This window comes from Paenibacillus solisilvae, from assembly GCF_042656405.1.
Taxonomy (GTDB): Bacteria; Bacillota; Bacilli; order Paenibacillales; family Paenibacillaceae; genus Paenibacillus_Z; species Paenibacillus_Z solisilvae.
Genome location: NZ_JBHSOW010000030.1, coordinates 1 through 176,194, shown reverse-complemented (window position 1 = coordinate 176,194; position 176,194 = coordinate 1). Strand labels below are relative to the sequence as shown.

The window sequence follows — 176,194 nt, the reverse complement described above, 5'->3', positions numbered from 1 at the left end:
TCGAAAAAAGCTATTACGAGCAACTCCAGGTTTCATAAAGTTGTGTCTACTATATTGACATAAGCTCACACGTTCCCATTTCAGCTCTATTAGCTGCAAAAATCCAGTATAGCTGCCTAAGTAAGACTTACCAAGCATTATAACTGTATAGAATCCAGTATAGCGAAGCGAGTTCCCTTGGAAAACTTAGCCTATACTTCCGAAGCGAGTTCCCTTTGGAAAACTTATCCTATACTTCCGAAGCGAGTTCCCTTCGGAGCTTAGCTCTTTCTTCCATAGCGAGCTTCCTTTCGGAATCTTAGCCTATACTTCCGAAGCGAGTTCCCTTCGGAGCTTAGCTCTTTCTTCCATAGCGAGCTTCCTTTCGGAATCTTAGCCCATACTTCCGAAGCGAAGTTCCCTTCGGAAACTTAGCCCTTCTTCCGTAGCGAGCTTCCTTTCGGAATCTTAGCCCTTTCTTCCGTAGCGAAGTTCCCTTCGGAAACTTAGCCCTTTCTTCCGTAGTGAGTTCCCTTCGGAAACTTAGCCCTTTCTTCCGAAGCGAGCTTCCTTTCGGAAACTTAGCCCTTTCTTCCGTAGCGAGCTTCCTTCGAAAAACCTTTAGGAGGATCAACCAATGAATCTCATCAACATTTTGACTATCTCGGGAAGTCTCCGTGCGCAATCATCCAATTCGGCGCTGCTTCAGGGGATTGCTGCACTGGCTCCTGGGCATTTTCGCTTCACTGACTATAATGGCCTTGGTGATCTGCCTCATTTTAATCCGGACCTTGATGGCGATGGTGACCTTCCGCATGCAGCGGTAAGCGATCTGCGCGCACAATTGAAGCTAGCCGACGCGGTGATCCTATGTACGCCAGAATACGCAAACGGCGTGCCCGGTGTCCTCAAGAACGCACTGGACTGGATCGTGTCCTCGGGCGAATTTGTGCATAAACCGACTGCTGTAATCAGTGCGTCGCCGAACCCTCTGGGCGGTGACAAAGCTCATGCCTCTTTGCTTCTCACTTTAACGATGATGACCGCCAGCATCGTGGAGAATGGCAGGCTGATGGTACCGTTTGTTCGTTCAAAGGTCAGCAGCGAAGGCGTCATCACTGATTCCTCAACAGCCGTGGCCTGCACACTGATGCTCCAATCGCTTGAACAGTCTATCCATCTCAATAAATACTGAGCCTCATCCGTTATCATCCGAACAAAAAAACAAGCTGTTCCGAAAGCAGCAATCGCCCTGCTTTTGGAAACAGCTTGTTTTATTTCTTTACATATTTGCGTGCTTTCTCGATGGCTTCGTCTTCTGTCGGCGCCGTAATGTAGCGTCCATTAATGAAGATGAAAGCAAACCGAGAGCACGGGCCGCAATAAGATTTGCACGCCACCTTGACCTCAGTGCCTGGCGCTATTTTCTCCAGCTTAGTCAGCATGCTTTTTATTTTCATATGCTTGCATTTGTCACATATCCGAATATCGTTCGCCATGTTAGTCTCCCCGCTCCGCCTTCTGCTGCAGCCTTGCTTGCTTAGTGGTCGCCGTGATTGCCTTTAGTCGGATTGGAAATAGCAAAGCCTTCCTGCGGTACGTAGAAATAATCGATTCTTACGCCGTCCAGCAGGTCGATACCCTTTTCCAAAATAACGCTGATTCCTTTATCGGTCTCAACCACTTCATCGTTTGCGCCCGGATCGTCCATTTTCATTCCATAATGGGCATGATCGCCATGGGAATGAGTAATGAATACACGAAGAAACTTTCCTTCGTTCTCCGGGTTGTTAATTTCCTCTTGGAGGACTTTTGCAGCATTACGTGTTATTTTGCAATTCAAATGAATTCATCTCCTATCGTTTATTTGGAATACCCCATCAAAAAATCTATGCTAACAATCCGTCATTCTATTGTAAAGAAACCACCGGCAATGTTCAACCCGCTATTGCAAATGTGTACCGTATTTTCTCTCCATATAGCGGGTGTAGAACTCCGCTGCAATCATCGTTACTGCGATGTCGTCTATTGGCAGAAAAGGAAGCACATCCGGCATCACCCAGTATAGAAGGACCGGTACAAGATAGAGAAGCTTGTCCATTGTCTTGACTTCCTTTGAAATAAGCAAGCGGTAAATCCGAACGAATACGAAACGCCAATGACGGAGCGAAAGTAGTTTGCTCATGCTGCTCGACCTCCTTTTCGCCAATTATAGCATAGGATCAAAAAAGAGCCGCATCGGCCATTAATGCCGCGCAGCTCCAAAGGAGAATATTACTTGCGAATCACTGCCTCCATGGCAGCAAGCAGAAGCGGTCGAATCTCGTCGTATAAATCAGGGAACGAGTCAATCCGGAGCGGATTGATGCCCAGCCCTACTTCAACTGTATAGCCCGGCCTGCGGAATTCATGAATAAACCAGTCCTTGTAACCCGCATCACTGCCGCGGAGCTTCACAGGCTTATACCCGCTTGCCTGCCCAAGCTGCGCCGCAATTCGTTCCGCTTCAGGCGGCTCATATCCCCGATAATTCCAATAAATCTCCTGTCCCTGCGTATGCAGGGCAATCACCAGATCAAACTGCTGCTCGGCAGTGAATTCTGCCAGTGCTCTTGCTTCCGGTTCGGTGAGCGGGGCTTCGCCCGGGTAATCACGCTGGCCTGGACCTGTAACGGCGCGCCGTGCCACCTCCTCTTCCCAGAAGGCAGGGAACTGGTCATTCAAATCGACGCCTCGTGCATTTGCTTTCCATTTGGTAAATCGAAGCGACTGCCGGTTCCACTGAAAAAGCTCTGTATAATGCGGATGATCAGGTCTTAACCCTTCTTGGACCAGCTCGACACCGTCCGGATTTACCATCGGCACGAGCCAGACCGTCACCTGCTGCAGCAGCTCTCTTATCGCTATTCCGCCTAGCTGTGATCCTATAGAGGCTGCTTTTGCGGCATCCTCTATAAAAGTCATCAGCAGCGGTGCAGTAATCCATTCATTGGCATGCATCGCAGCGTTAACATGAACTTTACGGGGCCCCTCCCCCAGCCGAAGAGCGTGAATTGGCTTCCCCATCACACTGCTGCCGATTTGTATACGCTGTAGAAACGGATACTCATGCTCGAGTACCGTTATATCCTCATCCAGCTCCCGGAAGCCATATTCGGCACGAGGATCAATAATGCGGTGATAGCGGCCCCCGGGAATGGAAAGCATCTGGCCGGGGACAAGTTTCTTCGGATCGAGAAAAGGATTAGCCTTAAGCAGATCCATAAGCGGAATGGAGAAAATGGAAGTCAGCCGGAGAAGTGAATCCTCCGGCTGAACGCAGTACATAACAGCTTCATGCGGCGGGATGAATAAGAGCAAGCCGGGAAGCAGCTGAGATGAAGCAATAAACTGCGGATTAGCCGCTTGCAGCGACGCAGCATTCACCCCGAACCTCCGGGCGATCCGAAGCAGCGTATCTCCCGGCTGCACAACATAAGGAAGCATGTTTGTGACCTCCTCAAAGTTTTCCGAAGGAAAACGATCTTCGTAAGCATGAATTGAGTTCCTCGCAGGAAACTTGCCTTGTACGCTTAAGCTTAAAGTTGTCGATGGAAGCGAACCTTTCACGAATAAACTTGAGCTTCCGATGGAAACTTCCTCCGACGCATAAGCCCTGAGTTTTCCGATGGAAAACTTGCTTTACAAGCGTAATTTCCCCCTGCAGGGTCTAGTCACATGCTATGCAGCTGCTGCCGGTGTCATACCACCTTTCGCTAAACCGTCGCTCTGCGCAGAAATAAGAATGAGATAATCATATAGCAGACGGTTAGTGGCAACAACCAAATTGCAATCTGGAATGCAGTCAGCTCCCGCAGGACATTAAAGATGTTATCCCATAGCTCGTAACGATTGATTAAGAAGGTTCCGACGGTACCCGCTACCAGCGCAATGATTGCGCCTAAAGTCATCCCGGTCTTCCCATGACGCCGATGAAGACTGGCAATCACGAATCCCAAGAAGAAAATATGGAACATCCCTATCAAATAGATCGCCAGTTGTTGAAAGAGAGAGCCGTCATTCAAATAAGGAAGCTTGAAGAAATGAAGATGGACCCCCCACCCGTTTGTCACATCGGCTTCCAGGTAAGACAGTAGACTTAATATGATTGCTGTAAGCACGCTCACAATAAAGGCAGTTAGCGTCGTCCCAAGAAAATAATCTGTTCTTCGTACAGATAGACCGAGGGCGAACGGGAATGACTGCGTTAAGGTAATGATGCCGATAACTAACATATAGATGAAAATCGAGGTTATGCCGCCGGAATAAAATTTATCGTTGTTCTCAGCCATAAACAAGCCCACAATGATATTAACGACGAAGCTGGAGCCCAGAATAATCCAAGGCATCAGCAGCCAAAAGACTTTACCTCTCCACTGCATATACAAGACCGCATTTAACCGATTCATTTGGAATTCACATCCTTCGCTTGATGTTTGCCGCCTGTTAAGTGGACAATCAGCTGCTGCATCGATACGGGGATAAGCTGCAGTCCCTGATCAGATGCTTCTCTTCGATCTGCCTGGGACAACTCGCCCATGAAGGTAACGGACACCATTGCGCCCAGAGGCTCACGGTTGATTACTTCTCTGCCGGCTGTAAAAGCATTAACCGCTGTCGTTAACCCGACGACCGTGCAGCCCAAACCCCGGAGAACATCCGCCTCTTCATTCATAATGAGCTTCCCGCCGTCAATCACCATGACATGCTCCAAAATCCGGCTTACCTCATCAATAAGGTGAGTGGACAATAAGACCGTACGCGGATACAGCGAATAGTCTTCAAGCAGCCGGTCATAGAATAAACTTCGCGCTACGGCATCAAGCCCAATGTAGGGTTCGTCAAAGATGGTGAGCGGCGCTCTGCTGGCGAGTCCGATAATAATGCCCACGGAAGAAAGCATCCCTCTGGATAATTTCTTTACTCTTTGTTTGACCGGCAATCTGAAATCCAAGAGCAGCTGCTCAGCAAACTGCTGATCCCAATTCGGATAAATGACAGCAGCGACTTTAAGCACATCGATAACACGGAAGTGATCCGGGTATTTCTGACTTTCCTTAATGAAGCACAATTGACTCAGAACAAGATTATTCTCATAGGGGTGTTCACCGAATACGCTCAGCTCACCGCTTGTAGCGAATTGTTGGGCGGTCAATATGTGCATGATGGTCGTTTTCCCCGCTCCGTTCCTCCCCAAAAGCCCATAAATCTTGTCGGCTTCGAGTGTGAAGGTAACCTCGCTTACTGCATGTACATTCCCAAATGTCTTGGTCAAGCCTTTCACTTCAACAATCTTCGTCATTATTCTTTCTCCCCCTTCCTGATCATGTCAGCCAATTGGTCTGCTGTAATGCCAAGCCTCTGTGCTTCCTTCATCATCGTGACAATGTATTGTTCGAAAAACTGCTCTTTCCTTTTCTCCACCAATATTTCGCGAGCACCAGTCGATACAAACATTCCAATCCCCCGCTTCTTATACAAAATTTGTTGATCCACGAGCAAATTAACGCCTTTAGCTGCTGTTGCCGGGTTAATTTGATAAAAGGCGGCGAATTCATTGGTAGAAGGAACTTGAGATTCTTCCGCTAATCCGCCATTTATAATATCGTCCTCAATCCGCTGGGCGATCTGGACGAATATCGGACGGCTGTCATCAATCAAAGAAACCATTTTCCTCACCACCTCATTGGTTAGTTACTCATGTAACTAACCATATAACCTCTGCGAATATTTGTCAACAAAAAAAAGCAGTTCCTCGTCAAAATGGACGAATGAACTGCTTTTTTTAGGGCGGCAGCCGGTAGGCTATCCGATTTTGGGAACCTGCCAGACAACGGGTGTAAGCTCAATCTGTTCGCCAAGCCACTGCTGCGCAATCGTCTTGAACATTCGGGGCTCCCCGCTGCAAAAAAATTGATGGACCGGTGAATCCTCATTGCGCGCAAGCTTGTTACGATCATGTAAGATCGTACTAATCTCACGGGCTGTCTCATCATTCGAGCTTATTAATGCCACTTCTCTCCCCATCACTTCCGAGATGGTATCGGCAAGGAATGGGTAATGGGTGCATCCAAGAATCAGGGTATCCAGCCTGCGCTGCTTCAAGGGGGCCAGAGAGGATCGAACCGCCTCATAGGTTTCCGGGGATCGGAAATTCCCTTGTTCGACCAGCGGAACAAACTTCGGACACGCCAGACTTATCACTTCAAGACTTGGCGACAGCTGCTTAAGTGCATATTCATAGGCACCGCTGCGGATCGTACCTTCGGTGCCTATGACACCGACGATGCCGGTTTGCGTACGCCCATTCGCCGCTCTTGCGCCGGGGTGGATAACGCCTACGACAGGAATCGCAACCCTGGAACGAATGTCTTCGAGCGCGACAGCTGTTGCTGTGTTACATGCTATTACAATCATTTTCGGACGAAATTGAATAAGATAGTCAACGATTTGCCGAGTAAACCTTGTTACTTCATCCGCAGGACGCGGACCGTAAGGAGTCCGGGCGGTATCGCCGAAGTAAATGATTTTTTCTCGGGGAAGCTGACGCATGACTTCCTTGACGACAGTTAAACCGCCTACGCCAGAATCCAATACTGCGATCGGTTGTTGCACGGACACACCGCTTTCTTGTACGTTTTGGCTGGACTTCAATAGAATATGAATGCTGTTAAAAAAACGTACCTACATCTTAGCGCAAAACGGGACAAGGTACAAGCTGGGACAGGCATAGAGTAAACATGGTTTTGTAAATCTTGGGAGAACGCAAAAAAAACGCTTAGCGAGGGCTCTTATCATAAAGCCCCTCGCTTAAGCGCATAAATTTCCATCCGTTCGAATTAGCTGTATTGAGGCAGCCAGTCGCCATGAGCTTCAATCAGATCGTCACACATCGCGACGATATCATCCATGGACAGCTCGGCTGAAGTATGCGGATCAAGCATAGCCGCATGATAGATATGCTCGCGCTTGCCCGTAATCGCTGCTTCGATCGTAAGCAGCTGTGTATTGATATTCGTCCGGTTCAGCGCTGCCAGCTGCGGCGGCAAATCACCGACGAATGTAGGCGTTACGCCATTGCGGTCAACAAGGCAGGATACCTCGACACAGGCTTCACGAGGCAAGTTCGTGATCAAGCCTGTATTCATTACGTTACCGCCGATTTTGAACGGGACATTCGTCTCGATAGCTTCGAAGATATATGACGCATATTCATGGGAACGCTTATGATGCAGCTCAGGGTTGTTTACGAGATCCTGCTTCAGCTTCTTCCAATTGCCGATCTGCTCGATGCAGCGGCGCGGATACTCATCCAGCGGGATATTGAACCGATCCACAAGCTCCGGATAATTGCGTTTAATGAAGTACGGATGATACTCGGCATTATGCTCCGAGGATTCCGTGATATAATAACCGAATTTCAGCATCATTTCGTAACGGACCATATCATGATGTTTCTCTTTTTGCTTCTCACGGGCGCGGCGTTTGATTTCCGGATACAAATCTACGCCATCCTTCGAAACCTCAAGCAGCCAAGCCATATGGTTAATGCCTGCGATCTTGGATTTAACCCCGGTGTCATCAAGCTCCAAATGCTTGAACAGATCACGGACACAGGCTTGAACGCTGTGGCACAAGCCAACAGTCTTAACTCCGCCGTAAGTGTTCATCACATTCGTCAGAACCGCCATCGGGTTCGTATAGTTCAGGAATAACGCATCGGGACAAACCTCTTGAATATCACGGGCAAAATCAAGCATAACCGGAATTGTCCGAAGGTTCCGGAAAAGACCGCCAATGCCTACCGTATCGGCGATGGTCTGGCGCAGACCGTATTTCTTCGGAATTTCAAAATCGGTAATGGTGCACGGATCATAGCCGCCGACTTGAATCGCATTTACGACGAATTTTGCCCCGCGGAGCGCTTCTTTGCGGTCCGAATAGGCTTTTATCACACAGGTGCTGCCGCTTGTATTCTTAATATGCGTGAGCATGCTCTCAGAATCAGCAAGACGCTCTGGATTGATATCGAAGAGTGCAAGCTCAAATCCTTGCAGGGCAGGCGTCTTCAAGCAGTCACCTAGAACATTTTTCGCAAACACTGTGCTTCCCGCACCAAGAAAGGTAATCTTAGACACTTTGGTTCCTCCTAAGAAATAAGTTATGAAAGCGGATTAATGTATTCAACAATTTCAACTATAGAGCAAAATCACCTGTTAAGAGTAGGAAATAAAGTATGATTGTTATGGACATTTGTAGTTTAATATTATACGCTTAATATAGAGCGCCGATTGCTCAGCAGCGGAAGGAAGTGCGATTGAAGATGAGTCCGCAGATCGACCATTTCAAGTTTCATGTTGGATCGAATACACAGCCTGGCCACGGAGAATTATCCGTTCTATTCAGCGGCGAAGGGAAACCGCATCCGAATCATCAAATCGGGCCGGCCGTTCATAATTATTATTTAATTCACACCGTAATGTCTGGCCATGGGATATTCGAAACAGACGGTACCCGATATGAATGCTCCAAGGGAGATACCTTTGTCATTTTTCCCGATACGCTATTTACGTACAAAGCACATGATTCCGACCCTTGGCATTACCGCTGGGTCGCTTTTAGAGGACATATGGCAGGGCCGATACTCGCCAGTATCGGCATTTCCCCAGCTCATCCTATCATTGCCTGCAGCGATTATCGGGCTTTAATTCCCCTCTATCGTAAGATGCAGCAGACGCTTGAGCATACCCCGTTCCCTGAGCTCGCCGATTTGGAAGCAAGCGGGCTGCTTCGTATTCTGCTTAAGGAATTCGGTGAGCTTAATGCGGATAAATTGACCTTCAACTCCTTAACGATTATTCCGGATATGGAGCGGCAGATTAAACAAGCCGTCCGCTACCTCTCTTATCAATTCGCTAAACCCATTGCAATTGATGATCTATCAAGGAGCCTGGGCTACCACCGAACCCATTTATCCAAAATGTTCAAGCAATACACCGGCCTGTCGCCTATGCAATTTCTGCTCAAAGTAAGAATGGAGCGGGCCAGGGAGCTCCTAACCGGCCAGGTTCATTTATCCATCGATCAGGTTGCCTCATCGGTTGGCTATAGCGATGCCCTTTATTTCTCCAAGCAGTTCCGCAAAACCTTCGGCTCATCACCGACCGAATACCGCTCCAATCATCGGACTGAGCATTCTTAAGCAAGTAGTGACCTATATCAAAAATGATCTATGAACCGTCTTGACACGAAGACGGTTTTTATTTTATTATTTAGTTAAACAATTTAACTATTTACATTTAAACTATTCACTGATGAAGGAGTTGCAACATGGAGGTGGATGATAGTTGAAGCTGCCGGGAGATCTGCCGCAGAACTCCAATCAAGAGGCCGAACGCTTTCAAAGAGCGATGAGTACGACGAACCGTAAAATCGTTTCCTTAATTACTGAACAACTCGAAGATGGCTTAACCGGTCCGCAGTGCTATATTTTGAAGCTGATCTCGGAGGAGAAGCGGGCAACCGCCTCCCTGCTTGCTGAGCGGATGGAAGTAAAGCCAAGCGCAATTACGGTCATGATTGACCGGCTTGTCCAGCACGGCTTCGTCAGAAGATTAACCGATGAGCAGGACCGACGTGTTACACTGCTGCTCTTGACCGATAAGGCTGCTCTTGCGCTCGAGAAGGTGCTCGCGAACTCAAGGGACATCTTCGGCAAGCTGCTGCTAACCTTAGAACCCGCTCAAAGGGAACCATTCATTCAAGCCTTCGAACAGATCGCCTTAGCTGCATCAAATTTTGAATAGGAGTTGAACCATAATGGCAGCAAAACAAATGAAGGCCCCGGCGAATGCCGAGCCGCAGAACGAGTCCTTCAAGAACAAGGGAATGCTCATTGCCGGCCTGATGATCGCGATGCTGTTCGCTTCACTGGATAATACGATTGTCGGTACAGCAATGCCGAAGATTGTAGGCGAAATGGGCGGGCTCGGTCTTATTACTTGGGTTACAACCGCTTATATGCTAACATCGACAACCGTTGTTCCGATTGCCGGCAAACTGGCGGATTTGTTCGGACGCAAGCTCATTTATGTATTGGGTATTCTTATCTTTATCGGCGGCTCCGCCCTGTGCGGCGTTGCTCAATCCATGGAGCAGCTGATCATCTTCCGCGGCATTCAAGGGATTGGCGGCGGTGTAATGATGCCGATGGCGATGATTATTATCGGGGATTTGTTCACCGGGAAGCAGCGTGCCAAATGGCAGGGGATGTTCGGCGCAATCTTCGGTCTCTCCTCTGTGATCGGTCCGCAAATCGGGGGATGGATCGTCGATTCCGTCAACTGGCACTGGATCTTCTTCATTAACCTTCCGGTCGGATTCGCAGCTCTCGCCTTCATCGCAGCCGGATTGCCGCGTCATAAGTCAAGTGGCGCCGTCACTATCGATTATGCAGGTATCGTCACCATGATTGTCGGGGTAGTAAGCTTACTGCTCGCTCTATCTCTGGGCGGCAAAAACTATCCTTGGGCTTCCTGGCAAATCATCGGAATGTTCATTCTGGCCGTCGTTTCCTTAGTATTATTCGTTCGAATCGAATCCCGGACAAGCGAACCGATTCTGCCGATGCATCTGTTCAAGAATGGAACCTTCACCAAAGTTAACGGAATCGGCTTCTTCATGAGTCTCGGGATGTTCGGAGCTGTTGTCTTCGTGCCTCTGTTCATGCAGGGAATCGTAGGCATCAGCGCCTCCGCCTCCGGAACGGTCATGATGCCGATGATGCTTGCCCTAATTGCAGCAAGTGTTGTCGGCGGTCAGTTCGTTTATAAAATCGGGGTGCGCCGTCAAATGGTCGCGGGGATGGTTATTGCAGCCGTCAGCTTCCTGCTCTTGTCCACCATGGATCAAGGCACCACACGCTTATTGGCTTCGTTGTACATGATTATAATGGGTGTCGGAATCGGTCTGGTTATGCCGCTGCTTACCTTGATATTGCAGGAGAGCTTCAAGAAAGAGGAGCTGGGCGTCGTTACTTCCTCCAGTCAATTCTTCCGGTCCATCGGAGGAACATTCGGAATCACGATCCTGGGGGTTATTATGAACCATACCTCAAGCGGTGAACTTGGCAATAGATTGACACCGATAATCAACGACATTACTTCAAGCGATGCAACTCAAGCTTTCAAAGAAAAGACGTTAGGCCTTATTCAAACGGATCCGCAAGCCCTCTATAATTCCTTATTAAATAAAGAAGCATTGAAGCAAATTCCTGCGGATGCGGTTAATAAAATCGTTCCGGTCCTGAAATCGACGCTTGTCGATTCTTTGCACAGCGTCTTCTTATACGGTCTTGGCTTTATACTGATCGGTGCGATTCTTGCCGTTTTCCTTGGCTCCATTAAGCTTAAACAGCGCTCCAAGGAAGAGAAGCAGGAAGCTGCGCTGCAGACAGCAGAATCCCATTAATCCAATTGACAAACCTAAGAGCTTAGCCATTGCGCAATTTGCAATAGCTAAGCTCTTAGTCGTAGAAGATGGCATTTGGATTAACCGACCGTTTGCAGTTCGGATTTATCTACATCGGATTCCAGTGCACTTTCAACAGAGTCGGCTTCAAGTAAATTACCGGCTTCGTCAGAAATATCATCCAGCTCCTCATCATTACGCAGTGAACGCCAGTTGCGAACACTGTCGATAACATTGCTGGCGGTATCCTTGGCTTTTCCGGCAAAATCCGTCGCACTCTCACTAACTTGCTTGGCGATGCGCGTTGTTGTGCCTCCTACTTGACCTGCAATATGAACCGTACGCTCGCTGACTTGCTGCGCGCTTACGACGATATCCTTGCGCAGCTCACGGCCAGCTTTAGGTGCTAACAACAGCGCTGTGACGGATCCGGCAACACCGCCAGCAATTGCCCCCAGCAGGAAGTTTCTTGCGTTTTTATTTTTTGCCATGATGATCGCTCCCTCAAGTTTGTAGTCATTCATTATCGTGCCCTTCGTCATGCTCGGAACATACGGGAGGAGAGTTTTCTTTGCGCTTCGTTTGCCAAAATTGCCAGGCTGCATACCCTACTTCCGCCCAATCAAGGGCATCGGCAATTTGATGCTTATATTTGCCTCCGGCTTTGGCTATATGGCGATCTGCTGTTTGGGCCATCGCATCCGATAAGCGGCTGACAGTACAAGATACAGTTTCTGCCGACTGCCCGATACGCTTTGTGGCTTCCATCAGCTTGGAGACGCCGTCCAGCTGGCCTTGAATGTTCTGCATCACCGTTGTTGTCGTCTGAACAAAATCGGTGACCTGGGCCGATGCGGCATGTGCCTGCCGCTCCATATTCTCCGCAGTATGCACGAGCCTAGCCAGCTTACGATCAGCTGCACGCAGCCAAAGCAAAATACCGGCGACAAGCAACACAAACGCAGCGGCAAACACAGCCTGAAACCAAACGCTGCTCATTCGTCTTCCCTCCTCACTTATCCCTAAGCACTAGACGAATGCCCAATTCGTAATGTCATTATAAGCAGCATGGGCTTGACTTGACACAAGATAAGCGCAGGCAACCGGAAATATCTGCGAATAAGAAAAACCGGTAACAAAAAAACACGGGTTAAATCTCCCGTGTCTGTCCGTTATTCGTAATATTGGATATTCGATAACTGCATTTCTCGCCGCCCTTAGCCAAACATTCCGTCCGCTCCACTCCAGTACCCAATAAATGCTCAAACAAGGTAAGCTCACATTGACAGGCGTGCTGATAACGCTTCGCAACCTGGGCAATCGGACAATTATATTCATTCAATACAAAAGCGTCGTTTTCATCGTGAAGCTGAACCATATAGCCGCCGTCATTCTGAATAACAGCAAGCTCCGTTATCTTCTCCCTCAAGGACTTTCCTTCCATCCGATAAGCATAACGTTCAATCAGCTTTCTTTTCCGGCCTTCGAATAAACGTTCTACCAAAGCTGCCGTCTCCGGATCATCCTCGAGCTCTTCAAGAAGATCAAGGGCAAGCACATGATAATTCTTCGGAAATAAATGCTCGGCTTGTTCGGTTAATTGAAAGCGGTGCGTCGGTCTGCCGATTGCTTGACGGATAACGATCGGCGTAATCAGTCCATCGCGTTCAAGTGTGCTCAAATGCCTCCGAACGGCCATCTCCGTAAGTTGAAGCTGTTTGGCCAGCTCAGCTGCATTCAACTGCCCTTGTGTCTTCAGCAGCGTAAGAACAGTATGACGCGTGGACCCCTCCTGCTTCACAGGCAGCTCTCTCTGCGCAAAAGGATCTCCTAGTTGTTCCAAGCCCATCACCACCCTGCGCGTTCAACGGCTCTATTTTCTTCGTCCTATGGGCCATTGCATATTAGCGTCATTGTAACGCATTTTCATTATTTCGTAAATCAATCGGATAAGGCGGAAAAACACAGAAAGCGGCGAAAGGCATTTGCCTTATCGCCGCTTTCTGTGTTTACTTACGCTCCTAACTCCTGAAGGAGATACCGTTCAACTGCTGCCTTGAATGCCATTAAGTCAGAAGGCAAAGTGATTGTAACGGGGTGCCGTTCCCCTCTTGGCCATTCATAATATTCTTGAACTAACGGCCGGCGAAGACGAACGAGATTAAGCAGCGGTTCTCGCAGCTCATCTGCAAAAACCTGTTCACCTGCAATAATGTCCACGATATCCTCATAGCTGCTGGCATCCCGCATAATAAACCCATCGATTATGCAGCTGCCGATATCGGTAACCGTCTCAATCGCTAGATGGATGGCACGTTCTTGTGCAAATGCTTGAACAAGGCTTCCATCCCACTGCGCTTCAAGTGTCTTCAGTGCTTCCACAATGGATGGAATCACGGAAAGTCTGGCTGATAATTGTTCACGGTTTACATAGTACATCCGATTATATCCCTGCCTCGTGTGTTACCGTTTATTCTTACGCGCCTTGCGCTTCAGCCACACAGTCATAATAATACAGCTGAAAATGATAACCAATAAATAGGTCATCATTTCAAATACATCGCCCATAATTACCCGCCTTTTACACTTCGTAGTCGACGCTTACGGACGACTCTCGGACTTCAGACATATGCTCGATCACTTTTTTGTGAACCGGATGGATTTGGTAAGCATTCAACCCTTCCATGGATTCAAATTTGGTAACGAGGGCAATATCATAAGAACGGTCGGAATGAATAATATCGACTCCGACTTCCAGGAATTTAAGCTCTTCAATCTTGCCTTCCATATCCTTCAGCACTTGTGCTGTACGAGCTACGCTTGCTTCTGAACGGTCTTTTAATTTAAACAATACGATATGCGTAATCATAACAATCAATCGCTCCTTATTCCTTATAATGGTTGAATGCATTCCCCTGCGAACATAATTGCATGACAAGCACCCTTTTGTCACATAATAACCTAAGCTGCTGCTACTCGGCAATCTTCCAGCAAAGGGGAGTTACGTATGCGTTATCCGGTAACCATTGTCGCCACACTGATTGGTGTCGCTTTATGCTTGTATAATTATACAGGATATGATCCGCATAATTTCGTTTTCTTCATGTTTAGCGTCCCTGGCTGGTTCGCTGATCTCGTTATGGATATACATGAGGTAAGTGTCTTCTGGATGTATGTATTAACGATCGGAAGCTATGCCATTCTTGGCTTCATCTGCGATTTGATTATAGCGAAGAGCCGGAGCAGCAGACGGTCTTACGACTGAATGCCTCACAATTCCATACCCTGATTAATTTCAAAAAAAGGAGCCGCATCAAGGGCTCCTTTTGTTTATGCTATTCTACAATGAGAACGGACTTCATGTCCAAGTGACCTGTACCGCACATGACCGCACAGTGCATATCATATTTGCCTGGTTTCAGCTCAAGATCCTGTTCCAACTTGTCACCTTGAAGGTCTACGCCAAGATCAGGAATCGCAAGACCGTGAACGCCGCTCTTATTAATGAGCTTCAGTTTTACTTTACCTGCTTTAACTTTGTATTCCTTCTCACCGAATGTAAAATCACTGTTTGCTTCGACCTTTACTAATGTTGTGTCAGCAGGTACTACTTCCTCAACAGGTTTACCTGGAAGTTGAGTGGTCAGCAAGTAGACGCCCAACACGGAGGCGGCTAAGAATAAGACGATCATAACATACTTGTGCATTACAATTGCTCCCCTTCATCATTAAATGTCTACTTCTTATATTACCTAAGATCAGCCGCTATTCTCAACCTTTAACTGCGCAAAAAGGTAAACTTTTTTCGCTATTTTGACAAAACGATGAACGTTACTTCACCATATACGCCTTCAGAAGCCGTTCCGCTTCCGCTTTGACAAACGTCCAAAGAAACGAAAAAGTATGCTCATAACCCCGACAGCGGTAGGTTGCGGTCAATCCATCCGCACTTCTCTTGGCCTCATTAACCTGAATCCCGCACTCCCGAAACTGTTTGCGCATATCCGCAAGCTCGAGCAATACCCTGTCCTGAAGACCGCGGAGCATCGATTCATACAGACGGGGCAGCTTCGTCGCCGTCGAGCCGACGATGCGAATATCGTGATCCAGAATTCGAATGACAATTCCCAGCATTACATATCGTTTCACAAGCTCCAGCTCTTTGCCAATTTGAACGGACGGCTGAGAACCAATTTCAACGGCCATGAATCCCCCTCCAAATCCAACTCTTTATATAGGAACATTTGTTCTCATTATAAACTAGCAAAGAGTCTGTTGCAAGTGCACAGTTCTCCAGCATTGAACAGCTCGGCGGACTATGACGGTGGAAGGTGAAATAGTTGAAAAAAAAGAAGAAGCCGCCCTTTTCAGGATGGCCTTCAATGAGGAGAGCTATACGATTTGACCTTACTTTTTGTTTTTAAGCACTTCTATCAGCTGGCGCAGCCGATCCGGCATCGGAATACCGATTCGGCCCAGATTTTCTGTAATTGAGATTAGCTCATTAGCCATATAGAAATAGATCGCCCCGCCCATGGCCAGGTTATTGATTTCCATGAGCATATCAATCCGATGAGCCAATAAAATAACCAGCAGCATAATCCCTTTTTTGGCGAGTCCCCAAGCGCCAAAGCCGCTGTTCAGACCCCTTTTCTCCGATAACGCGGCCGTAACCCCTGTAATATAATCGATCCCCATTGCAACCAGCAGCAGGGTTAGCGATTCCGGCCACATTCCGAACGAAAACGTAAGAACAGAACCCAAAACCCCCATGAACGAGCACGCCATGAAATGTTGCACAGCCTCACTCTCCCTAATATGGAATACGTTATACCATATGCGAGAGTTGATGAGGTTGTCCTTCCGGCTGTACCGGGCAGGGGCACAAAGTTTTGGAGCTGGACACGGCATTTGAATACGGAATTCTAAACGGCTCTGAACCGGTAGCTTACACTCGAAAAATCGCCATGCGGCCTGTCTTTGGCAATACCCGCAAACATCAGCTCATCTCCGCCGATCCTTTGATCTTCCCCAATCCATTCGTAAGTGCGGTTAGGATCAAGACCCTTCAACCGCAGCCGGCTAAGCGGAGCATTCGGTTCACTGAGAACGCTCGTATGCACAAGGAAAACTTCCTTCTGGTCCTTCGACACAAACATCCAAGCCGTCTCGTTTCCTTCGAACGGGCTGAGCAGCCGGTAGAAGGTGCCGAACTGCACAAGCTCGCGGACTTCTTTGACAAGCGCAACCTGGCGCTTAACCTCTTCTTTATCCGCTTCCGTGAACTGCGTCAAGTCCAGCTCATAACCAAAATTACCGGACATTGCTACATCGCCGCGCGTGCGAAGAGGCGTTATTCTGCCTGTCTGATGGTTTGGCACCGCTGAAACATGAGCCCCCATTGTGCTGATTGGATAAACGATACTTGTTCCATATTGAATCTTCAGTCTGGAGACAGCATCCGTATTATCGCTTGTCCACGTCTGCGGCATGTAGTAAAGCATGCCCGGATCGAATCGTCCGCCGCCGCCGGAGCAGCTTTCGAACAGAATCTCAGGGAAGGCCGCCGTAATCCGCTCCAGCACGCTGTAAAGCCCCAGCATGTAGCGGTGAGCCGTTTCCCGCTGGCGTTCAGCAGGCAGAAGCGCGGATCCGATCTCCGACATGTTCCGGTTCATATCCCATTTCACATACGTGATTGGGGCGCTGTTCAGAATTTCACTTAGCGACTGAACAATATAGGTTTGTACATCCTCACGGGAGAGATCCAGAATCAGCTGCTGCCTGCCTTCAGTTCTGCGATACCCAGGCACATGCAGGCACCAATCCGGGTGAGCGCGATACAGTTCGCTGTCAGGCGACACCATTTCAGGCTCAAACCACAGACCGAATTGCAGTCCATGGCTGCGCACACGCTCTGCCAGATCATTCAAGCCGTTCGGCAGTTTCTTATAATCAACGACCCAGTCGCCAAGCGAGCTGTTATCGCTGTCGCGCTTTCCGAACCATCCATCATCAAGAACGAACAGCTCGATGCCAAGCTCGCTTCCCGCTTGTGCGATCGACTCGATTTTCTCGGCATTAAAGTTGAAATACGTCGCTTCCCAGTTGTTCACAAGTATCGGACGAACCGCATCCCGGAATGAGCCGCGGCACAAGCGTGTACGATAAAGCTCATGATAGACATGCGACATGCCGCCAAGACCGGCTGCTGAGAACACCATAACCGCCTCCGGAGTTTGAAAGGACTCTCCTGCCTCTAAACGCCAGCTGAAATCAAAAGGATTAATGCCTAAATACGCACGGGAGGTATGGAATTGGTCAACCTCAACCCCGCCAACGAAGCTTCCGCTGTACACAAGGCTGAAACCGAATACTTCACCTGTATCCTCAGTTGCGCCCTCGGAGAGAAGCGCGAAGAACGGATTATTCATATGGCTGCTTGAACCGCGGCGGCTCTCGACCGATTGCGTTCCAGGAGTCAGCGCCCGGCGATGGACGTAACGCTCACGCGACCAAGCTCCGGAAAGCTGCAGGAGATCAAAGCGGTCATGCGGCAAATCTACACTCATGCTTAAAGCGCTGCGAAGCGTCATCACTTCAGCGCTTGCATTCACAATTCGGGTGGAACGAATGACTGCATCGAATGCTTCAAATACCGTATAAGACAACTCCACCTCAAGACCCGATGTGGAATCGGCAAGTGTAACCATTAACGTCTGAGCCTCTTCCGCACTCTCCGTGTAAACGGAGGGAAGTCCGGCCAATGCCGGTTTGCCGGAAACGATGCGGTGTGAAACATATTGAAGCTCCGTTACGGTTGTCCCATTGGACAACTGCACGGAGTATGCAGGGTTTCGGAAGTCAGAAGTGCCGTATCCCGGGTATTCCTGCGGCAGCGTATCAAGTGAGATGGTTCGGTCCTCAGCGACCGGATTGGGAGAAAAGGATGCTCTCTCTACGCGAGCCAGCAAACGGTTCGGGTTTGCTTCATTCAGCTTGCGTCCCCAATAAAGATGGGTCGGATAGCCGCGCAGCGATTGAAAGATATAGCTCATAGATTTGGTCTGAAGGTGAAAAAGCTGATTTGCAGCATCGAATTGAATCGCCATGGAATAAAGTCCTCCTAAAAGTTTTGTGAGGCTGTGCTTTCTGAGTGTCTTCGCAACAAAACTCGCTTCGGAAGCATAGGCTCAAGTTTTGCGAAGCTGTGCTTCTTCTCGAAAGCGCAGCTTAAGGATGTCGATTCAAGTATAGGAGTTTGGCCTTGACCGTGAAATGGATGCTTTTAGCCTCAATATGGAGAAATGTAGGATTCGGCTCTCTCTAAACAAGCTTGAAGCCTCCTGAGTGCTTCTGGAGGCCATAGAGAAAAGTCTTCAATACCTCGTCTTTTACGTAGCTGCTCTGCTTTTCGGTCTAAATCACTAACACTCATTTTTCCTTTTATTTCATTCAATTCCTTTTTCATTTTGAACCACGATCTAGAGACACAAAAAGACGAGCCAATAGCAGGCTCGCCTTCCTTTACAAGATGATTTACTGCAATATATAGAATCGTATTGAAAAAATTACTGGCCTGAGGGAACAATGATATCCTGTGAAATACCGACTGGAATACCGAAATCCGGCTTTCCATCTGGAAGCCAACCAAATTTTTGAACCCGGGTGCTGCGTAAGTGAAGCTCTGCATTCGGAGAAGGAAGCGCGTGATAAACAATCCAATCTTCAGTTCCATCCGGAGATACAGTAAAGCTATTGTGACCTGTAGCAAACACACCGTTTTCAATACTTTTTTGGAAAACCGGATGAGGAGATTTCTCCCAGGAGGCAGGATTCATGAGATCATCAGATTCGTTCATTGTTAACATTCCAAGTGAGTAGTCTTCCGACCAAGTCGTACTTGCTGAGTAAATCAGAAAAATAAGTCCATTTCTTTTTAAAATCACGGGGCCTTCATTGATGGCCATTCCACCTTGCTTTTCCCAATCTAATGTTGGCGCAGTAAGCAGCACATGATCTGATTCAAGGGTCCACGGATTCGTCATACGTGCTATATAAATGGCGGATCCATAGTCGGGGAATTTACCATAACCTGCATATAAAAAATAAAGTTTATTCTTATGTATCATCACAGTCCCGTCTAAGCCGGGATAAGGGGTAGCGATTGCGCTTTTCCATATCCAATTATCCGAAAGAGGATCATTTTCTGTGTTTTCGAGCACGCAAATTCGCCTTGTATCATCCCCGCCACCATCATTAGCTGTAAAGTAGATGTACCATTTTTCATCAATTCGATGGATCTCCGGTGCCCAAAGATGATAACTATATGGGCCATTTTCTTCGGGTACCCAGACAACTTTCTTAATCCCGTTTGCAATATCGGTCAAGGCAGCCGACTTTACGAGCTCTAGTCTCCCATTTTGTGTGGACATGAAATAGTAATATCCGTCACTATGCCTCAATATCCAAGGATCTGCAGCTTGTTCAAGAATAGGGTTACGAAAAGTGTCTGAAATTTGTACTCTCCCCCTTAGTTCGTGCTTAGGATGAATGAATTACAAAACCAATCTCATCTTTATATAAGTGACTCTTGTTAGCTGAAGTTTGTGAAAACGCCTTAATTAGTTCCTAAAAATAAGGAGCTTCTGTAAGATTTCGACGGTCGAAAAACCATCACCTGCTTACTTCATGCTTTTTATCGATCTGAGAAAGGACTCCGTGCACTAGACAGGCATCTGACAAGCCGGCACTCACATAGTGTATTACAGGAAGATGATACCATCTTAAAGGGGTGCTCTGGAACATGACGAAAATGGGCTTTGAGGACGGCGCGCTCTTTGAGCTCCGATTTTGGCTGCAGGTACTTGGCGATCATGCGAGGTTTATCCGGGATGCGCTGGCTCCAGGAGAAGCTGCGGAAATATCCCGTGCACAGCAGTTCATTCAAACCTTTGATAAGTTGTTGGATTCAGCGCGGCTGAATCTGGATGGCGGGAGCATCGCTGCCTTGCTTCAAACTGTCAATCCTTGGACCTCACAATTGCGTACCTATAAACTTCATTTGCTGCAACGGTCGCTAACGGGGAATATCGACATCCACTTAGCCCCGACGTTTTTGAGTCATATGGTCAATGAGCTCGAGGAAGCGATGCGCGTTTTTACGGCACTGACAAGCGGCCAGCTGCCTCCTCCGGGACCGGCGATTCACCAGCATTTATTATGGCTTCAAGATGCAGTCGGCCACGCGGGCACCTTCTCAGGCGAATTTGATCTGGTAGAGAAGAGCTGGAAAAACAAGAGCGGGGAATTCGAGCTCTACTTTCAAAACTGTTATTTCAAAGCGATCGAGCTTGCGGGTTATATGCGCACTAACTTGGCGGATTTCCCTGCTTTACGCCGGTTTAATCAAGAAGCGAATACCGTTATGCTCCTCTTCATGAAATTTCTGTCCGAAGTTGAGGAGCTCACGGTACGAAAAGAATTGCTGGGCACGTTAACACAGCTAGTCCCCGATCATATGTACCGGGAAGAGTGCTATTATTTGACTAAACTCTCTCAAGCTGCTGCAGGCGTGCCCCGCCCTGATTGCGATCCTACCAAACCTAGAGCCGGGAACTAATCTAATAGAAAGATGCCGCTCCAATCACGTTCACTTACCTCAAGGACAGTCGGAAGTACGATGACATGATTGGACAGCCCCACCGACAATGTCAGTGTCATAAAAATCGACCAAGTCCCTAATCCTTTCACTTTCACCGCCAGTAAGCCTCCCTTCAGCCATTTCCCAAATGTTCCCTCGAGTTGACCGATCCAATACGCTTTCAGGCAGCGATGAATAAAATCCGCCTTTCTTTGGTACGCTGTAAAAAAAGCGAATTACTGGAAAGGTCGGGAGCCCGTGCCAACTTCCATCTCCTCTCATATCGAACCTAATATCGCTTATATTCAGAGCGTATTTAAAGATTGCAGTGACTTATCCATTATTCCGTGGCAGTATGGACCACGTTTGATGAACAGAGCGGTCTCCGTTTATTTCGATACGATGGTGCTGGATAAGAAGACAAACTACTTTAAACAAACGCTTCAGGATATCGTTCCCCGGGAGATCGGTGCCGGTACCGATGTCTCGCTTGCGATGATTATCGAATGCTTCAGCAGGCATATTGCCTCACAGGAAAGCGCCATACTGCTCGATGATTTCGAGGTTGTGGAACGCTTGCTGCTCTCCGGAAGCCTGATTATCTTCATCGATGGCTGGAATAAGGTGATCAGCTACCGGGCCGGCAATATTGAAACCAGGCAGGTGGATGAGCCGGTAACCGAACCCGTCGTACAAGGACCCCGGGAATCCACCGTAGAAAATTTGAAGAAGAACATCGGGATGATTCGAGCACGCATCCAGCATCCGAGCATGAAATTCAATTATGTCCCTACCGCGGGTTACGCGAGAACGACGATTGCTTACGGCTATTTGGAAGGGGTCGTCGACCCGGATGTACTGACGGAATTCGTTTCCCGGATTAATCAACTGCCCAAGGGGGATATATTGGAGACCTCTTATATCGAGGACTGCATCGAGGATTCAACGTGGACACCGTTCCCCCAATACAGGTATACCGAGCGAACGGATATCGCTGCAGCAGCGCTTTTGAACGGAAAAATCATTGTTCTTGTCGAAGGTACGGGGAGCGTTCTGATCTGCCCCGGTTTATTCTTCGAGCTGATGCAATCAAGCGAGGATTATTATCAGCGAACGTTGCTAGCCAATACGATTCGAATCCTGAGATTAATATCTTTTCTGATTGCATTAGGACTGCCGAGCATCTATATCGCGATTTCCACTTTTCATACGGAGCTCATTCCAACCGTTCTGCTGCTCGCCATTATCGACTCCAGGGAGGGTATCCCCTTCCCTGCCTTCGCTGAGGCCATTATTATGAGCTTCATCTTCGAGCTGCTTCGGGAGGCGGGGATAAGGTTGCCGAGGCCGGTCGGCTCGGCAGTGAGTATCGTTGGTGCGCTTGTTGTCGGGGAAGCTGCAATCAGCGCGGGAATCGCATCGCCGATCATGGTCGTCGTAACCGCATTAACAGGGATCGCTTCCTTCTCCATGCCGCAGTACAATTTCGCCATATCCCTCCGGCTGCTGCAGCTTCCGTTGATGCTGCTCGCTGCAGTTCTGGGCGGTTTTGGCTTAATGATCGGGTATCTCCTGATATGGAATCATCTTGTCCGGTTGAAGTCGCTCGGTATTCCCTATATGATCCCGCTCGCGCCATGGATAACCGGACAGCTGCGGGATACGGTGTACCGCAAACCTCTTCGCAGCTTGATCAGTCATAAGAAGCCGACTGCCAAGAACTAGTCCGGTCCTGTCTTCACCGACTTTAGAAAATCCCAAGTCCCATCCAGTCCAGGAAAGGAAGTGAGCCGCTATTGCCCGGCAAGGAAAACATCGTGATGAAGCTTCTGCATCTCCCGCGTACTCTGCTGCTGTTGGTAATTCCGGCTCTCCTTCTATCTGCCTGCGGGGACCGGTCCGAGCTTCCGGAGAGGGCCTTCGTGATGGGGGTTGGCATAGACGAATCCGAGAACGGCAAGGTTCTGTTGACTTTTCAAGTGTACAAGCCTTCGCAATCTGTAGCAGCGAAAGGCAAAGTCGGCAATCCGTACATCAATGTAAAAACAACGGATGATTCCGTCATGGAAGCAGTCCGGGATGTGACGATACATTTGGGCAGAAAAGCACAGTTCAGCCATATGCGGGTCATTCTAATCAGCGAGAAAATAGCCCGCAAAATTCAAATATCGAAGCTTCTGGATATGTTCTACCGGGATCATGAGCCAAGATTAACCAGCTCAGTCATTATCACCAAAGGAAGTGCATCGCAATTTTTTGACTATCATCCCTTTATCGAGAGCACGATCAGCCAGCAGTATTTCTTAAGCGAGAAATCCGCTGCCAGGTACAGCGCCAAATCCGAGGAAATAAATCTGCTGACTCTTGCGCTGCAGCTCCGCAGCCAAACCGGCATCGCGGTGCTTCCGTACTTGACGACTAGCCCGGTGGAAACAGGCAAAGAACCCAGCGTGGCGGGGCTTGCTGTCCTTAAGAACGGCTTAATGGTGGATAAGCTAACCAGTTACGAGAGCGAGGGGCTGCTCATGCTGACCAAGACCTATCACAGCGGCATCATTCAACTGCCATGTCCATCAGAGGGTAATGAAGAAGCTTCTATCCTTAAGGAATCTCTGGAGGTCGTACGCTTGAAAAGCGAGCGGGCAATCAAGCTTCAGGATGACCGCGTTACGGTAAATTACCGTGTTCATGCCTCAGTCGCTGCGATAGACCTTCCCTGTACAACAATGAATAACAGCGCGGAAGAATCCGCTTACGAGAAAAGAATCGCCCAAGAAGTGAAGAAGCAGATGAAAGCAGCTATTGCTCATTTACGCAAGGATAAAGCAGATCTTCTTGACATTGGGAATGATATCTACAAATATCATCCTGCAAAGTGGAGGAAGTGGAAGCCGGATTGGCCGGAGATGTTCCCCGAGATTGAATTTCACTTCGATGTGGAGGCTCTGATGATTACGCACGGTACCACTGCCGGCAAATCGCTTCTCGAAACAAAATCGGATTAATAAAGATGGTGATAACGGATGGTATTGCTTATTGTATTAATTGGATTAACGGCAATGATAACAAGCGATTATCTGATCGGAAAACGGGAAGGGCCTCGGCCAACCAGAGTGAAGCTCGTTTACGGCCTGCTGATTATCATGATTCTCTATCACACGGTCGTCAATCAGGAATGGCTCCACTGGGTCACTTACTATGATGCAGCGAACGCGGTGCTCAAGCCCCCATCAGACGCATTGATCAAATGGTTTAAGCCGAAAGGATGAGCGGAATGAAGATAACAATCACAGCGAATCAAGCCGCTCTATTTCTGTTTGTCTTCCTGACCAGCTCTTCCATCATTAACATTCCAAGCCCGCTGATCAGCTTTGCCGGAAATTCGGCGTGGCTCAGTCTCATTTTCTCTGCAATATGCGGTCTGCTGATTGCCTTTCCTGTTATCTGGCTCGCTCGCGTATTCCCGGGAAAAAGCTTCATTGAGTACAGCCGGGAGGTCGTTGGAACACCGATTACCTTCCTGCTCGGATTGCCTTTTCTCTTCTATCAGATTCATATGGCTGCTGCAATCGTCCTAGATATTGCGATGTTTATGAAGAGCTCCATGATGCGGGAAACGCCGGCCTTTTGGTTTATCTTCCTGACCTTCATGGTGGTTGCAGTATCGGTGCATTCCGGGATCGACAAAATAACAGGTCTGTTCCCGGTATTAATGGGCAATGTCCTGTTCTTCGTCTTTCTGATCATCATCATGTCCTATAAGAACTATCACCCTAGCAATATTTTCCCGATTATGCCCGATGGCGTGAAGCCTTTCCTTCATGGCGTCTACTTCTCGTTCGGATTCCCTTACGTTGAAATTGTGCTGTTCTCCATGGTTCTGCCTTACGTCCCCAGCCTCGGCAAGAAATTTGGGCGTAAGCTCTCAAGTGCGATTCTATGGAATGCCTTCTGCCTTGTTGCTGCAACAGTCGTAACGATTTTCGTCTTTGGTCCCATCGCCGGAGAGCGCAAATATTCATTGTTCGAGGTGGCCCGTACCGTCAACATCGCAGATGTATTCCAGCGTATCGAAGCTTTAATCGGTTATTCGCTTATCGTGGCATCCTTTATGAAGACAACGATTGTCCTGTTCACGGCCCATCAGACCTGCATTCATCTGATCGGACTCAAAGAAGACAAGATGCTGATCTATCCGCTTGCGATGCTGATGGCCATTATTTCTTGTACGGCGATTTTGAAGGGGGATGTGCAGTGGGGCTTCGAAGTCAGTGCGATTCATCCGATGTGGGGATTTACCTGTGCGGGTTTGCCGCTGCTCATCGTCTTCATCGTTGCCTTACTGCGTAAGAAAAAACCGGCCGCAGCCGCTTCGTAAGCGGTGAGACCGGTTGTAGATGGTTGGGTAAATTCTGCTGGAAGATCTATTTAATAACGCCCTTCTTGAGGATTAAGTTCGCGTATAAGGCGCCTTCTCCAGTAGAAATAATGGCGTAAGCCTGCTTCGCCCGCTCGTAGAAGCTGAATCTCTCCACTTCCTCAAACGGCTCTGCCAGACCTGCTCTATGTTCAATAATCTGTTTGTATTCCGCCCAAATCGGGGTCTTGGTATTGTCGCCTGGAACTACCTGCATGAGAGCAACCGGATATTCCACGTACTGATCCAGCGGAAACAGCTGAAGAATCGCATCCAGAAGCTCAGGAATCGGATGGCCGTCGCACCTGATTAACCGCTGAGCGTGACTGGCTGCAGGGAAGTTGCCGTCGGCTAATACGATTTCGTCACTATGCCCCATCTCCATCAGAATCTTAAGCAGTTCAGGAGAAATAATCTTAGGGATACCGTTTAACATCGGAAGGTCACTACTTTCACTTTGAAATGAAATTGGTATTATTTGAGCTTCCCGAAAGCGATATAAGCTTGATTCCATGATTCCGTTTCTTCCGGCTCATAGCTCATAACGGGAAATGAAGCCGCTGAGAGCTTGCGCGCTGATAATAGACCATCGCAATGCCCCCTCGATACGAGCTGCATGAGCATATTACCAATTGCGCTCGCTTCGACGGGGCCGGCCCAAACCGGACGCCCTAGAGCTCCAGCGGTTAGCCTGCAAAGCAGTTTATTCTGAATGCCGCCTCCAACCATATGCAATCCGCTGAAGACATTCCCCGTCAGTTTCTCTGCTTGCTCCAGCGCCTCGCGATAACGCAGCGCCAAGCTCTCTAATATGCATCTGGCGATTTGCCCTTTGGTCTTTGGAACAGGCTGATCCGTCTCCTGACAGAAACTCCGTATTTTCTCCACCATGCCCGAAGGTGAATAAAACCTGGGATCATCGGGCTGGATCAAGCTGCGGAAAGGCTCGGCATTCTCGGCTAATTGCGCAAGCTCTTCATAAGAAATGACAGTGCCCTGCTCATCCCACTCCCGCTTGCACTCTTGTAAAATCCACAGTCCCATAATGTTTTTGAGGAGCTGATAGGTGCCGCCGACGCCGCCCTCATTAGAAAACTCCAGCGACAGCGTCTCTGGTGTAAGAAGCGGCTCTTTCAGCTCGGTCCCCAGCAAGGACCATGTCCCGCATACCAGGTAGGCGAAACGTTCATCACCTGCCGGAACGGCTGTAATAGCAGATTCCGTATCATGCGTCCCTACCGCAACCACTTGGATGGGCGGGACTTCCAGCTCCCTGCAGACAACATCAGAGAGCGGTCCGATAGCTGTTCCGGGTGCCACCGGCTCCAGGAAGAGCCGTGAAGGAATGCCAAGGCGATCCATCAAACCCGTATTCCAAGCCTGCTTGCGCGGATCAAACAGCTGGGTCGTCGTTGCCATCGTAAATTCGCAATTGCGTTTCCCGGTAAGGAAGTAAGCGAGCAGATCCGGCGTTAACAGCAGCGTCTGTGCCATATCAAGCTTGGGTGATGAGGCTTTCTTCATCGCATACAGCTGATAAATCGTGTTAAAGGGCATAAACTGTAAGCCGCCCTGCTGGAATAAAACATCCCTGCCAATCATTCCGTCTACTTCTTCAATCAGCCCTTCTGTCTGCGCATCCCGGTAATGATAGGGGCTGCCGAGAAGCTCTCCGTTTCGATCAAGCAGCCCAAAATCAACACCCCAAGTATCGATGCCCAGCGTCTGCGGCTTATAGCCTTCTTGAAATGCGATCCGAATGCCTGTTTTTATCTCATGCAGCAGACGCAGTATATCCCAGTGCAGGTGGTTGCCGACCTGGATGGGCTGATTGGGAAATCGATGAATTTCCTTTAACTGAAGCTTCGGCTTTGCATCGTCATCGGATTGAATGAACTCGCCGATCAATGCCCGTCCGCTGCTCGCTCCAAGGTCAAAGGCCAGCACCGTAGACAGCAAACTCATTTTGCCACCTCCCTATTGACAGAACGTTATTTCATCTTCTGCAGCAGCTGGATCCGATAGGCTTCGCTCTCCAGTGAAGCAATCTCCTCATATTCTTCATCAGTAAGCGCCTTTGGCTTCTTAATCGCGGTTGCAATGAGGAAGATCTTCGCGCTCTCCTCTACGACCTCCGTGCGGTAATAAGCTTCCCGAAGATTACGGCCTGTCGTCACTAAACCATGATTGCCAAGGAGAATAGAGCTGGCAGAATTCACTTTCTCAAGTAACGCGTCGGCCAGTTTATCCGTCGTCGGCAGCACATAGGGGATATAGGCCGTCTTACCGACCAGCGCAGCTTGATCCGGGAACATGACCGGCAGCTCCTGCTCCACAAGCGTAAACGCGATACAATAAGGCGGATGCGTATGAACAATGGCACCGATATTCGGATTCGCCCGATAAGCGTATAAGTGCATCAAGACCTCCGAGGAAGGGCGCAGCCCGTTATCCGTGATGGCCCCTGACTCGATATCCACCTCGACCCACTGCTCAGGCTCGATTTCATCCAGCGCAAAGCCGCTTGGGGACAGGTACATTTTTCCTTCAAACTTGGCACTGATATTGCCGCCGGGCCCTACTACCAATTTATTCGCAACTGTTTTGTTCGCATACCTGCAAAGCTCCATACGAATATCTAAGCTGGACATTAGGAGTCCTCCTAAAAGTTTCTTTGCCCGCTTCCTGAAGTGAGCTTCCTGCAAGCAAAAAGCCCACTTCGGAAGCTAAGCTGGCGTTTATTTGCATACTTCTAAATAAGCTTCCCGCAAGCCGCAAAACCCACTTCGGAAGCATAAGCTGCGTTATTTATATAAAGGTCCAAAGTTCTGGCATGCCCGATAGTCCGAGCTTTCAGGGTTACTGGTACCGAACAGGCCCCATGCACGAGGACGGAAAACATTTTCCTGCGGCACATTGTGCATGCTGACCGGAATCCGAAGCATGGATGCCAGTGTAATCAGATCCGCACCGATGTGGCCATAGCTGATTGAGCCGTGATTCGCACCCCAATTATCCATCACCTCGTACACGGAATGGAATGCGCCTTCTCCGGTAATAATCGGGGCAAACCAGGTCGTCGGCCACGTGGAATCGGTCCGTTTATCAAGCGTTTCATGAACATGCTCCGGAAGATCAACCGAATAGCCTTCCGCAATTTGAAGCACTGGACCGATCCCCTTCACAAGATTAATGCGGGACATCGTCATCGGCATACCGCCGCGAGTTAAGTAATCGGAGGAATAGCCGCCGCCGCGGAAATACTCAACTGAAGCAGGCCGCCAGGAAGTCGCATCCAAGCACTGCTGTGCTTCTGTCTCGCTGATTTCCCAGAATGGTTTCATTGCCGGTTTGCCGCCTTGGGACTGTTCGCCTGTTCCATCCAGAGTTGCCGGACCCGAGTTAATGAGATGCAGAAGCCCGTTTGCAGCAGCGCCTTCCAGCTTATGCCCCGTTACCCGTTCAACCGATTCCGGGCTCCAGTAGGTCCTAACATCAGCAAAAATCTGTGCCGTATTCGTCAGGAGATATCCAAATAACATAACCGTGCCGTTCAGGCTGTCATTCTCGGTGGCAACCATGTAAGGCGCACGAATGCCGTTCCAGTCAAACGACGAATTAAGAATCGCCTCCAGAAAGTCTCCGTTTGGAAAGTGATCCGTCCATTGGCGCTGCCCCTGGAAACCGGAAACGATTGCGTTATGCCCCATTGCCTCTTCCCCGAAGCCGAGCTCTTCAAGGCGGGAATTCCCGACCATAAGATCACGTGCGATTTGGGTCATTTTTACAACGGTTTCCCAGTCTTTATCCTTTTGTTCACGTGAGGTTTGAATGCTCTCCGGATTATTATCAGGGCCTTCTTTACAGTTCTCCTTCACCCAAGTAAGCGCTTTCTCGAATTCCGCACTATCATAGATCCCTTCATCCATCCGCCGGACGAATTCGGACATATCCACATACTCTGTTCTCATGCCGAGGTACTCTTGGAAGAATTGGTCATTCACGATTGAACCCGCGATTCCCATCGATACCGAGCCCATGGACAGATAAGACTTTCCACGCATATAAGCTACAGCTAAACCCGCTTTGGCAAAACCGATCAGCTTGCCTCGTACATCATCCGGAATCGAAGTATCTCCCGCATCTTGAACATGATTGCCATATATACCGAAGGCCGGAAGGCCCTTCTGGGCATAACCGGACAGAACCGCAGCCAAATAAACAGCGCCCGGACGTTCAGTTCCATTGAACCCCCACACGGCTTTGGGGATGGAAGCATCCATGTCCATCGTTTCTGTTCCATAACACCAGCATGGAGTGACAGTAAGCGATACGCCTACGCCCTCGCGCAGAAATTTATCCGCACAGGCTGCAGATTCTGCAACACCGCCGATACAAGTATCCGCGATTACGCATTCGACCGGTTCTCCATTCGGGTACCGCAAATGTTCTGCGAACAGCTTGGCTACTGATTTTGCCATTTCCATCGTTTGTTCTTCCAAGGATTCACGGACACCCTTGCGTCTGCCGTCAATGGTTGGACGGATACCGATTTTTGGAAATTTCCCTTGAAAGCGATACGATGTATCAGTCATGATATTGCCTCCTCAATAATAGATATAATGTTACCGATAACCCTAAAATAACAGTGAAAGAACTTGCTGTCAATGACTTTCTTCTGTAATATAAAAGGATGATTTGTCGATAAGGAGCAAGGCTGATGGTTACAATCTACGATATCGCGGAAAAGGCAAATGTCTCTGCTATGACTGTTTCTAGAGTTATCAATAACACGGGGAAAATCAGTGATAAAACGCGTGCAAAGGTGAGGAAAGTGATGGAAGAACTTCATTACGTTCCGAATCATACCGCACGAAGCCTCGTGCTGCAGCAAACCCATATCCTGTTTCTGCTCATTACGGATATTACAAATCCGTTCTATACAACGCTTGCTCGCGGAGCCGAGGATGCCGCCAAGAAAAGCGGCTACCGGCTGCTGTTCGGCAATAGTGATGAAAGCCTGGAGAAGGAAGCCGATTATATGTCGACGATACTATCCTCCCGGGTAGATGGGGTGCTGATTGCTCCTGCCGGCGACCCCTCGCTTCCACATTTGAAATCCCTGCAGCAGCACAAGGTTCCTTTTGTCCTGCTTGACCGTGAGGTGCCGGGTATCGAATGCGATATCGTGCTCGGTGACAGCAAAGAAGGTGCGCGCGGATTAGTCGAATATCTGCTTAAGCAGGGTCATCGCCGAATTGCCATGATTAACGGCTCATCCTCCATCTCCAGCGCGCGCCTTAGGCTGCAGGGATATCAGGAGGCGCTTAAACTGAATGATATCGGATACGAGGAAACTTTAGTGCTGGAAACCAGCTTCGGCCCTCTAAACGATCTGATCGAAATTGAACAATGGCTGGATCAAATGGAGCCTGCTCCAACGGCCATTATCGCTGGCAATAACATGCTGGCTGTAGAAGTCATCCGCCTGCTTCGCAAACGGGGCTTGCGTATTCCTGAGGATCGTTCAATCGTATGCATCGATGATTTTGGGCCCTATTCGCAGATGGATCCGTTCATGACTGTTGCCGCCCAGCAGGCTTACCAATTCGGCTATCTCGGCATGCAAATGCTCATCGAGCGGATTAAAGAGCGGGAAAGTCCGCAGCCTTGGAAGAAAATCGTTCTGCCGGCGGAGCTGATCATCCGGCGCTCAGTTCTGCCCCTAAAGCAAAACCGCTGACCTAAGGAATTCGACCTTCGTTTGGTAATCGTGCCTGATGAAGTAGAACGATGCCTCCCCCTCTTAATACGAATCCCTGATACCGTCCGTTTTGCCGATAGGCTTCTCCAATCTAACAAAAGAGACTGCGGGTGCTAACCTCGTTTACACTTGATTGAATGATTCGCCTGCGTATTCGACATTCGCGGCTTTACTTTCTGAACCGCGGCTCGCAGCTCCCGGCGCGTGCTGGGGGCAATTCGTGTTGACAGTCATCCACACGGGTGATGGATATCTATACGTGTTGACAGTCATCCACACGGGCGATGGATATCTATACTGGATTTATACATCTATTTCGGGCTTTAGATGTTCAAAATAGCGCTATACTGGAGATTTCCAGTTATAAATGCCTAATTGAGCTCCAAGAGGATCATTTGGGACGATTTAACTGTATGGATTGCAGTATAGAGGCATCCACGATCGGATGGCACTCCTTTTAACTGTACCAATTCCAGTATAGGCCAAGGTTCAACAAGTATCTTGTGCCAGGAAAGTGATATGGGGTTGACCGCCGTCCTGCAGCGCCACACCTCATGCCGGGGGCTGCCCGCGGTGTGAGCACAATGACAATCAGTGCTGTCCCAAAGGGCCATAAGGAAGGCTTAAGGGCAGCCCCATCCTTATTTTGAAATTTGTAAAAACAAAGAAACCATCCCGTTGTGGAAGGGAGATAACACCACCCAGCTGCGAAAGGAACGGTTTCTATGTACATTCCATATACCATGACCAGCCAAGATTCAATTACATATGCTGCGGCGTAGGTAATCCGAGTATTTCCAATCCCTCATGGAGAACGGCTTGAAACCGCTCCGTCAGCCAAAGACGGAATTTCCTCTTACCGCCCTCAGCCTTCAAAATCGGACAGGCCGCATAGAAATGATTGAATAAATTGGTCAGCTCATGCACATAGGTGCACAGATGGTTCGGGGACAGCTCATTCACCGCATTCTCCAGCGTTTCAGGCCAATAAGCGAGCTGTCTCAGCAAGCTGTATTCTTGCATTTCCAGATTATCCATTGGTATGGCTTCATTCTCATCAAGTCCTGGTGCTTGCTTCGCTCTGCGAAGAATACTGCAGGAGCGCGCATACGTGTACAACAAGTATACTCCAGTATTGCCGGATACCTCGGTAGCCTGCTCCAAATCGAACACAACTTCCGTCTGGAGATGGAATCTTAACAGATAATAACGAATGGATGCTGCAGCGATCGTCCGGCTCGAAAGCCCTGCACGACGGGAGCGCTTGGCTGTGATGATCTGTTCCATGCGATTGAGGAAATCGTCCGCTTTGATCCCGATCCCCTGTCTGCCCGACATGGCGTAGGAATGCTTCTGATCGGAGGTATCCACACCAAGCCCGGCAGCAGTAGCGGGACTCAGGGAGACAACACCGTAGCTGACATGTCTCAGCTGCCTCGCCTGCTGCTCGAATCCGAGCGCGGACAGAGCTTGCTTCACCATCATCTGCGGGTATTCTTGTCGATGATCAATCACATTAACAACCATATCCGCTCGGCCGATTCTTTTCTTGATACCCTGCGAGTCGGTGGACCATAGACGATCGGCGAATTTTTTGTATCGAAAATCTTGTCCCAGGACGCCAAACTTCCATAAATGATAAGCGATATCTTTTGCCGTATAGGTCAAAATGCCATTCGAGCGCACCAACACCTTGTCCGCGTTAAAGTCTTCATGATTCCCTGTCTCTGCTTCGCCGCCTTCCTGCTTCAGCACCCAGCAGCCGGCAAGCTTGCCCTCTGTCTCCTGCTGAAAAACCGGCGTTGTGCGCAGCAATTCAAAGGTTTTGCTCCAGAAGCCCTCTCGAACGATGCTGCTCTCCCATACTAGAACATCATAATGAATACCGAACTGCTTCATCTCCTCCAAATGCTCGCGAACGATACGCTCCGCAACCAGCAGCCCCATCCAGGCCGTATTCGAATTCCCCTTCTCCAGTTCATGAAGAACGCGTACACGTTCCTCGAGCAGACCCGGATTTTCCTTATAGGCCTTATTAATTTTTGAATAAATGTCCCAGCAGAAATCGCCGAAACGATCGAAAGGCAGCTCTGAAATCATCTGTTCAATGCCGACAAGCGTGTCTGCCAATTGATTGCCCAAATCATCGATGTAATTGTGAACCTCCACCTGATGACCCGACTTCTTGAGCAATCTGGCCAGCGTATCGCCAATGCATGAATTACGCAGATGGCCGATGTGGGCTGACTTATTCGGATTGATTGAAGTATGTTCAATGACAACTTTGGATGACACAGCCTTATTTGCTTTGCTAGTATGCGGAACCTGTTGACCGGCGGCCCAATAGGCCCAGTCCAGATAGAGATTAATGAACCCCGGCGGAGCAACCTCGATCTTGCTGAATCCTAAACGGATTGAATCATGCAGAAGCAGTTTAGCCTTGATTTCACCTGCTATAAACAGCGGCGGTTTCTTGAGAATTTTGGCCAGCTGCATCGCGACCGTAAGGCTGTATTCACCATGAGCCGGACTTACCGGGTGCTCGATAATGATTTGCAGTCCGGCAGGAGGCTCCTGGTTCGCATCTGTCATTAATTCCTCCACGGCTCCCTTGACTGCTGCAGCAAGTTCATCCTTCATCATGGCTTTCCTCTCCCTTTCGGTATAAATATAAAAAGCTCCCGTCTCTAAAATAAGAGACGAGAGCTTGAATTCCCGTGGTACCACTCTAAGTGTCAAGCCTGAATCAGGCCCGACCACTCGCATTGTTAACGGTCTACGACCGGATTTGCCTACTGGGTGCGAATCACTTAAGCAACCGTTCGGCAAACCATTTCCTGGGTCCGTTTCATCCTAGACATCCGTACCGGCTTCCACTAACCCGGCTCGCTGCGACTCTCTGTCATGGACTACTGTCCCATTCATTAATGTTGGAGATATGTTTCCAAAATTCATGGCTTAAACGTATTTATACAGGAAGAAATCGGAATTGTCAAACGATTCCCTCCCGCTGTCATTCACCTGCTTCAATTCCAATATCATCGAGCATAATTTTACCTGGTCCATCGCGGAATTGAAAGGTTATCTGCGACAGCTGCTCCGGATTAAATTGCGGATTCACTTCCCGGAACCGCTCGAGCGGCAGCTGATAGAATTGGAATACAGGCTCGGAAGGTTCCTTGTATTTGCCGTCTTTTATTTCCTTCTCCAGCCAAGGAAAAATGGTAAACGTCGTTTTTGGAAGCTCTATGGCTGTCATGAAGCTGTCAAGCGGGAGCATAGCAACAGCACCGTTACGGCTTTGCAATTCAATCGATATGGAAGGCGCGGGAACCTCATTTGAAAGTTTCAGATCCCTCTCCAGGTTCGTCATCGAGAATGCTAAATTTGCTGATTCGTCCGCTCTGAGCGTTTCATTCAAACTCTCAGGAAGCTTCATCGTGAACCGGCCTCCGTTTGCCTTCCATTCCAGCACGGCACCGCGCGTTCCCTTCCCATTATGATCCCGGTCCTCTGCCGTTTGCTCCGACCAGACCAAATCCTCAGCTTTTGCTGTCACGCCATTTCTATAAGTTTGCTTACTGTAATCATCATCAAATCTCGCAAGCTCCCGGAAGCTCCCGTCCTCATAACGGTTAATGTAGGTCGCATCAGGCAGCCATGCCGATCCTGTACGATAATCACGGAACAATTCTTTATATTCCTCACTGCCGTGCAAAGCGGATTCGAGAAATGCAGAGATATACACCTTCGCGATTTGCCGCTGATCATTCGCCGCAATCATATCCCTCCGGTTAAGCAGAAGGCCGCCCGGCAAACTGTCATCCATCGTTCCCCACGAGGTGTTGAACCGGCTGTGATTCGCCTCTCCGATGTAGAGCGAGGTTTTGAATGCTTCTGATCCCGGCGTAATCGTAGTCCGGATATATTGACGCTCACCATTAAACGTATCTACATCCCCGTCGCTTGCCCCTTGAAGGGTCATATAGCTCGTGTCCGTAAGCGATGCCGACCGCTTGTCTACGGCTTTATCCGTAGGAGCGATTCCGATAACCGCCCCGATCCGATAGGACTCAATCCCCTTTAGGGACTTATCATCCGAGAACCACTTGGAGCTGTCAGCCGCCATCGCGACAGCCTGACCGCCTCGGGAGTGCCCTATTAACGCTACATTCTTCATATCAACCTGACCGGAGAAAGGATTACCGCCTTGCTTGCTGAAAGTATCAATCTGCTGGAGATGCTTCAGCAGAATCCATGCCCTTACTTTCATATCTTGATTTGGGATGCTTGCCCATACCGAGTAATTCAGGAAATTCTCATCCACCGAAACCGCAATAAAACCGCGGCTGGCAAGCAGCTCGCCTAAATAACCGTAACCTTCGTCCGAGAATTGTTCCATGAGATGATTGCCGTGAACGATAAGCACAAGCGGGAATGGCCCCTCGCCCTCCGGCATCCACACCCGGCCGTTCAGCGGCAGCTCCGTTTGGTCGAAGCCCCAGAAGAAGCTTCTGAGCCAAGGCCATTTCTTAATATATGCAGATGCATTAACGGTACTTGAGACAAGATCTGTCCCTTTGCCGAATTCATCGCGGTGCCGGTCCTGTCCGCTGCTGTAAGTGAAAGAGCGGTACTGGAAAGACCCGGGAACACTCGGGTTAGCGCTCTGAAGCGCAGCTGTTCCATCCTCTTCAGCTTCATCTTGCACTGATGCGGTTACCGATGTACCGTTATTCTGTGGCGGCCAGAAGCTTAATGAGATGCAGCCTAATGTTACGGCAGTAATGACAGCGATTTTGGGCGAAGGATGTAATCTCGGGTTTGAAATTAATCCGATCATCAGACCGCCCAGAATACCACAGCCCGCTACTATAGCCGCCAATATAAGCGATTGCGGATAATCAATATCAGCACGTTCCAGTACATAATCCACGATATAACCGGTGAATAGAACCGCTCCTGCAAATAACCTTGGCACTGGTATATACAAGAGCGATAACAGGAATGCTATGATAACGGCAGCAATAGCCAAACCAACCGTACCTACGAGTGTCATTGCTAATATATCGAAAATAAGGCCTAGTCCAGTAGGCATACCAAGAATCGTTACAATGAGAACGATGGAATAGACCGTCCACACACCGGTAAGTGAAGTCCGCCAAAAAACAGTGTCATATTGAAAAGTCGCATTCATTCGATTCATCAGCCACTTGAAGATAGAGAAACGTTTGCGTACAGGCGGCTCATTGCCAAGTGGAAGTGACGGTTCGATTTGCAGCTGTAAGTCCACCTTTATCTCCGCCTCCTTGGGCGTTAGTCACCTGTCTGTGCAGTCGCAAGAATCAGTATATTGCCTATATTATATAGGGAACGGCGGCTTACTCCAACACAAAGTTGCTGGCGGCTCCGGTGAAAACCACCATTAATGGACATAGGCTTTCACCTGAATTTTATTAAATTGAACGGTAATATCCACAATTTCTGAACGGCTTCCGATTCGAACCGGCGGTCCCCATGTACCGTAACCGGATGAAACGATGGCATGCATCAACCCTTTACGTATATAGCCCCAATCCAGCTCAAATAATCGCCTTGTGATAAAGTGATTAGGCGCCATTTGACCCCGGTGAGTATGGCCCGATAACGAAATGTCGATGCCGCCTTCCGCTGCTTCATTCAGTGCCGATGGCTGATGATCCATCAGTATAAGCGGCAAGCTCTGATCAAGCTCCGCTACAAGCTCCTGCACGGATACCCTCCCCCTGCCTTTAGCGCCGCGGAACCGATTGGCTGATTTATCCTTGCGTCCAATAATATAGAAGCTTTCTGCCACTTTCACCGAATGATCCATCAGCACCGGAATGCCTGCCTCAGCCATAAGCTCGACGAATTCTTCGATTTTACCGCCGATATACTCATGATTTCCCAGCACGGCATAGGTCCCGTAAGTGGATTTCAACCCGGCAAGTATGCTTCCGTAATGATTTCGCTTGAACGGCTCTACGGAATCATCAATGACGTCTCCTGGCAGGAGCACGATATCCGGCTTCAACGCATTGATTTGTCCGACAAGCAGCTTAAGATGTCTTCGTCCAACCAACGTCCCCAGATGAATATCAGAGGCCACAGCGATCCGCAATTGCTCCAGATGACCGGCATGCTTAGCAACATCCAGCGTATAAGGCCGGACAACCGGTGTCCAAGCATTCCATGAACCTTTAATAAGAATGGCTGCGTAAACAAGTATTGCGGCAGCGCCCGCTCCTATAAAGGACTCATCCATCGACCATGCAAGAGCATCCCGAAGCCCCCATGCTGCCAAGTCTGCAAGCGGCAGCAGGATCACACTATAGAGAAGAATCGCGAACCAATAAGACCCGATCCATTTCAACCCTCTGGCAATGGGTCCCGGTATCCACTTTTCTAGCAATCTCGAAATGATATACGACAGCGCAATGAACCAAAAGCATATCCAGTAGATGACAGCTGGAATAGGGGGCAATACGGCTGATAGAAACTCGCGCGCATTCCATCCGATTAGAAACTGAAGGCCGAAGAAAATCAAGAAAAAGGCTGCAATAAGCGATATCGTTCGAACTACCCGCATACGATTACTCCTCTATCTGTGAAATGAAATAAAGTTACTAATCATATTATAGCTGTTTCTACCTGCACAAAACAAAAGCCTTCCGAGCGACTCGCTCAGAAGGCTTCCCTATGAATCTATTCGATGTTATTTCAGCAAATCGTGATCGACATAGCGCGCGCCATTCATTTCGCTTATCACATTGACCGCAACACGTGCACCGTCTCCAGCTGTAATAATCGTGTGTACACTCACTCCCGCAGCCGTGCCTGCAGCCCAAATGCCGTCGATATTCGTCCTGCCTGCCGCATCCACATCGAAGACCGTTTTGATCCGCGGCTCCGTTCCTGCTTTGGTCGTCAAGCCAACCTTCTCGGCCAGATCAACGAGGAGTCCTGTTGCCAGAATAACCGCCTTGGCCTCGATCTCACTGCCATCCTCGGTTATGATTTGGAAGCCGTCGTTTTTCTTTTGAATATCGGCTGCCTTGGCTTTCACCAGCTCAGCCCCGAACTTCTGGGCTTGCTTGATGCCTGTCTCCACCAAATCCGGGCCTTTGATTTCGGGTACGCCGTAATGGTTCTCAATCCATGCCTTTTTCGTAATGCTTTGATCGCTATCGATGAGTACTGTTTTCTTACCTGCCTTCGCCGTGAACAGCGCGGCACTTCCTCCTGCCGGACCAGCTCCAATAATGGCAATGTCAAACATCATCCGATACCTCCTCAAATTATGTACATAGATCTGTTTCCCTGTTAATTATACGCTTTCAAAACTATGGAAACAACCTGAGGAAGCACTAGATGCTTTGTCGAAACTGCCTTGGTGTCGCGGCAAACCTCTTCTTAAAGGTCCGCTCAAAATGAGGCAGCGTATTAAACCCGGATGCAAAGCTTACTTCCGTAATCGGCAGCTTCGTAGCCTTCAGCAGCGACTTGGCGAACTGAAGCCGCAATTCCTGAACGTAAAGCTGAAACGTCATTCCCGTTTGCTTATGGAAGCATTCGCTGAAATAGTTCGCTGACAGTCCGCAAAGCCGTGCTACCTCTTCAAGCGGAATACTATCCCGGAAGTGATGCTGAATATAGATAAGCGCCTTGCGGATGGGAGACTGGACCAGCTGCTCGCCGGATGCCGGTGTCTGGATCTGCTTGGGACGGCATGCGCGCGATAAATCGATTAATACACGCTCCAGGCAGCCCTGAACGATAAATTCGCTCCCTGCCTGCCAATCATGCGTCTCCCTCCATATCCGCTTAAATTCAGCTTCTATCTGCGTGAATTCATCCGTGTCAAAAATATGCGATTTCACGGATATGCGGTCGAACAGCAGCTCCATCAGAGGCTCCCGAATCAGCTGCTCTGTAAAAATCAAATCATACAGCTGGAGCGTTTCACCATCCGCGTCCATGATAATTTCGTGGAAATCGGCAGGTGTCATCAAAAATATCGAGCCCTTGGCAATCCGGGCAGGCACTCCGTTAAGCACATGGGTTGCGGATCCCGAAACTACAAACGAGATCTCATAAAATTCATGCCAATGCGTGGACACATCATCATTGATGGTTTGCATGAATAGTTGATAAGGAGACGAAGAGGGCATGTATTGGTCATTCATTAACCTCTCAGGGGTTTCGTGAACAGCCCATTTCATCCTTCATCGTCTCCTTTCGTTTACAACTTATTCTACGTTAACGAACGGACTTCCTGCGATATCTTTGCCGCGCGCCAGCCAAATTTTGAAGCCTGGATTTTTCTCCGGAATAACCTGTGCCTCCGTTGAAAAATAGCGCATCGTATAGCCGCAGCGGCGGTTCGGACTCTGATTTGCAGCAGCCCCATGAATAATCCGGGAGTCGTGGACCGAGCTTTCATTAGGCTCCAGTTCAAAATATACCGCTTTGGATTCATCTATATTCTTAATTTGCGTAGGAAAAATATTGTCATTCTCATTAACCGCTTCATAATCCGAAAATCCGTTGGCATGCGTGCCTGGAATGACGCGCATACAGCCGTTTTTCTTCGAGCTGCGGTCGATTGCAAGCCACACGGTAACAATTTTGTCGAAACGGCTCAGCCTGCCGTTCCAGTATGCGGAATCCTCATGCCAAGGCGTCTGTTTGCCAATAAGCGGCTCTTTGCAGATGAAATGACTTGACCACAGCCCGATATTCGGTCCGATAAGCGGCTCCACCAAATCCAATACTTCATCGCTCAGCAGAAATTTAAGCAGTCTTTCATCGCGAAAGTGCGGTGTATCCAGCTCGCTGTTCAACCTTCTGCCTACAAGCTCCCACTGTTCTTCGAAGATCTGGGAGAGCTCTGCAAATTTCTCCGGACTGAATAATGGTTTCTTATGGAGCAAATAACCGGTTTCCTGGAATGAGGTTACATTTTCTTGAGACAGTGTTTCGTTCAAGCTGCTTGACATGAGCTATTCCCCCTTGGTTCAAGGTCGTAATCGATTGACTCCCTTATTATCGCTCAATGCCTGGCAGCGTTCTTTCCTTCCTTACGGAAAAAGTATGCTTATTTTCGGATATTCGATCATTTAGTGATAGAATACAGGACCTGCCTCAACACCGCAAGGCCCTCCGACTTGACTGCCTTCAATCTCCGCTTCCGTCCCATCGGCCCTGAAGAGCGGTTTATAATGCTTACTGATGCTCGTCGCCGACTCATTCGCATAATGGCAGATGAATGCTCTGCGGAATTGATCCTTTGTTTTATTCCGGTATGAACCATGAATTAAGTTGCCATTGAAGAACAGGACATCCCCTTTATCCATGATGACGGGCATGATGGAGCTGTCTTTGGGCGGTTTCACGTAATGCGTGGTAAAGGATTCACTCAGATCCGCCTCTTCGGGGCAGGAGATCTCATGCTCATGCGTTTTCGGAACAATAAGCAGACCGCCATTGTCCTCATTCGCAGGATCGACTGCCGTCCAAGCTGCGATGCAGTTGCCCGGTTCGACGTTCAAATAAAAATTATCTTGATGAAGCGCCTGTCCGCGCGAGCCCGGCGGCTTGTAATAGAACATACTTTGAGCTGCCAGCGCCTCTTCCCCATATAAATCCGCCAGCACATTTAAGACGGGCTGATGAAGCATATATTTCATCGCTGTCTCATTAAAGCGGTGCGGATGCATGACGCGCGGGTAACGCCTCAGCGGATCGGACATATCCGCGTGCAGGTCCGGCTCAAAATATCCGGGGACTGGCTGCAGGCTGATTTCCTCAAAGGTCCCCTCGATTTCTTCCAGGTTCTCCGGCGTAAACAGCCCTTTAACGACCAAATAGCCGTCCTGGTCAAACTGCTGCTTTTGTTCCAAGGTAAGCGCTCGTAGATTCGTTGTCATTCCTCTTCCTCCATTCAGTGGATGTGTGCTGCTTGTTATCTTCATTGTAGGGAAATGATTGCGATTGCAGAAGTAACGATCATGCTAATAACTCATACAATCCTGCTGTTTCTGATAAATCGGGCTGGTGTAAAGGAGGCAAAAAAGCTAAGATAATCGCAGGGGTGAGCGCGAGATGGATAAACATAGTTACAATAAACCTGCCGCTTACGGAGAGTACGTCAACGGTATGATTATTGCCGGTCATTACCATGAAACGGACACCTATCTTACGAAACGCCCAAATGGCAGGAGCGACTGGCTTATTACGTACACGCTTGAAGGGGAAGGCCGCTTCATCACACCCGGAAGAGAAGATTACTGCTCGAAAGGCGACTTGACTTTGCTCCGCCACGGGACACCTCATCAATATGGAACGAGAAGCGGTCGCATATGGAACTTCGTTTGGGCACATTTCTCCTCCCGCATCGTCGAAACAAACCTGCTGCCTGATATGCCGCTGTTCATTCATGCGGTAGATAACGATTCCGCTCACCAGCGGATCTATCAAGCCTTTCGGCGCGTCATCTCCGACTCCATTGAGCGCAGCGCTTATTGGAGCGAACTTTGCGAGAACAACCTGCGTGAAATCCTGCTGCTCATCGCCCAGAGGGAGAGCAAACCCATCGATGCCCGAATCGAAGAGACGCAGCACCTGCTCTCCACCAATATGGCCGCAGTTTTCCGAATTGATGAATTAGCCAGGAAGGTTGGCTTGTCCCCCTCCAGGCTTTCTCATCTCTATAAGGAAACGATCGGGGTCTCGATTGTGGAGTCTTTGAATCAGATGCGCATCCGTCAAGCCGCTCTGATGCTTGAGCATACGAACCGCAATGCTTCAGAGGTTGCTCTTGACGTCGGCTTCCAGAACTACAATCACTTTGCCAATCAATTTCGCAAGCACTACGGCGTCTCGCCTCGGGCTTATCAATCCGGCCGCACAAGAAAAAACGACTGACGCAGCCATTTGGCGGCGATTCAGCTCTGTTTGCCTCCACACAGTGAGGAAGTAGCTAACAAAATCGAAAAAGAACCTTAGATATCCACGTTCGCAGTGGATATTTAAGGTTCTTTTGCATGAATGATGGGCCCCGAATCTCTTGGCCAATCCACCCCGATAGGACATTCCCGTCGGGATTCGTCGGTCAGGCAGCTGCTGCGGCAGCAACCGCGATTTTTGCTTTTTTACGAATCAGGATTGTGAATGGGATGGCTGCAACCGCAATGAAGGTTGCTACCAGGAATACATCATTAACACTCATGGTAAAGGAAAGCATCGGTATAGCGGTCTCGGCATCTTTGCCTTCTTTGGTCAACTCGGTCATATGTGTAACCGTATGTGATGCAAGCAGTGTCGTGAACAATGCAATCGCAAACGACCCTCCGACGTTACGCACCCAATTGGTGACGGAGGAAGCATGGCCGACCATGGCCGGCTCAATTTCTTCCATGCCGGCTGTGCTTGTCGCAGCCGCAGCGAAGGAAACGCCAAGATTACGAACAGTCATCCACATAATGATGTAGAAATGCGAAACGCCCGTGGATAGCTGAGTCAATTCATAGCTGCCAATGACAATCAGGATAATGCCCACGATTGACATCCACTTCGCTCCTAAACGCGGATAAAGCTTACCTGCAATCGGCATAGCCATTGCCATAATAAGGGATGCCGGCAGCAGAATAAGCCCCGTATCCATCGGCGAAATGCTTTGTACATTTTGAAGAAATAACGGCACTAGCAGTGTACCGGAATAAAGACTGATGGTAATGATCGTATTCGCAACAAGCGTAATGGAAAACCGCCCATTGCGGAATACGCGAAGATCAAGCAGCGGATGCTTGGTTGACAGCTCACGAACGATAAACAGGATCAGCATGAGCGCGCCGAAGCCGAATAGTCCAAGCGTTTTGAAGGATTCCCAGCCCCATTGACGGCCTTGGCTCAGCGCAATGAGTACGGACACACTGCTCAAAACAACCGTTATGAGCCCTAACTTATCCAGAGATTTGGCAGCTGAGATCCGATAGCCGGGAATCATCCAGATAATAAATAGAATCGCGATAACTCCGATTGGCACGTTAATGAAAAATAACCATTTCCAGCTGAGCTGTTGAATCAGCCAGCCGCTGATCGTTGGACCGAATGCCGGCGCGAGCATTGCGGACAAGCCCCAAATACTAACGGCAAACGGCTGCTTTTCCTTCGGAATAACCTGGAAGATAATCGTCATCGTTGCCGGAACGATTAGACCCGTGAATAAGCCTTGAAGAATACGGAAAGTGATTAAGGATTCAATATTCCATGCAAAGCCGCACAGCAGGGAGAAAATCACAAAACCAACCATTGCAAATAAATAGACCTTCTTATAGCCCATCCGATCACCCAAATACCCGGTTAACGGTGCTATTGTGCCCAGCGAGAGCATAAAGCCGGTTAACGTCCACTGGACCACGCTCAGCTCCGAGTGAAAGTCTGTGATGAGAATCGGCAGGGCGATGTTGATCATGCTGATACCTAGGATACTGAGAAAAGCGCCAAAGAAAATGGCAGTCATAATCGGCCAGAAACGGACATTCTTGATTTCTGTTGCAGTCATTCAGGTTCTCTCCTCATCGTTATTATAGGATCTCTTACGACCCATTCTCTTAAAGCCTAAGTCATATCGAATTGATTGTATTGTATCTGAAATGATATATAAAGTAAACTCATTTATACAGTTTTAGTTTACTTTGATTATCCGGTTTATTTTTACTGCCGGTTTGTGTATACTGTCCATTAGAAAGCGAGTGTGATGCTTGATGGATACGAATGAAGCACAAGGCTGCCGCTACACCGATGAGTCGACCAAAACGAAATATGTCGCCAAGCTGCTCCACCCTTTCAAGACAAACGGATTTCAACATATCCGGATGGATGATATCGCAAAATATATGGATCTTTCCAAGGCTACTTTATATAAATATTTCCCTTCCAGAGATGAGATTTTCGAGCGTTTAGCCGAACTATTCATCACATATATCGTGGGCGGTGAGGAACAGGCGTCGGAAGGCGACCAGGCGCTGATCAAAGGTTTCCAAACCTCATTTGCACAATCTCTAGTAATTGCAAACTACGGTACGGAAGTCTTCTATCAGGATATGCGTGAGATTTATCCTATTTTAATGGGGAAGATCGACGTGGCGGTCAGCATGCGGAATGAGCGGCTGCGGAAATTTTACGAGAACGGAATGAAGGAAGGCTTGTTCAACCCGCTGAATGCAGTCATATTGATTCTGCAGGATGATCTTATGTTCAGGCATCTGTTAGATCCGGTCTATCTCATGAAGAATAATCTGACGCTTCGAAATGCGATCCACGACTACTACCAGATAAAGAAGCTGCAGATGTTCACTCCGGAACTTTATGCAACTACCGATGATGCGGAAATGTTAACCCGGATTGAATATCTCGTCCGTAAGGTTTCTTACGGCGTATAAATAGAGAAGAACCCTGCCCTTTGTTGACGAGGGGCAGGGTTTTCGTTTCTTCAGGCGCCAAACAGGCAGCACCGCAATTGGCAATTACTAGCTTCGCCTATGTAAGAGCTATGCTTTCTCCGCCTGCGGCTTCAGCAAAGCGTTCAAATGCTCCAGCAGGCTGCCTCCACCGGTCAGTGAAATGGTTCCGATCTTCTCGCAGATTTTCTCTAAGAACTCCAGCTCCTTCAGGCGAAATAACGTCTGATTCTCATCCATGAGCTTCGCTGTGTTCAATAGGCTTCGGGTTGAGGCGGTTTCTTCTCTGCGCGTGATCAGATTCGCCTGTGCCCGCTTCTCCGCCAGCAGCACCGTATTCAGAATGTCTTTGATATCGCCGGGCAGAATAATATCCTTGAGTCCGGACGAGAGAAACTCCACCCCATAATCAGCTTGCTTCCCATGCAGACTCGAAAGGACAAATACTGCAATTTCCTGTTTCATTCGCAGCAGGTCATCCAGCTTAAGCGTGCCGACATATTCCCGCAGGATCAATTGCAGCAGGATATACATTTGCTCCTCAAAAGACCGGATACGCAGTGTCTTGAGAGGATCGACAATTTTATACTGACAGACGAAATTCAGCCTTAACGGCACCTTATCCTCAGTCATGATTTCCTGCCCGGTCATATCAAGCTGCTGCTTGCGCATGTCTAAGGTTTTGACGGTGACGGACACCGGGCTTTTCCAGAATACATAACGTCCTGGCTCCAATTCCCTCTGCAGCACATGATTATAGTACAGAACACCTGCCTCATGCTCTGCCACATCCATGATCTGCACGTATCCGCTAAGCTTCGGTACGATTGCAGGATCAATATCGGGCGACAGCTCCGGCTTGCGAAGGTCAACCCTCACGAATCGATTCTGCTTATAGAGGTTCCAGAACGCGTATTTCCCTGATGTCAGCACCCCTAAGAACTTACCGTCCTCATAGCGAAGTGCAAGCTCTCCATCCGGCACGTCAATGACGTCCAGATCTTGAAGCAGCTGGTCATCCTTCAGGAATAACAGCAGGTCCTTCCCAGCGATGGCAAAAGGCTTGGTTACATCGAGAATTTCTACCTTACTGCCTGACAACGGGGAAAATCTGTAGGTACCTGGCTGCAAATATCGCTTATAACTTCCTTTGGTAAATTGAATGCCGCGCTGGTCGGTTTGAATCGTTACTTTATGAAACATACTGACCTACCTCCTCTACTATATATTGGTCTCTTCCTGGCGGGCGGCGGACCGCGAGGAAGCATGAGATTAACCATGGGGATCGCAGCCCCGGAGCCCTCCCAAGAAAAAGGAACGGAGGAATGCTTTAGAAAGCAGATATTTCGCCCTGAGAGTGGAAGCGGAGCTAGAGCTGCATTTGCCTTTCCTACAGACATACACAGCTGCCAGCTTGCTCACCCCTCTGCGGAGGAAATGTTCTTCTCCCGGTATCCGCATCCTGCAAAGTTCTCACTTGGCGCCCCATCTGCAGCAGGCTGAAGGCTCCAGGCTGGATCTGACAAAGCTTTGATGTTCTCGATTTACAGTCGAGTACTACACCATAGATCCCGGCCAAGGCGAGCAGGGAATCGAACCCCTTTAATTGGAGCTTGCTGAGCTGCCAGTCTTACAGCACACCGGCACAGATCCTGCGCCGGTACTGCGGGATTATTCAGAAATCCTCGCCTAAGGTAAGCTGGTCAACCTCTCACCAAGCAATTGTTCGTATGAGGAACAATCTCATTATCAGGTATTAGCGATGCATTGAACACGGTGAAAGTATGGCGACAATAAGAAGAACGTCAAACGCCGTCCTCGCACTTGAGAAGCATTGAGCTTTCCATCAGAACTGTCATAAGTTTAGATGCGGGCAATTCTTCCGATAAACAAAAAAGGCAGCCGCTTACGCGGCTGCCTCACCCTCAATTATTAATGAAACTGACATATTCAAGCATTCTTCTCAGGATGACCACAGCTTGCGCCCGAGTGGCATTCGACTTGGGCCCAAACGTACTGGGAGTGCTGCCGCCCATTAACCCGGCGTATTAAACGTCGAATGCTGTGAAGGCAAAAGAATAACCACGTCAGCCTCTGACGTGGTTATCCGAACGACTTGTTTGCTGGCGGCGCTGCTCATTTTACAAGCGATTGCACCTGTACAGCGCATACCTTGAAGCCCGGCATGCGGCAGGTTGGATCGAGTGCCTGATTGGTAATCTTGTTGACGTTCTGAATGTCCCCCCAGTGCATAGGAACGAAGACTGTATCCTCCCTGATCTGGGTCGTGTGCCTGCTCCTTACAACAATGCTTCCTCGTTTGGACTCGAGCCTTACCAAGGCTGCATCCTCGATCCGGTATTTCTTCGCTGTCTTGGGGTGAATCTCCATGAAGGATTCGAAGCTCCTGGCAGCAAGCGTTGCGCTTCTGCGTGTCTGTACACCGGTCAGATAATGCGAGAGCACCCGTCCCGTCGTCAGATACAAAGGAAACTCAGCGCTTACCTGCTCGGCCGGGAAGTGATTATCCACGGAAATCAGCTCCGCCCGTCCGTCTGGATGAGCAAACCTCTGTTCAAAAAGCCTTTTTTCTCCTGAGTGATCCACGCTTGGACATGGCCAGTAAACACCTTCCTCTTTACGCAGCCGGTCATAGGTAATCCCATAATAATCCGCAATTCCTCCGCGGCTTGCAACGCGAAGCTCTTCAAAAATCGACTCTGCAGTCGAATATGGAAAATAAGCTTCCGCTCCAAGCTGGCTTGCAATACCGCAGAGAATCTCCCAATCATGCTTCGATTCTCCAAGTGCCGCCCGGCTCTCTTCTCTTAGCAGGACACGGCCTTCAAGATTCGTTAATGTACCGCCGTTCTCTAAATAAGATGAAGTCGGGAGCACCAAATCTGCAATTAAGGCCGTCTCCGACAGGAACATATCAGCGACAACAAGAAATTGAAGCTTACGCAGGCCCTCTTCAACGAAATTCGCATTGGGATTCGAAACGACCGGGTTAGAGCCCATTACAAGCAGCGCCCGGATCTCTTCCGCGTGTATCTTCTCCATCATCTCATAGGCCGATACGCCTTTTCCCGGCAAGTCATCCACATGCACGCCCCATACGCCAGCGATATAAGCACGGTCGGCTGGATTCTCAATCGAACGATAGCCCGGGAGCTGATCGGCCTTCTGCCCGTGCTCTCTGCCGCCTTGGCCGTTCCCCTGTCCGGTTATCGCTCCATAGCCGCAGCCTTCTCTGCCAATCTTCCCTGTCACGAGCACCATATTAAGAAAATTACGTACCGCCATATAACCGTCCGTCTGCTGCTCTACGCCGCGGGCGGTGAAGACCATCCCCGTAGCAGCTTTACCGAATAACTCCGCAGCCTGGCGGATCTGTGCTGCCGGTACGCCTGTTATCTCTGCAAGGTGATCCAGGCTGAGCTCCGATATATGCTGCTTAAGGTCTTGATACCCCTTCGTACGGCTGTCGATAAACGATTCATTCGCGTAACCCTCTTCAATTAGCACCTTCAGCATCCCGTTCACCAGTGCAGCATCCATCCCTGGCTTTACCTTCAGATGCAAATCCGCTTTTTCCGTCGTTCCTGTGTTTCTAGGATCGATAGCAATGATGACAGCGCCATTCTCCTTCGCCCGATCAAAATACGGCATAAGCGTCGGCTGACATTCGGCAATATTCGTTCCGGCCAAAATAATACATTTGGCCAGCGGAATCTCAGACAGCTGATTCGTTAATCCCCGGTCGATTCCGAAGGCTTTGTTGACTGCGGAAGCGGCTGCAGACATGCAGAAGCGCCCGTTATAATCAATGTATTTGGAGCGAAGCGCCACTCTTGCAAACTTACCCAGAAGGTAAGCAGATTCATTTGTAAGGGAGCCTCCGCCGTAAACACCGATTGAATCTCTGCCGTACTGCTGCTGAAGCGCTGTAACATTCGTTTTAATGAGCCGGTACGCTTCTTCCCAGCTTACCCGCTCAAGCTTTCCGCCGATTCTGGCCATCGGATAGGTCAAACGGCTGCTGCTGAGCGCATGCTGATAGGCATTCATCCCTTTTATGCATAATCTGCCTTCCGATGCCGCATTGGGCTTAGGTTGAACCGTGTACGTGCTGCGAAGCTGACCGGGATGTTCAATGATCTGCATTTTACACTGAACGCTGCAGAACGGGCATTGCGTATCCATAATATGATCGTGATCAGAGCTGGAAACTGGTGGTGCGGAATGACTGAATGGTTCCTTCATAAGCGGCTTCATGGGATCACCTCGCTGCTGCAGCCGTCTGCTGCGTAATGGTTGGTAGAATAGCTTCAGCTTCTTCATCTATTGAAAATAAGGACAGGTCCAAACGTTTATTGAATTGTTCAACATGGGCCGGGTCGAATAACATCTCTCTGATATGCAGAAGCCCCACTCGCTCCATCCACTGGGCGACCTGCTCCATATAATGCGCGCTTTCCCGGTAATATTGCAAAAAGGCAGACGTGAAATCGATCAGCTCCGCCGCATCGACTACCGTGCACAGCAGCTGTCCGGCCATCACCTGGCGTTCAGCGCTTCCGCCTACATGCAGCTCCCATCCGCCGGGAACCCCGACTATTCCAATATCCTTGGCCAGAGAACCTGCGCTGTGATAGGGGCTTGCAGATACGCTGATCGTGATCTGACTAGGCAGCTGCAGTCCTTCTATCCTTCTCTCCAAAGCAGCTCCTAATTGAAGCGAATCTTGAAAAGCACCCTTTTCATATGGAAATCCGCTTGATGTTCCTATGGTTTGAATCAATTTGCCGTAGATGAACGCCGGCCGGCCTGCTTGCTTCGGTTCAAACTCACTTTTCACAGCCTGATAATCATCAGCCAGGATGCCTTGCAGGCTGAGCATAGGACCGTTCGAGAGCTTCACAAGCGGAATACGGTATCTGTCGACGACATCAGCAATTTGTCTTAACTGCTCCGAGGATGTTACTCCGCCGTACATACGTGGCATAATGGCATAAGATCCATCTGCTTGAAGCCCTTCATTGGATATGCTTTGAGCTTCCTTAGGCAGATTTCTGCCATGTACAGCCAGATAATAGGTCAATGCCGGCGAACAAATCTTACAGCCTTGGGCAGCTGACCAATTCAATGCGGAACGGATATCGGCAGCCTCGGCGAAGTCATGCTTCTGAATTTCTTCAATAACTTCTTCATGGCTATAATCCGTGCAGCTGCAGATTGTCTCTTTCTCTTCCTGAACACCTGAGCCATGCTGCTTAAAATAATCCAATATATGTCCAACAAGAGGTTTGCAGCTCCCGCATGAGCTGGAGGCCTTCGTGCATTTCTTGATTTCATCAACCGTTTGGAGTCCATGCTCTTGTATAGCCTGCAAAATTGATCCTTTGGAAACTCCGTTACAGGCGCAAACCTGCTCTTTATCCGACATCGCGGCAATTTTAGCTTCATTCGACTCTTGACCTGAAGCGGAAGACATGCTCTCTTTCTCGTAGACAGAGAAATCCTTGCCCTGCTTAATCATGCTGAACAGTTGAGGGCCCTCGCTAATATCTCCGAATAACACGGCTCCGACGATTTTCCCGTCGCGCACCACGATTTTCTTATAGGTATTGCGGATACCGTCATACCACTTGAGCGACTTCACTTCTTTGCTGTCCATAAATTCACCGGCCGAGAATACATCAACACCCGAAACCTTCAACTGCGTTGCTGTGATGGAGCCGTGATAACCATCATTTTGGATTCCGCACATGGTTTGGGCCAGAATCTTTCCCTGCTCATAGAGCGGTGCAACTAACCCGTAAACCGTTCCCCGGTGCTCTGCACATTCGCCAACGGCATAGATATTCGGCACATCGGTCTGCATATAATCATTTACCAGAATTGCCCGGTTCGTTCCAATTCCGCTATCCTTAGCCAGTTGAACATTAGGTCTAACCCCTACAGCCATAACAAGAAGATCCGCGTTCGTTTTCGTTCCGTCCTTAAATTTCAACCCCACGACGCGGCTTCGTCCGATTATTTCCTCCGAATGCTTCTCCAGGAGGAACCGCATCCCTTGCTTCTCAAGCTCATCTTGAAGCATTTTCCCGGCTGTTGCATCAAGCTGCCTATCCATGAGACTCCCGTGGATATGAACGACATCTACCTGCATGCCCAGATTCAGCAGCCCTCTGGCAGCCTCTAAACCAAGCAGACCACCGCCGATAACGACAGCCTTATCGTGCTTCTTAGCGGTCTCCACCATCGTTTCGCAATCCCGGATATCACGAAAAGCGGTGACACCCTGCTTGTTCGCACCCGGCAGAGGCAGCATGAATGGCAGTGATCCCGTAGCGATAATCAGCTCATCATAATCCACTTTCCGACCGGATTCCGTGGTCAACAGCCGTTTTTTCGAATCGAGCTTTACAACGGCTTCATTGGTATAGAGCTTGATTTGGTTATCCTCATACCATTTCCAATCATTAATCGTTATATCATCAATAGAAGTATCACCCTGAAGAACCTTGGACAGCAGAATACGGTTATAGTTCGGATGAGGCTCCTTCCCGAATATCGTTATTTCAAAAGCTTCCCGATTTATATTCAGAATCTCTTCCACACAGCGTACTCCCGCCATGCCGTTCCCAATCACAACCAATTTGCGTCTCTCCATGATTATGCCCCCCATCAAGCCGTAGCAATGAAGCCTTATTCGCAAAAGTCATATAACCTTACACATAAATAGATCTCTATCTTATATGTTAGATTTTATAACATATTTATGTTGATTACAAACGATATTCGTCACAATTCTATTGGTTTATTTTGTTCGGGGATTCACAGCATCTGATAAAGTCAGAATTTCTGTCATTGAACAGCAAGAAGCCAAGATCCGACGATAGGATCTTGGCTTCTTCATGCTTAAACTTCTTTATCCAATCGTACTCCACCGATTGCGGTATTGATCTAAACGCGGATGAATGCTCCTGGGCTCAGAGAGCAATAACAGCCGGATTCTACTGATCCAGTCTTCAAAGATGGACAATGAAGCGAAAAAATTCGCCATCTCCGGTGTGACACAGATAAAATGAGGAGCAGGCAGCGTTTCCGTCAAATGCCGCAGTGCAGAATCGATCGGCGCATATTTTTTCCGTTTGCCTTCCCAGGTATCAATGCCAGCTAAGCTGCCGCTTCTTGCCTGAATCCATTCCTCGAGCCGTTTTTCCCGTTTATAGTAGGCGCTTACCGGTTCTGCTGACATCCTCTTCATGGTTTGCTCATGTATCAGATACAGCACCAGCTTCGTGAATGCATGACTGATTGCATGCTCAGCAGCGAGATCCAATTCCTCATACGTCGTATGTTCAAAGGAATCATAGTAGATCAAGGTACCTTTTTCCTGTTCTGGCGGGGGCTCATAGCCATATGGAACCTTCGTATACATGCAGCTGCTTTCCTCCTTCAATAAGCGACGACAATTTGAAAAGCATCCCTTTGAAACATTTGGGTGTAGCATGCCCACAATGCTTCGAATTAACTCGGGACCGCGGCAGGAACAGGAGCTTCTGGATCGAACGCTGCTTTCTCTTCGTGAGAGCTATGCTTCCGCTATTTGCGGAGGTTCAACCGGGTAGAGCCTCTTTCCCCATAACGTCTGCAGCACGACAAGCAATCCGCCAATAATCCAATAAAGCGGGATCGCAGACGGCATCGAGAATGAGAATATTCCCATCATGAGCGGGGATAGGTAGATGAGCCATCCCATTCCTTTGGGTCCGTTTAACGAATCCATACTCTGCTGAGATACTTTAGCCTGAAGAAGATAAACTGCCGCAGCCAAAATAGGCAATATCACATCAGGCGCTCCAAGTTGAAACCAAAGGAAGCGGTGCTGCGCCAATTCAGGCGTCATTCGTATGGCATAATACAATCCCGATAGAATAGGAATTTGCAGCAGCATGGGCAGGCAGCCCATTGAAAGCGGACTATATCCATGCTTGCTGTACAAGGCCATCGTCTCCTGCTGCTGATTGCGCATGGATTCGGCGTCCTTGGTTCCATCATATTTTGCTTTGATTGCCAGAATCTCCGGCTGCATGCGGTTCATCTTCATTCTCATCGCCTGCTGAGACTTGTACTGAAGCATCATGAACGGCAATAGAGCTGAGCGGACCAGTACCGTGATCGCAATCAATGCAAGACCGTAGCTTCCGTCAAACCACCCGGCAAAATGGCCAATCAGCCAAGAAAACGGGAAAACGATATAGTGATTAAACAATCCGGGCGTATGCGAGTCGACTGTACCGTTTATTCCGCATCCGCTTAAAATCATCATGAGTATGAAGCATACTGCAAGCATGATCAAACGGGATGCTGAAAAGCCATTCTTACTCCAAATTACTGCAGCATTATTGGGGCTCCCCCCGTTATTCTCCTGAAATGCGGCGCGGTGCTTGTTCGATTCTTCGTGTGAATCCATTGTTTCCATCGTCCTCCCTGTTGAGCTTGATCATCTTCGTTCAACAGGGAACTGCAGGCTGATGAATCATCATCCGGTGATTCTTTGCGCTTGATTTGACGGGTAAGACGGTTTATACGTATATGAAAAATAGCAATTGAAGGCTTGGTTAGCCTTGGTAAAGAAAGAGAAGCTGAGCTGGCTGCTATCCCGTAATCTGTACCCGCCGCCGGCAGTATGTGCAAATAGAGATAGGCAAAGGAAAAGATGACGCCGATCGACATCAAATAGGCTAATGCATCATGAAGCTCGAACAATAGATCACCTCCTTCTAACCTTGTACGCTTCCTTCCAGTATAAAGTTCCCTCTAGTCACGCGCCTGCTGCCAGAGACTGAACGATTCGTCATTCTCTAGACCGAGGTCGCTAATGAAATATTGGGTTTAAACGCCTTGAACCTTTACCTGTGAAGCTCTGCTGCGGATTCGAATTGCCATTAGAGATGCAAACAGGCACACGAATCCCGCAATAACAAAAGGAACGGTATAGCTGCCAAGAATGTCCCTCATGACGCCTGCTCCATAGGCTGCAACTGATGCGCCTGCCTGGTGAGCGACAACGATCCAACCAAATATCATTCCGGCTTTCTCTTTGCCAAATGTATCTGATGTCAGCTTAGCGGTCGGCGGAACCGTAGCGATCCAATCCAGTCCATAGAAAACGGCAAAAATCGTCAGCTGCGTATATCCCATACCCAGCGCCTGGGGCAAGTAAATTAATGAAAGCCCGCGAAGACCATAATACCAGAAGAGCAGCCATCTGCTGTCAAAACGGTCGCTGAGCCAGCCCGACAAAGTCGTTCCTATGAGATCGAACAATCCCATTAAGGAGAGCAGACCCGCTGCTGTAACGATTGGAATCGCAAAATCCCCGCAGGCCGGAATGAGATGCGTTCCGATTAGGCCGTTAGTCGAGAAGCCGCATAAGAAGAAAGTCCCGGCCAGCAGCCAGAATGTTAAGCTTTTAGCTGCAGAGCTAAGAGCGAGTATCGGTGATAAGAATAAGTTGCCGATGAATGGAGCGGGCTTGACGACTTCCGAAGTGCCAAGAGGCGCGCTGCCGACATCATAAGGATGATTCCTCATCCAGATGGAAACGATAGGAATTAGGAGGACAAGAACTGCAACCACGGCATAAACGGCAGAGCGCCAGCCGATATCACTCGTTATTTTGGCGAGCAGCGGAAGAAATAGCAATTGACCTGTAGCGGCGCTTGCAGTAAGCATACCAATAACCAAACCTTTATACTTTACAAACCAACGGTTGGCAATGGTCACACCGAGCACATTAGCTAATGAACCGGTTCCGATCCCAACCAGTACTCCCCACAACAGAACCATCTGCCAGATCGCAGTCATGAGCGGAGTGAGCGATAAACTGATAATAAGTAAAATCATTGAGAACACCATAATTCTGCGAATGCCGAACCTAGCCATTATTGCCGCCGAGAACGGCCCCATCAAGCCATACAACAGAATCCGGATCGATACGGCTCCTGAAACCGCGCCGCGGTCCCAGCCAAATTCCTTTTCCAGCGGCTGCATCAGCACGCTGGGTACGGAACTGATTGCCGCCGATACCAACAGAGTTAAGAATACGATGGCTACGACAACCCAGCCGTAATAAAGTTTAGATGATGATTGCTTCTTCATGCTTTGTAACTCCTTATTCATTTAAATTTTGTTTGTACATACAAATAACAAAAGTATAATATATTTCATTGCTATCAATTTGACAAGCCTTTTCCCTTGGGTCATGCACCCCTTTCTTCTATTTTGTATGTACAACAAATATATAAGCTGTTTTCATTATTGTCAATTTTTTTATGACCTTATAAGTACAAACACCAAAGCGATTAAAGTCATCCCGCGGGGAGTCGTCCTGCGGGGAGTCGTCCATAGAAACATTTCCAGTATAAGAATATAAATATGCTCAACAGCCACCAAACCGACGAATACAGCAGCAATCATGACGGCTTCCTCCTCCATTCCTTCATTCTGACCATTATTCTAGCATAGCGAAGGCATTCCATGTAAAAGCCCTCTAATAGCGAAATTAGAGGGCTCTTGAATGATCACATAAGAAAGTAATGTAACGTTCCTGTATGACATAATTTGCTGAACTTTCCGGCTGTCTACGATGATCTCGCTAAGGTTTTCCCTAATTAGAACATACTGGCTTTGGTCGTATCCGGACACCACCTGGAGGTCCGGTAATAGCGAAGCAGAACCTCTACCGCCTCCCCTATCCGCAGCTGCGAAAGCGCCTCAAAGGCATACGCCCGAACATACCGGTCGTTACTGCTGAGCGCCTCTTCCAATGCTGTGACAACTTCGACTGCCTCGCCATGTTTGCCGATTCGTAACAGCGAAAGCGCAGCCGTATAGCCAAGCTTGTTCTTAATGTAGTCCTGGTTGGGAGAATAAGCGTTTGTCGATTCAGTCTGCGCTTCCTCCTTCTCGCTGCGTACCGAGATCTCGAGCAAATGCGCAAGTGCAGATACCGCTTCGGCCGAAGGGTTTACCAGCATCCCCAGCGCTTCAGCTGCATTCCGGCGAACCCACTGGCTATCATCCGATAAACCAGCCGTCAGAGCTGCGGTGATCCGATCATTGGAGCAACTCAGCATTCCCAGCGAGAAGCAGGCCAATGCCCGTCTTCTGTCATCTGCATGGCGCAACCGTTCGATTAATCCTTGAACTGCAATCTCGCCGGCCGCTTGAATTCCGTACGCAGCACGCAGCGCAGCCAAATTTGATCCTGAATCTAAGATGTCCAGCAGCTCTCGGACGCCGACCTCGCCACGTCCTGCAAGCTCATAAACCGCATTTAATGCGTCATCTTCCGATGCATCCTGAGCCAACCGGGCGAGCTCGATAACCGAATTGTCCTCCCTGCTTGCTTCCTTAACCGGTGCTTGTTCGCCCCGCATCCAATTCCAGATACTCTCCCACAGAGCTGTGCGGGACACGGAACCTGCCTCGGGAACCGGCATTGTCTTACTTGTATTGTTCCAGCTGGGCCCACTTGGCGTTTGCCGTCTGGCGAATTGAAATTTGAGCATATACCGGTCTAACGCGGATACGTTCTGTGACGCTTTATGCCATAGATCGAAATGAACGAGAACCATTGTGCCCGCAGGTCCGGTCGGCAGCAGGAATTCCTTCTCATGCCCTGGAAACTTCTCATTATATTGGGAGCCGGGCATAATAGCCGTTGGACCAAGCTCAGTCGTAATATCTTGTGTATAATAGAAAATCATTGCCCACCATGGTCTGTGGCTTCGCATCGCGCTCCAATAGCCGTCCTTATGCCATTCCCCGCCGCCCGGGTTCTGATTGCCTGGCGAGTTGTAATGACAATGACGATGTGGATGCAGATAATAGTCCGGACCCAGAACGCTGGTTAGTGCCCCCTTGACGACCGGCGTTTCAAAAAATGCCTGAATGTCGGGCACTCGGGGTAAAATATTGTTTCCCGGATTCCCTTCATGAACCAACACTTCATTAATTCGCTGCATAACCTTTTTGTGAAGCGATCCCGGAAGATCATTATGAAGGACCAAGTAGCCCTGTGTGATAAACTGCATCATTTGATCATCATTCAATAATTGCTCCATATCGTTCATATCGTTCATATCATTCACTCTCCACTCCAGCTTGTATTTACAGTTCTAAATGTAAACGAAGAGTTGACCGATGTATTTAGCGAGTGATCCTATATTTGCACAATAGTCGGATTAATTTTCAACCAGATCAGATACGGCGGTGAAATCCATGGACTTTTCAAACTTGCATCCCTATGTTTATTACGCAACCCGCTACCCCTTCTCCAAGGGGCAGGCCAGCTTACAGCGAATTTGTTATACAAGCTCAATTTATCTGATCAGCGAGGGCTTCGGAAAACTGCAAACCGGCGGACGAACCTATAAGGCGGTGCCCGGCTCGCTGGTTTATATGCCTGCAGGCCAGCTTCATGATTGGGTTGCGGATGACCAAGACCCGATGGTTCATATCTGCTGTTATTTTGATTGGCAGCATGTGGATCGAAGCGCTGCATTCGAATGGTCGAGCCCGATATGCTACCGGCCCGAGCTGCTGCAGCATCATCTCATCGGTCCGCTCTTTCCTTATGAGCTGCCGCAAATCACGGTGGTAGAGTCCCTCCGCGTCTGGACGGATCTCTTCCAAAGCTTCTATAAGTCCGGGGAATATACAAGCGACAAAACCTTCATGCGAAACTTGAAGATTCAGCGGAACTTCCAGGATTTCATCGATTATTTCTTGAAATTCATGCTCAAAAATACGCATATGCAGGACCCGCGGATTGACAAGCTGCTTGACCGGATGGAACAGGATCTGCTGAGCGGCGCCCCGCGTCCTTTGGAGGTCTACTACGAAAGCCTGAATATGAGCAGGGGGCATTTCTTTGAGATTTTCAAAAAAGTAACCGGCTACTCACCCGTCCAGTACATTAATCATTTCCGCATTGGCCGGGCGCGGGAGGATTTGCTCCACACCCAGCTGAGTATTACAGAAATAGCCGAAAAATATCATTTCAGCTCTGTACATTACTTCTCGCGTTTGTTTCACAAGCAGATCGGACTCTCCCCTCGTGCTTTTCGGGTATCCGAATAAGAATAGGTCTTGGAATACTGGATTCCAAGACCTATCCGACTATCAACAGAGCTTATTCAATTTCCGTTACCTCGGAAGACTCCGTTAGCTCTAATTCAACAACCGTATCCGTTTCATCCGGCAGCGCAAAACTAAAATGCTCGGGTACTGAAAAGTTAAAAAAAGCATCATCAGTGTACTGCTTTGCGCTCCATGGCTTGCTGATATGAAGCTCGGACCCATCCGCTAGCAATCTGGCCCGTTTAATCTTTCCATTCAGACCCCTTAAATTAATAGGTCCGATACTTTCCTCGAAAATATGAGCGTAAAGCTTGTTCCCCCTTTGCGTGTAGCGTCCCCATTCCGGCTTATCAAGCCCTGCCTTGACGCAGCCGTATATACTTGCTCGGTTCTTGGACATCCACTGTCCAACCTCAGCCAAAACGCGCAATGACTTTTGCGGGATGGCCCCCTTTGCATCAGGACCGATGTTCACGAGGAGATTGCCGTTCTTACTCACGCATTCCACTAACTTGCGCACGATGACTTTAGCTGATTTATAATGTCCGTTCGGGTTGTAGCCCCAGTCGTTATTAAGGGTAATGCAAGCCTCCCAAGGAAGCGGATTGCCTGCCTCATCCTGCACGCCTTCGGGAGGAATGATCTGCTCTGGCGAAGCGAAGTCTCCCGAATACAGCTGCGGATTGTCCGAGTAAATGCTTCCACCCTGCTCGCCGCTCGCATCCAGCCGATTATCGACGATAATATGGGGCTGCAGCGAACGAATCATTTCCATGAGCTTCGTAGCCTGCCACTTCTCGCCGACCATTTCCCCATAAGAAAAATCAAACCACATGATATCGATCCTGCCGTAGTTCGTGAGAAGCTCGCGAACTTGTCCATGCATGTAGGTTAAGTAGCTGCCGAAGGTTTCCGGGTCACGCTTGAACGCCTCGTTATTTCGCATTGGGTGAATGGGATCGCCATAAGCGGGATAATCCGGATGATGCCAGTCGATTAATGAATAGTACAAGCCTACCTTTAACCCTTCTGCGCGGAAAGCGTCGAGAAATTCCCTGACCAGATCCCGCTTGGCCTGTGTGTTGGTTGATTTATATGCAGTAAGCCCGCTGTCAAACAAACAAAAACCATCATGATGCTTCGCCGTCAGCACGGCATATTTCATCCCCGCCTGCTTGGCGGCTCTTGCCCATTGCTTCGGATCGTATTGATCCGGATTAAACTCTTCAAAGTAGGGTTGATAGTCTTCCACGCTTATTTGCTCCATGCTGCGAACCCACTCGCCTCTAGCCGGAATAGCATAGAGCCCCCAATGTATGAACATACCGAACCGGTCTTCCTGAAACCATTTTGTTCGCTCCGTACGCTGCGCAATGATAGAATGAGCCGCCTTCGTTGTCATAGAGGTAGTACTCCCTTCATCGTTTACGAGTATATTAGAATTCCCCCTCATTGTAGCAAGCGAATGCTGTAATAAATAGGAATAAAACTAACCATTAAGTGGCTAAAACTAACTAGTTCGCACTTTCAGCACTAGTTCAATAAATCTGACTATGGTACAAATGCGATTGCGATAAATGCAAACTCGATATCCTGTTACTAACCTTGAATCATTTGCAGCCTAGATACACCTCAACTCAATCCGGAGAAGCTTACATCAAAGCGCTGTTCACAGAAACGAAGCTGCAATCCGACATCCTGAAGGAAATCACGCAGGCTGCTGCCGTTATCGAACAGAATCCCCTGCATAGCATACTTTCATCGGAAGCTAGCTTTTATACATAGAGAAAACAGCCCTCTTCAGCTGACAGCAGCGTAACTCTATATCGTTAGCTCAACGATCAGCGGATGCTGACAATCAATGACCACATCCGGCAGCAGATGGATCGCATTCTCCGCAATCTGGTAATGAACAGCATGCTTATCCAGCCGGATATGGCTGATTTTTGCAATCACCTCTGAAGAGAGTCTAAGAACACCCAGATTCAGCTTACCGCCAAGCACCTTAATATTGACCTCATCATCCCCAATTTCGAAGGTCCCCCATCCCGAATCCAATGACCACAAGGTGCGGAATACGCTTCCAGTATACGGAACCGGATGAAAGCCCACCAATCTCTCGGTCAAATTATATTCGAAGCCGCTGTATGCATGGAGCAAGGAATAACTCGCCATGGAACGCGCATAGTTGCTGCCGCATTCAATCTCGTTCCAAGGATTTCGTTTCTCGCCGTCATAACGGTCACGAATGGCTGTAACTATGGAAAGGCCTTCTTCAATGAGACCTTCTTGAATCATATGCGCGGCAGCCTGATACTCAAAGCCTGTCATCGTTTCCGAATTATAAGTTAATGGAATTGCCGGTTTGACAGAGCCCTGAGGCCATGTACAAATCACCAAGCCCCCTTCATCATTCAGGGAGAATAATCTCCAGGTATTCGCTTCATTCCGCATGTTCGCCTTAAAGTTATTTTGATACAGCGATTTTAAGGCTTGCCGTGTTTGCTCTTTGTCGAAAATCTCACCCAATCCGCATAAATTCGCATGCCACTGCGCGACAACCTGATCGATTACACAGCCCTCCGCAATCTGATATTTGATTTGTCCCGTTTCCTTATTCCAGTAGCCGTCCACGGCTTCAACGCCAAAGCGCTCAATCGCCCCATAACTGGACAAGTCCAGCTGCTGACTATAATACTCACCGTTGAATAATTCACGATCGACCCATTGTTTGCCTGATTGAAAGATCCGATCGTACATTTCAGCGGTTTCATGCTCGCCCAGATAAGCTGCTATCTCCGCACCCGCCTTGAGAGCAGCCAGATAAAATCCGCTTAGCCAAGAATTCGGGCCGTAGAGTTCCATATCCAGCGTATGATGCTGCCTCCCTTCCAATACCCCCTTCTTCTTGGGGTCCCACTTATCTTCATTGCTGTCTGCCCATGCGTATTCAATGGACTGCTTGATGGCTTGCCAATTGGATAAGAGCCATTTTGTATCTCCTGAGATTTTCCAATCCCGGTACGCCTTGATGACACCTCCAAATTGACCGTCTGCACAAGCATGGAAATCCGGCCTTTCACGGCCTACCGGCAGCATGAGGCGAAATGACATTCTCCCATCCTCGCGCCTGTTATATTGAAAATCTAAATCACGCATGCTGCGCTCCAGCTTCGGGAAGAGGAACGGCAGAGCATATGCGTAATTCCAGACATGCGTGCAGGAACCTTCGCAGCAGCCTTTATCCTCGATGCACCCTTCGAAGCCATAGAATGAGCCATCGGTCAATCTCAAGCATGTCGCTGATTTCAAAACGGATAAATTAGCCGAAACCGCTTCTTTCACCACTTCCGGCAAAGTAGATGAGAAGAGCGCCTCTTTAAACCTTAGCGTCTCCATGTACAGCCGATCCCAATGAGTCATAGAATAGATGGCGCTTGCCTCAGAATCTTCAAAGAGACTGGAATAGTAGTTTGTCCAGGCATGGCTGCCAGACTTTGCCGGATTCCAGTAATTATTCATATTCGGATAATTCCAGCTTATTAAGAATCGGACCTTTTGCTTGTCTTTAGGAGCTACTTCTACATGTGCAGCTAAAGATCCCGTATCCTTATGTCTTGGATGAGGAGCTTCCTCTACTCCATAATGCCGATTCTGAACCCGGCCGGCTTTCGTGAAATCATGCCAATACATTTCGAGGTTATCGCACCAGCCTCCGCGGTACCAAAACTCCTGATAGCTGGCTTCGGCAGCGTCAGTCGCAATGCTAATATCCCCATATTGCAGATGATCGGAGTTGAACTGATTGGAAGTGAGGCTGAGCAGATGAAGCTTCTTATCCTTAGAAACTTCCCTACAGTTGTATGCGTGTATGATGCGATCCGATGGCATTTGATTTTGAACCGCCAGATTGATTGTATAGGCGATGGTTTGGTCTGTTATGTTCTCGATTTCCCATTCAAAAAAAGCGGCAGGTATGCTTGATTCGGTATCATTCAGCGGAATGAGAGGGTTGAATGCAAGCAGGCTGATTAATCCGGGAAAACAAGGATCGGCCATGGTCAGGTTAGCCAGCGGATACTCTCCGATAAATTCAACCTCTTGAAAATGAGGCATCCCCGCCATCGTCTGGCTCTCCGGTCCAAAACCATAACCGCTGTGCAGAGGGCCTCCCCTTACATGCTCGCCCACATAAGGTGCCTGCAAATCGCCGTTCAATACCCGGCAGTCCAGCACTTCACCCTCCCGTTCTGCCTTTATAGCGAAATGGCTAAAACCGTTAAAGCTCTTTTTGTTAGGGCGATTGAATATCTCCCAATCAATAAGCCTCCCATTACCCGCCAATCCAATGGAACCGCTGCCTATTCCGCCAAGCGGAAAGCTGATTTCTTTCGTTTTTGGCCCTTTATAAACCTTTTTCATCTTTTCAGCCTTCTTCCCCAATTAGCGATGGTATACTCGTTAAACCGGAGTATGCCATAATCATAGGTGAATTCCCTTCTAAATTCTTTGTAGAATGAGCTTGATATTTTTGTGGAAAACAGGTGAGATTCTTCTCTTGGAGGTATTGGAGGAATGAGAATAGAAAGTTTGGATGCCGCACCTTATATACGGAGTGCAGATTACGCGATTCGCCCCCCTTTCTTGCTGGGTGAACGTAATTTGCTGGATTATATTATTTTCTATGTCCAGGAGGGTGTGTTTGAACTTGAGGTGAACCGATGCTTACATGTGCTGAAGGAAGGCGATTTGTGCTTGCTGCAGCCGGGGGATGTTCATACGATCAAAGGGATAACGAATACGATAAACCCTTATGTGCATCTTGATTTCTTTTATCATTCTTCCAGAGAGAGCAGTTTCATTACCCTTCCCGGGCAGGTGGATATGACGCCATATTCATCGCTCATGCAGCCAAGACTGAATGCATGCGAGCATTTTCAGATTCCGCTCGTGCTGGAGACGGATCATCCTCATCAAATGCGCGATCTCTTGTTCAAAATCATTGAAAGCTGGCAGCTGCAGAGTTATATCGGCATCCTCGATGCCCATCAGTATGCCTATCAATGGTATACCGCACTCATTAAGCAATACATGAAGCCCCAGACTAGCCCGGTGTCCTCCAAGCCCTTTCTGAACTGGATCACCTCTTATTTTGCCTTTCATATATCGGAGCCCATTACCGTAAGCGATATGGCCAAGAGAGCCGGACTTTCATCTTCACGCTTCACCGTTCTGTTCAAGGAGCATTTTGGGATAACGCCTTATCAATATCTGCTCAAAATCCGAATCGAGCATGCACGGGAATTGCTGCGTAAAGGGGAGGCCATCCAAACCGTCAGTGAATACTGCGGATTTACGGATGTCCATCAATTCTCCAAGACGTTTAAAGCCATCAGCGGCTTAACCCCTGGACGATTTAAGCAGCAGGGAAAATAAACAAGCAGAGCCGGCAAGGATGCTGCTGATTCTGCTTGTTATCAAGCATAAATCCCCTGCATGCTTCAAGCGATAAGCTTGGCGATTATGAAGGCAATGCCTGCCGCTGCCCCGCCTACAAGCGTAGTTTGCCAAGCGCTTTTGATGGGTGCAGAGCCGGTAAACTTCCCTTTCACATAACCGAAAACAAACAAGGCGATTAACGTAATGATCACAGAAAGATATAAGGCTGTATCCGGCGTTTGAACTAGCATATATGGAGATAAAGGAATGATTCCGCCTACAATATAAGATAATCCGATCGTAATCGAACTATTGCGCGCCCGCCTCGGATCAGGCTCCTCAAGACCGAGTTCATGCTTCATCATAAAATCGACCCAGCGATCCGGATCCGCGCTGATCGACTCCACTGCCGAGGAAATGACCGGCTCAGGCAGCGCCCAGCCGCGTAAAATTTCCGCCACTTCTTCTCTTTCATACTCCGGGAGCTCAATGATCTCCCGCCGTTCTCGCGCAAGTTCCGATAAATAATGTTCCCGTTCTGTCCGCGCTGCAAGATATCCCCCGAGTCCCATCGCAATGGAGCCTGCTGCTATTTCTGCCATACCGGCAATAACAACTAAGCTGGTATTGGATACTGTTCCGGATAATCCTGCAGCCAGCGCAAACGGAACGGTTAAACCATCCGCCATACCGATTACGATATCCCGGATAAAATCGGTCGCCATGAAATGCTGCTCTTCATGGGCTTTTTGCTGAATGTCATTCGTATCCCGCTCCATACTGGCACCTCCATCTCTTTCTACTATTCAGGATTGATAGTGAAAATCGTTATTAAATACCCTAAAATGGCACATGCCGCTAACGTCATTACGTTAGCAGCATGTATGTCTTACCATTCATTTATCTCCATTAATCATACCACATCTCTGGCTGAGAGTCTGATTAAGTATGTAATCGTGTAGTCTGGCTGTCTCTTTGCAGATTAATATATCTTATTTTAAATATACAATATGACCCTTAGGATAGGTAATTCGAAGGTTAAAAATCACTTCTCGCAATCTATTTATAGGCATGATAGATCAAGCTATAATGATTATGTAGGATAATGTTGTATTTTGTAGAAAGAAAGCGAACGACTGGCAGCCGCTTTATGTTCGATCACGTCAAAAGGGGTATATCACTTTGAAAAACGAGTCAGTCATTACAGGTTATGGAATCAAATTACCTAAGATTCAGAATCGTCATCATTTTGAACAGGTGCTGAAAAACGGGATTTGCACGCATTCTGTCGTCTCCGGCCTGGGGCCTAATAAGGAAAGCATGGTTTGCGGCATAATCGAAGAAGAGCTTGAAGAAGCACGGGATAAAGCATTGCGGGGATATCCAAGAGCCTGCCTGCTTGGGATCGCTGCGGCAAAAGAAGCCATCGAACTTGCTAAAATAAAAAACCCTCAGACTAGAGTTGCAGTCATAATGGGAACGTCCACTTCCAGCCTTCCTGAAATTGAGCAATGCTCCTATCGGTACAGGAATGGTCAGTATAAGAAAATAAGCGCATTAAACGCCGGAATGACGAATATTCACAGTCTTTCTTCAGGGGTAGCGAATTACTTAGGTTTGGGAAGCGGAAACCTTGTCACCACTATATCCAACGGCTGTTCATCAGGTTCGGATGCAATATTTCTGGGAAAAACTTTGCTGGAAAATGCTATAGTTGATCTATGTATTGTCGGTGCTTCAGAAACACCGCTCTGCGATTCCGCTATAGCCAGTTTCGCTAAACAAAAAGCAATCCGATTTAATGCTAAGATCGGGGAAACGGGCAACCCGTTCTCAAAAAATAACGGCTCGTTTGTCATTTCAGAGGGTGCTGCGGTGATTGTCCTGGAGAGGGAGAAGCAGGCCAAACAAGCAAACAAAGAGATATACGGCTACCTGACAGGCGCCGCTTCGAACAACGATGGCGTCAATATTCACCAGATGGACAAGACAGGCGCACAGTTATTCCGAACCTTCGAAGAAGCTGTTGGCGATAAAGTGATTACATATACCAATAGTCAGGCCTTAGGCTTAGACCTTCAAGACACAATTGAAGCAGCCAATCATCTGAAACTTTGCGGCACGCCTACACCGATTACATCCATAAAAGGTATGATCGGCCATCCTTTCGCAGCATCTGGCGTGGTACAGGTGATTTCAGCCCTATTAAGTATAAAAAATAAATATATTCCGCTTACCGCAAACAGTGATTTTTCCGGCTTTGAGCTATTTAACATTGTCAAAGAAACAACCTACTGCGATATTCAGCATGTTGCAGTCACTTCTCATGGATATGGCGGAAATAATAACACATTAGTGGTATCGAAAGAAGGTACAAGATGAGTTTCATACTCATGGCAGTCATGTCTTTGGTGCCTTTGTTTTTGGGATTGTCCAGCAAAGTGATGTTTAAGACGAAGCTGACCAACGCGATGGTCGTATTTATGATTTTTATGAGCTTATGGCAGCTCGATGTGTCTTTTCTGTACAGCGTAGATATCTTCAGCCAGGAAACGATATTTTTTCTCTTTAAATGTTTCCGGATCGGCTCGATCATGCTTCCTCCGGCTTTCTTATATGTCGGATATGTCGCCCTAAAATACCTCTCCGACGACAAAAAGAATTGGATGAGATGGATTATCAATAGATACACCATTATTGCTTATTATCTGTGGTCCCTCTTTATTTATTTGATCAATTGGTCATCGCTGGGTGTTCTCGGATTAAAAAAAATTCATGGATTGGGCGGCGCTAATTTTGTTCTCTATCCGCTCTACGGGGAGTGGAGCTTTCTATTTGCGTACCACATCAAGCTGTTGATTGTGAGTATTCTATTGACACTCTTAGCCAGCAGAAAAGTCATCGATAAATATGTCAAGTTCTTCCTGACCTTATTCAGTCTTGCCTTTATACTAACCTATGTAGTCGGAGTCTTAAACTTAAAACCGGCGACCTTTATTTATTCCAGCCAAATTGCTGTCATGTTCTTCTCCATCTTTGTGTTTTTCATTTTTGTTAATATGAGTACCAAGATGATTAAAGAGACAAGCCGAATTTTAAATCGAAAAGAACAAGAGAAACAAATTGAAATGACGACTACCGGTCTCATCCATGAAATTAAAAATCCGTTAACTATCGTCAAGGGATACTCCGATTTATTGGCTCGTGATAAAAAGCTGGATCAAACGTCCCAGGGGATGGTCAACAATATTCAAATCGCCGGATCACATATGAACAGTATTGTAAGTAATTACAAAGACTTCATTGCCAGCGGTAAACTGAATATTGAAGAAACGGATATTTTGGAGATTGTGAAAGAATCGATTTCATTAACTTCTATTCGAGCGGGAGAAGAAAATATTTCTATCCACTTCAGAGAAGGGAAATCGATTAAAGCTAAAATTGATAAAGATAAAATAAGACAGGTATTCATTAATCTCATCAATAACAGTATCGAGGCGATGCAGGGGAAAAAACAAAAAATAATCAAAATTAGAATCAAGAGACGCAACAATGATATCCATCTTGTATGTACCGACACCGGATCCGGCATACCTGAAGAGAAATGGAAGCAGATCTTTTCTCCTTTCCAATCCTCGAAGGAAGCAGGCAGAGGCCTTGGATTGTCGATCTGCCAACGAATCATTAATTCCCATGGCGGAAATATAGAGATCGCTAGAAGCAGTGAAAAAGGGACCGAAATTCGGATTTCGATCCCTATCGTTTGTTATGAACAGCTGATGCTGGATGAGTGAGGTAAGGTGCGTTCCTCAGGCTCCTAAATGAAGCGAGTCGACAGGGTTTGGAACGCCTGTGGCACCAGACTGCTCGAGATGCAGTGCTTGATCTGATCCGCCAGTTCTTCGTCGATTAAAGCCCGGATTGAATCTCTAAATCATACACAACATTACGATGGGCAACTCCGTAAGGAGCTATCCAATAAGTCATCGCCATCATTGCTCTTCTTTTCCTATCAAAGGCTAGATACCTGTTACACCTTGGCCTATACTGGAATTCGTACAGTTAAAAGAGTGCATTCCGCTTGAGGATGGCTCTATACTGCAATTCATACCGTTATATCGCCCCAAATGAACCTTAAGGTGCTCAAGCAGCCATTTGCAACTGGAAATTTCCAGTATAGCGCTCTTTTATACAACTAATAGTCCGAAATAGCTGTAAATATCCAGTATAGATACTCACACCGTCGCCGTGCATTCCGGATATACAGCAAATCATTCACACAACACATCAAAACCTCCCACTTCTGAGTTATTCGCAACAAACTATGAAGACGGATAAGAATCAGGAAAGTGCGGAGTTAAACCAAGACTTTGGCCGAAGAACTTCAGTAATCTTTCCTATCTTCGCACCGAACGGTCTAATAAACAAAAACCGGCATTTCTGCCGTATTTCTGCCGTTTTATTTGATGGATTCTGAGAAGGATCTTCTCATTCTGGTCCTGGTTACATTCGAATCTACAAGTTTCATCCTACGCCACTTTTGGGGGCAGATTCAATTCCGCCCGCATCAATTACATTCAAGCTTAATAACGATGAAGCATGTATACAGTTAGCTGCACCCTATCCATCGTATGCTTGCTTTAGAGCATCCATATCAATCTTGTCCATTTGAAGCATGGCCTTCATGACTCTTTGCGATTTCTGTGCATCCTTGTCCTGCAGCATCTCGCCTAGTAAAGTTGGAATGATCTGCCATGACAGTCCGTATTTGTCCACAAGCCAGCCGCATCTCGATCCTGCTCCGCCCTCGGACAGCTTCTCCCATAACTCATCTACTTCTTGCTGCGTCTCGCAACTTACGAATAACGATATAGCCGGCGTGAAGGTGAATTGCGGACCTCCGTTCAAGGCCATAAATTCCTGTCCTTCGAGCTGGAATGTCCCGGACATTACCGCGCCCTTCGGTCCAGGCCCTCCCTCTCCATAACGGGTAACGCTCTTAATCTTCGAATTTTTAAATATCGAGGTATAATGATTCATGGCCTCCTCAGCATTGTCATTGAACCACAGAAAGGGGGTGATTTTTTGCATCATACTCGCTCCTTTTCATCAATAGAATTAGTTTGACGATTCAAATAGAAGATACCTATAAATAAACAATACCATGAATGTTGAGTCATAGTTTCTTCTGGATTGCTGAGTACATAAACCCCTTCTCTTATTCGTGAATCTGGCCGGGCCTGGAGCTGTGGGCAGCATTGCCGCGGAACCGCTTCAAAACCAGCTCTTTCACATTACGTGTTTGAAGAGATGCACCATAATAATCCGGTAACTCCTTCTCTGCACCGTGAACAGAGTCAACCTTTTTAGCGTTGGTTGAAAGGAATTTCTTCACATAAGAATCGAGCCGCCAGAATAATTCCAGGGGCTCGACTTTTGTCTGGACTACGCTGTTGGAGCGCCGGTCCATACGCTGTCCGTTATTCAATTCCTAACTCCAGGTCCTCTTATCGTTAATCTGCATTTTACTTTTAAAAGCCTGGTCAAGATCAATATTCAACTTATTAGCCAAATCAAAAATATTCCACACCACATCGAACATCTCATGCCCTAAGTTTTCTCGCTGTTCCCCGTCAGGATGAAAGGAAACGGATAAGACCTCTTTTGCGAGCTCTCCAACTTCAGTCATTAAGTACAGCGTCCTTTGTTCAATAGAGCTATGGTCAAAGCCCTTGTCCCTGCTGAACTCACGCACATATTGCTGAAACTCTGATGTATTCATCTCTCAACAAATCCTCCTATCAGGCATCCAATTCGCTGTTGTTATTCTATCACAAGTATAATAGCTCCTGTACAGACATGCGCCAAATAGTAAAAACCACTTCGGAGGAAGTGGTTTTGTTGTCTGCTAACGCTATAGAGAGGCGATTGGTACGGGTTGCTATCCCTTCGTCCCCCCCTGAAGACCAAAACCTTTGGACATAAACCGCTGGGAGAGAATATACAAAGCGACCGAAGGCGTGGCGTACAGCATAGAAAACGCTGCTAATTTACCGTAATCCACCATGCCGTATTGACCGAAAAACTGATACAGCTTCAAAGAAGCGGGGAAATGATCGGGATTCTGCAATAGAATATAGGGGACAAAAAAATTGCCCCAGCTCCCCGAGAAGGTAAATATAGCAACCGTGCAGATACCGGGAATCATTAAGGGAGCGACCACTTTCCGAATACCAACGAAAACAGACGCCCCGTCGACCCATGCGGCTTCTTCCAAGTCGCTCGGTACTGCATCCATGAAGTTCTTCAGCATCCAAATTCCATATGGCATGGATGAAGCCACATAGAACAGAATGACCCCAACAATATTATCATATAACTTTAAACTTAAGAACAATTGATAGACAGGTACCATCACAGCTGTAATCGGCAAAGAAGTCATAAATAAAATCGTCAGCATGAATGACTTCTTATATTTCATTTGATAGCGTGATAAAGGATAGGCGGCAAGCAATGCCAATAATACGACGAGTACAGCTTGGCCACCTGACATGATAAGGCCGATGATGTATGCTCGCTGATTCTCACTGCTGGTAATTACATCCGCGTAGTTGGCCCCGGTTATTCGGCTCGGCAGTTTGAGCGACTGCATCGCATTGGAATCGACCGATGCAACAAGAACCCACAGAAGAGGCAGTATGAAACAAATTCCGATACAGGCAAGGATTGTATATGGCATGACTCGGTATATCACTTTCCGTTGTTTCGCATTCATACGAAGTCCCCTTAAAGTTTTGTGAGCGTTACTTCATCGTTTTACTCCAAACAAAACTCGCTTCGGAAGCATTTACTTAAGTTTTGTGAGCGTTACTTCATCGTTTTACTCCAAACAAAACTCGCTTCGGAAGCATTTACTTAAGTTTTGTGAGCGTTACTTACTCCTTCATCGATCGAATGTAGAACAAGCTCAGCACCACACCTATAATGAGCAGCAATAAAGATATCGCTGTGCCATAACCAAGCTGATAATTGATAAAGGCTTGATTATACATAAAGATAGGCAGGGTTGTTGTAGAAGTTCCCGGACCTCCGCCGGTCATCGCGTAGATGAGCCCAAATACCCCAAGAGTCTGCAAGGTAACCAGCATCATATTCGTCGTAATGGTATCTTTAATATAAGGAATCGTAATTTTGGTTAAAATCTGCCATTTGGTTGCCCCGTCCACAACGGCCGCTTCCTCGATCTCACTCGGTACATCATCCAGCGCCGCTTGAAAAACAAGCATGGAAAAGGCCGTACCATGCCAAATATTCGCAAGGATGATAGTGAGCATTGGCACGGTATACAGCCAAGTGACTGCAGGAATACCGAGGAAGGTAAGGATTGAATTAAGGGTGCCTTCATCGCCGAAAAAGCTGTACAGACATAACGCGCATACAATTTCAGGGGTTACCCAGCCTGCTAACACAATCGTTCCAATCACCCGGCGAAACATCTTATTTTTATGCTTCATCAAGAGTGCAATGAGAAATCCTAACACTTGTTGGCCAATAACAGCAGAACCGAACAAGAAGATCAGCGTATTCCATATGCTGACTTTGACCGTTGGGTCTTCAAACATGTGAATATAGTTGTCAAACCCGATAAATTTAAGCTCCTTTGCAGACTCACCGGTTAAGGCCAGATTCGTGAAGGAATAAAGAAAGGTTAGCAGGATGGGATAGATGAAAAAAACGAGCATAATCGCAACCGATGGAAGTAAGAAATACAACCATGTATAGGTTTTTCTTTTCTTATAGACAACATTTACCGTTAAACCGCTCATGCCTCGTTCTCCTCCCGCATGTTGAAGATCATAACAAACGGCTTGCCCAAGCTCTCCTACTCGCTAGGATCCGCTTGAGCAAGCTTTTTGCTGTTATTTTACCGCTATTTTTCCATCACATGATCCTCGCCTACAATTCGGGTTACATCCTGCGCGTATTTATTGAGCGCATCTGCAGGAGAGGTGCCCGTGGTTACCGATTCAACCATGGTTTGTATTTGTGTGGACACTTCAGGATATTTGTCCTGCGCGGGTCTAAATTCAGCATTTTGCAAGTATTCCGTCGCAATTTCGTTAAACGGCAGTTTCGTATATTCAGGATCCTTCGAAACGTCTGCCCGAACCGTTATATTACCGGATGCTATCACGAGCTTCTCGGTATTCTCTTTATTGAGCGCATATTTGATAAAATCCCATGCTTCGTCTTTGTGCTGCGCGTGACTTGGAATAGATAACGCCCAGCCTCCGGACAATGTGATCGATCCCGGTTCCTGGCCTTTACTTGTCGGCATCGGCGCAAAGCCGAGCACGTCTTTATATCCCGGCCAAGGTGAAGCGCCAGTATCAAAATAATTACCGGTTATCCAAGAACCATCCAGCGAGATGGCGAGCTTGCCTTTCGGCAAGTATTCACGCGCAGACGTGTTTCCCGCTTGACCGTTCAATACTTTGGACAGCGGCGGACCGAGCTTCTCTTTATTAATGGTCTCAATAAAGCTCAGCGCATCCAAGATCCCCTGGCTCTTCGTAATCCATTTTCCGCTCTTATCATCATAGAGTCTGTCGCCTGTTCCATAGAGCAGCATTTCATAGGTCTGCATGGATGTGGCTTCTCCTGTGGCTTTGCCGAGGTTCATCCAGATCGGAACAACGTCCGCCGACGCTTTTTCCTTGATCGTTCTCGCTGCGCTTAAGACCTCATCCCAGGATTTCGGCTTCCAATCTTCCGGAAGGCCTGCTTGTTTGAATATTTCTTTGTTATACCAGAGCCCTCTGGAATCTGTATTATAAGGCACGCCGTATACTTTGCCGTCGCTTGCGGTGACCCCTTTTTTCATGGCCTCAATAAACGAACCGTCTGTCCAATCCTTCCAGTCCTTTAATTTGGCATCCAGGGGCTCCAGGTATCCTGCGCTAGCATCCGAATTCAAGATAAAGGTGTCCTCCGTTACAATATCCGGCGCTGTGTCCTCAGATTTCAATGCTAAAGCAATCTTGGCAAAATAATCGCCTTCTGACGCTTGAATAGGCGTTGGCTTAATTTCCACATTTTTATCGGGATAATCGGCAGCAACATCCATAATCCATTTATAGAGCGTGCCCTTCTCTCCCATTCCGTCATCCCGGTACGTAATCGTAATCGTCTTCTTGGAGTTGTTATCCTCCCCTGACTTGCCGGAACAGCCAACTAACAAAGAAGCGCATAATACGATTGTCATGAACAGCAGAAATTTCCTATTACCGATTGCCATGCATGGTTTCCCCCTTAAATAGCTGATTGTCGCCCCATGAAAGCTGTTATATGTACACGCTTGCAGGAAGTCTTATTAAACATACTTTAGTAACGAACTATTTATTCGAACTTTTCATCGGCCGCCGGATAATCGAAAAAAGCCTTCAACCCCCTTTAGAAGCGGATTGAAGGCTTATGGGAATAAATTACGGCACAGCGGCTATTGATTAAGATTCCGGTTAATTCGGTTCATTGAGCAAAGACTGCGTATCCTTTAGTAACGCAGCGATTTCCTGGACTGCGGACTGCAATTCACTTTTGTCTTCCGTAAGAAGCGAGAAGCTTCGGCGAACTCGGGCTTCAAAGCCGGCAGGACTTTTAGGAAAAGCGGCGCAAGCTGCAACCGCCCCTTTCTCGTTCAGCAGGTAGGTTCGGTTTACAGCAAAAAGCACCTGTGTTAAGCAGCTGACCGCCCGGAAAAGATGACCGGCCACATACGAAACGTCCGTCCGGCCTATCCCTTTGTCAGCATTCAGAACCGAGAAATCCGCCTCCCACAAAAAGGTCGAAACAATGGCATTCTGCAGGGCATCCGGATAGGAGCCGATGAGACTTTTCAACATTTCGATGCGTCCATTCGGATCCCACAGCGTCCGGCAAACCGCAGCTTCTCCCATATAGATGGAACTGCAGAAAGCATGCGGATGGCCGGGCTGATAGTGTACGGATAATTTTCCCTTCAGGCATTCCTGAGCAACAGCGGTTACTTTGTCAATATCCCGATATAGGAAATCAACTGGAACCGAGCTGACTTTCAGCCAGCCTCCGCCGTTAATCCAAGGTCCCCAGCCCCCGATTGGTGTAATCAGATCTTTCCTGCCCAAATCATCAATCTCTGCCGCAGCCTCCGCAAGGGCAGCAGTGTCGACCGGAGAGCCAGAACGATAATAGATCCCAATATCTATATCAGAATCCTCGGTATGCGTGCCTCTGGCGCGTGAACCTCCCAGTACAATTCCTTCAATACCGGGGATGCTCTGCAAACGTGAAACGACTGTTTCTAGAATTCGTTCAATGTCCAGCATGATCACCTCTTATGCAGCTTATTTCTTACAGGGTCAGTACTTTGCCGCAGGCATGAACCTTTAGTCCCGAAGCGTCACCATACAGCACCGACACATCGATATCGTATTCCCCATTGTGGGCGTTAAGTTTCTGACTGTACGTTCCCCACGCGCGTCCCGTACTCCAGAATCCGGTATAATCTTCTTGATTAATAACAGGCGCAAACTTTATTTCGCCGCGGGACATATCAAATTCGAAACCGCTGAGCGCAAGGAGCAGCCCCCAGCTTGACATGAACCGTGCATAATGATGTCCGCATTCCACTTCATTCCACGGGTTGCGGCGGTATCCGTCATGACGGTCACGCACCGCTTTCACAACCGTTAACCCCTCTTCAATGAATCCTTCATAAATCAGATGTGTCGCCACATGATATTCGATCCCCGTCCATACCTCATCCGAATAAACGAAGGGAAGCTTCGGACGTCCGCCGCCCGGCCAAGAACACAGAAGAAGCCCCTTCTCGTCATTTAACGCATACGTACGCTGACAATTGACATGATTGGAAAAGTCCGTTTTGAAATTATGCTTAAAGACGGCTTGAATCGCGCTTTGAACCCGTTCCTTCGGAAGCAGATAGCCTAAGCCGTACAGATGAGCCAGCTGCTGGCCAAGCAGCTGATCCGAGAGACAGCCTAAGCCGTGTTGATACTTATAGGCATTAACGTCCTCCAGACGCTGAACGTAATATTCGCCATTCCACAGCAGCTCATCGAGGCGCTTGGAGCTGGCTGCAAATGCCGCCGCATATTTCTTCGCCGTTTCCTCCTCGCCCAGATAAGCAGCCATTTCCTCTCCCGCACGAAGTGCGCCCAGGAAGAAAATGCCGGTCAGCGGATTTGGACCATAGAACTCAATGTCATACGTATTATGCTGGACGCCGTCAAACACCAAATCCCCATCCGTGTCCCAGTGTAGGGGTCCAAAGTTTAATGTCTTCTTGATGGAAGGCCATAGTTTACGAAGAAAAGCGTCATCCCCCGTAAGCTTCCATTCCCGGTAAGCGCGCATGATCGTTCCCATTTGCCCGTCGGCGGCAGGCGGTGCGGACTGGCCATGCCAAATCCAATGGGAATCGAACATTTTCAAGGCGCGAAAATCCATTTTCCCGTCCTCGTTCACTTCTTCCAGAAACTCCGTTTGCCGCATGTTTTGTTCCAGCTCGGGGAACAGAAAGGCAAGCGTCTGCGCATAATTCCAGACATGCGTACAGGTTCCGTCACAGCAGCCGGCATTGTCAAAACAACCCTCATACCCAAGGAAACGGCCGTCTATCAACCGAAAACAGGTCGTGCTCCGCAGCACAGTTATATTGCTGGACAAGGCATCTATGACATGCCCCGGCAATGAGCTTGAGAATAAGGCGCCATGAAACAGCTTCGTCTCTTTCTCCAATCGCGTTCTATTATGAGCGAGGTAGGAGGCTGCAGTCCATGAGCTGTTAAATTGGGATACATAATAATTTTGCGTAAGCTGCCGTCCCTCTTCCTTTACCCGGATATTGTCGCTCCACCCATTCAGACGGTTGGGGAAATACCATGTCAATAGAAACGCAAACGGCTTCGTCTCTCCCGGCGCCAATGTTTCATAGACGCCAAGTGATCCTGTATCGGTCCTGTTGTTCTCAGATGCTGTTTCGTAACCGAGATCATTGAGTTTGCCGTCTTCGGTAAAGTCATCCCAATATTCCTGCAGGAAGTCATACCAGGCTCCCCGGAGCCATGCGCGCTTATGCGTGACCTTCGGATTCGTCGTGACCAGGGAGAGATTCCCGTAATGCTCCTCCTGAGGAGCAAACCTGTTCGAGCTGAAGAATAGACCCTTTAACGCCTCTTCCTGGAGAAATTCATTCGTATTCTCACCGGTATTCTTCAAATCCAAGTTACCAAAATGGTCGAAACTCACCCCGCCGATCGGATTCATCAACGAGCCGGCAATCGTCACGTCTACAGGCTGATCCGAGGTGTTCGTCACGTGATACGTGATGAACGCTCCGGGAATGCTTGAATCGTCTACATTCAGAGGGATGAAGGGTGTATACGCTTCAAGCGTGACCGTAACCGGCAAATCCTTGTCTTCAAAATCGACCCAAACCATCGGGTACTCTCCGCGCATGGTCGACTTTTCCAACCGCGGAAGCCCGGCTCCAGTAATGGGATGATACCCATGCGACAGACTATGCGGCTGTGTAAGTCTCGATTCCAGCACTTTGGCGACGGGTTCAGAGCCTTCCTGCTTCGCCCAGATGGAGAAATAGGTATTAGGCATCGAACTGCCTTTACCCGGGCGATTGAAGATTTCCCAGTCCCTCAATTCCCCTCTGCTGCCGATGGAGACATTCCCCGTACCGATCCCTCCGAGCAGGAAGGCCGCTTCCTTCGCTTCCCCTGGATACGTCCGCTGCTCAGCGGACGTAAATAATTCTTCTTTTGCAAATACCATTGGTCGCTCACTCCTGTATTCAAATTATAATCAAGCTGCTAAGCCGCAGCACTAGTTCAATACCATTCGTAATCCGCTTCCAGCCTCCAGTCGAACTGCATCAGCGAATAGGATTGATCTCCCGTTTCGCGTCACAGCCACCCGGCTGTTATCCAGATAAACCTCCACTAACTCCTTTCCGTCCAGCAAGTCGCTTTGGAAGCTGCTGAGCTCTAACGAACCGTATTTCACGTCCAAACGGATATTCCCGTTCTCATGCGTGAAATTTCCCCAAGCCAGATGGAGCGACCAGAAGCTGCTGAACTGCTCTTGATTGATTTTGGGATTGAATCCAATATGCTTCCGGAGCGTATCAAACTCAAATCCGCTCAGAGCGAGCAATAAAGAGTAAGAAGCCATCGATCTCGCATAGTTGCTTCCGCATTCGATTTCATTCCAGGGATTCCTTCTCTCACCGTCATAACGGTCCCGAATCGACTTCACAACGGTTAGCCCCTTATCCGTTAATCCTTCATAAATCATATGGCAGGCAGCCTGATATTCGAATCCGTGCATCGTTTCATCCGCATATGGCACCGGAACCTTCGGACTATTGCCTTTGGGCCAAGTGGAGATAAGCAGCCCTCTCTCGTCATTGAGAGCATAGATTCTGCAGGCGTTCGGATAGTCGCGTATCGTCTCTATAAAGTTATATTTATAAATCGATTCAAGCGCCTTCTTCACTTTATCCCGCTCAAAAATATACCCGAGACCGACAACATGAGCATGCCATTGCCCTAATACCTGATCGATATGGCAGCCTTCACCGATTTGATATTTGATTTCCCCCAGTTCAGGATCAATTGGAAATCTACCGTCCTGGAGATCGATTAACTGGTGGAAATACTCCCCATTAAATAGATTCTCGTCTACCCATTTGCGGCCCTTTTCATATAAATCCATGTATTTCTTGCCTGACTCGTCGCCCAGCGCTTCCGCCATTTCGGATGCACAGAGCAATGCGCCTTGATATAATCCGCTGATATAGGAATTCGGTCCGTAGATTTCCACGTCTAGCGTATGATGCTGAACGCCTTCCATGACACCGTCGCAATCCTTATCCCACCAATCCGAATTCGCCGGATCCCACGCAAATTCAAGCGACTTCTTCACTTTCTGCCAAATAGACCTCAGCCATGCCGTGTCACCGGATATCTTCCATTCCCGATATACTTTAATGATCGTGCCCATCTGCCCGTCCGCCGCGGCTCTTTCCGGCCCTGCGCAGTCCGACGTATCCTTAAGCGTTCTTTCAATCGGCAGCATCATTCGGAAGGCCATCTTTCCGTTGTCATACATGGTTGCTTTGTACCTCGCGTCAATGATGGAACGGGCGAGCGCCGGGAAAAGGAACGGTGTTACCTGCTCATAGTTCCATACATGCGTGCATGTGCCTTCACATGAGCCTTCGTGTGCGTGACAGCCCTCGAATCCATACAGCGTTCCATCTGTAAGTCTCGCGCAAGTAGGAGATTTAAGAATAGAGATATTGCTGGATATCGCATCGATCACATCATCGGGCATTGTGGAGTTAAACAACGTTTCTTTATAAGAGAGTGACTCCCGGTGCAGCCTTCCATAATTATCCCATACGTAGGCCGCTGATTTGGTTGAATCTTCGAAAAGCGCAGCGTAATAGTTTTTCCAGCTTGGCAGCGCGCATCGATCACCATCCCCGCATTCTCCCGGATTCCAAAAGTTAACGTAATTAGGGAAATTCCAGGTAATCATAAATCGAAACTCGCCTTTTTCGCCTGGAGCCAGCGTTTTATGGCTGCTTAACAGGCAAACGTCGTTTCGATTATAGGTCGCAGCTGCGGCGTTCTCCTTCATCAAATTATAGTTTCGTTCCCTCACTCTTCCGGCAGCGGCAAACTCCTTCCAGAATACGGTGAGATTATCAAACCATCCACCGCGGTACCAATAGGTTTGATAGCTTACATCCTCTGAATCCGTGCTTAGCGTAAGATCTCCGAATTCCGGGTCCTCCGGCTTATGATAGGTGGAAGCTAGCTTGATCCCTTTGCACGCGCCATAATCTGCGAAATCATTCCTTGCTTCCTTCGTAAAGGGATTCGATAGATTGCCGACTAGGCTGATATCAAGCTCTTCATGGGACGAATTCACCACTTCATAGGTAAAGATGGCTGCGGGGATGGATGAATCCTTATCATTAAGCGGAATCAGCGGATTGAATGCCGTCAGCTTCACTTTCAAAGGAACTTGGTCATCTATAAATTGAATCTCCGCAAAAGGGAACTCTCCTTTGAATTCGGTTGACGTAAAGTGAGGGAATCCGGCAAGGCTCTCCCTCTCGACACCGAAACCGAAGCCTCTGAACTTTCCGCTGCCGCGTCCTGTATATTGAGGATGCAGATCCCCGTTCAATACTTTGGCGACCCGGACTTCCCCCTTATGCTCAGCCTTAATCGCAAAGAAGGAAAAACCGTTATAGCTGTTCTTATTCGGACGGTTGAATATTTCCCAGTCGATTAAACGCCCATTCCCTGCAAGGCCGATGCTTCCTGATCCAATACCGCCAAGCGGAAAGGAAATCTCATTCGTCTTTCTTCCGGCATAGGTGAAGCTCTTCTCCATTTTGTACAGCTCATTCATGGTTTGAGTGGTCACTCGCATTTCCTCCCAGTTATCGATTATGAGGCAGATTTACATTTTCAAGCCGCCTGCCGTTATTCCGTCCACGAGATATTTTTGTCCGAAGATATAAAATAACAAGGGAACGACAAGCGATAGAGCAACACCGGCCAGAATCGCGGATAAATTTCCCGATCCGAAGGTTCCGTTCAGCACGGTCATTCCGACGGGCAGCGTCATTTTCTCGAAGGTATTCAAGAAGATCAACGGCCGGAAGAAGTCGTTCCAGTTCGAAATAAAGGTCATCACCGACGTAACGGCCACCGCCGGGAAGACCATTGGCAGCGTCACTTTCAAGAAAACCCACATTCGGCTGGCGCCGTCCATATAAGCGGCCTCATCGTAAGTAGATGAAATCGTCATCATCATTTGGCGAATCAGAAAAATACCGAGCGGATTAATCAACGCTGGCAGGATGAGCGCCCAATGGGTATCCACGAGATGAAGTTTGGAAATAAAAATGAACTGCGGAATAATCGTGACTTGCCCTGGAATCATCAAACCCGCGAGAAAAACAATGAAAATCATGTTTCTTCCCGGAAACGAAATACGGGAAAAAGCAAACGCCGCCATACTGGAAATAAAGATGTGACCGACGACGATAATCAGGGAAACCTTCAGGCTGTTTGCAATGAACGCCGTAAAAGGCACCTGCTGAAACACCTGCGCATAATTGGAAAAGTTAAACGCAGTCGGGAAAATAGCCGGCGGCAGGGAAAATGAATCCTTCGGCAGCCGCAAGGATGTAGAGACAATCCATAGAAATGGGGAAAGCATTAAAAAAGATAGTACGATAAGAAAGCCGTCCAGAATGAAGCCCAGCGCTCCTTTGCGCGAAGTACGGATGCGTTTAACCGTAAATACTCCGGCGGCTTCAACTTCACTGTTCATCTTCGCAACACCTCCATAAGAACACGTCAGTCATTACTCTTGATCGTAGGAAACCCACTTCTTGCTGAAAGCAAATTGAAGGGCCGTTATTGACAAGATTCCGAGAAACAGACTGATGGACACCGTCGATGCAAAGCCCATTTCGTGATGCTGAAACGCGATTTCGTAAATGTACATGTTTACGGAACGGGAAGCATCGCCCGGACCGCCGCCCGTGATCAAGTACGGCTCGTCGAAGATTTGCGTCGTACCGATTAAGGTCGTAACCAGCACGAAAAACAACATCGGGGAGAGCATGGGAAGCGTAATATTGAAAAACCGCTGTACCTTGTCGGCTCCATCAATCTCGGCAGCTTCATAGAGCGTTTCCGGAATATTCTGCAGACCGATAAAATAATAGAGAAATGCATTTCCGATGAATTTCCAAAAGCTATAAACAGCAACCGCTAAATATACCCAGTTCGGAGACTGCATCCACGGTATGGCTTCTATCCCGAACAAGCTCAGAAAATAGTTCATGATTCCAAAATCCTTATTGTAAATAAATGACCAAGCCACCGCGACGGCTGCGGAAGTCGCAAGGACCGGAAAATAAAACACGGTGCGGTAAAAGTACTTCCAGCCCTTCGCGATCTTTCGCTGCACGGCAAGTGCGAGGAGCAGACCCATAATGACATGGAGCGGAGTTAGGATCAGCATAAATTTGAACGTATTCCAGTACACCAGACCAAGCCGATCGTCTTCGAAGAACTGCCTGAAGTTGTCCAATCCTATAAATTGATAAGGCGTGATCACATTATATTTGGTAAAGCTGAGAATGACAGAAGCAACCACCGGTTCGGCGATAAATACGAGAAATAACAGTAAAGCCGGCGCTAAGAAAAGGTAACCCACGATGGTATCTTTTGTTTTCTTGTTCACGTTTTACCGATACCTCCTAGAGAGAAACGAATCGCCGCAGCGGGCCGAAGCCGGCTGCAGCATCCGTAAAATTCAGTAACTATTTTAAGATCTTGTCAATTTCCTCTTTCGCTTTCTTCATTGCGCTCGCCGCATCGGACTGGTTGGAGAGGATGAGCGACATATTACGCATGAAGATCGATTCAATCTCCGCATACTGAACAGGCGCTTCCACTGCTTTGGAAATATCCGCGCTTTCCGCATAAATCTTCCAGTTAGCAGCCGGCGTCTTCGGCAGCACTTCGTTCATAACGGATTTTCTCGTCGGAATTGAGGCATCGGATAAGGTTGTTTTCTGGGAATAGACACCACCCAAAAATGCGGACAGTTTGTACGCTGCATCCGGATATTTCGTGGACTTCAGCACTGGAAACGCACCCGATCCGAAAATGACTTTATTCGTTTTAAAGGTCGGCAGGAATTGTACGTCAATGGCGTTAAATTTGTTTTTGGCGTACGTGGAAAACGGCCATTTCCTGGCGGCCATCATGGCGATTTGACCGCTCATGAGCATTTGAATTTGGTCATCCTTCGGATTCGGCACCGGAGCCACTTTGTATTTGTAAATTAAATCCTGGAAAAACTGCATCATCTCGATCGCATTCGGATCATCAAGCTTGCTGGTCGTCATGGCATCATCCAGAACGCTTGCTTCGTTATTAAACAACCATGCCGATGCGCCGAAATAATAGTTCGGAATCGCAAAGCCATACGTTTTCTTGCCATCTTTTTCTGTGGTCAGCTTTTGCGCGTAGGTGAGAAAATCATCCTTAGTCCAGTTTTTTTCCGGAACGGTAAGGCCAGCCTCTTTCAATTTGTCAGTATTAAAGTGCATGACTACATTGTTCCAGTCCCACACGAAACCGTAGGTCTTGCCGTCGACGATAAATGGACTTTGGAGCTTGGGATGAATGTCATCATAATTATCGAGCGCATCAGGATCCGCCGCCATATATTCGTCCAGCGGAAGCAGCAAATCCTGTTTGGCGAACATCTGGATCCCTTCAATTGCGACCCGGATCACATCAGGAGGATTGCCCCCTGCAATCATCGTTTGGATTTTATTGAAATAATCTCCCCAGGAGCTGTTGACCACTTCGATTCGCTTTACCTTAATGTTAGGGTACAGCTTATTAAATTCTGTCAGGATATCCTTAAGCTGTGCGTCGGAAGCATCGCCTTTCCCCCATACAAGCGTTAACTCAGCCTTCTCATCGTTGGAGCCGACAGCTTGATTATCCTGGGAGGAGTTTGAGGAATTTGAAGGGTTGGAGTTGTTTGGGGAATTTGAAGAGCTGCATGCTGCAAGACTAAAACACAATACCCAAATGAAGCACAACATGACTGTTTTTCTCAAAATTGAACACCGTCCTCGAATTAATAATGCTTGAACCCTCGCCATTCATACAGCGGAAATACAAGGGTGAACCCACCTTTATGCATTCGAATTCATGAGGAGTTGTTCTCCGTTCACGTGAACGGAGAACGTAAAAAAATATAGATTTGCAGTACAAGCCCATGGATACACCGCTGACACTATTCCAGAAGCATGATCACCGTTCACGTGAACGATTTCATTGTATCAGTCTGATTTTATTTTGTAAACGTTTAATTTTCGACCATGAAACTTCAATTTTCTTGATTATTCGATTATCGTGCACATGAACGGATTGACCTTGCGCCCTATCTATTATACGATTATCGTGTAGGCCATAATATCGGGGGTTCCTTGAGCATAATGAAAGTAACCAGTAAACAAATCGCGGAAATATGCGGAGTAACCCGAGGAACGGTTGATCGCGCGCTTAACAACCGGCCGGGAATCAGTGCGGAAACACGTCAGAAAATCATGAAGGTAGCCGAAGAGCTTGGATATCGTCCTCACTTTTTGGCTCAAAGCCTTGTGAAAGGCGAAACCAAAACGTTAGGAATCGTTCTGTTTGATATTCATAACCGGATTTTCTCCCAACTCTTCCACTCCTTCGAGGCGGAAGCAAGAAAACAAGGATACTTCATTTACCTCGTTCTCTCCAATAAAGATAAAGAGCTGGAAATTGAATATATTAACAGCCTGTTGGACCGTAAAGTCGACGGTATCGCCTTGTCTCCGATTAACAAGGGCACCAAGTTCGAATCCTTCCTGAATAGATCCAATGTCCCTATTTTATCGTTCGGCAATCGGCTTTCCGCCAGGTTCCCCTTTGTCTGGATCGATGATAAACAAGCCATCAAGGAGGCTGTCAGCCATATCGTCTCTAGGGGTTACCGCACCTTCATTTATGTAAGCCCCCCATTGCGCAACAAGGGCAAAGAAAATATATACGTTCCGGAGCAAAGACACAAGGGGTTTCTTGAGGCTTGCAAAGCACTGACAGATATTCGTTATCATGTTATTACCGATCGTGATTATCTCATGACTATCAAACGATTAGTCAACGAAGCAGAAGACAAACCCGCGATACTGTGCAGCAGCGATATTTATGCTCTTGATATATTGAGGTTTCTAAAAACGCATAAAATAAGGGTGCCTGAACATGTGGGAGTCATGGGCTTCGACAACATCGATATTCTGAATTACGTAAACCCGCCGCTCACCACGATCGACTTTAATGTCGATGAAATCGGGAGAAGATCAGCTGAACTGTTAATCGAGAATATAAAAGGGAAAGATATTCCTCTTCGCACTAACGTTGGTTACACCATCATCGATCGCGATTCTCTTTAACATCCACTTCTTGAATCAATTAATTTTAACGATTAATAACCCCTTCTCATGCAAGGGGTTATTTTTGCGTCCTTTAATGTAAAAGGACAAAGCAGAAACAGAGAAACGTACATGCTTGGAAGGTAAGGTTGCGATCGTGACAGGCGCAAGCCGCGGAATCGGGCTTGCTGCTGCAGCAGCACTGGCCAAATCCGGCGCTAAAGTTGCTGCTGCTGCAAGACAAACTTCGGAGGAACTTAGTGAGCTGACCAACAAGTATGGGGTGAGCCTACTCTCCCCATGAGCTCGCTCCTGCTTAAGGTGAATAAAATCCGTGACTTTTAATAGTTACGGATTTTTATATGGAGTTTAGAGCACAGAACCATTGCGCTCTTGCAGCGTGTAACCCGTTGATTATTAACTGTCGAGCGTATTGATAGACTCGTCCTCAGTGGATTCCCTCCCATATCCATGATATGGTAGAAAAGCAAATGTTGGGATGGATCTCCAATAACTTGAGGGGTGATGAAATGGAATATATTCGCGATTACGTCATGTACGCATCTATATTCGGCATGTTTAGTTTTTGTTGGTTCGGCTGGGCACAGGAAAACCCCAGAGCAAGCTGGCGCAAATACATCGGCATCGCTTCTGGTGCTGCTCTTCTAGTATGCTTGCTTGGCGTTTACTTAAGCGTGAAGAACTGGGATGAACCTTCCGCTTTGTCAGACGCGGCTGCATTCAGGAATTATTTAATTTATGTTTATACTGAATTTGTTTTGGCGGGTGCAGGTGCTTTTCTATTGATTAAATGGAAGCGCAAAGCATATATGGCACCTTGGATAGCTTTTATTGTAGGCATTCATTTTATCGGCTTAAAAAGCGTTTTTGAAGATCCCAGCTTATATATTCTGGCGGCACTTCTGGTTGCAATCTCGATCATTGCGGTATTTGCAGCTCCCAAACTGCAGGTAGCGAGCAGCGCGATTACAGGCATTGGCGCCGGTACGGTTTTGTTCTGCTTTGCAATATTAGGATTGATCCGATATTTGTCGGTTTGAATATCCAACAGACAACAGCCGGCTGCCCTCGAATCGTAACAAAGTGACTTGGGCAACCTGTCATACACTTGTGTGAATAGTTTGTCGTGTGTCGGATTCGAGGCTTACTTTCTGCACCGCGCGCAGCCCCCATCGCGTGGTGGGGGGAAACGCATCTATACTGGATAATTACAGCTATTTCGAGCTTTAGATGTTCAAACGATCGCTATACTGGAAATATCCACTTGCAAAAGCCCAATTGAGCTCCAACAGGCTCATATGGGACGATTTAACTGTATCGATTGCAGTATAGAGGCACTTTCAAGCGGATGACCGTCATTTTAACTGTACGAATTCCAGTATAGACCAAGGTGCAGCAAGTATCTGATAATGGAAGGGACCTAAACCCTCTCATTCGTATCGTCTCATTCGTATCCTCAATGACGCCGCGGATCAGCTCCGCAAGAGTAGCTTCAGGCAGCGGAGGACGAAAACCGAAAAAACCGGCAAAAAATTAAAACCCGCTAAAGAGAGAAATCTCTCAATTGCAGGTTTTAACATTTCGATACCTTGGGTCAGCTAACTAATCCTCCTGCCTTATTTTTGCCCGATATTGCCCCGGCGTATATCCCGTCCACTTCTTAAACGCGCTCTGAAACGCACTTGGCTCCGAAAAATGCAGTACATAGGCGATATCTCCAATCGAATACTCCCTTTTGCTTAAGTAGCCCACTGCTAATTCCTTTCGCACGCGGATAGATAGATCATTGTAAGAAGTGTTCTCTTCCTTCAGTTTATTCTGAAGTGTTCTCGTGCTCGTTCTAAAGGATTCAGCCGTTTGCTGCAAGGTCGGGAAAAAAGATGGAATGCATTTTTTCATCCACAGAAAAACTTGATCTGAAAACAATTTGGACGGAATGATTTCATCTCTTGTTTCCTTCGCAAGGGTCTCAAACACGCCCAGCAGCTTTGAATCCGAATACAAAACCGGATAGTTCAGCACTTCCTTGCTCATGCGAAGAAAATTGTCTCTCGTGGATATACAAGCGCGCCGGCCACAGCGTAATGAAACGTAACATCCTGCAGTTCTGCGGAATCACTCCTGTACGTATTACCGAGATTGGACCGGTTAAACCGTCCTCGGTAGAGTTACGCGCCAAATGGCTGGAAAAAGTAAGGAAGCTCGGAACAAACTTAGCTTAAGATCGCCACGAGGGATTTCAACGCGGGCAGCCCAGAAAGGTTCATCTTCCCTAGCTAATCCAATAAAAAAGTCCACGACATGTATCGTGGACTTGAATGATTATTGACGGAGTTTAAGCGGGCCGCCGTTTGTTAAAGTCAGCTGCAGTGCTCAGGATCTTCCCCACGCACATCAGGGTCCGGGTCAGTCCAAATAACGGAGAGAATAGCTAGTATGTTTCAAACTCATATATCCTCGCAACGTTATCTGAACCCCCGTTGGTAATATACAACCTTACATACCTGGAATTAAATAGGGTTACATTTCGATCGGTTATGTTTGCCGTATTACCTGTCACCGAGTCGACGTCAATCCAGTTGGTGCTTCCATCCACACTCTTCTGCAGTTTGAAAGCACTGGTGTTATAGCTCGTTGGTTCGCCTCCTGCTCCCGCATGCTTGACTACCCATTTGGTTATATTATAGTTCGACCCGAGATCCACTTTGAGCCACTTGTCGCCGACATTATTTCCACACCATTTACTAGTTGTGACGATTCCGTCCACTGCCTTTACTGGTTCTTGACCCGTAGCACATGTAGCGCTTCCCGTTGCAGTCTTCTTATACGCCAAATTCGCCTTATCTACCTCAAACTCATATATTCTTGCAACGCCATCTGATCCTGCGTTGGTAATGTACAACCTTACATACCTTGCATAAAATGGAGTTACATTTCTGGAGGTCACGTTGGATGTATTGCCCGTTACCGAATCGACGTCAGTCCAGTTGGTGTTTCCATCCGCACTTTGCTGTAGTTTGAAAGTATTTGTGTTATAGCTTATTTGTTCGCCTCCTGCTCCCGCGTGCTTAACCACCCATCTGGAAATATTGTAGCTCGCACCGAGATCCACTTTGAGCCATTTGTCGCCGGAATTATTTCCACACCACTTGGTTGTTGTCAACCCGTCTACCCCTTTTGCTGGTTCTTGACCCGTACTACATGGAGTGCCGCTTCCCGTTGCAGTCTTGTTTAATGCCACATTTGTGCCGGCGCCTTCAGCAGATTCCGTATATTTAAACCATCTGAGGTATTTAGAATCCTCGATGTAGTAGAAATAGAACTCACCGGCTTTAGATATGAACGGGACCGCCGCTGAATTATAAGCTAATGAAGGTGATCCGCTTGGTTTAGCCAGAAGCAAGTTGCTTGCTCCCCAAGGTCCTGAGGGACTGTCGGCAACCTTGAAATACGTAGCTGCACTTAAACCGTCCATGTACACCATCACATATTTACCGTTCAACTGCCCGCCGCTTGCTTTAAACATGGAAGGCATATTGCCTATGTTAGCAAAGTTTAATGTTACCGACTGCTCATAATTTTTCGTCCAAGCGGAACCGTTCCAAAATGTCCATGCATTGAAATCCGCAAACTGGGCACGTGGAACCCTCGACATATTATAGTCCCCTGTTTCATCCCAAGCGCCATACGTATATCTCATTTTCTTGCCAACGGCATACACATATCCATCATCATCATCCCAGAACGCCATCGTTCCAAAACTAACTTGATCATAACGATCAGCGCCACCCACATTAATCTTCGCGTCATCCGGGTTGCGGGTGTATCCTGACGGTACATTCGGATAGTACATCAACGGGAAATCAACAGCCTTGTAACTGCTCCAATCCACCGCGCCATTCGTAATCTTGTATCGAAGCATCTGCATAGTCGTACTTTTCATTGGCGTACAGCATGTGGCAGCATCTTGTGCCATAAAGTAAAGATAGTTGTCTATAATGATTGATCCAAGATTCCAAAAATTTGGATTAATATTCGTTACATCTCCTTCTGACCCCGCTGAGGCATTGCCAAATAGCTTACTGCCGGAGTTATCATAGATACGCACTGCACTTAGGCCGTAATGTTTGCGTTGCCCCAGTTGCCGTCTCCAACAGTTGGCTTCCACGTAATCTTTACATAACGCGCTCTTGTCCCTGCAAAGGATATGGAACCGTTATTGGCTTGGGCTGCGGTACCTCCTGCCTGGGTAATCTGGTAGGTGGCGCCGTACTGGGTATAGGTTGTCCCATCCGTGGAAGTAAAGACTTTGAAATTTTTCAGGCCGGCGTTTGTTACGAGCGCTTCGTTATAGTTCCATAAGTACATGCTGCCCAAGCTTTTTGTCGCAAACAAGTCAATGATTATATAGGAATTGGCGACTGATGGGTTTGAAGCGCTTTTATACATTTTGTTTTTATCGTTATCATGCGTGTCAGTCGACGCCCTCAGGCCGCTCATGCCGTAATTATTGACTAAATTCCATGCTACTGTCCCTACTTTTCCGCTGTCTGCATTATAAGGAGTCCACATACTGTTATAATTCCCACCTGCGCCACCTGTGCCATATTTCCAAGCAACATTGGCTGTATTGGCAGCTATGCCTGTATACGTGCCTGCAGTACTGCTTATCCAACTAGACCAGGCTCCTCCAACATAAACTCTTGAATCATTGAAAATCATTGCGGATTTCGTTGTTGATGTTCCTAATCCCTGGCGGTTCTTCACTCCGATTGGCATCCACTGAAATCCGTCTCCCATATGACCGGTGTTGTTGAATACTCCATCCCATTCTGTCGTTGGAACTACATTGTAGGTGTACGCGTTTGCCGTTTTCTCAGTCGTAACAAGCCCAAGAATAAAGATCATCGTGAAAAACAGAGAAGCCACCCTTACTATTCTGAAATTAATCAACCTACTCATAATATTATCTCCTTTATATTTTGAACCGAGGACAGCAATTTCAATTCAACAGTGTCCTTCCAGACTAAGCTGCAATGAGGCAAGTCCACCTCCATTCAGATCCTGACCGGGTACAAGCTGCTTAAACTTTGATTCGCCAACCTTACTTCAATCCGTCCCCTCCACCCCGTGTTCGACCAACGTATAATTTTCTTCATTGGCGTTTACCCAGTCGAGAAACATCATAGCGCGTTCTTTATTTTTGCTTGCTTTCGGAATAGCGATAAAATTCGCGAACGAACGGACTCCAGCTCTGCGTTTTCTCCAGCTTGCTTCATTTGATCTTTCGTCCATGCCGGTCGCCAGAAGCCAGCATGACTTTCGTTTTCTGATCCAGATCGGACCAATCCACATAAACAAAATGTATTTTGTCCGTCTGCAGCGAGCTTATTCTCAACTGCAGCTTTTATTTAATCGTAATTTGAAATCTTTGTGCCAGGAACTACAATTTTCAGTGTGACTGAATCGTTTCCGGGTCCTGTCTTTGGAGCCTCATTTTGACACCCTCTCTATAATGTTTGTTCATATATTTCCATCGGTAATCCCGATAAAAACCATCATTAGCCTTTTACGGCGCCGATCGTCAAACCCTTTACACGGCAATCTTAAAATCCAATTGGAATGTGTATTACGCCAATGATTACGGTTATATTACACAGCATATCCATGCCTTTAAGGAGAGATTGTTTAAGTATTCGTTACCATCGGTTTCTATTGATTTTAAGAACGTTTTTATTATTTGGATTAGAGCGGAAGCTCAGATCGATTGCCTGGTCCAGCTCGAGAGAAGGTCCTCCCAAAATTCGTTGGCCGTCTGAAGTAAATATGCACAGTTCCTGATAACGATCGTGACACGGTAGCAAGTAAAAATAAATTTATCTCCTTTTTTCTTTCCAATAGTGAATTGAGATTGATAGACCATGGTCTTGATACAATATTAGAAAATGTGGAACATTTGCATTCCTCTATTCGGGATCAACGGGATTTAACCCGTACCGAACATTTAAGCCAGAGGAATTGCTGCATGAAAAGGATATCGCTGCGGAAAGCTTAGACCTTGGCAGTCCCGCAATTGGGCGTGGAACGAATCGCCGAACACCTCTCTTTTTCAGTTAGTTACCTTCGTCAAGCATTTCGAGAGGTCACAGACATGACCGTCTTCCGATTGGAAGAAAAAGTAGTACTTGTAAAAAAGCTGCTTACGTCCATAGATTTGACGATGGCGGGAATTATGGATCGTTCTGGCTTCATCACAAAAAGCTACTTTTTTGCCTCGTTCAAAAAAATAATGCGGTTAACTCCAAAACAGTTCCGGGATAGTAAAATGGCATAAAAAACCTAGGAATTGAAAAGCCAAAAGGTTTGGAGAATGTCGATAACGAAGCGGGGATCGTAATCATTAGCTAAGGTGATTCATCTTGAATGTCCTCATGCAAAAATGTAAAAAGAACTGATCCTCTTTTAAATGGCTCGCTTCTTTTTGTGTTGGTGGATTTGACATGTCATGCCAAATTCGTATCCAAATTAATTGTCTCTGTCTCCCGAGTAACGAAACTTGTCACTTCGATTACATTTTTTTGCATTTCACCTCTAATCAGACCGTGTGTTCCCATCAGCTTCATCGTTAAACGATAGGAAGCTTGAAACTTAGGGCTTGCTTCCCAGCCTTGGGAACAAGCCCTGCGGCAATTCATCTCATGAATTGCGGCTAATATGATCCAAAGTGATGACGACATTCCCTTTTTTATGTCCTTTTTCAACATACCTGTGAGCTTCGGCGATTTGTTCCAAGGGATAGCGCCTGTCAATGACCGATTTGATCATTCCCGCTTCAATAAGCTCTTTGAGGAAAATTAAGTCTTCCATTCTTTCATTGGACATCCCGGCTATAACTTTCTTGCTGCTCGTTATAGATGTCCATAGCCCTCGAATCACATTTGACAGCGACATGACAGCTAAGAGATAGGATCCTTGTTTCTTGAGCAAGCTTTTACAACCTGAAAACGAACTCTTGCCCACCGTGTCGAAAATAATATCGTAGGTCTCACCTCTTTTGGTGGCATCCTCTCTCGTGTAATCGATTACCTTATCGGCTGTGTGAAACTTCGGACTCGACAGTCCCCGGCTGTTACTGTTGTCGCAACTATTCTTATCCGTACTTCATTGTCCTTAACTCGCGCTCGCTCAATGGCTCGACAAGGGGCTGGGCATTGGGGGTCTGAGGCAGAGAAGATTGGGCTTGAATCTTCAGTTCCCTCGCTTCAAATACAGCCAGCAGCCTGCCTGTATAGTCCGGCATAACAAACATAGAAAAACGTTCGCAAAGCCACCTGGCATTGCGAACGTTTCTGTGACATTCATCAATCTTTCGTTATAACTCCTTGCCTGCAGCCGCTTGCTCCAAACTCCTCACTTCGAAGCTTACTTTGATAGCCGAACGCTGCCAAGACTGGCGCCTTTAATAAACAACCGCTCGATGTTATTCTCGACAACGGGATCCGGAATTAATGGCGGTGCTTGATGCGGTTTGACGCGGGCATCAATAATGACATTGTCGCATGCCCAATGCTTGTTCTCGTAGTAACTGTTTACGCCATGAATATCATGCGATGGATTGCTCCGCGTGAAAGTCGCCCAAAGAAAATTATTATTGGACTCACTTAAAAACCGGCTGTCGTCACACAGAATGATCATTGGGCAGGAAGGAATCGGACCAGTGGCCGCAATCGCGTCGCATAAGCCTTGTATTTCCCGATGCGCTTCCGTGTAATTATTAAATGCGGAACCTTGGAGCGCAACAATGCCAGGCATCACCAATCTTGCATTCCCAAACCCCTGCAGCTCATTCAGTATGGGCGGAACCTCTTTGCACAGCTCTCTCTTCTTCTCTCCAACCGCTGCGAATATCACCTTGCTGCCGGTGTTTAATCCGGTGCCTGAATAATCAAGCGTATCGATCGTCGTATTTGTATAAAAATGAAGATCGCGATGTAGATTAATACGCTCCAGGATATAGGTCAAAAATCCTTCGATGTGATGTGTATCTAAGGCCCGGTTCTCTTCTGCCGTAATGAATAAGAACTTCGCTAAGCTCAGCTGTCCTGTCCCTAGAATCCGATTGGCGATGGTAAGAAGCTCAGCCGGCTGTTTCACTTGTTGATAGGGAGTATAACGCTCGCTGCCAATCGCAAAGAGCAAGGGATGGACGCCTGCTGCATCGACTGCGTGAACTTCTTTAACCCCTGGAATTTCTTGTTGGATCGCATCTCCGGTCAATTCATGAATGAGTTCGCCGAATGCGGTATCCTCTTGAGGAGGTCTGCCTACGACGGTAAATGGGAAAATCGCGCCCGCTCTGGCATACACTTTATGCACCCTCATGACAGGAAACTCATGCGTAAGGCTGTAGTACCCCAAATGATCGCCGAAAGGCCCTTCCGGTTTGGTTTCGCCCGGATGAATTTCTCCTGTAATGACAAAATCAGCATCATTGCTGATGCAAAAGCCATCGATATAGCTGTAGCGAAACCGCCGCCCCGACAGCAAGCCCGCGAAGGTCAGCTCGCTCATGCCTTCCGGCAAAGGCATAACCGCCGACAGCGTATGCGCAGGCGGGCCGCCTATGAAACAACTGACTTTAAGCGGGGAGCCTAGCTTGTTCGCTTTGTCCTGATGAATGCCGATGCCGCGATGTATCTGGTAATGCACGCCGATTTCTTTATTCAGTTCATAGTCGTTTCCGCTCAGTTGGATCCGGTACATGCCCAGATTGGAGTTCATGATTCCCGGCTTGTCCGGATCTTCCGAATACACTTGAGGCAGGGTGACAAAAGCGCCGCCATCCTCCTGCCAGTGTTTAATAAGCGGAAGGTCGGATATGTTAATTTCCTGAAAGGCGACTGGCTGACTGCCGGATTTCTTAAGCGGCAGTGCTTTCCTAGCTGCAAGCCCCGTCCCGATATGTTTAAATGGATTTTTAAATGCTTGGATGGGATCGCTGCGCAACGCGATTACGTTCTGCACCGCTTCCCAGGTCTGCCGAAAAATAAACTTGCTGCGCTCCACTGTCCCGAATAGGTTGGATACCGCACGAAACTTCGACCCTTTTACATTTTCGAATAACAATGCAGGGCCGCCGGCTTCAAACACCTTCATGTGTATCGCGGCCATTTCAAGATGAGGATCAACTTCTTCATGAATGCGGACCAAATGCCCATTTTTCTCCAAATCGATGATGCATTCCTCTAAATTGCGATAGATCATTGTATGACTCCAATCTCTGGAAGCGGGCTCTCTTCTTCTGCGCCCTCATTTATTGTACGAATTCCTTGTTATATTTAATTATAATCTTATCTTGGTGAAAAGAAAGTATATGTCCTGTTATGTAATAAATTAAGGATCAGCCAACCAGGCTTATTCAGGTAAGGACTTTCATCCGTAAGACCCCGTGCTCCTCCATTCTCAGTATTCACATTCCATCCGTGCGGACGAACTCACAGAGATTCATCTCCCAATGGCCATTCCACTAGATAAAAAAAGTCCACGAAGCTAATCGTGAACTTGAATGCAAGCTACAACTACCAAATCTCATCATAAATATCAGAGGGTAATTCGACATTATTCATCCTATCCCTTTTTATTCCAACAAAAAAGACACTCTCAATGGAGTGCCTCTTATTCTACGTATAAAGTTACACAGACGGTATTTTAAAACCGAGCCAACCAACAGAAGCAAATGCGCGCTGCTCGTGCTTTAACGCTCCGCTCTTAAAAGCATACGAACATAGTAACAAGAGAGTAAGAACAAGATTATTATACAAATAAGGACAATCTCGTAAAGCGCCATATCCGGCCGTTTGGGGCAAGATTCTCCAAGTGATCTAACTGATATTCGCTACACTTATTTAATCGTTAACTACATTTAACCAAAAAACGTAATTCCTCAGAGGGTCGGAACTTCCATGATTGTGTGCAGCAACTAAAAAGTAGCATACATATCCTGGTGGCAACCATTGATCAAAAACATCTGTCCGATCACGGCTTTGAACTAGAAAAGGACGAGAATTATAATCCGTCACCAAAAAATCATAATTTAAACCAAGCGGAGATGCCAAGTACACCTGAACATGTTGAAAATCATCTGTATTGTTCTTGTATACGTAATAGTCGACATCTTCTTGGGGATTAAGATAGCCAAAGTTAAATTGACCCGATGCGATTGGGATTGGATGTGCCTCTATAATGTCTGTCGTTTCATAGTATGGCTTTGGGATAGATGCTGCTGTCGCAGACTGAGCAATCGCCAGAATGCTGGCTCCTGCAAGAATAGGAATAAGTAACTTTTTAAGTTTCAATTAAAATCCCTCACTTTATTTTATATAGAGCCGGCCAGCATCTAACATCATTATGGCATTTTATCCAAATTTTGTTAATCATACTTTCGCCTCATCTCCATGTGAAATAATGTCGTTTACAATAATCATAAGAGAACATTATAACGATCACTCGTTCCCATATATCATTGATTTTGCGATTGGAGCATAGCAGATGTAGAAGCGTGCCTGGCTTGTTCTTCTTCATGTAGATCGGCGTGTAATAGACGTCGTTCGCCCCATGTTCAAAGAGCAGATCCATAACTTGTAGCCGAGCCACTCGCCTGGCATGTCGTCCAAGTTCACTTCCATTTTCACCACCGCGTTATCCGTATGCTCGTTTGGCGGTGGCAATTGCTTTCCCATCTGGCGTGCTCCTCTACACGTTCGTTATTTCGATTATTCACCAATCATGACACGAAGTACGTTGGGCTGTTCTTGGAACGTCTTTGTTCCTGCTCCGTAGCCGACGAACTCCACACTCAGCGAGGGCATTGGACCGAAGCTTTCCACGAGAACCGCAACAATCGCTGCGCCCGTCGGTGTTGTTAGCTCGGCTCTAATATGCGACTGCTCAATCGGTATCCCTTTAAGCATTTCGAGTGTGGCTGGCGCAGGCACGGGATAAATACCGTGATCTATGCGAATTTTGCCATTGCCGACCGGAATGGGGGAGCAGACGACCTTCGAAATTTGCAGCTGATGAATCAAAATGGCCGCCCCAACGATATCCACTATGGAGTCGACGGCGCCCACCTCGTGGAAGTGAACGCGTTCTAGCGGAATGCCATGAATTTTGCCTTCGGCTTCCCCGATTTTCTGGAAAATCGCCAGAGTCGTTTGCTTGATCTTATCGTCCAAAGCGGAATCCTCGATTAAGCGAACGATGTCCTTATACGCCCGATGCTCATGGTGATGATGGACGCGGTCCGAATGATGGTCATGAGTGTGAAGATGCCCCTGATTATGGTCGTGATCATGGTGATGAGCGTGATCGTGACTATGTGAATGCTCGTGACTATGCGAATGCTCGTGACTATGTGAATGATCATGTTCATGCATATTCTCATGTACATGTGCATCCTTGTTCGGCTGATGAAGGAGCACTACATCGAACTTCACGGCCGTAATGCCGTTTTTGACGATTGTCTCCCGCTTGAGCTCGTACTCGTCGTTGATATGAAGCTTATTCAGTTCCTCCTGGAGCAAATCCAGGTCGCCGCCCGCGTCGAGCAGCGCTCCGATGAACATATCTCCGCTAATGCCGGAGAAGCAGTCGATATATAAGGTTTTCATGCCAAGCCTTCCCCTTTGTGAATAAGTTGATGGATAAGTGTGGCGTTGTAGCCGCCTCCGAAACCGTTATCAATATTGACGACGCTAATGCCCGAAGCGCAAGAATTGAGCATCGTTAGCAGCGCCGACAGTCCGTTGAAGCTTGCCCCGTAGCCAACGCTAGTCGGGACAGCTATGACCGGATGCGACACCAAGCCGCCTACGACGCTGGCAAGCGCACCTTCCATGCCGGCTATGACGACGGAAACCGTCGCTTGCTGAATTTCCTCAGCATGATGCAGAAGACGATGAATGCCTGCAACGCCGACGTCGTAAATGCGGTGAACCTTGCTCCCAAGCACTTCGGCGGTAACCGCCGCCTCCTCCGCGACGCTTATATCGGATGTCCCTGCTGCGATAACGGCAATGTATCCTTCACGCTTGCTGCTTGATTGATCGGAGCTCTTCCAGTAGAGAAGCCGGGAAATGTTGTCATAGACATAATCCGGACAAACGCTTTGAATCGAACCGGCTTTCTCCGCCGTAACCCGTGTAACAAGCACCTCGTTGTTTTGCGATTGCAGTGACGTTGCGATGCCAATAATCTGTTCCGCAGTTTTGTTCTCGCCGTACACGATCTCAGGGAAACCTTGCCGCTTTTTCCTGTGATGATCGACCTTCGCGAAGCCGAGATTTTCGAACGGAGCCAATCGCTTCGATGCGTCCTCGACGCTCATGCTTCCGTCCTGCACCTGCTTTAAAATGTTTTCCAGCACGCTGTTCACCTCTTAGCGTTTTGAGTTGTTTAGAATAAAGGTGCAATGCGGGCTGCAATTCCTCGTATCACGCCCGTAAATCTCTTTATACTTCCTGCTGATCTTGCAATTTGGAAGCACGGCTTCGCCCATGGGAATATTGTTTTTAATATCCTCGAAACGCTCTACTTTCCCAATCAAGTTGACATTCGACTACTTTCCTTTTTTTTCAGCTCGAATATAGATTCGGCTTAAAGGTTAAGCGATTTGTTCATGCTGCCGCTCCGATAGCCGACCAGATCCAGCGTAACGTATTTGTAGCCATAAGCCTGCAAACGCTCAACAATCGCCTCATGGTTGGACAGAACCCCAGCCATGTCGCCGGGTTCAACCTCAATTCGGGCAATATTCTGATGTGTCCTCACACGAACTTGACGAATATGAAGCGATTTCAAATAAGCCTCAGCCCGCTCCACCTTTTGCAGTTTCTCATTCGTAATTGTCTCGCCATAGGCGATCCTAGATGACAGACAGGCGAAGGAAGGCTTATCCCAGGTAGGCAAACCGAATGCGTTGGATAAGTCACGAATCTCCCGCTTGTATAAGCCAGCTTCCAGCAGAGGCCCCCGAATGCCTCTTTCCTTGGCGGCCTGCATGCCCGGGCGGTGCTCATTCATATCGTCCGCGATGACTCCGTATACGATATTGGCGAAGCCCCTCTCCTCAAGCAAAGGAAGCAGATGGTCGAACAGGCTGCTTTTACAGAAGTAGCAGCGGTTTTTATTGTTCTCCGCGTACCCAGGAATATCTAGCTCGGAGGTAGATATGACCTCGTGACGCACCCCAATAAGATCCGCCAGCTGCTCTGCTTCCTTCAGCTCGCTTGTCGGATACGTCTCGGAATCGGCTGTTACAGCCAGAACATGCTGCGCACCCAACGTTTCCACGGCAGCCTTCAGCAGGAACGTGCTGTCCACTCCTCCCGAGAAAGCAACGACGACTGACCCCATCTCACGCAGGATCTCTTGCAGGGCAACATACTTATCTGTTATCAATCTTAAGTCTCCTCTCTAAATCGTCATGCTGCCGAAGCCGCCTCCACGCGCACGAGTGTTCCGGTGACAAAGCCCGATGCATTGTCCGGCGCGAGCCAAACTGCGGCCCCCTGCAGCTCCTCCGGCGTTCCGAACCGTTTCATCGGCCAACATACGCTTGGCGAAACTTGGCAAGTGAGGCATTACCACTCTCCTCCATTACCGTTAAAATAAGTTGCCCTCGTTATCGAAAGACAGTTCGTACAGACCCTGGACGACTTCCATTTTGGGATGACGTCGCACATCGTCCAGCAATGCTTCGGATACTTCGATCACGCCAAGCTCCAACGTGTTTTTGATCCGAACCATCCTGACTTGTTCGAAATGCAAAATATTGCAAGTCTTGATGGACGCCTGAATCGTCTCCCTGTCATTGGGCAGTGTCGTAGCAATCTTCGTTGGCGCGACGACAGTAGACGTCAAGCCGTTCGCATACGTTTTCTCGAGGTCCATTTTGTCCACCAGCCGTTGCGCCGTAAAATCGGCCGTTCCAACGCCGTTGGCATTTCCTTCACTCTGATGGGTCAGATCCAACACTGCCATTTTGTTCACATCAGGTCCGCCATGAGCATAAGACGTCGGATAACGTCCTGTAATGTTCGGATCCATGCCGTCGCCGCTAATGTTCTTCCCGATCTGATCGATAATGAGGACATCAAGCTGGTCAAAATACAGCTTAGGCAGCAGCGCTTTGGCCTGAACGAGCAGCGCAGGCTCGTTTTCCACGATTTCATCCGGCGTCATCGTTTCGATGAGCGCCACTTTATCGAAGGCATTTTCGACCGAAGCGACGCCGAACAACAGCGGTTTGTGCTCCATAATCATCTTGGCCATTGCCGGCACGTTCTCAGCCATATATTTAAATCCGAGCTGGTGACAAGCTTCCGCTCCTTTTTGCTTGCCCAACCCTATGCTAATCATCTTCATCATGCCGCTCTCAACCTCGCCACGGAACGCGGTATGAGGCTTGATTCGATTAATGACAACCATGCCGTCTGCGGCAGCGGCGAATTGATCGACAAAGACGGGCAATCCATTAGGCAACTCGCCAATCTGGACGACCTCCATCGATGACCTGATCTCACAGCCTACCGTCTCCTTTGTAATACCAAGATGCGCCAGCACTTCACGCTGCCCCTCCCCCGTCGCTCCGCCATGGCTACCCATGCTCGGTACAATAAAAGGTTTCGCTCCGGCGTCTTGCAAGAACTTCACGGTTACGGCCGTAATCTCCAAGAGCCGGTCAAGTCCTCTGCTGCCGACTGCAATCGCAATTTCCATGCCCGGCCTTACTTTTCCCGCAATGGCTTCTCGCTGCAGTTTTGGCAGTAACTCGCTTGCCAAATCATCGATTCTGGTCTCGTCGAAATTCACTTTAACTTTCGCCATCCTCGGTATCGGAATATCTTTCACAAGCTCTTGAAGAATCCCCATTATTATCCCTCGCTCCTTTTCTAGTCCGCTACAACTTGCGGTTGATCTCATGTTATTGACGCCGGATCATTATGCCCTCATAATTAATTTGTTTAGCAAACTAATCAATTATAGTATTAATGTATCAACCCTCAAAATCATTGTCAATTCTATCTTTTGCCTCTAGTCGTAGGTTTTTCATGCACCATGTTATACAATATGATGGCTTATCAATTCGGATTTGGAGGATTAAGTAGTGATGGTTACAGGTGATGCATCCTATATCAAAAAAATGAATCGATCCTTGATTATTAAACATATTTTACAAGAGGGAATGATCTCCCGCGCCGAACTATCCAAAGCAACCGCCTTAACGCGAGCAACAATATCGGCCCAGGTCTCCGATCTGCTCGATGAAGAGCTGGTCATAGAGAAAAACATGGAATACAACCTTGTCGGGCGCAAGCCCATAATGCTCTCCATTCATGCGGAGGCGGGTTATGCTCTTGGCATCGATCTGGAGTTCGGAAGGGTCTCGTTCGCAGTTGCCAATCTGCAAGGCTCAATCGTCGCAACGGATACGATCCCGCTTGAAACGACATTGTATGAGGACATTTTAAACCTGCTCCTTACATCGATTCGATCATACCTAGAACGGTATGCATCCTGCAGGTATGGCATTGTAGGAATCGTTATCGGCATTCACGGTCTCGTATCGACAGAAGAAGTCATTCATTACATCCCTTCGTTCGATTGGCATGACGTAACGTTAAAAACCGAACTCGAGAAGGCGCTTGGGGTCGTGGTGCACTTGGAGAACAACGCTAATCTTAGCGCATTCGCGGAGCGCACTTTTTTCCATCACGAAACGGATAATTTGCTATGTGTTACCTTATACTCAGGCATTGGCTTAGGCATGATGATTAACCATGCTTTCTTCCGCGGGCAAGATGGTTTCGCTGGTGAGATTGGCCATATGATTTTAGTTCCTGACGGTCACACATGCAATTGTGGCAATAAAGGATGCTGGGAGAAATACGCTTCCGAAGCGAGTGTCTTTCAACAATTGAGTGCGGATAAGCACGGCACCCCCGTTACATATGAACAAATACATCTTTGGCTAAAGGAAGGTGATACCGAAGTCCATGAAGCAATGAAGACGTATATTTACTATCTGTCCATCGGGTTAAATAACATTATCAACATCTACAATCCCGAGGTCATCGTGCTGGATAGCGAGTTGTTGCGCCTTTACCAGAATCCCTTGGACGAGATCCGTCAGCATATGCATTCCCGAATCAGCCATTACCGCGAAATGAAGATATCCGCAACCGGAAAGCAGTCTTGCGTCCTTGGTGCATGCGCCCTCGCGATACAGAAATTTCTCCAAGTCCCCACTTTGAATTTACGCCGAGGTTAGATCATTGGGATAGGGAATACTAAACGAGGCGCCCTATTGGCGCCTTCTTCTATGTATTTCATTCTGTTTCAGTGATTAATTGAAGCCGGTATAATATCAACAGCTACAGATGTGCTATCATTATTTCGTTTCACTTTTTTGTTCAATGTGTCCTTTTTTAGAACAACAAAAAAACCTTGATTTCTCAAGGTTTTTATCTTTTATGTTTGGTGGAGCCTAGTGGGATCGACTCGTTAATCACTCGTCTACCCATCAAGGGATGTATGAATCCTGATCGTATGCTGACGAAGCTTATTCGGGTGAGGACTGTTAGCGGTAGATTCAGACGCCGTGCTCCTGCACTTGATGTTGATTCTTCGAAGCTTATGCATTCATTCCGTCCGCGCGGGCGAACCCGGGTTCGCCCCCTATATGGGCTCCACCAAACCATAAAAAAAACCACTTCGTATGAAGTGGTTTGAATTTAAGGTTTGGTGGAGCCTAGGGGGATCGAACCCCTGACCTCATCGCTGCCAGCGATGCGCTCTCCCAGCTGAGCTAAGGCCCCGTGAATTGTGACGACAAGGTAGATCATACCATCTGGCGTGAACACTGTCAATCCTTTTTCAGATTTCCGATGGGATGCTTGGAGAGCAGACTGTTGAGCTCCTTCATGAACATGTCGATATCTTTGAATTGGCGATAGACGGATGCGAAACGTACGTAAGCTACTTCATCCACCGGGTACAGCTGGGACATGACCAGCTCTCCGATTTCACGGCTTTCAACTTCCGCTTGGGCAGTGGTGCGGACTTCCTTTTCTACTTCAGAGACAATGACCTCCAGCTTCTCCACGGGAACCGGACGCTTCTCACAGGCGCGGATCAGTCCACGAAGGATTTTGTCGCGGCTGAATTCTTCACGGCTTCCATCTTTCTTGATGACGATGAATGGCGTTTCTTCGACCATTTCAAAGGTTGTGAAGCGCCTTGTGCATTTCTCGCACTCGCGGCGGCGGCGTATCGATTTGTTGTCATTCGCAGGTCTGGAATCGAGCACTTTCGTTCCCGCATAGTCGCAGTACGGACATTTCATTTGTTGATCCTCCATCTTATAAGCATACGATTCTCAAAATCGTGCTGATTACATTTTCCCACTTCTTCCCTGTAATGAAACATTCATTTCTGCACATAATACTGTTACCAACCGCAAGGAGGTGAAACTCATGAGCACAAATAAAAGCAGCAATCAACTAGTAGTGCCGCAAGCTTCTGCAGCGTTAGACCAACTGAAATACGAGGTCGCGCAAGAGCTTGGCATCGCCATCCCACAAGATGGTTACTACGGAAACATGGCTACGCGTGATGCTGGTTCCCTAGGGGGCTACATTACTCGTAAGCTGGTACAAATCGCTGAACAATCCCTTGCAGGTAAATAATTAATGAGGCTTTTTAACTGAAGCCTTGGCCGTGACACCTTAACCGGTGAACCGGCCAGGGCTTCTTTCTCATTGTGCCCCAAAATCCGGATATAACCTCTTGTACTTATTATAATAATAAATGACACGCTGTACATAATGCCTGGTCTCTCCGTATGGAATTTGATCGACCGTTTCAAGCTGTCCATCCCAGGTTCCGTCCTCCAACCAACGGCTTACCTTGCCCGGCCCGGCATTATAAGCAGCGATAACAACGTATTTATTATCTTTAAATTGATCATTGAGCGACTTCAAGTACCAGGAGCCAACCTCAATGCTGATATCAGCTCGACTGGACAAGGACTCATTAGTCACATTCGTGAAGCCGCCTTTCTGAACAATCCATTCGGCTGTATCCGGCATGAGCTGCATAATGCCGATTGCACCTTTCTTGGATACCGCATCTGCGCTGTAATTGGTCTCCACACGAATAATAGCAGCCAGTAAATGCGGTTCAAGCTGGTAGTTACCGGCACTGATTTGAATATCATCTTGATAATGGATGGGGTAGAGCCATCTGTTCATCCAGTCCGATTTCAGAAATAACATGGCCAGCAGCACAATAACAATAACGAGCAGAAACCGCTTCTTGACTACTCTTCTTCTCTTCTTCATGACAACCCTTGATTATGCCAGAACCGTTCAACCTGCAGCGCTGTCTGCTCTAACGTTCCGCTATTGTCAATGATGTAATTAGCCAGCTGCTTCTTCTCTTCAATATCCATCTGCAGTGATATCCGCTGCTCCGCTTGCTCAGCTGTAATGTCATTACGCGTCATGAGCCGTTGAATCTGAATGGAACGCGGTACGTACACCACCATGACGCCATCATAAAGGGATGCTTGTCCTGTCTCATATAGAAGCGGGATATCGGCAACAATAAGCTGAGCAGGATCTTCTTGCTCATAGGTTCTGATTCTCTCCCACATTCGTGTACGAATAGCAGGATGAAGAATCGATTCAAGCTGTGTGAGCTTCTCCCGATTGCCAAATACGATGCTTCCGAGCGCACTGCGGTTCATCGTTCCATCCTCGTTCAAAACGGCTTGTCCAAAAGCAGCCACAATAGCTTGGAGCGCAGCTTCCCCGGGAAGCACAACTTCCCGGGCGAACTGGTCCGCATCGACGATCTTGGCGCCCCTCTCAGCGAGCATTGCCGACACGGTGCTTTTACCACAGGCAATGCCGCCGGTTAATCCAAGTTTCATTCGTTCCTTCACCTCATAGCAATTTCACTAAGCCCATTACGATGAGCATTATTCCTGGTAACACTGATAATGCACGCATGCCGCGCCAAGCTGCAAATTTGAAACCAAGCTGCATGCCTGCCAATAGGAAGAGTCCGCTTGCCGTAGAGATTACGATCGCGGTTAACAGCGGCGAGAAGCCGATCATCGCAGCTCCCAATCCAGCGCCGAAACTGTCAAGGGATAAGGCAATGCCGAGCAAAAAGGCTTCGGATGATGAAATAATTCCCGACCGGTCAACGTCGGCAATCTGCGGCGTTCGCAGAATCTGAATGACAATTCCCATTCGTTTGAGCTCGATCATCAGTACGGTAGAAGCCATCGATCGGCCTTGTGCCCCTTCTGGTAAGGAAGACGCTGAAGCTTCTCCAGCTGACTCAAGCTCATCTTCCCCGGACTGATTCCTTCTTTTCCAGAACTGCACTAATGCCCAGCTGCCAATCAGAATAAGAATAACGGCACCTATTCCTCTTGCAAAACCAGGCGACATATAGCCGCTCAGCACGGTTCCGATCTGCATTGAAACCCACACAACTATACCTGAGCAAAGAGCAATAATGACGACGGATAGAACAGGTATCCGGATACGGCGCAATCCATAAGTAACTCCAACACCGAAACCATCCAAGCTAACGGCAAAAGCAAGTAAAATCAACGATGCTGCGTGTACGAACAACACGGTGTCCCTCCCATGATGGCTCTTCGCAGCACTTCCCTAACGCGTAGTCCGCTTGCCGCATGAAGCGGCAGGAGGAAGACGACAGTGAAAAGAAGTGTGCATTCGCCCAGAACATGAATGGTACATCATATGCAGGTTGCACACAGTCGTGCATTATTTAGAACTTAGCTTGACCGTACGGCGCGGCTTAGAAAGCGGCTGACAGTGTGTACAAATATGTGTTCCCCGTCCGCCAACGACGAGCTTCTCAATGGATCTGCCGCATTTGCTGCACGGTTCATTCTTCCGTCCGTAAACCAGCAGTTCATGCTGAAACATGCCCATCTCGCCTTGTCCGTTGACATAAGATTTAATCGAGGATCCGCCTGCTTCGACGGCTCTTAGGAGCGTTGCCCGTACCGCCTCGAACAGCCTCGCCCATTCGGATGTCTTTAATGAATCGGCCGACCGCTCCGGATGAATCCCAGCGCTGAAGAGCGCCTCGTCCACATAGATATTGCCGAGGCCTACGACATATTCCTGATTCAACAAAAGCGGTTTGATCCGGGTCGTTCGTTTAGCCAATGTTTTCTTAAACGTCTGCAGCGTGAACGCATCATCAAGCGGTTCGATGCCGAGTTTATTCAGCGGCGGCAGCACAAATTCATCACCTGGTTCAAACAAATGCATCGTTCCGAATTGGCGTACATCCTTATATCGCAGCTCCGTCCCATCGACGAAGTGAAATCTAACATGGGTATGAAGCTCAACCGGCTCTCCCTGCTCATAAACGCCGTAGCGTCCCTCCATCCGAAGATGGGAAACCAAAACGAGGCCATCGAATAATATTCTTAGAAACTTCCCTCTGCGCTCTACCGACTCAATCGTACGGCCGACCAGCATATCGGCAAACTGCTCAGGCTCTGCGGGCCGCTGTAAAATGCGGGGCAAAGTTATCGTTACCCGTTCGATTTGCTTACCGGCAACGAGCTGGTTGAGCGTCCTCTTCACGGTTTCTACTTCCGGTAATTCTGGCATTATTAATTCCTCCCCGCTGTATCCGTTAACTAAGGGAAAGTCGCAGCTTGGATGCAGTACCTATAACCGCTAGTTACAAGCTATGTCGCAGCTTATATAACAGCATCTGCAACCATATGTTTCAAGCTCTGTTATAGCTTGTTAAGCAGTGCCTGCAACCGCAGGATGCGTGTATATTGTTTCTCACTTCCCAGTTCTTGCACTCCATTATACCTGATTAGGCGGGGCATGTCTTATTTTGCTTCATACCAATTGTCACCGAAACTAACATCGGCCTTGAGCGGTACATCAAGAGCCAGCGCGTTCTCCATCACTTCCGGCACTAATGTCTTCATGAGCTCCAGCTCCTCAGGCGGAACCTCGAACACTAATTCATCATGCACTTGAAGCAGCATCCGGCTGCGGAGTCCGCGTTCACGGAGCTGCTCATCCATCCTGACCATGGCCAGCTTGATAACATCGGCAGCTGTACCTTGAATTGGCGTGTTCATAGCCGTCCTCTCCGCGAATGAACGAAGGTTGAAATTCGATGCCTTAATATCCGCAAGATAGCGGCGGCGTTCGAGCAGAGTGGTGACATAACCGTCTTGGCGGGCTTGAGCGACAATATTGTCCATGTAAGCCCGGACGCCTTGGAACACCTCAAAATACTGCTCGATAAACTGCGAGGCCTCTTTACGGCTTATATTTAAGTTGTTCGACAAGCCAAAATCACTGATTCCGTAAACGATACCGAAGTTAACAGCCTTCGCTTGACGGCGCATATTGGAATCAACCTGATCAGCGGACACGCCGAATACATCCATCGCGGTCTTCGTATGAATATCCATATCCTGGATAAAAGCTTCTTTCAAGCGTTCATCGCCTGATATATGAGCAAGAACGCGAAGCTCGATCTGCGAGTAATCCGCTGCCAGAATGGTCCATCCTGGCTCGGAAGGCACGAACGCCTTGCGAATACGGCGTCCTTCCTCCAGCCTGATCGGAATATTCTGCAGGTTCGGGAATTGACTGGACAGCCGGCCGGTCGCGGCAATGGTCTGTCGATAATACGTATGAATCTTACCGGTATCCCGGCGGATTTCCTTCAGCAAACCTTCAACATAAGTCGATTGCAGCTTCGACAGCTGGCGATAGTGCAGAATCAGCTTAACAATTTCGTGATAAGGTTCAAGCTTCTCCAGCACCTCGGCATCCGTCGAATAACCGGTCTTCGTTTTCTTAATAACCGGGAGATCAAGCTTATCAAACAGCACATCGCCAAGCTGCTTCGGTGAACCGATATTAAACTCCATCCCGGCGTGGGCATAGATATCGCTCTCGTAACGGGCTATTCCTTGCGCTAGCTCCGAACCGAGGTCTTCAAGTGTATGCGCATTGACCTTAATCCCCTGCTTCTCCATTCCGGCAAGGACGATAGCGAGCGGCTGCTCAAGCTCGTAATAAAGCTTATGCATGCCGCCTGTCTCAAGGTCAGCCTGCTGCAGCGGGATTAATCTGCGAATCGCCTCAGCCTTGGCTGCGAGATGACCGGCAAGAATTTCGGCAGCCGGCACGAGAAACTTGGCTCCCTTGCCGTAAACCGTTTCATCCGGTGCAAGCCCCGGCAGCTGATAGCGGGGAACAAGCGAAGCTAATGTCTGATTCGATTCTGTAGGATCAAGCAGATAAGCGGCAAGCAGCACATCGAATGCCGTACCCTTCAGCGAAATGCCGATCCAAGCGAGCGCAAGCTCTGCCTTATGCAAATCATAGCCTCGCTTAGGTGCATCTCCATCCTCCAGCCATCTGCGAACAGGTTCGGCTACCGCCGGATCCATCAGCTCGTCATACGTGATGACGACGATTTTCTCTCCGCCCGCTCCGGCAACCGCAATACCGATCAGCTTCGCCTGATGCGGATTCTCGCCGATTGCCTCGAAATAGACGCTCTCTGATTGAGCCAAGAAAGCTGCCAACTCGTCGCCAGACAGATTTCGAGCCGGCACGACTTCGTATTTGGCTTCTTCAGTAGCAGCGCCACCGACGCCGCCAGCCTCAGGCAGCTCCAGCCGCTCGATGAGCGATTTGAACTCCAGCTTGCGGAACATGGCCGCAAGCTGGGATTCATCGTAGCCGCTGTAAGCGATCTCGTTCACCTTATCCTCAAGCGGCACCTCACGATAGATCGTCGCCAGCTTCTTGCTCATCCGGGCATCCTCTTGATGCGCCTCGACCTTTTCCTTCATTTTGCCCTTGAGGCTGTCCGTGTTGGCAAGAACTTCCTCCACTGTGCCAAATTCATGAAGCATCTTAAGGGCCGTCTTCTCGCCGACTCCGGGAATCCCTGGAATATTGTCGGAGGTATCGCCCATCAATCCCTTCAGATCAATGATCTGCTGCGGAGTGATCCCGTATTTCTCCATGATTTCATTCGGCTGGTACCGGTCAACTTCACTTACTCCCTTACGGGTAAGCGCGATGGTGACGCGCTCTGAAGCAAGCTGCAGCATATCTTTATCTCCACTGACGACAATCGCTTCCACTTCTTTCTCGTCCGCCAGCTTCGTTAACGTTCCAATTATATCGTCGGCCTCATAGCCAGGAAGCTCGAATTGGGCAATGCCGAAAGATTGGATGAGCTCCTTCAGGACAGGAAACTGCTCCGATAATTCAGACGGCGTTTTCTCACGTCCGCCTTTATATTCCGTATAGCCTTCATGGCGAAAAGTCACCTTGCCCGCATCGAAAGCAACAAGGATATGCGTCGGCTTTTCTTCCTCAAGCAGCTTCAGCAGCATCGTCGTAAATCCGTATATTGCATTTGTGTGCAGTCCGGCCGAATTCGTCAGCGGCGGCATTGCAAAGAAAGCCCGATAGGCGATACTATTACCATCAATCAACATCCACTTTTCCATTCGAAAAGCACACCTCACCTTGTTTTTCCTATGGTCTATCATAGCATAAAGAAGACAAGCTTTCCCACACTATCCAAAGGGACAGCACGGCAAAGCTTATCACATTTTCCACTATGGCTGCCGTTTGCGCTAACCGACCGACTGCTGCGGCCTGCCGAGAAAATAGCCCTGTGCATACGGAATGCCCAAGGCTTTCATATGCAGCAGCTCCTCCTCTTCCTCGATCCCCTCCGCTACGAGGGAAGTATCCATTTTGGCCGCCATCTCTGTAAATGTATGTACCATATGCTCCTTCATCGGATCAAGGTGGATTCCGCTTATCAAGGAGCGGTCGATCTTAATAAAATCAGGCTGCAGCTCCACAATAGACTGCAGTGAAGAATAGCCCGCACCTGCATCATCGATGGCAATCTGGTAGCCTTGCTTGCGATAATGATTGAGGATTTTCTTAGCTGAGCCGAAGTCCTCGATGGACGTACGCTCTGTAATTTCGAACACCACATTGCTTGGCGACAAGCCGAAGCGCTCCAGCAGCTGCAGGGTCTTGCCCGGCGTGAATGATGGATCCTCCATAATCTGGGCGGTAATATTAATAAACAGCTTCTGACCTGCGGTTAGTCCGCTGCAGCCTTCAATTGCCCGTTCCCTCGCCAGCCTGTCAAGCGGGTACATAAGTCCCTCCTTTGCGGCAAAATCAAACAACTGCTGCGGCCCCTCGAACCAGCGTTTGTCCGGAAAACGAGAAAGAGCCTCATACCCGTAAACTTCGGAATCCTTCAGCGAAATAATCGGCTGATACACCGAGTTGATGGTGCGGCCTATAATGTACTGCTCCAGAGCACGCCGTTTGAGGCTTCGCTCGGTGCTGCAGGCTGACTGTCCGTGAACAATCGCCCGTTTGATCCCTTCATACCACCGGTCTTCTTCAGACATTTCACCGGATAACAAAGCAATACCTGCATGCAATTTGAGCCCGGCAAGCCAGGGGTAGAGGTCGGCACTAAGGGAAATGAAGCGAAAGCGCCGCCCCCAATCCTTCTTTAGCCGGTTTCCCAGCTCCAGCAGCTGCTCCTCGAGTTCCTCCGTCTCATGAGGCAGCTGCAGGCAGAGATACAGATCATTGCGTATCCACTGGCCGCTCAAGCAGACTTCATCACGTCCGCTGCAGTTATGCTCCAAAATCGCCTGCTCGACGAATCTTTTCCAGTTCATATGAAGGATTGAACGATAATCGCCCATGTCCTTCATTTTGCCATGCCATGCCAGATAAATGATTCCTGTAGAGCCGCTGAATTCAGGCTGCAAGCGGAATGCTGCTCCTATATGGGTGTCTCGTCTCACGTCTATGATCGTTCCTTCCCCGGGTGCTTTTGACAAATGTCACCTTTTATATAAGCGCTGCCGTTCATTGCCTTAGCCTTTTTCTTCAAGTAGGCAGCAGCTTGTGAGACCGCCGCTTATTGGACTTCGTCCATCCCACAGAAGGAGTGACAGCGATAAGGTAACCCCTTCCTGCTCAACGCGGTTACCGCTGCGATCTATGACCGACGACACATACGCGCCACCGTAATAAGATTTTACATCTCTATCGAACCGTGAAATCATCTGCTTGCACAGTCTGTCTGGATCAGGTGCACTTGAGAGGATAATAAAATCATCGCCTCCGATATGGCCGACAAAATCCGCTTGATCTCCGTCATGCTGGGTCGCTTCCTCCAGCACAGAAGCCATGAAACGAATTAATTCATCGCCATGGCTGAATCCAAAGTAATCATTGAACCATTTGAAATAATCCAAATCCGCATAAATGATCGAGAATGGATGACCGGTTTCAATGCGCCGCTTCATCTCGCTCTGGATGGATGCATTGCCCGGCAAACCTGTCAACGGATTTGCAGTTCGCGCTTCCTCAGTCCGCAAATTAGTCATACATTCCAATATAGATCGAATCGACGCCCCACCAAGGAGCAGGCCGTCCTTCGTAATGGTTACCACATCATATAAGCGTGAAATATCACGCGCCATCGCAAGCTGCGCGACGTGTTCCACCGATAGACTCGCATCCACGATCAAGGCATCATCGTCCATGATTTTCTCAATGGGCCGGCTCCAGTAGAGCGCCAATCCGAACTGTCCGGCAAGCAGCTGATTCATGTTCTCCTTCATAACCAGACCAACCGGACACCCTTGGTCAACAATAACAGCCCCTTGAACATGCTGGTTGGCTTCGAACATCTTAGCCACTTCCGATACGCGGGATGTCGTGTTGAAGGTTGAAATTGGCATCGCCAGCCGACCGATTGCAAAAGAGGAATTCCAGCTGCGCGGGTCCGGCTCAAGCTCTTGAAAGGCTGGACGCAGAGGAGCAGCAGGTGTCTCTTCACGAATGCGATACCGCATAACCGCCGTTAATGCGTCACGAATCGCATCATACACCATCGCCTCTGCCGAACGTCCGGTTCCCGAAGGAAACGCAACTGCGCTGCCTATGACGCAGCTAGGTCTTTTTTTCCCGCCGCGTAGAGCGGATTGCCCGGATTGTGCTCGGTTCAAGCTGCTGCGCAGAGACTCGACCGCTTTCGCAGTTAGCTTGTCCACCCGCTCATCAGACTTCTGAAGCTTCAGAAAAAAGAAAAAATCACTTTCCATCCGATAACGCCATACGAGTCTTCGCTGCTCTGCCGCCCAAAGTTGCACAGCTCCAAAACGGAGGCTCCTCTCTCGGGCAAATGAACGATAATAACACCCAGACCACCATGATGCCAGTTTTCAGTTATTCGATGAATCATTGTACGATCTAGAAGTCCATAACCAATTTCGTCCACGCAAACCCCTCGCCGGCCGGATCGTTTTGAGTACAATTAACTAATTTTCGTAATTTATTAGTCCTATTGTATCAAGCGTTTGTGAAGCGAGCGTTCTTGGATTGTTAATTTTATGTATTAAGGAGTTAAACTGTGGTTGACTACTGACACGCACCGACACACCGCACGCCGGGAACTGCATACGGTATAGAAAATATGGACTCCATGTTCCCGAAGTTAGCCAAATGATTCTGGAGCCAGACCTTAATTGCAGACATTAGCGAAATCCAATTCGCCTTCCTGTCAGTAACCCTTCTATACTGGATTATCTCCAGTAAAATAAGCTTAATTGGCCTCCACATGGGAGCTATACTGGATATATCCACCTAAATCACTAAAATTAAACAATAATTCACTCACTGAGTCTATATAACTGTACGATCTCCAGTATAGCTCTCTCATCGAACCAATTTCGATCTCTATCCTGTATGAAATCCAGTATAGCTCGACCTCAGTGTGGGCTGAAAACAATAAATGAATGCTGGTTGACGCCAATGTGTGCTCCGCGGCGATCTTTGCATGCTGGGATGACCCAGTCGTGCTTGGTTGGCGATCAATACGTGCTGGTTGACGCCAATGCGTGCTCCGCGGCGATCTTTGCATGCTGGGATGACCCAGTCGTGCTGGTTGGCGATCTTTGCGTGCTGGTGACGCCAATGCGTGCTCCGCGGCGATCTTTGCATGCTGGGATGACCCAGTCGTGCTGGTTGGCGATCTATTAATGTGGACTGGACGGCGAGTGTGAGTGTTGATTATTTGTAAAAAATATCGAAGTTTACATCATGAACCGGGTAATGTTAAATACACATGATGTGTGCAAGATTTCACCAGCCAAAGAAACCTCTAACCCCATTAGAACATGGGGTTAGAGGTTTCTTTGGCTGGCGGTCCGCACACCGGTCGTGATAAGCTGCTATCTGTATCAGATGATCGAACAAATCGCTGGATCCTTAGTGATAGTGGTTCGTGCTTAGGTATTCAAATCCGGGCGTTTACCGGTCACCAGATAAACGACGCTCTCGCCGATATTAGTGGCATGGTCGGCGATGCGCTCGATGTAACGGCCAACGAAGCTGATTAGGCTGGCCTGCGAAATTGTCTTCGGGTTCTCAATCATGAGGGCGAACAAATCACGGATAACCTGGCTGTACAGCGCATCCACCTGGTCGTCGTCTTTGGCCATTTTGTAAGCCAGATTGACGTTCTCCTGCACATAGGACTGAATGGATTCGTAGATCATCTGCTGAGAGATCTCGGCCATTTGCGGCAGGTCGATCAGGGGCTTGATCAGCTCCTGTCCCTCGAGCCTCAAGACCACCTTGGCGATATCGACGGATAAGTCCCCCATTCGCTCAAGATCGCTGGCCATCTTGAAGGCAATCAGAATACGGCGAAGATCCTTAGCAACCGGCTGCTGCGTCGCAATGATACGAGCACCCAGATCATCGATTTTCTCTTCCAGCAGATTCAGTTTAATATCTTCTTTAATAATCGCCTTCGCTTTGTCAACGTCAACGGCGGCCAATGCTTCCATCGCCTCACCAAGAACAGTCTCGACGATGTTCCCCATTTCCAGCAGCATCACCTTCAGCTGCTCCAGCCCCTCATCCAGCTCTTTGCGTTTAACCAAAAGGCCGTCCTCCTGTTCCATGGGTCGACCGAAGTCTCCACATTATTGTTATGATCAGCCAAATCGTCCTGAAATGTAATCGTCCGTTGCCTTTTCCGATGGATTAGTGAACATCTTTTCCGTATTATCGTATTCGACGACTTTGCCTAAGTAGAAGAAGGCTGTTTTATCCGACACTCGGGCAGCTTGATGCATGTTATGGGTAACGATGACGATTGTGTAATCCTGCTTCAGCTCAGCGATCAGCTCCTCCACCTTAGCGGTTGAGACGGGGTCAAGGGCAGAAGCCGGCTCATCCATCAGAATGACTTTCGGTTTAACCGCGATGGATCGGGCTATACACAGACGCTGCTGCTGACCGCCGGAGAGTGCAAGCGCGGAGTTATGCAGACGATCCTTCGTTTCTTCCCACAATGCAGCCTTCCGTAAACATTCTTCAACGATCTCATCCAGCTGTTTCTTATTACGAATGCCGTGGTAGCGCGGGCCGAAAGCGATGTTCTCATAGATCGATTTGTGAAAAGGATTAGGGCGCTGCCAGACCATGCCTATCTTCTGTCGAAGCAGGACGACGTCAACGCCAGGCTCGTTAATATTCACACCGTCAATTAGAATCTCCCCAGTCGTCCTTACTCCGCCGATCGTATCGTTCATCCGGTTCAAACTCCGGAGAAATGTGGATTTACCGCAGCCGGAAGGCCCGATTAACGCGGTCACTTCCTTAGGAGCAAATTCAAGCGACACACTTCTGATTGCTTCCTTCTCGCCGTAAAATACGCTGAGCTGTTTGGCTGCTAATCCTTGTTCATGTACCATATGAAAGCTCCTCCTTATTTAGTAGCGGTAAATTTACGATGCAAGGCGCGGCCGATCCATCTGGCTGAGAAGTTGAACAGCAGAACCATAATAAGAAGTACAGCTGAAGCTCCAGCAGCAATTTGTCCCGCATCAGGCGCCAGACCTTCACTGTTGATTTTCCAAATATGAACGGCTAACGTTTCAGCCGGGCGAAACGGGTTAAGCGGCGAGAATGGACTAAGCGGATTCCAGTTGGTGAAATCCAGACGAGGCGAGCTCATCCCAGCTGTGAAGAGCAGTGCGGCTGCTTCACCGAATACACGGCCGGAAGCAAGTACGGTGCCGGTTACAATCGTTGGCATGGCGATCGGAAGCATGACCGAAGTAATCGTCTTCCAGCGGGACAAGCCGAGCGCGAGGCTGGCTTCCTTCTGCTCACGTGCTACTCCGCGAAACGACTGCTCCGTAATCCGGACCATCAGGGGCAGATTGAATACGGTAAGCGCAAGCGCACCTGAAAATAAGGAGAAACCGAGTCCGAATAACTGTACGATAACCAATAAGCCGAACAAACCGACAACGATGGATGGGAACGATGACAATACCTCAACGACGAGGCGGATCGTGTCGGTCACTTTACCCGGTCTTGCATACTCACTCATATAAATTCCCGCTCCGATACCAAGCGGAATCGTAATGATCAACGTTAGTACTAATAAGAAGATGGAGTTAAACAGCTGCGGTCCGATACCGCCTCCAGCTTTGATCGTTTGCGGTGCAGAGGTTAGAAAATGAAAGCTGATATGCCCGACTCCGCGGAAGAGGATGTAAGCGAGCAAGCCCGCCAGCAATAAGACGATGAAGGCAGATACTGCAATAATGACGCCTGTAGCAATCCGATCGGCAAGTTTAGCGTTCATCGTTTATTTCTCCTTTCCAGGAAGCGGACTACGAATACGAATACGAAGGTCATTCCAAGCAAAATTAAAGCAAGTGACCATAAGGCGTTATTGTGGGCCGAGCCCATTACTGTATTTCCCATATCCAGCGTAATGACGCTTGTTAGGGTTGATGCGGATTCAAACAAGGAATGCGGAATATGTGGAGCATTACCGATTACCATCTGAACTGCGAGTGCCTCGCCGAAAGCACGGGACATCCCGAGGACAACACCGGTTAAAATAGCCGGAAGCGTAGTTGGAATGACAATACGGTAGATCGTCTGCCAGCGGGTTGCACCCAGTGCATAAGAGCCTTCCTTTAATCCAAAAGGCAATCCGGCCAGAGCATCCGTAGCAATAGTCGTAATGGTAGGCAAAATCATAATCGCAAGCACGATGGAGCCGGCTGCAATACCAATCCCTTGTCCCGGGAAAAGTTCACGAAGCAGCGGGACAACAACGCTTAAACCGACAAATCCGAATACGACAGAAGGGATACCGGCAAGCAGCTCAATGACTGGCTGCAGAACACGACGGCCGATGCCAGGCATAATTTGTGTCATGAATACGGCGGCACAAACCCCAAGCGGCGCAGCGATGATGGCGGCCAACAAAGAGGTGCTGAAGGAACCGAATATAAACGGCAAAGCACCAAACAGCTTCACATCGCCTTCCGGGTCCCACTTTAAACCGGTTAGCAGCCCGCCCAAGCTGACGCCATTGACGAAGAATGTGCTTAAGCCGCGAGAAGAGACAAAATAAACGATGGCAATAATGGTAACGACTAAAAGCAAAATACATAGCGTCGTATATACCTTACCTACCCACTCTTCTACAATGTGCGGTTGCGCGATTCTCCTTGTCGTATTTGGTTGTCCTGATGATCCATATTTATTAGCAGCGGGCCGCTCCATATTTTCAATCTCCTCAGTGCTTTACGAGGCAGGAATCACCCTGTAAGCATCATCTTTGTATACTAGCCAAGAAGAAACGGATAATGCCGTTCAATCCGTCACGGTAAAAGGTTTCTTCATCTTTGAATGGAAAGTAAGCTCTAGAACGCTCAGTCCGCTCATTGTCCGATCATTAACGTAAAGCCAAGAGGCAGATTGCTCTGCCTCCATGACTTATCCAAATCATTTGATTTCCTTGAATCAGCTAACACATTTAAGTCATTTGAATCTTTTGTTCTGTGAATCGCTTATTTGGTCACGTTACCGTCCACATCACGTTTTACTGTCATTTTACCAACTGGGATGTAACCAAGTTCTACAACATCAGCGTTTTGAACTTCATCGCTTGTGATGTAATCCAAGAATGCTTTTGTAGCTGCATCAGGCTCGCCTTTTGTATACATGTGCTCGTAAGCCCATACCGGATAGTCGCCAGTCACGATGTTTTCTTCTTTTGCTTCCACGCCTTCGTACTTCACCGTTTTAACGGAATCATCCAGGTAGGAAAGGGCAAGATAACCGATAGCGCCTTTTGTATCTGCAACCAGCTTCTTAACTGTACCTGAGGAATCCTCTTGGATGGATCCTTTAAGATCTTCGGATTGCGTGCCCAATGCGTATTTCTCGAAAGTTTTACGTGTACCTGAGCTGGATGGACGGTTAACGATTGTGATTTTCTCATCTGCGCCGCCAAGCTCTTTCCAGTTCGTTACTTTACCTGTGAAGATGTCAACCAGCTGTGCTTTCGTCAGGTTGTCTACAGTTACGTCTTTGTTAACTACTGTAGCCATTGCAACTACAGCCACTTGATGGTCAACCAGGTCTTTTGCAAGTGCTGCATCAGCGTCAGTGAATTTCTCTTCGGCGAAGATATCGGAATTACCGATTTGTGCTTGTCCGCCAGCTACCTGCGTAAGGCCGGTGCCGCTTCCTCCACCTTGCACTTGAACCGTGATGCCGCTATATTTGGAATCTGCCATGAACTTCGTTGATACTTGCTCAACAAGCGGTTGGAGTGCCGTAGAGCCTACTGCAAGAACGGAACCGCTAAGAGCTGCATCCCCGCCGGCGTTTGTGGTTGTGTTCGTTGAACCGCTATTTTGTGTATTGCCGTTACTGCTTTCATTCTTCGAACCGCAAGCCGCCAAACCAATCGTCAACATGAGAGCTACTACAACTAACAGTACCTTTTTCATTTCTCTTATTTCTCCTTCCGTTATCCACGGGTTATTTGTTTACAAGACTCATTGTATAGGCTGGGTATTAGACTGATATTTTCTTAGTGTTAACGCAATGCAAAAATGAAATAGATTTATTGAATAATTATTAAAAAACATATAGATTTATTGTATAGATTGCAGCCTGAGGAGCCTTAAAGTCATGAGTTTATTAAAAATGAGGATTTTAGTCCTATTAGAAAAGCTTAAGAAAGTCACGGCTGTTGCAGACGAGCTTGGGATGAAGCAGCCTACAATCAGCTTTCATATGCGTAAGCTCGAAGAAGAATGGGGCGTACCGCTGTTTGAAATGAAGACCGGCAAGGTGATGCTGACGACATCCGGTAAGCTGCTGCATCATTACGCAGAGCAAATTGACCGCATCTATAATGAAGCTCAAAGCCGCTTCCATGAGCGCAAGCAAAGCGGTCGGCATACCTACGTGATCGGCAGCATAGATGCAGCCTCCGCAATCTTGCTTCAGGGCAGCTGGTTTAAGCGCATAGCTGAAATTACAGATATGCAGTTCTCCTTCACAACCGCTTCATCGGGCGATCTGTTCGACAGCCTGCTGGCCGGTTCCATCGATCTTGTGCTTAGCGGCGGTTTGCCTGCATCCCCCCTGCTTCATCATGAGCTTGTACTGGAATCTTCCCTTTCTCTTTATATACCGGATCAGCATCCACTATCTCAGTCACCTGGAGTTCCTTCCTATCGCTTAGCCGGCTCGCCCTTCATCCAAGTAAACGAGCCTTCCCTTCAAGCTGCAATCAAGCAGTGGGAGAACAGCGAGCGCATCACTTTACAAACCGACTGGCACACGGATCGGGTAGAGCTTGCACTCAGTGCTGTCAGGTCCGGACTGTGCTTAGCCATTCTCCCATCCAATCTGAACAGCTTTCAGCTTGATGGGATTCAGGTTATCCCGCTTCCCGGGCAGAATCAGGTCTGGCAGCTCTATGCATGCTGGCGCAGTGACTATTGGAATCCGCCGCTCCTGCAGCGCATTCTGCAGCTGCTTCATAACAAAAAAACAGATAATCCGACACTGTTCTGAGTTCGGGTTATCTGCCTTTATAAGATCTATTTTATTAGGACATGCTATGGGAAGCTTCCTTCCTTATGAGTTGAGATCTGGACGCGAGCCGGTAACTAAATAAACGACGCTCTCCCCGATGTTGGTGGCATGATCTGCGAAGCGCTCCAGATAACGACCGACGAAGCTGAGTAAATTCGCTTGAGAAATCGTGGCCGGATTCTCCATCATGATTGTAAAGAGCTCACGTATGATCTGAGAGTAGAGGGCGTCAACCATATCATCGTCTTTAGCCATCTTGTACGCCAGATCTACATTTTCGAGCACATAAGATTGAATGGATTCACGCGTCATCATCTGCACGATTTCCGTCATTCGCGGCAGATCAATAAGCGGCTTGATCAGCGTCTGCCCTTCCAGCCGAACGACAACCTTGGCGATATCGACGGAGAAGTCACCCATCCGCTCCAAGTCGGAAGCAATCTTAAAGGATACGAGAATGCGGCGAAGATCCTTGGCGACCGGCTGCTGTGTGGCAATCAATGCAGCTCCGAGATCCGAGATCCGCTCTTCAATCCGGTTAAGCTCCTTATCTTGAACGATAATCCGCACCGCTTCCGATACATCCAAATTGATAAGTGCCGTCATTGCTTCGCCAATCGCTTTCTCTACTCGCTGTCCCATATCAACGATAAGATCATGTAACTCCTCAAGCCCTAGATCAAATTCTTTGCGTTTCGTCATCATCGTGAGGTCCGCCCCATTCTTAAATAATTAAATCAGCCGAATCGGCCGCTGATATAGTCTTCTGTACGCTGATCTCTCGGGTTGGAGAACAGCTTCTCGGTATCCGAATATTCAACAACCTCACCATTCAGGAAGAAGACGGTTTGGTTGGATACGCGTGCGGCTTGGTGCATATTATGGGTAACCATTACGATGGTGTATTTGTCCTTCAATTCTTGCGCCAGCTCTTCGATTTTGAGCGTCGAAATGGGATCCAGCGCAGAGGTTGCTTCGTCCATCAGCAGGATATCCGGATTAACGGCTAAGGCGCGGGCAATACACAGACGCTGCTGCTGTCCGCCGGACAGACTGAGTGCTGAGCGCTTCAAATAATCCTTAACCTCATCCCATAGAACAGCCGAGCGCAAGCTTGTCTCGACGATCTCATCCAGCTTCTGTTTGCTTTGGATCCCATGCAGACGGGGACCGTACGCGACGTTGTCATAGATGGATTTAGGAAACGGATTGGGCTGTTGGAAGACCATCCCCACCTTCTTGCGAAGCGTCTCCACATCCACTTCCTTCGAGTAAATATCGGCTCCATTCACTGCGATCAATCCTTCGATCCGCGTGTTCGGAATCATGTCATTCATCCGGTTGAGGGAACGCAGGAGTGTGGATTTACCGCAGCCCGATGGTCCGATAAAAGCTGTGATCGCCTTCTCGGGAATCTCCATCGAAACATTCTTCAATGCATGGAAACTACCGTAATATAAATTAAGCCTCTCAATGTTAATCAGCGTTTGTGTAGCGGTCTGCATGAGCGGTCTCCTCCAAATGATTCAGTATACAACCTGTATCGTATAGTACCATTGTCATTGTCATATGTTCGTTTTGTAAATTTAATATTAAATTTATGATTTCTGCCCTTCGCGATCGAACGGGCGTAAAAAATTTCGCGGCCAAAACGATGAGTCTGGATGATCATTAGACGGTTCTTCGGATAAAAGAATGAATAATCGCGGAATCTGATCCTTCTGCTGCCGCTCGCTCGTTAACCGGAATTACTGCTTGAAAGACTGGCTCAGCCTCTAAACATGTAACCGACATTGTTCCCAATGTCAAAATAAGCTAAATTCCGCGGTAATCAGACACGAAAAAACCGCATGGCGTGTAAGAGAACACTCGCATGCGGCTTTTACTTCTGTGATAGGAAGAATCTAAACTTGAACAGCTTCTACATGTTAGTTAAATCTATGACAAGAACACCGAAGACAAATAAACCACCTGGAGCCAGGACCCCAAATGGTTATTCCTATGATCAATCCTAAACGTGACAACACGATGTTTCTTCAAGAATCTGATTTGTTGCGGTACGCGGCAATCTAATAACCATCGTCGTTCCTTTACCTAGTTCACTTTGAATTGACATATACCCATGATGGGCCTCAATGATCTTAAAACATACCATTAAACCGAGACCCGTCCCTTTTTCTTTCGTCGTGTAAAATGGCTTCCCCAGGTAAGGAATTTGATCCTCAGAAATACCAGGCCCTTCATCCCGGATTACAATTTGTAATGCAGATGTATCTGAGTCATCCATCAACACGGTTATATTACCCCCGGACGGCATAGCCTCTATCGAATTTTTAATCAAATTAATAAAAACCTGTTTAAGCTGATTAGGTTCGCAAATAATTCGTGAATCCTTCGCATCCATTTCGAAATTCATTTGCACATTGTAAAGCAGCGCTTGAGGCTGCAGCATGAATATGACGTTATCAATAATTTCCTTTAGATCCATTTCCACAAATCTGTCCGTATGCGGCTTGGCCATGCACATAAATTCATTGACGATCTGGTTAATTCGTTCAATTTCGACCAGCATAATATCTACGTAAGAGGTTTCCTTTGATTTCAACAGCTGTAAAAAACCTTTGAGTGCGGTTAAAGGGTTGCGTATTTCGTGTGCGATGCCAGCGGCCAGCTCGCCGACAATGGAAAGCTTCTCCGCTCTTCGAATAAGGTTTTCCGACTTTCTGCGCTCGGTCATATCTCTTATGACTGTTTGGATAACGGGAATCCCGATATGTTTATGGATATATATGGACGACACCTCAACATCCAGCTTTGTCCCATCAAGACGCTGAAGTTCAAGGCTGGCGAACTCCATAAAGCCATCTGTTTCCGTTACCCGATTGATTCTTTCTAAAAGAGCATCATGATAACCTGGACAAGAAAACTCAAAAACCGTTCGTCCGACTATATCTTCTTCAGATTCGGCGTTAAATAACTTAAGCGCCATATCATTGACGAAAGTAATGATATAGTCTCTGTGCAGGACGATAGGCTCAGGTGATAACTTCAGTACACGTCTATATTCGCACTCTCTTTGCTCAAGCTCAAATACAGCCTTTTTCCTTTCCGTAATATCCCGAAACAGCAGCTGTACAGCTAGATTCCCATGAAATTGAACCGGCACAGCTTTGAGTTCTACATCGATGAATTCCCCGTTTAGCCGGGTGATCCGTTTATCGAGAATTTCAGAGGATTGTTTAGAAGCAAGTTCTTCCGGCAGTATGGCCAAATCATCCTGCTGTAAAAATCGGGTTATAGGTTGTCCGACAAGCTCCTCCGGTCTGGCAGCACCCATAAGGCTCACGGCTGCCGGATTTACAAATGTAACTCGATCACCCTGATAAACAACAATAGGCTCAGGAGAGCTTTCGATCAATACGCGGTAACGCTCTTCGCTTTCCATTAATCGGGCTTCAGCTTTCTTCTTCTCGGTAATGTCTCTTTCGACACCGACGAATGCAATGACCTCTCCATCATCGTCCTTCATTGCAGAGATCGTTACATTTGCAAAAAAAGAGCTTCCGTCTTTTCTTAACTTTGAGACTTCAAATCCACAATATTCTTCGCCTTGAATAATTCGTTCATATAATTGGAATTCTTCCGCCTTATTCTCTTCCGGTGTCATCGGCAGTATTTGTCCGATAACCTCATCTTCCATCCATCCGTGAAGTTCCTCAAACTTCTTGTTGACCCCTAATACTCTTCCTTCTAAATCGACAATTACAACCCCGTCTGAACTCAAATCTAGGAAAGATGTTATTAATCTAGATGTATTTAAGTTAGAGAATATGGCTTTTATATTAATCACCCTGCTTCATTGATGTAACAACATGTTCCCTTCTTTTCTGCATCATATCCCAAACAATAGGAAAAATAAACATCTAATATTAATAACTTTTCGTTTATTAAGAGATAAGTTAATTTATTAACTTTCAAGTCAAATAAATGGTTATGAACGTACTTGTCAGTGTGAGCGGCCGGTAAAAAGCCGCATGCCGGTTCTTCCGGCAAGCGGCTCTATTCTAAATATTCGCAATCATCCCAATCTCGTTAATCGACCTTCAATAAGACAGACATCGTAGCCAGATCGTAACCGTTGTTCTCCTTCAAATGCTTAATTACATTACGGGCATGCAGCGGAGAATGTTCGACTGCCCTGGAGAACGATTGGATGAGCTTAATGACATGTTCATTCTTCAATTCGCTCTTATGATAGGCCGCCATCCCAACGAGATGGAAACGGATGAGCGCAACATTCACAATCAGCACGACAAGCCCCATAAATACCCCCTGCTTGCTGATGATCGGCAGAAAATTTCGGTACAAATAGTTAACGATATAATTCTCCAAAATATAGTCGTTGCCGTTCAGAAACGCCTTATACACCTGATGACCTTCCTGGTATAAGCCCACGCTCTCCTCTTTTAGAGAAGCTCCGGTATAATGAATGCCCTGCAGTCCCTCCATTACACAAAGAAGATAACGTTTATTGCTTATGCCCATGAACAAATGAAGGTCAAGCAGCCGCCGCAGCAGCTCCATCTGTGTGTGCAGCTCAAATGGCATAGCGGTAATACGCTGCTCATATAGTCCATTCCTGACGTTCTTCTCAAAAGCAGCAATCAGACCCGGAATTGCCTCAATCTCACCGCGTGCAGACAGATGATTCTCAAGCTCCTCATAAAATAGACCCAGCATCAGCAGCCTGTCTGCCAGCGTATACTTCCGATTCTGTATCATAGCAATCGATAAAGTCCGGAGTTCCGGAAAGTACTTGGTTTCGGGCCTCAGCTTATCGAGCATATCCATATTAATTTGACTGCTTATAATATGACGCGCATCCATCGATTCTTCAACATTCGTAAAGGTCATTCCCTCCGGATTGAGCAAGGCCACGCGGGCTACTTCAGGACATGCAACCGTAGCCGATAACTCATAACTGCCATTAATGATGCTGGTCGTCCGCGGGTAGGTCATACAGAGATTGGAGAGATATTTCTCCCCCATATTCTTATGTATTGAGCATAATTTCTCCTCGTTCAACGCCGGGCAGCTCATCTGTTCATTCAATACGATTTCCCCGTATTTCTCCGGGTCTTGACTCGACTCATTCCTCCGAATGAAAGAAGCCATTGTGATTTCAACTTCCGGGTTCGCTTCATAGAACTCAAACGTTTTCCTATCGATGTCAATCTTCCAACCAGAGCAGCAGGTATCTTCGCAAGCAGAGCCAAGACACGAAAATTCCTTCATGTATGCTGGGACATGTATCATTCGTTGATTCATAGACTCCTCCATTCGAGCTTTCTATCAGCATCTGCTCGCAGTAGTAGAAAAGACTTATTTACTCATATAGTAACGCAGCCTCATCAATTCTGTAAACCATTTTTTAACATTCATGGAAATATATTATTTTCTCCTAAAAATCAACAAAATTCTACATCAATTCAGGCCATAAAAACCTCCATAACCATTGAATTAGCCTCTATACAAAAAAACCACATCAGCACCTGCCTGATGTGGTCCTCTATTATTTAACCGCATTATGTTTGGTTGTTAGTAGGAACAAAGCCCTCTTAACCGGGATGAATTCCATCGATAATCTTGCTTGTCAGCGCATTTTCCTGGAATTGATCCAAAGCGGAATCCGGAATACGAGATTAATAAGCAGCACAACAAACACGAGGACAGCTGCTGCTTTCTCAGCGATTTCCTGCGCATCCGGCACGATCGCTTCCGACTGCACGTACCAGAGATGAACCGCAAGCGTGGCACCCGGCGAAAAGAGGCTAAAATCCCAATTTTCCCCCGAGGTGGATACCCCTGCAGTCAGGATGATAACGGCGCTTTCTCCGAATGCACGTCCGGCAACGAGACAGATCCCCGTAATAATCCCGTTCAGAGCAACCGGTATCAGAACCCGGCGTATCGTCTGAAGATGTGTGCCGCCAAGCGCAAACGAAGCGTTCTTCATTTCAACGGGCACAGCGCGAATCGCTTCTTCCGTTACCCTTGTCAGCACAGGCAGGTTAAGGAATGCCAGACTGACCGCACCGCCGAGAATCGTAAGCCCCACACCCATCGCCTCTACGAAGATCGCGATACCGAATAGGCCGAATATAATCGAAGGCACAGATGCGAGCCCTTCCACGCAAATACGAATAAAAGCGATAAATTTGTTATTTGGCGCAAATTCAGCCAGATAAATGCCCGCAGCCATCCCAAGCGGAATGGAGATGACCAGCGCTATGATTAAGACATAGAAGGAGTTGAATAAGGCTGGCCCGATACCGCCGCCTTCATCGATTTCGCTTGGCAGCCCGTAGAGGAAAGCAAAATCCAATTTGGGCAGTCCCTTTTGCAAAATGAGAAATAACAGACCGCAAATAAACAGTATGGTAATGATTCCGACAAGCCATACCAGCACTGTAAAAGCGCGGTTATAGAAATGATTTAAGCTTTTATGCAAGCGGAATGGATTAACGGGGGCTTTGGTCCCTGCACTCATTTACTTCACCCCTCTGCCTTGAATCAAACGAACCGCCACAATCATCAGCAGTGAAATGATAAGCAGAATAAAGCCCATCAGATACAATGCATAGTTCCAGGTGGAATCAAACGGTACATTCGCAATCTGCATCACGATATTACTTGTCAGAACTGCAGTTGGCTTGAACAGGGCATCCGCCAGCTGCGGCGTATTGCCGATTACCATAACGACCGCCATGGTTTCTCCGATTGCCCTTGCCATGCCAAGAATAACCGCATACATGATACCGCTTTTTGCAGCGGGAAGCACAACTTTGAATACCGTTTGAAACCGGGTCGACCCAAGCGCGTAGGAAGCGTCGCGATATTTCTTGGGAACTACGACAATCGCATCATCCGTAATGCGGCTGATCGTCGGCAGAACCATAATTGTCAGTACAATGGCGGCTGCAAGAATGCCATCCCCCATGTTCGTTCCCGTAACGGTACGCAGCATCGGGATTAAAATGGTCAAACCAAGAAAACCATACACAACCGAAGGGATGCCTACGAGCAAATCGAGAACGGGGCGCAGCATCGTTTTGAGCCAGGACGGCGTCATCTCCGCAAGAAAGACAGCAATAAGAACCGACAGCGGCACGGAAATAACCATCGTAAGAAGCGTCAGCGCGAATGTGCCGAATATAAAAACAAATGCGCCGTATTGATCATTCTCCGGAACCCATTCGGTAGAGAAGAAGAAATCTTTAACCGATACGGTTTCGAACGTCAGAATTCCGGTGCGTCCCATCAGGAACAGAATCGAGAACAAAATTAAACATACGAAAATTGCACAGGCAATACAAATAATTTTGAAGGTTCTGTTATAGAACGAGAGCCTTGTTTTGCGGTCGAATGTTTTGCCGGAGCTGGATTTCAGGCTATTCCCAAGCTCCCCGGCCGCATACGTTTTACCCGGTGACGGCACTTCTAACATTTCATTCTCATCCTCTCGGAGCTATTCGTAAAGAGAACCAGCTACCGGCGCGGTGCCGATGCTGGCTCTCTCATTCCCTGCTAATCGATATGGAAAACGACTATTTCTTCATTGCGGAAAGCGGGATGAATTTAAGCTTTTTAAGGGAACCGTTTTGGAATTTTTTGCTTTGTACATATTCGATGAAAGCTTTCGTTGCGCCAGTTGGTTGGCCCTTCGTCATATAGTAGCCGTATGCCCATACTTTGTATGAACCATTGATAACGTTAGCTTCAGTCGGGGCAACATTGTTGATTTTTTGTGCTTTCATTTTGCTTGTTACGTATACAAGATCGATGTAACCAATTGCATTTGGCGTTGTTTCGATCGCTGTTTTCATATCACCGCTGGATTTAACTTCTTTGTAGTTAGAGCCCTTCGTCATGAAATCTGTGCCTACAAGAGCTTTCATTTGGAAGTTGACGCGCGTGCCGGAACCGAACGCACGGTTTACTACAACGATATCGGCATCAGAACCGCCAACCTCTTTCCAGTTGGTGATTTTACCGGAGAAGATCCCCTGCAACTGGCTGGTTGTTAAGCTGTCTACTTTCACATTGCTGTTCGTTACCGCTGCGAATGGGATAACCGCAACTTTATTGGCTACTTGTCCATCAAATTTCTTAAAGCCCGGTACGTCTGTGGAAGCATCCCAGTCGCAAGCGCCGATATCCGCGATACCTTTGCGCACCGATTGCGGTCCTGTTACAGAGCCTGCAGCAGATGCGGAGATTCTTACTTTAGGATTCAGCTTCTTGAACTCGCTGGCCGCTTGAAGCGACAGCGGCAGAAGGGCGGACGAGCCGTTGATGACGATTTTACCACTAAGTTTGCTGGCTGCACTGGCAGCTGACACCGAGCCAAATGCTACAGCAAGCGCAATTACGGTAAAAGTGATTGATTTTAACCATTTCATTTTCATTGGGTACTATTTCTCCTCTCGAATATAAGAACGTATTATGATTTCGTTACTTTTTTCCATGTACCATCATGATTAACAAGTACTTGTCCATTCTGAACAATGGCAAGCGGAGTACCTGGTGCTGCGATGATCTCCGTTACATCAGCCGGGACATTAGCCACTAATTTTTTAGCGCCTGATGTTAAGTTGACTTCGTAGATTTCTTCTTCAGATGCGCCGTCAACCAAGGCAAATGCGATGTCGCCTGCGACGACAGCTTGAAGGACATCTTTATCGTCAATCAGCTTCGTTACAGTCTTGTCTTTGGCAACAGCGATCAGCGAAGAAGGCCTGCTGTCCTCGACGCTCACATAAATCGCTTTGCCGGCATCAGCAGTCGCACCTACGTAGATTTTGTCATCGGCGGTTGCTGTCAGCTTCACCGGCTTACCGTCTTTAACCGAGGAATCGTAAGAGTAAAAATGCGGCTCAGTACCTGTCATATCAATGGCTACATCATCAGAATCAACCGGCTTGCTCGCATCGGCAGTTACTGCGCCCGGTTTGATTACCGTGTAGATAAAAGATTTGCCGTCAGCAGAAACGCTAAGGTTGGATTTGTAGTCGACTTTATCATCGAGAACCTTGGTAATTGTGCCGTCCGCAGGGTTCAGCTTGGCGATTACACTGCCTTTGTCACCTTGCAGAAAATAGATGGACGAGCTGTCAGCCGACCATACCAGTTCCGGCTTAATCGTATTATCCGTTGTCACTTCAGCTGAGTTGCCCTTAGCCAGATCAACGACATACACCGCCCCGTCTTGAACTGTATAAGCTGCTTTAGAACCATTCGGCGCTATTGTTAGACCCGATGCCTCCGTGGAATTCAACAGCTGCTTGTAGCTGCCTGTCGCTGCATCTACAACATAATCAACGCGTCCGTCTTCAGTAACTTGAGAAGCCAGCAAATGTCCTGCATCGATCCAGCTCGCTTGATCAGCTTGGATTTTTTGAACGGCATCCACCCATACTTTGCCGGCATCGTCTACTGAAGTATCAACGCCAAGTGCCTGTACGAAATCCTCAAGCTTGATGTAATACGATTGGTTAACCGCCTCTACAGCAGCCTGGAGATCAACTGACGTACCATCGACAATCGCTTGTTTGGAGGATGCTTTCAGGTCAATTGCATGATCCTGGAAGTAAGCAGTGACACCGCCTGCAGGGTTGATCACGAACAAAGCTCCTACCGCAGTACCAAGGTCACGCACCGAAACGAGCGGTACTCCGTTTACCGTAACTGTCCGGACTGTTGTCGCAGCATCATTGACGAACAATGAATATTGCTGTGTTTCGATTGTCGTTGTTACGGCCGAAGCGGAGACCACGCTGATTGCGGAAGTGCTGATAGCTGCTGCCAAAGCGGTAACTAGAATCGTTTTTCTCATGGACATTGGGACCATATCACCTTTCTAGAATGGTTTCTTTGTTTATATAATTGAATCTCCGACCACCCCCAGCTTGCTCAAACGCCGGGCAACTCTACCTCCCAAAAATTACGTATGCTGTGTATGTACAAGCCTGATTATAAAGTCCTATTGTTAAGCGACCGTCAATCAAACATGTAAATATTGTTAAATGACCATCAATCTTCCGTTGAGAAATTGTAAAACTTTCCAGCAGCCGGCTCAGACGTGAAAAAGCCCCACTACGAAAAGTGGGGCTCTGCCTGACATCATCCAGAAGATTGTTAATGAGAAGCGGAGTACTGCTCCTGTTCAGCGGCTGGATCCAGCTTCTCTCTGCTCATGGCAAACGCCGCGATTAAGGCAATGACAGACGGGATAATCGCCCAAGCAAAGGTTTGAGCAAGGGAGGATGATAATGCCTCCGAGATCTTATCTAAGACTTGAGTAGGAATTTTGTCCCGGGTCTCTGGGGTTAAAATTTTACGCGGATCGCTTAGATCAACACCCTCAGGCATCTGACCTCCGCCGCTGCCAAAGGCAGCTGCCAATTTATTCAAGAAGGTATGGCTTTGAATAATACCGAATACGGTAATACCAAGCGTCATGCCCAGTGACCGAAGGAAGTTAAGCGTCGAACTTGCGGAACCGCGCTGTCTGGCCGAGAAGCCATGAATAGCAGCGTTGCTTAATACCGAGAAGGATGCGCCGATTCCAAGGCCGATGAGAATCATGAATATGGTCACCATGAAACGTGACGTACCCGTAGATAACGTCGTAAGCAATGCAATCCCGACGACCAGCAGCGCCAAGGTTGGAATCATGATCGACCGGTATTTGAATTTCGCCAGCATGGAACCGCCGCCTGCGGCTGTAACGACCGAACCGACCATCATCGGAAGCAGGACAAGTCCGGAATTGGTTGCCGATCCGCCAAGCACGCCCTGGATAAAAATCGGAATGTAAATCGAAGCCGTGATGAAGGCTGCGCCGCTGAACATCGCCATGATGTTGCTTGTCGCATACAGACGGTTCTTGAACATGCCGAATGTAATGATCGGTTCCTCTGCCCGTCTTTCAGTCATAATAAATGCAATAACCAGCACAGCAAATGCCGCAAACAAGCCGATGATCATGCTGGAATCCCAAGCATACTGTTTACCGCCAAGCTCAAGCGCGAACATGAGGCACACGATCGCCGCTACAAGCGCAAAAGCGCCCATGAAGTCGATTTTTTGCTTGGAATGCTCCACAGATTCCTTGTAGAAGAAAGCGATCATAACAAATGCGATAAGTCCAAGCGGCAGATTGATGTAGAAAATCCACGGCCAATCGATGTAATCGGTAATGTACGCACCAAGAAGGGGTCCAAATATACTGGACAAGCCGAATACGGCGCCGAATAATCCACCCAGCTTACCCCGTTTATCCGGAGGTACAACATCGAACATAATGGTAAATGCGATCGGCACCAATGCACCGCCGCCGATACCTTGAATGGCCCGGTAGATACTCAATTGAATAATGGAATCAGCAGTACCGCATAACGCAGAGCCCGCCATAAACACAATAATACCGAAGATGAAGAAACGTTTGCGCCCATACATATCTGATAATTTGCCGAAAATCGGCATTCCGGCCATCTCTGCAACCAAATAGGCAGAGGTCACCCACATTAATTTATCGAAGCCGCCGAGCTCCCCGACAATCGTGCCCATTGCTGTTGCCACAATCGTGTTATCCATGGAAGCCATTAGAATGGCGAGCAGCAGCCCCGCTACGATAATTCCCATGTTATTTCCTTTAGCCATCGTCTCTTTCCCTCCACCTTTTGCGGTTTTCCTTAACATTCCACATCCAACTCAAGGTAATTCCTTGTGGGCGAAATTCCAGCCAGGCACGCTGCAGCTACAATTCAGGATCATGATCCGACCAAGCCTGCTCGCCTTCCTTCATAATAGTAAAGCTGCCATTCTTGATGTCTGCGATAATTTGATTCAACCAATTAAGCTCGGCTTCTGCCATAACCAGCTTGTATTCCTGCTCAATCAGGAAAATCCGTTCGACACCTTTGCCCATTACATCCTCGATTAATGCGCGACGCTGCGCTGCATCCTCTCCAAGAAGCTTCGCCCGCTTGACCAGCAGCTGGATCGTCTCCTGGGGTGCAATGTGAGCAATGAATGATAAACCCGCGGTAAATTGGGGATATTCATTGACTGGAGTGTCGATGATCGATCGCAGCCAAGCATGAAATTCCTCTCTGCCCGTCTCTGTCGGTGCGTAGATCGTTCTTTCGGGATGTTTGCCTTCCCGCTGCGTTTCCACAGGTTCAATCCGCGCTTGGTTAAGCAGCGCATCCACTACTGAGTAGAGTGAACCATGATTCAGCTTAATGACATCAGATATACCCCGCTGTTTCATTAAAGCAGAAATTTCATAGGGATGCATCGGTCTCTCGTTCACCATCGATAAAACAGCCAATGCCAGCATGTTGGTTACTTTTCGTTTGGTCACACATTCGCTCTCCTTTATGAGGATGTTCGATACCGTATAGTTTATTTAGACTATAAAATTTCGGATATTCATTGTCAAGTAAATAAAAAACGACCTCGTCCATCGGTTGATGGACAGAGATCGTATGGAATCTAGCTTTAACTGCTGCATACAGGATTGAAACTTAACGCTCTTCTACGAACCGGTTCGTAAGGGCTCCCAGTTTCTCAATCTCAATCGTCACCTCGTCACCAGGCTTCAAATACACCTGTTTCTCCACCGGTAACCCAAGCACTACCCCTTCAGGCGTTCCTGTCAAAATGATATCCCCCGGCACCAGCGTCATATGCTGGGAAATATAGCTCACAATCTCATCGCAATGAAAGATCATATCCGAAGTGTTGGAGGATTGTCTTACTTCGCCGTTAACCGTCGTCTTAACGGAGAGGTCATTCGGATTGCCAACCTCATCCGCAGTCACCAGGTACGGTCCAAGCGGACTGAAATCATCGCAGCTCTTGCCAAGCAGCCATTGCTGGGTTCTGAGCTGCAGATCACGGGCTGACAGATCATTGACGTTGCTGTAGCCGAACACATAGCTAAGCGCATCTTCTTTGGATACATATTTGGCTTCCTTCCCGATGACGATGACCAGCTCAGCTTCATAATCGAGTTTATTGGTCACTTTCGGCACTGCAATATCATGCAGATGACCGGTTAGCGTATTGTTAAACTTGTTGAAGAGGATCGGATATTCCGGGATTTTCGCATTCGTCTCTTCCGCATGCTTGCGGTAATTCAAGCCGACGCAGATGATTTTATTCGGATGGGTCACACAAGGCCCCCATTGAATCGCGGATTCCTCTAGCTTAAAAGCCTGATTATCGCCCTTTGGGAGCGTTTTAATATAGTCTTCTAAAGCTTGAACCGCAAACGCTCCGCCTTCAATTACTTCCATGACGTTTGTGGAAATACGCGTATGCGGCGGGTACAATTCCAGAGCCTGTTCGATATCGATGATACCTGCCTCTGTGTGAACACCGAGCGCATAGCGCCCTTCTTTGGTAAGGGTTACTAGTTTCATAGAATGATGACCTCCGTTAAGTAGAATGAAATAGAATTATTTCCATGAGCTTACGCATTTTTGCCGAAAACAGCCCCGCCATCGACATATAACGGGGAACCCATGACGAACTTCGATTCATCGGAAGCCAGGAATAAAGCAGCCGACGCAACATCCTCCGGAAAACCAAGCTCCTCGCTGAGCTGCCGTTTCTTAATGCTCTCGATTGCCGCAGACGGATCATCATATGAATTTTTCAAATAATTTTCTACGAAAGGCGTCATTATGGTCCCCGGAAGAAGAGCGTTGACCCGGATATTATAGGAGGCATAATCCACCTGCATGGATTTGGTCAGTGCAAGTACGGCCCCTTTGGTTGCCGCATAGGACGCCCGGCGCGCCAGTCCGATCTCAGCGACGCAGGAGGACATGTTAATGATCGATCCGCAGCGCTTCTCGATCATATGCGGCAGCACATATTTGCTGGTCAGGAAAACTCCGCGGATATTCACATTGACGACTTTGTCCCATGCCTCAGGTTCGATCTCATGGAGCAGACCTACACCGCTTATGCCCGCATTATTGAATAATACGTCTATCCGGCCATAAGCCTGAATGATTTGATCAACCATCGCAGACACGGAGTCTGGATCCGTAACATCCCCTTGGAAGAAGCTTGCTTGTCCGCCTGCTGCCTGAATCTCACGAACGGTCTCTGTACCGGTTTGCTCCGATACATCATTGACGATTACTGCTGCCCCCTCCGATGCGAAGAGCAGTGCTGTGCTCCTCCCGATGCCCGAACCCGAGCCGGTAATCAGAACCACTTTATCCTTCAATCTCATCGTGTTCACTCCTCCAATAATTTCACTCAAGCCGATTCCAATCTAGACGGCTATTGCGATTGTTCGGATAATCGCAGCGCTAATCGGCTAATCTCCTGCTGCGTCTCTGCCGCTTTGGTCTCCCATTGGTGAAGCGGCATCGAGCAGCTTACTGCGGCAATAACCTCTTGTGCCTGGTTGAAAACTGGTGAAGCTACGCAGCGGAAACCAACAACTGCTTCCTGATCGTCGAGTGCATACCCCTGCTCCTTAATCTGCTTCAGCTGTATAAAGAGCGCCTCGCGGTCCTTAATGGTGAAGGCGGTCATCGGCAGGAGCTCAGTCTGCGGATAAAGCCGCAGCCATTCCGATTCCGGCAGCTGAGCGAGCATGACTTTGCCTAATGCTGTGGCATGCACCGGAAGACGCATACCGGGCTCGGATAATAACCGGACAGGAGTTAGCGCTTCCACTTTGCCCATGTAGAGGATATAATCATCCATTCGCTTAGCCAGCTGAATTGTCTCCTGCAGCCGGTCGCGTGCGGCAATCGCTTCACTTTGAAAGGCATCATGAAGATCGAATTTCTGGATAATCGAAGATCCGAGTGTCGCAATAGCTGTCCCAAGCGCATAGGTGTCTTTGCTGCTTTTCTTAACCCATTGAAGAGCTTCCATCGTTTGAAGCAGCGAGAACATCGAGCTCTTGTTAATCTCCAGACGATTGGAAAGATCGATCAGCTTATTCTCACCCGGCTCTTGTGCAATCATGGACAATACCCGATCCGCCTTATCCAAGGCAGGTACCCAGTACTTTCGTTCCTCTGACATTTCATCGCCTCGTTAATCCGAACTTAAGTTTAATATAGAAAACCATATTCTTGATACAAAACCAATTACTTTTACTATACTCAATTGCCCGTCCCTTATCAATAAGAAAAAATCGAGAGACTCATTCCCCGGGAAATGAGCCTTTCGATTATATCCATTTTATTCAAATTAATTGGATGCTGCCGCTTCTTGTTTGACAAATGTCGAGCGTTCAATCAATTCTCTGAGCTTCTCTTCAAACGCATCGCCGTCAATGGGAACAGTAACCATTTGCTTTGTAAAGGATGACATCATTATGCCATTGGCAAGCTGCAGGGAATTGATGCCTTCCGTACCGTGAGCAATTAAATCTTCACAGCCGCTTAAGATGGATTGAACGAACTTACCTGTAACAACGGCATGTCCGGCAGGCTGCTGTATATCGACCTCAATCTCATGCGCATCCCATTCCACATTCTGAAAGCCTTCTTTCGTTCGTGCCAAATGCTCAAGCACTGAAATCCGGTTGCGATATAGGGTAAGCTTATCGTTCTCATAGACTAATCTTCCATTTTCTCCTACAATTTCCATTCGGTTTGTGCCCGGCGATTCCGCAGTCGTCACGATGAAATGCCCGATCATCCCGTTATCGTGCTCGAAGTAAGCGGTCACCTCATCCTCTACTTCAATTCGGTGATATTTGCCGATGCTGGCATGACCGCTTATCCGATCCGGAACGCCAAACACCCATTGATAGAAATCCAGATTGTGCGGACATTGGTTAGTCAAGATGCCGCCGCCTTCTCCTGCCCAGGTTGCCCGCCAGCTTCCGCTGTCATAATAAGCCTGGGAGCGAAACCATGCTGTGTTTATCCAGGTTGTCCGCATCAGCCTTCCAAGTTCCCCGCTGTCCACCAGTTCTTTGATCTTCTTATAGAAGGGCAGCGTTCGCTCTTGAAACATCATGCCGAATACGAGATGGGGGAAGCGCTGCTTCGCAGCTTCATAAGCGTCAATTGTCTCTGCAGCATCCTTCACATGGACAGCAAGCGGCTTCTCGCAAAGGACATGAATCCCCCGTTTGAATGCATCAAGCGCAACTATTTTATGATCGAAATGAGGCACAGCGATAATAACGGCCTCAAGTCCAGACCGCTCCAGCATGTCGGAATGGTTACTGTATGCCTGCGCACCGGTCATCTCTGCGAATTGCTCCGCCCGTTCCCGATCTTGATCGCAAACACCGACAAGCTGCACATTCGGCATCTGTCTGAGGATGCTGATATGTGTTCTTCCAATATTGCCGAGCCCTACTAAACCGACCTTCAGCCGCTGCTGTTCTGCCGGTTCCCGGTTATCCAGCAAAGCCTTAAGAGCCTTTACCGCGATACCGAACCGCTCCGGATCCGTCGCTTCCGGGTGCGCCTTGTGAAGATGCGGCTCAACCGACAGGAACAAATTCGTTTCTTTCCGGCTCAGCACGTCCAGTAGTTCCGCAATCTGCGCATCGCCGGCTCCCGCCGGTACGAACATCCCTTTATCTGCAGAAGCATCTTTGATATGGACATAAGCGACATAGGCTTCCAGCTTCCGGTAGGCTTCATCGAAAGGCCGAACGCCGCTTAAGACAAAGTTGCCCGGATCGAAAGCAAGCTTTAGTGCGGGCGAGGACACCGCCTGAAGCAGCTCCAAACAGCGCTCATCCGTACCTGCGTACAGGCCGCCTCCATCATTTTCCAAAACCAACGTGACATTTCCTGCTTCAGCAAGCGCTGCCAATTCAGTCATCCTCCGGATAACCTCTTGCTTATAATCCGCGGGGTCGCTGCCTTCCGGTATATAGTAAGAGAACACGCGGATGAATGGTGTCTGGAACAATTGAGCAAGCTCGATTGCCCGTTTGGCCGCGGCCAATTGCGGCTTGAAATCATCAATGATCGAATATTTGCCGAGCGGCGACGCAATGCTCGATACCTTGCAGCTATGCTGCTTAATGAGCGCATTGGCCCGCTCTGCTTCCTCATCCGTCAGCTCCAGTATATTTTTGCCCCACAGCCCGCGCAGCTCCAAGTGATTCATTCCGAGCTCTGTAATGACGTTAAGCTGCTCTAACAAATCAGTAGAAGCCTCATCCGCAAATCCCGTTAACTGAAACAAATCGGCTCACCATCCTTCGGCTATTCATGAATGTCCTGCTCTATTCAAGGGTAGCAAAAGAAGACGGCAAACGATTTGTTCGACATGACAAGAACCTGTGCGTTATTTTGCTGAAATTGACTTTATGATCATTCTTCGATATTCATTCGGCGATATACCCTCCAGCTGCTTAAAAACCCTGCTGAAGTGAGATAGATTGGAGAATCCGGAAAGATAACAGATGTCTGTGACAGACCGGTTCGGCTCTATCAGAAATTCGATTTTCGCTTGGTTGATGCGTCTTCTGTATAAGTAATTGAAGATGGTCACGCCCGTGACTTTACGGAATATCCGCGACAAATAGGAACGATTCAGATGCAGTTCCCTCTCCAGCTGGGCAAGCGTCACTTCATCCCGGAAATGCTGCTCCAAATATGCCAATGCTTGACCCACATGCTGGTCCTTCTCCTTAGCATGTCTGCTTTGCTCTAGAACCGGCTTCTGCAAGAGACCATAAATGACGAACAATACATCCAGAAAAGCAAGCCGGAAGCGGTCGGAAGCTGCCGGTTCCCGGAGGCTGTACAGTCTATCCATCTTGGCTAAAATAGTCTCAAACTCTGCTTTCTCAGCAGACTCCAGCCTGATCATGTAATTGCTGAGCCGAACGAAAGGCTCGAGTGCATCCACATCGAATAACTGTTCAGACGCGGCGCGAATATAGGTGGGATCAAAATTAATAAGCGTTCGGACATAAGGATGTCCTTCCAGGCTGCTGGGCGAATGAAGCGTCATGCCGTGCATAATAATGAGCGTGCCTGGAACGAGCGAATGGATACGGTCGCCAATCAGATAATTGCCTTGTCCCTCGTGAAAATAAAAGATTTCATAGTTATCATGAGACTGGAAGCTCCCTGCCCTTGCAGGCGAGCTCTTCTTATATTCATATTTCAGCAAATAGAAGGAATCTTTGGATGCATCCGGTATTAACCGTTCCTTATCGAACATTCGCTGCCGAACCTCCTGAACGTAAGCTGTCACTCCTTCTTCGATTTTACAGCAAAAAGAAGCGGCCAACGAGTGAAAATCAATCGCTGACCGCTTCTTTATATCCCGTATGACTGCTATAGCATCACTTTCTTGCCTGTTCTCGCGCTCTCAACCGCGCCAAAAACCATCGCAACGCTCTTGATGTTATCCAGACAATCCGTCTCTGCCGGACGGCCTTCCTCAAGCGATGCGAACATCTCATCAAAGCAGCCGCGGTGACCCTCCTGGCCCTGCCACTGCGCAGTGACTTCAACCTTCCTCATTGCACTGTGAAACTCCTGCGGTTTGGATGAATCGACCGCTTCGGCTGTCGGCAACTCCGATCCGTTCCAGAGCGCTGTGCCAGTGCTTCCGATTGCGCGCCAATCGGCTTCCCAGGACGTATTCATTCCTTCGGAGCACCATGATCCGCGGTAAGTAAATACAGAGCCGTCACTCATCTCGAAGATGGCGATCGCTGATGCATTCCCCTTGTACCAGGATCCCGGAGGATTGTATTCATGACAATAAACCGAGACTGGATCTGCCCCCGTAAGGAAACGCGCCTGATCAAACGTATGAATCGCCATATCCACGATTAGCGGATTATCCATCGCATCGCGGAAACCGCCAAAATGCGCGCCGATATAGAAATCTGCATTCAATGTTCCCAGAGTCCCGATCTCGCCGCTCCTGATGACATCACGATAAGCTCGGATCTGCTTCAAATAACGCCTGTTCTGCATAACCGCATACCGTTTGCCGGTTTGCTTGCTGATCTCCACGATCTCTTCCGCATCTGCGTAAGATTCCGCCATCGGCTTCTCGCCGAATACGTTACAGCCCGCCTTCATCGCCGTTGTCACGATCATCTTATGGCTCGCTGGAATGGTAACGTCAAATACCAGATTGGCATCGGTTTCCTTCAGCGCCACCGATAAATCCGTGAAGGTAGGCACATTCAGACCGCGTTTAGCTTTCATCGCTTTCGCGCTTTCTTCGAAAATGTCGACTAAGCCGACGATTTCCGCATCTGCCCGCTCTGCTGCGTAATCAAGCCAAGCGTTGGACATACCGCCGCAGCCGGCTACCAAGATTTTATGCTTCATATTGTTGGATACTCCTTTGTTCGTCGGATTATTTAGGATTCGGAATAAAGTCGCCGCCGCGGCAGTTTTTGAGGTAATTAAGCGCATGCACTTGACCTGTCATCTCCAGCTCGCCCTTATACACAGGATCATGCCAGCCTTCGATATCGATGCTGCCTGTATATCCATTTTGCCTCAGGATTGTAATAACGTCCGTCCAGTTCGTGTCTCCAAAGCCAGGTGTCCGGTGCCATACGAATGGCCGCGGACCGTGAATGCCGTACTCGCGGACAACATCCCATGCAATCGTTGCGTCCTTGCCATGCACATTAAAGATCTTGCCTCTCTCCGCCCATTTGCGAAGCTGCGGAATCGGGTCGATCAGACTGACCATCTGGTGGCAGGGCTCCCACTGCAGCCCGATGCTGTCGGATTGGACCGCATTAAACATCAGCTCCCATGCTGTCGGGTTATGCGCGATGTTCCAATCTCCGCTCTCCCAAGTGCCGCCCATATCGCAGTTCTCGAACGCAATTTTTACGCCGCGGTCTTCGGCGCGTTTGGTTAATTCACCGAACACTTGGCCAAACTTCGGTATCGACTGATCGATAGAGCCAGGCATACGTCCTGTGAAGCCGGCTACCAAATTCGTACCGAACAATTCAGCATGATCAATCAGACGTTCCCAGCTTCCAAGTGTATCCGCATTGTCTCCTTCACCTGTAAGCAGATTGCCGAATATGCCTAAGCTTGAGATCACGATATTCTTCTCATCCACGATCTCTCTCACTTGCTTGGCAAGCTCTTTGAGATCTGCCTGTCCGGTTGTCTGCCAGAATGTTAATGAGAAGGACTCAAAACCATGTGGAATGATTTGCGGCAGCACGCGTACAGCGTCATTGCCTCCAACCAATGTACCGATGCGAATATTGTTCATGAGGATCTCCTTTAATATGAAGGTTGTCTGTATTAATATCCCTATCTTAACGAATCAGCATGTCTTATACTATTAACAAATTTACGAAATACTCATACAATCTTACGATTATTATTTACTTGAAGCGTTGACATTGTCTATTAATCAGGGTAAGTTGAGAAAATCGTATGTAAAGTACCTTCTACTGCCATTCTCACCTTTTACGGAGGTCATCCCGATGACAGTCAGTCCTTATAAAGAAAACACTTGGATGCCGGACCAATCCTTTCCCATTAATGTTTTTGCGGTTACCGGCATCGGCCTGCATTGGCATGATCATATTGAATGGGTATATGTGAAGGAAGGAAAGATTCGCATTCAGATTGATGCTGCATATGAACAGCTCAATAAAGGCGAGCTTGCTTTCGTCAATTCCAAACAGCTGCACAGCGCTGCGAAGCTGAGCCCGGATACGGAGCTGATCTGTATCGTTTTTAATGAAGCTTTGGTTCGGGGAAGCGGACTTGATATTACGGAGCTCAATTATTTCATGCCTTACCTGCATCAGCCCATGAGATGGCCAAGCCTTATGCGGCAATCAGATCCCTATATAGAGGAAATGAATGACGCCTTCTCCAGACTGCTGGAGGAATTTGAGCGCAAAGATGCCGGCTATGAGCTGCTTGTCAAAGCGGAGCTGCTTCGTATCTTCGGGCTTTACTTCAGATACGCTCAGAAGGAGGCTGCCGTATCCACTGCACGGGTACAGAAAGCGCATGACCTTACTCGTCTCCTGCACACGCTGCGAGAGCGTTACAATGAAACCATCAGTATCAGCGAAGCCGCGCGAATGGTGAGTTTAAGCCCAAATCACTTTTGTCGTATTTTCAAACAAGTCACCGGCAAAACCTTTATCGAATATATCCATATGATCCGGGTACAGGAGGCAGAGCGGCTGCTTCTGGACACAGACACTCCGATTACAACGATTGGAGAACTTGTCGGATTTTCGAATATGACCTATTTTGGACGGGTATTTAAGAAGATCAAGAACACGACCCCCTCGGACATTCGCAGGAAGAGCATATAAGAAACATCGAAACTTTCTTGATTGCTGCCAGGGGAGCTGGCTCCTACTAATAATCGCCCAGTATGAAGCGCAGATCCGCTTCTTACAGGGCGATTATTGATTCCATAGTATAAGGGTCACGGCTGCCAGAGGTCAGGCTTCATGACCATGAACCCTAACATAATAAGGAGAAGTGCGAGATAAATCCAGATCGACCGGCGAAGCAGTCCGATAATTCTCCCTTTATCCTGGTCAGGCTCATTGAGCTTCCTCAGCTTCGGTGAAAACGCACGAGCCAGGAAGAACAAGGAGCTCAGTAAGATCAGGACGGTAATGATAATCCATGATGACTTCCAGGACCAGGATCCGGCATAAACGAGCAGTATACCGGTTGCGACCAGCACATGTCCGGCATGTTTGGCTAATCGGATGGCCGTTCTGAAGATTACGACATACGCATTTTGCTCGATGATTTCCGCTCCCCTCATCTTGTTAACCAAGGGGATTAATGCGAAAAACGGGCCTATCGAGATAATTGCACTCAAAATATGCAGATACAACAGCAGCTTGTACACTACCGTCACGGTTTACTAATCCTGAACGGGACTAAATTCGTGAACCCAAACACGCATATGCGGCAGCCAAGGCATCCCAGGGTGATACGAAAGGATAGATTGCTTATACTCCTCAACAGTCGAGCAGCCTTCTTGCTTGGCATGCTCATCCGTCAGCTCTCCAAGTGACTGTGAATACACCTTATCCACTCTAAATTGCTTGCCTTCAAGTGTCATGATCTCGCCGACATCCGCGTAGCGGCCGTTGCGGCGAGTCGCTGTTTTCTCTCCGTCAATCACTTTCTGTACATCCGTCTTAACAGTCACCAGACGTTCAATGGTACAAGTTTTTGGCGGTAATTCATTGGTTTGTGTGTGTTGATTTTGCATGTATGTAGAACCTCCTTTTTTCATTTCACCACTTTAACATACTTTAACAGTGATTGCATCTTACCGGCGATTCGGAATCGGAGATCCATGGCTGAGCAAGCCCGGCTGCATCAAAAAACACTAAAGCATAAAGCTGCTTTAGTGTTTGCTGGTTCATTGACTTCATTTAAGGTTAGGATAGCGTGTGTTTATAGTGCTCTAATTTCAAGAAGTTCATATTTAATGACTCCCATAGGTGCATTAACGCTGATGATGTCGCCTACAGCTTTGCCAATTAGCGTACTCCCGAGCGGACTTTCATAAGAAATCCGGTTCTCGAGTACATCGGCTTCAGATGGGCTTACAACCCGATATTCGATTTTCTCCGAAAATTCTACATCGTTCAAGATGACGATCGAGCCGACTTGAACGGTTGAGGTGTCTTTGCTGTCAACCACTCTTGCTTTTTTCAGCATTTTATCGATAATGAGTATTCTTGTCTCCATGAAGGCTTGATCGTTCTTGGCGGAGTGATATTCGCTGTTCTCCTTCAAATCACCATAGCTGATTGCCAGTTTAATACGAGCTGCCAGTTCTCTGCGTTTGACCGTTTTAAGTTCATCCAGCTCCTGTACCAGCTTATCATAGCCTTCAGGGGTTAAAATAACTTCATTTTCATTTTGCGACATTTCTACAGCTCCCAATTCCTCTAACGATTTTTTTATCTTATTTCTGTTTCAATTGTACACTATACGGTGCCATCTTGCGAAAACAAGATGAACCAAAAACTTTCCATTCCCTTGGAAAATGAAAAATCCGCCGCAAAGGCAGTGAGCATTCATGCATGCTCTTCAACCTTATGCGGCGGATTATCTACTAATGAATGATTGAATGAATACTATTTCACATACAAAATTGCGCTTTCTTCCCAAATCTCACCTGGTGCCAAGCTGAACAAACCAATGTCATCAGCAGGCAAATCTACCAGCGGCGCATTCACAAGGCTGATCTGCGGTTCAGGGCAGAAGAAACCTTCTGTCGCATTATTGTTCCAGATCATCCACTGCTTGTACGATGTACCTACATCATAAACAAGCGTTGCGCCAAGCTTCGTATCGGTAAGCTCCATCCGGTTGCGGCCGTTCTGGGCCGATGCGGTGTAATGGTTGTCCATGGAATCAAAGAATGGATAAACGCCTTCACCTTTAAGCAGCTCCTCATCGGCTGTCAGAGGCTGATACGTGCCGATTGGCAGCATGCGTTCGTTAAGCTCCCAACGCTCGCCGATTGTCAGCTTGACGCGGTAATCCTTAGCCGAGCTCTCAGGAGCGAAAGGCGCATTGACGGATGTATGGAAAGCGAAGAGGCAGGGCATAACGTCCTGACCCTCATTGCGGACCAGGATTTGCTGGGACAAGCCCTCAGCGCTGAGGGAATAACGTAATTTAATTGTGAACTTATGCGGCAGGTATTTGTATACCGCGTGCTGCTCGTCCACTGTCAGGGAAACGGTTACAAAGCTCTCTGCTGCAGAGCTTCCGAAGTCAGTTACATCCCATTTCTCACTATGTACAAAGCCATGCAGGTGGTTCCCTGTTGCGGGTTCATTCACCGGGAACTGGTACGTGCGTCCATTCCACAGGAACTTGCCGTCCTCGAAACGGTTCGGCGGGAATAACACCGGAATACCATGGATAAAAGGTCTTGCTTTGAATGATTCCATCTCATCTAAAGTTGGCTCGTGAAGGAAAGTATACTTATTTTCATTGTCCCGGAAAGCAATCAGATTGCCCCCGATTTCCGGTAGAATAGCCGCCTCGTAACGGCCGAATTGAAACCATACCGCTTTCTCGCCTTGATAGGTGCCTTCATAGGCTTTACTAATCGTCATTGAACTTTTCGCTCCTTCATTAAAGTCAGGTCATACGCTCTTAGATTACCACATTATTGTTTATAAACGAAGATGATCGAATAAGGGGATTGAGGACTTTATCAAATAAACCTTTCCCGTTTGAGGACCAGATTTGCGGTCCTCGTAACAGGAAAGGCAATGTTGTTTACCAGACTAAAATCCATACCGTTTCAGCCATAATCCACAAACACTTGTCCATGTTGCGACATGTTCATCTTCAGCAGCCAGTCCCAAACCATGACGGCCCTTCTCGTAGACATGCAGGTCAAACGGAACGCCTGCACGGCTTAATGATGCAGCGAAAGCCAGACTGTTCTCAACCGGTACCGCACCATCATCGGAAGTATGCCATAGAAACGTTGGCGGTGTGTCGGATGTGACTTGACGTTCCGTGCTGAGACGGTTGACCAATGCCTCATCAGGCACGGCGCCAAGTAAATTATGCCGCGAGCCCTCATGCGTATAAGTCTTCTCCATCGTAATGACCGGATAGCACAGAACAAGAAGATCCGGCCTGCTGGATTGACGGTCCACAGGATCAGCCGCATTCGGATTCCCTGAATCGTAAAGCGTGCCGGCGGAAGCCGTCAAATGACCGCCTGCCGAGAAGCCAAGAACGCCGATCTTCCCGCTGTCGATCCCCCAGTCTTCTGCATGCAGCCGCACATGGCGGATCGCCCGTTGAACGTCGTTTAATGCACAAGGATATTGATAAGGAGCAACCCGGTAGCGCAGGACAAAAGCAGAGATTCCAAGCCCATTCAGCCAAAGCGCAATCGGCTCTCCCTCATGATCCGCCCTGCCTCCATAACCGCCGCCCGGGCAGACGATAACGGCTCCTTTGCCGATGCCTTCAACCAAATAGGGCGTTATGGCGGGGCGGTCTTCGTCTGTGCTGCCTGCCGCAAGAGGTGCGCCTTCCGGCCACAGTTCGATTATTTGGTCCGCAGATCCAGCCACTTGATTTCCTCCTGTGTTAACCCAATTTGCGTTGCTTCCAGACAGGATTTCATCTCAGCTTCGTTACGCGGTCCAATAATTGCAGCAGTCGGGAAAGACTGGTTCAGCACGTAAGCAAGCGCGATTTGAATGGTAGATACGCCTTTCTCCTTACCCAGCTTCTCCGCGCGGTAGTACCGTTCCCAGTTCGCATCATTATAGAATACACGGACCAAATCCGCATCGGAGCGGTCTTCAGGCGTAAAGCGTCCAGTGAAGAAGCCGCGGGCCTGCGACGACCAAGAGAATAACGGAAGCTCCGTCCGTTCATGCCAAGCCAGCATTTCATCATCGACGCTGATGCAATCTGCCCAATACGGTTCTTGGGCTTTGCCGAGGCTTAGGTTAGGACTGCTGAAATCAAAGCCGCGCAGACCATGCTCGGCTGCATACCGGTTCGCCTCTTCCAGCCTTGCTGCTGTCCAGTTCGAACCGCCGAACGCACGAATCCGTCCCGCTTCCACATGCTCGTTCAGGATTTCCAGGATCTCCCCGACCGGTACATTCACATCATCGCGATGGAGCGCATACAAATCAATGTAATCCGTGCGCAATCTATCTAAGCTGGTCATCAATTCATTGTAAATCGCTGATTTATTCACCTGAGGACCGTTTTGGTTCGGGTGACCGCCTTTTGTCCATACGTTAATGCTGTCGCGGTTTTTACGCTCTTCGAGCCACATGCCGATCGCTTGCTCGCTTTTGCCGCCGTAATAAATATAAGCGGTATCAATCGTATTTCCGCCGATAGCGGTATAAGCATCCAGATTCGCGGATACGAGTTCATATACTTCAGGAGCAAAATAATCGGAGCCCATGATCAGCTGGGATACACCTTTGTCCAGCCCTTGCAGACTTATGCTTTTCATCGAATTAAACATCTCCTTTAAATTAGATAAGTACACGAGTGCGGGAATAAGCGGATTTCAAGCAAGCGTCAACGACTTTCATGTTGGCAACTGCATCTTCAGGAGCAAATTTCCCGGCAGTCTCTCCCCATACGGTGCGGGCAAACTCGTCCGCCTGCAGGGAATATTGATTTAATTGCGGCTGCGTCACTTCACGCTTGCCGTCTTTGGAATAAACGATAAAATCCTGATTGCCGACAAAGGCTCCCGGAATTTCAATACGGCCTTCTGTCCCCAGAATCTCAACCGTATTACGGAAGGCTGCCCACATGCCGCAGTCGAAAGTAAGTGCTATATTGCCAGGGAACTCTAATATACCCGAAGCCATCATATCCACATTGTCATGCTCAGGCGAGATTAGCGCATGAACTGTAACCGCTTCCGGTTCTGCCCCTAACAATAAACGTGCTGCGCTGATCGGGTACACACCGACATCATAAATGGAACCGCCGCCCCATTCTTTACGATAACGCACATTGCCTTTAGCTCCGGCGTTATTAAACGTAAACGTACCGTGGATACCGCGGATTTCACCGATTTCACCTGATTTGATGATCTCTTTAATCTCCCCGTAACGTGGATGATTCCGGTACATGAACGCTTCGGCGAGGTGAACCCCCGCTTTGCGGCTTGCATCTACCATACGCTGAGCTTCTTGGGCATTAAGCGCAATCGGTTTCTCGCAAAGCACGTGTTTGCCTGCTTCAATCGCACGAATGGACCACTCCATATGCAAATGGTTCGGAAGCGGAATATAAATCGCATCAATCTCTTGGTCTAGCAATATTTCTTCATAGCTTCCATAAGCCTTTGGAATATTAAGCTTCGCTGCCGTCTCTTCCGCCTTGCTGATTCCACGGCTTGCGATAGCGACAACTTCACCTGTTTCGGATTGCTGAATACCGGGAATTACGGAACCGATTGCAATACCGGCACAACCGATTACTCCCCATCGAAGTTTGCGAGTCATGTGTGAACCACCTTTTTCTTGGATTTTCCCCTAGTATAGTCCATTTTCGGTACACATGGAATATAAAACATATTCACGTGATATAACAATCCTGCATGCGCTTCCTTGTTTTCAAGCTGTCATTGAGATATATTCAAATCACCGCAGATCAACAAGAAACGGGGCTTTTTCACTTGGAACATGCTTTACATCTTCTCATATCACGCTTTGGATATATCGGTCTGACCCTGTCGCTTGCGCTTGGGATCGTCGGCGTGCCTGTACCGGACGAGACTCTCCTTACCTATGCCGGTTATCTGATCTGCAGCGGTAATTTAATCCTGCCCTTCGTTATCCTTAGCGCGTTTATCGGAGCAGCAGCTGGAATTACAGCAAGCTACATCATCGGCAGCAAATGGGGTCTTCCTTTCCTGCTTAAGTACGGCCCTAAGCTTCATATCTCTCATCGCAAGATCGAGTCCGCCCAGAAATGGATGACCAAGTACGGTAATTTTCTGCTGTTTGTCGGCTTTTTCGTACCCGGTCTTCGCCATTTGACCGCTTATTTGGCCGGCATATCACGTCTTAATCTGCGCACCTTTATGCTGTATGCCTATACGGGTGCTCTCCTATGGAGCACGATCTTTGTTTATATCGGCTACATGCTGGGCAATCGCTGGCAGACAGTCAAGCATTACATTCATCACTATGGATTCAGTCTGCTGCTCACCGTGAGCCTTGCGGCTCTCTTGGTTATCCTGTATCGCCTTCTGTTCATGAAGAAGATGAAGGCTTGAGAACTCGATTAAAGCGATATTCCGAAATATTTAACCAAAGCATCCTTAAACTCGGCATCCGTCTGCGGAACGAAGACCCGTACACCTTCAGCTGTGAAGATCCGGAATTCCTTGCCGGCAGCGCTGTTGCGGCCTTCCCGTGTACGAACGGCCAGCATGATGTCCTGCTTGAAAATCGATTCCGGTGCATGCTCGCACCAGAAGGAAGCCATCGTATAATCCTTCGCCAGCTGAGGCTCCTCCGTGAAGGAATAAATGCGGAGCCATTCCCCCTTCTTCTGCTCACACAAGAACCAGCCGTAATCCGAATCCCTCTCCAGGCGGTAGCGCTCTACCCCTTGCGGGTGCTCCTTCAGCTCGATCATCTCAATCGGTCTGCGCGGCACAATTCCACCCACGCCTACATCGCATAGATAGAAACCCTCGCCTGCCTGCACCTTTAGCACATGATGACGTCTTTTGGGCGGCGTATTCGTCTCATCCCGCCAGAACCTGGCAACATAATCCGTTACTGTATAACCCAGCTCTCTGAGCAGCCACCCAAACAAGGCATTCAGCTCAAAACAGTAGCCTCCTCGCCTGCGGGTGACGATTTTGTCATAGAGCTGTTCGACTTCAAGGGAAAGCGGCACTCCGTTATAGATATCCAGATTTTCATAAGGCACCGCATGGAGATGACATTCCTGCAGCTTGGCAAGTGTCTCTGCACTGCCGTCCAGCGTTCCCTCAAATCCGATGCGGCTAAGATAAGCACCGGCTTCCATTTTCTTTATGCTCACTTGATCAGCTCCTGTTCGTTTCACGTTCACCATCCGCTCTTACTCTTCTACGCTTTCGGGTTTGTTTCCTTTACTTCCCCATGAAAAGTCTTCATACAAAATAGCGCCTATGAGCCTCCGTTAGAGGATATAGGCGCTATTTCCGAATCCTTCCTGAGAGTCCCTACCCCGCTTCAATCATGGCTTTCCCCTGCGAGTGCAGATACAGCTGTTCATAATAACCATGCAGCTCAAGCAGCTGCGGATGAGTGCCTTCCTCCACAATCTGGCCCTGCTTCATGACCAGAATGCGGTCAGCCTGCATGATCGTTGACAAGCGGTGCGCGATTACGATCGTCGTCCGGCCCTCTGACACGATATTAAGGGCATGCTGGATCATCTGCTCGGACTGGGAATCCAGATTCGCCGTCGCCTCATCCAAAATGAGCACCTTCGGACCGAACACGATAATTCGCGCAAAAGAAATCAGCTGCCGCTCGCCGGCGGACAGCCCGCTTCCCCGCTCAGAGAGTTTTGTATCATAGCCATCCTTCATCCGTTCGACGAGTTCATTAACCCCGACAAGCATGCATGCTTGTATGACGGCCTCACGTGAAATCGTCTCATCGAACAGACGCACATTGTCAATGATGCTGCCTGAATATAAATACGGCTCTTGCTGAACCAGACCGATCAGCCGGTTGAGCGTCTCCTGCGGAATATCCCGGACATCCGTCCCATCGATCTCGATGCTGCCCTTGCTCACGTCATAGAACCGGCAGAGCAAGCTGATGAGCGAGCTTTTACCCGCTCCTGTCGTGCCTACGACCCCGATCATTTCTCCCGGCTTAATGTGCAGATCCAGATCACGAATGACCGGTATTCCTTCCTGATAAGAGAACTGGATGCGGTTAAAATCAATTCGCCCCTGAACCTTCGTCAGATTGATAGTCTTCGCCGCTTCAGCGTCGGTAACCTCAGGCTGTATGGAAAAAATCCCCCATATCCGATTGACCGATACCGTCGCGGATTGCAGCGTATTCCACTGCTGGGTAATCGTATTGATCGGCTGGAAGAACATCCGAATATACGTGATAAACGCGTACAGTACGCCAAATTCGATATTCTTGTTCAGCACAGCCGTGCCGCCGACCCAGGTGACGAAAGCAATTGACAGATTTCCAAGTATATCAAAGGATCGGTTAAACAGCACATTCGTCCGTATTTCCCGAAGATTCGCCCGGAAGTACGATTGGTTCCGGTCGGAGAATTGGTTCTGCTGCTCCTTCTCCTGGTGAAAGACCTGGATCAGATTCATCCCCGACAGGTTCTCCGCGACAAAAGCAACCAACCGGGACAGCTGCGTTCTTGCAATCTGATACGTCTTGCGCATATAGGAGCGGAAACCGACTGCGATGATTGCGATAATCGGCAGCAGCAGTAAACAGTACAGCGCAAGACCCTGGTCGAGCCGGAACATGAGCACGATGATGAAGATGAGCGTCAATCCGTCTCTGAGCATGCTGAGCAGCACTTGGTTAAAGAACTGGTTCAGCGTTTCCGTATCGCTGGATACGTGGGTGATGAGACTGCCGCTCGGCACTCGGTCAAAATAAGACATCGACAGCTTTGAAATATGGCCGAACAGATCCTTACGGATCCTGGCGACAATACTTTGAGCCGCGAATTGAAGCCTGTTATTTTGCATATAGCCAAAGAGAAGACCCAGTACCGATAAGCTGAGATACAACAAGGAAATAAGGATGACCGTTCTGAATTCGGTCTGACCGTCTGCTTTAATGAGATCATCAATGACGATCTTGACCAGATAAGGCTGCGACAAGTCGGCCGCGATACCGAGCACGATTAGAATAAAGACGAAATTAAAGGTTCGCTGATGCGGCTTTGTATAGGCATACAGGGACCGAAAAGCCGAATTATATTTGGGCTTGGGTTTGGGCTTCTCCTGTACATCCCGGCTGGCATTACGCATGCTGACTTCCCTCCTCCTGAATGGCATGGAGCGTTGCATAGATTCCTTTTTGCTCAAGAAGAGCTTGATGCGTGCCGCGCTGAACAATGCGGCCTTCATCAAGTACAATAATCTCGTCCGCGTATTTGAGCGCGCTGATTCGGTGAGCGATTAAGATCGTTGTCTGCTGCCTGCGCTCGGCCCGAATTGCATCCATGATTTTTCGTTCCGTTACCGAATCGACGGCACTGACGCTGTCGTCCAGGATCATAATCGGAGCATTCTTAATAAGTCCCCTCGCCAAGCTGGTCCGCTGCCTTTGCCCTCCCGAGAGCGTAACGCCCCGTTCGCCAAGCTTCGTCTCAAACTTGTCGGGAAACTCAATGATATTTCCGTAGATTTGCGCTTGTTTGGCAGCCTTCTCCACCTGACAGAGAGAGGCGGTCCGGCGGAAGAAGGCAATATTCTCCCGTATCGTTGTGCTGAATAAGAAGCCGTCCTGCGGCACATAAGCAATACCCCCGCGCAGGCTCTCCAGCGATAAGTCATGAATATCGACGTCCCCGATCCGAATCGACCCTTGAGTCGAATCATAGAGACGCAGCAGGAGCTTCACCAGTGTGGTTTTGCCGCTGCCGGTTTTTCCAACGATGCCGATGGTTTTCCCCGGTTCAATAGTTAAATTAATATGATGCAGGGCTTCCTGCTTCGCATCCGGATAGGAGAAGGACAAGTCCTTGATCCGTATGGCCGATTGATGAAAATCCAGCTCCGTGGACTGTTCAATCTCTTCAATATCCGGCTTCATCGCGAACAGATCGTTCAGCCGCTCCAGTGAAGCCCGTGACCGCTGCATGGTATTGATAACGTTACCAATTTGCTGGAGCGGATTGACCATCATTCGGATGTATAAGGTTAATGCGACGAAATTACCGAGCGACATCTTCGCATTCAGCGTTAAGTACCCTCCGAATATAATCGTAATCACTAGAGACAAGGCCCCAAGAAACGGGATTAAGGACTGAAAAAACGAAGATACACGCACGAGTTTCAGCTGATTGTCGCGAATCTGGTCCACGGTCTTACCGAACCGGCCGTTCATAATCGTTTCAACGGCAAATTTCTTCGTTACCCGGATCCCGCCGAACTGCTCTTCCGCGGATTCCGTCATCGTTCCGAGCGATTCCTGGACCGCTAAGGAGCGTTTGCGGATAAGAGGCCCGAACCGGACGACAATCCATGGGATGAACAGAAGCGGTACGACGCAGGCGCCAATCAGATAGAGCGGGATGGAGCTGAAGAGCATCATGGTAACGGCCGATAAGAGAAGAAAGATCGCATTTGCCGTCTGGTTGATACCCATCGAAATGGATTCACGCACGGACGTTACATCATTCATCACATAGCTGAGCAGCTTGCCGACCCCGAATTTGGAATAGAAATGCTCGCTAAGCGCCGTGAAATGATCGAACAGACGTTTTCGCGTGAAGAATTCAAACAGCCTGCCGACATACATAATGTGAAACTGGCCGATACCCCCAAGAAGACCGTAGCTGACGCCAACGCCTAGAAGCATCAAACTGTAGTCAATGACAGCCGACTGCGTCAAGCCTCCCTCTTGAAGCTGGTCGGTAAACCGTCCAAGCAGATGCGGAAAGTAGGATTGAATCATGTTTGCTGCTGCTGTGAACGCAATTCCTGAAGCATAGATGTACCATTTGGCTCGCACAAAATCGACTAACAGACGCTGTGATTTCAATTACAGGATCCCTTTCTGTATGAACTGTGATATGGAACCGTACCGAGCAACCTATATTTGAATTATATCAATAGACCATGTAAATTTGAACCATTTTGGTGAAATAGAATATATAATAAATTAAATAAATCATGAAAGTTAACGCTGGCTGCGCAGAGAGCATGGAATGAACCCTTTACTAATGCCGATCCCTCCTGCCCAATAAACGAAAAAAAGAACCGTTCAAATCCTGAAAATGATTTGAATGGCTCTCTTGAACATTCCATCTGTCTCCTCAAGCCAGCTTCGGGAACAACCCTCCGCGAATAATCTCCCCTTGCTTCAGCGGCTGTCCATCCGTACATATATGCCTTGCCCCGCTGAATGTCGTTCCGTCCTCCATATAAACGATTGCAAGCGCACGGCGAGGCTGATCTGTCTGGTTGGCATGCGCATAGTGGAAGGTTAAGCCATGGTGAAAGGTGCAGCTGCCTGCTTTCATTCGGACGATAGCTGCGGTGTTCCGGTCAATCCCTGCCGCTCCTTCCTGCTGGAAGATATCTTGCGCGTTGACTAAATCAATGTTTTTCAAATTTTTGATTTGCTGCGACCGCGGCACGAACATCATACAACCGTTATGCTCATCCACATCATCGAGAGCGATCCAGATGGAGAGCGCCCGCTGCTCGTTCATCGGCCAATACCCCAAATCCTGATGCCAAGGCGTAGGCTTGGAATCCTGCGGCATTTTGAACAGCGCGTGGTCGTGAAACAGCCGGATCCCCGCATAACCCGACAACTGCCTGGCAGCATCCGCCAATCGTTCCGACAGGATGAAACGCGCCATTCCCCCATGGTCTCTCCAAGTGTTCACCCGCTGGTTCAATACATTGAAGTAGGTGTTGCCCCGCTCCGATGTCTGAGTGGAATGACCGTTTGTGCTTCCCATTACTTCGTTCAAATGCTCGCGCAGCTCCTCGACTTCCGCCGGGCTAAGCATATCATCCACTTGGACAAACCCATTTTCCTGAAAAAAGCGTATCTGTTCCTCCGTCATTTCCTTCAGACCTCTTAGCATCGATCAATTCTCCCCTTTGAACTTGAATAAGATTTCCCTCCTCTTTAAAATAGTTTAAAATGAAACGGTATTCTTGGATGATTGACGAGAAAAGTAAGGCGATCTGCCAAATAAGGGAGCTGTCCACGATGACCACCTATACAAGAGAGTCTTACTTCCAGGATGACCGTTTTCCCTTCTATATCGATCTATGCACGATTCACAAAGGCAATCAGATCGCTTCCCACACGCATGACTTTATTGAACTCGTATTTGTTGTGGAGGGAAATGCCGAGCATGAGGTGTCCGGGCATCACTACAAGCTTGCCGCAGGGGATGTCTTCGTCCTGGAGCCTAATGTCTATCACAGCTATCTGGCTTCACAAGATGAAGATACCCTCGTGTATAACGTGCTTTTCGAGGCGGCGTTTCTGGAAAAAGAATTGGAGGTGCTCCAGCAGCTTCCCTCCTTTATTAACTTCTTCTATCTGGCGCCCTTCCTGCGGAAAAGCCAATCCTTCGTTCCTTATCATCCGCTTCAGGCAGGACAAATGCTGCATATCCAGAGCCACCTGCAAATGATAAATGATGAGTTTCAGCATAAGCGCGAGGGCTACCAGCTCCTGATCAAAACCCGTTTCATCGAATGTCTGGTCTGGCTCAGCCGTTACCAGCAGGAGAATCGCAAGCATGCCAAGCGGGAGGAGATAAGCGACATCGCCTGGATCGAATCCATCCGCAACTTCGTAGAGCAGCATTACCAGCAGCCGCTTACGTTGAAGCAGCTCAGCAGACTCTGCGGAATGAGCGTATCGTCCTTCACGGCCAAGTTTAAGGAAGCAACCGGCATGAGCCTGCTCGACTACAAGCATACGGTTCAAATTCGCCATGCCTCGGAGCTTCTGCTTGCTGATACCAGCAAGAAGGTGCTCCAAGTTGCCTTGGAAACCGGCTTTAACGACCTCAGCTTCTTCAATAAAACGTTCCGCAAGCATATGGGCGTAACCCCTAGGGATTACCGGGTTCAGAAGGTCCACCATCCTTAAATGAGTCCGTAAATTGTAATTGAAAGGAAACCATTTAGCTGACACAGTCGTCTAATAATCATGAGGTTCAATCGAAGGTAAAGTCTGTTTCGTGAATGACTCGAAGGTCGGAGGGATGCAGTTGAAGGGCTTGGAAGAACTGAATATCCGGATTAAACTGTTTTTATTATTGTTATTAAGTGCAGGAACCGTATGCTCACTAGCCTTAGGCGTCTATCTGAGGCATCATACGGGGGAATCCATCTATCTATTCTTGAACTGGGACATGTTTCTGGCCTGGGTTCCGGCTGGGCTTGCTCTGCTCCTTGATATGGTATTTGTTTACTTCAAGCAGCCTGCTGCGGTCAGACGGCTGCTGCTGATTGTCCTCGGATTGATGTGGCTTTTTTTCTACCCGAATTCGGCTTATCTCATTACGGATATGCTGCATCCATTCAATTATTATCACCCTGTATACGGCAGCTTTCTGATTGATATCGAATTCTGGTACCACCTGTTTCTCTTCTTCTCGGCTGCTATGATCGGTCTATTCCTGGGCATTTATTCGCTGTACTCCGTCCAGACCCTTGTCAGTCAAGCGTTTGGGCGAATAGTCGGCTGGGTGTTTGCCGTAGGGGTGTTATTGCTGAGCAGCCTCGGCATCTTTATCGGACGGTTTATCAGGTGGAACAGCTGGGACGTGTTATCGGAGCCGCTTACGATCCTTAAGGATACTCATTTTATTCTTACGAATGCAGGACAGCTGCGCTTGTTGATCCCCTTTACCTCGATCATCTTTGTCCTGACTCTTCTAACCTATTCCTTTGTTTACTCCTTCACTTATTTAAAAAGATCCTGATCAAAAAAGACATCCATCGAACTAAAATTCGAGGATGTCTATTTCACCATTTATTCTGGGTGTACATGCGAATGGGGTAAAAAAAAGCCCGGATCTGCATCTCTGCATCCGAGCCCTTCATTTCAATTATTTTACGCTCCAAAGCTCTACACGATCTTGTACATATTTCGTATAACCGGCTTCCATTTTCTCAACACCGGCTTTTTCCAGATCTTTCATGTACGTATCCCAGATTTTATCGAAATCTGCCGGTTTAGCCAGAATCGCTTCAGGGATGCGTTTCCAAGTGATATCCTTCATTTTGTTGCCTAGAATCGTTACTTCATCTTCACCCGGAATGGAGATATTCCAAGCTGCGCCGTACGCTTTTTCTTTAAACTCGCTTTCTTTCGGGAACAGGTCTTTCCAAGTTGTTGCTTTGTAAGCGGCAAGCGTTTCTTTCTCTACATCGCTGTAGCCGACAACCAACTGCTCTGGGAAATTCTTCGTGTAGTAGTTGCCGGTTGAATCCTTCGCGCCATCGCCGTAGTGAGCCATCATATTCCAGTAGAAGCCGATACCTGTTTCTTTCGTGAATGCTGTGTTGTCGGTGTTGATACGGTCCTGCACTTCTTGAGGCACAACGCGTTTGCCATCTACAACTTTGTAGTGCTTGCCTTCAATACCCCAGTTATTCAAGATTTGACCTTCGTCGGAAGCTAAGAAATCCAAGAATTTAATTGCACGAACAGGATCTTTACACGTTGTTGAAATTGCGATACCATAGCCGCCCATGAAGCCTGTAGGCCAGAAGGATGCTTCTTTGATATCTTTGGACATGGTTACTGGATAGTGACCATATGTTTGATCGAATTTGCCTGCGGATTTCAACGCTTGCTGGCTGTCATTGTAATCCCAATCTTGGTCAATCAAGCCAAGAACACGGCCGGAGGCCACTTTCGCTTTGTATTGATCATACTTTTGCACGAAGCTTTCTTTGTCGAGTAAGCCGATATCGTTCATATGGTTCAGCCAGCGGAAGTATTCTTTCTCTTCCGGACGGCGGAAGTGATAGGTTGCTTCATGCGTCTCTTGATTGACGAAATATTCTCCATCATCGGAACCGCCGGTTGTCGCTACAGCCGGGTTCGTTACCGAGATATACATATGCCAGTCATCCGCATTGAGGGAAACACCGATATTTTTATTGCCGTCAGCATCGGTCGGATGTTTGTCCAGGTAGGATTTGATAACCTTCTCATAATCTTGAACCGTACGAATTTCCGGGTAGCCCGCTTCCTTTACAACGCGGTGCTGAAGCTCGAATCCTCCGCCTGCAACGAATCTCTCTTCGTTAGCGGCAGCCCAAGTCGGGATGGCATAAATGGATTGATCCGCATTGGTGTATTTGGCCCGAACCATGTAATCGCCAAGCACTTTCTTGATGTTCGGAGCGTATTTATCAATCAGTTCTGTGAGGTCCATAACAGCGCCGGCATCAACAAGCTTGCCGATATCGCCTTTGGCTGCAATGATATCCGGATAGTCGCCGCTCGTTGCGATTAAGGCAACCTTCTGAGCAGGATCGCCGACAGCGAATTCAGCATCCAGCGTAACGCCGGTTTTCTTCGTAATTTCTTTACTTACCTCATCCTGCATATTGTTCCAGTTTGGATTCGGGTCTTCACCAAAGAATGAAAAGGTAATTGGTGATAAATCATCTGCTTTCGCGTCGTTCCCTGCATTGGCGGTATTGGTATTACCTTCTGTCTTTGTGCCATTGCCGGTATTTGCTCCATTATCGTTCCCTGTGTTATTGCCGCAGCCTGCAAGCAGACCGCCAAGCAGCGTAAGTGAAAGAAGAATAGAAGCTGTTGTTTTCTTTCTGCGCATGTTGAAACCCTCCCAAATTTGTTGAAAAGTTATATTGTTTGAACAGGTTGCCCTGACCATACCACATTCATCTTCTAGCTCTTCACTGCCCCAAGCGTCATACCTTTTACGAAATAGCTCTGCAAGAACGGATAAACAATGAGGATCGGCACCGTGACAATGATCGTAATCGCCATCTTAACGGACTCCGGAGAAATCTGCGACATCACTTCAACCATGTTCCTGCCGCGGAAGCTGTCCGTGTTCGTCGTCGTGCTTTGGATAACTTTAACCAGTTCATACTGCAGCGTCGTTAAGTGATCCTTGGAGCCATTGTACAAATACGTATCGAACCAGGAATTCCATTGACCAACCGCCAGGAACAGCGCAATCGTCGCGAGTGCAGGCTTGGTCAGCGGAAGAATAACACGCCAGTAGATCGTGAAGTCATTCGCGCCATCGAGTTTAGCCGACTCCTGAAGAGCGTAAGGAATGCCATCGATGAAGGAACGGACAACGAACACATTGAAGGCGCTGACAAGACCCGGCAGCACATAGACAGCGAACGTGCCGATCATATGAAGGTCTTTAATCAGAATATAGAACGGGATCAATCCTCCGGATACATACATGGTCAGCGCCAGGAAGGTGGAGACGAATTTTCTGCCCTGGAAGTCGATCCGGCTTAGCGTGAACGCCAGCATCGAAGCACTGATCAAGCCAAGAACCGTACCGATAACCGTACGAAGTATGGATATTTTGAGGCCTGTAATGAGGCCGGAGAATGCAAAGATCGTCTCATAGTTCTTCAGCGTGAATTGCCTCGGATAGATCGTGATCCCGCCGCGGACACTGTCCGTGGAATCATTCAGCGATATCGCGAGCACGTTCAGGAACGGGTAAAGCGTGATGAGCGTAACCAAGATAATGGCGACGTATACGACAATATCGAAGATTCGGTCGGACCAAGGCGTGCCGCCGTATCGTTTAGCTTTTTCCATTTGGCACACCTCCTAGATGATGCTTTCCTTCGTAATTTTCTTAAACAAGCCGTTTGCGGTAAACAGCAGAATAACGCTGATGACGGAGTTGAATATATTGATCGCTGTACCAAACGAATATCGGCCCATGCCAAGCCCGTAATTAAGGGCATACAAGTCTAATGTTTCCGAATAATCGCGAACCAGGTTGTTTCCGAGCAGGAACTGCTTCTCGAAGCCGATACTGATCAGATGGCCGATGGACATGATGACCAGAATGATAATCGTCGACCGGATGCCCGGCAGTGTAATGTTCCATACCTGCTGCAGCCGGCTTGCGCCGTCCACCTTGGCTGCTTCGTATAATTCAGGACCGATGCCCGCGATGGCGGCCAAATAAATAATGGTGTTCCATCCGGTTTCTTTCCAGACGTCGGCGGCTGTTACGATACTCCAGAAGTAATTGCCTTGTCCCATAAATTGAATCGGTTCTTTAATAAGATGAAGACTTACGAGCAAATCATTAACAACCCCGTTGTCAGTGGACAACATCTTGGTTACGATCCCTGCTGCTACAACCCAGGACACAAAGTGAGGCAGGTAGGAGATCGTTTGCACGAATCGTTTGAGCACCTGGATCCTTACTTCATTGAGCAGAATGGCGAATATAATCGGGATTGTAAATCCGGCAATTAGTCCCATACAGCTCATGGCGAGTGTATTGCGCAATGCCTGGAAGAACTGATCGTCATGAAACAGCTCCCTGAAGTACTGCAGGCCAACCCATTCCTGATCGAGGAACGATGATTTGGGCTTGAACTTCTGAAAGGCCATCAACCAGCCCCATAGGGGCAAGTAGCTGAATACGAATACCCAGGCTACGAAGGGGAGTGACATCAGGTACAAATATTTTTGCTGTAAAAAGATATTCCAGAATTGTCTCTTTTTCTTCTCTGGAATGGCAGTAGTGGCTGTTATCGCTTTCATCGTATCCCTCCTTGCTGTATGTCCTCATGATAAGGGAAATGAAGCGTTTACAATACCCTAGGAATTCACCTTAAAATCATGTGAAAATTGTATGCGCTATCATTGGGAAACTCCTTTTTTGCGGTAAGCGGACGGAGAGCCTCCTACATATTTTCTGAATTTGCTGTGAAAATAGTCCACATTCGTATAGCCGACCTTCTCCGCAACCTGATAGACCTTCATCCCCTGACTCAGCAGCTCTTTCGCCTTCTCGATGCGGACTTTATCCAAATAAGTGTTGAAATACTCCCCGGTTACGGTTTTGAACAGCTTGCCTAAATACGCGCTGTTGTAGTTAAATACATCGGCGAGTGCATCCAGCTTCAAATTCTCATAGTAATTTCTCTGAATCAGATCGATCATTTTGTTGATCTGCTTATCGGTTCCTCCATGGCTCTGCGCATGGTTAAACGCATGCAGATATTGAACGAAATACTGCTCCAGCCCACTGTATGTAGTCTGCTGATAGATCGCAAGAATGTCCGCCGACAGCTGCTGACTCTTTGACTGAAGCTCCGGCTCGCTTTGAAGCTTTTTATTCAACACACGGTTAGCCACCTGTGCAAAATGACCTTTAATCTCCTGCTCAGAGCCGATTGCTTCAAGCTGCTGCTGACCCATTTCCGAGACCAGCTCCGCTGCAGCCTGCATATTCCCGACATCGATAGCGAGATATATTTTATCCGCATATGCATACGGCTCCGTTTCATGATTCAAATTCTGAATCCGATTGACCTCATCGTGAACGGGCGGACCTACCCGGACGGAATGAACCGTTATGATCTGATCATCTTCATAGAAGAAACGGTGCGCGAGTAGTCTGTAAGCCTCCTCGTAGGAACTGCTGATATCCTGGAGCTGTCTGACCGCTTGACCGGCAGCGATTGCAATACTCATTCCCTGCTCGGCGGCAAGCGTATGGATGTCTTGATGGATGGAATTACGGACTCTCTCGGTCTGCAGGTTATCATTCAGCAGCAGCCCAAGATATGGCTCTTTGGAGAAGACAATTCCCCTGCCTGCTTCATCGAAGGCTTGAACCAGGCCTTTCTTTATTTGAGTCAGCTGAGAAGGCTCGATTTCATGCCCGCGGCCGTAAAGCTTCATGAGAATTACGGCATACCTTTCCCACTGCAGCCCTGCTGTGACCGCTTCCTGAACATTTGATTCGGCCGTCTCCACGCTTCCTCTTGTCAATATAGACTGAATCACCGCCTCACGGCTTTTCTCCTCCATTTCAAGCGCTCTTCGTTTAGCCTCCGACTCCCGATTCAGCTGTGCTTGAAGTCTGAGTAAATAATCAATCAGCTCATCCTCGTCAACAGGCTTTAGCAAGTAGCCGTCAATATTCAGCTTGATTGCTTTCTTCGCATAATCGAAATCCGCATAACCGCTCAGAATCAGGACATGGGGTTCATGATAATCCTGTCGCAGCTTCTCGATCAGCTCTAAACCGCTCATACCGGGCATGCGAATATCGACAATCATCAAGTCGGGTTTATATAAGTCATATTTAATCAAGGCATCCTTGCCGTTTGCTGCCGTGTCGACAACCTGATATCCGTAATGCTCCCAATCGATCAGCGTGCGCAGCCCTTCCCGAATCGTAGGTTCATCATCCGTAATCAATACTTTATACATGCAATTCGCCTCCAACCGGAATCATAAATTGTACCTTTGTCCCGGTACCGGGTTCACTCCAAATGTGAAGACCATATTCACTCCCGTAAGACAGCTTTAGACGCAGGTGAACATTCCGCAGCCCAATACGGTTCTGCTCATCATCTTCCTTCTCCTCAAGCGACTGATTAAGCTCATTCATTCTTTCCATAGTCATTCCTTCTCCGTTATCAATGACCTCCACCTGAACGAAGGATTCGATAAGCTTCACCTTAATCTGCACAAGCCCTCCGGCTTCTCTGTTCTCCAGTCCATGAATAACCGCATTCTCAACCAAAGGCTGAATAATGAGCGGGAGAAAAGGAAGCTGCTCTGCTTGAGGGTCGATAAGCAGCTCATAGCTCAGCCGATCCTCATAACGGAACTTCTGAATCTCCAGATAGCAGCGCACCATATCGATCTCATTCCACAGCGGGACAGTCCGGCTGCCTGCTTCAAGATTCTTTCTCATCATCTTGCCAAGCAGGCGGACAACCTTGGATATTTCGGATTGCCCCTTTAAATGAGCTTTCATGCGGATGGATTCCAGTGCGTTAAACAGGAAATGCGGATTGATCTGGCTGGCCATCATTTTGAACTTAATCTCATTCTGCCTGGATTCCAGCTGCACTTTCTGCTGATTCGAGTCCTTCACTTCTATAATGAGCTCCTTGATGCTGACCACCATGGAATTGAACTGTCTGGACAGCTGGCCGATCTCATCTTTCCCGTCGATCTCCAGCACAATATCCAGATGCCCGGTCGCCACCTTCGTAATATGCTTGCTTAGCCGCAGCATCCGCTTGGACAGCATCGTGGAGAAACCATAGATCAAGATAACAGCGACTGCAAAGCTGATCATAATGACCGTGGCTGCAAGCAGAATAATATGATTCGCTCCTTTTACAATACCTTGAATGGAGAAGATGGATACAATGCGGATGCCCTTCAAATTCGGCTCAGCTACGAGCGACTCGATCTGTATCCGCGATGATTCACCATCCAGAACGGCTTGGAAGCTTCCGCTTTTTTTATTAATGATGTTCGGGTCAAAATGAATATCTGCAAGCGTCTTCCCTATCCGATCCGGGCGGTTCGCTGAGACGATGTGGTTCTCCTCATCGATAATCATCGTCTCGAACGACTCTTGACCCAGTATCGAATTAAGCACGCGGGGGTTAACGTTAATTACCAGCACACCGCTGCGATGCTGATTGATAAAATCGATTTTGCGAACCAGACTCAAATAGGTCTGATGGTCCCGTTCATCCTCAATATAGCTCCATCCGATCAATCCATTGCTGCTTTGAGCCCGCTTGTACCAGCTGGAGTTCAACACTTTTTGGGAAGGCTGAATGAATTCCCAGTTATCAAGCAGCGTCTTGTTGCTGATGTAAAGCCGAATATTCGAAACCTCTTTATATAAACGCATGTACTCTTTTATGTCGGGATAATCTTGATAGGCTTTCACGACATCGTACACCGATTCGTATTGACGGTTAGCGACCGTCTCCAGTCTGCTGTCGTTGGATAACCGGTAGGATATATCGTAAGACACGTTAATGACCTCTGCCGTTCTCTTCTTGACCCGGTCTACGTTCGTCGCCGTCTGCTCAAGCGCGTTATCGAGTGCCATATGACGAAGCTGGATCGTCAAGAATCCGCCGACAATCATGACCGGAATAAATACAACGACAATAAAGGACAGCACGAGCTTCGTCCTCAGCTTCAAATCATTAATGACACGAATGAGTCCACGTACCATGATGCTGCTCCCTTCCTTGTCCTCCCGATTCGGAAGCGTTTACAATATAAGCAGTTCCAGATTAATAAATAGCCTGACCTTCATTTTAATCGAGTTCTTCCGTGAAAAAACAGGTAATTATTAGTTGTTCTTTCATATAATAATTAGCTATATTTCAATTTAACAGGCAAAAGAAACGGTGCCTCTAAAGGCACCGCTGTGAATTGAGTATAACTTGAAACGGGTAATTATTCAGCAAGATAGATTTGGAAAGTCGCAGTGTTCTTATTACCTGCGATAGTAACGGTATTTCCTTGTACAGCTGTATGATCGCCCTTCACGGATTGAACGGATTCACTGCCTTGTACCTCGAACGTAAACGGCTTGCCGCTGCCATCCGCCTGCACCACGATTACATTGCCTTCACGGGCAGCCGTAACCTGCAGCTCTGTCTCCCCTTTTACGTTACGAACCTTCGTACTTGCCGTATGGCCATCCTCCAGATTGTATACCGTCAGCTCGACACCGTCTGCATAATCATAATCCGGACGAAGCTCATTTGCGCCCATTGCGATAATGGCATTCGGACGGACGAACAAAGGAAGGCTCATGAAGCCGTATGTTTCTTTCAACCATTGACCGCCTTGAACGGTATCGCCCGTAAGCAGATGCGTCCATGTCCCTTTGGGTAAGTAATAGGAAACCTGGCCCTTTTCGCTGAACACTGGCGCAACCAGCAGGGAATCGCCGAGCATATATTGACGATCAAGCGTTTCTGTTGCCGGGTCTTCCGGGAACTCCAATACCATGGCGCGCATGGAAGGCAGTCCCATCTCAGAAGCCTGAACGGCTGTATCGTATAAATATGGCATGATCCGGCATTTGAGCTTGGTGAAGAAGCGTGTCACATCGACGGCTTCCTCATCATAAGCCCAAGGAACCCGGTACGATTTGCTTCCGTGCAGACGGCTGTGGCTCGATAACAAGCCGAATGCCAGCCAGCGTTTGAACACATGATCAGGCGCCGTATTCTCAAACCCTCCGATATCATGACTCCAGAAGCCGAAACCGGACATACCTAGCGATAAACCGCCGCGAAGGCTCTCTGCCATCGATTCATAATCCGCATAACAATCCCCGCCCCAATGGACCGGGAACTTCTGCCCTCCAACTGTAGCCGAACGTGCAAACACCGCCGCTTCCTGCTTGCCAAGCTTCTCCTCAAGCACTTCAAAGACAACCTTGTTATATAAGTAAGTGTAGAAGTTATGCATCTTGACGGGATCTGAGCCGTCGAAATACACGACATCAGTCGGGATTCGCTCGCCGAAGTCCGTTTTGAAGCTGTCCACACCCATATCTACAAGATCCTTCAAGTACCCTGCATACCATTGACAAGCATCGGGGTTCGTGAAGTCGACAAGCGCCATGCCCGGCTGCCACAGATCCCATTGCCATACGTCACCGTTCGGTCTCTTAACGAGGTAGCCTTTCTCCTTGCCTTCCGCAAACAAACGGGAGCGCTGGGCGATATAAGGGTTAATCCAAACGCAGATTTTGAGCCCCTTCTCCTTCAAACGCTTCAGCATTCCAACCGGATCCGGGAATACGCACTCATCCCACTGAAAATCAGTCCAATGAAATTCACGCATCCAGAAGCAGTCAAAATGGAAAACATGGAGCGGTAAATCACGTTCAGCCATGCCGTCGACAAATTGATTAACCGTTGCTTCGTCATAATTAGTCGTAAACGACGTTGTCAGCCATAATCCGAATGTCCATGCCGGAGGAAGCGCCGGTTTACCTGTCAAATCCGTGTATTTGCCAAGTACGTCTTTGATGGTCGGTCCATCGATGACGAAGTATTCCAGCGACTCGCCTGGAACGCTGAATTGAACCTTCTTCACTTTCTCCGATGCCACCTCGAACGAGACCAGCTCCGGATGGTTGACGAATACGCCGTATCCTTTACTGCTCACATAGAACGGGATGTTCTTATACGATTGCTCGGAGCTTGTCCCGCCGTCTTTATTCCAAATATCAACGATCTGACCGTTTCTAACGAAAGGCGTGAACCGCTCACCGAGTCCATAAATATATTCGCCTACACCAAGATCAAGTTCTTCACGTACATATGATTGTTTATCCGGTCCTGTAATGTACGCCATTGAGCGGACAGCACTGCCGGTAATCCGTTCTGATCCACGGTAGAAATCAATTCCCCAATCCGCACCCTTACGAATACGAAGCGTTAAATTTCCGCTCGTCAAGGCGACAGCCGAGTCGGTTTCTTCAATCGTTACATGATCACCTGTTTGTTCGGACAGCTCAAATACAGGTCCGCGCTCAGCGACACCCTCATGATGAACCAGCTTCACACCGATGATTCCCGGAATCGGAGAATGGAATTTCACCGTCAGCAGCATTGTATCGAGCATACTGGAACGGTTAACGATCGGACGAGGAGAAACATAAGCTGTCACTTTACCATTTACTTGATCAAAGTCATGCGCTTGAACCGCGCTGAGTACTTGATAGCCTTCGCGAATAAGCCAATTGCCGTCAGTAAATTTCACTTCAAGACCGCCTTCCGTATACGTAGTAGAGTCGTATGAATTGTCTATAGTGGCATTATACTGATATAATTATACGTAAACTAATATAATTCTGACTATTTATAACACGATAATGACTAAATGATTGTTTTGCGCAGAATGATTGGCTTGTGCAATTCTTTGGTTTGCGCAGCATGCAGTCATTACTTATTCATAAAGGAGATGCAGCGAACAATGGATAGAAGCGCCCCCCTTAACCTTAAGGAAAACCGGGTGCATGGGCATTCCCTGCTTCCGATCGCCGTTTACGAGGTGCAATGTAATGCTGGCGAAAAGGGTTTTGACCTTCATTGGCATAAAGAAGCCGAATGGCTCATGGTCGTCCAAGGCGAAGTGCTTTTTCAAATTGACACCGAGTATTTCACCGTTCAAGCAGGAGAAGCGCTGTACGTGGACAGCGGCGACATTCACGCTGCGCTTGAAGCGAGCAGAACTTCTTCAGCCGTTTTCTACGCCATCGTCTTGGATCTGAATTGGCTGTCCAGCAGCAGCTTCGATACCGTTCAAAGAAACTACATCTCTCCCCTTCAAGAAAAGACCAAGACCTTTCCAAGGCACATACGGCCATATTCCGATTGGGAAAAGCAGCTCCTGACGCATCTTGTACATCTCGTTCAAACGTTTGAGAAACAAACGCCAGGTTATGATATCCGTATGAAAGCTCTATTGCTGCTTATGCTCAGCGAGCTGTCGGCGGAGGAGGGGCGGGCATGCGATCGAAGCGAGGCGGTCCTTGCAGATAACACCAAAGTCGAACGGCTCAAAACCGTCATTCTCTACATGCACAACCATTATCAACACAAGATCACCATAAGTAGGCTTGCTGCGCTCATCCCCATGAGCGAAGGTCAATTCAACCGCTTCTTCAAAGCAATGACAAGAACGACTCCGATTGATTATTTGAATGCTTACCGGATCAATAAAGCAGCCGAGCAGCTCCTTCTCTCTGACCGCAATATATCTACCGTTGCTATGGACGTAGGATTTGACAACTTGAGCTATTTTATTAAAGTGTTTCGAAGAATGATGAAATGCTCCCCCTCTGAGTTCCGGAAGGCAAACAGCGGGTCTGCCGGCTGGAACGGAATGACATTCATGACGTAAATAAAAAGCTTTACCCGCGCAGACCGACAGCTTGCAAAATGTCTGTCTTTCACAGGTAAAGCTTTGGTTTCAAAACTGCTTTCCGTTATATAATGGTCGGCTGTGGTGTGCCGATACGTTGAACTTCCTCTTTGAGATTCAGCATCCGCTTATCCAGCACCGAGATCATGTCGGCTGTTTCCTTCAGTTCATCGCGGATGGACAGGGGCATATCCTCATGGAATTGATAATATATCTTATGCTCGAGGCTTGCCCAGAAATCCATGGCAATGGTGCGGATCTGGATTTCAACATTCACATGCTCGATTCGATCGGATAAGAAAACAGGAATCTCAATGATGAGATGCAGGCTTTGGTAACCGTTAGGCTTCGGATTCTTAATGTAATCCTTCATTTCCAGCACCTTAACGTCGCCTTGCCTGCGAATCATCTCGTAAACCCGGTATACGTCGGTAGAGAAGGAGCAAATGACCCGTACTCCGGCTATATCGCGAATGTGGGCTGCGGCATTTTCCTTCGAAACCTCCAGGCCTTTGCGCTGCAGCTTCTCTACGATACTCTCCGGTGACTTGATCCGCGTCTTCACATGTTCAATCGGATTATAATGCTGCACAAACTGCAGCTCTTCGTTCAATATCGTTAATTTCGTACTCATTTCATCCAATGCGAATTTATAGCTCATCAACATTTTAGCCCATTCCAGGACCATCTGCTTGTCCAAAATCTGAATCACTCCTGCCTGTGTCCCGCTTAGGTTAAGTATTACTATCACCCGTCTATTCTAAGTAATACTTTCGCAAGGTCCAAAAAGTTTCATCCTAATTTGTGCAGCAATCCAATTAGCATGGCTAAGATACGATTATTTCATGCTACCATTCCGCAATGCTCCCGTCGGCGTGGCGCCAAACCGGATTTTTCCAATCATGCGAAATCGCCGCCATTTTCCGGACCTGACCTTCATTAATCTCAATGCCAAGGCCTGGTCCCTGCGGAATCTTGACGAATCCGTCCTCATAGCTGAATAGAAGCGGATCCTTCAAATAATCAAGCAGGTCATTGCCCTGATTATAATGAATACCCAAACTTTGCTCCTGAATAAACGCATTATGCGCGGTGGCATCCACCTGCAAACAAGCAGCCAAAGCAATCGGTCCAAGCGGGCAGTGCGGAGCAAATGCAACATCATAGGCCTCCGCCATCGAGGCGATCTTCTTGCATTCCGTTATGCCGCCTGCGTGCGAGAGATCAGGTTGAATGATATCTGCATACCCATCCGACAATAATGTTTTGAAATCCCAGCGGGAAAACATTCGCTCACCCGTCGCAATCGGAATATTCGAAGCCCGGGCAATCTCTCTAAGCGCCTCATTATTTTGCGGAAGCACAGGCTCTTCAATAAACATTATACGGTACGGCTCAAGCTCCTTAGCCAAAATCTTAGCCATCGGCTTATGTACGCGTCCGTGAAAATCGATGCCGATACCCAGATAAGGCCCTGCCATTTCGCGAATCAATGCTACTTTGGCGAGCAGCTGATCCACCTTCTCATACGAATCAATATACTGCAGCTCTTCCGTCGCATTCATCTTAATAGCGGTAAAGCCGGATTCCTTGGCCTTCAATGCGGCTGTTCCTACATCACTTGGCCGGTCTCCGCCGATCCAGGAATAGATGCGCATTTTATCCCGGCAAGCACCGCCCAGCAGTTGATAGACAGGTGCATTATAATATTTCCCTTTAATATCCCACAGCGCTTGATCGATCCCCGCGATTGCACTCATAAGCACTTCCCCGCCGCGGTAGAATCCGCCGCGGTACATCGCTGACCAATGATCTTCAATACGCAGCGGATCTTTGCCGATCAAATAATCCGCAAGCTCTTCAACCGCAGTCTTCACTGTACGCGCACGGCCCTCGACGACGGGCTCACCCCAGCCTGAGATCCCTTCATCCGTTTCAATCTTTAGAAACAACCACCGGGGCGGTACTTGAAAGAGCTCTAGTTTCGTGATTTTCATCATTTAACCTCCATCTTACTCAAGTTTGTCAATGCATCGTTAATTCTCTTCAAACGGGTTTCTTCCTTCTTGGAGCTGACAATGGATTGCACGATTTCTTGCTTCTTCGTAAAGGATAATTGCTGGAATACGCTTTCAATTTTATGATGACGCAGCTCATTTAACAAGTCTTCCGGCACTTCCACGATCCGCGGTTCAGTGTCTTGGCTCAACCTAACTTGAACCCATTCGCCCGGCTTTTTCCCCAGCTGCCCTCTAACCTTCTTCGTCACTCCCAGGCAGTGACAATCCAGCCCCATCTTGGCCAAAGAGCCTCGATATTCTGCTGTTCCGTCGAATACAGCCTTTACTTTCACCTGTCCCTTAGCGCCGAACTCCTCTTCCACATTATAGGGGAATTGAATATAAGCGGCATCCATATCAGGATGCTTTAGGATTTGCGCTTGAAACGTATAGGTCTTCATTTGGCCCCGCCGAAATCAGATCCCGGTAAGCCATGGTGCTCTAGTTCTTCTTGCTCCATCTCCTGTAATTGCCGGTCAACAGCTTGCATGGATAACTTGGTCACTCCTCACCCTGATATGAGTTAAAATCATTTCCAACAAACGAAAGCCGCCTTGCCATCTGATCGTATCACGCCTCTCCTGCAGCTACAAGCCAACACTTGTGATCCTTAAACAAAAAACTCTTGATCAATAATCAAGAGTCCTTTCCTACACATACTTCATTAAAATGCTCTCCACATGCTGCAAATGCTGCTTCATCCGATCAGCGGCGAGCGCTGCGTCCTGCTCCGCAATCGCTGTGAAAATCGCCAAATGCTCCTTGTACAGCCGCTCCGAAACAGACCGGTTCGCATACAGCTCCGCACGGCGAATTTCTCGTATTGCCATCTCCAATTGATTGGTGATCGACTCGAATAGCCGAACCATTATACGGTTGTGAGCTGCTTTGGCAAGCGTCAGATGAAAGAGTAAATCGGTACGCTCTCCTTCCCTATCATCGCCTATGGAATGCTTCATCTCCAAGATGAGCTCATTCAAAGCTGATAAGTCCGCATCCGTCCGTTTCTCGGCGGCAATGGCCGCATTCGATACCTCCAGGGATTGGCGGACTTCAAGCAGCTCCAGCAGCGTTTCCCGGTTAGACCGCAGCGACTGCAGCTCCGGAAGAGCAAGATCCGCCGGGGAGCTGCTGATCACTCGGCAGCCGCCGCCTTGGCGGATTTCAATCCAGCCCATCGCCTTGAGCGCGCTGAGCGCTTCCCGGGTCGTCGAGCGTCCGACGCCGAACTGCTCGGACATCTCTTTGGTCGAGGGCAGCTTGTCGCCGACCTTGAGCTTGCCGCTCGTAATGAGCAGCTTGATCTGCTCCGCTATTTCTTCGTAATGGTTGCGTTTGGTTAGTCGTTTAACTTCCATACCCTTTAGCTTACCCTACCAGGAGCGCATAGACAACGCCGGGACCATGAACGCCGATGGTTAAATCATTCTCGATATCTGCCGAACGGCTCGGGCCGGAGATAAAATGGATCCCTGCCGGCAGGCTGCCTTGACCGGATTGATCGAAATTGACCAGGATTTCGCCTAATCTGGTCTTGAGCCGCTCCACTGGAATGATCGCCATCAACACGGTCGGAAGAAGACTGACCGACCTTCCTTTGTCCTTGGAGGACAGCACGGTGATCGAGCCTGTATAAGCGGCTGCATAATCAGCAATAACCACGCCAAAATCAGCTTCTGCGGCGCGCGCTCGCCAATGCTCCTCCGCACCCGTGTTCCAGACGGATATCAACGCATCAGGTATCGCGCCTTCAAGGTCAAGCTCACCCAGCTCCCGCTGATTCTGGCGAATAATGAATTTCGCACTCATCTGCTCCGCCTTCTCTTGAATGAAGCGCCTCGCATCCTCCATGGAGGCCAGCCGCTCAACATGTCCACCGGCGCTTATAAAATTCTCCGTGAAGTGGTCGATTCGCTCTTGTTCAGGCCAATCAAACGACTGCCAGAAATCCGGCGCTCCGCGGAATGGATGATCAGGCTTCTCGATGACTCTTGAACGCTTCAGCTTGCGTGCGATTTCATCCATAAACGATACCTGCTTCGCTTTGGACTCTGCTGTCAGCTTAGCAAGAAATTCCTGATGGGATTGCTCCGGCACCTCTGCCTGTGCTTTCGCCTGCTTAAATTGCTGTGACTCAGCCATGACCATGACCTCCCCCTTGTTTCCGTTCCTTCGCAATGGCTTCCATACGGCTCTTCATCACAGGGTCCATCTCCTGTAATCCATGCCGGATCTCCGCTTCCATCGTCCCCCAGATATCCCGGAACGATTCCTTCGGCAGGCTTGGCGCTACCCGGTATGAATTCCAGCCTTTGAGCGGACCGATCTTCAGACGGATGCCGCCGTCGCGAACGACCAGCTTTTGCCCGAGCTTGCCAATCTTCAAAACAGTCTTGAACCGTTTTGCATTGGACATGACAGCCGCGAAGCCTTTCATACCAAGCGCTTCTGCCTTGTCCCCCCGGCCGCTCTCGAGCTTGCGCCTGCGAAGATAAATGAGCATTTCATGCAGCGGGATCTTCACCGGGCAAGCTTCATAGCAAGCACCGCACAAACTTGAAGCATTGGCGATATCATCCCACTGCTCCGTATTCTTGTTGAGCGCCGGCGTCAGGACGGCTCCGATCGGCCCGCTGTACGTGCCGCCATACGCATGGCCGCCAATGTGACGATAGACCGGGCATGCATTCAAGCAGGCACCGCAGCGGATACAGTTCAGCAGTTCCTGGAATTCCGGATCGCCAAGCTGCAGAGAACGGCCATTATCAACGATAATAATATGCATTTCATCCGGCCCGTCGGCATCAGCTTCCCGGCGCGGCCCCGAAATTCCCGACATGTAGACGGTCAGCTTCTGCCCGGTTGCCGAACGCGGCAGCAGCGTCGCCATCACCTCAAGATCCGCCCATGACGGAATGATCCGCTCCATCCCCATTAACGTAATCTGCGTCTTCGGAACTGTCGTAACCATTCGGGCATTGCCTTCATTCTCAAACAGCACCATGGAGCCGGTCTCGGCAATCGCGAAATTGCAGCCGGTCATCCCGATATCCGCTTCAAGAAACTTCTGTCTAAGCTTGCGGCGGACGAATCCGGCAAGAATGGTCGTATCCGGTGCCAGAGTTTCACCGGCATCTTCAGACAGAAGCTCGGCAATTTGATAACGGTTCTTGTGGATGGCAGGAATAATAATATGTGAAGGCGTCTCTCCGGCTAGTTGAATGATATATTCGCCAAGATCGGTTTCGATGGCTTCCACACCGATCGATTCGAGCGCATGGTTGAGATGCAGCTCTTCGGTGACCATGGATTTGGATTTGACTACGGACTTCGCTTGAACTTGTTCCGCAATAGCGAGCGATAGTTTTACCGCCTCTTCAGCCGTCTCTGCAAAATGAACATGAACGCCGTTAGCCCGGGCATTATCGACAAAGAGGTTCAAATAATAATCGAGATGCGCAATCGTATGCAGCCGGATCTGCCGGCCGCGTTCCCGCCATTCATCCCAGTTCCCGTGATCCGCTGCAGCCTTTTCCTTGCCGCCGCGCAGCCTCTCTGTCGTGAACCGAACCGCTTTTCGCAGAAAATCATTGTTCAGGGCCAAATCTGCACGTTCCTTGACAGTTGCTCCTGCTTTGCTTGTTCCCGTCGTGCTCATGCTCCCTTCACCCCTTCATATAAGAGCTCCGCCAGATGCATGACCCGTACGGGCTGATCCCGGTAACGCAAATTACCGGCAATATTCATCAGGCAGGCCATGTCCAGTCCAACCAGAACTTCCGCTTCGGTCTCCAGCACATGGTCTGTCTTCTCCGTCACCATTGCGCCTGATATATCAGCCATCTTTACCGCGAAGGTTCCGCCGAAGCCGCAGCAATCATTGGCAAATGGCAGCGGCACAAGCTCCATGCCCCGGACACTCTCCATCAGAGCAACCGGCTCATCCTTTACGCCCAGCAGACGACTGCCATGGCAGGAAGGATGGTAGGTCACTTTATGAGGGAATGTTGCTCCAACATCGGTCACGCCCAGCACCTGCACGAGAAACTGACTGAATTCATAGGACTTGCTTTGCAGCTGTTTCGCTTTCTCCAGCATGACCGGGTCGTTCTCGAAGAGCTTCGGATAATGGTGAATCATGCCAGTACAGGAACCGGAAGGCGAGATGACAAAATCGCAATCCTCGAATGCCTCGAGAATGGTAGCCGCCGTCTCTCTGGCTTCCTTCCAATACCCGCTGTTAAAGGCCGGCTGGCCGCAGCAGGTCTGAACCGTCGGGAATTCAAGCTGTACCCCGTACTTTGCAAGCAGTCTGACCATCGCTTCCCCCACCTTGGGATACAGCGCATCGCTCAAGCAGGTTATGAATAAAGAGACCTTCATGACTGAACCTCTTTTCTAGTTATTTAGGAGGAAATGAATGCTGTGTAAACCGTAGGTTTTCACAAACCAATCATTCAGGAATGAATGCTGTGTAAACCGTAGGTTTTCACATACCAATCATTCAGGAATGAATGCTGTGTAAACCGTAGGTTTTCACATACCAATCATTCAGGAATGAATGCTGTGTAAACCGTAGGTTTTCACAAACCAATCATTCAGGAATGAATGCTGTTCCAACCTCCGGTTAGATCTAAGCAATTATTTAAATTATATCAGGTTATCAGACAAGTTGAATAGATCATTATTAAAATTCAGCCAACCACCGATAACGATGGAAGGCTGATACTTGATTTTAAACAGTTGTAATCGCGATATTCCTCTCGTTTAGCTGCTCTAACGTATCCTTGGAAATTCTGGAATCGGTAATGATCGCATTCACCTGATGCAAATCGGCCACATGTGTGAAGGCTTGAATGCCGAATTTACTGGAGTCGGCGAGCAGAATGACCTCATCGGCCATACCGGTCATTTTCTGCTTAATTCGTGCCTGCAGCTCATTGGATTCACTTATCCCCCGTTCGAGATGGACGCCCTTACAGGAGAAAAACACTTTATCAACATGGTAGGCATCCAGAGATCGCTCCGCCAGCGGCCCCACAAACGATAAGGATCGCTGAGCCAGAATCCCGCCTGTGGAGATAACCTCGATCTTCTCTCTGCTGCTGAGTTCCATCGCAACCTTGATGGAATTGGTCAGCACGGTAAGTGGAAAATCAGGCAGCATCGAAGCCATATACCATGCGGTCGTACTCGCATCCAGCAGAATGCGGTCCTTCGGCTGAATCCGCTTAATCGCTTCCTCTGCTATCCGCTTCTTCTCTTCCGCATGGATGATTTCCCGCTCCGTATACGGCGTTTCAGGCTGCTGCACCTGATCCTTCACACTGACAGCTCCGCCATGGGAGCGTCTCAGCCGACCAGCCTGCTCCAGCCGGTCGAGGTCCCGGCGAATCGTCTCCTCCGTGACCTGACACAGCTCGCTTAGCTCCGAAACCCGAATACTTCCTCTTTCACTCACGAGCTGAACAATTTTCTCATAACGCTCTGCAACCAGCATAACTACCCTCTTTTCAAAACCGTGACGACGGTATACGTTTCATTACATTGATTCTGCAAACCTCGTTTTACTCTGTTGTTAGTGTACCACGAATTAAGCCAGTCCCGTAACCTTCAGGAACTCTCTGTATGCAGCATCCCAAGCATCGCTTTGCTCCGGCTCGTAGGCGGTAACCGGGAATGAATCGGCAATCACCCTGCGTGCTTCCCATATATCACTTAGCTCACCTTGAGCAATCCACTGGACGACAAGGTTCCCAATCGCGCTGCCTTCAGCAGGTCCAGCCCATACCGGCTTGCCGATTGCATTTGAGGACCATTGGCACAGAAGCGTGTTATGAATGCCTCCGCCGACCATATGCAGCCCGCTGAACCGCTTACCCGACAGCTGTTCTGTCAATTCCAGCACATAACGGTATTTGAGCGCCAAGCTCTCCAATATGCAGCGCACGATCGTACCTGGTGAATCCGGCACCTGCTGCCCGGTATTCCGGCAGTACTGCTTCACCTTCGCCGGCATGTCGCCGGGATGCAGAAACAGGGGATCATCCGGATCAATGAAAGCCGAGAAAGCAGGGGCTTGATCAGCAAGCCCCACTAATTCAGGGAAGGAGTAGGTCATTCCTGCTTTTTCCCATTCCCGGCGGCTTTCTTGGAGAATCCAGAGGCCCATGATGTTCTTAAGCAGCCGGAATGTACCGTAGGCCCCGCCCTCGTTGGTGAAATTCAGCTGCTGAGCAAGCTCGTTGATGACAGGCTGCTCAACCTCAGTTCCCATCAGGGACCAAGTCCCGCAGCTAAGGTATGCGAAGGACCGTTCCAGAGCCGGAACCGCGACGACAGCTGAACCCGTATCATGCTCGGCAACCGCATAGACAGGAATAGAAGGGATGCCAAGCTCCTCCGTAACCGATTCTCGCAGCTGCCCGACCTTCGTTCCCGGTCTAACCACATCGCCGAACCAGGAGGAGGACAGGCCGAGCTTGCGAATCAGTTCCGGATCCCAACGATTATCAACCGGATTATAGAGCTGGGTTGATGTCGCATTCGAGAATTCGTTGTGCATCTCCCCGGTCAGGAAGTAGCGCAGTAAGTCCGGTATCATGAGAAACCGATGCGCCTCGCGCAGCAGCGGGGAATCCGCTTCTTTCAGCGCAGCAAGCTGATAAATCGTATTAAAAGGCAGAAATTGAATGCCGGTGCGCCCGAAGATTTCGGACTCCGTAATCGACTCCACCACCCGCTGCATCACACCATCCGTATGACGATCCCGGTAGTGATACGGATTGCCAAGCAGCTCTCCGTTCTTGCCGATGAAGCCGTAATCAACCGCCCAGGAATCAATACCTAAGCTCTGCACCGTTATTCCTTGATGCTTGGCCTTCAGCAGCCCCTGCTTGATCTCATGAAACAAGCGGAGAATATCCCACTGCAGACGGTCGCCCACCTGTACAGGATCATTGGGAAAACGGTGAAGCTCCTCTACCACGATTTTACCGTCTATTAACCTGCCGAGCAGCGCTCTTCCGCTGCTCGCCCCCAAATCATACGCTAGAATGCTCGACAACCTGCATCATCCTTATTTAGTCGAATTGGCTAAAGTATTACGCTCCAGCAGTACATTTTTCTCGTATGCTTTGATCTCTGCTAACCATTCTTCACGAACCGGAACGCCTTGTTTGGCGCAATAGTAATCCCATACGGCTCCAAACGGATAAGATTTGAACTCTTCCGTAAGCGCAAGTCTGGTCGTATAGTCGCCTTGTAATTCAGCTTGGCGCAGCTCTTCAACCGGATCCAGCATCGCTCTTAGCAGTGCTTTAAGCGTGTTGCGCGTTCCGATAACCCACGCCGCTACCCGATTGATGCTCGCATCGAAGAAATCAAGTCCAATATGCGTTTTACCTAGCAAATCACCGCGGACCAGCTCGCGGCCGATATCGATTAATTCATCATCCAGCGTGACCACATGATCGCTGTCCCATCTCATTGGACGGCTTACGTGAAGCAGAATACCATCCGTGAACAGAGCAAGGGATGATAGTTTATTGGAAATCACCTCTGTCGGGTGGAAATGTCCGGCATCGAGGCAGATCAGCTTGTTGTTCTGAATGCCGTAGCCCATATAGAACTCATGGGAGCCAACGACATAGGCTTCAGACCCGAGTCCAAACAGCTTGCTCTCAATCGCATCCAGGTTATGGGCAGGGTTCAGCTCCTCCTCGAATACTTGATCAAGCGCATCCTTAAGGCGCTGCCTTGGAGCCATCCGATCCGCAGGCACATCCTTGAAGCCGTCCGGAACCCATACGTTCGTGACACAGGTTTGACCGAGCTGTTCGCCGAAATAAGCGCCGATCTTGCGGGATGCTTTGCAGTGGTCGATCCAGAATTGACGGATCGCCGGGTCAGGATGGCTTAACGTAAACCCATCCTTGGATTTCTCATGCGAGAAACAAGTCGGATTGAAGTCAAGACCCAGCCCCTGCGCCTTGGACCAATCCACCCACTTCTGGAAGTGCTTCGGCTCAATCTGATCAAGCTCAACTTTCTCGTCTGTATCCACATAGATCGCATGAAGATTCACTTTATGCTTACCCGGAATCATTGAGAACGCTTTCTCTAAATCGGCGCGTAATTCATCAGGCGTCGTAGCCGCTCCCGGATAATTTCCCGTTACAGAGATGCCGCCGGTTAAGGCCTGATCCTTGTTCAGAAAGCCGCGAACGTCATCCCCCTGCCAGCAATGCATGGAAATTTTGATCTTCGACAGCTGATCGAGCACACGGTCAACGTCGATTTTATGCTGAGCGTACAGCTCCTTGGCTGCTTCATAATTGCTTACGATTTTTTGCTGCATGTTGAATTCTCCTCCATGGCTTTACTTTATTGGATAAGCAATTACAGACATAAGGGCATTTTCGGCTTGTGTAGCATCCAGACGGCTGTATTGAACAATGATCGGCAGATCGCTGACAACCTCAATCGCGTAAGGAACGCCGAGCGGAATCGACTTTCCTTTCTTCGTCAGCGAGCTTGTGCGGATATGCTTCGTGCGTCTGCCAGGAACCACATAGAGGATTTCCTCCAGCGGCTCCTGATCTTCAAAAAATATCGTGATTTTAAGCAGCGCTTCCTCCGAAGAGCAGTTCAGCACGCAGATGGATTCATGACTCTCCAGCTTGCCCGCGCTCGTCGGTGGAATATAGGCATCAGGTATGATCCAGTGTCTTTCTCCCCGTGGCTGGAACATAGGCTTAACGGGTGAAGGCAGCTGGAACGCCGCCGTCGATAGTCAGCATACAGCCAGTCGTTTTATCTGCTTTGGAGGATGCGAAGAAAGCGATACCTTCGGCAATGTCCCGCGGATAAATGTTAACGAGCAGCGTCGTGCGTTTACGGTAATACTCTTCCAGCTGATCCGGTTCGATTCCATAAGCGGCCGCGCGCTCATTGCGCCAGCTTCCGTTCCAAATCGCAGAGCCCTGCAGAATGGCATCAGGCAAAATCGTGTTGACGCGGATACCGAATTCTCCGCCTTCAGCTGCGATACAGCGGGCCAAATGAGCCTCGAGCGCTTTTGCCGCGCTGTAAGCAGAGGCGCTTTTACCTGCATAAATGGAGTTTTTGGAGCCGATGAATACCATGTTCCCGCCCACCCCTTGTGTTTTCATTAGTTTAAAGGCTTCGCGAGCAACGAGGAAATACCCCGTACCCAGCACATTAATATTGAGGTTCCATTCCTTGAGCGAGGTTTCGTCAAAAGGACTCGACGTCGCAAGACCAGCATTGTTCACGATAATATCAACGCCGCCAAAGGCAAGCGCCGTCTCCGCGTAAGCTGCAATGACAGCCTCTTCGCTTGTCACATCCATCTTAACCGCAATCGCACGGTTCTCTCCGAATTTCTCATTAATTTCAGCGGCAACCTTCTGTGCGCCCTCCAAATTAAGATCTGCAAGAACGACATGCGCGCCTTCCGATACCAGTCTGCGGGCTGTTTCGCTGCCGATACCGCCTGCGCCGCCGGTGATGAACGCAACTTTGCGTGAAAACTCCGTTTCAGCAGGAGCGAGCGACAGCTTATACAGCTCAAGCGGCCAGTATTCAACGTTGTACGATTCATTCTCGCTGAGCGAGACGAAATCTCCAAGCGCTGTTGCGCCTCTCATCACAGCAATGGCACGGTGGTAAAGCGCGCCGCTGACTTTGGACATCGCCCAGCTCTTGCCTGTGTTAATCATGCCGACACCGGGAATAAGAATAACGCGCGGCGCCGCTTCGAACATGACATCGCCTTCATGCTTATTGCGCTCGAAGTATTCTTGGTACTGCTGCTTATAAGCTGCGATGCTCTCTTTCAGGATGGATTTCAATCCTTCGATGTCATTGGCATCCGGGGACCAGTGAACAAAGAGAGGCACAACTTTCGTATGAACAAGATGATCCGGGCAAGCAGCGCCTACTTGTGATAAATTCGGTGCATTCTCGCCGCCTACGAACTGCAGCACATCCGCTTCGTCATCGAAAGTAAGAATCATTTTCTTCGCATCGCTGACTGCACCGCGAATCGTTGGCATGATTTGCGATGCAATGCTTTTGCGCACGTCAGCCGCCAATGCCTCATGCTTCACACCGCCAAACAGCTTCGCTTCATTCACCCGCGCCTCGATGAAAGCTTCCGCTTCACTGATGACAGCGATTGTCTGTGCATAGCAGGCTTCGGATGTATCGCCCCATGTCACAAGGCCATGCTTCTCCATAAGAACTAGCTCCGCTTTCGGATTATCGAGAACGCCTTGAGCAATCATTTTGGAGAGCGTAAAGCCGGGACGGATGTAAGGAACCCATACAAAACGGTCTCCGAAGATTTCTTGAGCCAGTTCTTTGCCGTTATGCGCGCAGCATAAGCTGATGATGGCATCCGGGTGCGTATGGTCGACATGCTTGAAAGGCAGGAACGCATGCAGCAGCGTCTCGATCGAGGCGCGTGGATGCTTGCTGTCAATCATACAGTTAACCAGATAAGCGACCATTTCCTCATCCGGCATTTCGCCCTTTTCGAACAATGGACGGATATCGTCCATGCGAAGCCCTGTGAAGTTGCCGGCCTTCATTGAGGCTAAATCAGAGCCGCTGCCCTTCACGTACATGACTTCAACATCACGTCCGCGGAAATCCTTGACGGTCGTCTTGCTAGAGGTGTTGCCCCCGCCCCAATTACAAACGCGACGATCTGCACCTATGATATTAGAACGGTAAACAAGCTCATTCAGTCCGCCTTGAAGCTCTGAAGCTTTCGTGCTGTCCCATAAACTTTGTACCATGATAAACCTCCGATGAAATTTGATTATGTTTGTTTGAACTCAGTTTATCATGTTTGTTTGTTTTTGAATACCAAAATTTCAAAGAAAAACAAAGATTAATAGATTCATAAGAACAGCAAAACGAAAACTGTCCCCAGCAGCTTTTGCTAAGGACAGTCTTGATTGCGATGGAGCCCAAAACGCTTACATTTGTATTTCTACGGGGATTGAATGAGTGTCATTGTCAAGTTTAGCCGGCGATTGCTCTTAACGATTAGCCTTACTCTCAATGAAAGCTGTCAATTCAAACGCACAAACCTATACTGGATTTTGTACAGTGTAGAGGGTGGATTTGAATCATGAAAAGAAGCTATACTGCATTCCATACAGTTAAATGTCCGCAAATGAGCTTATGTCAATATAGTAGACACAACTTTATGAAACCTGGAGTTGCTCGTAATAGCTTTTTTC

Annotated in this window: 154 protein-coding genes, 1 tRNA gene, 5 pseudogenes and 1 other annotated feature; of the genes and pseudogenes, 30 read left to right on the top strand and 130 right to left on the bottom strand. The window is 48.3% G+C overall.

The genetic code is table 11. The annotated features are described in order from the left end of the window. Positions 1 to 616: 616 nt before the first annotated feature. Positions 617 to 1,174, top strand: coding sequence for an NADPH-dependent FMN reductase (locus ACFPYJ_RS08835; protein ID WP_379187731.1), 558 nt, complete (start codon positions 617 to 619; stop codon positions 1,172 to 1,174). 79 nt (positions 1,175 to 1,253) lie between these two features. On the opposite strand, the gene ACFPYJ_RS08830 is transcribed toward ACFPYJ_RS08835, so the two are convergent. The 9 genes from ACFPYJ_RS08830 to melA all read right to left on the bottom strand — a co-directional run bounded on the left by ACFPYJ_RS08830 (position 1,254) and on the right by melA (position 8,156). Next, positions 1,254 to 1,478 (bottom strand): YuzB family protein, encoded by a 225-nt coding sequence (locus ACFPYJ_RS08830; RefSeq protein ID WP_379187730.1) that lies wholly within the window; start codon positions 1,476 to 1,478, stop codon positions 1,254 to 1,256. Between the two features lie 41 nt (positions 1,479 to 1,519). Beyond that, on the bottom strand, positions 1,520 to 1,822 hold the full coding sequence (locus ACFPYJ_RS08825) for an iron-sulfur cluster assembly accessory protein (RefSeq protein WP_379187729.1): 303 nt from the start codon (positions 1,820 to 1,822) through the stop codon (positions 1,520 to 1,522). A 102-nt stretch (positions 1,823 to 1,924) separates the two neighbouring features. Beyond that, positions 1,925 to 2,164 carry a hypothetical protein gene (locus ACFPYJ_RS08820; RefSeq protein WP_379187728.1) on the bottom strand — a complete coding sequence of 80 codons (240 nt, stop codon included), beginning with the start codon at positions 2,162 to 2,164 and terminating at the stop codon, positions 1,925 to 1,927. A gap of 89 nt (positions 2,165 to 2,253) precedes the next feature. Further along, positions 2,254 to 3,465, bottom strand: a complete 1,212-nt coding sequence (locus tag ACFPYJ_RS08815; protein WP_379187727.1) for a M14 family zinc carboxypeptidase — start codon at positions 3,463 to 3,465, stop codon at positions 2,254 to 2,256. A gap of 269 nt (positions 3,466 to 3,734) precedes the next feature. Continuing rightward, on the bottom strand, positions 3,735 to 4,427 hold the full coding sequence (locus tag ACFPYJ_RS08810; protein ID WP_379187726.1) for a hypothetical protein: 693 nt from the start codon (positions 4,425 to 4,427) through the stop codon (positions 3,735 to 3,737). After that, the gene (locus tag ACFPYJ_RS08805; protein WP_379187725.1) at positions 4,424 to 5,320 is read right to left on the bottom strand and encodes an ABC transporter ATP-binding protein; all 897 of its coding nucleotides are present in this window, start codon (positions 5,318 to 5,320) and stop codon (positions 4,424 to 4,426) included. Before ACFPYJ_RS08805 ends, ACFPYJ_RS08810 begins: the two co-directional genes overlap by 4 nt. Continuing rightward, positions 5,320 to 5,688, bottom strand: a complete 369-nt coding sequence (locus ACFPYJ_RS08800) for a GntR family transcriptional regulator (RefSeq protein ID WP_379187724.1) — start codon at positions 5,686 to 5,688, stop codon at positions 5,320 to 5,322. The genes ACFPYJ_RS08805 and ACFPYJ_RS08800 overlap by 1 nt, the downstream gene beginning before the upstream one ends. Before the next feature lie 135 nt (positions 5,689 to 5,823). Then, positions 5,824 to 6,633 carry a glutamate racemase gene (gene racE, locus ACFPYJ_RS08795; RefSeq protein WP_379187722.1) on the bottom strand — a complete coding sequence of 270 codons (810 nt, stop codon included), beginning with the start codon at positions 6,631 to 6,633 and terminating at the stop codon, positions 5,824 to 5,826. 224 nt (positions 6,634 to 6,857) lie between these two features. Continuing rightward, positions 6,858 to 8,156, bottom strand: a complete 1,299-nt coding sequence (melA, locus tag ACFPYJ_RS08790) for an alpha-glucosidase/alpha-galactosidase (protein WP_379187721.1) — start codon at positions 8,154 to 8,156, stop codon at positions 6,858 to 6,860. A 185-nt stretch (positions 8,157 to 8,341) separates the two neighbouring features. Between melA and ACFPYJ_RS08785 the strand changes: the two genes are divergently transcribed. The 3 genes from ACFPYJ_RS08785 to ACFPYJ_RS08775 all read left to right on the top strand — a co-directional run bounded on the left by ACFPYJ_RS08785 (position 8,342) and on the right by ACFPYJ_RS08775 (position 11,487). Then, positions 8,342 to 9,220: a helix-turn-helix transcriptional regulator gene (locus ACFPYJ_RS08785; protein ID WP_379187744.1), complete on the top strand. Its 879-nt coding sequence runs from the start codon at positions 8,342 to 8,344 to the stop codon at positions 9,218 to 9,220. Between the two features lie 145 nt (positions 9,221 to 9,365). Further along, entirely contained in the window at positions 9,366 to 9,824 is a 459-nt protein-coding gene (locus ACFPYJ_RS08780; RefSeq protein ID WP_379187720.1) for a MarR family winged helix-turn-helix transcriptional regulator, read from the top strand. Positions 9,825 to 9,852: 28 nt separating this feature from the next. Beyond that, positions 9,853 to 11,487 carry an MDR family MFS transporter gene (locus tag ACFPYJ_RS08775; RefSeq protein ID WP_379187743.1) on the top strand — a complete coding sequence of 545 codons (1,635 nt, stop codon included), beginning with the start codon at positions 9,853 to 9,855 and terminating at the stop codon, positions 11,485 to 11,487. A gap of 80 nt (positions 11,488 to 11,567) precedes the next feature. On the opposite strand, the gene ACFPYJ_RS08770 is transcribed toward ACFPYJ_RS08775, so the two are convergent. The 5 genes from ACFPYJ_RS08770 to ACFPYJ_RS08750 form a co-directional block, all read right to left on the bottom strand. Continuing rightward, on the bottom strand, positions 11,568 to 11,978 hold the full coding sequence (locus ACFPYJ_RS08770) for a YtxH domain-containing protein (protein WP_379187719.1): 411 nt from the start codon (positions 11,976 to 11,978) through the stop codon (positions 11,568 to 11,570). Positions 11,979 to 12,003: 25 nt separating this feature from the next. Continuing rightward, on the bottom strand, positions 12,004 to 12,486 hold the full coding sequence (locus ACFPYJ_RS08765; RefSeq protein ID WP_379187718.1) for a DUF948 domain-containing protein: 483 nt from the start codon (positions 12,484 to 12,486) through the stop codon (positions 12,004 to 12,006). Between the two features lie 151 nt (positions 12,487 to 12,637). Further along, positions 12,638 to 13,330, bottom strand: a complete 693-nt coding sequence (locus ACFPYJ_RS08760; RefSeq protein WP_379187716.1) for a helix-turn-helix transcriptional regulator — start codon at positions 13,328 to 13,330, stop codon at positions 12,638 to 12,640. A gap of 170 nt (positions 13,331 to 13,500) precedes the next feature. Beyond that, entirely contained in the window at positions 13,501 to 13,926 is a 426-nt protein-coding gene (locus ACFPYJ_RS08755; protein ID WP_379187715.1) for a DUF86 domain-containing protein, read from the bottom strand. A gap of 142 nt (positions 13,927 to 14,068) precedes the next feature. Continuing rightward, positions 14,069 to 14,356, bottom strand: coding sequence for a Dabb family protein (locus ACFPYJ_RS08750; protein ID WP_379187714.1), 288 nt, complete (start codon positions 14,354 to 14,356; stop codon positions 14,069 to 14,071). A 138-nt stretch (positions 14,357 to 14,494) separates the two neighbouring features. Between ACFPYJ_RS08750 and ACFPYJ_RS08745 the strand changes: the two genes are divergently transcribed. Further along, complete coding sequence (locus ACFPYJ_RS08745; protein WP_379187713.1) at positions 14,495 to 14,752, top strand: hypothetical protein; 258 nt, start codon at positions 14,495 to 14,497, stop codon at positions 14,750 to 14,752. Between the two features lie 70 nt (positions 14,753 to 14,822). Here ACFPYJ_RS08745 and ACFPYJ_RS08740 read toward each other — a convergent pair whose 3' ends face one another. From ACFPYJ_RS08740 to ACFPYJ_RS08720, 5 genes are all read right to left on the bottom strand, one after another. Further along, positions 14,823 to 15,194 carry a cupredoxin domain-containing protein gene (locus ACFPYJ_RS08740; RefSeq protein ID WP_379187712.1) on the bottom strand — a complete coding sequence of 124 codons (372 nt, stop codon included), beginning with the start codon at positions 15,192 to 15,194 and terminating at the stop codon, positions 14,823 to 14,825. Between the two features lie 124 nt (positions 15,195 to 15,318). Beyond that, positions 15,319 to 15,693, bottom strand: coding sequence for a YhjD family protein (locus ACFPYJ_RS08735; RefSeq protein ID WP_379187710.1), 375 nt, complete (start codon positions 15,691 to 15,693; stop codon positions 15,319 to 15,321). A 201-nt stretch (positions 15,694 to 15,894) separates the two neighbouring features. Then, positions 15,895 to 16,287, bottom strand: a complete 393-nt coding sequence (locus tag ACFPYJ_RS08730; protein WP_379187709.1) for a phage holin family protein — start codon at positions 16,285 to 16,287, stop codon at positions 15,895 to 15,897. Between the two features lie 125 nt (positions 16,288 to 16,412). Next, positions 16,413 to 18,599, bottom strand: coding sequence for an alpha-galactosidase (locus tag ACFPYJ_RS08725; RefSeq protein WP_379187708.1), 2,187 nt, complete (start codon positions 18,597 to 18,599; stop codon positions 16,413 to 16,415). A 459-nt stretch (positions 18,600 to 19,058) separates the two neighbouring features. Continuing rightward, the gene (locus ACFPYJ_RS08720) at positions 19,059 to 20,006 is read right to left on the bottom strand and encodes a glycoside hydrolase family 43 protein (RefSeq protein WP_379187742.1); all 948 of its coding nucleotides are present in this window, start codon (positions 20,004 to 20,006) and stop codon (positions 19,059 to 19,061) included. 287 nt (positions 20,007 to 20,293) lie between these two features. Here ACFPYJ_RS08720 and ACFPYJ_RS08715 point away from each other — a divergent pair, with 287 nt between their 5' ends. Further along, complete coding sequence (locus tag ACFPYJ_RS08715) at positions 20,294 to 21,109, top strand: DUF2935 domain-containing protein (RefSeq protein ID WP_379187707.1); 816 nt, start codon at positions 20,294 to 20,296, stop codon at positions 21,107 to 21,109. Here the strand turns inward: ACFPYJ_RS08715 and ACFPYJ_RS08710 are convergent. Next, positions 21,106 to 21,246, bottom strand: coding sequence for a hypothetical protein (locus tag ACFPYJ_RS08710; protein WP_379187706.1), 141 nt, complete (start codon positions 21,244 to 21,246; stop codon positions 21,106 to 21,108). The two genes, ACFPYJ_RS08715 and ACFPYJ_RS08710, sit on opposite strands and share 4 nt — an antisense overlap. A 142-nt stretch (positions 21,247 to 21,388) precedes the next feature. Between ACFPYJ_RS08710 and ACFPYJ_RS08705 the strand changes: the two genes are divergently transcribed. The 4 genes from ACFPYJ_RS08705 to ACFPYJ_RS08690 all read left to right on the top strand — a co-directional run bounded on the left by ACFPYJ_RS08705 (position 21,389) and on the right by ACFPYJ_RS08690 (position 25,508). Continuing rightward, the gene (locus ACFPYJ_RS08705; protein WP_379187705.1) at positions 21,389 to 22,855 is read left to right on the top strand and encodes a spore germination protein; all 1,467 of its coding nucleotides are present in this window, start codon (positions 21,389 to 21,391) and stop codon (positions 22,853 to 22,855) included. Positions 22,856 to 22,926: 71 nt separating this feature from the next. Then, complete coding sequence (locus ACFPYJ_RS08700) at positions 22,927 to 24,135, top strand: Ger(x)C family spore germination protein (protein WP_379187704.1); 1,209 nt, start codon at positions 22,927 to 22,929, stop codon at positions 24,133 to 24,135. An 18-nt stretch (positions 24,136 to 24,153) separates the two neighbouring features. Then, the gene (locus ACFPYJ_RS08695; protein WP_379187703.1) at positions 24,154 to 24,399 is read left to right on the top strand and encodes a hypothetical protein; all 246 of its coding nucleotides are present in this window, start codon (positions 24,154 to 24,156) and stop codon (positions 24,397 to 24,399) included. A 5-nt stretch (positions 24,400 to 24,404) separates the two neighbouring features. Beyond that, on the top strand, positions 24,405 to 25,508 hold the full coding sequence (locus ACFPYJ_RS08690) for a GerAB/ArcD/ProY family transporter (RefSeq protein WP_379187702.1): 1,104 nt from the start codon (positions 24,405 to 24,407) through the stop codon (positions 25,506 to 25,508). 46 nt (positions 25,509 to 25,554) lie between these two features. Here ACFPYJ_RS08690 and ACFPYJ_RS08685 read toward each other — a convergent pair whose 3' ends face one another. From ACFPYJ_RS08685 to ACFPYJ_RS08670, 4 genes are all read right to left on the bottom strand, one after another. Then, positions 25,555 to 25,983: an RbsD/FucU family protein gene (locus ACFPYJ_RS08685; RefSeq protein WP_379187701.1), complete on the bottom strand. Its 429-nt coding sequence runs from the start codon at positions 25,981 to 25,983 to the stop codon at positions 25,555 to 25,557. A gap of 38 nt (positions 25,984 to 26,021) precedes the next feature. Next, positions 26,022 to 27,512: a rhamnulokinase gene (locus ACFPYJ_RS08680; protein WP_379187700.1), complete on the bottom strand. Its 1,491-nt coding sequence runs from the start codon at positions 27,510 to 27,512 to the stop codon at positions 26,022 to 26,024. Between the two features lie 26 nt (positions 27,513 to 27,538). Then, positions 27,539 to 28,198 (bottom strand): class II aldolase/adducin family protein, encoded by a 660-nt coding sequence (locus ACFPYJ_RS08675; RefSeq protein ID WP_379187699.1) that lies wholly within the window; start codon positions 28,196 to 28,198, stop codon positions 27,539 to 27,541. 153 nt (positions 28,199 to 28,351) lie between these two features. Continuing rightward, entirely contained in the window at positions 28,352 to 30,142 is a 1,791-nt protein-coding gene (locus ACFPYJ_RS08670) for an L-fucose isomerase (protein ID WP_379187698.1), read from the bottom strand. Between the two features lie 125 nt (positions 30,143 to 30,267). Here ACFPYJ_RS08670 and ACFPYJ_RS08665 point away from each other — a divergent pair, with 125 nt between their 5' ends. Beyond that, a complete protein-coding gene (locus ACFPYJ_RS08665; protein ID WP_379187697.1) occupies positions 30,268 to 31,290 on the top strand; it encodes a LacI family DNA-binding transcriptional regulator in 1,023 nt (340 codons plus the stop codon). Between the two features lie 783 nt (positions 31,291 to 32,073). Here the strand turns inward: ACFPYJ_RS08665 and ACFPYJ_RS08660 are convergent. From ACFPYJ_RS08660 to ACFPYJ_RS08630, 7 genes are all read right to left on the bottom strand, one after another. Next, positions 32,074 to 33,954 carry an arginine--tRNA ligase gene (locus ACFPYJ_RS08660; protein ID WP_379187696.1) on the bottom strand — a complete coding sequence of 627 codons (1,881 nt, stop codon included), beginning with the start codon at positions 33,952 to 33,954 and terminating at the stop codon, positions 32,074 to 32,076. 49 nt (positions 33,955 to 34,003) lie between these two features. Continuing rightward, positions 34,004 to 34,245: a binding site (T-box leader), on the bottom strand. A 79-nt stretch (positions 34,246 to 34,324) separates the two neighbouring features. Further along, positions 34,325 to 36,604, bottom strand: a complete 2,280-nt coding sequence (locus tag ACFPYJ_RS08655) for a poly(ethylene terephthalate) hydrolase family protein (RefSeq protein ID WP_379187695.1) — start codon at positions 36,602 to 36,604, stop codon at positions 34,325 to 34,327. 132 nt (positions 36,605 to 36,736) lie between these two features. Beyond that, entirely contained in the window at positions 36,737 to 37,921 is a 1,185-nt protein-coding gene (locus ACFPYJ_RS08650) for a metallophosphoesterase (protein WP_379187694.1), read from the bottom strand. A gap of 126 nt (positions 37,922 to 38,047) precedes the next feature. Next, on the bottom strand, positions 38,048 to 38,611 hold the full coding sequence (locus ACFPYJ_RS08645) for an FAD-dependent oxidoreductase (RefSeq protein WP_379187741.1): 564 nt from the start codon (positions 38,609 to 38,611) through the stop codon (positions 38,048 to 38,050). Between the two features lie 88 nt (positions 38,612 to 38,699). Further along, positions 38,700 to 39,554, bottom strand: coding sequence for a helix-turn-helix domain-containing protein (locus tag ACFPYJ_RS08640; RefSeq protein ID WP_379187693.1), 855 nt, complete (start codon positions 39,552 to 39,554; stop codon positions 38,700 to 38,702). A 27-nt stretch (positions 39,555 to 39,581) separates the two neighbouring features. After that, the gene (locus tag ACFPYJ_RS08635; protein WP_379187692.1) at positions 39,582 to 40,331 is read right to left on the bottom strand and encodes a phytanoyl-CoA dioxygenase family protein; all 750 of its coding nucleotides are present in this window, start codon (positions 40,329 to 40,331) and stop codon (positions 39,582 to 39,584) included. A gap of 120 nt (positions 40,332 to 40,451) precedes the next feature. After that, positions 40,452 to 41,261: a phytanoyl-CoA dioxygenase family protein gene (locus tag ACFPYJ_RS08630; RefSeq protein ID WP_379187691.1), complete on the bottom strand. Its 810-nt coding sequence runs from the start codon at positions 41,259 to 41,261 to the stop codon at positions 40,452 to 40,454. A 175-nt stretch (positions 41,262 to 41,436) separates the two neighbouring features. On the opposite strand from ACFPYJ_RS08630, the gene ACFPYJ_RS08625 reads away from it, so the two are divergent. Next, entirely contained in the window at positions 41,437 to 42,258 is an 822-nt protein-coding gene (locus tag ACFPYJ_RS08625) for a helix-turn-helix domain-containing protein (RefSeq protein WP_379187690.1), read from the top strand. A gap of 187 nt (positions 42,259 to 42,445) precedes the next feature. On the opposite strand, the gene ACFPYJ_RS08620 is transcribed toward ACFPYJ_RS08625, so the two are convergent. Next, positions 42,446 to 43,897, bottom strand: coding sequence for a DHA2 family efflux MFS transporter permease subunit (locus tag ACFPYJ_RS08620; RefSeq protein ID WP_379187689.1), 1,452 nt, complete (start codon positions 43,895 to 43,897; stop codon positions 42,446 to 42,448). Between the two features lie 202 nt (positions 43,898 to 44,099). On the opposite strand from ACFPYJ_RS08620, the gene ACFPYJ_RS08615 reads away from it, so the two are divergent. Continuing rightward, on the top strand, positions 44,100 to 44,777 hold the full coding sequence (locus tag ACFPYJ_RS08615) for a TetR/AcrR family transcriptional regulator (protein ID WP_379187688.1): 678 nt from the start codon (positions 44,100 to 44,102) through the stop codon (positions 44,775 to 44,777). Positions 44,778 to 44,885: 108 nt separating this feature from the next. Here ACFPYJ_RS08615 and ACFPYJ_RS08610 read toward each other — a convergent pair whose 3' ends face one another. The 10 genes and pseudogenes from ACFPYJ_RS08610 to ACFPYJ_RS08565 form a co-directional block, all read right to left on the bottom strand. Beyond that, the gene (locus tag ACFPYJ_RS08610; RefSeq protein WP_379187687.1) at positions 44,886 to 45,998 is read right to left on the bottom strand and encodes a slipin family protein; all 1,113 of its coding nucleotides are present in this window, start codon (positions 45,996 to 45,998) and stop codon (positions 44,886 to 44,888) included. 722 nt (positions 45,999 to 46,720) lie between these two features. Next, positions 46,721 to 46,834, bottom strand: a pseudogene (locus tag ACFPYJ_RS08605) (hypothetical protein); the annotation flags it as partial. Positions 46,835 to 46,931: 97 nt separating this feature from the next. Beyond that, a complete protein-coding gene (nasC, locus tag ACFPYJ_RS08600) occupies positions 46,932 to 49,061 on the bottom strand; it encodes an assimilatory nitrate reductase catalytic subunit NasC (RefSeq protein ID WP_417629232.1) in 2,130 nt (709 codons plus the stop codon). Positions 49,062 to 49,077: 16 nt separating this feature from the next. Further along, positions 49,078 to 51,474, bottom strand: a complete 2,397-nt coding sequence (gene nirB, locus ACFPYJ_RS08595) for a nitrite reductase large subunit NirB (protein ID WP_379187686.1) — start codon at positions 51,472 to 51,474, stop codon at positions 49,078 to 49,080. Between the two features lie 258 nt (positions 51,475 to 51,732). Next, positions 51,733 to 52,245, bottom strand: a complete 513-nt coding sequence (locus ACFPYJ_RS08590) for a hypothetical protein (RefSeq protein ID WP_379187685.1) — start codon at positions 52,243 to 52,245, stop codon at positions 51,733 to 51,735. 153 nt (positions 52,246 to 52,398) lie between these two features. Next, the gene (yidC, locus tag ACFPYJ_RS08585) at positions 52,399 to 53,280 is read right to left on the bottom strand and encodes a membrane protein insertase YidC (RefSeq protein ID WP_379187684.1); all 882 of its coding nucleotides are present in this window, start codon (positions 53,278 to 53,280) and stop codon (positions 52,399 to 52,401) included. Next, complete coding sequence (locus ACFPYJ_RS08580; RefSeq protein WP_379187683.1) at positions 53,199 to 53,576, bottom strand: hypothetical protein; 378 nt, start codon at positions 53,574 to 53,576, stop codon at positions 53,199 to 53,201. Before ACFPYJ_RS08580 ends, yidC begins: the two co-directional genes overlap by 82 nt. Before the next feature lie 126 nt (positions 53,577 to 53,702). Beyond that, positions 53,703 to 54,971 (bottom strand): MFS transporter, encoded by a 1,269-nt coding sequence (locus ACFPYJ_RS08575; protein WP_379187682.1) that lies wholly within the window; start codon positions 54,969 to 54,971, stop codon positions 53,703 to 53,705. A gap of 171 nt (positions 54,972 to 55,142) precedes the next feature. Further along, positions 55,143 to 55,289 (bottom strand): DUF1304 family protein, encoded by a 147-nt coding sequence (locus tag ACFPYJ_RS08570; RefSeq protein ID WP_379187681.1) that lies wholly within the window; start codon positions 55,287 to 55,289, stop codon positions 55,143 to 55,145. Between the two features lie 194 nt (positions 55,290 to 55,483). After that, on the bottom strand, positions 55,484 to 56,956 hold the full coding sequence (locus ACFPYJ_RS08565; RefSeq protein WP_379187680.1) for a HEAT repeat domain-containing protein: 1,473 nt from the start codon (positions 56,954 to 56,956) through the stop codon (positions 55,484 to 55,486). 139 nt (positions 56,957 to 57,095) lie between these two features. Here ACFPYJ_RS08565 and ACFPYJ_RS08560 point away from each other — a divergent pair, with 139 nt between their 5' ends. Then, complete coding sequence (locus ACFPYJ_RS08560; RefSeq protein ID WP_379187679.1) at positions 57,096 to 57,956, top strand: helix-turn-helix domain-containing protein; 861 nt, start codon at positions 57,096 to 57,098, stop codon at positions 57,954 to 57,956. 52 nt (positions 57,957 to 58,008) lie between these two features. Here ACFPYJ_RS08560 and ACFPYJ_RS08555 read toward each other — a convergent pair whose 3' ends face one another. Further along, positions 58,009 to 59,358 (bottom strand): alpha-L-fucosidase, encoded by a 1,350-nt coding sequence (locus ACFPYJ_RS08555; protein WP_379187678.1) that lies wholly within the window; start codon positions 59,356 to 59,358, stop codon positions 58,009 to 58,011. A gap of 173 nt (positions 59,359 to 59,531) precedes the next feature. Between ACFPYJ_RS08555 and ACFPYJ_RS08550 the strand changes: the two are divergent. Next, a pseudogene (locus ACFPYJ_RS08550) lies at positions 59,532 to 59,741 on the top strand (late competence development ComFB family protein); the annotation flags it as partial. 36 nt (positions 59,742 to 59,777) lie between these two features. Here ACFPYJ_RS08550 and ACFPYJ_RS08545 read toward each other — a convergent pair. Beyond that, positions 59,778 to 62,378, bottom strand: a complete 2,601-nt coding sequence (locus ACFPYJ_RS08545; protein WP_379187677.1) for a GH116 family glycosyl-hydrolase — start codon at positions 62,376 to 62,378, stop codon at positions 59,778 to 59,780. Between the two features lie 153 nt (positions 62,379 to 62,531). Between ACFPYJ_RS08545 and ACFPYJ_RS08540 the strand changes: the two genes are divergently transcribed. Continuing rightward, positions 62,532 to 63,392, top strand: a complete 861-nt coding sequence (locus tag ACFPYJ_RS08540; protein ID WP_379187676.1) for a helix-turn-helix domain-containing protein — start codon at positions 62,532 to 62,534, stop codon at positions 63,390 to 63,392. 65 nt (positions 63,393 to 63,457) lie between these two features. Here the strand turns inward: ACFPYJ_RS08540 and ACFPYJ_RS08535 are convergent, their stop codons facing one another. After that, complete coding sequence (locus ACFPYJ_RS08535; RefSeq protein WP_379187675.1) at positions 63,458 to 64,174, bottom strand: VIT1/CCC1 transporter family protein; 717 nt, start codon at positions 64,172 to 64,174, stop codon at positions 63,458 to 63,460. A 403-nt stretch (positions 64,175 to 64,577) separates the two neighbouring features. Here ACFPYJ_RS08535 and ACFPYJ_RS08530 point away from each other — a divergent pair, with 403 nt between their 5' ends. After that, a complete protein-coding gene (locus ACFPYJ_RS08530; RefSeq protein WP_379187674.1) occupies positions 64,578 to 65,777 on the top strand; it encodes a beta-ketoacyl synthase N-terminal-like domain-containing protein in 1,200 nt (399 codons plus the stop codon). Beyond that, the gene (locus ACFPYJ_RS08525; protein ID WP_379187673.1) at positions 65,774 to 67,189 is read left to right on the top strand and encodes a sensor histidine kinase; all 1,416 of its coding nucleotides are present in this window, start codon (positions 65,774 to 65,776) and stop codon (positions 67,187 to 67,189) included. The genes ACFPYJ_RS08530 and ACFPYJ_RS08525 overlap by 4 nt, the downstream gene beginning before the upstream one ends. 826 nt (positions 67,190 to 68,015) lie before the next feature. Here ACFPYJ_RS08525 and ACFPYJ_RS08520 read toward each other — a convergent pair. The 12 genes from ACFPYJ_RS08520 to ACFPYJ_RS08465 all read right to left on the bottom strand — a co-directional run bounded on the left by ACFPYJ_RS08520 (position 68,016) and on the right by ACFPYJ_RS08465 (position 82,143). Continuing rightward, a complete protein-coding gene (locus ACFPYJ_RS08520) occupies positions 68,016 to 68,486 on the bottom strand; it encodes a VOC family protein (protein WP_379187672.1) in 471 nt (156 codons plus the stop codon). A gap of 127 nt (positions 68,487 to 68,613) precedes the next feature. After that, positions 68,614 to 68,883, bottom strand: a complete 270-nt coding sequence (locus ACFPYJ_RS08515) for a hypothetical protein (RefSeq protein ID WP_379187671.1) — start codon at positions 68,881 to 68,883, stop codon at positions 68,614 to 68,616. A gap of 3 nt (positions 68,884 to 68,886) precedes the next feature. Then, positions 68,887 to 69,177, bottom strand: a complete 291-nt coding sequence (locus tag ACFPYJ_RS08510; protein WP_379187670.1) for a MazG nucleotide pyrophosphohydrolase domain-containing protein — start codon at positions 69,175 to 69,177, stop codon at positions 68,887 to 68,889. A 159-nt stretch (positions 69,178 to 69,336) separates the two neighbouring features. Next, positions 69,337 to 70,170, bottom strand: coding sequence for a carbohydrate ABC transporter permease (locus ACFPYJ_RS08505; RefSeq protein WP_379187669.1), 834 nt, complete (start codon positions 70,168 to 70,170; stop codon positions 69,337 to 69,339). Between the two features lie 160 nt (positions 70,171 to 70,330). After that, a complete protein-coding gene (locus ACFPYJ_RS08500) occupies positions 70,331 to 71,221 on the bottom strand; it encodes a carbohydrate ABC transporter permease (RefSeq protein ID WP_379187668.1) in 891 nt (296 codons plus the stop codon). Positions 71,222 to 71,325: 104 nt separating this feature from the next. After that, positions 71,326 to 72,693, bottom strand: a complete 1,368-nt coding sequence (locus ACFPYJ_RS08495; protein WP_379187667.1) for an ABC transporter substrate-binding protein — start codon at positions 72,691 to 72,693, stop codon at positions 71,326 to 71,328. Between the two features lie 220 nt (positions 72,694 to 72,913). Further along, on the bottom strand, positions 72,914 to 73,759 hold the full coding sequence (locus ACFPYJ_RS08490; RefSeq protein WP_379187666.1) for a nucleotidyltransferase domain-containing protein: 846 nt from the start codon (positions 73,757 to 73,759) through the stop codon (positions 72,914 to 72,916). Between the two features lie 25 nt (positions 73,760 to 73,784). After that, on the bottom strand, positions 73,785 to 76,241 hold the full coding sequence (locus tag ACFPYJ_RS08485) for a GH116 family glycosyl-hydrolase (RefSeq protein ID WP_379187664.1): 2,457 nt from the start codon (positions 76,239 to 76,241) through the stop codon (positions 73,785 to 73,787). 51 nt (positions 76,242 to 76,292) lie between these two features. Continuing rightward, a complete protein-coding gene (locus ACFPYJ_RS08480) occupies positions 76,293 to 78,911 on the bottom strand; it encodes a GH116 family glycosyl-hydrolase (protein WP_379187663.1) in 2,619 nt (872 codons plus the stop codon). Positions 78,912 to 78,947: 36 nt separating this feature from the next. Next, the gene (locus tag ACFPYJ_RS08475; protein WP_379187662.1) at positions 78,948 to 79,826 is read right to left on the bottom strand and encodes a carbohydrate ABC transporter permease; all 879 of its coding nucleotides are present in this window, start codon (positions 79,824 to 79,826) and stop codon (positions 78,948 to 78,950) included. 33 nt (positions 79,827 to 79,859) lie between these two features. After that, a complete protein-coding gene (locus ACFPYJ_RS08470) occupies positions 79,860 to 80,747 on the bottom strand; it encodes a carbohydrate ABC transporter permease (protein WP_379187661.1) in 888 nt (295 codons plus the stop codon). A 79-nt stretch (positions 80,748 to 80,826) separates the two neighbouring features. After that, entirely contained in the window at positions 80,827 to 82,143 is a 1,317-nt protein-coding gene (locus ACFPYJ_RS08465; protein ID WP_379187660.1) for an ABC transporter substrate-binding protein, read from the bottom strand. Between the two features lie 381 nt (positions 82,144 to 82,524). Here ACFPYJ_RS08465 and ACFPYJ_RS08460 point away from each other — a divergent pair, with 381 nt between their 5' ends. The 3 genes from ACFPYJ_RS08460 (at position 82,525) to ACFPYJ_RS08450 (ending at position 84,551) form a co-directional block, all read left to right on the top strand. Next, positions 82,525 to 83,511 (top strand): LacI family DNA-binding transcriptional regulator, encoded by a 987-nt coding sequence (locus tag ACFPYJ_RS08460; RefSeq protein ID WP_379187659.1) that lies wholly within the window; start codon positions 82,525 to 82,527, stop codon positions 83,509 to 83,511. A 115-nt stretch (positions 83,512 to 83,626) separates the two neighbouring features. Further along, on the top strand, positions 83,627 to 83,794 hold the full coding sequence (locus ACFPYJ_RS08455) for an SDR family NAD(P)-dependent oxidoreductase (RefSeq protein ID WP_379187658.1): 168 nt from the start codon (positions 83,627 to 83,629) through the stop codon (positions 83,792 to 83,794). 226 nt (positions 83,795 to 84,020) lie between these two features. Continuing rightward, the gene (locus tag ACFPYJ_RS08450; protein ID WP_379187657.1) at positions 84,021 to 84,551 is read left to right on the top strand and encodes a hypothetical protein; all 531 of its coding nucleotides are present in this window, start codon (positions 84,021 to 84,023) and stop codon (positions 84,549 to 84,551) included. Positions 84,552 to 85,113: 562 nt separating this feature from the next. On the opposite strand, the gene ACFPYJ_RS08445 is transcribed toward ACFPYJ_RS08450, so the two are convergent. The 4 genes from ACFPYJ_RS08445 to ACFPYJ_RS08430 all read right to left on the bottom strand — a co-directional run bounded on the left by ACFPYJ_RS08445 (position 85,114) and on the right by ACFPYJ_RS08430 (position 88,806). Further along, entirely contained in the window at positions 85,114 to 85,545 is a 432-nt protein-coding gene (locus ACFPYJ_RS08445) for a helix-turn-helix domain-containing protein (protein WP_379187656.1), read from the bottom strand. Between the two features lie 397 nt (positions 85,546 to 85,942). Further along, entirely contained in the window at positions 85,943 to 87,454 is a 1,512-nt protein-coding gene (locus ACFPYJ_RS08440) for a discoidin domain-containing protein (protein ID WP_379187655.1), read from the bottom strand. 170 nt (positions 87,455 to 87,624) lie between these two features. Beyond that, complete coding sequence (locus ACFPYJ_RS08435; protein WP_379187654.1) at positions 87,625 to 88,473, bottom strand: discoidin domain-containing protein; 849 nt, start codon at positions 88,471 to 88,473, stop codon at positions 87,625 to 87,627. 147 nt (positions 88,474 to 88,620) lie between these two features. Further along, positions 88,621 to 88,806 (bottom strand): hypothetical protein, encoded by a 186-nt coding sequence (locus tag ACFPYJ_RS08430; RefSeq protein WP_379187653.1) that lies wholly within the window; start codon positions 88,804 to 88,806, stop codon positions 88,621 to 88,623. Positions 88,807 to 89,590: 784 nt separating this feature from the next. Here ACFPYJ_RS08430 and ACFPYJ_RS08425 point away from each other — a divergent pair. Then, positions 89,591 to 89,845, top strand: coding sequence for a helix-turn-helix domain-containing protein (locus tag ACFPYJ_RS08425; RefSeq protein ID WP_379187739.1), 255 nt, complete (start codon positions 89,591 to 89,593; stop codon positions 89,843 to 89,845). 362 nt (positions 89,846 to 90,207) lie between these two features. Here the strand turns inward: ACFPYJ_RS08425 and ACFPYJ_RS08420 are convergent. From ACFPYJ_RS08420 to ACFPYJ_RS08380, 9 genes and pseudogenes are all read right to left on the bottom strand, one after another. Beyond that, positions 90,208 to 90,606 (bottom strand): annotated as a pseudogene (locus tag ACFPYJ_RS08420) (zinc-binding dehydrogenase); the annotation flags it as partial. Between the two features lie 327 nt (positions 90,607 to 90,933). Then, entirely contained in the window at positions 90,934 to 92,775 is a 1,842-nt protein-coding gene (locus tag ACFPYJ_RS08415; protein ID WP_379187651.1) for a UbiD family decarboxylase, read from the bottom strand. 641 nt (positions 92,776 to 93,416) lie between these two features. Then, positions 93,417 to 93,866 (bottom strand): hypothetical protein, encoded by a 450-nt coding sequence (locus ACFPYJ_RS08410; RefSeq protein ID WP_379187650.1) that lies wholly within the window; start codon positions 93,864 to 93,866, stop codon positions 93,417 to 93,419. 160 nt (positions 93,867 to 94,026) lie between these two features. Further along, positions 94,027 to 94,250, bottom strand: a pseudogene (larC2, locus tag ACFPYJ_RS08405) (nickel pincer cofactor biosynthesis protein LarC2); the annotation flags it as partial. Positions 94,251 to 94,283: 33 nt separating this feature from the next. Then, on the bottom strand, positions 94,284 to 95,180 hold the full coding sequence (gene larC, locus ACFPYJ_RS08400; protein ID WP_379187649.1) for a nickel pincer cofactor biosynthesis protein LarC: 897 nt from the start codon (positions 95,178 to 95,180) through the stop codon (positions 94,284 to 94,286). Continuing rightward, the gene (gene larB, locus ACFPYJ_RS08395; protein WP_379187647.1) at positions 95,177 to 95,935 is read right to left on the bottom strand and encodes a nickel pincer cofactor biosynthesis protein LarB; all 759 of its coding nucleotides are present in this window, start codon (positions 95,933 to 95,935) and stop codon (positions 95,177 to 95,179) included. Before larB ends, larC begins: the two co-directional genes overlap by 4 nt. 230 nt (positions 95,936 to 96,165) lie before the next feature. Continuing rightward, a complete protein-coding gene (larE, locus tag ACFPYJ_RS08390) occupies positions 96,166 to 96,969 on the bottom strand; it encodes an ATP-dependent sacrificial sulfur transferase LarE (RefSeq protein ID WP_379187646.1) in 804 nt (267 codons plus the stop codon). Between the two features lie 15 nt (positions 96,970 to 96,984). Further along, a pseudogene (locus ACFPYJ_RS08385) lies at positions 96,985 to 97,115 on the bottom strand (gluconate 5-dehydrogenase); the annotation flags it as partial. Between the two features lie 58 nt (positions 97,116 to 97,173). After that, complete coding sequence (locus tag ACFPYJ_RS08380) at positions 97,174 to 98,442, bottom strand: nickel pincer cofactor-dependent isomerase, group 22 (protein WP_379187645.1); 1,269 nt, start codon at positions 98,440 to 98,442, stop codon at positions 97,174 to 97,176. A gap of 238 nt (positions 98,443 to 98,680) precedes the next feature. Between ACFPYJ_RS08380 and ACFPYJ_RS08375 the strand changes: the two genes are divergently transcribed. After that, positions 98,681 to 99,841: an ROK family protein gene (locus tag ACFPYJ_RS08375; protein WP_379187737.1), complete on the top strand. Its 1,161-nt coding sequence runs from the start codon at positions 98,681 to 98,683 to the stop codon at positions 99,839 to 99,841. Positions 99,842 to 100,312: 471 nt separating this feature from the next. Here the strand turns inward: ACFPYJ_RS08375 and ACFPYJ_RS08370 are convergent. Next, positions 100,313 to 100,388 (bottom strand) — tRNA-Ala (locus tag ACFPYJ_RS08370). 47 nt (positions 100,389 to 100,435) lie between these two features. Beyond that, positions 100,436 to 100,915, bottom strand: a complete 480-nt coding sequence (gene nrdR / locus ACFPYJ_RS08365) for a transcriptional regulator NrdR (protein ID WP_379187643.1) — start codon at positions 100,913 to 100,915, stop codon at positions 100,436 to 100,438. 130 nt (positions 100,916 to 101,045) lie between these two features. On the opposite strand from nrdR, the gene ACFPYJ_RS08360 reads away from it, so the two are divergent. Then, positions 101,046 to 101,258 (top strand): small, acid-soluble spore protein, alpha/beta type, encoded by a 213-nt coding sequence (locus ACFPYJ_RS08360; RefSeq protein ID WP_379187642.1) that lies wholly within the window; start codon positions 101,046 to 101,048, stop codon positions 101,256 to 101,258. A gap of 69 nt (positions 101,259 to 101,327) precedes the next feature. On the opposite strand, the gene ACFPYJ_RS08355 is transcribed toward ACFPYJ_RS08360, so the two are convergent. The 12 genes from ACFPYJ_RS08355 to ACFPYJ_RS08300 all read right to left on the bottom strand — a co-directional run bounded on the left by ACFPYJ_RS08355 (position 101,328) and on the right by ACFPYJ_RS08300 (position 115,519). Further along, entirely contained in the window at positions 101,328 to 101,912 is a 585-nt protein-coding gene (locus ACFPYJ_RS08355; protein WP_379187641.1) for a lytic transglycosylase domain-containing protein, read from the bottom strand. Then, positions 101,909 to 102,505 carry a dephospho-CoA kinase gene (gene coaE / locus ACFPYJ_RS08350; protein WP_379187640.1) on the bottom strand — a complete coding sequence of 199 codons (597 nt, stop codon included), beginning with the start codon at positions 102,503 to 102,505 and terminating at the stop codon, positions 101,909 to 101,911. The genes ACFPYJ_RS08355 and coaE overlap by 4 nt, the downstream gene beginning before the upstream one ends. 13 nt (positions 102,506 to 102,518) lie before the next feature. Further along, positions 102,519 to 103,220, bottom strand: coding sequence for a sporulation membrane protein YtaF (ytaF, locus tag ACFPYJ_RS08345; protein ID WP_379187735.1), 702 nt, complete (start codon positions 103,218 to 103,220; stop codon positions 102,519 to 102,521). A 156-nt stretch (positions 103,221 to 103,376) separates the two neighbouring features. Beyond that, on the bottom strand, positions 103,377 to 104,240 hold the full coding sequence (gene mutM, locus ACFPYJ_RS08340) for a DNA-formamidopyrimidine glycosylase (RefSeq protein WP_379187639.1): 864 nt from the start codon (positions 104,238 to 104,240) through the stop codon (positions 103,377 to 103,379). A 233-nt stretch (positions 104,241 to 104,473) separates the two neighbouring features. Further along, a complete protein-coding gene (gene polA / locus ACFPYJ_RS08335) occupies positions 104,474 to 107,137 on the bottom strand; it encodes a DNA polymerase I (RefSeq protein ID WP_379187638.1) in 2,664 nt (887 codons plus the stop codon). 129 nt (positions 107,138 to 107,266) lie between these two features. After that, positions 107,267 to 108,442 (bottom strand): EAL domain-containing protein, encoded by a 1,176-nt coding sequence (locus ACFPYJ_RS08330; RefSeq protein ID WP_379187637.1) that lies wholly within the window; start codon positions 108,440 to 108,442, stop codon positions 107,267 to 107,269. Positions 108,443 to 108,550: 108 nt separating this feature from the next. Then, positions 108,551 to 109,834 carry a GGDEF domain-containing protein gene (locus ACFPYJ_RS08325; RefSeq protein WP_379187636.1) on the bottom strand — a complete coding sequence of 428 codons (1,284 nt, stop codon included), beginning with the start codon at positions 109,832 to 109,834 and terminating at the stop codon, positions 108,551 to 108,553. Between the two features lie 1,137 nt (positions 109,835 to 110,971). Next, positions 110,972 to 111,631 (bottom strand): phosphate signaling complex protein PhoU, encoded by a 660-nt coding sequence (phoU, locus tag ACFPYJ_RS08320; RefSeq protein ID WP_379187635.1) that lies wholly within the window; start codon positions 111,629 to 111,631, stop codon positions 110,972 to 110,974. 54 nt (positions 111,632 to 111,685) lie between these two features. Further along, a complete protein-coding gene (pstB, locus tag ACFPYJ_RS08315; RefSeq protein WP_379187633.1) occupies positions 111,686 to 112,447 on the bottom strand; it encodes a phosphate ABC transporter ATP-binding protein PstB in 762 nt (253 codons plus the stop codon). Positions 112,448 to 112,461: 14 nt separating this feature from the next. Next, complete coding sequence (gene pstA, locus ACFPYJ_RS08310; RefSeq protein ID WP_379187632.1) at positions 112,462 to 113,349, bottom strand: phosphate ABC transporter permease PstA; 888 nt, start codon at positions 113,347 to 113,349, stop codon at positions 112,462 to 112,464. After that, positions 113,346 to 114,284 carry a phosphate ABC transporter permease subunit PstC gene (gene pstC, locus ACFPYJ_RS08305; protein ID WP_379187631.1) on the bottom strand — a complete coding sequence of 313 codons (939 nt, stop codon included), beginning with the start codon at positions 114,282 to 114,284 and terminating at the stop codon, positions 113,346 to 113,348. The genes pstA (ACFPYJ_RS08310) and pstC (ACFPYJ_RS08305) overlap by 4 nt, the downstream gene beginning before the upstream one ends. Before the next feature lie 287 nt (positions 114,285 to 114,571). Further along, positions 114,572 to 115,519, bottom strand: coding sequence for a phosphate ABC transporter substrate-binding protein (locus ACFPYJ_RS08300; protein WP_379187630.1), 948 nt, complete (start codon positions 115,517 to 115,519; stop codon positions 114,572 to 114,574). Positions 115,520 to 115,703: 184 nt separating this feature from the next. Here ACFPYJ_RS08300 and ACFPYJ_RS08295 point away from each other — a divergent pair, with 184 nt between their 5' ends. Further along, positions 115,704 to 116,597 (top strand): LysR family transcriptional regulator, encoded by an 894-nt coding sequence (locus tag ACFPYJ_RS08295; RefSeq protein WP_379187629.1) that lies wholly within the window; start codon positions 115,704 to 115,706, stop codon positions 116,595 to 116,597. Positions 116,598 to 116,660: 63 nt separating this feature from the next. Here the strand turns inward: ACFPYJ_RS08295 and phoU (ACFPYJ_RS08290) are convergent, their stop codons facing one another. The 17 genes from phoU (ACFPYJ_RS08290) to ACFPYJ_RS08210 all read right to left on the bottom strand — a co-directional run bounded on the left by phoU (ACFPYJ_RS08290) (position 116,661) and on the right by ACFPYJ_RS08210 (position 136,913). Continuing rightward, positions 116,661 to 117,320 (bottom strand): phosphate signaling complex protein PhoU, encoded by a 660-nt coding sequence (gene phoU / locus ACFPYJ_RS08290; RefSeq protein ID WP_379187734.1) that lies wholly within the window; start codon positions 117,318 to 117,320, stop codon positions 116,661 to 116,663. A gap of 35 nt (positions 117,321 to 117,355) precedes the next feature. Further along, positions 117,356 to 118,123 carry a phosphate ABC transporter ATP-binding protein PstB gene (gene pstB / locus ACFPYJ_RS08285; protein ID WP_379187628.1) on the bottom strand — a complete coding sequence of 256 codons (768 nt, stop codon included), beginning with the start codon at positions 118,121 to 118,123 and terminating at the stop codon, positions 117,356 to 117,358. Between the two features lie 506 nt (positions 118,124 to 118,629). After that, positions 118,630 to 120,468 carry a PAS domain S-box protein gene (locus tag ACFPYJ_RS08280; protein ID WP_379187627.1) on the bottom strand — a complete coding sequence of 613 codons (1,839 nt, stop codon included), beginning with the start codon at positions 120,466 to 120,468 and terminating at the stop codon, positions 118,630 to 118,632. 242 nt (positions 120,469 to 120,710) lie between these two features. Continuing rightward, on the bottom strand, positions 120,711 to 121,946 hold the full coding sequence (gene fliB / locus ACFPYJ_RS08275; RefSeq protein ID WP_379187626.1) for a flagellin lysine-N-methylase: 1,236 nt from the start codon (positions 121,944 to 121,946) through the stop codon (positions 120,711 to 120,713). Between the two features lie 325 nt (positions 121,947 to 122,271). After that, positions 122,272 to 123,168, bottom strand: a complete 897-nt coding sequence (gene pstA / locus ACFPYJ_RS08270) for a phosphate ABC transporter permease PstA (RefSeq protein WP_379187625.1) — start codon at positions 123,166 to 123,168, stop codon at positions 122,272 to 122,274. Then, a complete protein-coding gene (pstC, locus tag ACFPYJ_RS08265; protein ID WP_379187624.1) occupies positions 123,169 to 124,125 on the bottom strand; it encodes a phosphate ABC transporter permease subunit PstC in 957 nt (318 codons plus the stop codon). Positions 124,126 to 124,225: 100 nt separating this feature from the next. Next, entirely contained in the window at positions 124,226 to 125,080 is an 855-nt protein-coding gene (locus ACFPYJ_RS08260; RefSeq protein WP_379187733.1) for a phosphate ABC transporter substrate-binding protein, read from the bottom strand. A 41-nt stretch (positions 125,081 to 125,121) separates the two neighbouring features. Next, on the bottom strand, positions 125,122 to 126,519 hold the full coding sequence (locus tag ACFPYJ_RS08255) for a stalk domain-containing protein (RefSeq protein WP_379187623.1): 1,398 nt from the start codon (positions 126,517 to 126,519) through the stop codon (positions 125,122 to 125,124). 296 nt (positions 126,520 to 126,815) lie between these two features. After that, positions 126,816 to 128,342, bottom strand: a complete 1,527-nt coding sequence (locus tag ACFPYJ_RS08250; protein WP_379187622.1) for an MDR family MFS transporter — start codon at positions 128,340 to 128,342, stop codon at positions 126,816 to 126,818. Between the two features lie 97 nt (positions 128,343 to 128,439). Next, on the bottom strand, positions 128,440 to 129,048 hold the full coding sequence (locus ACFPYJ_RS08245; RefSeq protein WP_379187621.1) for a PadR family transcriptional regulator: 609 nt from the start codon (positions 129,046 to 129,048) through the stop codon (positions 128,440 to 128,442). Positions 129,049 to 129,211: 163 nt separating this feature from the next. Beyond that, positions 129,212 to 130,111, bottom strand: coding sequence for a fumarylacetoacetate hydrolase family protein (locus tag ACFPYJ_RS08240; protein ID WP_379187620.1), 900 nt, complete (start codon positions 130,109 to 130,111; stop codon positions 129,212 to 129,214). Positions 130,112 to 130,161: 50 nt separating this feature from the next. Further along, positions 130,162 to 130,935 (bottom strand): SDR family NAD(P)-dependent oxidoreductase, encoded by a 774-nt coding sequence (locus tag ACFPYJ_RS08235; protein ID WP_379187619.1) that lies wholly within the window; start codon positions 130,933 to 130,935, stop codon positions 130,162 to 130,164. Between the two features lie 50 nt (positions 130,936 to 130,985). After that, the gene (locus tag ACFPYJ_RS08230; RefSeq protein ID WP_379187618.1) at positions 130,986 to 131,744 is read right to left on the bottom strand and encodes an IclR family transcriptional regulator; all 759 of its coding nucleotides are present in this window, start codon (positions 131,742 to 131,744) and stop codon (positions 130,986 to 130,988) included. Between the two features lie 168 nt (positions 131,745 to 131,912). After that, positions 131,913 to 133,880 carry a Gfo/Idh/MocA family oxidoreductase gene (locus ACFPYJ_RS08225; protein WP_379187617.1) on the bottom strand — a complete coding sequence of 656 codons (1,968 nt, stop codon included), beginning with the start codon at positions 133,878 to 133,880 and terminating at the stop codon, positions 131,913 to 131,915. A gap of 102 nt (positions 133,881 to 133,982) precedes the next feature. After that, entirely contained in the window at positions 133,983 to 134,867 is an 885-nt protein-coding gene (locus ACFPYJ_RS08220) for a helix-turn-helix transcriptional regulator (RefSeq protein ID WP_379187616.1), read from the bottom strand. A 116-nt stretch (positions 134,868 to 134,983) separates the two neighbouring features. Then, entirely contained in the window at positions 134,984 to 135,997 is a 1,014-nt protein-coding gene (locus ACFPYJ_RS08215) for a Gfo/Idh/MocA family protein (protein WP_379187615.1), read from the bottom strand. A 28-nt stretch (positions 135,998 to 136,025) separates the two neighbouring features. Next, positions 136,026 to 136,913 (bottom strand): sugar phosphate isomerase/epimerase family protein, encoded by an 888-nt coding sequence (locus ACFPYJ_RS08210; protein WP_379187614.1) that lies wholly within the window; start codon positions 136,911 to 136,913, stop codon positions 136,026 to 136,028. Positions 136,914 to 137,130: 217 nt separating this feature from the next. Here ACFPYJ_RS08210 and ACFPYJ_RS08205 point away from each other — a divergent pair, with 217 nt between their 5' ends. Beyond that, a complete protein-coding gene (locus tag ACFPYJ_RS08205) occupies positions 137,131 to 137,982 on the top strand; it encodes a helix-turn-helix domain-containing protein (protein WP_379187613.1) in 852 nt (283 codons plus the stop codon). Between the two features lie 116 nt (positions 137,983 to 138,098). On the opposite strand, the gene ACFPYJ_RS08200 is transcribed toward ACFPYJ_RS08205, so the two are convergent. The 7 genes from ACFPYJ_RS08200 to ACFPYJ_RS08170 form a co-directional block, all read right to left on the bottom strand. Continuing rightward, on the bottom strand, positions 138,099 to 138,545 hold the full coding sequence (locus ACFPYJ_RS08200) for a hypothetical protein (protein ID WP_379187612.1): 447 nt from the start codon (positions 138,543 to 138,545) through the stop codon (positions 138,099 to 138,101). Positions 138,546 to 138,551: 6 nt separating this feature from the next. Next, positions 138,552 to 138,905 carry an ASCH domain-containing protein gene (locus tag ACFPYJ_RS08195; RefSeq protein WP_379187611.1) on the bottom strand — a complete coding sequence of 118 codons (354 nt, stop codon included), beginning with the start codon at positions 138,903 to 138,905 and terminating at the stop codon, positions 138,552 to 138,554. A 188-nt stretch (positions 138,906 to 139,093) separates the two neighbouring features. Beyond that, positions 139,094 to 139,573 carry a transcription elongation factor GreA gene (gene greA, locus ACFPYJ_RS08190; protein ID WP_379187610.1) on the bottom strand — a complete coding sequence of 160 codons (480 nt, stop codon included), beginning with the start codon at positions 139,571 to 139,573 and terminating at the stop codon, positions 139,094 to 139,096. 209 nt (positions 139,574 to 139,782) lie between these two features. Beyond that, positions 139,783 to 140,775, bottom strand: coding sequence for an aldose 1-epimerase (locus ACFPYJ_RS08185; RefSeq protein ID WP_379187609.1), 993 nt, complete (start codon positions 140,773 to 140,775; stop codon positions 139,783 to 139,785). A 174-nt stretch (positions 140,776 to 140,949) separates the two neighbouring features. Beyond that, complete coding sequence (locus ACFPYJ_RS08180) at positions 140,950 to 141,756, bottom strand: alpha/beta hydrolase (RefSeq protein WP_379187608.1); 807 nt, start codon at positions 141,754 to 141,756, stop codon at positions 140,950 to 140,952. Continuing rightward, the gene (locus tag ACFPYJ_RS08175; protein WP_379187607.1) at positions 141,732 to 142,664 is read right to left on the bottom strand and encodes an aldo/keto reductase; all 933 of its coding nucleotides are present in this window, start codon (positions 142,662 to 142,664) and stop codon (positions 141,732 to 141,734) included. The genes ACFPYJ_RS08180 and ACFPYJ_RS08175 overlap by 25 nt, the downstream gene beginning before the upstream one ends. Positions 142,665 to 142,686: 22 nt before the next feature. Continuing rightward, complete coding sequence (locus ACFPYJ_RS08170) at positions 142,687 to 143,673, bottom strand: Gfo/Idh/MocA family protein (protein WP_379187606.1); 987 nt, start codon at positions 143,671 to 143,673, stop codon at positions 142,687 to 142,689. 173 nt (positions 143,674 to 143,846) lie between these two features. Here ACFPYJ_RS08170 and ACFPYJ_RS08165 point away from each other — a divergent pair, with 173 nt between their 5' ends. Further along, complete coding sequence (locus tag ACFPYJ_RS08165) at positions 143,847 to 144,449, top strand: DedA family protein (protein WP_379187605.1); 603 nt, start codon at positions 143,847 to 143,849, stop codon at positions 144,447 to 144,449. Between the two features lie 8 nt (positions 144,450 to 144,457). On the opposite strand, the gene ACFPYJ_RS08160 is transcribed toward ACFPYJ_RS08165, so the two are convergent. From ACFPYJ_RS08160 to ACFPYJ_RS08145, 4 genes are all read right to left on the bottom strand, one after another. Then, positions 144,458 to 145,213 carry an arylamine N-acetyltransferase family protein gene (locus tag ACFPYJ_RS08160; protein WP_379187732.1) on the bottom strand — a complete coding sequence of 252 codons (756 nt, stop codon included), beginning with the start codon at positions 145,211 to 145,213 and terminating at the stop codon, positions 144,458 to 144,460. A 178-nt stretch (positions 145,214 to 145,391) separates the two neighbouring features. Then, positions 145,392 to 147,200, bottom strand: a complete 1,809-nt coding sequence (locus ACFPYJ_RS08155) for an ABC transporter ATP-binding protein (RefSeq protein WP_379187604.1) — start codon at positions 147,198 to 147,200, stop codon at positions 145,392 to 145,394. Then, complete coding sequence (locus tag ACFPYJ_RS08150) at positions 147,193 to 148,938, bottom strand: ABC transporter ATP-binding protein (RefSeq protein WP_379187603.1); 1,746 nt, start codon at positions 148,936 to 148,938, stop codon at positions 147,193 to 147,195. Before ACFPYJ_RS08150 ends, ACFPYJ_RS08155 begins: the two co-directional genes overlap by 8 nt. A gap of 274 nt (positions 148,939 to 149,212) precedes the next feature. Beyond that, on the bottom strand, positions 149,213 to 149,995 hold the full coding sequence (locus ACFPYJ_RS08145; RefSeq protein WP_379187602.1) for a phytanoyl-CoA dioxygenase family protein: 783 nt from the start codon (positions 149,993 to 149,995) through the stop codon (positions 149,213 to 149,215). A 128-nt stretch (positions 149,996 to 150,123) separates the two neighbouring features. Between ACFPYJ_RS08145 and ACFPYJ_RS08140 the strand changes: the two genes are divergently transcribed. After that, positions 150,124 to 151,020, top strand: a complete 897-nt coding sequence (locus tag ACFPYJ_RS08140; protein ID WP_379187601.1) for an AraC family transcriptional regulator — start codon at positions 150,124 to 150,126, stop codon at positions 151,018 to 151,020. Positions 151,021 to 151,111: 91 nt separating this feature from the next. Next, on the top strand, positions 151,112 to 151,858 hold the full coding sequence (locus tag ACFPYJ_RS08135) for a DUF1361 domain-containing protein (RefSeq protein WP_379187600.1): 747 nt from the start codon (positions 151,112 to 151,114) through the stop codon (positions 151,856 to 151,858). A 126-nt stretch (positions 151,859 to 151,984) separates the two neighbouring features. Here ACFPYJ_RS08135 and ACFPYJ_RS08130 read toward each other — a convergent pair whose 3' ends face one another. From ACFPYJ_RS08130 to yicI, 6 genes are all read right to left on the bottom strand, one after another. After that, positions 151,985 to 153,730 carry an ABC transporter substrate-binding protein gene (locus ACFPYJ_RS08130; RefSeq protein ID WP_379187599.1) on the bottom strand — a complete coding sequence of 582 codons (1,746 nt, stop codon included), beginning with the start codon at positions 153,728 to 153,730 and terminating at the stop codon, positions 151,985 to 151,987. A gap of 74 nt (positions 153,731 to 153,804) precedes the next feature. Continuing rightward, entirely contained in the window at positions 153,805 to 154,710 is a 906-nt protein-coding gene (locus ACFPYJ_RS08125) for a carbohydrate ABC transporter permease (RefSeq protein WP_379187598.1), read from the bottom strand. 12 nt (positions 154,711 to 154,722) lie between these two features. Next, on the bottom strand, positions 154,723 to 155,676 hold the full coding sequence (locus ACFPYJ_RS08120) for an ABC transporter permease (RefSeq protein ID WP_379187597.1): 954 nt from the start codon (positions 155,674 to 155,676) through the stop codon (positions 154,723 to 154,725). A gap of 99 nt (positions 155,677 to 155,775) precedes the next feature. Further along, complete coding sequence (locus tag ACFPYJ_RS08115; RefSeq protein WP_379187596.1) at positions 155,776 to 157,356, bottom strand: response regulator transcription factor; 1,581 nt, start codon at positions 157,354 to 157,356, stop codon at positions 155,776 to 155,778. Then, the gene (locus ACFPYJ_RS08110; protein ID WP_379187595.1) at positions 157,349 to 159,139 is read right to left on the bottom strand and encodes a sensor histidine kinase; all 1,791 of its coding nucleotides are present in this window, start codon (positions 159,137 to 159,139) and stop codon (positions 157,349 to 157,351) included. The genes ACFPYJ_RS08115 and ACFPYJ_RS08110 overlap by 8 nt, the downstream gene beginning before the upstream one ends. 227 nt (positions 159,140 to 159,366) lie before the next feature. Then, a complete protein-coding gene (gene yicI, locus ACFPYJ_RS08105) occupies positions 159,367 to 161,694 on the bottom strand; it encodes an alpha-xylosidase (RefSeq protein ID WP_379187594.1) in 2,328 nt (775 codons plus the stop codon). 213 nt (positions 161,695 to 161,907) lie between these two features. Here yicI and ACFPYJ_RS08100 point away from each other — a divergent pair, with 213 nt between their 5' ends. Continuing rightward, positions 161,908 to 162,837, top strand: a complete 930-nt coding sequence (locus ACFPYJ_RS08100; protein WP_379187593.1) for an AraC family transcriptional regulator — start codon at positions 161,908 to 161,910, stop codon at positions 162,835 to 162,837. Positions 162,838 to 162,922: 85 nt separating this feature from the next. Here ACFPYJ_RS08100 and ACFPYJ_RS08095 read toward each other — a convergent pair whose 3' ends face one another. The 12 genes from ACFPYJ_RS08095 to ACFPYJ_RS08040 all read right to left on the bottom strand — a co-directional run bounded on the left by ACFPYJ_RS08095 (position 162,923) and on the right by ACFPYJ_RS08040 (position 175,744). Beyond that, positions 162,923 to 163,558, bottom strand: coding sequence for a GTP pyrophosphokinase (locus tag ACFPYJ_RS08095; RefSeq protein WP_379187592.1), 636 nt, complete (start codon positions 163,556 to 163,558; stop codon positions 162,923 to 162,925). A gap of 148 nt (positions 163,559 to 163,706) precedes the next feature. Next, entirely contained in the window at positions 163,707 to 164,855 is a 1,149-nt protein-coding gene (gene dgoD / locus ACFPYJ_RS08090; protein ID WP_379187591.1) for a galactonate dehydratase, read from the bottom strand. Continuing rightward, a complete protein-coding gene (locus tag ACFPYJ_RS08085) occupies positions 164,855 to 165,319 on the bottom strand; it encodes a YdeI/OmpD-associated family protein (protein WP_379187590.1) in 465 nt (154 codons plus the stop codon). Before ACFPYJ_RS08085 ends, dgoD begins: the two co-directional genes overlap by 1 nt. Before the next feature lie 249 nt (positions 165,320 to 165,568). Then, the gene (locus ACFPYJ_RS08080; protein ID WP_379187589.1) at positions 165,569 to 166,276 is read right to left on the bottom strand and encodes a FadR/GntR family transcriptional regulator; all 708 of its coding nucleotides are present in this window, start codon (positions 166,274 to 166,276) and stop codon (positions 165,569 to 165,571) included. A 10-nt stretch (positions 166,277 to 166,286) separates the two neighbouring features. Then, a complete protein-coding gene (locus ACFPYJ_RS08075) occupies positions 166,287 to 167,060 on the bottom strand; it encodes a LutC/YkgG family protein (protein WP_379187588.1) in 774 nt (257 codons plus the stop codon). Beyond that, positions 167,053 to 168,576, bottom strand: a complete 1,524-nt coding sequence (locus ACFPYJ_RS08070; protein ID WP_379187587.1) for a LutB/LldF family L-lactate oxidation iron-sulfur protein — start codon at positions 168,574 to 168,576, stop codon at positions 167,053 to 167,055. The genes ACFPYJ_RS08075 and ACFPYJ_RS08070 overlap by 8 nt, the downstream gene beginning before the upstream one ends. Beyond that, the gene (locus tag ACFPYJ_RS08065) at positions 168,573 to 169,301 is read right to left on the bottom strand and encodes a (Fe-S)-binding protein (protein WP_379187586.1); all 729 of its coding nucleotides are present in this window, start codon (positions 169,299 to 169,301) and stop codon (positions 168,573 to 168,575) included. The genes ACFPYJ_RS08070 and ACFPYJ_RS08065 overlap by 4 nt, the downstream gene beginning before the upstream one ends. 352 nt (positions 169,302 to 169,653) lie before the next feature. After that, complete coding sequence (locus tag ACFPYJ_RS08060; RefSeq protein WP_379187585.1) at positions 169,654 to 170,418, bottom strand: DeoR/GlpR family DNA-binding transcription regulator; 765 nt, start codon at positions 170,416 to 170,418, stop codon at positions 169,654 to 169,656. A 93-nt stretch (positions 170,419 to 170,511) separates the two neighbouring features. Continuing rightward, the gene (locus tag ACFPYJ_RS08055; protein ID WP_379187584.1) at positions 170,512 to 171,984 is read right to left on the bottom strand and encodes a rhamnulokinase; all 1,473 of its coding nucleotides are present in this window, start codon (positions 171,982 to 171,984) and stop codon (positions 170,512 to 170,514) included. Between the two features lie 12 nt (positions 171,985 to 171,996). Beyond that, positions 171,997 to 173,277, bottom strand: a complete 1,281-nt coding sequence (gene rhaA, locus ACFPYJ_RS08050; RefSeq protein ID WP_379187583.1) for an L-rhamnose isomerase — start codon at positions 173,275 to 173,277, stop codon at positions 171,997 to 171,999. A gap of 21 nt (positions 173,278 to 173,298) precedes the next feature. Further along, positions 173,299 to 173,670 (bottom strand): sensory rhodopsin transducer, encoded by a 372-nt coding sequence (locus ACFPYJ_RS08045; RefSeq protein WP_379187582.1) that lies wholly within the window; start codon positions 173,668 to 173,670, stop codon positions 173,299 to 173,301. Positions 173,671 to 173,674: 4 nt separating this feature from the next. After that, the gene (locus ACFPYJ_RS08040) at positions 173,675 to 175,744 is read right to left on the bottom strand and encodes a bifunctional aldolase/short-chain dehydrogenase (protein WP_379187581.1); all 2,070 of its coding nucleotides are present in this window, start codon (positions 175,742 to 175,744) and stop codon (positions 173,675 to 173,677) included. Positions 175,745 to 176,194: the final 450 nt, after the last annotated feature.

Bases quoted from the DNA above. Each gene is read 5' to 3' on its own strand.
- ACFPYJ_RS08835 (WP_379187731.1), top strand. From the start codon at position 617: ATGAATCTCATCAACATTTTGACTATCTCGGGAAGTCTCCGTGCGCAA.
- ACFPYJ_RS08830 (WP_379187730.1), bottom strand. From the start codon at position 1,478: ATGGCGAACGATATTCGGATATGTGACAAATGCAAGCATATGAAAATA.
- ACFPYJ_RS08820 (WP_379187728.1), bottom strand. From the start codon at position 2,164: ATGAGCAAACTACTTTCGCTCCGTCATTGGCGTTTCGTATTCGTTCGG.
- ACFPYJ_RS08815 (WP_379187727.1), bottom strand. From the start codon at position 3,465: ATGCTTCCTTATGTTGTGCAGCCGGGAGATACGCTGCTTCGGATCGCC.
- ACFPYJ_RS08810 (WP_379187726.1), bottom strand. From the start codon at position 4,427: ATGAATCGGTTAAATGCGGTCTTGTATATGCAGTGGAGAGGTAAAGTC.
- ACFPYJ_RS08805 (WP_379187725.1), bottom strand. From the start codon at position 5,320: ATGACGAAGATTGTTGAAGTGAAAGGCTTGACCAAGACATTTGGGAAT.
- ACFPYJ_RS08800 (WP_379187724.1), bottom strand. From the start codon at position 5,688: ATGGTTTCTTTGATTGATGACAGCCGTCCGATATTCGTCCAGATCGCC.
- ACFPYJ_RS08785 (WP_379187744.1), top strand. From the start codon at position 8,342: ATGAGTCCGCAGATCGACCATTTCAAGTTTCATGTTGGATCGAATACA.
- ACFPYJ_RS08775 (WP_379187743.1), top strand. From the start codon at position 9,853: ATGAAGGCCCCGGCGAATGCCGAGCCGCAGAACGAGTCCTTCAAGAAC.
- ACFPYJ_RS08770 (WP_379187719.1), bottom strand. From the start codon at position 11,978: ATGGCAAAAAATAAAAACGCAAGAAACTTCCTGCTGGGGGCAATTGCT.
- ACFPYJ_RS08765 (WP_379187718.1), bottom strand. From the start codon at position 12,486: ATGAGCAGCGTTTGGTTTCAGGCTGTGTTTGCCGCTGCGTTTGTGTTG.
- ACFPYJ_RS08755 (WP_379187715.1), bottom strand. From the start codon at position 13,926: ATGTACTATGTAAACCGTGAACAATTATCAGCCAGACTTTCCGTGATT.
- ACFPYJ_RS08750 (WP_379187714.1), bottom strand. From the start codon at position 14,356: ATGATTACGCATATCGTATTGTTTAAATTAAAAGACCGTTCAGAAGCA.
- ACFPYJ_RS08745 (WP_379187713.1), top strand. From the start codon at position 14,495: ATGCGTTATCCGGTAACCATTGTCGCCACACTGATTGGTGTCGCTTTA.
- ACFPYJ_RS08740 (WP_379187712.1), bottom strand. From the start codon at position 15,194: ATGCACAAGTATGTTATGATCGTCTTATTCTTAGCCGCCTCCGTGTTG.
- ACFPYJ_RS08735 (WP_379187710.1), bottom strand. From the start codon at position 15,693: ATGGCCGTTGAAATTGGTTCTCAGCCGTCCGTTCAAATTGGCAAAGAG.
- ACFPYJ_RS08725 (WP_379187708.1), bottom strand. From the start codon at position 18,599: ATGGCGATTCAATTCGATGCTGCAAATCAGCTTTTTCACCTTCAGACC.
- ACFPYJ_RS08715 (WP_379187707.1), top strand. From the start codon at position 20,294: ATGACGAAAATGGGCTTTGAGGACGGCGCGCTCTTTGAGCTCCGATTT.
- ACFPYJ_RS08695 (WP_379187703.1), top strand. From the start codon at position 24,154: ATGGTATTGCTTATTGTATTAATTGGATTAACGGCAATGATAACAAGC.
- ACFPYJ_RS08690 (WP_379187702.1), top strand. From the start codon at position 24,405: ATGAAGATAACAATCACAGCGAATCAAGCCGCTCTATTTCTGTTTGTC.
- ACFPYJ_RS08685 (WP_379187701.1), bottom strand. From the start codon at position 25,983: ATGTTAAACGGTATCCCTAAGATTATTTCTCCTGAACTGCTTAAGATT.
- ACFPYJ_RS08680 (WP_379187700.1), bottom strand. From the start codon at position 27,512: ATGAGTTTGCTGTCTACGGTGCTGGCCTTTGACCTTGGAGCGAGCAGC.
- ACFPYJ_RS08675 (WP_379187699.1), bottom strand. From the start codon at position 28,198: ATGTCCAGCTTAGATATTCGTATGGAGCTTTGCAGGTATGCGAACAAA.
- ACFPYJ_RS08670 (WP_379187698.1), bottom strand. From the start codon at position 30,142: ATGACTGATACATCGTATCGCTTTCAAGGGAAATTTCCAAAAATCGGT.
- ACFPYJ_RS08665 (WP_379187697.1), top strand. From the start codon at position 30,268: ATGGTTACAATCTACGATATCGCGGAAAAGGCAAATGTCTCTGCTATG.
- ACFPYJ_RS08660 (WP_379187696.1), bottom strand. From the start codon at position 33,954: ATGATGAAGGATGAACTTGCTGCAGCAGTCAAGGGAGCCGTGGAGGAA.
- ACFPYJ_RS08650 (WP_379187694.1), bottom strand. From the start codon at position 37,921: ATGCGGGTAGTTCGAACGATATCGCTTATTGCAGCCTTTTTCTTGATT.
- ACFPYJ_RS08645 (WP_379187741.1), bottom strand. From the start codon at position 38,611: ATGTTTGACATTGCCATTATTGGAGCTGGTCCGGCAGGAGGAAGTGCC.
- ACFPYJ_RS08640 (WP_379187693.1), bottom strand. From the start codon at position 39,554: ATGAAATGGGCTGTTCACGAAACCCCTGAGAGGTTAATGAATGACCAA.
- ACFPYJ_RS08635 (WP_379187692.1), bottom strand. From the start codon at position 40,331: ATGTCAAGCAGCTTGAACGAAACACTGTCTCAAGAAAATGTAACCTCA.
- ACFPYJ_RS08630 (WP_379187691.1), bottom strand. From the start codon at position 41,261: ATGACAACGAATCTACGAGCGCTTACCTTGGAACAAAAGCAGCAGTTT.
- ACFPYJ_RS08625 (WP_379187690.1), top strand. From the start codon at position 41,437: ATGGATAAACATAGTTACAATAAACCTGCCGCTTACGGAGAGTACGTC.
- ACFPYJ_RS08620 (WP_379187689.1), bottom strand. From the start codon at position 43,897: ATGACTGCAACAGAAATCAAGAATGTCCGTTTCTGGCCGATTATGACT.
- ACFPYJ_RS08615 (WP_379187688.1), top strand. From the start codon at position 44,100: ATGGATACGAATGAAGCACAAGGCTGCCGCTACACCGATGAGTCGACC.
- ACFPYJ_RS08610 (WP_379187687.1), bottom strand. From the start codon at position 45,998: ATGTTTCATAAAGTAACGATTCAAACCGACCAGCGCGGCATTCAATTT.
- nasC (WP_417629232.1), bottom strand. From the start codon at position 49,061: ATGAAGGAACCATTCAGTCATTCCGCACCACCAGTTTCCAGCTCTGAT.
- nirB (WP_379187686.1), bottom strand. From the start codon at position 51,474: ATGGAGAGACGCAAATTGGTTGTGATTGGGAACGGCATGGCGGGAGTA.
- ACFPYJ_RS08590 (WP_379187685.1), bottom strand. From the start codon at position 52,245: ATGTATACGAAGGTTCCATATGGCTATGAGCCCCCGCCAGAACAGGAA.
- yidC (WP_379187684.1), bottom strand. From the start codon at position 53,280: ATGGATTCACACGAAGAATCGAACAAGCACCGCGCCGCATTTCAGGAG.
- ACFPYJ_RS08575 (WP_379187682.1), bottom strand. From the start codon at position 54,971: ATGAAGAAGCAATCATCATCTAAACTTTATTACGGCTGGGTTGTCGTA.
- ACFPYJ_RS08570 (WP_379187681.1), bottom strand. From the start codon at position 55,289: ATGATTGCTGCTGTATTCGTCGGTTTGGTGGCTGTTGAGCATATTTAT.
- ACFPYJ_RS08565 (WP_379187680.1), bottom strand. From the start codon at position 56,956: ATGAACGATATGAACGATATGGAGCAATTATTGAATGATGATCAAATG.
- ACFPYJ_RS08560 (WP_379187679.1), top strand. From the start codon at position 57,096: ATGGACTTTTCAAACTTGCATCCCTATGTTTATTACGCAACCCGCTAC.
- ACFPYJ_RS08555 (WP_379187678.1), bottom strand. From the start codon at position 59,358: ATGACAACGAAGGCGGCTCATTCTATCATTGCGCAGCGTACGGAGCGA.
- ACFPYJ_RS08545 (WP_379187677.1), bottom strand. From the start codon at position 62,378: ATGAAAAAGGTTTATAAAGGGCCAAAAACGAAAGAAATCAGCTTTCCG.
- ACFPYJ_RS08540 (WP_379187676.1), top strand. From the start codon at position 62,532: ATGAGAATAGAAAGTTTGGATGCCGCACCTTATATACGGAGTGCAGAT.
- ACFPYJ_RS08535 (WP_379187675.1), bottom strand. From the start codon at position 64,174: ATGGAGCGGGATACGAATGACATTCAGCAAAAAGCCCATGAAGAGCAG.
- ACFPYJ_RS08525 (WP_379187673.1), top strand. From the start codon at position 65,774: ATGAGTTTCATACTCATGGCAGTCATGTCTTTGGTGCCTTTGTTTTTG.
- ACFPYJ_RS08520 (WP_379187672.1), bottom strand. From the start codon at position 68,486: ATGCAAAAAATCACCCCCTTTCTGTGGTTCAATGACAATGCTGAGGAG.
- ACFPYJ_RS08510 (WP_379187670.1), bottom strand. From the start codon at position 69,177: ATGAATACATCAGAGTTTCAGCAATATGTGCGTGAGTTCAGCAGGGAC.
- ACFPYJ_RS08505 (WP_379187669.1), bottom strand. From the start codon at position 70,170: ATGAATGCGAAACAACGGAAAGTGATATACCGAGTCATGCCATATACA.
- ACFPYJ_RS08500 (WP_379187668.1), bottom strand. From the start codon at position 71,221: ATGAGCGGTTTAACGGTAAATGTTGTCTATAAGAAAAGAAAAACCTAT.
- ACFPYJ_RS08495 (WP_379187667.1), bottom strand. From the start codon at position 72,693: ATGGCAATCGGTAATAGGAAATTTCTGCTGTTCATGACAATCGTATTA.
- ACFPYJ_RS08490 (WP_379187666.1), bottom strand. From the start codon at position 73,759: ATGCTGGACATTGAACGAATTCTAGAAACAGTCGTTTCACGTTTGCAG.
- ACFPYJ_RS08485 (WP_379187664.1), bottom strand. From the start codon at position 76,241: ATGGTATTTGCAAAAGAAGAATTATTTACGTCCGCTGAGCAGCGGACG.
- ACFPYJ_RS08475 (WP_379187662.1), bottom strand. From the start codon at position 79,826: ATGAACAGTGAAGTTGAAGCCGCCGGAGTATTTACGGTTAAACGCATC.
- ACFPYJ_RS08460 (WP_379187659.1), top strand. From the start codon at position 82,525: ATGAAAGTAACCAGTAAACAAATCGCGGAAATATGCGGAGTAACCCGA.
- ACFPYJ_RS08450 (WP_379187657.1), top strand. From the start codon at position 84,021: ATGGAATATATTCGCGATTACGTCATGTACGCATCTATATTCGGCATG.
- ACFPYJ_RS08445 (WP_379187656.1), bottom strand. From the start codon at position 85,545: ATGAGCAAGGAAGTGCTGAACTATCCGGTTTTGTATTCGGATTCAAAG.
- ACFPYJ_RS08440 (WP_379187655.1), bottom strand. From the start codon at position 87,454: ATGAAAAGTACGACTATGCAGATGCTTCGATACAAGATTACGAATGGC.
- ACFPYJ_RS08435 (WP_379187654.1), bottom strand. From the start codon at position 88,473: ATGAGTAGGTTGATTAATTTCAGAATAGTAAGGGTGGCTTCTCTGTTT.
- ACFPYJ_RS08430 (WP_379187653.1), bottom strand. From the start codon at position 88,806: ATGGACGAAAGATCAAATGAAGCAAGCTGGAGAAAACGCAGAGCTGGA.
- ACFPYJ_RS08415 (WP_379187651.1), bottom strand. From the start codon at position 92,775: ATGATCTATCGCAATTTAGAGGAATGCATCATCGATTTGGAGAAAAAT.
- larC (WP_379187649.1), bottom strand. From the start codon at position 95,180: ATGAAAACCTTATATATCGACTGCTTCTCCGGCATTAGCGGAGATATG.
- ACFPYJ_RS08380 (WP_379187645.1), bottom strand. From the start codon at position 98,442: ATGGGGATTCTTCAAGAGCTTGTGAAAGATATTCCGATACCGAGGATG.
- ACFPYJ_RS08375 (WP_379187737.1), top strand. From the start codon at position 98,681: ATGGTTACAGGTGATGCATCCTATATCAAAAAAATGAATCGATCCTTG.
- nrdR (WP_379187643.1), bottom strand. From the start codon at position 100,915: ATGAAATGTCCGTACTGCGACTATGCGGGAACGAAAGTGCTCGATTCC.
- ACFPYJ_RS08360 (WP_379187642.1), top strand. From the start codon at position 101,046: ATGAGCACAAATAAAAGCAGCAATCAACTAGTAGTGCCGCAAGCTTCT.
- ACFPYJ_RS08355 (WP_379187641.1), bottom strand. From the start codon at position 101,912: ATGAAGAAGAGAAGAAGAGTAGTCAAGAAGCGGTTTCTGCTCGTTATT.
- coaE (WP_379187640.1), bottom strand. From the start codon at position 102,505: ATGAAACTTGGATTAACCGGCGGCATTGCCTGTGGTAAAAGCACCGTG.
- mutM (WP_379187639.1), bottom strand. From the start codon at position 104,240: ATGCCAGAATTACCGGAAGTAGAAACCGTGAAGAGGACGCTCAACCAG.
- polA (WP_379187638.1), bottom strand. From the start codon at position 107,137: ATGGAAAAGTGGATGTTGATTGATGGTAATAGTATCGCCTATCGGGCT.
- pstB (WP_379187633.1), bottom strand. From the start codon at position 112,447: ATGGTACATGAACAAGGATTAGCAGCCAAACAGCTCAGCGTATTTTAC.
- pstA (WP_379187632.1), bottom strand. From the start codon at position 113,349: ATGAACGCTAAACTTGCCGATCGGATTGCTACAGGCGTCATTATTGCA.
- pstC (WP_379187631.1), bottom strand. From the start codon at position 114,284: ATGGAGCGGCCCGCTGCTAATAAATATGGATCATCAGGACAACCAAAT.
- ACFPYJ_RS08300 (WP_379187630.1), bottom strand. From the start codon at position 115,519: ATGAAAAAGGTACTGTTAGTTGTAGTAGCTCTCATGTTGACGATTGGT.
- ACFPYJ_RS08295 (WP_379187629.1), top strand. From the start codon at position 115,704: ATGAGTTTATTAAAAATGAGGATTTTAGTCCTATTAGAAAAGCTTAAG.
- phoU (WP_379187734.1), bottom strand. From the start codon at position 117,320: ATGACGAAACGCAAAGAATTTGATCTAGGGCTTGAGGAGTTACATGAT.
- pstB (WP_379187628.1), bottom strand. From the start codon at position 118,123: ATGCAGACCGCTACACAAACGCTGATTAACATTGAGAGGCTTAATTTA.
- fliB (WP_379187626.1), bottom strand. From the start codon at position 121,946: ATGAATCAACGAATGATACATGTCCCAGCATACATGAAGGAATTTTCG.
- pstA (WP_379187625.1), bottom strand. From the start codon at position 123,168: ATGAGTGCAGGGACCAAAGCCCCCGTTAATCCATTCCGCTTGCATAAA.
- pstC (WP_379187624.1), bottom strand. From the start codon at position 124,125: ATGTTAGAAGTGCCGTCACCGGGTAAAACGTATGCGGCCGGGGAGCTT.
- ACFPYJ_RS08260 (WP_379187733.1), bottom strand. From the start codon at position 125,080: ATGAAATGGTTAAAATCAATCACTTTTACCGTAATTGCGCTTGCTGTA.
- ACFPYJ_RS08255 (WP_379187623.1), bottom strand. From the start codon at position 126,519: ATGTCCATGAGAAAAACGATTCTAGTTACCGCTTTGGCAGCAGCTATC.
- ACFPYJ_RS08250 (WP_379187622.1), bottom strand. From the start codon at position 128,342: ATGGCTAAAGGAAATAACATGGGAATTATCGTAGCGGGGCTGCTGCTC.
- ACFPYJ_RS08240 (WP_379187620.1), bottom strand. From the start codon at position 130,111: ATGAAACTAGTAACCCTTACCAAAGAAGGGCGCTATGCGCTCGGTGTT.
- ACFPYJ_RS08235 (WP_379187619.1), bottom strand. From the start codon at position 130,935: ATGAGATTGAAGGATAAAGTGGTTCTGATTACCGGCTCGGGTTCGGGC.
- ACFPYJ_RS08230 (WP_379187618.1), bottom strand. From the start codon at position 131,744: ATGTCAGAGGAACGAAAGTACTGGGTACCTGCCTTGGATAAGGCGGAT.
- ACFPYJ_RS08220 (WP_379187616.1), bottom strand. From the start codon at position 134,867: ATGTTCGATAAGGAACGGTTAATACCGGATGCATCCAAAGATTCCTTC.
- ACFPYJ_RS08215 (WP_379187615.1), bottom strand. From the start codon at position 135,997: ATGAAGCATAAAATCTTGGTAGCCGGCTGCGGCGGTATGTCCAACGCT.
- ACFPYJ_RS08210 (WP_379187614.1), bottom strand. From the start codon at position 136,913: ATGAACAATATTCGCATCGGTACATTGGTTGGAGGCAATGACGCTGTA.
- ACFPYJ_RS08205 (WP_379187613.1), top strand. From the start codon at position 137,131: ATGACAGTCAGTCCTTATAAAGAAAACACTTGGATGCCGGACCAATCC.
- ACFPYJ_RS08195 (WP_379187611.1), bottom strand. From the start codon at position 138,905: ATGCAAAATCAACACACACAAACCAATGAATTACCGCCAAAAACTTGT.
- greA (WP_379187610.1), bottom strand. From the start codon at position 139,573: ATGTCGCAAAATGAAAATGAAGTTATTTTAACCCCTGAAGGCTATGAT.
- ACFPYJ_RS08185 (WP_379187609.1), bottom strand. From the start codon at position 140,775: ATGACGATTAGTAAAGCCTATGAAGGCACCTATCAAGGCGAGAAAGCG.
- ACFPYJ_RS08175 (WP_379187607.1), bottom strand. From the start codon at position 142,664: ATGAAAAGCATAAGTCTGCAAGGGCTGGACAAAGGTGTATCCCAGCTG.
- ACFPYJ_RS08170 (WP_379187606.1), bottom strand. From the start codon at position 143,673: ATGACTCGCAAACTTCGATGGGGAGTAATCGGTTGTGCCGGTATTGCA.
- ACFPYJ_RS08160 (WP_379187732.1), bottom strand. From the start codon at position 145,213: ATGGAAGCCGGTGCTTATCTTAGCCGCATCGGATTTGAGGGAACGCTG.
- ACFPYJ_RS08155 (WP_379187604.1), bottom strand. From the start codon at position 147,200: ATGCGTAATGCCAGCCGGGATGTACAGGAGAAGCCCAAACCCAAGCCC.
- ACFPYJ_RS08145 (WP_379187602.1), bottom strand. From the start codon at position 149,995: ATGCTAAGAGGTCTGAAGGAAATGACGGAGGAACAGATACGCTTTTTT.
- ACFPYJ_RS08140 (WP_379187601.1), top strand. From the start codon at position 150,124: ATGACCACCTATACAAGAGAGTCTTACTTCCAGGATGACCGTTTTCCC.
- ACFPYJ_RS08130 (WP_379187599.1), bottom strand. From the start codon at position 153,730: ATGCGCAGAAAGAAAACAACAGCTTCTATTCTTCTTTCACTTACGCTG.
- ACFPYJ_RS08125 (WP_379187598.1), bottom strand. From the start codon at position 154,710: ATGGAAAAAGCTAAACGATACGGCGGCACGCCTTGGTCCGACCGAATC.
- ACFPYJ_RS08120 (WP_379187597.1), bottom strand. From the start codon at position 155,676: ATGAAAGCGATAACAGCCACTACTGCCATTCCAGAGAAGAAAAAGAGA.
- ACFPYJ_RS08115 (WP_379187596.1), bottom strand. From the start codon at position 157,356: ATGTATAAAGTATTGATTACGGATGATGAACCTACGATTCGGGAAGGG.
- ACFPYJ_RS08110 (WP_379187595.1), bottom strand. From the start codon at position 159,139: ATGGTACGTGGACTCATTCGTGTCATTAATGATTTGAAGCTGAGGACG.
- ACFPYJ_RS08100 (WP_379187593.1), top strand. From the start codon at position 161,908: ATGGATAGAAGCGCCCCCCTTAACCTTAAGGAAAACCGGGTGCATGGG.
- dgoD (WP_379187591.1), bottom strand. From the start codon at position 164,855: ATGAAAATCACGAAACTAGAGCTCTTTCAAGTACCGCCCCGGTGGTTG.
- ACFPYJ_RS08085 (WP_379187590.1), bottom strand. From the start codon at position 165,319: ATGAAGACCTATACGTTTCAAGCGCAAATCCTAAAGCATCCTGATATG.
- ACFPYJ_RS08080 (WP_379187589.1), bottom strand. From the start codon at position 166,276: ATGGAAGTTAAACGACTAACCAAACGCAACCATTACGAAGAAATAGCG.
- ACFPYJ_RS08075 (WP_379187588.1), bottom strand. From the start codon at position 167,060: ATGGCTGAGTCACAGCAATTTAAGCAGGCGAAAGCACAGGCAGAGGTG.
- ACFPYJ_RS08070 (WP_379187587.1), bottom strand. From the start codon at position 168,576: ATGAGCACGACGGGAACAAGCAAAGCAGGAGCAACTGTCAAGGAACGT.
- ACFPYJ_RS08065 (WP_379187586.1), bottom strand. From the start codon at position 169,301: ATGAAGGTCTCTTTATTCATAACCTGCTTGAGCGATGCGCTGTATCCC.
- ACFPYJ_RS08060 (WP_379187585.1), bottom strand. From the start codon at position 170,418: ATGCTGGTTGCAGAGCGTTATGAGAAAATTGTTCAGCTCGTGAGTGAA.
- rhaA (WP_379187583.1), bottom strand. From the start codon at position 173,277: ATGCAGCAAAAAATCGTAAGCAATTATGAAGCAGCCAAGGAGCTGTAC.
- ACFPYJ_RS08045 (WP_379187582.1), bottom strand. From the start codon at position 173,670: ATGTTCCAGCCACGGGGAGAAAGACACTGGATCATACCTGATGCCTAT.
- ACFPYJ_RS08040 (WP_379187581.1), bottom strand. From the start codon at position 175,744: ATGGTACAAAGTTTATGGGACAGCACGAAAGCTTCAGAGCTTCAAGGC.